Annotated in this window: 224 protein-coding genes, 4 tRNA genes, 2 pseudogenes and 1 riboswitch (2 of these 231 cut by a window edge); of the genes and pseudogenes, 103 read left to right on the top strand and 127 right to left on the bottom strand. The window is 57.0% G+C overall.

The window, feature by feature from the left end; all coding sequences use genetic code 11:
- From xylB to QOL67_RS12210, 3 genes are all read left to right on the top strand, one after another.
- Positions 1-133: the 3' end of a xylulokinase gene (xylB, locus tag QOL67_RS12220; protein WP_283426247.1), read on the top strand. 1,322 nt of this gene lie to the left of the window's left edge; only the last 133 of its 1,455 coding nucleotides appear in the window; its start codon lies beyond the left edge, outside the window; it ends in the stop codon at positions 131-133.
- Complete coding sequence (gene xylA, locus QOL67_RS12215; RefSeq protein ID WP_283426246.1) at positions 130-1,434, top strand: xylose isomerase; 1,305 nt, start codon at positions 130-132, stop codon at positions 1,432-1,434. Before xylB ends, xylA begins: the two co-directional genes overlap by 4 nt.
- A gap of 93 nt (positions 1,435-1,527) precedes the next feature.
- Positions 1,528-2,838 (top strand): cytochrome-c peroxidase, encoded by a 1,311-nt coding sequence (locus tag QOL67_RS12210; RefSeq protein ID WP_283426245.1) that lies wholly within the window; start codon positions 1,528-1,530, stop codon positions 2,836-2,838.
- 13 nt (positions 2,839-2,851) lie between these two features.
- Here QOL67_RS12210 and QOL67_RS12205 read toward each other — a convergent pair whose 3' ends face one another.
- A complete protein-coding gene (locus tag QOL67_RS12205; protein WP_283426244.1) occupies positions 2,852-4,393 on the bottom strand; it encodes a CRTAC1 family protein in 1,542 nt (513 codons plus the stop codon).
- On the bottom strand, positions 4,383-5,576 hold the full coding sequence (locus QOL67_RS12200) for an ROK family transcriptional regulator (RefSeq protein WP_283426243.1): 1,194 nt from the start codon (positions 5,574-5,576) through the stop codon (positions 4,383-4,385). The genes QOL67_RS12205 and QOL67_RS12200 overlap by 11 nt, the downstream gene beginning before the upstream one ends.
- A gap of 207 nt (positions 5,577-5,783) precedes the next feature.
- Between QOL67_RS12200 and xylF the strand changes: the two genes are divergently transcribed.
- The 4 genes from xylF (at position 5,784) to QOL67_RS12180 (ending at position 9,967) form a co-directional block, all read left to right on the top strand.
- Positions 5,784-6,797, top strand: a complete 1,014-nt coding sequence (gene xylF / locus QOL67_RS12195) for a D-xylose ABC transporter substrate-binding protein (RefSeq protein ID WP_283426242.1) — start codon at positions 5,784-5,786, stop codon at positions 6,795-6,797.
- 150 nt (positions 6,798-6,947) lie between these two features.
- Positions 6,948-8,213, top strand: coding sequence for a sugar ABC transporter permease (locus QOL67_RS12190; protein ID WP_283426241.1), 1,266 nt, complete (start codon positions 6,948-6,950; stop codon positions 8,211-8,213).
- A gap of 11 nt (positions 8,214-8,224) precedes the next feature.
- Positions 8,225-8,989 carry an ATP-binding cassette domain-containing protein gene (locus QOL67_RS12185; RefSeq protein WP_283426240.1) on the top strand — a complete coding sequence of 255 codons (765 nt, stop codon included), beginning with the start codon at positions 8,225-8,227 and terminating at the stop codon, positions 8,987-8,989.
- Between the two features lie 54 nt (positions 8,990-9,043).
- Positions 9,044-9,967 carry a glucokinase gene (locus tag QOL67_RS12180; RefSeq protein ID WP_283426239.1) on the top strand — a complete coding sequence of 308 codons (924 nt, stop codon included), beginning with the start codon at positions 9,044-9,046 and terminating at the stop codon, positions 9,965-9,967.
- Here QOL67_RS12180 and QOL67_RS12175 read toward each other — a convergent pair.
- A complete protein-coding gene (locus QOL67_RS12175; protein WP_283426238.1) occupies positions 9,964-10,881 on the bottom strand; it encodes a LysR family transcriptional regulator in 918 nt (305 codons plus the stop codon). The two genes, QOL67_RS12180 and QOL67_RS12175, sit on opposite strands and share 4 nt — an antisense overlap.
- Before the next feature lie 354 nt (positions 10,882-11,235).
- Here QOL67_RS12175 and QOL67_RS12170 point away from each other — a divergent pair, with 354 nt between their 5' ends.
- From QOL67_RS12170 to QOL67_RS12150, 5 genes are all read left to right on the top strand, one after another.
- Complete coding sequence (locus tag QOL67_RS12170; RefSeq protein ID WP_283426237.1) at positions 11,236-11,391, top strand: hypothetical protein; 156 nt, start codon at positions 11,236-11,238, stop codon at positions 11,389-11,391.
- Between the two features lie 181 nt (positions 11,392-11,572).
- Positions 11,573-12,244: a ZinT family metal-binding protein gene (locus tag QOL67_RS12165; RefSeq protein WP_283426236.1), complete on the top strand. Its 672-nt coding sequence runs from the start codon at positions 11,573-11,575 to the stop codon at positions 12,242-12,244.
- A gap of 159 nt (positions 12,245-12,403) precedes the next feature.
- A complete protein-coding gene (locus tag QOL67_RS12160) occupies positions 12,404-13,015 on the top strand; it encodes a GyrI-like domain-containing protein (protein WP_283426235.1) in 612 nt (203 codons plus the stop codon).
- 96 nt (positions 13,016-13,111) lie between these two features.
- A complete protein-coding gene (locus QOL67_RS12155) occupies positions 13,112-14,404 on the top strand; it encodes an SDR family oxidoreductase (protein WP_283426234.1) in 1,293 nt (430 codons plus the stop codon).
- A complete protein-coding gene (locus QOL67_RS12150) occupies positions 14,401-14,868 on the top strand; it encodes a DUF2269 family protein (RefSeq protein WP_283426233.1) in 468 nt (155 codons plus the stop codon). Before QOL67_RS12155 ends, QOL67_RS12150 begins: the two co-directional genes overlap by 4 nt.
- Before the next feature lie 51 nt (positions 14,869-14,919).
- Here QOL67_RS12150 and katG read toward each other — a convergent pair whose 3' ends face one another.
- On the bottom strand, positions 14,920-17,103 hold the full coding sequence (katG, locus tag QOL67_RS12145) for a catalase/peroxidase HPI (RefSeq protein WP_283426232.1): 2,184 nt from the start codon (positions 17,101-17,103) through the stop codon (positions 14,920-14,922).
- A 108-nt stretch (positions 17,104-17,211) separates the two neighbouring features.
- Here katG and QOL67_RS12140 point away from each other — a divergent pair, with 108 nt between their 5' ends.
- Positions 17,212-18,105, top strand: a complete 894-nt coding sequence (locus tag QOL67_RS12140; protein WP_283426231.1) for a LysR substrate-binding domain-containing protein — start codon at positions 17,212-17,214, stop codon at positions 18,103-18,105.
- A 126-nt stretch (positions 18,106-18,231) separates the two neighbouring features.
- Here QOL67_RS12140 and QOL67_RS12135 read toward each other — a convergent pair whose 3' ends face one another.
- Both QOL67_RS12135 and dksA read right to left on the bottom strand, forming a co-directional pair.
- The gene (locus QOL67_RS12135) at positions 18,232-19,419 is read right to left on the bottom strand and encodes an FAD-dependent monooxygenase (protein WP_283426230.1); all 1,188 of its coding nucleotides are present in this window, start codon (positions 19,417-19,419) and stop codon (positions 18,232-18,234) included.
- Positions 19,420-19,516: 97 nt separating this feature from the next.
- The gene (dksA, locus tag QOL67_RS12130; protein ID WP_283426418.1) at positions 19,517-19,939 is read right to left on the bottom strand and encodes an RNA polymerase-binding protein DksA; all 423 of its coding nucleotides are present in this window, start codon (positions 19,937-19,939) and stop codon (positions 19,517-19,519) included.
- 186 nt (positions 19,940-20,125) lie between these two features.
- Here dksA and QOL67_RS12125 point away from each other — a divergent pair, with 186 nt between their 5' ends.
- The 7 genes from QOL67_RS12125 to QOL67_RS12095 all read left to right on the top strand — a co-directional run bounded on the left by QOL67_RS12125 (position 20,126) and on the right by QOL67_RS12095 (position 26,263).
- Positions 20,126-20,965, top strand: coding sequence for an AAA family ATPase (locus QOL67_RS12125; protein ID WP_283426229.1), 840 nt, complete (start codon positions 20,126-20,128; stop codon positions 20,963-20,965).
- A gap of 153 nt (positions 20,966-21,118) precedes the next feature.
- Positions 21,119-21,571, top strand: coding sequence for a GNAT family N-acetyltransferase (locus QOL67_RS12120; protein WP_283426228.1), 453 nt, complete (start codon positions 21,119-21,121; stop codon positions 21,569-21,571).
- A gap of 2 nt (positions 21,572-21,573) precedes the next feature.
- Positions 21,574-22,944, top strand: a complete 1,371-nt coding sequence (locus QOL67_RS12115) for a DUF2927 domain-containing protein (RefSeq protein WP_283426227.1) — start codon at positions 21,574-21,576, stop codon at positions 22,942-22,944.
- Positions 22,945-22,950: 6 nt separating this feature from the next.
- Positions 22,951-23,118, top strand: coding sequence for a hypothetical protein (locus tag QOL67_RS12110; protein WP_283426226.1), 168 nt, complete (start codon positions 22,951-22,953; stop codon positions 23,116-23,118).
- A gap of 3 nt (positions 23,119-23,121) precedes the next feature.
- Positions 23,122-24,306, top strand: coding sequence for a vWA domain-containing protein (locus tag QOL67_RS12105; RefSeq protein WP_283426225.1), 1,185 nt, complete (start codon positions 23,122-23,124; stop codon positions 24,304-24,306).
- A 74-nt stretch (positions 24,307-24,380) separates the two neighbouring features.
- The gene (locus tag QOL67_RS12100) at positions 24,381-25,529 is read left to right on the top strand and encodes a M24 family metallopeptidase (protein WP_283426224.1); all 1,149 of its coding nucleotides are present in this window, start codon (positions 24,381-24,383) and stop codon (positions 25,527-25,529) included.
- Between the two features lie 41 nt (positions 25,530-25,570).
- Positions 25,571-26,263 carry a M48 family metalloprotease gene (locus QOL67_RS12095; protein WP_283426223.1) on the top strand — a complete coding sequence of 231 codons (693 nt, stop codon included), beginning with the start codon at positions 25,571-25,573 and terminating at the stop codon, positions 26,261-26,263.
- Between the two features lie 64 nt (positions 26,264-26,327).
- Here the strand turns inward: QOL67_RS12095 and QOL67_RS12090 are convergent, their stop codons facing one another.
- The 6 genes from QOL67_RS12090 to QOL67_RS12065 all read right to left on the bottom strand — a co-directional run bounded on the left by QOL67_RS12090 (position 26,328) and on the right by QOL67_RS12065 (position 32,453).
- Positions 26,328-26,873, bottom strand: a complete 546-nt coding sequence (locus tag QOL67_RS12090; protein WP_283426222.1) for an RSP_2648 family PIN domain-containing protein — start codon at positions 26,871-26,873, stop codon at positions 26,328-26,330.
- A complete protein-coding gene (locus QOL67_RS12085) occupies positions 26,870-28,081 on the bottom strand; it encodes an RSP_2647 family RNA methyltransferase (protein ID WP_430458952.1) in 1,212 nt (403 codons plus the stop codon). The genes QOL67_RS12090 and QOL67_RS12085 overlap by 4 nt, the downstream gene beginning before the upstream one ends.
- Positions 28,082-28,138: 57 nt before the next feature.
- Complete coding sequence (locus tag QOL67_RS12080) at positions 28,139-28,810, bottom strand: DUF6778 family protein (protein WP_283426221.1); 672 nt, start codon at positions 28,808-28,810, stop codon at positions 28,139-28,141.
- A gap of 138 nt (positions 28,811-28,948) precedes the next feature.
- Entirely contained in the window at positions 28,949-29,218 is a 270-nt protein-coding gene (locus tag QOL67_RS12075) for a hypothetical protein (protein ID WP_283426220.1), read from the bottom strand.
- A gap of 1 nt (position 29,219) precedes the next feature.
- A complete protein-coding gene (locus QOL67_RS12070; RefSeq protein ID WP_283426219.1) occupies positions 29,220-32,006 on the bottom strand; it encodes a [protein-PII] uridylyltransferase family protein in 2,787 nt (928 codons plus the stop codon).
- Positions 32,007-32,066: 60 nt separating this feature from the next.
- Complete coding sequence (locus QOL67_RS12065; protein ID WP_283426218.1) at positions 32,067-32,453, bottom strand: nuclear transport factor 2 family protein; 387 nt, start codon at positions 32,451-32,453, stop codon at positions 32,067-32,069.
- A gap of 57 nt (positions 32,454-32,510) precedes the next feature.
- Here QOL67_RS12065 and QOL67_RS12060 point away from each other — a divergent pair, with 57 nt between their 5' ends.
- The 3 genes from QOL67_RS12060 (at position 32,511) to QOL67_RS12050 (ending at position 34,114) form a co-directional block, all read left to right on the top strand.
- On the top strand, positions 32,511-32,978 hold the full coding sequence (locus QOL67_RS12060; protein ID WP_283426217.1) for a YbaK/EbsC family protein: 468 nt from the start codon (positions 32,511-32,513) through the stop codon (positions 32,976-32,978).
- Positions 32,979-33,150: 172 nt separating this feature from the next.
- Positions 33,151-33,576 (top strand): DUF2852 domain-containing protein, encoded by a 426-nt coding sequence (locus QOL67_RS12055; protein ID WP_283426216.1) that lies wholly within the window; start codon positions 33,151-33,153, stop codon positions 33,574-33,576.
- Positions 33,577-33,664: 88 nt separating this feature from the next.
- A complete protein-coding gene (locus QOL67_RS12050; protein WP_283426215.1) occupies positions 33,665-34,114 on the top strand; it encodes an RDD family protein in 450 nt (149 codons plus the stop codon).
- Between the two features lie 74 nt (positions 34,115-34,188).
- Here QOL67_RS12050 and QOL67_RS12045 read toward each other — a convergent pair whose 3' ends face one another.
- The 3 genes from QOL67_RS12045 to QOL67_RS12035 form a co-directional block, all read right to left on the bottom strand.
- Entirely contained in the window at positions 34,189-36,543 is a 2,355-nt protein-coding gene (locus QOL67_RS12045; RefSeq protein WP_283426214.1) for a TRAP transporter large permease, read from the bottom strand.
- A 17-nt stretch (positions 36,544-36,560) separates the two neighbouring features.
- On the bottom strand, positions 36,561-37,475 hold the full coding sequence (locus QOL67_RS12040) for a TRAP transporter small permease subunit (protein ID WP_283426213.1): 915 nt from the start codon (positions 37,473-37,475) through the stop codon (positions 36,561-36,563).
- A gap of 116 nt (positions 37,476-37,591) precedes the next feature.
- Positions 37,592-38,674 (bottom strand): TRAP transporter substrate-binding protein, encoded by a 1,083-nt coding sequence (locus QOL67_RS12035; protein ID WP_283426212.1) that lies wholly within the window; start codon positions 38,672-38,674, stop codon positions 37,592-37,594.
- A 249-nt stretch (positions 38,675-38,923) separates the two neighbouring features.
- On the opposite strand from QOL67_RS12035, the gene QOL67_RS12030 reads away from it, so the two are divergent.
- A complete protein-coding gene (locus QOL67_RS12030) occupies positions 38,924-40,351 on the top strand; it encodes a cache domain-containing protein (RefSeq protein WP_283426211.1) in 1,428 nt (475 codons plus the stop codon).
- Positions 40,348-40,998, top strand: coding sequence for a response regulator transcription factor (locus tag QOL67_RS12025; protein ID WP_283426210.1), 651 nt, complete (start codon positions 40,348-40,350; stop codon positions 40,996-40,998). Before QOL67_RS12030 ends, QOL67_RS12025 begins: the two co-directional genes overlap by 4 nt.
- Here QOL67_RS12025 and QOL67_RS12020 read toward each other — a convergent pair.
- Positions 40,995-41,372 carry a bleomycin resistance protein gene (locus QOL67_RS12020; RefSeq protein WP_283426209.1) on the bottom strand — a complete coding sequence of 126 codons (378 nt, stop codon included), beginning with the start codon at positions 41,370-41,372 and terminating at the stop codon, positions 40,995-40,997. The two genes, QOL67_RS12025 and QOL67_RS12020, sit on opposite strands and share 4 nt — an antisense overlap.
- 301 nt (positions 41,373-41,673) lie before the next feature.
- Between QOL67_RS12020 and QOL67_RS12015 the strand changes: the two genes are divergently transcribed.
- Both QOL67_RS12015 and ilvN read left to right on the top strand, forming a co-directional pair.
- Positions 41,674-43,428 carry an acetolactate synthase 3 large subunit gene (locus tag QOL67_RS12015; RefSeq protein WP_283426208.1) on the top strand — a complete coding sequence of 585 codons (1,755 nt, stop codon included), beginning with the start codon at positions 41,674-41,676 and terminating at the stop codon, positions 43,426-43,428.
- An 11-nt stretch (positions 43,429-43,439) separates the two neighbouring features.
- The gene (ilvN, locus tag QOL67_RS12010; RefSeq protein WP_283426207.1) at positions 43,440-44,003 is read left to right on the top strand and encodes an acetolactate synthase small subunit; all 564 of its coding nucleotides are present in this window, start codon (positions 43,440-43,442) and stop codon (positions 44,001-44,003) included.
- Between the two features lie 68 nt (positions 44,004-44,071).
- On the opposite strand, the gene QOL67_RS12005 is transcribed toward ilvN, so the two are convergent.
- Complete coding sequence (locus QOL67_RS12005) at positions 44,072-44,470, bottom strand: hypothetical protein (RefSeq protein ID WP_283426206.1); 399 nt, start codon at positions 44,468-44,470, stop codon at positions 44,072-44,074.
- Between the two features lie 306 nt (positions 44,471-44,776).
- On the opposite strand from QOL67_RS12005, the gene QOL67_RS12000 reads away from it, so the two are divergent.
- The 3 genes from QOL67_RS12000 (at position 44,777) to QOL67_RS11990 (ending at position 46,988) form a co-directional block, all read left to right on the top strand.
- Positions 44,777-45,535 (top strand): helix-turn-helix domain-containing protein, encoded by a 759-nt coding sequence (locus QOL67_RS12000; RefSeq protein WP_283426205.1) that lies wholly within the window; start codon positions 44,777-44,779, stop codon positions 45,533-45,535.
- A 92-nt stretch (positions 45,536-45,627) separates the two neighbouring features.
- Positions 45,628-46,779 carry an aromatic ring-hydroxylating oxygenase subunit alpha gene (locus QOL67_RS11995; RefSeq protein ID WP_283426204.1) on the top strand — a complete coding sequence of 384 codons (1,152 nt, stop codon included), beginning with the start codon at positions 45,628-45,630 and terminating at the stop codon, positions 46,777-46,779.
- Entirely contained in the window at positions 46,776-46,988 is a 213-nt protein-coding gene (locus QOL67_RS11990) for a hypothetical protein (protein ID WP_283426203.1), read from the top strand. The genes QOL67_RS11995 and QOL67_RS11990 overlap by 4 nt, the downstream gene beginning before the upstream one ends.
- 9 nt (positions 46,989-46,997) lie before the next feature.
- Here QOL67_RS11990 and QOL67_RS11985 read toward each other — a convergent pair whose 3' ends face one another.
- The 13 genes from QOL67_RS11985 to QOL67_RS11925 all read right to left on the bottom strand — a co-directional run bounded on the left by QOL67_RS11985 (position 46,998) and on the right by QOL67_RS11925 (position 61,678).
- Positions 46,998-47,648 (bottom strand): pyridoxamine 5'-phosphate oxidase family protein, encoded by a 651-nt coding sequence (locus QOL67_RS11985; RefSeq protein WP_283426202.1) that lies wholly within the window; start codon positions 47,646-47,648, stop codon positions 46,998-47,000.
- 11 nt (positions 47,649-47,659) lie between these two features.
- Entirely contained in the window at positions 47,660-48,415 is a 756-nt protein-coding gene (locus tag QOL67_RS11980; RefSeq protein ID WP_283426416.1) for a DUF2189 domain-containing protein, read from the bottom strand.
- A 177-nt stretch (positions 48,416-48,592) separates the two neighbouring features.
- On the bottom strand, positions 48,593-50,020 hold the full coding sequence (locus tag QOL67_RS11975; RefSeq protein ID WP_283426201.1) for an amidase: 1,428 nt from the start codon (positions 50,018-50,020) through the stop codon (positions 48,593-48,595).
- Between the two features lie 168 nt (positions 50,021-50,188).
- On the bottom strand, positions 50,189-51,316 hold the full coding sequence (prfB, locus tag QOL67_RS11970; RefSeq protein ID WP_283426200.1) for a peptide chain release factor 2: 1,128 nt from the start codon (positions 51,314-51,316) through the stop codon (positions 50,189-50,191).
- A gap of 130 nt (positions 51,317-51,446) precedes the next feature.
- Entirely contained in the window at positions 51,447-53,180 is a 1,734-nt protein-coding gene (locus QOL67_RS11965) for a methyl-accepting chemotaxis protein (protein ID WP_283426199.1), read from the bottom strand.
- Between the two features lie 48 nt (positions 53,181-53,228).
- Positions 53,229-53,798 carry a hypothetical protein gene (locus tag QOL67_RS11960; protein WP_283426198.1) on the bottom strand — a complete coding sequence of 190 codons (570 nt, stop codon included), beginning with the start codon at positions 53,796-53,798 and terminating at the stop codon, positions 53,229-53,231.
- 168 nt (positions 53,799-53,966) lie between these two features.
- Positions 53,967-56,519 carry a penicillin-binding protein 1A gene (locus QOL67_RS11955; protein WP_283426197.1) on the bottom strand — a complete coding sequence of 851 codons (2,553 nt, stop codon included), beginning with the start codon at positions 56,517-56,519 and terminating at the stop codon, positions 53,967-53,969.
- 139 nt (positions 56,520-56,658) lie between these two features.
- Positions 56,659-57,279 (bottom strand): cysteine hydrolase family protein, encoded by a 621-nt coding sequence (locus tag QOL67_RS11950; protein WP_283426196.1) that lies wholly within the window; start codon positions 57,277-57,279, stop codon positions 56,659-56,661.
- Positions 57,276-57,725 carry a MarR family winged helix-turn-helix transcriptional regulator gene (locus tag QOL67_RS11945; RefSeq protein WP_283426195.1) on the bottom strand — a complete coding sequence of 150 codons (450 nt, stop codon included), beginning with the start codon at positions 57,723-57,725 and terminating at the stop codon, positions 57,276-57,278. The genes QOL67_RS11950 and QOL67_RS11945 overlap by 4 nt, the downstream gene beginning before the upstream one ends.
- 134 nt (positions 57,726-57,859) lie before the next feature.
- The gene (locus QOL67_RS11940; RefSeq protein ID WP_283426194.1) at positions 57,860-58,504 is read right to left on the bottom strand and encodes a glutathione S-transferase family protein; all 645 of its coding nucleotides are present in this window, start codon (positions 58,502-58,504) and stop codon (positions 57,860-57,862) included.
- A 95-nt stretch (positions 58,505-58,599) separates the two neighbouring features.
- On the bottom strand, positions 58,600-59,031 hold the full coding sequence (locus QOL67_RS11935; protein ID WP_283426193.1) for an NUDIX hydrolase: 432 nt from the start codon (positions 59,029-59,031) through the stop codon (positions 58,600-58,602).
- A 116-nt stretch (positions 59,032-59,147) separates the two neighbouring features.
- Positions 59,148-60,377, bottom strand: coding sequence for an N-acetylmuramoyl-L-alanine amidase (locus tag QOL67_RS11930; protein WP_283426192.1), 1,230 nt, complete (start codon positions 60,375-60,377; stop codon positions 59,148-59,150).
- 149 nt (positions 60,378-60,526) lie between these two features.
- The gene (locus tag QOL67_RS11925; RefSeq protein WP_283426191.1) at positions 60,527-61,678 is read right to left on the bottom strand and encodes a pyridoxal phosphate-dependent aminotransferase; all 1,152 of its coding nucleotides are present in this window, start codon (positions 61,676-61,678) and stop codon (positions 60,527-60,529) included.
- 41 nt (positions 61,679-61,719) lie between these two features.
- Here QOL67_RS11925 and QOL67_RS11920 point away from each other — a divergent pair, with 41 nt between their 5' ends.
- Positions 61,720-63,066 (top strand): M48 family metalloprotease, encoded by a 1,347-nt coding sequence (locus QOL67_RS11920; RefSeq protein ID WP_283426190.1) that lies wholly within the window; start codon positions 61,720-61,722, stop codon positions 63,064-63,066.
- 10 nt (positions 63,067-63,076) lie between these two features.
- Positions 63,077-63,832 carry a DsbA family protein gene (locus tag QOL67_RS11915; RefSeq protein WP_283426189.1) on the top strand — a complete coding sequence of 252 codons (756 nt, stop codon included), beginning with the start codon at positions 63,077-63,079 and terminating at the stop codon, positions 63,830-63,832.
- A gap of 207 nt (positions 63,833-64,039) precedes the next feature.
- Here the strand turns inward: QOL67_RS11915 and ispG are convergent, their stop codons facing one another.
- From ispG to hemA, 3 genes are all read right to left on the bottom strand, one after another.
- Positions 64,040-65,167 (bottom strand): flavodoxin-dependent (E)-4-hydroxy-3-methylbut-2-enyl-diphosphate synthase, encoded by a 1,128-nt coding sequence (ispG, locus tag QOL67_RS11910; RefSeq protein ID WP_283426188.1) that lies wholly within the window; start codon positions 65,165-65,167, stop codon positions 64,040-64,042.
- 148 nt (positions 65,168-65,315) lie between these two features.
- Complete coding sequence (locus QOL67_RS11905) at positions 65,316-66,533, bottom strand: helix-turn-helix domain-containing protein (RefSeq protein ID WP_283426187.1); 1,218 nt, start codon at positions 66,531-66,533, stop codon at positions 65,316-65,318.
- A gap of 110 nt (positions 66,534-66,643) precedes the next feature.
- Positions 66,644-67,867, bottom strand: a complete 1,224-nt coding sequence (gene hemA / locus QOL67_RS11900; protein WP_283426186.1) for a 5-aminolevulinate synthase — start codon at positions 67,865-67,867, stop codon at positions 66,644-66,646.
- Between the two features lie 217 nt (positions 67,868-68,084).
- Here hemA and QOL67_RS11895 point away from each other — a divergent pair, with 217 nt between their 5' ends.
- Positions 68,085-69,458: a M20/M25/M40 family metallo-hydrolase gene (locus tag QOL67_RS11895; RefSeq protein ID WP_283426185.1), complete on the top strand. Its 1,374-nt coding sequence runs from the start codon at positions 68,085-68,087 to the stop codon at positions 69,456-69,458.
- A 126-nt stretch (positions 69,459-69,584) separates the two neighbouring features.
- Here the strand turns inward: QOL67_RS11895 and QOL67_RS11890 are convergent.
- Both QOL67_RS11890 and QOL67_RS11885 read right to left on the bottom strand, forming a co-directional pair.
- A tRNA-Asp gene (locus tag QOL67_RS11890) sits at positions 69,585-69,661 on the bottom strand.
- A 61-nt stretch (positions 69,662-69,722) separates the two neighbouring features.
- Positions 69,723-69,799 (bottom strand) — tRNA-Asp (locus QOL67_RS11885).
- Between the two features lie 236 nt (positions 69,800-70,035).
- On the opposite strand from QOL67_RS11885, the gene QOL67_RS11880 reads away from it, so the two are divergent.
- Complete coding sequence (locus QOL67_RS11880) at positions 70,036-70,227, top strand: hypothetical protein (protein ID WP_283426184.1); 192 nt, start codon at positions 70,036-70,038, stop codon at positions 70,225-70,227.
- Between the two features lie 179 nt (positions 70,228-70,406).
- On the opposite strand, the gene QOL67_RS11875 is transcribed toward QOL67_RS11880, so the two are convergent.
- Positions 70,407-70,482 (bottom strand) — tRNA-Val (locus QOL67_RS11875).
- Positions 70,483-70,599: 117 nt separating this feature from the next.
- On the opposite strand from QOL67_RS11875, the gene QOL67_RS11870 reads away from it, so the two are divergent.
- Positions 70,600-71,601: a GlxA family transcriptional regulator gene (locus QOL67_RS11870; protein WP_283426183.1), complete on the top strand. Its 1,002-nt coding sequence runs from the start codon at positions 70,600-70,602 to the stop codon at positions 71,599-71,601.
- A gap of 55 nt (positions 71,602-71,656) precedes the next feature.
- Here the strand turns inward: QOL67_RS11870 and QOL67_RS11865 are convergent.
- The 5 genes from QOL67_RS11865 to QOL67_RS11845 form a co-directional block, all read right to left on the bottom strand.
- A tRNA-Val gene (locus QOL67_RS11865) sits at positions 71,657-71,732 on the bottom strand.
- Between the two features lie 18 nt (positions 71,733-71,750).
- Complete coding sequence (locus tag QOL67_RS11860; protein WP_283426182.1) at positions 71,751-72,188, bottom strand: HU family DNA-binding protein; 438 nt, start codon at positions 72,186-72,188, stop codon at positions 71,751-71,753.
- A gap of 158 nt (positions 72,189-72,346) precedes the next feature.
- Positions 72,347-72,898: a polyhydroxyalkanoate synthesis repressor PhaR gene (phaR, locus tag QOL67_RS11855; protein WP_283426181.1), complete on the bottom strand. Its 552-nt coding sequence runs from the start codon at positions 72,896-72,898 to the stop codon at positions 72,347-72,349.
- A gap of 136 nt (positions 72,899-73,034) precedes the next feature.
- Positions 73,035-73,481 carry a phasin family protein gene (locus QOL67_RS11850; RefSeq protein ID WP_283426180.1) on the bottom strand — a complete coding sequence of 149 codons (447 nt, stop codon included), beginning with the start codon at positions 73,479-73,481 and terminating at the stop codon, positions 73,035-73,037.
- 144 nt (positions 73,482-73,625) lie between these two features.
- A complete protein-coding gene (locus QOL67_RS11845) occupies positions 73,626-75,419 on the bottom strand; it encodes a PHA/PHB synthase family protein (protein WP_283426179.1) in 1,794 nt (597 codons plus the stop codon).
- Between the two features lie 108 nt (positions 75,420-75,527).
- Here QOL67_RS11845 and phaZ point away from each other — a divergent pair, with 108 nt between their 5' ends.
- From phaZ to QOL67_RS11830, 3 genes are all read left to right on the top strand, one after another.
- Positions 75,528-76,811: a polyhydroxyalkanoate depolymerase gene (phaZ, locus tag QOL67_RS11840; protein WP_283426178.1), complete on the top strand. Its 1,284-nt coding sequence runs from the start codon at positions 75,528-75,530 to the stop codon at positions 76,809-76,811.
- A gap of 592 nt (positions 76,812-77,403) precedes the next feature.
- Positions 77,404-81,069, top strand: a complete 3,666-nt coding sequence (locus tag QOL67_RS11835) for a vitamin B12-dependent ribonucleotide reductase (RefSeq protein WP_283426177.1) — start codon at positions 77,404-77,406, stop codon at positions 81,067-81,069.
- Positions 81,070-81,079: 10 nt separating this feature from the next.
- Entirely contained in the window at positions 81,080-81,277 is a 198-nt protein-coding gene (locus tag QOL67_RS11830; RefSeq protein ID WP_283426176.1) for a hypothetical protein, read from the top strand.
- 217 nt (positions 81,278-81,494) lie between these two features.
- On the opposite strand, the gene QOL67_RS11825 is transcribed toward QOL67_RS11830, so the two are convergent.
- On the bottom strand, positions 81,495-82,385 hold the full coding sequence (locus QOL67_RS11825) for a LysR family transcriptional regulator (protein WP_430458951.1): 891 nt from the start codon (positions 82,383-82,385) through the stop codon (positions 81,495-81,497).
- Positions 82,386-82,481: 96 nt separating this feature from the next.
- Between QOL67_RS11825 and QOL67_RS11820 the strand changes: the two genes are divergently transcribed.
- Positions 82,482-83,249, top strand: coding sequence for an SDR family oxidoreductase (locus tag QOL67_RS11820; protein ID WP_283426174.1), 768 nt, complete (start codon positions 82,482-82,484; stop codon positions 83,247-83,249).
- 61 nt (positions 83,250-83,310) lie between these two features.
- On the opposite strand, the gene lon is transcribed toward QOL67_RS11820, so the two are convergent.
- The 4 genes from lon to tgt all read right to left on the bottom strand — a co-directional run bounded on the left by lon (position 83,311) and on the right by tgt (position 88,528).
- Entirely contained in the window at positions 83,311-85,713 is a 2,403-nt protein-coding gene (gene lon / locus QOL67_RS11815; RefSeq protein WP_283426173.1) for an endopeptidase La, read from the bottom strand.
- 304 nt (positions 85,714-86,017) lie between these two features.
- Positions 86,018-86,569, bottom strand: coding sequence for a hypothetical protein (locus tag QOL67_RS11810; RefSeq protein WP_283426172.1), 552 nt, complete (start codon positions 86,567-86,569; stop codon positions 86,018-86,020).
- A gap of 69 nt (positions 86,570-86,638) precedes the next feature.
- Positions 86,639-87,085, bottom strand: coding sequence for a hypothetical protein (locus QOL67_RS11805; RefSeq protein WP_283426171.1), 447 nt, complete (start codon positions 87,083-87,085; stop codon positions 86,639-86,641).
- Positions 87,086-87,397: 312 nt separating this feature from the next.
- Positions 87,398-88,528, bottom strand: coding sequence for a tRNA guanosine(34) transglycosylase Tgt (gene tgt / locus QOL67_RS11800; RefSeq protein WP_283426170.1), 1,131 nt, complete (start codon positions 88,526-88,528; stop codon positions 87,398-87,400).
- Between the two features lie 131 nt (positions 88,529-88,659).
- On the opposite strand from tgt, the gene QOL67_RS11795 reads away from it, so the two are divergent.
- The 6 genes and pseudogenes from QOL67_RS11795 to QOL67_RS22075 all read left to right on the top strand — a co-directional run.
- Complete coding sequence (locus QOL67_RS11795; protein ID WP_283426169.1) at positions 88,660-89,544, top strand: SPFH domain-containing protein; 885 nt, start codon at positions 88,660-88,662, stop codon at positions 89,542-89,544.
- Between the two features lie 4 nt (positions 89,545-89,548).
- Positions 89,549-89,824: an NfeD family protein gene (locus QOL67_RS11790; protein ID WP_283426168.1), complete on the top strand. Its 276-nt coding sequence runs from the start codon at positions 89,549-89,551 to the stop codon at positions 89,822-89,824.
- Positions 89,825-90,022: 198 nt separating this feature from the next.
- Entirely contained in the window at positions 90,023-90,397 is a 375-nt protein-coding gene (locus QOL67_RS11785; protein WP_283426167.1) for an SUF system Fe-S cluster assembly protein, read from the top strand.
- 28 nt (positions 90,398-90,425) lie between these two features.
- Positions 90,426-90,824 carry a HesB/IscA family protein gene (locus QOL67_RS11780; protein ID WP_283426166.1) on the top strand — a complete coding sequence of 133 codons (399 nt, stop codon included), beginning with the start codon at positions 90,426-90,428 and terminating at the stop codon, positions 90,822-90,824.
- 72 nt (positions 90,825-90,896) lie between these two features.
- Complete coding sequence (tpiA, locus tag QOL67_RS11775; RefSeq protein ID WP_283426165.1) at positions 90,897-91,640, top strand: triose-phosphate isomerase; 744 nt, start codon at positions 90,897-90,899, stop codon at positions 91,638-91,640.
- 4 nt (positions 91,641-91,644) lie between these two features.
- Positions 91,645-92,118, top strand: a pseudogene (locus tag QOL67_RS22075) (class I SAM-dependent DNA methyltransferase); the annotation flags it as partial.
- A 258-nt stretch (positions 92,119-92,376) separates the two neighbouring features.
- Here QOL67_RS22075 and QOL67_RS11770 read toward each other — a convergent pair.
- The 3 genes from QOL67_RS11770 to QOL67_RS11760 form a co-directional block, all read right to left on the bottom strand.
- A complete protein-coding gene (locus tag QOL67_RS11770; RefSeq protein WP_283426164.1) occupies positions 92,377-93,771 on the bottom strand; it encodes a TRAP transporter large permease in 1,395 nt (464 codons plus the stop codon).
- On the bottom strand, positions 93,771-94,481 hold the full coding sequence (locus QOL67_RS11765; RefSeq protein WP_283426163.1) for a TRAP transporter small permease: 711 nt from the start codon (positions 94,479-94,481) through the stop codon (positions 93,771-93,773). Before QOL67_RS11765 ends, QOL67_RS11770 begins: the two co-directional genes overlap by 1 nt.
- Before the next feature lie 84 nt (positions 94,482-94,565).
- Positions 94,566-95,570: a DctP family TRAP transporter solute-binding subunit gene (locus QOL67_RS11760; RefSeq protein ID WP_283426162.1), complete on the bottom strand. Its 1,005-nt coding sequence runs from the start codon at positions 95,568-95,570 to the stop codon at positions 94,566-94,568.
- Positions 95,571-95,970: 400 nt separating this feature from the next.
- Here QOL67_RS11760 and QOL67_RS11755 point away from each other — a divergent pair, with 400 nt between their 5' ends.
- The 4 genes from QOL67_RS11755 to QOL67_RS11740 all read left to right on the top strand — a co-directional run bounded on the left by QOL67_RS11755 (position 95,971) and on the right by QOL67_RS11740 (position 100,118).
- Positions 95,971-97,068 carry a fatty acid desaturase gene (locus tag QOL67_RS11755; RefSeq protein WP_283426161.1) on the top strand — a complete coding sequence of 366 codons (1,098 nt, stop codon included), beginning with the start codon at positions 95,971-95,973 and terminating at the stop codon, positions 97,066-97,068.
- Between the two features lie 60 nt (positions 97,069-97,128).
- Entirely contained in the window at positions 97,129-97,845 is a 717-nt protein-coding gene (gene pth, locus QOL67_RS11750) for an aminoacyl-tRNA hydrolase (protein WP_283426160.1), read from the top strand.
- Positions 97,842-98,879, top strand: coding sequence for a DUF2332 domain-containing protein (locus QOL67_RS11745; protein ID WP_283426159.1), 1,038 nt, complete (start codon positions 97,842-97,844; stop codon positions 98,877-98,879). The genes pth and QOL67_RS11745 overlap by 4 nt, the downstream gene beginning before the upstream one ends.
- Before the next feature lie 72 nt (positions 98,880-98,951).
- On the top strand, positions 98,952-100,118 hold the full coding sequence (locus tag QOL67_RS11740; RefSeq protein WP_283426158.1) for a serine hydrolase domain-containing protein: 1,167 nt from the start codon (positions 98,952-98,954) through the stop codon (positions 100,116-100,118).
- A 59-nt stretch (positions 100,119-100,177) separates the two neighbouring features.
- Here the strand turns inward: QOL67_RS11740 and QOL67_RS11735 are convergent, their stop codons facing one another.
- A complete protein-coding gene (locus tag QOL67_RS11735) occupies positions 100,178-100,921 on the bottom strand; it encodes a hypothetical protein (protein WP_283426157.1) in 744 nt (247 codons plus the stop codon).
- Positions 100,922-101,009: 88 nt separating this feature from the next.
- Between QOL67_RS11735 and QOL67_RS11730 the strand changes: the two genes are divergently transcribed.
- Positions 101,010-101,552, top strand: a complete 543-nt coding sequence (locus QOL67_RS11730) for a MarR family winged helix-turn-helix transcriptional regulator (RefSeq protein ID WP_283426156.1) — start codon at positions 101,010-101,012, stop codon at positions 101,550-101,552.
- Positions 101,553-101,620: 68 nt separating this feature from the next.
- Here QOL67_RS11730 and QOL67_RS11725 read toward each other — a convergent pair whose 3' ends face one another.
- Positions 101,621-102,985: an FAD-dependent oxidoreductase gene (locus QOL67_RS11725; protein ID WP_283426155.1), complete on the bottom strand. Its 1,365-nt coding sequence runs from the start codon at positions 102,983-102,985 to the stop codon at positions 101,621-101,623.
- A gap of 125 nt (positions 102,986-103,110) precedes the next feature.
- Here QOL67_RS11725 and QOL67_RS11720 point away from each other — a divergent pair, with 125 nt between their 5' ends.
- Positions 103,111-103,494, top strand: a complete 384-nt coding sequence (locus QOL67_RS11720) for a DUF2237 family protein (RefSeq protein WP_283426154.1) — start codon at positions 103,111-103,113, stop codon at positions 103,492-103,494.
- A 21-nt stretch (positions 103,495-103,515) separates the two neighbouring features.
- On the opposite strand, the gene QOL67_RS11715 is transcribed toward QOL67_RS11720, so the two are convergent.
- From QOL67_RS11715 to QOL67_RS11670, 10 genes are all read right to left on the bottom strand, one after another.
- Complete coding sequence (locus QOL67_RS11715) at positions 103,516-104,007, bottom strand: helix-turn-helix transcriptional regulator (RefSeq protein WP_283426153.1); 492 nt, start codon at positions 104,005-104,007, stop codon at positions 103,516-103,518.
- 36 nt (positions 104,008-104,043) lie between these two features.
- Entirely contained in the window at positions 104,044-104,550 is a 507-nt protein-coding gene (locus QOL67_RS11710; protein ID WP_283426152.1) for a hypothetical protein, read from the bottom strand.
- Positions 104,551-104,677: 127 nt separating this feature from the next.
- On the bottom strand, positions 104,678-105,193 hold the full coding sequence (locus QOL67_RS11705; RefSeq protein ID WP_283426151.1) for a hypothetical protein: 516 nt from the start codon (positions 105,191-105,193) through the stop codon (positions 104,678-104,680).
- Positions 105,194-105,710: 517 nt separating this feature from the next.
- Complete coding sequence (locus QOL67_RS11700; protein WP_283426150.1) at positions 105,711-105,920, bottom strand: hypothetical protein; 210 nt, start codon at positions 105,918-105,920, stop codon at positions 105,711-105,713.
- 193 nt (positions 105,921-106,113) lie between these two features.
- The gene (gene trpB / locus QOL67_RS11695; protein WP_283426149.1) at positions 106,114-107,367 is read right to left on the bottom strand and encodes a tryptophan synthase subunit beta; all 1,254 of its coding nucleotides are present in this window, start codon (positions 107,365-107,367) and stop codon (positions 106,114-106,116) included.
- 106 nt (positions 107,368-107,473) lie between these two features.
- The gene (locus QOL67_RS11690; RefSeq protein WP_283426148.1) at positions 107,474-108,301 is read right to left on the bottom strand and encodes a LysR family transcriptional regulator; all 828 of its coding nucleotides are present in this window, start codon (positions 108,299-108,301) and stop codon (positions 107,474-107,476) included.
- Between the two features lie 256 nt (positions 108,302-108,557).
- The gene (locus tag QOL67_RS11685; protein WP_283426147.1) at positions 108,558-109,202 is read right to left on the bottom strand and encodes a phosphoribosylanthranilate isomerase; all 645 of its coding nucleotides are present in this window, start codon (positions 109,200-109,202) and stop codon (positions 108,558-108,560) included.
- Between the two features lie 39 nt (positions 109,203-109,241).
- Positions 109,242-109,592 carry a LapA family protein gene (locus tag QOL67_RS11680; protein WP_283426146.1) on the bottom strand — a complete coding sequence of 117 codons (351 nt, stop codon included), beginning with the start codon at positions 109,590-109,592 and terminating at the stop codon, positions 109,242-109,244.
- 3 nt (positions 109,593-109,595) lie between these two features.
- Positions 109,596-109,877 carry an integration host factor subunit beta gene (gene ihfB / locus QOL67_RS11675; protein ID WP_283426145.1) on the bottom strand — a complete coding sequence of 94 codons (282 nt, stop codon included), beginning with the start codon at positions 109,875-109,877 and terminating at the stop codon, positions 109,596-109,598.
- A 251-nt stretch (positions 109,878-110,128) separates the two neighbouring features.
- Entirely contained in the window at positions 110,129-111,409 is a 1,281-nt protein-coding gene (locus tag QOL67_RS11670; protein WP_283426144.1) for a DUF3422 family protein, read from the bottom strand.
- 189 nt (positions 111,410-111,598) lie between these two features.
- Positions 111,599-111,802: riboswitch (FMN riboswitch) on the top strand.
- An 84-nt stretch (positions 111,803-111,886) separates the two neighbouring features.
- On the opposite strand from QOL67_RS11670, the gene QOL67_RS11665 reads away from it, so the two are divergent.
- The gene (locus QOL67_RS11665; protein ID WP_283426143.1) at positions 111,887-112,774 is read left to right on the top strand and encodes a DMT family transporter; all 888 of its coding nucleotides are present in this window, start codon (positions 111,887-111,889) and stop codon (positions 112,772-112,774) included.
- 203 nt (positions 112,775-112,977) lie between these two features.
- Here the strand turns inward: QOL67_RS11665 and QOL67_RS11660 are convergent, their stop codons facing one another.
- The 3 genes from QOL67_RS11660 to QOL67_RS11650 all read right to left on the bottom strand — a co-directional run bounded on the left by QOL67_RS11660 (position 112,978) and on the right by QOL67_RS11650 (position 116,598).
- Positions 112,978-114,420, bottom strand: coding sequence for an NAD(P)(+) transhydrogenase (Re/Si-specific) subunit beta (locus tag QOL67_RS11660; RefSeq protein ID WP_283426142.1), 1,443 nt, complete (start codon positions 114,418-114,420; stop codon positions 112,978-112,980).
- Positions 114,421-114,432: 12 nt separating this feature from the next.
- Entirely contained in the window at positions 114,433-116,004 is a 1,572-nt protein-coding gene (locus QOL67_RS11655; protein ID WP_283426141.1) for a Re/Si-specific NAD(P)(+) transhydrogenase subunit alpha, read from the bottom strand.
- Between the two features lie 135 nt (positions 116,005-116,139).
- Entirely contained in the window at positions 116,140-116,598 is a 459-nt protein-coding gene (locus QOL67_RS11650) for a methyltransferase family protein (RefSeq protein ID WP_283426140.1), read from the bottom strand.
- 349 nt (positions 116,599-116,947) lie between these two features.
- Between QOL67_RS11650 and QOL67_RS11645 the strand changes: the two genes are divergently transcribed.
- The 3 genes from QOL67_RS11645 to QOL67_RS11635 all read left to right on the top strand — a co-directional run bounded on the left by QOL67_RS11645 (position 116,948) and on the right by QOL67_RS11635 (position 120,152).
- Positions 116,948-117,700 carry an SDR family NAD(P)-dependent oxidoreductase gene (locus QOL67_RS11645; protein ID WP_283426139.1) on the top strand — a complete coding sequence of 251 codons (753 nt, stop codon included), beginning with the start codon at positions 116,948-116,950 and terminating at the stop codon, positions 117,698-117,700.
- 131 nt (positions 117,701-117,831) lie between these two features.
- Complete coding sequence (locus tag QOL67_RS11640) at positions 117,832-118,518, top strand: pentapeptide repeat-containing protein (protein ID WP_283426138.1); 687 nt, start codon at positions 117,832-117,834, stop codon at positions 118,516-118,518.
- Positions 118,519-118,892: 374 nt separating this feature from the next.
- A complete protein-coding gene (locus tag QOL67_RS11635) occupies positions 118,893-120,152 on the top strand; it encodes an NAD-dependent epimerase/dehydratase family protein (protein WP_283426137.1) in 1,260 nt (419 codons plus the stop codon).
- A 169-nt stretch (positions 120,153-120,321) separates the two neighbouring features.
- On the opposite strand, the gene QOL67_RS11630 is transcribed toward QOL67_RS11635, so the two are convergent.
- Positions 120,322-121,101, bottom strand: a complete 780-nt coding sequence (locus QOL67_RS11630; protein WP_283426136.1) for a gamma-glutamyl-gamma-aminobutyrate hydrolase family protein — start codon at positions 121,099-121,101, stop codon at positions 120,322-120,324.
- A gap of 105 nt (positions 121,102-121,206) precedes the next feature.
- A complete protein-coding gene (locus tag QOL67_RS11625) occupies positions 121,207-123,339 on the bottom strand; it encodes a malate synthase G (protein WP_283426135.1) in 2,133 nt (710 codons plus the stop codon).
- Positions 123,340-123,549: 210 nt separating this feature from the next.
- Here QOL67_RS11625 and pepN point away from each other — a divergent pair, with 210 nt between their 5' ends.
- The 5 genes from pepN to gatB all read left to right on the top strand — a co-directional run bounded on the left by pepN (position 123,550) and on the right by gatB (position 130,320).
- Positions 123,550-126,135, top strand: coding sequence for an aminopeptidase N (pepN, locus tag QOL67_RS11620; protein ID WP_283426134.1), 2,586 nt, complete (start codon positions 123,550-123,552; stop codon positions 126,133-126,135).
- A complete protein-coding gene (locus tag QOL67_RS11615) occupies positions 126,135-126,872 on the top strand; it encodes an SDR family oxidoreductase (protein WP_283426133.1) in 738 nt (245 codons plus the stop codon). Before pepN ends, QOL67_RS11615 begins: the two co-directional genes overlap by 1 nt.
- Before the next feature lie 2 nt (positions 126,873-126,874).
- Complete coding sequence (locus QOL67_RS11610; RefSeq protein WP_283426132.1) at positions 126,875-127,300, top strand: hypothetical protein; 426 nt, start codon at positions 126,875-126,877, stop codon at positions 127,298-127,300.
- Between the two features lie 113 nt (positions 127,301-127,413).
- Positions 127,414-128,736, top strand: a complete 1,323-nt coding sequence (locus tag QOL67_RS11605) for a hypothetical protein (protein ID WP_283426131.1) — start codon at positions 127,414-127,416, stop codon at positions 128,734-128,736.
- A gap of 75 nt (positions 128,737-128,811) precedes the next feature.
- Entirely contained in the window at positions 128,812-130,320 is a 1,509-nt protein-coding gene (gene gatB, locus QOL67_RS11600) for an Asp-tRNA(Asn)/Glu-tRNA(Gln) amidotransferase subunit GatB (RefSeq protein WP_283426130.1), read from the top strand.
- 91 nt (positions 130,321-130,411) lie between these two features.
- Here the strand turns inward: gatB and QOL67_RS11595 are convergent, their stop codons facing one another.
- Positions 130,412-132,559 (bottom strand): S8 family peptidase, encoded by a 2,148-nt coding sequence (locus QOL67_RS11595; RefSeq protein ID WP_283426129.1) that lies wholly within the window; start codon positions 132,557-132,559, stop codon positions 130,412-130,414.
- Between the two features lie 257 nt (positions 132,560-132,816).
- Here QOL67_RS11595 and QOL67_RS11590 point away from each other — a divergent pair, with 257 nt between their 5' ends.
- From QOL67_RS11590 to QOL67_RS11580, 3 genes are all read left to right on the top strand, one after another.
- Positions 132,817-133,290, top strand: a complete 474-nt coding sequence (locus QOL67_RS11590; protein WP_283426128.1) for a thioesterase family protein — start codon at positions 132,817-132,819, stop codon at positions 133,288-133,290.
- Positions 133,291-133,387: 97 nt separating this feature from the next.
- Complete coding sequence (locus QOL67_RS11585; RefSeq protein ID WP_283426127.1) at positions 133,388-133,969, top strand: class I SAM-dependent methyltransferase; 582 nt, start codon at positions 133,388-133,390, stop codon at positions 133,967-133,969.
- A gap of 48 nt (positions 133,970-134,017) precedes the next feature.
- Complete coding sequence (locus tag QOL67_RS11580; protein ID WP_283426126.1) at positions 134,018-134,506, top strand: DUF4177 domain-containing protein; 489 nt, start codon at positions 134,018-134,020, stop codon at positions 134,504-134,506.
- 5 nt (positions 134,507-134,511) lie between these two features.
- Here the strand turns inward: QOL67_RS11580 and QOL67_RS11575 are convergent, their stop codons facing one another.
- Entirely contained in the window at positions 134,512-134,772 is a 261-nt protein-coding gene (locus QOL67_RS11575; RefSeq protein ID WP_283426125.1) for a BolA family protein, read from the bottom strand.
- 75 nt (positions 134,773-134,847) lie between these two features.
- Between QOL67_RS11575 and QOL67_RS11570 the strand changes: the two genes are divergently transcribed.
- The 4 genes from QOL67_RS11570 (at position 134,848) to QOL67_RS11555 (ending at position 139,255) form a co-directional block, all read left to right on the top strand.
- Positions 134,848-135,471 (top strand): DnaJ domain-containing protein, encoded by a 624-nt coding sequence (locus QOL67_RS11570; protein ID WP_283426124.1) that lies wholly within the window; start codon positions 134,848-134,850, stop codon positions 135,469-135,471.
- Between the two features lie 145 nt (positions 135,472-135,616).
- Entirely contained in the window at positions 135,617-137,158 is a 1,542-nt protein-coding gene (locus QOL67_RS11565) for an adenylate/guanylate cyclase domain-containing protein (protein WP_283426123.1), read from the top strand.
- 83 nt (positions 137,159-137,241) lie between these two features.
- Positions 137,242-138,258: an AraC family transcriptional regulator gene (locus QOL67_RS11560; protein WP_283426122.1), complete on the top strand. Its 1,017-nt coding sequence runs from the start codon at positions 137,242-137,244 to the stop codon at positions 138,256-138,258.
- Between the two features lie 289 nt (positions 138,259-138,547).
- Positions 138,548-139,255 (top strand): response regulator transcription factor, encoded by a 708-nt coding sequence (locus QOL67_RS11555; protein WP_283426121.1) that lies wholly within the window; start codon positions 138,548-138,550, stop codon positions 139,253-139,255.
- A 99-nt stretch (positions 139,256-139,354) separates the two neighbouring features.
- Here the strand turns inward: QOL67_RS11555 and msrB are convergent, their stop codons facing one another.
- Entirely contained in the window at positions 139,355-139,825 is a 471-nt protein-coding gene (gene msrB / locus QOL67_RS11550) for a peptide-methionine (R)-S-oxide reductase MsrB (RefSeq protein WP_283426120.1), read from the bottom strand.
- A 196-nt stretch (positions 139,826-140,021) separates the two neighbouring features.
- Between msrB and cobS the strand changes: the two genes are divergently transcribed.
- Together cobS and cobT are read left to right on the top strand one after the other, a co-directional pair.
- Positions 140,022-141,008 carry a cobaltochelatase subunit CobS gene (gene cobS / locus QOL67_RS11545; RefSeq protein ID WP_283426119.1) on the top strand — a complete coding sequence of 329 codons (987 nt, stop codon included), beginning with the start codon at positions 140,022-140,024 and terminating at the stop codon, positions 141,006-141,008.
- A gap of 163 nt (positions 141,009-141,171) precedes the next feature.
- Positions 141,172-143,046 (top strand): cobaltochelatase subunit CobT, encoded by a 1,875-nt coding sequence (gene cobT / locus QOL67_RS11540; RefSeq protein WP_283426118.1) that lies wholly within the window; start codon positions 141,172-141,174, stop codon positions 143,044-143,046.
- Positions 143,047-143,130: 84 nt separating this feature from the next.
- On the opposite strand, the pseudogene QOL67_RS22070 reads toward cobT, so the two are convergent.
- A pseudogene (locus QOL67_RS22070) lies at positions 143,131-143,307 on the bottom strand (helix-turn-helix domain-containing protein); the annotation flags it as partial.
- A 99-nt stretch (positions 143,308-143,406) separates the two neighbouring features.
- Here QOL67_RS22070 and QOL67_RS11535 point away from each other — a divergent pair.
- Positions 143,407-143,835, top strand: a complete 429-nt coding sequence (locus QOL67_RS11535; protein WP_283426117.1) for a hypothetical protein — start codon at positions 143,407-143,409, stop codon at positions 143,833-143,835.
- 283 nt (positions 143,836-144,118) lie between these two features.
- Positions 144,119-144,574, top strand: coding sequence for a Rossmann-fold NAD(P)-binding domain-containing protein (locus QOL67_RS11530; RefSeq protein ID WP_283426116.1), 456 nt, complete (start codon positions 144,119-144,121; stop codon positions 144,572-144,574).
- 31 nt (positions 144,575-144,605) lie between these two features.
- On the opposite strand, the gene QOL67_RS11525 is transcribed toward QOL67_RS11530, so the two are convergent.
- The gene (locus QOL67_RS11525; RefSeq protein WP_283426115.1) at positions 144,606-145,025 is read right to left on the bottom strand and encodes a hypothetical protein; all 420 of its coding nucleotides are present in this window, start codon (positions 145,023-145,025) and stop codon (positions 144,606-144,608) included.
- A gap of 283 nt (positions 145,026-145,308) precedes the next feature.
- On the opposite strand from QOL67_RS11525, the gene QOL67_RS11520 reads away from it, so the two are divergent.
- Genes QOL67_RS11520 through QOL67_RS11500 form a run of 5 tightly spaced genes read left to right on the top strand, consistent with a single transcriptional unit; the run spans position 145,309 to position 150,225 of the window.
- A complete protein-coding gene (locus QOL67_RS11520; protein ID WP_283426114.1) occupies positions 145,309-147,120 on the top strand; it encodes an aminopeptidase P family protein in 1,812 nt (603 codons plus the stop codon).
- Positions 147,121-147,174: 54 nt separating this feature from the next.
- Positions 147,175-147,516 carry a DUF427 domain-containing protein gene (locus QOL67_RS11515; protein WP_283426113.1) on the top strand — a complete coding sequence of 114 codons (342 nt, stop codon included), beginning with the start codon at positions 147,175-147,177 and terminating at the stop codon, positions 147,514-147,516.
- Positions 147,517-147,569: 53 nt separating this feature from the next.
- On the top strand, positions 147,570-148,262 hold the full coding sequence (locus tag QOL67_RS11510) for an ABC transporter ATP-binding protein (protein ID WP_283426112.1): 693 nt from the start codon (positions 147,570-147,572) through the stop codon (positions 148,260-148,262).
- On the top strand, positions 148,259-149,533 hold the full coding sequence (locus QOL67_RS11505; RefSeq protein ID WP_283426111.1) for an ABC transporter permease: 1,275 nt from the start codon (positions 148,259-148,261) through the stop codon (positions 149,531-149,533). Before QOL67_RS11510 ends, QOL67_RS11505 begins: the two co-directional genes overlap by 4 nt.
- A gap of 44 nt (positions 149,534-149,577) precedes the next feature.
- Positions 149,578-150,225 (top strand): DUF3299 domain-containing protein, encoded by a 648-nt coding sequence (locus QOL67_RS11500; RefSeq protein ID WP_283426110.1) that lies wholly within the window; start codon positions 149,578-149,580, stop codon positions 150,223-150,225.
- 3 nt (positions 150,226-150,228) lie between these two features.
- On the opposite strand, the gene QOL67_RS11495 is transcribed toward QOL67_RS11500, so the two are convergent.
- The 15 genes from QOL67_RS11495 to QOL67_RS11425 all read right to left on the bottom strand — a co-directional run bounded on the left by QOL67_RS11495 (position 150,229) and on the right by QOL67_RS11425 (position 166,786).
- A complete protein-coding gene (locus QOL67_RS11495; protein WP_283426109.1) occupies positions 150,229-151,917 on the bottom strand; it encodes a chloride channel protein in 1,689 nt (562 codons plus the stop codon).
- Positions 151,918-152,062: 145 nt separating this feature from the next.
- Positions 152,063-153,709 (bottom strand): DNA repair protein RecN, encoded by a 1,647-nt coding sequence (gene recN, locus QOL67_RS11490; RefSeq protein ID WP_283426108.1) that lies wholly within the window; start codon positions 153,707-153,709, stop codon positions 152,063-152,065.
- A gap of 34 nt (positions 153,710-153,743) precedes the next feature.
- The gene (locus QOL67_RS11485) at positions 153,744-154,598 is read right to left on the bottom strand and encodes an outer membrane protein assembly factor BamD (RefSeq protein ID WP_283426107.1); all 855 of its coding nucleotides are present in this window, start codon (positions 154,596-154,598) and stop codon (positions 153,744-153,746) included.
- A gap of 107 nt (positions 154,599-154,705) precedes the next feature.
- Positions 154,706-155,629 (bottom strand): UDP-3-O-acyl-N-acetylglucosamine deacetylase, encoded by a 924-nt coding sequence (gene lpxC, locus QOL67_RS11480; protein WP_283426106.1) that lies wholly within the window; start codon positions 155,627-155,629, stop codon positions 154,706-154,708.
- 209 nt (positions 155,630-155,838) lie between these two features.
- Positions 155,839-157,482: a cell division protein FtsZ gene (gene ftsZ, locus QOL67_RS11475; protein ID WP_283426105.1), complete on the bottom strand. Its 1,644-nt coding sequence runs from the start codon at positions 157,480-157,482 to the stop codon at positions 155,839-155,841.
- A gap of 358 nt (positions 157,483-157,840) precedes the next feature.
- Positions 157,841-159,175 (bottom strand): cell division protein FtsA, encoded by a 1,335-nt coding sequence (gene ftsA / locus QOL67_RS11470; RefSeq protein ID WP_283426104.1) that lies wholly within the window; start codon positions 159,173-159,175, stop codon positions 157,841-157,843.
- Complete coding sequence (locus tag QOL67_RS11465; RefSeq protein WP_283426103.1) at positions 159,172-160,050, bottom strand: cell division protein FtsQ/DivIB; 879 nt, start codon at positions 160,048-160,050, stop codon at positions 159,172-159,174. The genes ftsA and QOL67_RS11465 overlap by 4 nt, the downstream gene beginning before the upstream one ends.
- Positions 160,038-160,916, bottom strand: a complete 879-nt coding sequence (locus tag QOL67_RS11460) for a D-alanine--D-alanine ligase (RefSeq protein ID WP_283426102.1) — start codon at positions 160,914-160,916, stop codon at positions 160,038-160,040. Before QOL67_RS11460 ends, QOL67_RS11465 begins: the two co-directional genes overlap by 13 nt.
- A gap of 281 nt (positions 160,917-161,197) precedes the next feature.
- Positions 161,198-162,124, bottom strand: a complete 927-nt coding sequence (gene murB, locus QOL67_RS11455) for a UDP-N-acetylmuramate dehydrogenase (RefSeq protein ID WP_283426101.1) — start codon at positions 162,122-162,124, stop codon at positions 161,198-161,200.
- Between the two features lie 77 nt (positions 162,125-162,201).
- A complete protein-coding gene (locus QOL67_RS11450) occupies positions 162,202-162,516 on the bottom strand; it encodes a hypothetical protein (RefSeq protein ID WP_283426100.1) in 315 nt (104 codons plus the stop codon).
- Positions 162,506-162,772: a DUF2484 family protein gene (locus tag QOL67_RS11445; RefSeq protein WP_283426099.1), complete on the bottom strand. Its 267-nt coding sequence runs from the start codon at positions 162,770-162,772 to the stop codon at positions 162,506-162,508. Before QOL67_RS11445 ends, QOL67_RS11450 begins: the two co-directional genes overlap by 11 nt.
- The gene (locus QOL67_RS11440; protein ID WP_283426098.1) at positions 162,769-163,038 is read right to left on the bottom strand and encodes a DUF2484 family protein; all 270 of its coding nucleotides are present in this window, start codon (positions 163,036-163,038) and stop codon (positions 162,769-162,771) included. Before QOL67_RS11440 ends, QOL67_RS11445 begins: the two co-directional genes overlap by 4 nt.
- A gap of 63 nt (positions 163,039-163,101) precedes the next feature.
- A complete protein-coding gene (murC, locus tag QOL67_RS11435; RefSeq protein WP_283426097.1) occupies positions 163,102-164,508 on the bottom strand; it encodes a UDP-N-acetylmuramate--L-alanine ligase in 1,407 nt (468 codons plus the stop codon).
- Position 164,509: 1 nt separating this feature from the next.
- Positions 164,510-165,607, bottom strand: a complete 1,098-nt coding sequence (murG, locus tag QOL67_RS11430) for an undecaprenyldiphospho-muramoylpentapeptide beta-N-acetylglucosaminyltransferase (RefSeq protein WP_283426096.1) — start codon at positions 165,605-165,607, stop codon at positions 164,510-164,512.
- Positions 165,608-165,619: 12 nt separating this feature from the next.
- Positions 165,620-166,786: a peptidoglycan glycosyltransferase FtsW gene (locus QOL67_RS11425; RefSeq protein ID WP_283426095.1), complete on the bottom strand. Its 1,167-nt coding sequence runs from the start codon at positions 166,784-166,786 to the stop codon at positions 165,620-165,622.
- Positions 166,787-166,970: 184 nt separating this feature from the next.
- Between QOL67_RS11425 and QOL67_RS11420 the strand changes: the two genes are divergently transcribed.
- Positions 166,971-168,158 (top strand): BaiN/RdsA family NAD(P)/FAD-dependent oxidoreductase, encoded by a 1,188-nt coding sequence (locus tag QOL67_RS11420; protein WP_283426094.1) that lies wholly within the window; start codon positions 166,971-166,973, stop codon positions 168,156-168,158.
- A 13-nt stretch (positions 168,159-168,171) separates the two neighbouring features.
- Here the strand turns inward: QOL67_RS11420 and QOL67_RS11415 are convergent, their stop codons facing one another.
- From QOL67_RS11415 to mraZ, 10 genes are all read right to left on the bottom strand, one after another.
- The gene (locus QOL67_RS11415; protein ID WP_283426093.1) at positions 168,172-168,489 is read right to left on the bottom strand and encodes an HPF/RaiA family ribosome-associated protein; all 318 of its coding nucleotides are present in this window, start codon (positions 168,487-168,489) and stop codon (positions 168,172-168,174) included.
- Between the two features lie 162 nt (positions 168,490-168,651).
- Entirely contained in the window at positions 168,652-170,052 is a 1,401-nt protein-coding gene (gene murD, locus QOL67_RS11410; RefSeq protein ID WP_283426092.1) for a UDP-N-acetylmuramoyl-L-alanine--D-glutamate ligase, read from the bottom strand.
- A gap of 64 nt (positions 170,053-170,116) precedes the next feature.
- Positions 170,117-170,968, bottom strand: coding sequence for a hypothetical protein (locus QOL67_RS11405; protein ID WP_283426091.1), 852 nt, complete (start codon positions 170,966-170,968; stop codon positions 170,117-170,119).
- Between the two features lie 237 nt (positions 170,969-171,205).
- The gene (mraY, locus tag QOL67_RS11400; RefSeq protein ID WP_283426090.1) at positions 171,206-172,288 is read right to left on the bottom strand and encodes a phospho-N-acetylmuramoyl-pentapeptide-transferase; all 1,083 of its coding nucleotides are present in this window, start codon (positions 172,286-172,288) and stop codon (positions 171,206-171,208) included.
- Positions 172,288-173,730, bottom strand: coding sequence for a UDP-N-acetylmuramoyl-tripeptide--D-alanyl-D-alanine ligase (locus QOL67_RS11395; protein ID WP_283426089.1), 1,443 nt, complete (start codon positions 173,728-173,730; stop codon positions 172,288-172,290). The genes mraY and QOL67_RS11395 overlap by 1 nt, the downstream gene beginning before the upstream one ends.
- Positions 173,727-175,208: a UDP-N-acetylmuramoyl-L-alanyl-D-glutamate--2,6-diaminopimelate ligase gene (locus QOL67_RS11390; RefSeq protein ID WP_283426088.1), complete on the bottom strand. Its 1,482-nt coding sequence runs from the start codon at positions 175,206-175,208 to the stop codon at positions 173,727-173,729. Before QOL67_RS11390 ends, QOL67_RS11395 begins: the two co-directional genes overlap by 4 nt.
- Before the next feature lie 21 nt (positions 175,209-175,229).
- Positions 175,230-177,014: a peptidoglycan D,D-transpeptidase FtsI family protein gene (locus QOL67_RS11385; RefSeq protein ID WP_283426087.1), complete on the bottom strand. Its 1,785-nt coding sequence runs from the start codon at positions 177,012-177,014 to the stop codon at positions 175,230-175,232.
- On the bottom strand, positions 177,011-177,358 hold the full coding sequence (gene ftsL / locus QOL67_RS11380) for a cell division protein FtsL (RefSeq protein WP_283426086.1): 348 nt from the start codon (positions 177,356-177,358) through the stop codon (positions 177,011-177,013). The genes QOL67_RS11385 and ftsL overlap by 4 nt, the downstream gene beginning before the upstream one ends.
- Entirely contained in the window at positions 177,358-178,350 is a 993-nt protein-coding gene (rsmH, locus tag QOL67_RS11375; RefSeq protein WP_283426085.1) for a 16S rRNA (cytosine(1402)-N(4))-methyltransferase RsmH, read from the bottom strand. The genes ftsL and rsmH overlap by 1 nt, the downstream gene beginning before the upstream one ends.
- A gap of 2 nt (positions 178,351-178,352) precedes the next feature.
- Positions 178,353-178,844, bottom strand: a complete 492-nt coding sequence (gene mraZ, locus QOL67_RS11370) for a division/cell wall cluster transcriptional repressor MraZ (RefSeq protein WP_283426415.1) — start codon at positions 178,842-178,844, stop codon at positions 178,353-178,355.
- A gap of 734 nt (positions 178,845-179,578) precedes the next feature.
- Here mraZ and QOL67_RS11365 point away from each other — a divergent pair.
- The 4 genes from QOL67_RS11365 (at position 179,579) to QOL67_RS11350 (ending at position 182,701) form a co-directional block, all read left to right on the top strand.
- Entirely contained in the window at positions 179,579-180,061 is a 483-nt protein-coding gene (locus tag QOL67_RS11365) for an NUDIX hydrolase (RefSeq protein WP_283426084.1), read from the top strand.
- Positions 180,062-180,133: 72 nt separating this feature from the next.
- Positions 180,134-180,622 carry a DUF1178 family protein gene (locus QOL67_RS11360; RefSeq protein ID WP_283426083.1) on the top strand — a complete coding sequence of 163 codons (489 nt, stop codon included), beginning with the start codon at positions 180,134-180,136 and terminating at the stop codon, positions 180,620-180,622.
- Between the two features lie 24 nt (positions 180,623-180,646).
- The gene (locus QOL67_RS11355) at positions 180,647-181,291 is read left to right on the top strand and encodes an SDR family NAD(P)-dependent oxidoreductase (RefSeq protein WP_283426082.1); all 645 of its coding nucleotides are present in this window, start codon (positions 180,647-180,649) and stop codon (positions 181,289-181,291) included.
- Between the two features lie 171 nt (positions 181,292-181,462).
- On the top strand, positions 181,463-182,701 hold the full coding sequence (locus tag QOL67_RS11350; RefSeq protein WP_283426081.1) for an aspartate kinase: 1,239 nt from the start codon (positions 181,463-181,465) through the stop codon (positions 182,699-182,701).
- Between the two features lie 96 nt (positions 182,702-182,797).
- On the opposite strand, the gene QOL67_RS11345 is transcribed toward QOL67_RS11350, so the two are convergent.
- Positions 182,798-182,962: a hypothetical protein gene (locus QOL67_RS11345; protein WP_283426080.1), complete on the bottom strand. Its 165-nt coding sequence runs from the start codon at positions 182,960-182,962 to the stop codon at positions 182,798-182,800.
- 61 nt (positions 182,963-183,023) lie between these two features.
- On the opposite strand from QOL67_RS11345, the gene ptsP reads away from it, so the two are divergent.
- Positions 183,024-185,267 (top strand): phosphoenolpyruvate--protein phosphotransferase, encoded by a 2,244-nt coding sequence (ptsP, locus tag QOL67_RS11340; protein WP_283426079.1) that lies wholly within the window; start codon positions 183,024-183,026, stop codon positions 185,265-185,267.
- A gap of 24 nt (positions 185,268-185,291) precedes the next feature.
- Here ptsP and QOL67_RS11335 read toward each other — a convergent pair whose 3' ends face one another.
- Both QOL67_RS11335 and QOL67_RS11330 read right to left on the bottom strand, forming a co-directional pair.
- Positions 185,292-186,059 (bottom strand): EcsC family protein, encoded by a 768-nt coding sequence (locus QOL67_RS11335; protein WP_283426078.1) that lies wholly within the window; start codon positions 186,057-186,059, stop codon positions 185,292-185,294.
- Between the two features lie 150 nt (positions 186,060-186,209).
- A complete protein-coding gene (locus tag QOL67_RS11330) occupies positions 186,210-186,776 on the bottom strand; it encodes a cysteine hydrolase family protein (protein WP_283426077.1) in 567 nt (188 codons plus the stop codon).
- Positions 186,777-186,922: 146 nt separating this feature from the next.
- Here QOL67_RS11330 and QOL67_RS11325 point away from each other — a divergent pair, with 146 nt between their 5' ends.
- On the top strand, positions 186,923-187,801 hold the full coding sequence (locus tag QOL67_RS11325; protein WP_283426076.1) for a GlxA family transcriptional regulator: 879 nt from the start codon (positions 186,923-186,925) through the stop codon (positions 187,799-187,801).
- A 189-nt stretch (positions 187,802-187,990) separates the two neighbouring features.
- Here QOL67_RS11325 and QOL67_RS11320 read toward each other — a convergent pair whose 3' ends face one another.
- Together QOL67_RS11320 and QOL67_RS11315 are read right to left on the bottom strand one after the other, a co-directional pair.
- On the bottom strand, positions 187,991-189,271 hold the full coding sequence (locus QOL67_RS11320) for an MFS transporter (protein ID WP_283426075.1): 1,281 nt from the start codon (positions 189,269-189,271) through the stop codon (positions 187,991-187,993).
- A gap of 199 nt (positions 189,272-189,470) precedes the next feature.
- Positions 189,471-189,965, bottom strand: a complete 495-nt coding sequence (locus tag QOL67_RS11315) for a GNAT family N-acetyltransferase (RefSeq protein WP_283426074.1) — start codon at positions 189,963-189,965, stop codon at positions 189,471-189,473.
- A 91-nt stretch (positions 189,966-190,056) separates the two neighbouring features.
- On the opposite strand from QOL67_RS11315, the gene QOL67_RS11310 reads away from it, so the two are divergent.
- On the top strand, positions 190,057-190,662 hold the full coding sequence (locus QOL67_RS11310; protein ID WP_283426073.1) for a flavin reductase family protein: 606 nt from the start codon (positions 190,057-190,059) through the stop codon (positions 190,660-190,662).
- A gap of 43 nt (positions 190,663-190,705) precedes the next feature.
- The gene (locus QOL67_RS11305; protein WP_283426072.1) at positions 190,706-191,338 is read left to right on the top strand and encodes a CatB-related O-acetyltransferase; all 633 of its coding nucleotides are present in this window, start codon (positions 190,706-190,708) and stop codon (positions 191,336-191,338) included.
- Here QOL67_RS11305 and QOL67_RS11300 read toward each other — a convergent pair.
- Both QOL67_RS11300 and QOL67_RS11295 read right to left on the bottom strand, forming a co-directional pair.
- Positions 191,335-192,246 carry an AEC family transporter gene (locus QOL67_RS11300; protein ID WP_283426071.1) on the bottom strand — a complete coding sequence of 304 codons (912 nt, stop codon included), beginning with the start codon at positions 192,244-192,246 and terminating at the stop codon, positions 191,335-191,337. The genes QOL67_RS11305 and QOL67_RS11300 overlap by 4 nt on opposite strands.
- Before the next feature lie 187 nt (positions 192,247-192,433).
- A complete protein-coding gene (locus QOL67_RS11295; protein WP_283426070.1) occupies positions 192,434-194,080 on the bottom strand; it encodes a SulP family inorganic anion transporter in 1,647 nt (548 codons plus the stop codon).
- Between the two features lie 239 nt (positions 194,081-194,319).
- Here QOL67_RS11295 and QOL67_RS11290 point away from each other — a divergent pair, with 239 nt between their 5' ends.
- Positions 194,320-195,210, top strand: a complete 891-nt coding sequence (locus tag QOL67_RS11290; RefSeq protein ID WP_283426069.1) for an S-methyl-5'-thioadenosine phosphorylase — start codon at positions 194,320-194,322, stop codon at positions 195,208-195,210.
- Positions 195,211-195,279: 69 nt separating this feature from the next.
- A complete protein-coding gene (locus QOL67_RS11285; protein ID WP_283426068.1) occupies positions 195,280-195,909 on the top strand; it encodes a LysE family translocator in 630 nt (209 codons plus the stop codon).
- On the opposite strand, the gene QOL67_RS11280 is transcribed toward QOL67_RS11285, so the two are convergent.
- Complete coding sequence (locus tag QOL67_RS11280) at positions 195,906-196,136, bottom strand: hypothetical protein (protein ID WP_283426067.1); 231 nt, start codon at positions 196,134-196,136, stop codon at positions 195,906-195,908. The genes QOL67_RS11285 and QOL67_RS11280 overlap by 4 nt on opposite strands.
- Positions 196,137-196,299: 163 nt before the next feature.
- On the opposite strand from QOL67_RS11280, the gene QOL67_RS11275 reads away from it, so the two are divergent.
- Complete coding sequence (locus QOL67_RS11275; protein ID WP_283426066.1) at positions 196,300-196,839, top strand: adenine phosphoribosyltransferase; 540 nt, start codon at positions 196,300-196,302, stop codon at positions 196,837-196,839.
- A gap of 58 nt (positions 196,840-196,897) precedes the next feature.
- Here the strand turns inward: QOL67_RS11275 and QOL67_RS11270 are convergent, their stop codons facing one another.
- From QOL67_RS11270 to coxB, 11 genes are all read right to left on the bottom strand, one after another.
- Positions 196,898-198,307, bottom strand: a complete 1,410-nt coding sequence (locus tag QOL67_RS11270) for an FAD-binding oxidoreductase (protein WP_283426065.1) — start codon at positions 198,305-198,307, stop codon at positions 196,898-196,900.
- 46 nt (positions 198,308-198,353) lie between these two features.
- Positions 198,354-199,163, bottom strand: a complete 810-nt coding sequence (locus tag QOL67_RS11265) for an MBL fold metallo-hydrolase (protein ID WP_283426064.1) — start codon at positions 199,161-199,163, stop codon at positions 198,354-198,356.
- A gap of 69 nt (positions 199,164-199,232) precedes the next feature.
- Positions 199,233-199,823, bottom strand: a complete 591-nt coding sequence (locus QOL67_RS11260) for a GNAT family N-acetyltransferase (protein ID WP_283426063.1) — start codon at positions 199,821-199,823, stop codon at positions 199,233-199,235.
- Positions 199,823-201,085, bottom strand: coding sequence for a M16 family metallopeptidase (locus QOL67_RS11255; protein WP_283426062.1), 1,263 nt, complete (start codon positions 201,083-201,085; stop codon positions 199,823-199,825). The genes QOL67_RS11260 and QOL67_RS11255 overlap by 1 nt, the downstream gene beginning before the upstream one ends.
- Positions 201,082-202,470 (bottom strand): threonine synthase, encoded by a 1,389-nt coding sequence (thrC, locus tag QOL67_RS11250; protein ID WP_283426061.1) that lies wholly within the window; start codon positions 202,468-202,470, stop codon positions 201,082-201,084. Before thrC ends, QOL67_RS11255 begins: the two co-directional genes overlap by 4 nt.
- A gap of 5 nt (positions 202,471-202,475) precedes the next feature.
- Positions 202,476-203,153, bottom strand: coding sequence for an SURF1 family protein (locus tag QOL67_RS11245; RefSeq protein WP_283426060.1), 678 nt, complete (start codon positions 203,151-203,153; stop codon positions 202,476-202,478).
- A 95-nt stretch (positions 203,154-203,248) separates the two neighbouring features.
- Positions 203,249-204,055, bottom strand: coding sequence for a cytochrome c oxidase subunit 3 (locus tag QOL67_RS11240; RefSeq protein WP_283426059.1), 807 nt, complete (start codon positions 204,053-204,055; stop codon positions 203,249-203,251).
- A 44-nt stretch (positions 204,056-204,099) separates the two neighbouring features.
- Entirely contained in the window at positions 204,100-204,663 is a 564-nt protein-coding gene (locus QOL67_RS11235) for a cytochrome c oxidase assembly protein (protein WP_283426058.1), read from the bottom strand.
- A complete protein-coding gene (locus QOL67_RS11230) occupies positions 204,663-204,830 on the bottom strand; it encodes a hypothetical protein (RefSeq protein ID WP_283426057.1) in 168 nt (55 codons plus the stop codon). The genes QOL67_RS11235 and QOL67_RS11230 overlap by 1 nt, the downstream gene beginning before the upstream one ends.
- A 4-nt stretch (positions 204,831-204,834) precedes the next feature.
- On the bottom strand, positions 204,835-205,779 hold the full coding sequence (cyoE, locus tag QOL67_RS11225) for a heme o synthase (RefSeq protein ID WP_283426056.1): 945 nt from the start codon (positions 205,777-205,779) through the stop codon (positions 204,835-204,837).
- 84 nt (positions 205,780-205,863) lie between these two features.
- Entirely contained in the window at positions 205,864-206,712 is an 849-nt protein-coding gene (coxB, locus tag QOL67_RS11220) for a cytochrome c oxidase subunit II (RefSeq protein ID WP_283426055.1), read from the bottom strand.
- Positions 206,713-206,893: 181 nt separating this feature from the next.
- Between coxB and tldD the strand changes: the two genes are divergently transcribed.
- Together tldD and dprA are read left to right on the top strand one after the other, a co-directional pair.
- On the top strand, positions 206,894-208,315 hold the full coding sequence (tldD, locus tag QOL67_RS11215) for a metalloprotease TldD (RefSeq protein ID WP_283426054.1): 1,422 nt from the start codon (positions 206,894-206,896) through the stop codon (positions 208,313-208,315).
- Between the two features lie 128 nt (positions 208,316-208,443).
- Positions 208,444-209,586 carry a DNA-processing protein DprA gene (gene dprA / locus QOL67_RS11210; protein WP_283426053.1) on the top strand — a complete coding sequence of 381 codons (1,143 nt, stop codon included), beginning with the start codon at positions 208,444-208,446 and terminating at the stop codon, positions 209,584-209,586.
- 12 nt (positions 209,587-209,598) lie between these two features.
- On the opposite strand, the gene QOL67_RS11205 is transcribed toward dprA, so the two are convergent.
- Positions 209,599-210,042 carry a hypothetical protein gene (locus tag QOL67_RS11205; RefSeq protein ID WP_283426052.1) on the bottom strand — a complete coding sequence of 148 codons (444 nt, stop codon included), beginning with the start codon at positions 210,040-210,042 and terminating at the stop codon, positions 209,599-209,601.
- Positions 210,043-210,167: 125 nt separating this feature from the next.
- On the opposite strand from QOL67_RS11205, the gene topA reads away from it, so the two are divergent.
- The 9 genes from topA (at position 210,168) to aat (ending at position 219,590) form a co-directional block, all read left to right on the top strand.
- Positions 210,168-212,774, top strand: a complete 2,607-nt coding sequence (topA, locus tag QOL67_RS11200) for a type I DNA topoisomerase (protein ID WP_283426051.1) — start codon at positions 210,168-210,170, stop codon at positions 212,772-212,774.
- A gap of 312 nt (positions 212,775-213,086) precedes the next feature.
- Positions 213,087-213,731 (top strand): hypothetical protein, encoded by a 645-nt coding sequence (locus QOL67_RS11195; RefSeq protein WP_283426050.1) that lies wholly within the window; start codon positions 213,087-213,089, stop codon positions 213,729-213,731.
- 255 nt (positions 213,732-213,986) lie between these two features.
- A complete protein-coding gene (locus tag QOL67_RS11190; RefSeq protein WP_164646271.1) occupies positions 213,987-214,709 on the top strand; it encodes a CoA transferase subunit A in 723 nt (240 codons plus the stop codon).
- A 2-nt stretch (positions 214,710-214,711) separates the two neighbouring features.
- The gene (locus QOL67_RS11185; protein WP_283426049.1) at positions 214,712-215,341 is read left to right on the top strand and encodes a 3-oxoacid CoA-transferase subunit B; all 630 of its coding nucleotides are present in this window, start codon (positions 214,712-214,714) and stop codon (positions 215,339-215,341) included.
- Positions 215,342-215,599: 258 nt separating this feature from the next.
- Complete coding sequence (locus QOL67_RS11180; RefSeq protein ID WP_283426048.1) at positions 215,600-216,301, top strand: substrate-binding periplasmic protein; 702 nt, start codon at positions 215,600-215,602, stop codon at positions 216,299-216,301.
- A gap of 95 nt (positions 216,302-216,396) precedes the next feature.
- The gene (locus QOL67_RS11175) at positions 216,397-216,939 is read left to right on the top strand and encodes a LuxR C-terminal-related transcriptional regulator (protein ID WP_283426047.1); all 543 of its coding nucleotides are present in this window, start codon (positions 216,397-216,399) and stop codon (positions 216,937-216,939) included.
- A gap of 148 nt (positions 216,940-217,087) precedes the next feature.
- Entirely contained in the window at positions 217,088-217,582 is a 495-nt protein-coding gene (gene accB, locus QOL67_RS11170; protein WP_283426046.1) for an acetyl-CoA carboxylase biotin carboxyl carrier protein, read from the top strand.
- Positions 217,583-217,591: 9 nt separating this feature from the next.
- On the top strand, positions 217,592-218,944 hold the full coding sequence (accC, locus tag QOL67_RS11165) for an acetyl-CoA carboxylase biotin carboxylase subunit (RefSeq protein WP_283426045.1): 1,353 nt from the start codon (positions 217,592-217,594) through the stop codon (positions 218,942-218,944).
- A gap of 19 nt (positions 218,945-218,963) precedes the next feature.
- Positions 218,964-219,590, top strand: a complete 627-nt coding sequence (aat, locus tag QOL67_RS11160; protein ID WP_283426044.1) for a leucyl/phenylalanyl-tRNA--protein transferase — start codon at positions 218,964-218,966, stop codon at positions 219,588-219,590.
- Here the strand turns inward: aat and QOL67_RS11155 are convergent.
- The 6 genes from QOL67_RS11155 to QOL67_RS11130 form a co-directional block, all read right to left on the bottom strand.
- Positions 219,545-220,045 (bottom strand): DUF2155 domain-containing protein, encoded by a 501-nt coding sequence (locus QOL67_RS11155; protein WP_283426043.1) that lies wholly within the window; start codon positions 220,043-220,045, stop codon positions 219,545-219,547. The two genes, aat and QOL67_RS11155, sit on opposite strands and share 46 nt — an antisense overlap.
- Positions 220,035-220,484 carry an outer membrane lipid asymmetry maintenance protein MlaD gene (gene mlaD, locus QOL67_RS11150; protein WP_283426042.1) on the bottom strand — a complete coding sequence of 150 codons (450 nt, stop codon included), beginning with the start codon at positions 220,482-220,484 and terminating at the stop codon, positions 220,035-220,037. The genes QOL67_RS11155 and mlaD overlap by 11 nt, the downstream gene beginning before the upstream one ends.
- Before the next feature lie 5 nt (positions 220,485-220,489).
- On the bottom strand, positions 220,490-220,879 hold the full coding sequence (locus QOL67_RS11145; protein ID WP_283426041.1) for an NADH:ubiquinone oxidoreductase subunit NDUFA12: 390 nt from the start codon (positions 220,877-220,879) through the stop codon (positions 220,490-220,492).
- An 85-nt stretch (positions 220,880-220,964) separates the two neighbouring features.
- Positions 220,965-221,861: a DMT family transporter gene (locus tag QOL67_RS11140; RefSeq protein WP_283426040.1), complete on the bottom strand. Its 897-nt coding sequence runs from the start codon at positions 221,859-221,861 to the stop codon at positions 220,965-220,967.
- Positions 221,862-221,871: 10 nt separating this feature from the next.
- A complete protein-coding gene (locus QOL67_RS11135) occupies positions 221,872-222,255 on the bottom strand; it encodes a RidA family protein (protein ID WP_283426039.1) in 384 nt (127 codons plus the stop codon).
- A 131-nt stretch (positions 222,256-222,386) separates the two neighbouring features.
- A complete protein-coding gene (locus QOL67_RS11130; protein WP_283426038.1) occupies positions 222,387-223,940 on the bottom strand; it encodes an arylsulfatase in 1,554 nt (517 codons plus the stop codon).
- 393 nt (positions 223,941-224,333) lie between these two features.
- Here QOL67_RS11130 and QOL67_RS11125 point away from each other — a divergent pair, with 393 nt between their 5' ends.
- Complete coding sequence (locus tag QOL67_RS11125; RefSeq protein ID WP_283426037.1) at positions 224,334-224,666, top strand: arsenate reductase family protein; 333 nt, start codon at positions 224,334-224,336, stop codon at positions 224,664-224,666.
- 349 nt (positions 224,667-225,015) lie between these two features.
- Here the strand turns inward: QOL67_RS11125 and QOL67_RS11120 are convergent, their stop codons facing one another.
- Together QOL67_RS11120 and QOL67_RS11115 are read right to left on the bottom strand one after the other, a co-directional pair.
- A complete protein-coding gene (locus tag QOL67_RS11120) occupies positions 225,016-225,363 on the bottom strand; it encodes an antibiotic biosynthesis monooxygenase family protein (protein ID WP_283426036.1) in 348 nt (115 codons plus the stop codon).
- Complete coding sequence (locus tag QOL67_RS11115) at positions 225,360-225,689, bottom strand: NIPSNAP family protein (protein WP_283426035.1); 330 nt, start codon at positions 225,687-225,689, stop codon at positions 225,360-225,362. The genes QOL67_RS11120 and QOL67_RS11115 overlap by 4 nt, the downstream gene beginning before the upstream one ends.
- 74 nt (positions 225,690-225,763) lie before the next feature.
- On the opposite strand from QOL67_RS11115, the gene QOL67_RS11110 reads away from it, so the two are divergent.
- Positions 225,764-226,447, top strand: a complete 684-nt coding sequence (locus tag QOL67_RS11110) for an ArsR/SmtB family transcription factor (protein ID WP_283426034.1) — start codon at positions 225,764-225,766, stop codon at positions 226,445-226,447.
- 143 nt (positions 226,448-226,590) lie between these two features.
- Here QOL67_RS11110 and clpX read toward each other — a convergent pair whose 3' ends face one another.
- Together clpX and QOL67_RS11100 are read right to left on the bottom strand one after the other, a co-directional pair.
- A complete protein-coding gene (gene clpX, locus QOL67_RS11105; protein WP_283426033.1) occupies positions 226,591-227,856 on the bottom strand; it encodes an ATP-dependent Clp protease ATP-binding subunit ClpX in 1,266 nt (421 codons plus the stop codon).
- 134 nt (positions 227,857-227,990) lie between these two features.
- A complete protein-coding gene (locus QOL67_RS11100; RefSeq protein WP_283426032.1) occupies positions 227,991-228,623 on the bottom strand; it encodes an ATP-dependent Clp protease proteolytic subunit in 633 nt (210 codons plus the stop codon).
- A 205-nt stretch (positions 228,624-228,828) separates the two neighbouring features.
- On the opposite strand from QOL67_RS11100, the gene QOL67_RS11095 reads away from it, so the two are divergent.
- Positions 228,829-229,176, top strand: a complete 348-nt coding sequence (locus tag QOL67_RS11095; RefSeq protein WP_283426031.1) for a hypothetical protein — start codon at positions 228,829-228,831, stop codon at positions 229,174-229,176.
- Between the two features lie 168 nt (positions 229,177-229,344).
- Here the strand turns inward: QOL67_RS11095 and QOL67_RS11090 are convergent, their stop codons facing one another.
- Entirely contained in the window at positions 229,345-229,875 is a 531-nt protein-coding gene (locus QOL67_RS11090) for a M48 family metalloprotease (RefSeq protein WP_283426030.1), read from the bottom strand.
- Between the two features lie 413 nt (positions 229,876-230,288).
- Here QOL67_RS11090 and QOL67_RS11085 point away from each other — a divergent pair, with 413 nt between their 5' ends.
- On the top strand, positions 230,289-230,686 hold the 5' portion of the coding sequence (locus tag QOL67_RS11085) for a DNA-3-methyladenine glycosylase I (RefSeq protein ID WP_283426029.1). The gene runs 265 nt beyond the window's last position; only the first 398 of its 663 coding nucleotides appear in the window; the start codon lies at positions 230,289-230,291; its stop codon lies off the right edge, out of view.

Raw genomic sequence — 230,686 nt, 5'->3', positions numbered from 1 at the left:
TCCCGAGGTTGTCATGACCCGGCCCGAGATCGCCACAACCGTTTCCCCCCGCAGCGACCTGCGTGACAGCTACGAGGCGGCCTATGCCGACTTCGTCAAACTTTACCCCGGCATAAAGGCCCTGACACAATGACCGACTTCTTCAAAAACATCGCCCCCGCCCAATATGAAGGGCCGGACAGCACCAACCCGATGGCCTTCCACCACTACAACCCCGAAGAGGTTGTTATGGGCAAACGCATGGAAGACCACCTGCGCTTTGCTGTCGCCTACTGGCACAGCTTTGCTTGGGAAGGCGGCGATCCGTTTGGCGGTCAGACCTTTGAGCGCCCGTGGCACCCTCAGACCCGCATGGACATGGCCAAAGTGAAAGCTGACGCTGCGTTTGAGATGTTTGACATCTTGCAGCAGCCTTACTTCTGCTGGCACGATGCCGACGTGCGCCCCGAAGGCGACAGCTTTGCCGAAAGCCTGAAGAACTTCGAAGAAGTTATTGACTACTTTGAAGAAAAGATGAGTACGCGTTCTGTAAAACTGCTCTGGGGCACCGCCAATATGTTCAGCCACCGCCGCTGGATGTCGGGCGCCTCGACCAACCCGGACCCCGAGGTGTTTGCCTATTCTGCAGCCACTGTAAAAACCTGCATGGACGCCACCAAAAAGCTCGGCGGTGAGAACTACGTGCTCTGGGGCGGCCGCGAAGGCTATGAAACCCTGCTCAACACCGATATGGGCCGCGAGCTTGATAACATGGGCCGCTTCCTCAACATGGTGGTGGACTACAAACACAAAATCGGGTTCGAAGGCACCATCCTTGTGGAGCCCAAACCGCAGGAACCGTCCAAGCACCAATACGATTTTGACGCCGCCACCTGCTACGGCTTCCTGAAGAAGTATGGCCTTGAAAACGAGGTAAAACTGAACCTCGAGCAGGGCCACGCCATCCTCGCCGGTCACAGCTTTGAACATGAGATCGCCACCGCCGCCGCGCTTGGTGTGCTCGGTTCCATCGACATGAACCGCAACGACTACCAGTCGGGCTGGGACACCGACCAATTCCCCAACTCCGTGCCGGAAGTTGCCCTCAGCTATTATCATATCCTGAAAGACGGCGGCCTGAAAACCGGCGGCACCAACTTTGACGCCAAACTGCGCCGCCAGTCGCTTGATGCCGAAGACCTCATCGCTGCGCACATCGGCGGCATGGACGTCTGTGCCCGTGGCCTGAAAGCTGCCGCCGCAATGATCGAAGACGGTGGTCTCGAAGATGCCTTGGCTGAACGCTACGCTGGTTGGGACACCGACGCATCAAAAGCCATGTTGGCGGGTGGTCTGGACGGTACGTTCGACGATGTGATGAGTGGAAGGATCAACCCAACGCCGAAATCCGGACGTCAGGAGGTCCTGGAAAACTACGTGAACCGCTTTGTGTAATATCTTGTTTCAAAACCGTTATTGAGACAGGATATACTGACCCTTCGCGCACATTCTCCTGCGCGAAGGGCGTCCTGATTTGAAAGACCAGCCATGCGCCAGCTCTTGCTCACAGCCGCTTTCCTGCCCGCGCTTGCCAGCGCGTCACCGCTGCCCAAGGCGGATGCTACCTTTCCGGCGCAGGATGTGAATGAAGTCGAACTGGGCTGGCAGTTGTTCTACGATCCCATCCTGTCTGGCAACCGCTCCGTGGCCTGCGCCACCTGCCACCACCCCGATCTGGGCACCTCTGACGGCGTCTCTCTGGGGCTGGGCGATGGCGCTACGGGCCTCGGCCTGGATCGCAAAATTGACCCAAACAACCCGCCCGAGAAACGCATCCCCCGCAATGCCCCCGCGCTGTGGAACCTCGGCGCCACCGAATTCACCGTTTTCTTCCACGATGGCCGGTTAGAAGACGACCCCACTCGCCCCTCTGGCATCCGCACACCCTTGGGCAGCGAAATGGAGATGGGGTTCAGGAACGCTCTCGCCGCACAAGCCATGTTTCCGGTCCTGTCGGGGGACGAAATGGCAGGTCACTATTCCGAAAACGACGTGAGCCAAGCCGTGCGCCTCGGTCAACTCACCGGCCCAGGCGGCGCCTGGGACATCCTCGCCAAACGGGTTGCGGCCATCCCCGCCTACCGCGCCGCCTTTGATCAAGTCATCGGCGCAGATGAACCCATCAAATTCCACCACATCGCCAACGCGCTGGCCGCCTTCATCACCTTTGAATGGCAGGCTGATGCCTCCGCGTTCGACGCATACTTGCGCAATGGCACACCACTCGAACAAAGCGCCACCGCTGGCATGGACCTCTTCTATAGCAAAGCCCAATGCGGCACTTGCCACGCAGGACAATTCCAAACCGACCACAGCTTTCACGCCATTGCGCTTCCGCAGATCGGCCCGGGCAAAGCTGCACCGTTTGAAAACCACAATCGAGACGTCGGCCGTGGCCGTGTGACAGGCACAGCAGAGGATTTCTATCGCTTCCGCACACCAAGCTTGCGCAACATCACTCAGACCGCGCCATACGGGCACAACGGCGCCTATACGTCACTCGAGACCATGGTGCGCCATCACCTCAATCCGATTGCTTCCCTCAACGCTTACGTCGAGACAAACACAACCTACTCAGACGGAAAATTTGACACTGATTTCAAACTGATGAGAGATGAAGTTGAAGTGATTGAAATCGCCGCCGCCAATGAGATATCTCCAATTGGTCTCAGCGATCTGGAAGTGACACAGATCCTCGCCTTCCTCGAAAGTCTTACGGATTACGACGCCATCAAAGGCCGCCTCGGCGTGCCGGAAAGTGTGCCCTCTGGCCTGCCTGTGGATCAGCCGTCAAACTGATCCCTGCCACATCTCAATACTCTGACAATACGGTCACCGGACCTTCAGACCACACCCGCCAACTGCCGTTCACCGGCACCTCGATCCAGTCACCTTGCGTGCCATCCGGCCACTTGATCCGCACCTCAACCAACTCGGCCTCGCCAAGACCAAAATACTGCGGCGCTGACACACCTCCGGCATGACCACCGCCAACCGTGATCTCCCGCAGATACACCCGCTTGCCAACTTTCACCTCAATGAACGCGCCCACGGCCTGACTGTTGGCATCCTTGCCCATGAGGGTCAGCGCAACCCAGGTGCCTGTTCCCTCGCTGACGTTTTGATAAACTTCCATAGGCGCGCGCCGGTTTACCACCGCTAAATCAAGTAACCCGTCGTGGTTCAAATCCACCAAAGCCGCCCCACGGCTGCGCGCCAATGTGGCAATCCCAGCCACATCGCCTTTTTCCGCAAAAGTGCCGTCCCCCTGCTGCATCAACAAGTTGTTGGGATCCTCCATCGCCGCACCAGGCATCTGCTGCACGTTGCCCTTGGAAATGAACACATCGTCCAGCCCATCGTTGTCCACGTCACCAAAGCTGATGTGCCAGCCGGTCGACGGCCGCCCGTCCCCACCGGTGTAAGGCCGATGGGCCGAAGTGCCCATTTCGTAGGGCACATCTTCAAACGTCGGGGACTCTGCACTCACACGCTTCATCAACCGCTGATCACCCATCGACGACAAAAACACCTCGGCCTTGCCGTCAAAATCCAGATCGCGCTGTGCAATGCCCATGCCCCACAACATATGCGTGGCCCAACCGTCCGCCTCTCCATAAAGACGTGGCGTGTCTTCCATCGCCCAAAGCTGCTCCGCGCCACCTTTCACATAGTAGTGTCGATCATTGCTCATGCGCAGATCAGCCCGCCCCAAACGGCCCCAATCCGAAAACAGGATCGACAGCGGACAAAACCCCGGCGTCAATGCCGTATGTGCATAACCCTCCGCCACAGGCCGGAACAGATCATTACCGTCACAGGCTTCAAATGGCCCTTTGGGATCATCGCGATCCACATAATTTCCAAAGGCCAAAGTCGGCGGCGCATCCTGCCGCTCCCACGTGGCCGAGAACGCCGTGGTCCAGGCTGTGCTACCATCAAAACCCGGCACATCCATTGGTTCAAAATTACACTCGGCGCCGCCTTTCAAAAGCAGGTTCTCCCCCACTCGCAAGCCCACGAGGTCCAGCAAACCGTCACCGTCTATATCAAGCGGGTAAAATCCCGTGGTGCCAGGCACCATTAATGCATCCGGCGTGGCTTCCTCAAACGTGATCGTTCCACCATGGCTGCTCTTATTGCGCAGCAACACCGGCGGATTTTCCCCACCCGCCGCCACAAGTTCTGGTAAGCCGTCACCGCTGCAATCGAACGCAGCCACTCCGCCACCGACATAAAACTCCCACCCCCCGTCATAGACGTGTTCAACCACGTCTACCGGCGCAAAGCGCACCTCCGCCTGCGCGGCGCTAGCCGCCACAATCATCAGCGCACTGGCGCCCCTAAGCTGCATTGTCCGCCATCCCCAAAAGTGCATTTTCCGACACATTTTCAAGCGCATAGGCTGCCGCACCCCGTGCCCACATCAAGTTGCCCCACTTGTGCACCACCACCTCCGGTGGGGCTTTATCGACCTGCACGATCAGCTTGCGCATCCCTGCAATCACATCTTCCGCATAAAGGTGGCTGGCCTGCATCTGCTCGCCCGCCAGAATGATCAGCTCCGGGTCAAAAATGTTCACGATATTGGCCAGCCCCATGGCAAACATACGACCAGCCCGGCTCACAATAGACGCGGCCATCTCATCCCCCTCTTTTGCCGCCCGCAGGATGTCCTCGACCTGCCGCTCCGCAGCCTCACCACTGGCCAACATCGCCTCACGGGTCAACGCATAGTCCGCAGCATACGCCTCCAGACATCCTCGTTGTCCGCAACGACACAACGCGCCTTCAAGCTGCACTTTGGTGTGCCCAAATTCTGCGCCACAACCACGCGTACCGCGGTAAATCTCATCGTTGATCACAATACCCATGCCAACGCCGCTCTCAATTGTCACCACAATAAAATCATTGTGCCCTTGCCCGAGGCCAAAGCTCTTCTCCGCCATAGCGACAAGATTTGCGTCATTATCCAAGAACACAGGAATACCCAGCACTCGTTCTAGAACGTCACCAAACTGCACGTTGCGACTTGTCAGAGACGGCGACCAATGCACAAACCCGCGGGGGGCGTCGACCACCCCGGCGATCCCTAGGCCAAACCCCGCCACATCCTGGCGCGACATTCCAATTTTCTGGGCCAGCGTTTCCACCAAACCCGCCAAAACTTGCGCCATCTCAGCAGCAGGCAAAACTGCAGTCTCTAGGTCCGCCTCATGGTCCGCCAATTGTGTGCCTTCAAAATCCAACAGCACCAGAGACACCGTCTTGTTGGAAATTTTCGCCCCCGCAATCAAGCGCGCCGCACCCCGAATCTTCAGGTCCACCTTAGGTCGTCCTCGCTTCGAATCCTTCTCCCCTGAGTCGCTGCTGACCTCTTCAATCAACCCTTCACGTAAAAGCTCTGCTGTGATTGTCGTCACGGTTGCGCGGCTGATTCCCGTCAGCTCGCTCAGATCAATACGTGGCACCCGTTGCTGCCTGCGAATTTCAGTCAACAGCTTTCGCCGCCCGATTTCTCTTTGATTCACAGACATATACTCATTTCCTTCTTTACCGAACGCGGCCTAAAATCAAAACACAAACGGCCCTGAACCGGCGTCAAACCATGCCGATGTTTGCTCGCTCATTGCAAGGTTAGTTGATTTAATTTGATTTACAAATTTATTACGCTACGATTGAGAACACCGGTCACAGCCGACTCACTTCGGCCAAAGACTGGGACGAACATTTGGGAGGACACCATGAAACTTTTTGCATCTGCGACGGCTGTTATCGCCGGCGCCATTATGAGCACCGCTGCATGGGCTGATGATCTGGTCATCGGCGTGAGCTGGTCCAACTTTCAGGAAGAGCGCTGGAAAACCGACGAAGCGGCGATCAAAGGCGCGCTGGACGCTGCTGGCGCCAAGTATATCTCGGCTGACGCGCAGAGTTCCTCTGCCAAGCAGCTTTCCGACATCGAAAGCCTGATCGCACAGGGCGCTGACGCGCTGATCATCTTGGCACAAGACGCCTCTTCCGTGGGACCAGCCGTTCAGGCTGCTGCTGACGAAGAGATCCCGGTGATTGCCTATGACCGCCTGATCGAAGACAGCCGCGCGTTCTATCTGACCTTTGACAACGTCGAAGTCGGTCGTATGCAGGCCCGCGCCGTTCTGGAAGCCATGCCAAAAGGCAACTACGTGATGATCAAGGGGTCGCCCACCGATCCAAACGCAGACTTCCTGCGCGGTGGCCAACAAGAAATCATTCAGGCCGCCATCGACAGCGGTGACATCAAGATCGTGGGCGAAGCCTACACTGATGGCTGGGTGCCCGCCAACGCCCAGCGCAACATGGAACAGATCCTGACGGCTGCGGACAACAAAGTTGACGCGGTGATCGCGTCTAACGACGGCACCGCCGGGGGTGTTGTGGCTGCGTTGACAGCACAAGGCATGGAAGGCATTCCAGTCTCCGGTCAGGATGGCGACCACGCCGCGCTGAACCGTGTGGCAATGGGCACACAAACCGTCTCCGTTTGGAAAGACGCGCGGGCCTTGGGCAACGCAGCTGGTGAAATCGCTGTGGCTCTGGCGTCCGGCAACGCAGTGGACGGCTCGGCTGAGTGGACCTCCCCTGCGGGCACCACGCTGAACTCCATGTTCTTGGCCCCTGTGCCTGTGACAGCAGACAACCTGAACACAGTTCTGGATGCTGGCTGGATCGAAAAAGACGTGCTCTGCGCTGGGTCTTCCAACGCGGCGTGTAACTAAGCAAACTCTGCCCCTCCGCGCGCCTCGCGCACGGGGGGGCACTCAATTTCCCCACTCCCCTAAGATTTGACCACCTTTGACTGGCGCGGCTTCCACTGCGCAGACTGGGAAAGGTGTCTCAATCCGCGCGAACCAAAAAGGGACCGCACAATGCAAAATCAAGCCAAATCTCTGATCAACAAGTTGGGGCTCGACCCGCGCCTGCTTGGCATGATCGGTGCGCTTGTGGTGATCTGGATTGTCTTTGGCGTCTTTACAGATGGCCGCTTCCTTTCACCCCGGAATTTCTTCAACGTCTCGGTCCAGTCCGCCTCTGTTGCCGTTATGGCCACTGGCATGGTCTTTGTGATCGTGACGCGCAACATTGACCTCTCTGTTGGTTCGCTTCTGGGCTTCATCGGCATGAGTGTGGCCGCACTTCAAGTCCAGGTGCTTCCCGACGTCTTGGGCCTCGGTCACTGGTCGATTTGGATCATCTCCGTCTTTGCCGCGATCCTCATGGGTGCTGCACTTGGTGCTTTCCAGGGCTGGGTCATCGGCTACCTCACCGTACCTGCGTTCATCGTCACCCTCGGGGGGTTCCTTGTCTATCGCGGCGCCATGTGGTGGGTCACCAAAGGCCAGACGCAAGCCCCGCTTGATCCAACTTTCCGCCTTCTTGGTGGTGGTGCCGAAGGTACGTTGGGCGAAACACTCAGCTGGGCATTTGGCATCATTGCTGCCCTGGTCGCAGTGGGCTTCATGCTGCTCAGCCGCCGCAACAAGGCCTCCCACGGTTTCTCCGTGAAACCAGCCTGGGCCGAGGGCATCCTCATGGCCATCGCTGCAGGCGGCATCCTGCTGTTTGTGACGATCATGAACAGCTACCCCATTCCCAAAGGCGCGATGAAACGCATCACCAAGGCCCAAGGCATCGAATACACCGACGGCATGGTCTGGAACCACGGCGTGGCCATTCCGGTGGTGATCCTGTTGGCGGTGGCCATCGCCATGACCATCGTTGCCCGCCGCACCCGTTTTGGCCGTTACGTCTACGCCACTGGCGGCAACCCTGAAGCGGCGGAACTCTCTGGCATCAACACCCGCTTTCTGACCGTGAAAATCTTCGCCCTGATGGGCGCACTCACCGGTATTGCCTCAATCATCGCCTCTGCCCGTCTCAACGCGGTCGACGTGGGCCTTGGCACACTGGACGAGCTGCGTGTGATCGCCGCCGCTGTGATTGGCGGCACCGCGCTTTCAGGTGGCGCAGGCACCATCTACGGCGCCGTGATTGGCGCGCTGATTATGCAGTCTTTGCAATCAGGCATGGCCTCTGTTGGCGTGGACGCCCCGCTGCAAAATATCGTTGTTGGTGTGGTTCTGGTCTTTGCGGTCTGGGTCGACATCGTCTACCGCCGCCGCACCGGCGCATAAGGAGAAACATTATGGACAAGCAAACCCCTCTCGTGGAAATGCGCGACATCCACATCTCCTTTGGTGGGATCAAAGCGGTGGACCATGTCTCCGTCGATCTCATGCCGGGTGAAGTGGTCGGCCTTCTGGGCCACAATGGCGCAGGCAAATCCACCCTGATCAAGATCCTCTCCGGCGCCTATCAGGGTGACGGCGGCGAAATCTACATCAACGGTGAAAAGGCGGAGATCAACAATCCGCGCGACGCCCGCAAATACAACATCGAGACCATCTACCAGACACTTGCGCTGGCCGATAACCTCGATGCGGCGTCCAATCTCTTCTTAGGTCGCGAACTCACCACCCCTCTGGGCACAGTGAATGACGACGCCATGGAAGCTGAGACGCGCAAGATTATGGGCAAGCTCAACCCGAACTTCCAAAAGTTCGCAGAGCCGGTCTCTGCCCTGTCGGGTGGTCAGCGCCAGTCCGTGGCCATCGCCCGCGCCGTGTATTTCGACGCCAAGATCCTGATCATGGACGAACCTACAGCCGCGCTTGGCCCACATGAGACCCAAATGGTTTCCGAGCTCATTCAACAGCTCAAAGCCCAGGGCATCGGCATCTTTCTGATCAGCCATGACATCCATGACGTTATGGAACTCTGCGATCGCGCCTCGGTGATGAAGAACGGTCAACTGGTTGGCACAGTGGATGTAAACGACGTCACCGACGACGATTTGCTGAGCATGATCATTCTTGGAAAAAAGCCCGAAGGCGTGCCTGTTCAAACCTGAATTAATTCGATAGACGAACCAACGAATTGACTCTGAAGAAGAAAGTTGCGGTTTATGACGTTCCTAGTTGGTGACATTGGTGGCACAAACACACGTTTAGCTCTGGCGGATGCCACAGGTGTGCGCATTGAAAGTGTAATGCGCGCCTCCAATGATGACTACGACAGCTTTGACGCCGTCCTCGCAGCTTATCTTGAAAAAACCACCCCCGGCGACCTCGCCGGGGTGTGCATCGCCATCGCCGGTCCGGTGCATTCCGGCGAAGGGGAGTTGACCAACCGCGACTGGTTTCTCAGCGTGGAGAACCTGCGCAAACAAACTGGCGCGCCCCATGCGGAGCTGATCAACGACCTCTCTGCTTTGGGCTACGCGCTGGCCCGCATCTCGACAGATCCCGTTTGCGGCACCAAACATGAGCCGACAAATGGCCAAGCGTTGGTTGCGGGCATGGGCACCGGCTTCAATGTCAGCCCCACCCGCCGCAACGCCAGGGGTGGTCTGACCGCCATGGAAGCCGAACTTGGTCACGCCGAGTTGCCCTATTCCGTGGGCAAACTGCTGCGCGATGAGCTTGGCGACGGCGCAAACGTCTTTGTCACCTATGAGGACTGCTTTTGCGGCCGCGGCCTTGAACGCCTACATCAGGTTGTCAGCGGGCAACGCATGGGCGGCAAAGAGATTGTCGATGGCTTTGCCAATGGGTGTTCTGACGCCACCCGCACCGTGCGCCTGTTTGCGCGCGCCTTAGGCCGCCTGACCCAGGCCATGATCCTGCAATACATGCCACGTGACGGCGTGGCCTTCGCAGGTTCCGCTTCCCGAGGCATCCTGACCTCAACCGCGCTGTCCGATTTTGTCGAAGAGCTCACCCGCGACGCCCATGACATTGTTGATCCGGAAAACTTCCCGATCAGCTTGATCACCGATGACACCGCTGCGCTCGCAGGCTGTGTGCAATACCTGGAACAGACCTCCTAAGCCGCCGCCGGGTTCATCTCATACTTCTGGAGCTGCCGCCAAAACGCCTCCAAGACCGGCGACGCTCCGCCTTCCTTGCGCACCGCGCAAATGTTCCAGGTGGGCGGGGCCTGCAACTCCACACGCTTGAACCACCCTAGCGCCAGCGCCTCTTCAAAGGTTTCCTCAACCGCGCCAACCACAAAACGCCCATCGCGCGCCAACCCGGTCAGGAAATGGTAGTCGTCGCTCTCGATCTGCGGCAACCGGCTCACCTTGTCCGCGGCCGCCTGATCCCCGCCTAAGAGTGTTGTAAACGTTGTGCGCCAGTGTTTGTGCAAATGCCCCGAGGCCAAGGGAAACTGCAAGACATCAGCCAAGGTGCACGGCCCTAACGCATGCACCGCATGATCCGGATGCGCGACAAACACCACATTGCGCTTTTCCATCACAATGATCTCCACATTCTCCGCCTCCGGCGTATGTGTCAGATCGCCGACGAAAATATCCAACTCATCGGTCAGAAGTTTCTCAAGCGGCGCGGTCCGGGCACTAACTTCAAGAAACAAGCGCATGTTCGGCCACGCCTTTAGCACAGCCTCCGCCACTGGCATCACCAACGCCCTTGGCGCCAACGGCCCACAGCCCACCCGTAACTGTTGTCCGCCACCGTCCTGCAACAGCCCGACCTGGCGGGAAAACCGGCGCAGGTCTTGGTCAAGCTGCTGTGCCAGAGGAAAAAACGCCTGACCAGCACGAGTCAACCTACAGTTGCTGCGACTGCGATGAAACAGGACCACACCGGCCTGTTCTTCCGCCTGCGCAATATAGCGTGTCAAAGAGGCGTTAGAGACCCCCATCCGCCACGCAGCCTCTTGAAAACTCGAAGTTTCCGCCAGATGGAAAAACGCGTTCAGAGAAGTCTCAGTCAACATATTGGGTCTCGTTTTCAGGTTCCTCACCCTAAATTCCAGATATTGAAATCAATGTAAACCTCCGTTGCCATCGTCCACCACACAACCTTACTTTGCAGCAAGCAACTGGGCCCAACTGAAAACGCGCAAGTATTTAGGATGTGATTTTGTGTCGAAACTCCCTGCAATGATGGTGTCGATGACGACAACCATCACGGCTCTGGGCATCGCCGCACAAGGCGCTCTTGCTGAACCCGATCAACCCAAAACTCTGGTGATCATGGCAAGTGACGTCGGCTGGGCCAGCCTCGGCCGTTACCATCAAGTCGTGAAAAGCAACGCGACCCATACAAAAAAGCAGCTGAGGACTCTGGCATGTCCACCCGCTGGATAGGCACCAAGATGTGGACCTTTGGTCCTGTCACACGGACGGCAAAAACGCACCTGACCACATCTGCTGACTTCCCGCCACGCGGCGACGAAGGGCATGTAAAAGAACAGGTCGCAAGCGAAGGTGGCATGTCCCAGTAGAGGCACGTTTGGGACCCCCTCTCCCGCCTCTTACTTTGCCATCCCAAAGGCGCAGCCCCTCGGCTGCGCCTTTTTTGACTTTCCATCCGCAAACAAAAGCAACTTGCCAACATCCGACGTGCCCTCTAATTCATCAAATGTTATGTTATAACATGATTCCTGAATGAAAATTGGAAACCCTATGCAACACACCGTTCTCAAACACCTCACTGCGCTCTCCATTGGTGCGCTGGTCGCATTTTCATCCCAGGCAGCGGCCCAATCCGCCACAACCGACACCAACTCCAAAGAGCACAAACACGCGCACAAGCATGATCATCAAAAGGCTGAACCAAAACTGATCGACGAATCCAAAGTTCTCCCACGCGCGCTGTCTGATTGGGAAAACGACTGGCAATCTGTCTACCCGTTTTTGAAAGACGGCACGCTGGATCCCGTGCTTGAGCACAAAGCCGAAAGCGGTAAGAAAACCGCCGAGGAATACCGCACCTACTATGAAACCGGCTTCAAAACCGATGTGGATCGCATCCAAATCGACGGCGCAAACGTTGCCTTTTTCAAAGACGGCAAACCGGTTCAGGGTGAATACGAATCTGACGGCTATGAAATCCTGACCTACAAATCCGGCAATCAGGGCATCCGCTTCATCTACGAAAAATCTGGCGGAGACACCGCCGCCCCACAGTTCATCCAGTTCAGCGACCATGAAATGGTGCCCACCAAGGTCGACCATTTCCACCTATACTGGGGTGACGACCGCGCCGCCCTGCTCAAAGAAGTCACCAACTGGCCAACCTATTTCCCTGCCGCCTGGAGCGGTGCGGACATCGTTGAAAGCATGACCAGCCATTAGGGCCATCTTTTCCTGAGGCCAAACACTGGTGACACGCGGGACTTTGACTCTCTCGCGTGTCACCGGCACAGTCTTTTGTTGCCATTTTGTTCTCGATGCTTAATGGTGAGAAACACCGCGCTGTTTTCTCTCCGCCGGTCCCCACGCAAGGACACCATCATGACCAAAATCGATTTTAAGAAGACCCTCAAATCGCTCTATGCCCCCTCCGCCAAGGACTTTGCTCTTGTCGACGTCCCGGAAATGAATTTTGTCATGATCGACGGCCACGGCGCGCCGGGCAATGAGGCCTACCAATACGCCTTGTCCTGGCTCTATCCGGTCAGCTACGGCCTCAAGTTTTTCTCCAAGCTAACCCTGGAAAAGGACTACGTGGTGCCCCCGCTCGAAGGTCTCTGGTGGGCTGACGACATGACGGCTTATACATCTGATCGGCGCGACGAATGGCATTGGACCATGATGATCATGCTGCCCGACTGGCTGGATCAGACCGCCTTTGCCGCCAGCGTCGACAAGGCTGCGCAAAAACTCGGCGACCCACCCGCCACACTGCGCCGCGAAACCTTCGCCGAAGGCCTCTGCGCGCAAATCTTGCACATAGGTCCCTATAGCGAGGAAGGCCCCACCATCGCCAAATTGCACAAGGAGTTCCTTCCGCAAAACGGCCTGACGGAAAACGGTCACCACCATGAGATTTACTTGGGGGACCCGAGGAAAACCGCCCCCGAAAAACTGCGTACTGTCCTACGTCATCCAGTGCGTAGGCAATAACCCTCCAACGTCAGATTGCCGCAAACTGCGCAAAGTCCCGTGCAAGTCAAAGCGCTTATGATAAGCTGACTCCAACGGTAAATGCGGAGCGTCCCTATGCCCAGAGCCCTTGTTCTTGGCGGCTACGGCCTGATTGGCGCCGCCTGCATGGCGGCACTGGCAGAGGTCGGATATGACGTCACCGGTGTGGGCCGCAGCACCAAAGCTGCCGCCCGTTTTCCACAATTCCGGTGGAAACACCTCGACCTCACCACGTTGAGCGCCGATCAATGGACCGCTTTGCTGAAAGACGCAGATGTGGTGGTAAACGCCTCCGGCGCGCTGCAGGACGGCGCACGCGACAGTCTCAGCCAAATTCACGTGGATGTTGTTCGACATCTCGTGCAAGCCGCCACAAAAACCCAAACCCGCGTGATACAGATCTCCGCCGCCGGCGTGTCTCTTGAAGCCAACACCGCCTTTTTGCGCACCAAAGCAGACGGCGATGCCATCTTATCCAACTCGCAAGCCAATCACGTAATCCTGCGGCCCACGCTTGTACTGGGGCGCGAGTCTTATGGCGGAAGCGCGCTTCTGCGGGCCCTCGCGGCCCTACCAGTCATCATGCCGCGTGTCTTTCAGAGCAGCCAAATACAAACCGTTGCCCTTGCCGATGTCGCCCATGCCGTGGCTTTGGCCTGCGATCTCAAAGTTCCCTCAGGCACCATTGCTGACATCACGGAACCCAACGCCCAGAACTTTGACACCCTGGTGCTGCGCACCCGCACCTGGCTCGGCGTTTCTGCTCCGATTTGGCGCCCTACTCTGCCACGCTGGTCCCTGACTCTCACCGCGCGTTGCGCAGATGCTTTCAGCTGGCTTGGCTGGCGCGCCCCTTTGCGCAGCACGTCGTTGGCGGTCCTTGACACAGGCATCACTGGCGACCCTCTGCCCTGGCATGCCCTGACCAATCACACCTGCCACCCGCTTGCGGAAACCTTGGAAAACCATCCTGCAACCGCACAAGACCGCACCGCAGCCCGCGTCTATCTTGCTCTGCCACTGGCCATCGCCACGCTCTCTCTGTTCTGGCTGCTCTCTGGTCTGATTGGTCTCGTCCAAACACCGGAAGCCATGCGGGTTCTGACCACCACAGGCACCAATCCCACCTTCGCTGCCCTCTCTGTCATAGGCGGCGGCATCGCAGACATCTTTCTTGGCACTGCAATCCTCATCCGACGCCACACCCGCAAAGCCGCCATTGGCATGATCCTTCTGTCTGGCACCTACCTCCTCGGCGCGGCGCTGCTAACACCTGCCCTCTACGCTGATCCGCTTGGCCCCATGGTCAAGGTCCTACCCGGCATGACACTCGCCGCTTTTGTAGCCCTTCTGATGGACGACCGATGATCGAAGACCTTCTCCGTTTTGCCCATGTCCTTGGCGCCACCGTCCTCTTAGGCACCGGCGCAGGCATCGCTTTCTTTATGGTCTTGTCCCACCGCAGCCGCGATCCCGTTCTCATTGCCCATGTCGCAGGCATTGTGGTGATCGCCGACACCGTCTTCACCGCCACCGCCGCACTCCTGCAACCGATCACTGGCACGCTGCTGGCCTGGCAACTCGGCTGGTCTCTCCGGGAACCTTGGCTACTGCTCTCGCTGATCCTCTATGTGGTGGTTGGCGCTTTCTGGCTGCCGGTCGTCTGGATCCAACTGCAAATGCGCAACCTCGCCCGCACTGCCCGAGACAAGCAAACCCCACTTCCAAGCCGTTTCTTCACGCTCTACCGCATCTGGTTCGCCTGCGGCTTCCCTGCCTTCTTCGCGGTCATGGGGATCGTCTGGCTCATGCTGATGAAACCCGTGTTCTAATACAAAAAGGCGCGACCTCCGCCGCGCCTTTCTCTTTCATCCTAACTTCGATCACTTCAGATCAAATCGATCCGCATCCATGACCTTGCACCACGCAGCGACAAAGTCCTGCGCCAGCTTGTCCGCGCCATCGGACTGACCATAAACTTCGGCCAGCGCCCGCAGCTGCGAGTTAGAGCCAAACACCAGATCAACCCGTGTCGCGGTCCACTTTATGTCGCCGTTGGCACGATCCTTACCCTCATAAACACCGTCACCCGCGTCCGACCAAGTGGTGCCCATGTCCAGCACATTCACAAAGAAGTCGTTGCTCAATTGCCCAACCCGATCGGTGAACACGCCATGAGCCGTATCACCATGATTGGCACCCAGCACACGCAGACCACCAACAAGCGCGGTCATCTCCGGTGCGGTCAGCGTCAGCAACTGCGCCTTATCAACCAACAGCTCTTCCGGTGACACGGTGAACTGCGCTTTGGCATAATTGCGGAAACCATCCGCCTGCGGCTCCAGCATACCCACACTCTCCACGTCGGTCATCTCTTGCGTCGCATCACCCCGGCCCAGCGTGACCGGTACTGATACAACCTGCCCCGCATCCGCCGCCGCTTTTTCCACAGCCGCAGCGCCGCCGATCACAATCAGGTCCGCCAAACTCACCGGCTTGCCAAACGCCGACCGAACACCGTCCAGTGCCGACAACACCCCCGCCAATTCCGCAGGCTCATTGGCATCCCAATCTTTCATCGGCGCCAGCGCAACCCGCGCCCCATTGGCACCGCCACGCATGTCGCTGCCACGGAAAGTGCTTGCCGACGCCCAGGCGGTTTTCACCAGATCGCTCACCGACAGACCGGAAGCCATCACAGCCGCCTTCAGCGCCGTCACATCGGCTTCAGACAAATCAGTCTCCGACGCCGGAATAACGTCTTGCCAGATCAACTCTTCACCGGGCACCTCTTCACCCAGATAGCGCGCCCGTGGGCCCATATCGCGGTGGGTCAGCTTGAACCACGCCCGTGCAAAGGCATCCTGAAACTCCTCCGGGTTCTCATGGAACCGTTTGGAAATCGCGCCATAAGCCGGGTCCAGACGCATCGCCATATCGGCGGTGGTCATCATGGTTTTGACCTTCTTGCTGGGATCATGCGCCGCCGGCGCCATGTCATCTTCCGACGGGTCCACCGGCTCCCATATCCACGCGCCCGACGGGCTTTTGGTCAGGTTCCATTCATAGCCAAACAACAGGTCAAAATAGCCGTTGTCCCACTGGATTGGATTGGCTGTCCATGCGCCCTCGAGACCAGAGGTCGTGGTGTCATCACCCTTGCCGGTGCCATGGCCGTTGATCCAACCAAACCCCATCGCCTCAATTGGCGCCGCTTCCGGCTCAGGCCCCACCAGATCAGGATCACCAGCCCCATGCGCCTTGCCAAAGGTATGCCCCCCAGCGACCAACGCCACGGTTTCCTCGTCATTCATCGCCATCCGCGCAAAGGTCTCACGAATGTCACGTCCAGAGGCCAGCACATCCGGCTGCCCATCTGGCCCTTCCGGGTTCACATAAATCAGGCCCATCTGCACCGCAGCCAGCGGGTTTTCCAAGTCACGATCCCCGGAATAACGCGATTTCTCGCCACCAGACGCTTCCAGCCATTCAGCCTCTGCGCCCCAATAGACATCCTCTTCCGGTTCCCACGTATCGGCGCGACCACCAGCAAACCCAAAGGTCTTGCCGCCCATGCTCTCAATCGCCGCATTGCCTGCCAGAATATACAAATCTGCCCAGCTGATCGCATTGCCGTACTTCTGCTTGATTGGCCACAGCAGACGCCGCGCTTTATCCAGATTGCCGTTGTCCGGCCAGCTGTTCAGCGGTGCAAACCGCTGCTGCCCCGCGCCGCCACCACCACGGCCATCTGCCGTGCGATAAGTGCCAGCCGAGTGCCAGGCCATGCGAATGAACAATCCGCCATAGTGACCATAATCCGCAGGCCACCACTCCTGACTGTCCGTCATCAGCGCATAAAGGTCTTCCTTCAGCGCCTTATAGTCGAGCTTGGAAAACGCTTCGGCATAATCAAAATTCTGCCCCATGGGGTCGGATTTGGCCGAGTTCTGATGCAAGATCCGCAGGTTCAGCTGGTTTGGCCACCAATCACGATTGCCGCGTGCCTGTTGCGTCACCGCGCCATGCATCACCGGGCAGCCACCTGATTTCACGTCTCCGTCCATGTCGTTCTCCTGTCGATTGATGGGTCACATTCTGTCTGGAACCATTCTAAGCACAGGAATTTCATTTAACGAAGTTGCATTTTCCAATCACATTGATAACTACAGACTATGAATAATCTTACTCTGCGCCAACTCCGCTATTTTGATGCCCTCGCCGAGCACGGCCACTTCGGTCGCGCGGCAGATGTATGTGCAATTTCCCAACCCGCCTTATCCGTGCAGATCAAAGACTTGGAGGAAAGCTTTGGCGCGCCCTTGTTGGAGCGCACCACCCGCCGCGTGCGCCTCACCGCCTTTGGTGAAGACGTGCTTGTGCGGGTGCGCGAGATTTTGCGCAGCGTGGACGAGCTTGGCGACATGGCCCGCGCCGCACAATCCGGCCTTACTGGGCGTCTGCGCCTCGGGGTGATTCCCACCATTGCGCCCTACCTGTTGCCCGTCCTGCTGCGAGAGATCAAAACCGCATTCCCGGACATGGCCCTCATGGTGCGCGAGACCATGACCGCCAACCTCTTGGCGGAACTGCACGCAGGTCGCATCGACACCGCCATTGTGGCTCTGCCAGTTTCTGAGCCTGCCTTCGCTGAAGTGCCGCTTTGGTCCGAAGAGTTTGTCCTGGTTCGCCCGGACACCGAAGCCACCGCGCCAGTGCCGGCGCCAGACACTCTGGAACGTGAACGGCTGCTTTTGCTCGAAGAAGGACACTGTTTTCGCGATCAGGCGCTGTCATTCTGCTCATTGCCAACGGCTCGACCGCACGAAGGTCTCGATGGCTCCTCTCTCTCCACACTGGTGCAAATGGTCGGCGCTGGTCTTGGGGTCACAGTGATTCCCGAAATGGCCATTTCCGTAGACACCCCTGCCGCTGCCGTGAACGTCGCCCGCTTTTCCGGTGCTCAGCCGGCTCGAACCATTGGTATGATCTGGCGCAAAAGCAGCCCCCTGGCCGCCCAGCTCGCACAATTATCCGAGCTGGTGCGCGATGTCGGAGAATCACTCTAGCGCAACGCACTGCCCGTTAAGGGGCTCAGAACCCCAAAATCCCGCACCTCCGCAAAACAACCGTGATACTGACGCGATACCGACGTCGAAATCCGTGGTTAGCACCACAGATTTCCGCCGCAACACTCACTCTTTGGTGACGTCGTACAGATAAATCCAGTCAAACTGACCCATCATCTTCTTGGGCGCCAAAGTCGAGGCCATGCGAATACCCATATGCGCTGCCATGCGCAGCGGTCCATTGCTCAGATGGTATTTCCACGCATTCTTGCTGGCCGTGTCCACAACCTTGGCCACACGCCCCGCGCGTCGGGCCTGATAAGACGCAAGACCGCTGTCAAAATTCTCCGCCTTTTCAAGGGTATCCCCTAAGACCCACGCATCTTCCATCGCCATCACCGCGCCTTGCGCCATAAAGGGCAAGGTGGGATGCGCCGCATCACCAAGCAAAGCACAATTGTCCTTATGCCAGACAGGCGCCACCGGATGCCGGAACAACCCCCATTTGCGCACATCACTGACCTCCGCCAACATACGTCGCACACCGCCGCCAAAATCTTTAAATGTTTCCATCAGGTTGGCAGGATCGTCCGGGATGTGCCAACCTTCCTCGGTCCAGCCAACTTGCTCCTGAACAGCGACAATATTCACCAGTTCTCCCCCGCGCAGGGGATAACTCACCACATGGCGTTTTGGCCCCATATGCACCTGCACCAGGTCAGGATGTGCCATGGTGTTGGGCACCGTTGCCCGCCACGCCGCTTGCCGTGTGAAAAACGGCGCCACCGTGCCATTCAACACGGGGCGCATCTTGGAATGCAGCCCATCTGCACCCACAATCAAATCCGCCGTCATCTCCGCGCCATTGGCCATGATAACCTTGGGCCGATCACCAGGCACAACAGTCTCAACCTGCTGAAGTAAAAGCACTTTTATGCCGGCATTTCGAACGGCCTCGGCCAAAACATCAACCAGATCCGCCCGATGCACAAAATAGTATTCGGTCGGTCGCAGCGGGTCATTTTCGGAAATCAACCCAAGGTCCAGCCGACTCACCAGTCGCCCCGCGGCATAGTCGCGCAACTCCACCGCATCCGCCCGCACGGCTCGCGCCTTAAGCGCCGCGTCCACACCCAGCGCCCTGAGTACGGCCATACCGTTGGGACTGATCTGCAGGCCCGCTCCAACCTCTTTGATCGCCTCGGCCTGCTCCAAAATATGCACCTTGGCGCCCCGTTGGTGTAAGGCCAGCGCAGCTGTCAACCCGCCAATCCCTGCGCCAATGATGGTGATCTTTTTACCTTGCAAATCCATGGCTTGACCCTAAAGCAAAAACGCCGGAGCAAAAGCCCCAGCGTCCTTGTTTTTCTCATCCTTGCCTGCGTTTTTCCGTCACAGGCAATCTCGCAATTTAGTCGTCGCGGTGGACTTTTTCACGACGCTCGTGGCGCTCTTGCGCCTCAAGGCTCATGGTCGCAATTGGGCGCGCATCCAGACGTTTGAGCGAAATTGGCTCCCCCGTCACTTCGCAGTACCCATATTCGCCTTCATCAATGCGGCGAATAGCGCTGTCAATTTTGTTCACCAATTTGCGCTGACGATCCCGAGTGCGCAGCTCAAGCGCGCGGTCAGTCTCCTCACTGGCGCGGTCGGCAACGTCCGGAATATTGCGGGTGCCATCTTGCAGCCCTTCGATCGTGTCACGGGTGTCCGCAAGTAGATCTTCTTTCCAGCTCAATAGTTTGCGTCGAAAGTATTCGACCTGCCGGTCATTCATGAACGGCTCATCTTCTGCGGGACGATAGTCGTCGGGCAGGAAAGTTTCGGCTTTCATTTCTGCTCCCTCATCGCGGTTCACGTCCATCGTGGTATTCAATTCAGACATGTAACCCCCCTTCTCTCCGTGCCAGCCAATACTCCGTTGGCTGGGGAATGTCACTACCTGTTAACCGCACATTGCGGACAAAATATGTTCACGGTAGTGTGCGCGCCGAAATAGGCGAACGGGCGGAGAAATTATATGCAGTTTTCGGGTACCAAAGACTACGTGGCCACCGAGGATCTGACAGTTGCGGTCAACGCTGCGGTGACCCTCGAACGGCCCTTGTTGGTCAAAGGCGAGCCGGGCACCGGCAAGACTGAATTGGCGATGCAAATCGCCCGTGGTTTGGGCCTTAAAATGATCGAGTGGAACGTCAAGTCCACCACCAAGGCTCAGCAAGGCCTTTACGAATATGACGCTGTCTCTCGGCTGCGCGACAGCCAACTTGGCGACGAGCGCGTGCATGACATTGGCAACTACATCAAACGTGGAAAACTCTGGGATGCCTTTGATTCTGATGAGAAAATCGTGCTGTTGATCGACGAGATCGACAAGGCAGACATCGAATTCCCCAACGACCTGTTGCAAGAGCTCGATAAGATGGAGTTCCACGTTTATGAAACTGGTGAAACCGTCAAAGCCAAGCACCGCCCGATCATCATCATCACCTCCAACAACGAGAAAGAGCTGCCCGACGCCTTCCTGCGCCGCTGCTTTTTCCACTACATTCGTTTCCCGGAGATGGAGACGCTGAAGCAGATCGTTGAGGTCCACCACCCCGGCATCAAGGACGCGTTGTTAACCACCGCGCTCACGCAGTTCTTCGAAATTCGCGACACTGCTGGATTGAAGAAAAAGCCGTCCACATCTGAGGTGATCGACTGGCTGAAGCTGCTATTAGCCGAGGATTTGTCGCCCGAAGACCTAAAACGCGACGGCGCCAACGCTTTGCCAAAACTGCACGGGGCCCTGCTAAAAAACGAACAAGACGTGCATCTGTTTGAGCGACTCGCTTTTATGGCCCGCTCCGGACGCTAATTGATTGCCAATAACTTGAACGGCCTGCCTCAAGCGGGCCTTTCATTTTCACCAAACCCACCGCATTCTTGCCCAAGTTTTTGCGCATGTTAAAGTCCACTTAAGGCCTGATTTTGTAGACGAAATCGGCATTCAACCGGAGTCCGCCCACGCATGTCCCAACCGAACGTCATCATCCGTCCTCTCACCGAAGCTGACCATGCCGAGTGGCGCCGCCTATGGACCGCCTACATCACCTTTTACGAAAGCGCTGTTACGGAAGAAGTGTACACTGCGACCTTCGCTCGCCTCCTTGGCGACGACCCACAAGATTACTCCTGCCTGGTTGCAGAATCGGACGGCAAGCTCATTGGCTTGACCCACTACCTGTTCCACCGCCACGCTTGGAAAGTTGAAAACGTTTGTTATCTGCAAGACCTCTACGCCGATCCAGACGTCCGTGGCACAGGTGTCGGTCGCAAACTGATTGAAGCGGTTTACAATGCCGCAGATGACGCCGGTGCGCCAAGCGTGTATTGGATGACACAAGAATTTAACACCAACGCCCGTAAACTCTATGATCGGATCGGGCAGTTGACCCCGTTTATTAAATATCAAAGGCCCTGATTTTGCGCTTTTTTCTGTCCTCACTGATCCCTTTGGCCTTTGCTGTGGCGGCCTGTGCGCCTGTCAGCCAAAACGGTGTGCCCACCCGCGCAGCAGTGAGTGACACCACTTTGCCACCGGTCAAAGCTTTCTCGACACCTCGTCCCATTCCACCCAACCGCTCCAACCGCGACATAACCCGCGACTTTCTTGACCTCAGCTTTGAGCTGGAAAGTGGCCGTAGCCTCGAGCGGCTCACCCGTTTTGAGGGCCCAATCACGGTGCGCGTGACCGGCGCCCCCCCCACCGGCATGATGCCGGACCTCAAAGCGCTTCTGGCTCGCTTGCGCAATGAAGCGCGCATCGACATCTCGCTGACACAGTCGCCATCCGCCAACATCACCATTCAGGCAGTGTCGCGCCGGGACATACGCAAAGCCCTGCCTCAAGCGGCTTGCTTTGTGGTGCCCAACATTTCCTCGCTGTCGCAATATCGCTCCGCCCGGCGCAGCGGCGCGGCCAATTGGGCGCTTTTGGAAAGCCGCAAAAAGATCGCGATTTTCCTGCCCAATGACACCAGCCCGCAGGAAACCCGCGATTGTCTGCACGAGGAATTGGCACAGGCGCTTGGTCCCCTGAATGACCTCTACCGCCTGCCCGACAGCGTGTTCAACGACGACAACATCCACGCCGTGCTCACCGGTTTTGATATGACCGTGCTGCGGGCCTACTACGATCCCACTCTGCGCAACGGCATGACCCGAAGGGAAGTGGCATCCCGCTTGCCGTCAATCCTGTCGCGCATCAATCCACGTGGTGATCAACTGTCCAGCAATCCGCTACCAGAGACCCCACGCGCCTGGATCAGCGCAGTGCAAACCGCCCTTGGCCCCGGAACATCTCCAGCCAACCGGCGGGCATCGGCCCGCCAAGCGCTTGTGATTGCACAGGATAATGGATGGCAAGATCATCGCCTCGGCTTTGCCCACTACGCTTTGGGTCGCCTGCTGCAATCGCAAGACATCACCGCAGCCCACACACATTTTAAAGCCGCCGACCGCGCTTACCGCTCTGCGGAACCCTACGGCCCGCACCGCGCCTTTGTTGCCACCCAGCTCTCCGCCTATGCCATCAGCGCTGGCCATAGCCGCGAAGCCCTCACCATCTTAAACCCACAAATCGCACCAGCTGGGCGCTTTGAAAACGCTGCCTTGTTGTCCACCCTTATGCTTTTGCAGGCGGAAGCGCTGGAGATGGAAGGCAAGTTCGAGGACGCCGGCGCCCTGCGTCTGGACAGTCTTGGCTGGGCACGATACGGCTTTGGTCCGGACTGGGCCGTGCGTGCAAAACTGCGCGAGATCTCGGCACTCAGCCCGATCAAAGGGAGATCTTAGGACACCATGTTTGTACTTCTCGGCGCTTTGCTTGGCGCAATCACCGGTGGCGCATTGGCCAAGAAACGTGGCGGCAAACGCGCTGATATCCTGCAATACGGCGCAGTATACGCGATGATTTTTGCGATCCTCGGTTTGTTTGTCACGCTGATCATCCACCGCATGGCCCTCTGACCCATGTTCCTGCCCCTCTTTGAAAACTTGCGAAACGCGCGCGTGCCAGTCTCGCTGCGGGAGTTTCTTGGGTTTCTCGAAGGGCTCAGGGCAGGCCTTGCCACCTATGATGTGGAGAGCTTCTACTACCTCGCCCGCACCATCATGGTGAAAGACGAGCGCAACATCGACAAATTTGACCGCGCCTTTGCCGCGACGTTTGATGGCTTGGGCGAAATCTCCGCGCAGGACGTACTGGACGCCGTCGACATTCCCGAAGAATGGCTGCGCAAGATGGCGGAGAAACACCTCTCCGCGGAAGAAATGGCCGAGATTGAAGCCCTTGGTGGCTTTGATAAGCTCCTGGAAACTCTGCAAGAGCGCCTCAAAGAACAGGAAGGCCGCCATCAGGGTGGCAACAAATGGATCGGCACCGCTGGCACCTCGCCCTTTGGCGCCTATGGCTACAATCCCGAAGGCGTGCGCATTGGCCAGAAAGAGAGCCGTCACCAACGCGCGACCAAAGTCTGGGACAAGCGTGAATTCAAAAACTTCGACGGCTCCGTTGAATTGGGCACACGCAACATCAAAGTGGCCCTCAAACGCCTGCGCCGCTGGGCCCGCGAAGGTGCTGCCGAAGAGCTGGACCTCAATGGCACCATCAAGGCCACCGCCGAGCATGGCTATCTCGACGTAAAAACCCGCCCCGAGCGCCACAACGCTGTGAAAGTGCTGCTGTTTCTGGATGTTGGCGGCTCCATGGACCCGCACATCAAAGTGGTCGAGGAGTTGTTCTCCGCCGCACGCGCGGAGTTTAAACACCTTGAATACCACTATTTCCACAATTGCCTCTACGAAGGTGTGTGGCGCGACAACAAACGCCGCTGGAACGACCAAACCCCAACCCACGAAGTGCTGCGCACCTACGGGCCAGACTACAAATGCATTTTTGTGGGTGACGCTTCCATGTCACCCTATGAGATCGCCTACCCCGGTGGAGCAAACGAGCATTGGAACCAGGAAGCTGGTCAAGTCTGGCTCGAACGCGCACGCGACAAATGGGCCTCTCATCTGTGGATCAACCCGTTGCCGGAACAACATTGGCAATACACCCACTCCATCGGCATGATCCGTGAGATTTTTGAAAACCGCATGGTACCGATGACCCTCGAAGGTCTGGAACGTGGCATGCGGGAATTGACCCGCTGACCTGACAGCCAAGTCACAGCTTGAAAAATGCATCAAAACATATTCCTCTGGTGACGTGATGACATGAGGTTGGAATGCCGCACCACTTCTCCCTGAAGGAATATCAGAACCGCGTGTCGCGCGCGCAATCAGCCCTATCCGAGCAAGGGTTGGACGCCATTTTGTTATTTGCACCAGAAAGCCACTTCTGGCTGACAGGGTACGACACCTTTGGATTTGCGCTGTTCCAATGCATGGTTCTCTCCAAGTCCGGTGACATTCACCTTCTCACACGCCGGCCAGACCGGCTGCAGGCACAGCTTACAAGCACCCTGCCAGTTGATCACGTGCACGTCTGGTCAGAGTGGCAGGGCGCGGACCCGTTAGCGGATCTCTCTCGCTTACTTGCAGAGTTGGGGATGTCCGACGTCAAACTTGGCTATGAGTCCAAGACCGCCGGGCTGACAGACTATTGGGGTCATCAACTGCGCAATACATTTCCAAATCTTGCTGACTATAGCGATCTCATTTCAGATCTGCGTCGAGACAAATCAGATGCGGAAATAGCGATGCACCGAACCGCCGCTGCCCTCTCTGATGATGCTCTGGACGCGGCTCTCTCAGCAACGAAAGTTGGTGCATTTGAGGGGGACATTCTTGCAGAAATGCAAGGCGCGGTGCTCCGAGGCGGTGGCGATTATGCCGGAAACGAGTTCATTCTTGGATCGGGCCAACGCGCCCTTTTGTGCCGATCAGCTTCCGGACGGCGCCACCTGTCAGCACAAGATCAATTGACCATCGAATGGTCCGGCGCATACGCTCGCTATCATGCGGCCATGATGCAAACCCTCATTATTGGGCAAGCAAGCAAACAACACCGCAGAATGTTTGCCGCTGCCAATGAGGCCCTAACGGCCTGCGAAGCGGCCATTTGCCCCGGCGCGCCTATGGGAGATGTGTTTCAGGCTCATGCCGACACGTTTGATGCACATGGTTTTCAGCACGCCAGGCTTCAGGCTTGTGGATATGGAATGGGCGCCGTGTTTGCACCGATTTGGGTAGACTTCCCGATGTTTTACGAAGGCAATCCGCAGACCATGCGAGAGAACCAGGTCTTCTTCCTACATATGATTTTGATGGACGATATAACAGGTGAAGCCATGTGTTTGGGGCATTCCGTATTGTGCTCTCAAGGTGGTACAGAAAGGCTCTCGCGACACACCCCACAACTCTTTGAACTCTAACAGCCCTTGCTCACCGCCGCCGGAGCTTCCATATCTTCTTCATGATCAAACTGATGCCCATCCTCATCGCGGTGCTCTACGGACTGTTGATGATGCGTTTTTCTGCCTGGCGTACCGCGCGCGAGCTGGACGCAAAATCCACCGAGCTGGCTGACCCACATCTCAACCCGTTGATCAAGGACATGGCCAAAGCTCTCGATCTGCCGCGCATCCGCGTGCACATCTATGAGATCGAGCCGGTGAACGGCCTCGCTGCGCCGGATGGCCGTATCTTTTTGACGCGGGGCTTCTACAACCGCTATCGCGCAGGAGACGTAAGCGCCGAGGAAATCGCATCTGTTGTGGCCCATGAGTTGGGTCACGTGGCTTTGGGCCACTCCCGCCGCCGCATGATCGACTTCTCCGGCCAAAACGCCCTGCGCACAGCCCTCGCCATGGTGCTCAACCGCTTCTTGCCCGGCATCGGGCCCCTGGTGGCCAACACCGCAACAAGCCTGCTGTCATCGCGCCTCTCCCGCGGGGATGAGTATGAAGCAGATGCTTATGCCGCAGCCCTTCTGGTGAAATCCGGTATCGGCACGGCCCCGCAAAAATCCCTGTTTGAGAAACTCTCCCATCTCACCGGCGCACATGGAGCCAGTACACCTGCTTGGTTGCTGAGCCACCCCAAAACCGAGGAGCGCATTCAAGCTATCGAAAAACTCGAGCGCAAATGGGGCATCGCCAAAGCCTAAGGCTTTCACATTCTTCAAATATCCTGGGGAATCGCAGCCAGGCTGTGACGAGGCAAAGCCCCTTCTACGACGTCACAGCTTTCGCCAGTTTCGGCAGCCGCGCCTTTTTCAACAGCTTGCGCATCTCCCAAACCTCGCCACTCAACCGCTCAGCTTCCTGCCGCACCGTCTCACAAACTTCTGCAACGCCTTCGGGATCGTCTTCCCAAAAGCCCCTTAGAAGCTCGTCTGGTGCAATCCGCTCAAGACCTTCTTCCGCCAAAATATGCTTTGGAAAATCCTTCGCATTCATCGTGACAATGGCATCTGCCGATCCGGAAATCGCCGCCGCCAGCACATGCACATCATGTTCGTCCGGCAAGTACAGCCGATGCTCCAACGAGGGCTTCCAGGTCACCACAGCCTTGGGCCATGCTGCCCGCAGCAAAGCAATCTCACCGCGCGCTTGCGGCTCGCCAGTTGGGCCCAACTTTCGCGCCGCCCGCGCCCATTCTTCCAAAATCCGATCAGACCATTGCGGTTCAAATGCGCCAGTCTTGGCCACACCCAACAACACCGCCCGCATCACGGTAGGATACAAAACGCAGGTGTCGAGCAGGAGCCGTCTCACAGGCGGAAGAACAACGATTTCAGATAGCCACTTTCGGCCAGCTGCGGCATCAATGGATGGTCCGGTCCCGCAAACCCAGTGTGAATAAGCTGTGCATGACGACCAGCCCGACCAATCCCGCGCACCGATGCGCCCCGGAACCGTGCCAAATCAGCGGCATGAGAACAGGAGCACAACCCCAAATAGCCACCTTCTGCCACCAAAGGTGCTGCCAGCCGTGCCACACGTTCATAAGCGCGCAAACCTTTTTCAAGCGCAGGTTTGGACGGCGCAAAGGCCGGTGGATCACAAATAACCACGTCAAATTTCGCGCCCTCGTCGCCCAGCGCGGTCAGCACTTCAAAGGCGTCGCCTTTACGCGTGTCAAAGCGTGCTGCCACCCCGGCAGCCGCAGCCCCGGCCAGTGCCAATTCCAGCGCTGCCGCAGAGCCGTCCACAGCTGTCGCGTGGCTTGCGCCCCCAGCTAATGCTGCCAGAGAAAAGCCGCCGACGTGCGAAAACACGTCCAAAACCTTGGCATCTTTGCAAAGCCCGGCGGCAAATCCGTGGTTTGGACGTTGATCATAGAAAAGCCCGGTTTTCTGACCGCCGGTCAGATCGGCCATATACGTCGCGCCATTCATCACAACCGGCACTGGCACATCAGGCGCCGCCCCGGCCATCACGGCGCTGTGCTCCTCAAGCCCTTCCAAAACACGCGCTCGACCCGAGCCATTTTTCAACACATTGGTCACACCAGTCACCGCCACAAGCGCGGCCACCAGCGGCTCCAGCAATGTGTCGGCCCAGGCTGCATTGGGCTGCACCACGGCGGTATCGCCAAAACGATCGACAACCACACCGGGCAACCCATCGGCTTCGGCATGGATCAACCGGTAAAACGGCGTATCAAACACCCGATCCCGCATAGACAGCGCGCGGGCAAATTTTGCCTCAAACCACGCTTGGTCAATTTGCGCCTCTGGATCGCGATCCAACATCCGACAGAAGATCTTGCTCTGACTGTTGGTCGCCACCACCCCCAAAGGCTGCCGCTTGTCATCTTCCAGCACCGCAAGGGTGCCAGGAACAAGACTTTTGGTGCGCCGGTCGGTGACCAGCTCGTTATCATAGGCCCAAGGAAATCCATGACGGATTGCACGGGCGTTGGCTTTTGGCTTCATACGCACAACCGGGCGCGCAGACGCAGAAGAGGACGACATAGACATGCCGTCCTCCTACTTGTTTCTCTCGGGTGTGGAAACCCTTCTCTGCGCTTGGCGGTGTTACTCCGCCGCCGCCACCTCAATCGCAGCAGGTGCCAATGGCTGAATGCGCTGGGTCACGCCGCGCTTTGGCGCCACAAACCCTTCGGCTTTGGTCAGTTCATCATGCACCACACGGGCCAGATGCTGGGTGATGCGGTATTTTTGGGTCAGCCCGCGGGCTTCCGCCTCAAAGGCCATCTGTCCGCCATAGCCAACAAGGCTTGCTTTGATCGGCTTCGGTCCCCGCAGCACCGCGCCACTTGTTGGCTCAATGATGGTCATTACAAACTCGATCGAGTGCACGCCGCCCACGGTGTAGCGGGCCTTCTCTGTCAGCGCATGGAAGCGAGTCACTTCGATTTTCACCCGCACCGGCATGGCCCCATCCAACGGGCGTGTGCCCAAGCGGATGCTCTCATCAAAGATGGCTTTCACCTGCTCATAGCGGTTGCCGCGCGTTTCCCCACGCCAAACAATATCGCCTGGAGGGTAATACAGGTTGGCTTCGGAAACCTTCAGCGACGTTGGCACCAACACATCAAAGCTCTCAAGCGCGTAAGACGGCGCAGGCGCGGCCATGTCAGTTGGCACAGTGTCATATGGCGCGTTCCGGCTGGCGGTGTCTACTGATGCACAGGCGCTTGCGCCCAAGGCCAGTACCAGTGCTGCAATAACTTTACCCATCGACATGTCCAACTCCTCGGGCGGTTCTCGCCTCTGCTGCTCCATGTAAATTTGCGCGCCAAATGGGGCGCGAATGCGACGTGCGATGGACGTTTCAAAGGAATTACCTAAAATTTTACACAGGTCGAAAACTGCCCAAAATCGTCACCCTCGCGGCCGTGATCGCCAACCGCCACGCCGCTTCGGCGCACGCATTTCCACGCTGCCTTCTTCCAAAACCGCAGTCATAGGATGGCCAGGAAATCGGCTGCTCAAATGCACAATCAACACTTCAATTGCGTCCCGCGTGTCCACCCCCTCGGGTAGTGACAACGCCCAATCCAGAAAGATCGACCGACACTCAGAAGCCGTGATGCCTTCCATCCGGTAGCTCTCGTGAATCAGCCCCTTGGGGTCGCAATGCGAAATGTCCATGTCACACCTTTCCTGTGGACGCCAATGCCTTAGTGACCGTCTCTGCGGCTTTATGGGTGGCCTCTGTCAACGTGTTTACCACGAAATCGATATCGTCTGCGCCCGTTTCCCGCAACAAAAACGCCCGTCCGCCTTCACCAATCTCATCCGGCACAATGGTGCTGCCAGACAATAACTTAGACGCCAGTTGCACCTGCCAACAAAGCCGATAGGTGCTGGCAAGGTCTGATGCATCTGAGGCAGAAAGCCAGCCAATTGCGACACCCGCCTGTAAACCTTGCGCAACCGTTCGGCGGGCCGACCCCGCCAACAACGCCCCGGTTTGGCTCAACAGCTCAATGTCCTGCAACCGGCCCGCCCCAATCTTCGCGTCCCACGGCCCATCCGGCGCCTTGGCTGCCGCAATCCGCGCGCGCATCTCTTGCACGTCTTTGCCAATCGCCGCCTTGTCTCTCTCCGCCGCCAAGACCTCTTGCCGGAAGCCTTCCACCTCCGCCATCAACTCTGGCGCGCCGGTCACAGGCCGCGCCCGTGTCAGTGCCAGATGCTCCCAGGTCCAGGCCTCATCCCTCTGGTAGTTCTTAAACGAGGCCAGCGACGTGGCCACCGGCCCCTGCGTTCCGGACGGGCGCAACCGCATGTCCACCTCATAGAGCCGTCCTTGCGACATCGGCGCACTTAAGGCCGTCACCAAGGCTTGTGTGAACCGGGCGTAATACGGACGCGCCGCCAACGGCCGCCGCCCTTCAGAGGCCTCCACCCCATCCGCGTCATAGATCACAATCAGATCAAGGTCCGACGTGGCATTGAGCCTCTGCGCCCCCAGAGAGCCCATGCCCAGCACAATCGCGCCTCGCCCAGGCATCGGCCCATGTTTGGAAGCAAAGTGATCCGCCACCGGCTGCCACAACCCGGCCAAAACCGCTTCCGCCAAATCAGCGTATTGCCGCCCAGCTTCCTCTGCGCCAATCAGACCACGCAGATGATGCACACCTATGCGGAACTGCCACTCCTTGGACCACCGCCGTGTGCCATCCAACTGCGCCTCATAATCTGCGTCCCGCGCCAACCGATCGTGCAACTCGTCGGTCAGCCCACGCACACCAGGCCAGTCTGTGAAGAAGCTGCCGCCAATCACAGCGTCAAACACACCGGAATTACGCGACAGATGCTGCGCCAATGCCGGCGCCGTGCCAACCACATCCACCAGCAAGTCAATTAACTGCGGATTGGCCTCAAACAGCGAAAACAATTGCACCCCCGCGGGCAAGCCACGCAAGAACCCGTCCAAAGCCAAAAGCGCTTCATCAGGCCGTGCCGTCAGTGCCAAACGCCTTAGGATCTCGGGCCGCACACGGTTGAATATCTCCACCGCCCGCACACTGCGCATTGCCGGATAACTTTCCCAGCGATCAATGACATCCTCGTCAAACTGATGCATCACCTCATCCGTATCCGCCGGCGCCGCATCCGGCGCAAAGAAGCCCTCGGTCATCTCATGTACTTCTGTCAGCCGGTCATGCAGTTCCGCACGAATGTCAGCCTCATCGCGCCCCATCAACCCGGCAATCTTGCCCCAGCCTTCTTCGCTCTTTGGCAACAGGTGTGTCTGCGCATCCGCAACCATCTGCACCCGGTGCTCCACCTCGCGATGGAACCGATAATGGTCAGACAGCGCCTCCGCCACATCCTCCGGCACCCAGCCTTTGGACGCCAGCTTACGTAGCCCCGGCACCGTGTGGCGATCGCGCAGATACGGATCACGCCCGCCGGCAATCAGCTGTCGCGTCTGGGTGAAAAATTCGATCTCGCGAATGCCCCCGCGCCCCAGCTTCATATTATGGCCGTCAAGGGAGATGTCACCGCCCAGCCCTTTGTGCGCGCGAATGCGCAACCGCATGTCATGGGCGTCCTGAATGGCAGAAAAATCCAAATGCTTGCGCCACACAAACGGCGTCAGTGTGTCCAAAAATTTCTGTCCGGCCGCCAAATCTCCGGCCGAGGGCCGCGCCTTGATATAGGCTGCCCGCTCCCATGTGCGCCCTAGGCTCTCATAATAGCGCTCCGCCGCCTCCATCGCGAGGCACACTGGTGTCACTGCCGGATCAGGCCGCAGCCGAAGATCGGTGCGAAACACATAACCATCGCCTGTGATATCGTTGAGCATTGCGGCCATCTTGCGCGTGGCGCGAATGAAACTGGCCCGTGCATCGTGGTAGTCATCCGCATCAAACCGGCTTTCATCAAACAGGCAGATCAGATCAATGTCGGAACTGTAGTTCAGTTCATGGGCACCCATCTTGCCCATGGCAATCGACACCATGCCGCCCGCGGTTGGAATGTCGTCTTCGGTGGCTCCAGGTAACTTTTTGCGTCGGATTTCCGCGCCAATTGTGGCTTCAAGCGCCAACTGGCTTGCCAAATCCGCAAAATCCGTCAGCGTCCCCGTCACCTTTTCAAGCGACCACGCGCCCGCCAAATCCGCCAACGCCGTCAGCAAGGCCACCTTGCGCTTGGCCGCCCGCAAAGTTGTCGGGCGCTGATCTGGCGCACCTTCTCGCAGCTCAGCAAACAGCTTGGTCACTGCGGCATCCGCATCTTGCAACGCCTCTTGCAGCCAATCCGCTTCTTTGTGGATCAAGCTCTTGAGATAGGGGCTTGATCCGGCCGTGCCTTCAATCAGCTTGGCCAGATCACCGGACAACGCCGGCACGGCGGCGCACGCCTCTGTTCCGAGTTCAAGATCAAACGGACGTGGCAGGCGGGTGATTTGTGATTCAAACAACATGGCGCGACTTTGAAACCGCAACGTCAGAAGGTCAATTGGCGGTCCTGCCGCAGGGTACGTTTAAGGCACTGCCTCCCCGGACATCGGCGTGTCCTGACTGAAGCTGTTGACCCAGGCCCCGTCACGCTTCTCCCATAAGGAACTCACCAACATGACCTCCCAATCCGTTTTGTCACTCCGCAGATAATCTGCCCGGTAAATCAACAACCCACAATCCGCCCCGGTGGCTCGCACTTGCACGTCGCTTAGCCGGTACTCGGCCACGGTTGCCCCGCCATCCAACTGGCCAGTATGCGCGTCTTTGCCCGCAAACCCATCCGGGTAGACGCCGATAAAATCCGCACTCAGCAGCGCGCCATCCGCATCACCATCTCCTGTCACCAGCGCGTCCCAAACCTGGGTCTCAAGCACCAGCAATGTCTCTTTCAAAGCATTCGGTTTTTCCATGCTGGCACCCTGCGGCGCGCCATGGCAGAAATCAACCCGAAGGCAGGGAGGCACCACATGAGCAAGAGTTTGAAACGTGTCCGCGCAGCGCTAGAAGCTGCTGGTAAAGACATCGACATCCGTGAAACCGACGGCGCGCGCACTGCACAAATGGCCGCCGTCGCCGTAGGATGTGAGGTGAATCAGATCGCCAAGTCGATTGTGTTCCAAAACGCAGACACAGGCGAAGTGGTTCTCTTTTTGACAGCCGGAGGCCGTCAGGTGGACAACAAAGCCGCCGAAGCTCTGCTTGGGGCGCCGCTCACCCGTGCCGATGCCACCGTGGTGCGCAAACAAACCGGCTTTGCGATTGGAGGGGTTAGCCCGGTGGGCCACCTCTCGCCCATCCAAGCGTTTATGGACACCCGGCTGTTGGATTTCGCGGAAATTTGGTCCGCTGCAGGCACACCAAACCACGTTTTTTGCCTGTCCCCGGCCAATCTTCAGCAGATTTCAGGCGCGATCACGGCCAACTTCAGCATTTAGACCATAAATTTTTCAACCTATTCACCAAGCAAATACAGGTAGTTACGCGGATAATGTAAAAACCTTTCACATTTCTACTTGCAATGTGGCCCCTTACTCCCAATCTTGGTAATGTGAAAGCGATTTACATACCGCTTCACAGAGACACAACAAAACAAACTCGGAGACAGTTATGACCCCTGCCGCAACCGCCCATACCGCCAACACCCAGCACCTCAGCTGGTTTGGCAAGAGCGAGGCCTGGCTGGACAGCAAAGGCAAAGGTGCCTGGATTGCCGCCATGGTTCTTGGCTTCGTGTTCTTCTGGCCCGTGGGCCTGGCCCTTCTGTTCTACATGATCTGGAGCAAAGATATGTTCAAAAAGTCCTCCCGCAACCGCAGCTGTTCACGTCGCATGCATGTGATGTCCTCCTCCGGCAACAGCGCCTTTGACAGCTACCGCGACGAAACCCTGCGCCGTCTGGAAGATGAGCAGAAAAACTTTGAAGACTTCCTGGAGCGTCTGCGCGCTGCCAAAGACAAATCGGAGTTTGACCAGTTCATGGACGAACGTGCCACCAAGGCCTCCGAGGAACGTCGCGAAACCGAAGACGCCTAAACGCACCATATCTGAGCAATCATGGCGCGGAAGTCCCCTTCCGCGCCGTTTTCTATCGAATGACGGCACCAACTTAATCGAGAGAGACATGAGCCACCGAACCTTTGCCCTGCCCGATCCGGACACCCAGTCCGAGTTTTACGAAGACGTGACCTTCAAGCGCTTTCTGGCGTGGCTGATCGACACCGGATTGGTCTTTGTCCTCTGTGTGCTGGTACTGCCATTCACAGCCTTCACCGGCATCTTCTTCTTTGGCGCTCTGCTGTTTGTCTTTGGCTTCGCCTACCGCGTCGTCACCATCGCCACCGGCTCCGCCACCTGGGGCATGCGCCTTATGTCGATCGAGCTGCGCCAATCAGATGGCAGCCGTTTTGAGCTAGGGTCGGCTTTCCTGCACACGGTCGGCTTCACCGTCTCCGTGATGTTCCCAATCCTGCAAATCATCTCGATTGTCTTGATGATCACCACGGACCGCAAACAGGGCCTGACCGATCATATAATGGGCTCCGTCGCCATCAACCGCGCGGCACGGTATTGATCACATATCACCACCGTCAAACGCAAAACGGGGGCCACTTGGCCCCCGTTTCTTTTTGTCTATCGCGCTTTGGTTCAGTTCCCAATCAAGTCCGGCAAGATCGTAACAATCGACGGGAAGTACCACAAGATCGCAAGGCCAAGCACCTGAATGAGCACAAAGGGAATGATGCCCTTGTAGATATGCCCGGTGGTCACCTCTTTTGGCGCTACCCCTCTGAGGTAGAAGAGCGCAAAGCCAAACGGCGGCGTCAGGAACGAGGTTTGCAAGTTCACCGCGATCATGATGGTCACCCACTTCGGATCAAACGTGCCGCCATAGATGACTGGACCGACAATTGGGATCACGATGTAGATAATCTCCAGGAAGTCGAGCACAAAGCCCATCACAAACAGCACCAACATCACGATCAGGAAGACTTTGAACTCGTTGTCAAACGACTTCAGGAAGCCCTGAATGTAATGCTCACCACCAAAGCTGATCACCACAAGGTTCAGAAGCTGCGAGCCGATCAGGATGGTGAACACCATCGAGGTCACTTTCGCGGTCTCCCGCACAATCGGAGACAGCACCTTGCCACGGAACAGAACCCAGCAGCCGAACAGCAGACCAAACATCGCAAACAGGTAGGTGCCTTTGGCCACAAAGAACGCAATCAGGTTCTCAGTGGAGACAACTTCCTGGTTGATACGCAGGTCAAAATTCACACCCACAAGGATCATGATGATCACAGCAAAGGTCGACCAAATGATGATCCCGCCAGAGCGACCTTCATCGTGCAGTCGACGATACGCCGCCAGCATGATCGCCCCACCTGCACCCAGCGCAGCCGCCGGAGTTGGGTTGGTGATACCACCAAGGATCGAGCCCAGCACAGCAATGATCAGAACCAGCGGTGGGAACACCACGCGCAGCAGTTCATTTTTGCCAAGCAGACCCGCGCCGTAGCGCACACCGTAAAGCGACATCGCCAAAGGCACCGCCAGGAAGATCAGCGTCCAACCCGGTGTGGTCACCGGCGTGATCAGGATGGCATCCACAGCCAGTGCCAGCACGATACCTGCGCCACCAATCAGCAACGGACGGGTGTCCGCGCTAGGGGAAACGCCCCGTGCAGTGGTCAGGATCAATGCCAACAGCAGGTAGCCAATTGCCAGACCAGAACCAATAGGCGCTGCCGCGGCAATTTTCCCAAGACGCAGCTCGGCACGCTCCTCATCGCTAAGCGCACGCGCTTCCGCAACACCACCAGCTTCGTCAATCGCCGTCTGCTCCGCAATCGCCTGATCCCAGGCAAGTTGCCCATGCAAGTCGATCATCGAGGCTTTACACTGATCTCCAACGCTGGTGCGCAGGCTCGCGGTTTGACCCGCATCCGAGAAGCTGTCGACTGTGACGTCTTGGGTGCCAATCAGATTGACCTGCCCCAAAAGGATCACAGCAGCAATCAAACCCGCCGGTACCGCAAGGAACCAAGTCATGCCTTCGCTACGTGTAATGGCTTCGCCGTTGGAGGCTCCCATTTCCACCGCGGGGGCTTCTTTGGGGTTAAACATCGCGTAACCAAAGGCATAGAGACCATAGAGCACCGCCAGCATGATGCCGGGGATCAAGGCTGCTTGGAACAATGTCCCAACAGACACAACCGCCGGTTCCCCTAGGAAGGTCAGCGCGTCAGAACACCCTGCCACCTGCGCACGGTTTTCCTGTGCCGCAGAGTAGAGGTCACCTGCCAACGTACCAAGTAGAACGATCACGATGGATGGTGGAATGATCTGACCCAGCGTACCAGAGGCCGCAATCACACCCGTTGCCAGCTTTGGGTTATACCCGTGCTTCAGCATGGTAGGCAGCGACAGCAAACCCATGGTCACAACCGTTGCGCCCACAATTCCTGTGGAAGCCGCAAGGAAGGCACCCACAACCACAACCGACACAGCCAGACCGCCTGGCAGCGGGCCAAAGACGCGCGCCATGGTGGTCAGAAGGTCGTTTGCAATCTTGGAACGTTCCAGCGTGATGCCCATCAGAACAAACATCACAACCGCCAACAGCGTTTCGATGGATTGACCGGCAAGCACACGCTCGTTCATCCGGTTGACCACAAAGCTGATGTTGCGGTTCATCGCCTGTTCCCAGCCGCCCGGGAACACAGATTCCGCCACACGTGGCAAATCTGGGTATCGGAAGACCGAGATCGTATCCGCCTTCACGCCCTGGGCGATCAGGTCGGCATACATTGCCGAACCACTGTCAATTGCTTGGTGCACTAGGATCCCGGCACTGTCGAGCGCCGCAATGATCCCAAAAGAGATAACCCCTGCCCCGCCAATGGCAAACGCCACCGGGAAACCGGAAAGAATGCCTCCGAAGAGGCAGAGAAAGACGATAATCAGGCCGATCTCGACCCCATCAAGTCCAAATAGCATTAGTTCTGCCCCTTAGATCAGTGTGTGCCTTCATAGGCTTCTTCGCCCTCGCCCAGCGTGTCGCGGTCGAGGTATTTACCAATGCTGCCAACGCCTTCTTTGAACTCAAGGTATGAGCGGTAGAAGAACGCGATGGCCTGCAAAAAGACCATGGCGGCAAAGCAAACAAGAAGCACTTTGAAGAGGAAATACGCGTTAAAGCCGTTGGGTGAGAAACCGATGGTCTCCACATTCCATTTCAGGATACGGGCCTTTTTCATCAGGATCTCAACCTTGTCAGACGCCGATACTTTTGGTGTCACAAGGTGGCGCCACATGAAGAACCAGCCGTACATCCAGGTCAGAACCGCAACCGGCATCATGAAGAAAATGGAGCCAAACATATCGATCACACGCTTTGCGCGGTGGCTGATTGCCGAATACACGAGATCCACGCGCACGTGGCCGCCCTGCACAAAAGTGTAAGTCGCACACATGCACACGATCATCGCGTTATACAGCTTCAGCTCTTCCGCCCACCAGCTCACGTCAAACGTCAGCCAGTCCACGCCGTAGATCAGTGAGATCTCAGCCACGGTGAAAATCCGCTGCATGAACACGATCACGATCTGCTGCAGCACCATCAACAGGCCTGCCCACGCAAAGAAGCGACCCACCGAATTGGCGAAGCCCTCCAGAACGCGCACGCATCCCCACATGAAATTGGGTCGCGCAATTCCAACCGCAGTAACGATCAAGAAAAGCGTGAACACCACAAAGAAAAACTCGACCGAGCCACCGTAATAAACAAATCGCATCAACGATTGTTTGTCCTCGGTGGTCTCCAGGCCTCCCATCCAGCTCAGCCACAAACCCGGATGTGTGATCGCGTATCCCGCGTTCACAAAGGCTTGGCCGATGTTGGAAAAGAACCAGACCAGACCGTCCAGCATTGTCCCCTCATCCCCTTATTGTTTTGGATATTTGACAGTGCTGCGATCCGCGCCCCGTCTTTTTGAAAAGGCCCCACGGAGTATCCGAGGGGCCAATTTCTTAGCTTCTCAAGGCCTTAGCCCATCACGCGGTCACGCTGTGCGCGGTAGAAACCTTCGGAGCGCACCAGCCAACCAGAAGACGCTTTCATGCTTTCTTCCACGGAGCCACGGACTTTGGCGAAGATTTCGTCGTCCATGTAGCCGTCCAGAGTCTCTTTGGACGCAGCGCCCATTGCATCCCAAACGCTGTCTGGGAATTCCAGAACCTTCACGCCACCGGCTTGCAGACGCTGCAGCGCCGCACCGTTGTTGTTCAGGAACTGAGACAGGTTCCACTGGTGTGTGGCTGCTGCGGCAGTTTCGATGATCTTCTGGTGTGCAGGAGACAGGCTGTCGAACACTTCGCGGTTGGTTGCGAGAGTCAAAGCAGCACCTGGCTCGTGGAAACCCGCTGTGTAGTAGAACTTGGTGATTTCCTGGAAACCAGCTTTTTCATCAGCCCAAGGACCAATCCACTCGGTACCGTCGATGGCGCCAGACGCCAGCGCTTGGTACACTTCGGAACCTGGAAGGTTCTGAACGGATGCGCCCATTTTGCCGAGCGCTTGACCGCCCATGCCAGGCATACGGAATTTCAGACCTTGGAAGTCTTCCGGACCGTTGATCTCTTTGGAGAACCAGCCACCCGCCTGTGCACCGGTGTTACCCGCCAGGAAGGATTTCAGGCCGAAGATTTCGCCCAGCTCATCATGCAGCGCCAGACCGTCGCCGTGGTGATACCAGTTCATCATCTCCTGAGCGGTCATACCAAACGGAGCTGCGGTGAAATACTGGTACGCAGGGTGCTGACCGGTGAAGTAGTAGTCAGCTGCGTGGTACATATCAGCCTGACCAGCGGTCACGGCGTCAAATACTTCAAATGCGCCAACCAGTTCGCCAGCCGCTTTGATCTCAACGGTCAAGTTGCCGTCAGACATTGCGGTGATGGTGTCTGCCGCGTGCTGTGCCGCGTCAAAAACACCTGCGAGGCCACGGCCCCAGGATGTCACCATTGTCAGTGTGCGCTTGCCAGAAGCAAATGCGGGTGCCGCCAAAGTGGTGGCTGCGGCTGCTGTGCCGCCGAGTGCAGACGTCTTTAGAAAAGAACGACGATCCATGTAGGTCTTCCTCCCAGAATTTTGTTCAGCTCAGGTCTCCCTCCAGAGACTCCAAGCGGATCGTTGAAGTGCGGCGAGCCTAGCCCTGCCCCTACGTAGAGGAAATACCCACTACCGCGTAGAAACCGACCAAATGGCCAAAAATCCGGACCAATTTGGAAAGTTAATTTTCCGCTCACGGAGCCGTTAGCGATAACGAAGTCGATTCTGACCTATGATTCGTCACCAAACTTCCGTAACGAATCGAACATGCGACCCATTTGGCCCTTCCTGCGACTGTCTTACGGTCAGAAGCTGTTTCTGCTGGCAACCGTGCCTTTGCTCTTGGCGGTTGCGGGCATTTCCGTGCTGGTGGCCAACCAATCCCGGCAATTGGCTGATCGAGAGATCCGCGCCCTTGAGGCGCAGCTCATCGAAGCCAAAAAAGCGGAGCTCAAAAACTACATCTCGATTGCTCGCACCGCTTTCATCAACATCTACGGTCGCGCTGCCCCGGATGACTACAAGGCCAAACTTGCAGTTACCCAAATCCTGTCCTCCATGCTCTATGGTCAGGACGGCTATTTCTTTGTTTTTGACTATGACGGCAACAACCTCGTTAGCCCGCGTCAAACCTACCTGATTGGCAAAAACTGGCGTGGCCTCACCGACCTCAACGGCACCGAAATCACCGACCCCCTCATCGAAATCGCCCGCTCCGGCGGCGGCTATCACAGTTTTGACTGGGCCAAACCCTCCACTCTCGAAACCGCTCGCATGGTCACCTATGTGGTCGGGTTGCAGGACTGGCAGTGGGCAGTTGGCACCGGCATCTTTATTGATGATGTGCTAGAAAGCGTCGCCGCCGCCCGCGCTGAAGTGGAAGAGCGGGTGCAACGCACGTCTTTCTATATTCTTGTGATCACCGTGGCTTGCCTGACTCTGGTGTTTCTGTCCGGCTTCTTCATCACCGTGCGCGAACGACGCTTGGCAGATGCCAAACTCAAGGCTCTGACCCAACGGGTATTTGATGCCCAGGAAGAAGAACGCGGCCGGGTCGCGCGTGAATTGCACGACGGTATCTCGCAACTTCTCGTAGGCGTGCGCTACGCACTCGACAGCGCCACACGTCGCCTCAAAAACGGCGACGACCGTGGATTGGAGTCGCTGGATAAAGGCGTCGCTCATCTTTCTGGTGCCATTCAGGAAGTCCGCCGCATTTCCCGCGACCTGCGCCCGGGCGTTTTGGATGACCTCGGCCTCGGCCCCGCCCTCAAGGCCTTGACCGACGACTTCTCAGCCCGCACCGGCATTGAAACGCATTTTAACACGGTGGTGTTCCGCAACCGCCTGGATCAGGATGCCAAGATCGCGCTCTATCGCATCGCCCAGGAAGCCCTGACCAACATCGAGCGCCACGCGGGGGCCACTACCGTCTCCATTGACGTGCGCGGCCATAAAAAAGGCGCAACTTTGCGCATCGCGGACAATGGCAAAGGCTTGCCACAAGAGAGGGACGCTTCTGCCCGAGGAGGTCTCGGCCTGCGCAATATGCAGGAACGCGTGGAGCAACTCGACGGCACCTTACGCATATTCTCCTCTCGCTCCGGCACCGTGATTGTGGCAGAAGTCCCGCTAAGTCACATCCTGACGCCCGAGACCGAGGGCAACGACAAGACCCGAAAGGCCAGCGCATGACCTCAGACACAACCATCAAAGTGATGATTGTCGACGATCACCCCATGGTGGCCGAGGGCATCGAATCCATTTTGGAAAGCTATGACGACATCACCGTGGTCGGCACCCTCTCCAACGGTCGCGAGGCGGTAGACCAGTTGCCTTTACTGAAACCGGATGTGGTGCTGATGGATCTCAATATGCCGGAGATCGGCGGGCTTACAGCCACCGAGATGCTGCTGGAGCTGGACCCTGACCTGCGCGTGTTGATCCTGTCGATGCACGACAGCCCCGAATACATTTCCACCGCGCTAAGCCACGGCGCGATGGGCTATGTGCTCAAAGACGTGCCCACTGACGAAATCAAAACCGCCATTGATGCCGTAATGAATGGCAAGAAATACCTTTGTACCGGCGCCAAAGGCTCGCTTGAGCCGTCAGAGGATGGTGCACGCGAACCGCTCACCAGCCGCGAGCAAACCGTACTGCTGCAACTGGCACAGGGCAAGTCCAACAAAGAAGTGGCCAACGAGCTCAATATCTCGGTGCGCACCGTGGAAACCCACCGCAAAAACATCAAACGCAAACTGGGTATCTCCTCCACAGCCGGCCTCACCCGCTACGCCATGGAACACGGCGTCCTGCAAGGCACCGGCGTCGGGCTTTAAGCCGCTATCGCCTCCCCAAAGAACACCAAATTCCCGTCGTTTTCCAACACGTGGAATTCCCGCTGTCCGTATGGCTGATCAAAGGGTGCCCGCACCCGTTCGTCCGGCAAACCGCTCAATGCTTCCTGCATATCCGCAAACAATGCATCGATGTCTTTGACGTCGATATAATGGGACGTCTCCCGGCCTTTCAGATCATTGCCGGGATCCACCTCAATCAAGCGCACCGCCACCGCTCCACATTGCAAAAACGCATAGTTTTCGGCCGCAAATCCAACTTCAAGCCCCAGAGCTTCGCAATAAAACGAAATTTGCCGTGCCAAAGTGCTGCAGGGAAGGAACGGTGTGATCTGTTTTAAACCGAATTTGCTCAATTTATTTCCTCAAATTTCACAAATCGACACCCCAACGCAACAAATGAAAAGAATTTATGCCCGGAGCGGTGTTTTTCTTTGGATTTCGCGGTTGACGCCGCGATGCAGCAGTCATAAGGTCCGATCCGAACACATTAAGTAACCCCACTTGAGGACATACACGATGCCAAGGCTAGTCGTCATTGTCGGAATAAGGCGCATGGGCCGGTAACGGACACCATAATGGTACCCCATGCGCCCTCGCTCAAAAGCGGGGGCTTTTTTGTGTGAGCTAGTAATGTCGTCGGTAACGGAGAGAATGATGACACGTCAGATGACCGGAGCAAAAATGGTAGTTCAAGCCCTGAAGGATCAGGGTGTGGACACAGTCTTTGGCTATCCCGGAGGGGCTGTCCTACCAATTTACGACGAGATTTTTCAGCAGAATGATATTCGTCACATTCTGGTGCGTCACGAGCAAGGCGCGGTACACGCGGCTGAGGGCTATGCCCGCTCCACCGGCAAGGTTGGTGTGGCGCTTGTCACCTCTGGTCCCGGCGCCACCAACGCGGTGACCGGCCTGACGGATGCCTTGCTGGACTCGATCCCAATCGTGGTTCTGACCGGCCAGGTTCCAACCTTCATGATTGGCTCTGACGCTTTTCAGGAAGCGGACACCGTGGGTATCACCCGCCCCTGCACCAAGCACAACTGGCTGGCCAAAGACACGGATACATTGGCAGAAACCCTGCACCAGGCTTTCCACGTCGCGCAATCCGGCCGTCCCGGTCCGGTGCTGGTGGACATTCCAAAAGACGTGCAATTTGCCAATGGCACCTACACCGCGCCAGAGAAATCCGACACAACCATTTACCAGCCGGAAACCAAAGGCGACATCACTGCCATCAATGAGCTGGTGGAAGCGATGGAAAAAGCCGAACGCCCGGTGTTTTACACCGGCGGCGGCGTGATCAACTCGGGCCCCAAAGCAAGCGCCCTGCTGCGCGAACTGGTGGAGGCCACCGGCATTCCGATCACCTCTACCTTGATGGGTCTTGGCGCCTATCCTGCGTCTGGCGAAAACTGGCTGGGCATGCTGGGTATGCACGGTCTTTATGAAGCCAATATGGCGATGCATGATTGCGATTTGATGATCAACATCGGCGCACGTTTTGATGACCGCATCACCGGCCTGATTTCTGCGTTTTCGCCGAACTCGATCAAAGCACACATCGACATCGACCCTTCCTCGATCAACAAGGTGATCAAGGCGGACATCCCGATTGTGGGCGACGTGGAAAGCGTTCTGACAGACATCCTGAAAGTCTGGAAAGCCCGCGGCCGCACCGTGAATCGCGACGCAATTGCCAATTGGCAAAGCCAGATCAGCGATTGGCGCAAGGTGGAGTGCCTGAAATACGTTCAGGAAGGCAAGATCATCAAGCCGCAATACGCCCTGTCCCGTCTTGAAGCGCTGACCAAAGAGCATGACCGCTACATCACCACCGAAGTCGGCCAGCACCAAATGTGGGCCGCACAGTACTTGGGCTTTGAAGATCCCAACCGCTGGATGACCTCCGGAGGCCTCGGCACCATGGGCTATGGCTTTCCGGCCTCCATCGGTGCGCAAGTGGCGCACCCCGACAGCCTTGTGATCAACGTGGCGGGCGAAGCGTCTTGGCTGATGAACATGCAGGAAATGGGTACTGCCATCCAATTCCGCCTGCCGGTGAAGCAGTTCATCCTGAACAACGAGCGCCTCGGCATGGTGCGTCAGTGGCAGGAGCTGCTGCACGGCGAACGCTACAGCCACAGCTGGTCCGAGGCCCTGCCTGACTTTGTGAAGCTGGCTGAAGCCTTTGGCGCAAAAGGCATCATCTGCTCTGATCCGGATGATCTGGACGACGCGATCATGGAAATGATCACCTACGACGGCCCGGTGATCTTTGACTGTCTGGTGGAAAAACACGAGAACTGCTTCCCGATGATCCCGTCGGGCAAGCCACACAACGAAATGCTTCTGGGCGAAGCCAGCACGCAGGGCGTTATTCAAGCCGGCGGCGCGGTGATGGTGTAAGGAGAGAGATCATGGCTGCTCTAAAAATCAAAAAAGGCTCCACGAGCCACTCCGCTTATAACCTACGTCCCAACTTCTCAGACGAGGTCGAAACCCACACTCTCGCTGTGCTTGTGGACAACGAACCCGGCGTATTGGCACGGGTGATTGGTCTCTTCGCCGGTCGTGGCTACAACATCGAAAGCCTGACCGTGGCTGAGGTTGATCACACCGGCCATCTATCGCGTATCACGGTTGTGACCACCGGCACGCCGCAGGTTATCGAACAGATCAAAGCACAACTTGGCCGCATCGTGCCCGTACATGCTGTGCATGACCTCACCGTCGAAGGCGCGTCTGTGGAACGCGAATTGGCCTTGTTCAAAGTATCTGGCACCGGTGACAAACGTGTCGAGGCCCTGCGTCTGGCAGACATCTTCCGCGCCAATGCCGTGGACAGCACGCTGGAAAGCTTTGTGTTTGAACTGACCGGCACGCCTGGAAAGATCGATGCCTTTGCCGACCTCATGCGTCCTCTGGGCCTGGTCGAAGTGGCCCGCACGGGTGTTGCTGCCTTGTCGCGCGGCTCAGAATAAAGCAAGCCACCACTGCATTCAAAAAAAGGGGCCGCGTGGCCCCTTTTCTTTTGTCTGGATATGCTGCGCTAACTAACCTTGCGCGCCTGCGCCGTTTTCCAATCAATGACTTCGGCTGTTTCGCTCGCGGCATCTGGTCCGTCCGCACGGTTGTCACATTCGGGCAAACGCAGAGCCGCCCGCAAGGCGCGCCCAAGCTCGCCGGTTTCAACGGCCATGGCCGCCTGCAACAGGTGATCCGCGAGTGGCGTCCCCGGCGCGAGCCTGCGCAGGTTACTCGCGCGTCGCTGCCGCCCTATCACCATAACATCAAATACCACCAGATCGCCCGCCGCCAGTTTCTCTGCGCCGCTCCCCAAAGCACCCGCATCTGTCTCGGCGGAAAAATAGGCCAAATCCGCGTGGTCCTCACACCAGATCACTGCCGTGCCACCAGTGTTGTCATGCCAAAGCACAACCCCGTTCATTCCATTCCCTCCCCTGAACTCGTTAAGTCCCGTGCACCAACGGGCCGACCTCAAATCCAGCCAACCCAAACTCCGTACCCCAACCTACAGTCAGTTTGGCCTCAACCCATGGCCCTTTTTGTGTCGGGGCTCTTGCAGGCTGGTGCCAATTTGCGCCACAGTGACGCTGATTAGCATCTAAAGTGACCGCGCCGAGAGTTTGCACACGTTCTGCGAGTCTTTCAATAACAAACACAGCCGGAGAGCCATTTGCCACAACCCGAGACTGTATCGACCAGCGAAACGCATCCTGCAGAGCTACGTCGAATGTTTGGGAGAAATCTGCGGGCGCTTTGCGCGCCGTACCGATCTGTCTCCGATTTGTGCCGGCAGTTGGGAATCAACCGCACGCAATTCAACAGATATCTATCCGGAGAGAGCTTTCCCCGGCCCGATGTGCTGCATCTGATTTGCCGGTTTTTCGATGTCGATGCCCGCATTCTACTGGAGCCGCTGGAGAGCCTCGATACCCGCCCCGGCGTGCTCAACCATCCGTTTCTCGCCAACAACGTCGGCAGCGGAATGCAAACCCTGACCGAAGACGCCTTCCCGTCTGGCTTCTACCGTTTCTCTCGAAAAAGCTTTGTCGAAAACGACTTGGTCATAGTGGGCTTGGTCTACATTTTCCGCGACGGACCATACACCTTTCTGCGAGGGTACGAACCGCGCCAAGCCATGAGCACACATGGCCTTCCAACCAATGGGCCTTTGCGGGAGTTTCGGGGCTACGTCTCCGCCCAGGAAGACGGCGTCTCCATCAATGTCGCTCACAGATACAATATGGCGGCGTCGTTTAATTACTTGGGCCGCGTTGCCGCCTTCAACAACGGCTTTTGGGCAGGCTACGCCGCCCGTCCAACCCGCGAAACTCTGCGGGGACGGGTCGTCGCACGTATGGTCTACGAACATCTGGATGCCCCACTGCGCGACATCCTGAACATTGCCCGCCAAACCGGCTACGTGGCACCAGAGGACTTACCAGAGTTCCACCTGCGCCAACTGATGCTGGACACACCTTTGACCTAACCGGCGCTTCCAAGGCATTCTCTGTCGCAGACAGACCGGACCTTTCAGCTTTCTCCCGTTTACCGTGCTCCTGTCAGCCACAGGAGCACGCCATGTCCCCCCTTAAGCCAAGTGATCCTCTCGATGCCGTGCGCCACCCCGTCGCCAGCGCAAATGGTCTACCCAACACTCACTACACAGATCCACAGGTGTTTTCAGAAGAGACCGACGCGCTTCTCAAATCCACCTGGGCTGGCCTTGCGGTCGCCTCCGACGTGCCTGAACCTGGTGATGCCGTCCCGCTCACTTTCCTTGGCATGCCCCTCCTGTTGCTGCGCGACAAGCATGGCGTTGTGCGCGTCTTCAACAACGTCTGCCGCCACCGCGGCATGATCCTTGTAGACGAGCCGCGCAAGATCGAAGGCGCAATCCGCTGCCCATACCATTCCTGGTGCTACGCCACCGATGGACGCCTCGTCACCACGCCTCACGTCGGCGGCCCTGGCCAAAACACCGATCCCAACATCGACCGTTCAACTCTTGGTTTGATCGAAATCTGCTCTCACATCTGGCACGATATTATCTTCATCAACATCACCGGCGACGCCCCTGCTTTTGAAGAGCAACACGCCGACCTGCTCTCCCGCTGGCAAGATTTTGACCAGCCGCACATCCATGGCGGTCGAGACAGCCGCTTCACGCTTGATGTCGCCACCAACTGGAAACTGGCGGTGGAAAACTACTGTGAAAGTTACCACCTGCCCTGGGTACACCCCGGCCTCAACAGCTATTCCCGTCTGGAAGATCACTACAACATTGTTGAGCCTGAACAATTCTCCGGCCAAGGCACCCATGTCTACCGCCAACTCACGTCTGAGGACGGCGCAACCTTCCCCGACTTCGCGGACCTGCCCACCTTCTGGGACCAAGGCGCCGAATACGTCGCTCTTTACCCCAACGTGCTCCTCGGTGCTCAGCGCGATCACGCCTTTGCTATCATCCTGGAACCACTGGCCCACAACCAGACCCGCGAGCACGTACATCTCTACTACGCCAGCAAGGACATAGACGGCGCCCTGCGCTCCAGCAATGCCGCCCAATGGAAACAGGTGTTCGAAGAGGACATCTTTGTGGTCGAAGGCATGCAGCGCGGCCGGTCCGCACCACATTTTGACGGCGGTCGTTTTTCCCCCGCCATGGATGCACCCACACATTGCTTTCACGTCTGGGTGGCCGCCCGCCTGCAATCGCACCGCGCCTCATGAATGGCCTAGAAACCCGCCTGCTTGCCGCCCACGCAGCAGGCGACAAATCTGCTTTGGTCACGCTCTACGAAGAAGCCGCAGCCGGTGCGGAAACCCCCGAAGCCCAAGGCTTCTTCCTCACCCAAGCCTACGTTTATGCGCTCGAAATTGGCCACGCCAAGGCGTCAACGCTACACCAGCGCCTCAAAGCCTCAGGCCGTGAAGCATGAGGCACCACCTCAGTACATTGTCTCTCGATAGCGCGCCTCAAGCTGTGCATCGAGCTTTGCCATTTCCTCTGCATCCTCCGGCGCCCCAGTGCTCTGATCCAGCACCATCTTGCTCAGTGAAGGCATCTCGCTCCGATCCTGTTGCGACGCGGGCTCCCACAGCTTGGAGCGCCGAAATGCCTTGGCACAGTGCAAAAACACCTCTTTCACCGACACCACAATCGCCGCGCGCGGCAGGCGCTCCTGCACCTCCATCAGCGCCATTATGTCCGGGTCCGTGGTCACCTGCGCCGTGCCATTCACTCGCAGCGTCTCATCAAACCCGGGTACCAGAAAGATCAGCCCCACATTTGGGTTCGCCACGATATTGATGAGGCTATCAATCCGATTGTTCCCCGGCCGCTCCGGGATCACCAGCGTGCGTGCATCCAGCACCTTCACAAACCCCTCAGGATCCCCGCGCGGTGTGACATCCGCCAGACCCTCCAGTGCCTGGGTGCCCAAACACAAAAACGGGGATCGCGCGATAAACGTGCGCGCGTGTTTGTCCAAATGATCAATGCACTTCTTCTGCGACAACGACTCCGGGTTGGGCGTTCTAAACACCTCCCGCAACCCCGCCACATCCGAAATCAGAAACTCCGGTTTCAACTCACGCATTTTAGGTGTCCTCAGCTTGCTTCCTCTGCACCCGCCGCTTTGATCAACGCGTACAGATGCCAACTGCCATGGCCCAGAACCGGCAGGCAAATCAACAATCCGAGAAACCCGGGCAGCAGCGCCAAAAACGTGACGCCCGCCACAATCGCCGCCCACATCAACATCACCACAAAATGGTTCTGGACATAAGCAAAGCTGGTGATCATCGCAGTCACAAAATCAATCTCTCGATCCAGCAGCAAAGGCAGTGATAAAACCGTGATCATGTAAAGCAGAAGCGCAAACAAGAACCCAATAATCGACCCCACCAACAGCATCACCAAGCCATTTGTGGTCGTGTAGATCTCAAAGGAACTGGACACATTGGTCATCGGTGCCAGCCCCAGGAACAGCGCAAAAATCATATGTGCAAGGAAGAACCAAAATAGAAACACAATGATGATGATCGCACAAATCGACGGCAATTGTCGCTTACTCTGCCGCCAGACCACACCCGCAATTTGTGGCCAGCTGATCTCCCAGCCGCGTTCCAGCCGCAGCGACACCTCATACAGCCCCACGGCGGCAAACGGCCCCAAAAGCGGGAAGCCAATCGCCGCAAAGGTCAGCCAATAGCTCTGCCCGCTGGCCACGGTTAACCAGGTCATCAGCCAACCGCCCAGCACATAAAACAGTCCAAACCCAATCCCGTACATCGGCTTGCGTACGAAATCCCGCAGACCAAGCTTCAGCGCTTGGCCCAGCATACTTATCCGCGCGTCCCCCATAGGCGGCGCGCCGTGAATGCGCTCGCCATTTTCGCTGCGTGCCGCAGAACGCTGTGTTTCGCTCACGGGTTTTCTAGGGCCGCGGTTTTCCTCCGCGCCCTCAATAGTCTCTTCAGACATTTGGCCTCCCTGCGCCTGCTCGCTCTTCCGCGATCAAAGCCGGTTTGCTGTCTTAAATCAAGCATTTGGAATGTGTGGTGGGCGTTTATGCGGCCACTGGGTCGCGGCATGGTAGGCCTCGGCAATCTCCAAGACCCGCGCATCTGTGCCCTTGGCCCCAATCATCTGCATCCCCATAGGCAAACCCGCCGCGTTAAACCCAACCGGCACGCTGATTGTAGGCAACCCCAAAAGGCTCGCAGGCACAACCACCTGCATCCAACGGTGATAGGTGTCCATCTCCACACCCGCAATTTCCTTGGGCCACTCCCACTCGGCTGGAAACGGAAACACTTGCGCGACCGGCAGCACCAAAACCTCATAGGCCTCAAACAGCTTTGCCACTGTCGCAAACCAATTGGAGCGCACCCGCGTGGCGTGATGCAATTCCATCGCAGACATCTGCATGCCCCTTTTGATTTCCCACTGAGCCGCGGACTTCAAGCGCGCCCGTTTGGTCTCATCCTCAAAAAGAACCGCCAGCTCGCCGGCCAATGCAAAGGCCCGCAAGTCACTCCAACTTTGGAACATGACTTCCGCATCAAACGGCGGCGCCACATCCTCCACCACAGCGCCAGCCTCTCGCAGCACGTCGAGCCCGTCCTCGCAAAGCGGCAAAATCCCGTCTTCCATCGGCATCGCTCCGCCCCAGTCCCCAAGCCAGCCAACCCGCGTACCAGCAACAGAACAGGCTTCCGGCAAGGTCCAGTCCTGCGCCGGCATATTAAACGGTACACGGGGTTCGGCCTCCGCCATCACCGACAACAGCAGCGCACAATCGCGTGGGCTGCGCCCCATTGGGCCAATAGTAGACAACTGCTGCCAGAAACTCTCCGCACCGACCTCTTTGGGCACCACGCCCCAACTGGGCCGAAACCCATAGACGTTGTTCCAGCCCGCCGGATTGCGCAGACTGCCCATCATGTCGCTGCCATCGGCCAGCGCCACCATGTTCATCGCCAACGCCGCCCCCGCTCCACCGGAACTGCCACCCGCTGTGCGGCTTGCGTCATAGGGGTTCAGTGTCACCCCATGCACCGGATTATAACTGTGTGACCCCAGCCCAAACTCCGGCACATTGGTCTTCCCAATAAATATTGCTCCGGCATCCCGCATCCGCGCGACAAAAGCACTGTCGCTCTCTGCAATCGCGTTTGCAAATAACGGGCTGCCCTGTGTTGTGCGCATGTCCTTCACATCGGCGAGTGCTTTCACCGCAATCGGCACCCCGTGCAAGGCTCCCCGCGCGTCAACCGGCACCAAATCGGCCGTCCGTGCCTCTGCCATCAACACCTCAGAATCGCGCAGATCGACAATTGCATTCACCGCCGGATTGCGCGCCTCAACCCGCGCCAAAGTCGCCACCATCACCGCCTCCGCGCTCAGATCACCACCCCGCAACGCCGCAGCAAGTTTGCCCGCATCCCACTCCAGAAATTCCGCCATACCGTGTTCCTCCTCCGCCAAAGAGGATCATGAACAGGTTAATCACACAAGCTTTCCACCAAACAAAAAGCGCCCCACCTTTCGGTGCAGCGCTTCCGCATTCTCATTCCCAAAATATCCTGGGGGTGTCACATCCGTGATGGGACGGGGGCAAAGCCCCCCACTTTCTTAGTCCTCAGACTGCGCATCCGCGCGGCTCATGCCCGCCACATCCATCGCCAGCGTGGCCGCCATCAACCCGTCCAGATCACCGTCAAGCACCCCTTTGGTGTCGCTGGTCTCAAAGCTGGTGCGCAGGTCTTTCACCATCTGATAAGGCTGCAACACATAAGAGCGGATCTGGTTGCCCCAACCCGCGTCCCCCGCGTTTTCATGCACCTCGTTCACCAGCGCCGAGCGCTTGTCCAACTCGATCTGATACAACCGCGACTTCAGCGCTTTCATGGCGATATCCCGGTTCTGGTGCTGCGATTTCTCAGAACTGGTCACCACAATCCCGGTCGGGTGGTGAGTGATCCGCACCGCGGAGTCGGTGGTGTTCACGTGCTGACCACCAGCACCAGAGGAGCGATAGGTATCAATCCGGATGTCGGCGGGGTTCACTTCAATCTCAATGTTGTCATCCACCACCGGATAGACCTTCACCGAGGTAAACGACGTATGCCGCTTGGCAGCGCTGTCAAATGGCGAAATCCGCACCAATCGGTGCACGCCGCTTTCTGACTTCAACCAGCCATAGGCGTTGTGCCCGGAAATCTTATATGCTGCGGACTTGATACCCGCTTCTTCGCCCGCGCTTTCTGCCTGAAGCTCGACCTTGTAGCCTTTTTTCTCCGCCCAGCGCACATACATCCGCGCCAACATGCTGGCCCAGTCGCAGCTCTCTGTGCCGCCGGCGCCGGAGTTGATCTCAAGGAAGGTGTCGTTGCCATCCGCCTCACCATCCAGCAAGGCTTCCAACTCTTTCTCCGCCGATTTTACCGCCAACGCCTTCAGCGCCTCTTCGGCCTCGGCCACCACCTCGTCATCCTCTTCCATCTCGCCCAATTCAATCAGCTCGATGTTGTCGGACAGGTCGGTCTCGATGGATGTCACAACCTCCATCGCGTCCACCAAGGTTTGACGTTCCCGCATCAGCTTTTGCGCCGCTGCCGCATCATCCCACAAATTGGGATCTTCCACCCGCGCGTTGAACTCTTCGAGCCGATACGGCGCAGTTTCCCAATCCAAACGCTGGCGCAACAGGGTCAGGGATTTTTCGATCTCTGTGACAGTGTTCTGTGCTTCTGCGCGCATGGGAAATGGCCTTTCATGGGGTCAGATCAGGGTGATAGCGCAGCCCCGCCTGCCCCGCAAGAGACGACGCACGGCCAGGCGCTTTGCCGGCCGTGCGTTACATAACATTGATGGTCAGAGGTGGTGTCGTTTAGGCCGCCCGCGAAGCCTGGCTTCCGATATCGTCTGACGTCACCTTAAACACCGACACTTGAGAGGCCAACTCACTGGCATCACTGTGCAGCACAGTGCTCGCCGCGGCGGTCTCTTCCACCATGGCTGCGTTCTGTTGGGTCACACGATCCAACTCAGCAACACCCTTGTTGATGCCGGTCAGGGTGGTGGCCTGACGTTCCGCGCCATCCGCAATGCCACTCACACGTTCAGATACCGTGGCAACGCCGCTGATGATCTTATTCAGCTCGTCCCCGGTGCGGCCGACAAGCGTCACGCCTTCGTCCACATGGGTTGCACTTTCGTTGATCAGCTCTTTGATCTCAGACGCCGAGTCAGACGAGCGCTGCGCCAAGGCCCGCACTTCCGAGGCCACAACCGCAAAACCACGCCCGGCATCACCGGCCCGCGCCGCTTCCACACCAGCATTCAACGCCAGAAGGTTGGTCTGGAACGAAATGTCATCAATCACCGAGATAATCTGCGAGATTTTGTCCGACGAGGCCTGGATCAACGACATCGCATCCACCGCCTGTTTCACCACTTCACCGCTGGCCAGCACTGTCTGTTTGGTGCCTGCGACGATGGTTTCTACATCTTTGGCGCCTTCCGCAGCGGCACTCACACTTGCGGTCAACTCTTCCATCGCATGGGCGGTCTGCTCCAGCGTGGAGGCTTGGCTTTCGGTGCGGGTCGCCAAAGAGGTCGAGGAATCCCCAATCTCTTTGGAACTGCTCCGAATGCGGTGAGAGTTTTCCACGACAGCTTCCATGATCGAAACCAACGTCACCAGCGTGTTGTTGTAGTTCTCACGCAGTGGTTCGTAGCCTTGCGAAAACTGCTGATTGATCGGATGAGTCAAATCGCCTTCCGCCAGTCGCTGCAACGCGGCGGTCAGAGCTTCAACCACTCGGTCCTGCTCCAGCTGTGCCAGCTTCTGTTCCTGTTCCACCTCATGTGCTTCGGCAAGCTGCACCTTTAGACCATCAACCGCACGGGAAATCCCGCCAATCTCGTCGCCGCGTTCCACGTGTTTTGCAGGCGTGTCATACTTTCCGTCAGCAATATCACGTACCACATGCCGGACATCTTGCAGTGGAAGGGACACAACTCGTCGGATGACCCAAGTACATAAAGTACACATCACAAGGAATGCCGCGCCAGCGATGGCAATAGAGAGCAAATTGGCCTCTCTGGCTTGCGCCAATGCCTGATCCGGAGACCAGATGATCGCTACACTGCCCGAAATCTTGCTACCGTCTTTGCCACTGCGCGCAGGTACGGCAATGGTGTAACCACTTTCCGACTGAACCGTCTCGCCGCTTTCCAGCGCCTGTTTGCCCAATAATTCAGCTTCCGCGAGGACCTCCGAAGCCTGTGTGCCGGAAAACGCCAATGCTTCGCCTGCTTTATTCAAGGCAACTGCGTAGACGGCTTGTCCTTCTGCACGTTCAATCACTGTGTCCAAAGTAGCCTGCACGGACTCAGTATCTGCAAATCGTATCGCGCCACTGGCATTTGCCGCGGTCGAGCCAGTCACTTCCATAGCCAGTTGCATCAACCCGCTCTGAATGGATTCCGTGACCAACCGATGAGATTTCACAGTGAGCATTGTGGCCACGATCAATGTCGTCCCCACAATCAAAACAGTCACTTTCAGAAACACAGATAGCTTATCAAAAAACGCCAAAATCGGAGAAAAGAGTCTCATAATCTACTCCCAAAAAGGAATGCGATCCCACAAGGGGATCGCCTAAATTTATTCCAGCGTTTCAGCGTCAACACCAACCGTCAGCGCGCCGATACCTGCGCCCGTATCAGGGTCAACAATGGTCATAGATATCTGCACTTGATAGGTCCGAGTCGAGTCATCCAGTTCCACTTCGCTGAAGTGATACGCATCCGGACCAACGCTATACGTGTCCTGATATTTGGCTTCATCACCTTGCCACATGTCGGAGTTTACACCCGAGGCTGCAACGTTCAGACCAACCGAATCCATGATAACAACTTCGGTGATCTGCCCAGCCGACTTTTCTACCTGCATGCGCAAGAAATCCGCCGCGGCGTTCTCAATTACTGGGGTGATGGTTGGCGTGCTAGCCGCGCCCACTTCAGCACGCCAAGTGGTGTCCATCTGATCGATGGTCGCTTGATCATAGCCGGCAGTGGTTTCGTTTTGCGCCTTGATGGCGGCGACCAACAAAGGATCATGTGCCCAAGAACGAATGCTGTTTTCGAGGAAAGATGCCATTGCTGGCTCGTATTCGTTGGCAACGACTGGTGTCGCGGCTAGGGCGGTCAAAACCGCAAATGTGGTTCGTTTCATTGGAGGAGTCCTTGCTAGGCTGTATAGTTCCCGCATTTTCATAAGACCCAAGTCTTTCCCCTGCGTTAATGTCCCCAAATTCGCCGCCCGCTCGAGGTCCAATCCAAAAAAAACGGAGACCACAAGTGGCCTCCGTTCCAACTTCTCAGATTATGTAAATGTCGGCTTTTAGTACAACCCACCCGAACTTACGGTTCCAAAGTCCGCCTTTGGCCCCACAACCCCAGTCCCGCCGGAGGATGTGGTCACCTGACGACCAGCTGATTGCACCTCTTCCACAAGCGGCAGGTTGCTGCCCATGGCAAAACCACCGTCATAGGCGATCCCAAAAATTGGCTCTTCCCCATCCCGGAAATACTCCGCCACCACAGTGGCCCCGTTGGCATCATTGCCCAGCCGCGCACCGGTGTAGCGGTCGATTTTGATGAAGTGGCCACCCGGCGGTACGCGGAATTTCCCGCCACCGTATTTCTTGATCGCCTCTTCCATGAATTCTTGGAACACCGGCCCGCACGTTGTACCGCCATAGGTGCCACGGCCCAAAGGACGGGGCCGGTCATGACCAATGTAGCAGCCAGCGACGATGTTGCTGGTAAAGCCAATAAACCACACGTCTTTGGCCTCGTTGGTGGTCCCGGTTTTGCCCGCCACCGGCACCGGCAGCTTGATCTGGCTGCTCGCTGTGCCGCGCGTAACCACGCCCTGCATCATCGAGGTCAACTGATAGGCGGTGATCGCATCCATCACCCGCTCACGATTGGTGACAATCCGCGGCCCACGGCTGTCCGGAATAGACGGGTCCAGACAATCCGTGCACGCGCGCTGATCGTGGCGATAAATCGTCTTACCGTACCGGTCCTGAACGCGGTCCACCAAGGTCGGCTCCACACGCTCGCCACCATTGGCAAACATCGCATAGGCCGCCACCATCTGATACAGCGTGGTTTCATCCGCACCCAGCGAGTTTGCCAGAAACGCGCCCATGTTGTCGTAGACCCCAAACCGCTCCGCATAGCGTGCCACGGTTTCCATCCCAACTTCCTGTGCCAAACGAATGGTCATCAGGTTCCGGCTCATTTCAATGCCGGTCCGCAGCGGGGTTGGGCCATAAAATTTGTTGGTCGAGTTCTTCGGACGCCACACACCTTGAGGCGTGTTGATCTCAATTGGCGCGTCAATCACGATGGTCGCAGGGCTATAGCCACTGTCCAGCGCCGAAGCATACACAAACGGCTTAAAGCTTGAGCCTGGCTGACGTTTCGCCTGTGTCGCACGGTTAAACACCGTGTCCTGATAGCTGAAACCACCTTGCATGGCGATCACACGGCCGTTGTTCACGTCCATCGCCATAAAGCCGCCCTGCACCTCCGGCACCTGCCGCAACGTCCAGCGGATAAAGCTGCCATCGTCGTCCTTGGTCATCGCCCGCACCAGCACCACATCACCTTTGGAGACCAGATCCCCGGCCACCTTGGCTTTACTGGCCAGCGAACCGTCTTCGCGACGTTTACGGGCCCACTGCGCGTCTTTGGCGGGAATCCAGTGACCGTCCGTGTCCTCATCAACGCCTTCGATGCCGACACGCACGTCTTTGTTGCCAACCTCCAGCACCACTGCCGGGTGCCATTGGCCTTCAAGATCCACATCCCGTGGGACCAACACATTGGCCAGCGCCTCGCGCCAAGTCGCCTCATCCCCCAGAACCTCTTCCGGCAGCACTTCGCCCGTGCCACGCCAGACGCCCCGCGAACGGTCATATTTTTCCAACGCCCGACGCAGCGCTTTTGCCGCCACATCCTGCATTTCCGGATCTTCGGTAGAGCGCACCGCCATACCGCCAGAGAAGAACTCATCTTCGCCAAAGTCACGGCTCAACTGACGCCGGATTTCATCGGTAAAGTAATCTCGTGGGGGCCGCGTGGTGCGATAGCTCTCATAGTCGCCATTCTGAACAGATTTCAGCGGCAACTCTTTTTCGCTTTCATAAATGGCCTGCGTGATCACACCGTTCTCAGCCATCTCTTTGAGCACAAAGTCACGCCGCGCCTTCACGCGCTCTTTGTTGCGCACTGGATGAAACTTACCTGGCGCTTTGGGCATCGACGCCAAGGTTGCCGCCTCATGTGGCGCCAACTCTTCCAACGTCTTGTTAAAATACGTCTGTGCCGCCGCCGCGACCCCGTAAGAGTTTTGCCCGAGGAAAATCTCGTTCATATACAGCTCAAGGATCTGATCTTTGGACAGCGTGTCTTCCACCCGCGTCGCCAGGATGATCTCTTTGATTTTGCGCTCAATTTTCCGATCGCCGGACAACAGGAAGTTCTTCATCACCTGTTGCGTAATGGTGGACGCCCCGCGCACGTTGGAGCCACGCGACTGCACCGCCTCCACTGCCGCCGCCGCAATACCTCGCGCGTCATAGCCGGAGTGGGTGTAGAAGTTCTTGTCTTCCGCCGAAATAAACGCCTCTTTCACCAAATCCGGGATTTCATCCGCTGGCACAAACAGACGGCGCTCTTTGGCAAATTCATCAATGATATGCCCCTCACCCGAGTAAATCCGGCTGATGGTCGGCGGCTTGTACTGCGCCAGGCTCTCATGACTGGGCAGCTCCTGGCCGTAAATCCAGAACACCGCCCCAATAGAGAGCGCCACAACGGCAATGCCCATGGTCACAAAAGTGAAAATGGTACCGAAGAACGAAAGGATGAATCGTATCACGCTGGAGGCCTTCTGAAGTCGCGTCTTAAGGCCCCTCTATATAGAGGCCCTTGGGCGGGGTCAAAACACCTTGCTGCGATTGTTAAATGTGCGCGTGGTTTTGCCATCCGCGCCCAAACCTTGCATTGCCTGGCCGGTGTTAGGGTTGTGTAATCCCGTGCTCTTTCATTTGCATCTGCGCCTTGTCAATTGAGTGCGCCGCCAGAGTGCCGTTTTTCACAACAGTCACGCCATACCCCCGCTGCGCGGCCGCCAACGCAGTCTTGAACACACAAAAATTGTGGTCCAATCCTACAATGCGAAGAGCACCAACGTTCTGCTCCGCCAACAATGCATCCAAAGCACCGGTTTCAAACCCGTCTTGAACACGCTTGACCACCTCCCGATCCGCCAGTCCCAAAAAGGGCGCAGCGATTTCAGTGCCAGGTGTTCCCGCAATCCCCTGCCCCTTCATGGTCAGCCACGAAATCACCTTGGTCACAGGCAACGACCACTCCTGACGCAACGCCACTACCGGATGCCCCTTGGCTTTTGCCTGCTGGACCTCATCAAGGATCACCTCCGCAGCCTTTTGTTTGTCAGGCTCAGCGTAAGGCCCCTCGTCCCAGAACACCGATTGCAGGTCAATCAACAACAAGGCTTCGCCGCTACGGGTTTCAATCGCCTTGCCTCGGCTCACCGCCCCAATCCGTACCACTCCAGTCACAAGCCACAGCAGCCCCGCCACAATCACACCACCAACGACATACACAACACTCATAATTCGACACCTGTCTTACCCTTCAAACACGCCGTGAGGCGCATCACCACGTCCAACGCCGTTTCGACCTCTCGATCCCCAAACTCATCTCCGATGGCCTCAAGCAATTGCCGCTCTCGCAGAACCGCTTCATCAATCATGGCCTGTCCTTTTGCTGTCAGAGACAGGAGTGGCGATCTCTTATGACGTGGATTGGCGCGCTGCTCCGTCAATCCTTCTGCCAAGGTCTCATTGACCATGACCTGCACGTATTGCCGTTGAATCTCCAAATGCCGCGCAATCTCCGGCACCGGAAGCGCGCCCTGCTCACGAAGGGTTTCAAGCACCGCGCGCATGCGTACTGTCAGGCCGCTCCCCTCAAGCCCTTGTTCCACAGCAAGTTCTGCAACCTGCATCAAAGGGCGCGACATCCAAACCAGGCGGTATAAGCTATCTGTTTTTTCCATGTCATCATGCATGTCATGTTGACATGTATAATGTCAATATGAGCATAAGCCCACAATGCAGCGCCACGTCCATCAACAAAATAAGGGCGGCACACACGGTGCCGCCCAAACCTGCTAGTCGTCCGTTGTCCGCTCTACTCCGCAGCCACCGGGAATCGCTCGCCTTCCCGCAGCTCAATCGCTTCAGCCCGCTGAAACGCCTCCCGCGCTTTTAGACGTGCAAGATATTCGCCCACCGGCCCATCTGTTGGAATGATCCCAATCATCTGACCAAAGACCAAATTGTTGCCGACAACCACATCCGCCGCTGAGAACGTATCCCCAAGCAGCCACGGCCCTTCGGCCAGCCCATCGGCCAACACGTCCATCATCTGCTCAAACGAGCCCCAAGCCACGGTGGCAGCTGACGCCTCCCAGCCAAACAGTTTTTGCGCAAAGGCCGGCTCCATGATGGCGCTGGCAAAGAACATCCACCGCAAGTACGCCGCCCGCGTGTTCGCCGTGGGCGCTGGTGCCAGCCCCGCGTCACCAAACCGATCTGCCAAGTAAATCGCCATTGCGCCAGTTTCAGGAACAGGTGTCTCGCCGTCCATCACCAAAGGCACTTTCCCCATCGGGTTCAGCGCCAGATAATCCGCCTGCTTGTGCCGCCCAGTGGCAAAATCAAAGCTCTCGAGCTGATACGGTGCGCCCAGTTCTTCCAGCAACCAAAGCGCGGCAAAAGAGCGGGTGCGTGGGGCAAAGTAAAGTGTCAGATCTGATGTGGGTGTGTTGGACATATGTCGTTCCTCATGGGTTGTTTCCATGTGGGGATACGACCTAAGGTGACAATTTATGTCCCATTTCTGCCACCCTAAAACGGGTTTCTCACCCGCTACGCGTCGACCCGTTCCGTCATATAATCGCCAAGCCGGTCCTGCATCATCGGCACGACATTGCTCATTCGCAAAAACCGCCCTACATCCAGCATCCGCCAAGCCTGCCCCTCATCCCCCAGACGAATGCGGTTGATGTCTAAATCTGGTAGCTCCGCGACAAAAAACCAAGTTGTGGATTTCCCATCCAGATCAGAGACATACTGACGCTTCCACAACAAATCCGCCGCATCCAACGACAGCGCCAATTCTTCTTTCAATTCCCGCAGTACACAGGCCTCGGGGCTCTCACTGCCCTCACGGCCACCACCAGGCAAATCCCACATATCCGGATAAGGAATTTCAGGATCATTGTCGCGCAGGATTGAGACCAGCCGCCCCCCTGTCAAAAGCGCCAGTTTGGCTCCGTGAAATGCCTCTGTGTCCTGCATTCTGTCTGCCTCATGTGCCTGCCTATTTGGCGACACTCGACAAATTCTCGGGATCAAAGGAAAGCGGTTTCCCGCCAGCGCAGACAAACAAGCGAGGCTCCGCTTATATCTGCACGCTACTGCCTGACTAAGGCACGCGCTGCTTTGTCTTCCACAACCCAGGCCAACAACCCGTCTCGCAGCCCCGCCGCCATCGCTGCCCGCCAGCCCGCATCCTGCAAATTGGCCAGATCCTGCTGGCTCGACATGAACCCCAACTCCACCAACACCGACGGAACATCTGCCGCTTTCAACACTGAAAACCCACCGGTTCTCAAGGGCTTGCGGTTCAATCTCACGGTGGTTTCTTGCAACGCACTCACCAAAGTTTCCGCCAACATCATCGTGCGCGGCTCTGTCTCCAACCGCGCCAAATCCAGCAACACATCGGTCACTTCGTCATCCGTGCCGGACAGGTCCACACCAGACAATATATCCGCCCGATCATGCCGCTCCGCCAACAAGGCTGAGGCGGTATCGCTGGCCTCTTCAGACAAGGTATAAACCGTCGCACCTTTGGCATTGCCCTGGCTCAAACTGTCCGCATGCAGCGAGATAAACACATCCGCCTGCGCCTGATGGGCAATCGCCACCCGACCTTCCAGCGAGACAAACGCATCTGCGTCCCGTGTCAGCACAACCTCAAATCCACCGGCGCGCCGCAGCACATCGCGCAACTCCCGCGCAAACAACAGCATCAGGTCTTTCTCCTGCGCACCTTCCCGCTCCGCCCCCGGATCAATGCCGCCGTGGCCTGGATCAATCACCACCACAGTTGGCGCCCAATCCGGCCGCGCCTCCCGCGCAACCGCTGCTGTGTCCGCAGGCTCCGGCAAATCCCAGCGCGGATCATGCGGTGCACCCGCCGCCTTGGCAAAAGCCAACGTGTCGCTTGGCACCAACACCAATTTCAACTGTGCGTGCCCGGTGGCTTCGGTCACGGTCATGCCCGCGCTCTCCACCGCAAACGGCCGCGCCAAATCCAGCACCATGCGGCTCCAGCCGGGGCGATACGTCCCAAAACGCACCGCCTCCACGCCATCCACCGCGCCAAGCGCCTCCGCGGTCAGATCTTCCCAATCAATCTCTTTGAAATCCAGCACCACACGACGTGGATCATCCAACGTAAACACCCGCCAAGGCACACCTTGGCTCAGGCTCAACGTCAATTCTGCCGCGCCGCGCCGGCCGTCCGACAAGCCACTCTCCGCGCGATCCAACCGTGCCAGCGCCGAAAACTCCCGCTCCTGCGCCACGGCCAAACCAGCCCAAAGCGCCACAATAAAGGCCCAAAATACTCTGCTCATGTTGCCGCCCTGCCCGCTGTTGCGCGTCTTGTTTGGCCACAGCCTACACCAGCCCGCCGCCCACCGCCACGCCGTGCATTCTCATTCCCCAAATATCCTGGGGGAGTCGCCTATTGGCGACGGGGGCAACGCCCCTCTGCCGTCACGCCTTACACAAATCCGCGCGCAGCCATGAACATCTTCAGCCGCGCCAAACCTTCCTCAATATCGGCAGTGCTGCGCGCATAAGAGAACCGCAGCGTCTGATGGCCCCTGACCGGATCGAAGTCCATCCCCGGTGTCACCGCCACGCCTGCCTCGTCCAAAATCTCGCGGGCAAAAGCGCGACTGTCCTGGGTAAAGGCACTCACATCCACGTAGAAATAAAACGCTCCGTCCGGCGGCGCAAACTCGCTGAATCCCGCTTTGGGCAGCCCCTCCGCCATCATCGCCCGATTGGCACGGTAGACCACCATATTGGCCTCAAGCTCTTCCGTACAATCCATCGCTGCCAAAGCTGCGACCTGGCTTGGATGAGACGCACAAATGAACATATTCTGCGCCAACCGCTCGATCTTGCGCACGTGATCGTCCGGCACCACCATCCAACCAACCCGCCAACCGGTCATGCTGAAATATTTGGAGAAGCTGTTGATCACATAACACTCATCCGTGAGTTCCAGGGCTGTGACTGCCTTCGCCTCATATTCAATGCCGTGGTAAATCTCGTCACTGATAAACGCCGCGTCTTTCTCACGACACAGATCGATCAATGAACCCATCGCGGCACTATCAAGCATTGTGCCGGTGGGGTTGGCAGGTGAGGCCACCATCAGCCCCTCAAAATCCAAACTCCGCAGATCATCCGGCACCGGCTGCAGCCGGTTCTCCGGGGCGGTCTGCACATCCAGCGGCTGCAAACTCAGCGCCTTCAGAATCTGCCGATAGCTTGGATAGCCCGGCGCCCCAATCGCCACACGTTCGCCCGCATCAAACAACGCGCTGAACGCCAGCAAGAATGCACCCGACGAGCCCGGCGTGACAATCACCCGGCTCGGATCAAGATCCACATTATACCATTCGCCGTAAAGCTGTGCGATCCGCGCCCGCAGCGCAGGCAGCCCCAAGGCAACCGTGTAGCCCATCGCGTCATCTGCCATTGCCTCGGTCAGCGCTTTGCGAGCGCCCTCCGGTGCTGCCGTGCCGGGCTGCCCCACTTCCATATGGATAATGTGGCGCCCGTCCGCCTCGGCCTGACGCGCCGCTTCCATCACATCCATCACAATAAAGGGATCAACCGCCCCACGCCTTGAAGTCCGCATCAAATTCGTTCCTATTGTCGCCCATGAGGTTTCACCGCGAAATGACGGCGCCGTCAATCACCGCTTTGCGCGCCCGCGTCGTCACGCTGCTGGCGGCTTGTGCGCTTGTCGGAACCTCAACTGCCGCTCATGCTGTGTCTCTGCTGCGCGATCCGGACATCGAACACGCCCTGCAACGCATGGCAGCCCCTGTGCTCTATGCGGCTGGCCTTGGCGACAACATCAAAATTCTGATGGTCGATGACCAGGGTTTGAACGCCTTTGTACTCGACCATGGCCATATTTTTATCAACTCCGGCATGATCATGCGTATGAACACGCCGGAAATGCTGCAATCCGTGATCGCTCACGAAGCCGCCCACATCGCCAACGGTCACATTGCGCGGCGCATGGCCAACCTTGATTCGGCCCGCACCGCCGCCGGGCTTGGCCTTGCGCTGGGTTTGGCAGCGGCCGCAGCCTCAGGACGTGGCGACGTTGGCGCGGCGCTTGCATTTGGCACCCAAAGTTCCGCCCTGCGACAATTTCTCGCCCACACACGCGCCGAAGAATCCTCCGCCGACCAATCCGGCATCCGCTATCTGGCCAGCGCTGGCATTGACCCGTCTGGCACGTTGGAGGTGCACCGTTTGTTTGAAGGCCAAGAGTTGCTGGCCACCTCCCGCCAAGATCCCTACATGCGCTCCCACCCGCTGACCCGAGATCGCCTGCGCGCCATGGAGCGCTTTGTCACCGCTTATGCAGGGACCGCAAAACCACAACCGGAGCTGGACTACTGGTATGATCGCGCGCGCGGCAAAACCACCGCTTTCCTGCGCCCCACCAAATGGACCCTGTCGCGGTATCAGGAAAGCACCGCCGAAGACGTGCGACACATGCGCCTCGCTGTGGCCTACCACCGCCAGCAAAACGCGTCCAAGGCGATCTCCCACATCAATCAGGCGCTCGCCGCCCGCCCCGGCGATCCATACTACTACGAGCTCAAAGGCCAAATCCTGCTGGAAAGTCGCCAATTTCAAAACGCTGTCGCGGCCTACAAGGAAGCTGCTGATCTCGCGCCCTCCAATGCGCTGATCCTTGGCGGCTTGGGGCGCGCCTTGCTGACCGTAAACCGTCCCAACGAAGCCCTGCAGTATCTTGAGGCCGCCCGTGCACGGGACTTTCGCGATGCCCGCGTGTTACGCGACCTTGGCACGGCTTATGCCCAAACCAACCAACACGGCATGGCCTCTCTTCTGGCTGCAGAACGTTACGCGCTCGCCAACCGATTGGACGACGCAGAAATCCACGCCCAACGGGCCATGGCCCGCTTGCCGCAAGGCTCCAGTGCCTTCCGTAGGGCAGACGACATCGCGCGTGCAGTAAAACGCCGCACCAAGAAAAAATGAGGACACATTCATGAGCAAACTCACAACCAAACTGGCCACCAGTGCACTGGCACTTGCCCTTGCTGTCACCCCTGCACTGGCCTTTGACATCGACAAACTGTCTGATGATGACCGCGAAGCCTTCCGCGCCGAAGTCCGCGCCTATCTTCTGGAAAATCCCGAAGTGATCATGGAAGCCGTCGCCGTGCTGGAAGAGCGCAACGCGTCAGCCCAGGCCACTGCCGACTTTGACCTTGTGACCGCCAACGCGGATCGCCTGTTTGACGACGGCTACAGCTACGTCGGCGGCAACCTCGAAGGTGACATCACCATTGTTGAATTTGTTGACTACCGCTGCGGCTACTGCCGCAAAGCCCACGATGAGGTGGCCGAACTGCTCAAAAGTGACGGCAACATCCGCATCATCGTCAAAGAATACCCAATCCTTGGCGAAGCCAGCGACCTCAGCTCCCGCTTTGCCATCTCTGTGAAACAGAAGCTCGGCGATGAGGCTTACAAATTGGCAGCGGACACGCTGATCAAAATGCGCGGGGACGTAACTGAAAAATCCCTGCGCAAACTGGCCAAAGGCCTGGGTTTTGATTCCGACATGATCCTCGATCACATGGACGCACCAGAGGTGGAAAAAGAGATCGCCACCACACGCGCCCTCGCCCGCGACCTGAACATCACCGGCACACCTAGCTTTGTCTTCCATGACGAGATGGTGCGCGGCTATGTGCCTCTGAAAGGCATGCGGGCAATTGTGAAAGACAAGCGCGGCTAATCCATCGGCCAACACCACAGTTTAACACCGCAGCGCCCGCCGTTGCGGTGTTTTGCGTTGCACCGCCCGTTGCGCAACGGGCGGTGCCCCAATGTGCCACATCCAAAAATTGGCACCACCGCAAAACAGTCGTGAAACAGACGCAATACCGACGTGCCAAATCAGCCCGTCTTTGCCGTTAATCTTTGATTCGATTGCAGAAGTGGATCACTCCGCCGCGTCAGCCGCCTCCGCAGCCTGGATCGCTGCCACCTTCTTTTCCACTTCTTCAATGATGTGCTCCACCATCGCCTCGTTGGACATTTTGTGGCTTTGCTTCCCAGCTAGGTAGACCATGCCAGATCCAGCCCCACCACCGGTGAAACCGACATCTGTCATCAGTGCTTCGCCCGGCCCGTTCACCACGCAACCGATGATCGACAGGCTCAAAGGGGTATGGATATGCGCAAGGCGATTTTCCAATGTTTCCACGGTCTTAATCACATCAAACCCTTGCCGCGCACAGCTTGGACAACTGATGATATTCACCCCACGATGGCGCAGACCAAGGCTCTTGAGGATCTCAAAGCCAACTTTCACCTCTTCCACCGGATCAGCACTTAGGCTGACGCGCAGCGTATCGCCAATTCCCATCCACAACAGCTGTCCAAGGCCAATTGCAGACTTGATAGTCCCGCTGACAAAGCCACCAGCCTCGGTGATGCCAAGGTGAATCGGTGCATCCGTGGCGTTCGCAAGGATTTGATAGGCCGCCGCCGACATGAAGACATCAGACGCTTTCACGGAAATCTTGAACTCGTGAAAATCGTTATCTTGCAATATCTTAATGTGATCGAGACCACTCTCAACCATCGCATCCGGGCACGGCTCACCGTATTTGTCGAGCAGGTGTTTTTCCAGACTTCCGCCGTTAACCCCAATGCGGATCGAACAGCCATGATCCTTGGCCGCTTTGATGACTTCCTTGACCCGCTTCTCATCCCCGATATTGCCCGGGTTGATCCGCAAACAGGCCGCCCCGGCCTCCGCCGCCTCAATCGCGCGCTTGTAGTGGAAATGGATGTCCGCCACGATCGGAACCGGGCTCTCTTTTGTGATTTCTTTCAGCGCCTTAGTCGCCGCCACATCCGGTGCTGAGATGCGTACAATATCGGCACCTGCTTCTGCGGCTGCCAACACCTGACCCAGCGTGGCTTTCACGTCACCGCTGTCAGTGTTGGTCATGGTCTGCACCGCAATTGGCGCATCGCCCCCAACCGGCACATTGCCCACCATGATCTGACGGGATTTGCGGCGCTCGATGTTGCGCCAAGGGCGGATGTGATTCATCGACATATCAAGGCCTTTCGCCACAGCGGAGATGGGTTTGTTGTCTGTCTATTCCGATACGGGAAAAGGAGCAATGCGCGATGGCGCACAGACAAAGAGCGCCTCAAGGGCGCTCTTTCTAACCATTTGAATTCTTTCTGCTTTTGGCAGCAGATCACTCGTCCGAAATCACCACATTCTGCGCCGCAGCCAAAGCCACGATCTTTGCCAATTCCGGATCATCGCTCAAATCCGCCACCGCAAAACTTTCTTTCAGCGCATCAGTGGCCAACGCGAGATTTCGCACCGTCCCAGTGCCTTCACCGGCCGGTCCATACAGCTCACCGTTCACCTTGAAGTACACGGAACCCGACATGCCGGCCCGCAGTGTCGGCGGCTCTTCAGTGGCGGGAAGCACATACTCTTCACCTGCATCGAGAATTTTTTCAAACAAAACAGAGCCATCCGCTGCACGTACGCGCACCCAAGCAGGCCGCACCGCCATGAGCACCAGCTCTGGCGCATCGTCTTCAATCACCTTTGGCACCGGCAACGTGTCCGCAACAGGAGAAGTCATTGCAACAGCTGTGGGAAGTTCAGGCGTAAAAACCCCAACGTTGTTCGGGTTCAGCTGCGAAATTGGTGCATCCCGCGCCACCAACACCGGCACATCCAGCGCTTGCGGACGATACAAACGGTCCAACGCATCAGACGGGGCAAATACTCCTGCTCCAGCGGTTGCCACGTCAGTTGTGGCTTCTGTCTGCGACGGCGCAACAGGCGCCCGCCCTGCCCCATCCAGAGGATCGAGATCACTTAGCACAACCGGAGACTGCTCCACTGGCGCCAAGGTAACCCGTTGAATTTCATTCAAAACCGACCAACCGCCGTAGCCAATCCCCGCAATCAACGCGACCAGTACTAGCGAGGAGCCCACGGCACGCATCTCTACCCGAGACAGCAACGACTCCCGCATCGGAGTAAACGGCGTGTTTGAGGAAGAGAACGGATCATGACCGGTCATGGCTGGGGCAATTGGCTCAGCCTTGCGTACGCCAGATGCCTCCGCCGACATGCCGTGCGCCGTGGTGAAACCACTCTCCGCACAGAAGAGGCTGAACGTCTGTTCCGGGTCCATTCCAAGGTAACGTGCGTAAGACCGCACATATCCAGCAATAAATCCTGGGGTTTCGAAGGCTGACGGGTCGCAATTTTCGATTGCAGCCACATAGCTTGCTCGGATACGCAACTCGCGCTGCACATCCAAGAGCGACTTCCCCAAAGTCGCTCGTTCGCCGCGCATCATGTCGCCAAGTTGCACGTCAAAATCGTCGTACCCTTTCGGGCCTTCGTCTACCGCTTCGGTATTGCGCTTGAATCTGCGCCCGATCATCCCACTGGCCTCTTATTGCATCGCCGGTCCTGAAAGTCCCCGATTCGAACCGATCCCCTTGTTGGGAATGAATATAACACAAACAAGGGTTTCTACACTAAGAAGTCATCTTACCCCGCCATATCGGCACGATTCAGCGCACAGTGGCTCCAAAGGGCGTCCATCGCACTCACAAGGGCATCAATTTCCTTGGGTCCATGCACCGGCGAGGGTGTGAATCGTAGCCGCTCAGTGCCACGCGGGACCGTCGGGAAATTGATCGGCTGAACATAGATGCCGTAGTCTTCCAACAGATGATCAGACAGCACCTTTGTGTGCACAGGATTGCCTACAATCACCGGTACAATATGGCTGCCATGATCAATGATTGGCAGACCCAAGCCTTTCAAACGCAACTTCAGAATCTGCGCCTGGGTTTGGTGCAGATCACGCAGCGCCTGATCGTTCTTCAGATGTGCAACAGAGGCCGCGGCCCCAGCAGCTACGGCTGGCGGAAGCGAGGTGGTAAAGATGAAACCCGGTGCATAAGACCTTACTGCATCACACATTTTCGCCGACGCTGCGATGTATCCCCCCATCACACCATAGGCTTTTGCCAAAGTGCCATTGATGATGTCGATGCGATGCGCAAGATTGTCACGCTCGGTCACGCCACCACCGCGCGGGCCATACATACCCACCGCGTGCACCTCATCAATATAGGTCAGCGCGCCAAATTCGTCGGCCAGATCACAAAGCGCTTCAATTGGACCAAAATCGCCGTCCATCGAGTAGACCGATTCAAAGGCAATCAACTTCGGTGCCGCCGGATCATCTGCTTCCAGAAGTTCCCGCAGATGCGCCACATCGTTGTGTTTGAAGATGCGTTTTGCCCCGCCGTTGCGGCGCACACCTTCAATCATCGAGGCGTGGTTCAACTCGTCCGAATAGATGATCAATCCAGGGAAGAGCTTTGGCAAAGTACTTAAAGTTGCATCATTTGCGATGTAGGCGCTGGTAAAAAGCAGAGCTGATTCTTTGCCATGCAAGTCTGCAATCTCGGCTTCCAGACGCTTGTGATACACCGTCGTGCCGGAAATATTGCGCGTCCCGCCGGAACCCGCACCGGTGGCATCCACCGCTTCGTGCATCGCCTCAAGCACAACTGGATGTTGCCCCATGCCAAGGTAGTCGTTGCCGCACCACACGGTAATTGGCTGCGCTTCGCCATCAGGGCGGGTCCAAGTGGCATGTGGGAAATGGCCTTGCTTACGCTCGATATCAATGAACGTGCGATAGCGCCCCTCGTCATGAAGACGTGTGAGTGCGGTATCTAGCTTCGCAGTATAATCCACAGTGGCTTTCCTTCTTCCCGGTCCGGGCGACCTGGCGTCGCAACACCCCCTCTGGGTATTGGCGCTCTTTTAGTGATCTGTCGCGTTTTCGGCAATGGCTACCAAATGATACATCTTTTGCACATTGATATCGATCAAACTGTGAAAGAGCGAGTCTGGACAGTCGGACTTGGGGTGATACGGTCCCTGCAAATCGTCGCACCTAAAGGAGGCTTTCATGACGCTTGATCCCGTTCTCGCCCGCATCGACCAAAACATGCCAGAGGCGTTGGAGCGCCTATTCGACTTGTTGCGCATAAAATCCATTTCGACCGACCCGGCGTTTGACACCGATGTGGACGCTGCTGCGGATTGGCTGGTCAATGAGTTGCAAAGCCTTGGCATTGATGCACAAAAACGTCCCACAACCGGCCACCCAATGGTTGTTGGCCATGTGGATGGCCCCGGACCACACATTTTGTTTTACGGCCACTATGACGTGCAGCCGGTTGACCCGCTGGAGCTGTGGGACCGGGACCCTTTTGACCCTGCGTTGGAAGATACAGACGCCGGCCAAGTGATCCGCGCACGCGGTGCATCTGATGATAAAGGTCAGTTGATGACCTTTGTGGAAGCCTGCCGTGCCTGGAAATCCGAACATGGCTCCCTGCCCTGCAAAATCACCTTCCTGTTTGAAGGCGAAGAAGAGTCCGGCTCCCCAAGTCTTGTGCCGTTCCTCAAGGAAAATGCTGAGGAGTTGAGCTGCGACATTGCCCTGATTTGTGACACCGGCCTGTTTGAAAGCGCCGTCCCCGCGATCACCACCATGCTGCGCGGCTTACTCGCCGAAGATTTCACCATCACCGGACCAAGCCGCGATTTGCACTCCGGAATGTATGGCGGCATAGCCATGAACCCAATCCGTGTACTGAGCGGTATCTTGGCCGACCTACATGACGACACCGGCGCGGTGACATTGGATGGATTTTATAACGACGTGCCTGAATTGGCTGACGACATCCGTGCGCAGTGGCAGGGCTTGAATTTCGATCACGGCATCTACCTTGGCGATGTGGGCTTGAAATCCCCAGCCGGCGAGCAAGACCGCACGCCGCTGGAACAAATCTGGTCCCGTCCAACCTGTGACGTGAATGGAATCTGGGGTGGTTACACTGGTGACGGCTTCAAAACCGTTTTGCCGTCACAAGCCTCTGCCAAGCTATCTTTCCGCCTCGTGGGCCAGCAAGATCCGGACAAGATCCGCGCAAGCTTCCGCGCGCACCTCGAAAGCCGCCTGCCAGACGGGTTCACCGTGGAGTACCGCTCCGAAAAAGGCTCCACCGCCTCACAAATGTCGATCGAAGACCCTGCTTTTGAAAAGGCGCGCATTGCGCTCAGTGACGAGTGGCCCCGTCCTGCAGCCTATGTCGGCTGCGGAGGCTCCATCCCGATCGCTGGCTTCTTCAAAGAGATGCTGAACATGGATTCGATGCTGATTGGCTTTGGCCGCGACGACGACCAAATCCACTCTCCCAATGAGAAATACAATGTGGAGAGCTTCCACAAAGGCACCCGCTCTTGGGCGCGAATCCTGGCGGCACTCTCCAACTAACCCTTTGAGAAGGCTAGAAATCACAAAACGCGCCTCAATGGGCGCGTTTTTTGATTCTACCAAAATTCCACGCAAAGATAGTATGCGCGGAACCAATTCATCATCTCTGTTTAGGGGAGGAAGAAGTGGCGCGGTTGACGGGGCTCGAACCCGCGACCCCCGGCGTGACAGGCCGGTACTCTAACCAACTGAGCTACAACCGCGCATATATCTTCGCCTTTCGGCGTGTCCATTCCCGAAGGCCCAGGACTTGGGTTGGTAGTGTGGCGCGGTTGACGGGGCTCGAACCCGCGACCCCCGGCGTGACAGGCCGGTACTCTAACCAACTGAGCTACAACCGCTCACTACCTGCTGTCTGGCGTATGCCGTTCAGCGTGTGGCGTGGTTTATGCCGAGTGCTCTGGCGCGTCAAGCGGATATCCGCACGAAAATCGAAGAAATTTTCCGAAGCGTAATGTTGGCCATTCACCACAGGGGTTTCTTCATTGGCAGACTCCCGCGTAGAGTGCTTTGCGCGCTGAATTTTTTGTGATTAGATGTGCTTACTTGATTCAATTACCTTTGAAGGAATAACCCGATGAAACCACTTTATGCTGCCCTGTGTGTTGCCGGTATCACTCTTGCTGCGTGTTCTCAGCAAGAAGAGCCTACCCCGGTTTACGCTCAGCCTGATTTTGACAAACGCGGCAACGCAAGCTGTATGGCCGGTTACGACCTGCTGACCACAGACTCCGGCGCCCTGGTTTGCGCACCGGCAACTGCTGGCTAAATTTCAGCCACTGACTGGAATTTCGGGCGGTCCCTTCGGGGATCGCTTTTTTTGTTCCCGAGCATGTAAAAAACAATAGCCAACCCGGCCAAACACTCAATTTGGTCAACATCACTTGGAAATTTGCAACTGAGAGCGCCTCTAGAAGCTCTCGGAATTTTGGCGCTGGTAGAGGGAAATGGTGGGTCGTGAGAGGCTCGAACTCCCGACATCTTCGGTGTAAACGAAGCGCTCTACCAACTGAGCTAACGACCCGGTAGGCGGGGATTTAGACCCTACCGCGGGCACATGCAAGCCCCCTTTATGAACTTTCTTTGCGTCTAACCGAACTTCCTCATAGGGTGGCCCAAAAAAAAGGGAAATGACCACCCCATGCCCGATCCAATTGTGCCCAAGGGCGTCGCCCACGTTGCTGTTGATGCAGTAGAATCTCCTGATCCTATTGTATTCGCGCTGCAGCCGAATCTTTCAATGTTGGCGTTTACCTCTGCCGTGGAGACCTTGCGCATCGCAAACCAGCTCACCGGACAGATTCTCTACACATGGACCACCATGTCGGAAACCGGCGAAAACGTGCGCTGCTCCAATGGAATCGAAATAGGCATCGACGCGCAGCTTGGCGACACTCCCACCAACGCCTGCGTCTTTGTTTGCTCCGGGGTAGAACCGGAGCGCGCGGCCACAGCCAAAGTGGGCGATTGGATTCGCCATCAATGGCGCACCGGCCGCCGGGTTGGGGGCTTGTGCACCGGGGCATTCACTTTAGCCAAGGCAGGCATCCTTGAAGGCAAAGACTTCACCCTGCATTGGGAGAACATCACCCCTTTTCGGGAGATGTACCCAACCCTGGACCCGCTAGAACAGCTCTATGCGATTGATGATCGCATCATGACCTGCGGTGGTGGGGTCGCGGCCATGGACCTGTTCCTGAAGCTGATCTACGACCGCCACGGAGCGCCGCTCGCCCGGGCCGTGCTCAATATGTGCCTCCACACAGTACAGCGCTCAGAGACCGACCGTCAGCAAAGCTCGACCGCCGCGGTGATAGGCAACCGCAACGACAAGCTAGTCAAGATCATCGCGCACTTTGAAGAGAATCTTGAAGAGTCGATCGACCTCGATCAGGTGGCGCGCGGCCTCGGCGTCTCCCGCCGCCAGATGGAGCGACTCTTCAAGACGCACCTCAACACCACCCCAAAACGCTTCCTTCAAGACCTGCGCTTGCAACGCGCCCGTATCTTACTGGCTGAGACCGACATGCCGGTTGTCGATGTGGCGATAGCCTGTGGATATGAGTCCGCTGGAAATTTCTCAAAACGATTCCGCGAAACCTACGGCATTTCACCTCACCGGTTCTCTGCCGGACACGGGTAACACACCGTAAAAGAAACGGGCGCTCAACCACTTAAGGGAGCGCCCGCGAAATTAATGGTGGGTCGTGAGAGGCTCGAACTCCCGACATCTTCGGTGTAAACGAAGCGCTCTACCAACTGAGCTAACGACCCGGTGCGCGCCTTCTAAACTCACTCCGCAGGCTCTGCAAGCCCCTCTTTGACAGTTTCTTCGGCTTCGCCAGTTTTACGTCGCAGCCGCAGATTCACCACCTGCACATCTTCCAACTCTTTGCTGTTTTGCACTTTCACTTTGCCAAGACCAGGCATGTTCAAACCGCGCCCCGACGTGAGGGTTTCCCCGATGATTGAAAGTGCCGCCTCAATAGCTGGCTTGGCGTCACGCTTCTTCACGCCAGCTCGCAGGACAGCCGCTTCAATGAGTTCTTTCTTGCGCATGAGATCCAAACCGCCGTCCTCCGTTGGCCCCTCGGCCACAACCGAAGGAGTCGGCTCCGCCGCCTCTGCAATCTCTTTCAAGCTGGTGCTGGTTTTGCGGGACGTGGTTGCGCGCGCACGCGTCTTACTGCTGGACGCGCTCTTGCGCGTCGTTGCGGGAGCCTTAGCCATGGCTTTCTACCTCACTGGTCTGCTCAACAACACCAGCATAGCGAGCGCAACAGGTAAAAGACAGGTAAATCGTTAATTTCCCACAATATCTGGTCGCCAGACACCGGTGGCGCACTAAATGCGCGCCACTTAAACTGAATTAAAACTGCGGAGAGTTGTTACTTCAACTTGGACAGTTTGTCCTGCAATTCGGCCAACTGCTTCTTGATGTCGTCGAGATCTTCGCCGTCACCACTGGCTGCTTCTTCTTTCTCAGCACCGGGTGCAGCGCCTCCCGGCCAAGCCACGCCGCCGGTCATTGCCTTCATGAAAGCTTCTTGCTGCGCCTGCATCGCTTCCAGACCCGGCATTGCCATACCGGTGCCCATGCTTTCCATAACTTTTTCTTGGCTGTCACGCAGCATGTCAAAAGAAGTCTGCAAGAATTGGGGAACCATCGAAGTTGCCTGAGTTGTATAAGCGCGCACCAGATCGTTGAGCACATTCACAGGCAAAACATTCTCACCGCGACTCTCATGTTCTGCAATGATTTGAAGCAGGTACTGGCGGGTCAGATCATCCCCGCTTTTTAGATCGATGATCTGGACTTCGCGGCCGGATCGAATGAAACCGGCAATATCCTCCAATGTGACATAGTCACTGGTCTCTGTATTGTAGAGCCGCCGGCTGGCGTAGCGTTTGATCAGCAGTGGTTTGGTGTCTTCGCCCACGTCATTCTCCCCAAATGTTTTGCGCGCTGCAGAAAAAGCCTATGCGACTGCAGCACAAAAAGAAAGAGCGGGCATAAAGCCCGCTCACGCAATCTGCACCCTCAGGGAGGATAAGGGTACCGAGTTGCGGCTTTTCTTACTTGGAAGTCGCTTTTTTTGCGGCTGCGGACACGTCGTTTGTGGCCTTTTTCACAGCGGCGGTTGCTTCCTCAGAAGCTTCTTTGCCAGCAGACATCAGCAGCTCAACAGTTTCCATCTGAACTTTTTTCGCAACTTCAGCAAACGCAGCCATGTTTTCTGCAGCAACTTCAGCCTGTGCGGACGCAAAATCGGTCATCGCTTTGGCGTAATCCGCTGGATCTTCTTTGGCTTTGGTCATGTCACCCAGCTTCGCCAGAGTGTCTTTGGTCCACTTGGTGGAGATCTCAGATGACTTTTCAGCCGCGCCCAGCGCAACAGTGGTCAGCTTCTCGTTCAGCGCTGCGGAGTTTTTGAAAGCGCCTTCAAATGCTGTTGTATCAACCGGGAATGCACCCAATACGTCTTTGAACATTGCGGTCATGTCCTGTGTCGCTTTTGCCATTGGTATAGTTCCTTAAACAAATGACAGCCCGTGATGAGGAGGAGTATGGGCTGCGTTTCTAGTCTCAGGAATGAATATGCATTCTGCACCGCAGCATTTCAAGTATTTTTTGCTGCAGCGCAGCAAAAACCTTTCAATATCCTGTTATTTATAAGCTTTTTTCAGGACATAACTGCCTGGAGCCTCACCAAGCGTTGGATGTGATTCATCCCCGGGTTGCCGCGCAGCGATCTTTTTGCCCGATTTTTTGGATAGCCAGCCATCCCAACGCGGCCACCAGGACCCCTCTTGGAAGGTTGCGCCATTCATCCAGTCCGCAGCGCTCCCTTTCAGGTCGGTATTGGTGTAGTGGCCGTACTTCTTTTTGCTCGGCGGATTCACAATCCCGGCGATGTGACCTGACTGAGATACAATAAAGGTCTTGGACCGGCTCTTGGTCTGCTGGAACCCGTGATAACAGTCTTTCCACCGTGCAATGTGATCCGTTTCACAAGTTACAGAACAAATTGGCACATCCACTTCGCTGATCTTGAGCGTTGTGCCACACAGTTCGACGCCCTCGCCGACAAATTTGTTGGCTTGGCACAGCTCACGCAAATATTGATGCGCCATCTTGCCCGGCAGGCCCGAGCCATCGCCGTTCCAATAGAGCAGATCAAAGGCAGGGGGCGCCTCGCCCATGAAATAACTCTTGATCGCGGGACCGTAGATCAAATCATTGGACCGCAGGAAACTGAACGTGCGCTGCATGATAAAGGAACGCAGAATGCCAAACTCCTCGATCTCATCATCAATGCCGTCGATAAAATCATCCTGCAAAAACGGTGTGAATTCTCCTTGATCGGAAAAATCCGTCAGCGTCGTGAAGAACGTCGCCGACTTGACCGACGTATCACCGCGCTGCTTCATCAACGACAACGTCAAATGCAGCGTGGTCCCTGCAATACAATAACCAACAGCATTCACCTGTTTCTGTTTGGTGATGCCTTTGACCTGAGCGATCGCCTCAAGGAACCCCTCCTCAATATAGTCATCCAGCCCCACATCCGCATGGGACAGATCCGGATTGACCCAGCTCACCACAAACACCGTGTAGCCTTGCGCCACACACCAACGGATCAGGCTGTTCTGCTCTTTGAGGTCCAAAATGTAGTATTTGTTGATCCAGGGCGGAAAGATGATCAGCGGGACTTCATGCACTGTGTCGGTGGTCGGCGAGAACTGCAAAAGCTCGAACATCCGGTTGCGGAACACCACCTTGCCTGGCGCTGTCGCAATGTTGCGGCCAATCTCAAAGGCATCCTCGTCGGCCAGCTTCACCAAGAGTTCACCGTTGTTGGCTTCCAGATCAGAGATCATGTTCTGCAACCCATCAATCAATGACTGACCTTCGGTCTCCACCGCTCGTTCCAACGCATCGGGATTTGTGCCCAAAAAATTGGTTGGCGACATCATGTCGACAATCTGATTGGAGAAATATTCGATCCTCTGCTTGTCTTTGGGAGCCAGTCCTTCAAGCTCGCCAACAGCCGCTTTGATCGCCTCAGAATTGCGCATGTACTGCTGTTTGAGCAGATTGAAATAGGGGTGCGATTTCCACATTGGATGAGAGAATCGCCGGTCTGTCGGCGTCTCATCCTGCGGTGCAGAAAACTGCCCCTTAAGCATGATATTCTGTGCGTCCACAAAGGATTTAACCGACTTACTCCACAGATCGAGCTGGTTTTCGATAACTTTTCCGGGGTTGTCGACCATCGCCTGCCAATAGGCACTGGCAGCGTTCATGAATACTTCAGGTTCGGGGGAATTTAGCTCATCTCTCAATGGCTTACGTCGCCCAAGAACTTCGGTTAATCGCAACGACAATGCTTCAACTTTTGCCAAATTCGCGTTCAGGCGGTCCATTTTTTCGCCAGATTCAGTCTCATTTGTTGTCATATTAACCTATCCGCCCTAATGTCGCTGCTGTGCAGCATTAACCAAGCGCCCCCTCAATATTACTGGGGAAAACACAGGGTGCATACCCCAAACGATAGGACGAAGCACATGCGATACATGGCCACGTACGACCTGATGGAAACAATGCGGAACACCAACCAATGGTTGGGCGCGACCGCCAGCGCCATGGCGTCATACCCGGCCTTCGCATTGGTCCCTAACCCGGGATTGCAGTGGATGGCGGCTTGGGGCGAAGTCACCGAACGCGCCTTCCAACGCATGGTTGTGAAGCCCGATTGGGGTATCGACAGCTTCACCTGCGAAGATGGCAAAGACCACATCGTCAACATCAACACCGTGATCGAACGTCCCTTTGGCGATTTGATCCATTTTGAAGTGTCCGGCCGCAAGCCAATGAAGCGCAAGGTTATGCTGGTTGCTCCGATGTCCGGTCACTACGCCACCCTGTTGCGCTCCACCGTGAAAAGCCTGATTGCCGATTGCGAAGTCTACATCACCGATTGGCATAACGCGCGTGACATCCCTGTGTCCGAAGGCAAGTTTGATGTGGAAGATTACACCCTCTACCTTGTTGATTTTATGAAGGAACTTGGCCCCGACACCCATGTGATCGCCGTGTGCCAGCCTGCCCCGCTCACATTGGCTGCCACCGCCTATTTGGCCGAGGAAGATCCCGAAGCCCAGCCGCGCTCCCTCACTCTGATCGGCGGCCCAATTGATCCAAACGCCGCCGCAACTGAGGTCACCGACTTTGGCCACCGCGTCACCATGGGGCAGCTTGAAGAAACCATGATCCAGCGGGTTGGCTTCAAACACCCGGGCGTCGGACGCATGGTCTACCCCGGCCTGTTGCAGCTTTCGTCCTTCATGTCGATGAACGGGGAACGTCACTCAAAGGCGTTTAACGACCAGATCATGCGTGTATCCCGGGGCGAAGCCTCCGATCACGACGCGCACAACCGATTCTATGACGAATATTTGGCCGTAATGGATATGACTGCGGAATTCTACCTCTCCACCGTGGAACGTCTGTTCAAAAACGGTGAAATCGCCAACAACGAATTTGTAGTTGCGGGCCGCAAGGTTGATATCGGCAAAATCACCACCGTGGCAGTGAAATCCGTCGAAGGTGCCAAAGACGACATCACCGCACCAGGCCAATGTATCGCCGCACTGGATCTCTGCACCGGCCTGCCTGACAGCAAAAAAGCCAGCCACGTTGAACTAGGCGCAGGTCACTACGGCATTTTCGCGGGCAAAAGCTGGCGCAACAACATCCGCCCGCTGGTGCTGGAATTCATCGACGCCAACGCAAAGGCGCCCCAAAAAACCGCGCCGCGCAAGGCCGCAAACAAAAACACCGCGGCCTAAACCAGCAGATCCGCAACCTCCGCACACAAATGGGGCGATCGCAGGGCGCGATTCGCCCCATTGTTGTATTTGATGATCACCGTTGCAAAAGATGCACATCAATCTCCCCCAACATTTTCCACAGAAATGTCTGCACGCTGCTAAATATTGTGGATAACTCCCTCCCCTGCCCTCGCCCCAAAGCAGAAACGCCTTTTTTCAAACGTTTAGAGGAATTAACCAATATTAACGGTCTCTAAACGCCCCTGTGGAGGAATCGCAGCCTTTAGGCGAGTCGCCGCCGCCCCCTTTCCGTCAACAGGAAAAATCCTGATTTTTGGTAAATAAATCCGTTGACCCTTTAGGGGCCGATACGCCAGTTTGTGGCAGCAGCCGAGAAAACCCACTAGATATAGTGGCGACCAAGGTAGCAGGGACAAACTCTGTCAAATGCCCCTTTGGGCCTGAGTCAGCGACAAACGCAGCGCGTTTGCGCCTCGGTATCCCTTTGCCTGCTGGTCCGCCCATCGCTCCAAGGGTTCAAAATGGCAGCACCGCAAACCGCACAGAACGTGCACCATGAGACACTTTGGCATTGGGGACGATGACAGGCATGAAGATTCAACGACGCTTCACCAAGACCGGACAAGACGCTTACGCTGATCTGGATTTTGTGACCACCGAATCTGAAATTCGCAATCCGGACGGCACCGTTGTCTTCCACCTTGCTGACATCGAAGTCCCGTCCACTTGGTCTCAGGTTGCCTCTGATGTGATTGCCCAAAAATACTTCCGCAAAGCTGGGGTGCCTGCCAAGCTGCGCAAAGTACGTGAAAAAGGCGTCCCGGAATTCCTGTGGCGCTCGGTCCCTGCCAATGATGACGTGGCCATCGGCAGCGAGATCAGCGCCAAACAGGTGTTTGACCGTCTCGCCGGGGCCTGGACCTATTGGGGCTGGAAAGGCGGCTATTTCTCTTCTGAAGATGACGCCCGCGCCTATTTTGACGAAATGCGCTACATGCTGGCGACCCAGCGCGCCGCACCCAACTCGCCACAATGGTTCAATACTGGCCTGCACTGGGCCTATGGCATCGATGGACCATCACAGGGGCACTACTATGTCGACTACAAAAGTGGCAAACTGACCAAGTCAAAATCCGCGTACGAACACCCACAACCCCACGCCTGCTTCATTCAGTCCGTGGCCGATGATCTGGTGGGTGACGGCGGCATCATGGATCTTTGGGTCCGCGAAGCCCGCCTGTTCAAATACGGCTCCGGCACCGGCACCAACTTCAGCTCGCTGCGAGCTGATGGCGAATCTCTCTCAGGTGGCGGCAAATCCTCCGGCCTCATGGGCTTCCTGAAAATTGGCGACCGCGCCGCGGGTGCCATCAAATCTGGCGGCACCACCCGTCGCGCCGCCAAGATGGTGATTGTTGACGCAGACCACCCGGACATCGAAGAATACATCAACTGGAAGGTCAAAGAGGAGCAGAAGGTTGCGTCCATCGTGGCCGGCTCCAAGATGCACGAGCAAAAGCTCAACGGCATTTTTGCCGCCATTAAAGCTTGGGACGGTGCTGAGGCAGACGCCTACGACGCCAAAACCAACGACGGCCTGAAGTCCGCGATCCGCGACGCCAAAAAGGTCATGATCCCAGAGACTTACATTAAGCGCGTGCTGGACTATGCCAAACAGGGCTACGCCAGTATCGAGTTCCCAACTTACGACACCGACTGGGATTCGGAGGCTTACGCATCTGTCTCAGGCCAAAACTCCAACAACTCGATCCGCGTCACGGACGCCTTTTTGAAGGCCGTTGAGAATGACGACGATTGGGAGCTGATCCGCCGCACCGACGGCAAAGTGGCCAAAACCATCAAAGCCCGTGATCTTTGGGAAGATGTCGGCCACGCCGCCTGGGCCTGCGCCGATCCAGGCATTCAGTACCACGACACGGTCAACGCCTGGCACACCTGCCCGGAAGACGGTGAAATCCGTGGGTCCAACCCGTGTTCCGAGTACATGTTCCTCGACGACACCGCTTGTAACCTCGCTTCCATGAATCTGCTGTCCTTCCTGAAAGACGGTGAATTCCAGGCCGAAGATTACATGCACGCGACACGTCTTTGGACCGTGACGCTGGAAATCTCCGTCACCATGGCGCAGTTCCCATCCAAAGAAATTGCCCAACGCAGCTATGATTTCCGCACGTTGGGTCTCGGATACGCCAACATCGGTGGGCTGCTGATGACCATGGGACACGGCTACAACTCTGTAGAAGGCCGCGCCCTTGGTGGAACTCTCACCGCATTGATGACCGGCGTGGCTTATGCCACCTCCGCTGAAATGGCTGGCGAACTGGGCGCCTTTGACGGCTACGCCCGCAACAGCCAACACATGCTGCGCGTGATCCGCAATCACCGCCGTGCCGCTCAAGGCCTGACTTCCGGTTACGAAGGTCTCGCAGTCAAACCAGTGCCACTGGACGCAGAAAACTGCCCCGACCAAATGCTGGTTGAGCTGGCCAAATCCGCATGGGACGAAGCCCTCGAGCTGGGTGAGAAAAACGGTTACCGCAACGCACAGACCTCGGTGATTGCTCCAACCGGCACCATTGGTCTGGTGATGGATTGTGACACCACAGGGATTGAGCCGGACTTTGCGCTGGTGAAGTTCAAAAAGCTCGCCGGCGGTGGCTACTTCAAAATCATCAACCGCTCCGTTCCTGCAGCGCTTGAAGGCCTCGGCTATTCCTCCGCTCAGATCGAAGAGATTGTGTCTTACGCAGTGGGTCATGGCACCATCGGCAACGCGCCGGGCATCAACCACACGTCCCTGATTGGTCACGGTTTCACCACCAACGAAATCGAGAAAATCGAGGCTGCACTTGGCTCTGCCTTCGACATCCGCTTTGTGTTCAACCAATGGACCCTAGGCGAAGAGTTCTGCACCAATGTTTTGGGCATTCCGTCAGAGAAGCTCAATGATCCAGCCTTCGAATTGCTTGGCCACTTGGGCTACACCAAAGCTGACATCGATCTCGCCAACGACCATGTCTGCGGCACCATGACCTTGGAAGGTGCGCCACACCTCAAGGAAGAACATTATCACATCTTTGACTGTGCCAACCCGTGCGGCAAAAAAGGCAAACGCTACCTGTCTGTGGACAGCCACATCACCATGATGGCCGCCGCGCAGTCCTTCATCTCCGGCGCGATCTCCAAAACAATCAACATGCCCAATGATGCCACCATCGAGGATTGCCAAAACGCCTATGAGCTCTCTTGGTCGCTCGGCATCAAAGCCAACGCGCTCTACCGTGATGGCTCCAAACTGTCCCAACCTCTGGCTGCTGCACTGGTAGAGGACGACGAAGACGCCGCCGAAGTGCTCGAATCTGGGTCCATGACCGAAAAGGCGCAGGTATTGGCCGAGAAGATCGTCGAGAAAATCATTGTCAAAGAAGTGGCCCGTGGTCGCGAGAAAATGCCGGAGCGCCGCAAAGGCTACACCCAAAAAGCTGTTGTGGGCGGCCACAAGGTCTACCTGCGCACCGGCGAATACTCGGACGGCTCCTTGGGTGAAATCTTCATCGACATGCACAAGGAAGGTGCTGGCTTTCGCGCGATGATGAACAACTTCGCCATTGCCGTCTCAGTAGGGCTGCAATACGGCGTGCCGCTCGAAGAATTTGTCGACGCCTTCACCTTCACCAAGTTTGAGCCCGCGGGCATGGTGCAGGGCAACGACAGCATCAAAAACGCCACCTCGATCCTCGACTATATTTTCCGCGAATTGGCCGTGTCTTACCTCGACCGTACCGACCTTGCGCATATCAAGCCAGAAGGCACCACGTTTGACGATGTTGGACGTGGCGAGGAAGAAGGCGTGTCCAACGTATCCGAGCTGTCTGACACCGCCGCCTCTCGTTCGCTTGAGGTTCTAAAACAGATCTCCTCCACCGGGTATCTGCGTAAACGCCTGCCCCAAGAACTGGTGGTTTTGAACGGCGGCGGCAACATTTCTGTGGATAACTCCGATGCTGTCAAAAATCTGACAACTTTGGTGCCGGAAACCACTGGCGCGGCCGTATCAGACATGGCACCTAGCGCCTCCGTCACAGCGGTCTCACCACCGATGAACGAGCGCGCCAAAGCCAAAATGCAAGGCTACGAGGGCGATCCTTGTGGTGACTGCGGCAACTACACTTTGGTGCGCAACGGCACCTGTATGAAATGCAACACCTGCGGCGCCACCTCGGGCTGTAGCTAAGGAGATGACTGTGACGAAGAGCAGAAGCCTTCCGTCTAACGACGATCAAAGCCAAACCGCCAATGACACGCTGGTGGGCACCATCCGCATCAGCGGAGACTGGGCCCGCAAGGTGCGTGGCGACGCAGACAAAAGCGCCCCTGCCCCGCAGGCGGCCAACGACGATTACGCCGAACACGCGCTCTTTGCGTCACGCAAAAGCTCCTGATCGGTAATGACAAGATCCCGGGGGGACCTGGGTAGGGGGCCTCGGCCCCCGACGACATACTCCGCTGCCGTCCCTAAGATTAGGCAGTGGCGTTCCACGGAGCGGGTGCGCTCGCTCCGACGACATTCAGGCCGCAGGCAAAAAACATCGAGCGGTAATTATAGAGTGAGCCTGAATGGCGAAACTGGGGGGTCTTTTGACCCCCCATTTTTTTGCCCTATGCGCCAAAACTCTCTTTCAAAAACTCGATCATGACTCGGGTTTTCTCTGGCAGGTAGGAACGGTTCGGAAATAGCAAGTACGCTGCTGTCTCAAACTCGGTCATTGTGCCGATATGGTCCATACACAGCTCGATCAATCGCCCGTCAGCCAAATCCTGTGTGACCAACCAATCCGCCAACAAGGCCACCCCTAACCCCTGTCGCGCTGCCTCCAAAAGCGCCAGCGCATTGGAGAATTTATGCCGCCCAGTCACGTTTACATCTAAAGACGTAGTGCCCGTCCCCCGAAACCGCCACACATTGCTGATCCCCGGCAACGCATAGCGCAAACAGTCATGGTCACACAGATCGTTGAGCGTCTCTACAGCTCCCCGACGCTCTAAGTAGGCTGGGCTTGCCACCAAGTGATAGCGCGTTGTCATAAGCTTCGAACACACCAAATCCCCTTTCGGTGCAGGCGCCAACCGCACCGCCAAATCGATTCCCTGCTCCACCAAATCCAAATTGGCATCACTGCTGATCACCTCAACGGAAATCTCCGGATACCGCTCCGCAAACGCAGGCAAAACCGGCACTATCTTCTGACTCGCGAAGGCCACAGACGCCGTCATCCGCAAGGTACCAGTAGGCTGCTGCCGCGTGCCCACCGCGTCCTGCGCTGCTGCTTGCATCTCTTCCACCAATGGCCCCACCCGCCGCAAAAAAGCTGCACCTTCTTCCGTCGTCGACAGTTTTCGCGTTGTCCGATGAAACAGCCGCACGCCTAGCTCGGCCTCCAAGGCTGATAAGCTGCGCGACACCGACGAGGGGTCCAAGTCCAACACCCGCGCAGCGCCGGCGATACTGCCCTGCGCTTGCACCAACAGCGCTAAATTCAAATCTCTCACGTCCATTCATGCAAAATACGCACGACATACCTGTCAATCCAGTCATTTCTGGCAGTCTCCCCACGGCCTATTCCGTTTGCATAGAAGGAGACCTCAATGACCAACCTGACTGGAAAAACCGCCATCATCACCGGTGCCAGCCGCGGCATTGGCGCGACCACCGCCCGCCACCTTGCGGCGCAAGGCGCCAATGTTGTTCTCGCCGCGCGGTCCGAAAACACCGTCGCTCACCTGGCCCAAGAACTGCGCGACAACGGCCTCTCAGCCCTCGCGCTCCCTTGTGATGTGGCCGACGCTACCGCTGTTCAACACCTGATCACCACCGCAGCCGACAACTTCGGCAGCCTTGATGTACTGGTCAACAACGCCGGTCTGATCGATCCGATCACGACCCTGGCTGACAGTGACCCGGCCGCATGGTCCAAAGTTATCGATGTGAACGTCAAGGGCGTCTATCACGGGCTGCGTTACGCCCTGCCCATTATGCGCACCCAAGGCGCAGGCACCATCATCAACATCTCGTCTGGCGCCGCCAATTCCTTTCTCGAAGGCTGGTCCCACTACTGCGCCTCCAAAGCCGCGTTGGTGCGCCTCACCGGAATCGCACACAAAGAAAACGCAGAAGCTGGCGTGACCGTAGTCGGCCTCAGCCCCGGCACCGTCGCCACCGACATGATGGCCACCATCAAAGCGTCAGGCATCAATCCAGTCAGCCAGCTGCCCCCTGACACGCACATCCCCGCGGAGTGGGTTGCGCAGGCCATCGCCTACCTCTGCGGCCCGGAGGGGAAGACCTACGCCGGACAGGATTTTTCGCTAAAAACCAACGAAGGCCGCGCCGTACTTGGATTGCCCCCAGTCTGAACTCAAACAAAAAGGCGCGCCGATCTCTCGACGCGCCTTCCTATCCTCAACCTAGAAACACTCAGTGCGCAGTCGCGCCCGCTGCCTCTTCTTTCTTGAGCTTCGCAGCCGCCGCTTCTTCCGCAGCTTCGTCCCACTCAATCGCTTCAGGCTCTTCGGTCAGTGCCAGCTTCAACACCTCAGACACATGTTTGACTGGGATAATTTCCAGCCCGTCTTTCACATTGTCTGGGATCTCTGCGAGGTCCTTTTCGTTTTCTTCTGGGATCAGCACCGTCTTGATACCGCCCCGCAAAGCCGCGAGCAGTTTCTCTTTCAGGCCACCAATTGGCATTGCATTACCGCGCAAGCTCACCTCACCGGTCATCGCAATGTCTTTGCGCACCGGAATCCCGGTCAGCACAGACACAATTGACGTCACCATCGCCAGACCCGCGGATGGGCCATCTTTTGGTGTTGCGCCATCAGGCACGTGCACGTGGATGTCGATCTTGTCAAAGACGGTTGGCTTCACACCAATTTTTGGGCTGATCGAGCGCACATAAGAAGACGCAGCATCAATCGATTCCTTCATCACATCGCCCAGCTTACCGGTGGTCTTCATGCGGCCTTTACCAGGCAACTTCAAGCCTTCGATGTGCAGCAGATCACCGCCAACAGATGTCCAAGCCAGACCGGTGACAACACCCACCTGATTTTCGTCCTCAGCAAGCCCGTAGCGGAACTTCTTCACACCCAGGAAATCATCCAGATTCTCTGGCGTCACCGAGACAGCCTCTTCTTCGCCTTTCACAATCTTTGTGACTGCTTTCCGAGTCAATTTGGCCAACTCACGCTCAAGGTTCCGCACACCTGCCTCGCGGGTATAGGTGCGCACAATCTCTTGAAGCGCTTCATCCGATACCTCGAACTCACCTTTCTTCAGACCGTGGTTTTTGACCTGCTTGTCGATTAAGTGCTGACGCGCAATCTCGCGCTTCTCATCTTCGGTGTACCCGGCCAGCGGAATGATCTCCATCCGGTCCAGCAATGGCCCCGGCATGTTGTAGGAGTTCGCTGTGGTCAGGAACATCACGTTGGACAGATCGTATTCCACCTCAAGATAGTGATCCACAAAGGTGCTGTTCTGCTCAGGGTCAAGCACCTCAAGCATGGCTGACGCCGGATCACCCCGGAAATCCTGACCCATCTTGTCGATTTCATCGAGCAGGATCAGCGGGTTGGTGGTTTTGGCTTTTTTCAGCGCCTGAATGATCTTACCCGGCATAGAGCCAATGTACGTCCGACGGTGACCACGGATCTCGCTTTCATCACGCACGCCGCCAAGGCTGATGCGAATGAATTCACGACCCGTCGCTTTGGCCACAGACTTACCCAGCGAGGTTTTACCCACACCAGGAGGGCCCACAAGGCACATGATTGGCCCTTTGAGCTTGCTGGAGCGCTGCTGTACCGCAAGGTACTCAACAATGCGCTCTTTGACCTTCTCCAGACCATAGTGATCCGTGTCCAGAACCTCTTGCGCCTTGCCCAGGTCTTTCTTCACGCGCCCACGTTTGCCCCACGGAATGGACAGCATCCAATCCAGATAGTTGCGCACAACGGTGGCTTCCGCGGACATCGGGCTCATGTTTTTGAGCTTCTTCAGCTCACCCTCAGCCTTCTCCTTGGCCTCTTTGGACAGCTTGGTCTTGCCGATTTTTTCTTCGAGCTCGGCAATCTCACCTTCGCCCTCTTCGCCGTCGCCAAGTTCTTTCTGAATGGCCTTCATCTGCTCATTCAAATAGTACTCGCGCTGAGTCTTCTCCATTTGCGATTTCACGCGCGTCTTGATCTTCTTCTCGACCTTCAGCACGCTCATCTCGCCCTGCATCAGGCCGTAGACCTTCTCCAGGCGCTCGCTTACGGACAGGGTTTCCAGAAGCTCTTGCTTCTCGTTCACCTCAATGCCCAGATGGCCAGCCACAAGATCGGCCAGACGCGCAGGCTCGCTGGCATCTTCCACCGCGCTCAGAGCTTCTTCTGGGATGTTCTTTTTGACTTTGGAATAGCGCTCGAATTCGTCGCCAACAGAGCGCAGCAGCGCTTCGATGGTGGCGGCATCACCCGGCATTTCGTCCAGATGTTCGGCACAGGCTTCAAAGTAATCGTCGTTTTCCACAAAGTCGGTGATGGTCACACGGCTCTGACCTTCTACCAGCACTTTTACGGTGCCATCAGGCAGCTTCAAAAGCTGCAGCACATTGGCCAAAACGCCAGTGCGATAGATGCCGTCAAAATCTGGATCGTCGTCAGCAGGATCGACCTGACTGGACAGCAGAATCTGCTTGTCGTCGGCCATCACCTCTTCAAGCGCGCGGACCGACTTTTCCCGGCCAACAAACAGCGGCACAATCATATGTGGGAATACCACAATGTCGCGCAGCGGCAGCACAGGATAAGATGTGTTGAGGGGCTCTTGCATGAGTTTTCCTTGTTCTAGCAAAGCGACGCTGGTCCCACTTGTGGCAACCGTATGATCGCTCTCCGTTTCCTCGGCTTATTGATTTGGGGTGCCTCGTCCCCGCTTTCAACGGCGTTTTGTTGGTTGGACCACACAATGCCTTTACAGAACGTGAGGAACAAGGCGGGAAACGGTGTAGAAGACAAATTATTTGCCGACACGCGCTGTGTTCAGGGTGTCACGCGCAGGCAAATCAACCGAGACGGAAATGCCGCGCTGCTACAGCTCTCTCAGCCGGCCAATTTGAAGAGCACCCTGCCCGCCATCACTCCGCAGGACGCAACAACACCGTTTCGGTCATGAAAAGCACCGTCTCGTCGCTCTTGAGGGTCACTTCCGAAATCTCAAGCACGCGGTTGTCAAAATACGGCACCAAGGTGATCGTGCCAAACACCGATATCCCACTCTCAAACTCTGGCAACACTATTTGCAACTGCGGCAATGCCTCCGGTCCGCAGTGCGTGTCACTCAACAGATCCGCCAAATCCTCACGGCCCGTGGTGTCCAGCACGTCATCCACGCGGTCCACATCATAAGGTTTCGGCGCTGCCCATGTCAGCGCAACCTTTTCGCCCATGAGGCTGTCCACAAAGCCGGAGTAATACTGACCATCCTTGTCAATCTCAGTGGCAAACATCCGAGCCGGCCGCACAAAGGAGGTCACACTGCCCTCCACAGATGTGCTGCCTTCGCGCACCCAACTGCCCGCCAGACGCTCATAGACCACCGCCGGATCACTGACCCCGCAAAACCCATCCGCCACTGCCGTAACAGGCACCAGAGCGGCTGCGGCAATTGCCATCAAAAACCGTTTCATGGTTTTAACTCCTTGGAAACGCAAAATCATTGCCCTTGCATCACGCCACAGCCGCAGCTGCTTGGCACATCAATACACGCACTTCAGGCGCAGCTTTGCCATATTTTCACCAGACCGGCGGTGGGTCACATAGCGTAAATTTGGCACAACGCGTGTTTCCCGTTTACCCAAATAGCCGATGCCTGCCTGATCCAGTTCCTGTTGTGTCTTGCCCAGAAGGTTGTCCAAGTCGCCTCCAAGCGCACTTTGAACACGTGCGCTTTCTGCTGCACTGAGCGGCACATTTTCTCGCACAACACGATCGTCTAGAGCCACAGTCCCGGAGGCACAAATCGATACTTGCGCAGTCTGCATCGCGAGCGTTTGAACCTTTTGGCTCGTTTTTCGTGATTGGATGTCACCATGCACCGCAGCTAGGTCTTCTTTGGACCAATTTGCAAAGGCCCGATCCGAGATCAATTCTGCACCTTGAAACCCGGATGGTTGAGTTCCAACCGTCGCGTCAAAATAGACCACGTTCCCTTGCGCCCTGTGGTTTTTGTTGGAACCGGCGATAAAGAGTACGGAAGTGGAAACAACTTTTGACGCCAGCCCCTGATCTAGAAACCGGATGTCGCCTCCCTTCTGGTAGAACCCTTTCGACGCAAGAACTTGTAAGCTGGGCCCTCGGCTACCCTGGGTAACGGGTTCAGAACTCATGCAAGCGGAAACGACAAAAGCTATTCCTGCGACAGCAATTGGGAGTTTTAACAGAGCGCGCGTTCAGCTTCCTTTTTTTTACACAGCGAAAAGCACCACCATATGGCGAGTGCCTCTAAAACATGTTGTCTACAGCCGCTCAATATCGCCTTGCGCGCGCTGCGCATGGAACTCTGCTTCCCAAGCGTCAAACGTGCCCGCAGTAATCGCGTCGCGCATGCCTTGCATGATCTCTTGGAAGTAATGCAGGTTGTGCCATGTCAGCAGCATGCCGGAGATCATCTCGTTGCTTCGGAACACGTGATGCAGGTAGCCGCGCGAATAGTTGGAGCACGCCGGACAAGTGCAGTTTTCATCCAACGGACGCGGATCATCCGCATGGCGCGCGTTTTTGATATTCACTACGCCATGACGGGTAAACACTTGCCCTGTCCGACCAGACCGGCTTGGCAGCACACAGTCCATCATGTCGATGCCACGCTTCACCGCACCCACGATGTCATCCGGCTTACCCACGCCCATCAGATAACGCGGCTTATCCACCGGCAACATGTCAGGCGCAAAATCAAGGCAACCAAACATCTTCTCTTGGCCCTCACCCACGGCCAATCCACCAACCGCGTAGCCTTCAAAGCCAATTTCTTTGAGTGCTTCAGCAGATTCCTCACGGAAGTCCTGCTCCAGCCCGCCCTGCTGAATGCCAAACAGCGCGTGCCCCGGCCGATCCCCAAATGCATCGCGCGAGCGCTGCGCCCAACGCATCGACAGCCGCATGCTTTCCGCAATCCGGTCCCGATCCGCAGGCAACGCCGGGCATTCATCAAAACACATGACAATGTCACTGCCCAACAGCTTCTGGATCTCCATCGAGCGTTCCGGCGTCAGCGAGTGTTTGGATCCATCAATGTGGCTCTTAAACGTCACGCCTTTCTCGGTCAGCTTGCGCAATTCAGCGAGGCTCATCACCTGAAACCCACCACTGTCCGTCAGAATGGGACGGTCCCAGTTCATGAACTTGTGCAGCCCGCCCAAGCGATCAATCCGCTCGGCGGTAGGCCGCAGCATCAAGTGGTAGGTGTTGCCCAGCAGAATGTCCGCCCCGGTTGCGCGTACACTCTCCGGCATCATCGCTTTCACGGTGGCCGCGGTGCCCACCGGCATAAACGCTGGTGTGCGAATGTCTCCCCGTGGCGTGTTGATCACCCCGGTACGGGCTTTGCCATCGGTGGCATGCAGCGAAAACGAGAACTTTTCAGACATCTGAGACCTTACATCGGGGAGTTTGCGCAAAATTTCCCCCTCCTTACGCCGAACAATGTAACTTGTAAAACACGCCTGCGTGGCCATATTCCAACCCATAGATAACAAACACTTTCTGGGGAGAGAGCATAATGAACGAAGACCTGATCTTCTCGTTACTATCTGAAAACATCGTCATCCTACTGGCCGCAGTATTCCTGATCGTTGTGGTTCTGAAAGGCGTGCGCATTGTGCCGCAATCGGAAAAACACGTGGTGGAACGCTTTGGACGCCTGCACTCGGTGCTTGGGCCTGGCATCAACTTTGTGGTGCCGTTTCTGGACGTGGTGCGCCACCAGATCTCCATTTTGGAGCGCCAGCTGCCCAACGCCACCCAAGACGCGATCACCAAAGACAACGTGCTGGTGCAGATTGACACCTCCGTCTTCTACCGCATTCTGGAGCCGGAAAAGACCGTTTACCGCATCCGTGACGTGGACGGCGCCATCTCGACCACCGTGGCCGGTATTGTACGTGCCAACATTGGTAAAATGGACCTCGATGAGGTGCAGTCCAACCGGGCCAGCTTGATCGATTCCATCCAAGCCAGTGTCGAAACCGCAGTGGACGACTGGGGCATCGAAGTGACCCGCGCCGAAATCCTCGACGTGAACCTCGACCAAGCCACCCGCGACGCCATGTTGCAACAGCTCAACGCCGAACGCGCCCGCCGCGCTCAGGTAACAGAGGCCGAAGGCACAAAGCGTGCTGTGGAACTGCAAGCTGACGCAGAACTCTATGCCGCAGAGCAAATCGCCAAAGCCCGCCGCATCAGTGCCGACGCCGAAGCCTACGCCACCGAAGTGGTTGCCAAAGCCATCAAAGAAAACGGCATTGAAGCAGCACAATACCAAGTGGCGTTGAAACAAGTTGAGGCGCTCAACGCGCTTGGCAACGGCGACGGCAAACAAACCATTGTCCTGCCAGCCGCTGCGCTTGAGGCCTTTGGCGACGCCTTTAAACTGTTGAAAGGGTAACGCGATGGCAGACCTTCTGACAACCTGGTGGGTCTGGCTTGCGGCCGCTCTGGTGCTGGCCATTCTCGAAGTTCTGGCACCTGGCTTCATCTTCCTTGGCTTCGCCGTTGGTGCAGCCTTGGTTGGGCTTGCCTTACTTGGGCCTTTGCAACTCTTGTCGGTCCCGATGATCCTTTTGGTGTTTGCAGCCCTAAGTCTCATTGCTTGGCTGGTGATGCGTCGGGTCTTTGCCTTACCCAAAGGCCAAGTGAAAACTTTCAATCACGACATCAATGATTGATTTTTACAGCGGGGCCTGCGGGCCTCGCTGCTTTGGCAAAGGCGCCAAATTCCTTCTTCCCAAACCTCTTTTTACACCTCCGCAAAACAGCCGCGATACAGACGCAATACCGATGCGCCAATTTCGCTCACCTCCCCCTCTGGACGCCGCTTGCAAGTTTTCCTATATGAAAAGCTCAGGAATATTGCAGGACACAGCATGACACAGGCCCCCGATCCAAGCTCCGATCCCGTAGAAGGCACTCCGCTGATCACGCCGTCCAGCGTGGATCACCCTTTGCATGAGCAGCTCGTAGAGGCCTGCCGCAGCGTTTATGATCCGGAAATTCCGGTCAATATCTATGACCTCGGCCTGATCTACACGATTGAGATCAACGCAGAAAACGACGTAAACGTGACCATGAGCTTGACCGCACCCGGTTGCCCTGTGGCCGGTGAAATGCCAGGCTGGGTCCAAGAGGCCATTGCCGGCGTTGGCGGCGTGCGCACCGTCGATGTTGCACTTGTTTGGCAGCCGCCTTGGGGCATGGAAATGATGAGCGACGAAGCTCGACTTGAATTGGGCTTCATGTAACCTTTCAATAGGTTAGAAAGGAAAGTCGATGTTTGGCATTCCGGGAAAACAAGCGCTAACCATGACGCCTGCGGCGATCAAACAGATCGCCCGGCTGATGGACAAAGAAGGCCACGCTGGCCTGCGCATTGGCGTGAAAAAAGGCGGCTGCGCAGGCATGGAATACACCATGGACTACGTGACCGACCGCGATCCGCATGACGAGATTGTCGAGACAGACGGCGCTGTAGTTATGATTGCGCCAATGGCGCAGATGTTCCTGTTTGGCACTGAAATTGACTACGAGGTCTCGCTGCTGGAAAGCGGCTTTAAGTTCAACAACCCCAATGTATCGGATGCTTGTGGCTGTGGCGAATCCATCAAATTCAAAGATATGGACGAGCTGACAGAACAGGTTGCGGCAAACGGCGCACCAAAATTGACGTGACGGCCTTGACCTAGGCCGTCTCCCCCCGCATGACTTTGCCAACCAACACAATTCATTGAAAAGGGGCTCGTGATGCGACGCAAATTGGCAGCAGGCAATTGGAAAATGAACGGCTCCGCCGCCGCTTTGGCTGAGCTTCAGGCACTCGCTGCGCTTTCCACATCAGACAGCACCGACATCCTTATCTGCCCTCCATCCACACTGATCTCCCGCGCCAAAAGCGTGGCAGGAAACGTGGCCCTCGGCGGGCAGGACTGCCATGCCAGCACCAGCGGTGCCCATACTGGCGACGTTGCTGCGGACATGCTGAAAGATGCCGGCGCCTCCTATGTGATCCTCGGTCATTCCGAGCGCCGCGAAGACCACAATGAGCGCGACGAAGACGTGCGTAGCAAAGCGAAAACTGCTTGGGACGCGGGTCTTGTCACCGTAATCTGCGTAGGTGAAAGCCTGTCCGAGCGCGAAGCCGACAACACGCTGGACATCATCGGCGGCCAACTCGCGGGGTCCATTCCCGACGGCGCAACCGGCGAAAATCTGGTGGTGGCTTATGAGCCAATCTGGGCCATCGGCACCGGCAAAGTCCCCACCATGAGCCAGATCGGCGAGGTGCATGACTTCATGCGCATGCGTCTGGAGCGCCGCTTTGGCGAAGGTGTCGGCCGCACTGTGCCGCTGCTCTACGGCGGATCCGTGAAACCGGGCAACGCCGAAGAAATCTTTGCTGTGTCCAACGTCGACGGCGCGCTTGTTGGTGGCGCCAGCCTGAAGGCCAGCGATTTTTCTGCCATCATCACGGCACTCGACGCGGCCTGATTCCATGGCCAAGGCGCCGCTCTCTTCGCTATATGCCCGGTTTTCCCACCTCTGGCACAGCGACATCACGCGCCTTGGCTACCCCGCCGCCTACGACGAACTCATCGCGGCCCTGCCTGCGACAGCAATCAAACCAACGGTTCTGGACGCAGGCTGCGGCACCGGCGCGCTGGCACAGGCATGGCTCAAAACCAACCAGCCTCACAACGCGCTTCACATGCTTGACAGCTCCGACGAGATGCTGACCCAAGCTCGCAAAAACTTCACTTCTGTGCCCAACACAACATTTCACCAAGATATCCTCGGCAGCACCGCCATTCCTCAAGACCACTGCGACCTGCTGCTTTCCGCCCATGTGATCGAGCATCTCGACACACCCCAAGAAGGCCTAAGCTGGTTCGCCAGCCGCCTGCGCTTCGGTGGCCAAATCGCCTTATCGGTCAGCAAACCGCATTGGTGCACGGCGCTGGTGCGCTGGCGCTGGGGTCACAAGGCCTTCGCCCCCCCATCAGGTCCACAAGATGCTTGCGGAAACAGGTTTCACCAACATCCAGGTCGTGCCTTTCTCCAAAGGCCCACCCAGCCGCACCAGCTGTGGCTACATCGCCACCCGCGCCTGAACCGCTCTCAGCAAAACTCTTGCGATACCCACAAAAAGAAACGACGCCCCAAACTGGAGCGTCGCCTCTCAACATATCTGAATAGCAGCGCAAAAGCGCGCCGCTTATCCGCTTGTCTAATTGGTAATGATCTCAGGTCCCATGACAGCGTTAGGCAACACTGTGGAAATCCACGGAATATAGGTCACCATGATCAGGAAGATGAACAGCACACCCAGGAAAGGAAGGGCTGCGCGCACCACAGACATCATTGGCATGCCAGCCACGCCAGAGGTCACAAACAGGTTGAGCCCAACCGGCGGCGTGATCATCCCGATCTCCATGTTTACCACCATGATGATTCCCAAGTGGATCGGATCAATGCCCAGCTCGATGGCAATCGGGAACACCAATGGCGCCACAATCACCAACAATCCCGACGGCTCCATAAATTGACCACCAATCAGCAGGATCACATTGACCACAATCAGGAACATCACCGGACCAAAGCCAGCTGACAACATCGCATTGGCCACATGTTGCGGCACCTGCTCGTCGGTCAGAACATGTTTTAGGATCAGCGCGTTGGCGATCACGAACATCAGTGTGATGGTCAGCTTTCCGGCCTCAAACAAGGTGTGGCGAGTGTCCTTGTGTACCCATGCCGTTGCCAGAGCTTGCGGCTTTTTCAACAAACTGATCTTGTTTCCCGATGCCTTATCGGTCAGCGGTCCCATGTCGCGATAGATGAAGTTGGCAATCAGGAAGGCATAAACTGCCGCCACCGCAGCGGCCTCGGTGGGGGTGAAAATTGCCTTGGTCAGACCGGGAACACCGTAGATGCCCACCATGATGATGACAATCAGACCCAAGCCCCAGGCTGCATCACGGAACGAGCCGCCAATTTCACGCCACCCAGCCCATTCGCCCTTGGGCATGTTGCGAGCGCGTGCCATCACATAGATGGCAATCATCAACATCAATCCCGCCATCAGGCCAGGGATCACACCTGCAAGGAACATCCGTCCCACCGACACTTCAACCGCGGCCGCATAAACAACCATCACAATTGAGGGTGGGATAAGGATGCCCAATGTGCCCGCGTTACAGATCACGCCCGCAGCAAACTCTTTGGAATAGCCAGCCTGACGCATCGCCGCGATCACAATGGAGCCAATGGCCACAACGGTCGCAGGTGACGAGCCGGACAGCGCTGCAAACAACATGCAGGCAAACACACCGGCAATTGCGAGTCCGCCGCGCAAATGCCCAACACAGGCAATCGAGAAGCGAATGATGCGCTGCGCCACACCGCCGGTGGACATAAAGGAGCTGGCCAAAATGAAGAACGGGATCGCCAACAATGTCGCATGCCCTTCAAAGGCGGCAAACAGAGTTTGTGCCACCGACGCCAACGAGCTGTCAGAGAACACCAGCAGGAACAATATTGAGGACATGCCAAGGCTGGCGGCAATAGGCACCCCCAACAACATGAGGCCCACAATTAGGATAAAGAGAATAGCAACTTCCATCAGTCCATCTCTCCCCGCAATTCGCGGATTTCTTGAATTTCATCTTCAACTTCGTGGCTAGCCACCAAGCGATCCTGCTGTCCGGCGCGCACTTTCATTGCTGCCTGAACAAATCGGAACAGCAAAAGCGCCGTGGACAAGGGGAGCACAAAATAAGGCACCAAACGCGGCAACTTTTCGTACTGCTCTCCCTCGTTGAACACATCTTCGAGGAATTTGAACATGCCAGGATTGGGCACACTTTCGACCTCATACCAGCCTTTGCCTCGGAACTTGTCTTCGAACCCAGTAGGGAACCAACGACCTTCCGTAGCAGGCAGATTGGCAAAATTGGCCCAATAGTCCCAAGATCCCTTGAGCAGCAATGCGGCATAGATGATGCACACCGCAGAGGCAAAAACCGCAATCCGACGACGGGTTGGTGTGCCAAACAGGTTGATCACCGCATCCACCCCAAGATGGGCATTTTTCTTGACGGCATATGACGCGCCCAACAGGCACAACCAGCCAAACAGAAACACGGTCAACTCACCGCCCCAAAGGCCGATATTTTCCAGTTTCAAAAGCTCAATAAAATACGGCGGATCGTTGGCGAAGAGCTTGCGTACAATCACATTTATGAAAGTGATCATGGTCATTGTCCCAAGGATTAGGGCAATAACGGTCTCTTCGATGCGATCGGTGAAATTTTCACTCGGGCGCGGGTGCATGGTTTGTCCCCCAGTTAATGGTGCTTGCAAAAAGGGCAGGCACTGTCGCCTGCCCTTCTCGTCTGATCAGTGCTCAGGTCGCGCTTACATGGAGGCGTTGATCGCCTGTGCTGCGTCGATGTTTTCCTGACCTACGTCGTCGGAGAACTTCTCCCAAACCGGCTTCATGGTGTTGACCCATTCGTCACGTGCTGCGCCATCCAAAGTACGGATGGTGCCACCGGCATCGATGATCGACTGTTTTGCCGCCTGGTTCACCGCATAGGATTCCGCGTTGCGCACGTGTGTCACTTCTTGGAAAATGGTGATGAACTGTGTGCGTACGTCTTCTGGAAGGCTGTCCAGCCAGTCCACAGAGGCCACAACCAGATAGTCCAGAATGCCGTGGTTGGTTTCGGTCACGCCGTCCTGCACTTCGAAGAACTTCTTGCCGTAGATGTTGGACCAGGTGTTTTCCTGACCGTCCACAACACCCTGCTGTAGCGCGCCGTACACTTCGGAGAAAGCCATCTTCTGCGGGGAGCCGCCCATGGCTTCCATCTGCGCAACCAGCACGTCCGAGGACTGAACCCGGAACTTCAGGCCGTTGGCATCAGATGGAACGTTCAGCGGCACATTTGCAGACATCTGCTTCATGCCGTTGTGCCAGTAGCCCAGACCTTGCAGGCCGCGACGTTGCATGCTGTTCAGAAGATCCTGGCCGTTGTCAGACGCTTGGAACGCGTCCACTGCATTCACGTCTTTGAACATGAACGGCAGGTCAAACAGACGGAACTGTTTGGTGAACTTTTCGAACTTGGACAAAGAAGGAGCAGCCAGTTGCACGTCGCCCTGCAACATCGCTTCCAGCACTTTGTTGTCATTATAGAGCGTGGAGTTTGGGAAAACTTCCATACACATCACGCCATTCATCTCTTCGTTCACGCGCTTTTCCAGCAGCGACGCAGCAATCCCTTTTGGGTGCTTGTCGGTGTTGGTCACGTGGCTGAACTTCACAACGATCTCGCCTTCGTCGCAGGCCGCAGATGCAAAGCTTGCACCAGTTACGGTCAGCGCCAGCGCGGTGGCGGCGGTGGTCAAAAATTTCATGTCGTTTCCTCCCAGGAACAATCAGTCATCCTCCAACGCCCCAATTGGGACGTTTGATGACAAAACTGTGACTGTCGGCGGAAGCCCGCTCAACAATTTCTTTAGGCTTGCATTTTCGACTCGATATTTTCGTGATTTTACAAACAGTTAAACCATCAAGTTAGTGTGGGTCGCCTGCCATACCTTGGCCCTGCGTGCGATTTCCCGCACAGTCGCCTTGCCGCTTTGTGCGGAAATCCGCACACCATCTCTCTTGTTTCCAATGGCGATGCGAAAGGGATCAAGGACAAGCCTTGAGCCTGAGCGGCGGGATAATTTTGGTGAGGGAGGACCCCGTCATTGACCACACCACAGGTCAGCGTCAGGGTGGGACCAACACTTTTCAGATTGTAAGTTTGTTATGGCCACTTCACCAACCCTTGCTCGCCCAAAAGGCATTTCCCCGCAATCGCGCCGCCACAACGAGATGCGCAAAGAAGCTTTGGCCGCCCACCCGGAACTCGCCGAGCTTTCCGGCACGCAACCGCTGACAACCTTGGTCTTGCCCATACTACTCGCCGTGCACTGGAGCACAGCCTGGTTGGTCTCTGATCAACCACTTTGGGTGATTGGCCTCACCGCCTTTGTGCTTGGCCAGCTGATCTACCATTCCGCTGCCAGCCTCATCCACGAAACCTGCCACAAGTTAGTGTTCCGTGATCCCGCCCCCAAACTCGCCTTTGATCTCGGGCTGGAGTTTATCCTGACCTCCTACGGCAAGCAGCTCACCTACCAACACCAACACGTCACCAGCCACCATCCCTTTGTTGGGGATTATGACAACGACTATGAACACGAAGACCTTTGTGCCTTGCAGGCCCGCTTTGCCATTGGCCGCACCCATCCAGTTCTGCAAAAACTGCTCACCGCATTGACGCTGTTCCTGCACGCCCTGCCACTTGGCTCCGTCTTCATTGCAGATAAAATCTTGCCGCCGCTTTACGCCAAAGCCTCCGGTCGCCCCGTGCGCGATCCCCAACCTCGTTTCACCGGCACCTCCGCCACATCATCAGAAATGCGCCCCTACATCGTGGTGTCTGCGCTTTCCAACGGCCTTATGTTGCTCCTGCTGGGTCCTTGGGCGCTGCTTTATCACCTGTGGGCGTTGTCTTTCTTCCTTGGCAAGCTGGGCATTACCAACCTCGGCCAGTCTCTCACTGAACATCCCGGCGATGACGATGTGAACCCCACACGCTCCCTCTACGGCCCCATCAACTGGCTGCTGTTCAACACCGGCTACCACAACGAGCACCACTCGTTTCCCAACGTGCCATGGACCCGCCTACCCGCCCTGCACCGTATCGCACCAGAGGTATTTTTTGCCGAGACTGAGCGCAGTTACCTTGGCGCGTGGTGGGATCACGTAAAACAGGATTTCACCGCCTCGCGCCGCCTAAAACTGCACGAGCAAGACCACCTATCGCGCTGTAACGGCGAAGACCGCACCCCAACCGAGTGATTTGCCTCTCGCCATTTGCAAAGCTATATTGCGTCGCAGAAACTTTCGCGAGCAGACCACATGAAACTCTTTGTAGGCCTCGGCAACCCGGGCTCCAAATACGCGCAGAACCGCCACAACATCGGCTTTATGGCGCTGGATCAGATCGCCTCTGATCACGGCTTTGCCCCTTTCAAAGGCAAATTCCAGGGCGCGCTCACAGAAGGTCGTTTGGGCCGCGAAAAGGTGCTTTTGCTGAAACCTGAAACCTTCATGAACCTGTCAGGGCAGTCAGTTGGTGAGGCCATGCGATTTTACAAACTCACACCGGATGACGTGGTCGTCTTTCATGATGAGCTCGATCTCAAACCCGGCAAGCTGAAATACAAAACGGGCGGCGGTCATGCCGGTCACAACGGGTTGCGCTCGATCCATCAGCACATTGGCGAGGCTTATGGCCGGGTGCGCATGGGAGTCGGCCACCCCGGCCGAAAAGACTTGGTCAGCCACTATGTGCTGCATGATTTTCACAAGATGGATCAGGATTGGCTCGATGACATGTTGCGTGGCATCTCTGAAGGCGCGGCCCATTTGGCGGAGGGCGACACCGCCAAATTCTCCAACGCGGTGGCCATGCGCCTGAACCCACCGCGCCCCTCCACCGGCAAAGCCAATCCAAACGTCAAGGACAAGCCGGAAGCCAAATCGGAGAAGCCGCAAGCCAACGCAAAGCCTCAAGCAGCCCCCGTCGAGGACACCCGCAGCGCCATGCAAAAACTCATGGACAAGTTCTCTTGAGCGCCCTGCGCACTGCATTTCTATCGCAAGCGAACAGCTGCGAGGCTTTGGACAGCCCCTTCATGGGGCGGCTGCTTCGTGTTCTGGCCGAACATTGGCCAGAGGACACAAGGCTCGCCGCCAAATGCGCGACTTTTGCAGGCGACATTAGTCCCAAAGGCCACAGCCTGCCGCTGCGCATCGCCGGTGGCCTGCACGCTTTGGTGCTACAAAACAAAGACGCGGGCCTCACCGCAGCCTACCCGCCCCATCACGCCAGTGACGCGGCGCTGCTTGAGGCCACGCTCGCTGCCCTACACACCCATGACACCTTTCTCACCAATTGGATCACCCACGCGCCGCAAACCAACGAAGTGCGCCGTTCCGCCGTTCTGATCGCCACCGCCCACTTGCTTACCAACCACATTGGGCTGCCGATCAAACTCTCCGAGCTGGGCGCCTCCGCCGGTCTAAACCTGATGTTTGATCAGTTCCATCTCGCTGTTGGCGACGGTTATGGACCGCAAAGTCCTGTTACACTGTCGCCCAGCTGGACCGGCCCGTTCCCACCACAAACCGACCTGACAATTGCCAACCGCCGGGGTGTGGATCTCAACCCGCTCAACAGCGCAGATCCCGACGACGCCCTGCGTTTGCAAAGTTACCTTTGGGCCGACCAAGAAGAGCGCCTGCTCCGCACCCAAGCCGCCATCGCGCTCAACACCGCAGAGCTCGACCAGGAAGACGCCATCACTTGGTTGGAGCATCGCCTTGCCGCTCCTAAAACTGATGAGCTGCACATGATCTACTCCACCGTGGCTTGGCAGTATTTTCCTGAGGAGCGCCAAAACCACGGCACTGCCTTGATGGATGCCGCCGGTGCGCAAGCCACCGAGGCCACGCCGCTCGCTTGGTTGTCTTACGAGGCCGACGACAACACCCACGGTGCCGCGCTCACCCTGCGCCTTTGGCCCGGCAACCACACGCTCCACTTAGGGCGTGCTGACTTCCACGGCCGTTGGGTAGAATGGGACGCTCCCACCAAGCTCCCCTAACGTCACCGTTGCCGCCCACCGCTGCTTAATGCTCAACTCCGTTCAACAATTCTAGGGAGGGGACCCCAACACATGCGCACCTTTGGAAAATGGCTTGGCCGCATTTTTTTGATGCTGATCCTGGCCGCGCTTTCGGTCTACGCACTCAAACGCGAAGAAATCACCCGCCTTCTGGCCGTGAACTCTTTGTTTTCAGAGGAGAAGATTATCTCCAACTTCTCCAACATGGACACGCTGTTCCTCGCCACCGAGATAGACAAAGGTGACACCCCGGTCAGCGTGCTGCCCAACGGCACCGATATGACCATGCCCGCCAGCTTTAACGCTTGGGCCAAAGACCGCACGGTGACCGGCATGGTGGTGCTCAAAGACGGGCAAAAAGTGCACGAAAGCTACTATCAGGACACCGCACCCGAAGACCTGCGGATCAGCTGGTCCGTGGCCAAATCCTACCTGTCATCCCTGATGGGCATTGTGATTTCCGAAGGCCTCATCGACATCAACGAACAGGTCACCACCTATGTGCCGCTGCTCAAAGGCACTGCCTATGATGGCGCCAGCGTGCTCAACGTGTTGCAGATGTCCTCCGGCGTGACCTTTGACGAGGACTACCTCGATTTCAAAAGTGATATCAATCGCATGGGCCGCGTACTTGCCATGGGCGGCACCATGGACGGCTTTGCTGCTGGCCTCACCGAAACGTTTGTCGAACCCGGCAAACAGTTCCAATACGTGTCGATAGATACCCATGTGTTGGGCATGATCATCCGAGGCGCCACCGGCCGTTCTATCCCCGAATTGCTGTCCGACAAAATCATCACCAAACTTGGCTACGAGCAGAGCCCTCTCTACGTCACCGACGGCGAAGGCGTGGCTTTTGTGCTGGGCGGTCTCAACATCCGCACCCGCGATTATGCTCGTTTTGGTCAGATGGTCTTGCAAAACGGTGAGTATAACGGTGCACAAGTGGTCCCCGCAGACTGGCTTGCCGCTGCCACCGTGCCCAGCGCCAACACCAAAGAAGGCAAGCTGCACTATGGCTACCAATGGTGGATGCCCAAAGACCCGCGTGAAGGCGAGTTCTTCGGCATCGGCGTTTACGGCCAATACATCTACATCAACCGCCCCCACGGCGTGGTGATCGCGGTGAACTCCGCCGACCGCAAATTCAAGGAAAGCGGCGTGACAGATGGCAACATCGCCTTGTTCCGAGAGATCGCCGAAACAGCGGGCGGGTAAGGCGTCTGGAAAACCCAAATGGAAAGCCGCGCGTCTCCCTGAAATGCGCGGCTTTTTGATTAGTCGACCCGTCCAGGCAAGGATAGGTCACCAGAGGCTACGTCAAACACATCCGTCACACAAAGCAGCGGTGCGTGCACACTTTCATTCACGCGAAGCGCGGCAGTCACCCCATCATAGGACGCGCCTTCTGCACCGCCCATAATCGCGGCGTTCACGGTAATCTCGGGTCCATCAAACACTGGCGTGAAACCAGGACTGTCCAGCAAAATCGGAAATCCTGGCCAAGTTGCTGGCAGGTTTGGTGTTGCACCCTCGGGAATGTCCTTCACGGCAAGAGCTCCTTCTCCACAAGCTTCTGTGGGCGCTAACACCACCCAGTGACTGTGCCACACCCCGCCGTCATTGCCAGTGTCCCCATCAAGATTTTCATCGTACAGCGGCGTGTCGTCAAAGTCTGGATGGCTGGTCGCGGCCATCGCCAGAATGCCCGCCCCTTCATCAAATCCCACAACGCTGGGATCAAGAGATGTTGGCCACACATAAGACCAGACATCTGCCCCGCCAACAGCCCCATTGACGGCCGGTTTATCTGCGCCAGCGATACCATTCGTGGTCATGTGGAAAGTCACTGTGTTGCCTGAGCGATGAACATGCGCCGCGAGGATATCAAAGGCCTCAACGACACCAACTTTGGCTTCTGAGGTTACAGCGTCGGCCTGATGGGTGGCGTGGTTGCCTCCAGCAAGTGCAGCGGAAGCGAAAACGCCGGAAACAGCGCTGAGTAAAATAGGTCTGAACATTTTGGTCTCCATTGGATATCAACGATCCGACATCTAGTAGCGACTCGCTATTATTGCAAGTGTAGTTTCGACTCGCTACACTGGGCGTATGACCAAAGACGTTCTTATCCGCGAACTCATCGTTCGATTGGCCCGCCTCAACGCGTCCCAAACGTGGCATGGAGACCTCAACCCGGCACAGGTTTCTGCGCTGAAGTATCTCTCCCGCGCCAATCGGTTTTCGCGCTCGCCGTCCCATGTCGCCGAATACCTCGGAACCACACGAGGCACGATGTCTCAGACACTCAAAGCACTGGATCGAAAGGGATATCTGTCCGAAAACAGATCAGAAACCGATAAGAGGTCGATATCCTATGATCTCACCCAGGAAGGCACTCGCGCCGCGCTGCACCCAGCCGCGCTCGACCCGATGCTCTCAGATCTCCCCGAAGACGAGCAGAAATCCCTGGAGCAAACTTTAACCAATACGTTGATTTCCTTGCTCACAAAAAACGGCGGCAAGGCGTTTGGGGTGTGCAAGACCTGTCGTCACCATCAGCAGAAACAGAGCATGCCGTATTGCAATCTTCTGCAACTGCCGCTGGAGCCGGTCGAGGCCGAACAAATTTGCCACGAGCAAGAACCAGCCTAAACGGCCGCTCCCCACATGCCCTACTCCCTTATGGCCGCAACGATACAACACTGGCGCATTTTGGCGCTTTAGTGCACCCGCGCACCCTGTCGGACCAGTTCCACTTGGATATCCGTGATATTCAACGCTTCCAGCGCCCGCCCCTGCTGCACGCTCAGCGCTGCTGCCACGCCAGCCCCCTGCCCAATCACGGCACAGCACGCCATATTACGCGTCGCCGCATGGGCCACCTTATGCCCGGCTGTGGCGCGGCCTGAGATCATCAGGTTCTTCACGCCTTGAGGCAAAAGATTGCGGTATGGCACCTCAAAATAGCGCCCCGTTGTGGGCAGGATCAAAATGCCGTAGCCGTCGATAAATTCCGGGAAAATCCCAATGCTGTCCTCAAACCGCCCCTGCTCGCGCACATCCAGCTCCGACATGCGGTAGACCGTGTCCACCTTGCGAGTATCGCGAACACCCAAACTCATGCCAAAGTTCCGCAGCCGCGCATTTTCACACCCCGGCATGAAGTGTTTGAGCGCCTCAATCGCCAGCATCGCCTGCTTGCGGCCCTCAATCTCCCCCGCCGTCAAACTGTCCGGATCCGTCCCGTCGATACCCGCCAGATGCACCAGGTTCATGTAGGTCATCTCACCACTGTCATGCACAGCGCCCCAAGTGCCTGCGATGGTATTGAGATGCGGTGGGATCAATCCAGCTTTTATGGCCTGCGCAAACGGCTTGTGCAGAAACGGTGAGAACATCTCATCCTCCTTGCCAGAGGTCTCAATGTTCCATTCGCCACCGCCACCCCAATCGGCATAGGTCTGCGGATCGGCCTTCACGCCTTCCATAAAGGCCTTTTTGTCCACGCCTGCGAGGTGGAACATCACCGAGGCCGCCATCAGATCTTCCCTTGGGGCCATCTGGCATGAAACACCTGCACGATGGGCAATATCCGCGTCGCCCGTGGCGTCAATCACCACCTTGGCCAATATGGCTTCACGCCCTGCCTTGGACTCCGTGATGATGCCTTTGATCTCATCGCCGTCCATAATTGGCGCCACAAAGGCCCGGTGCAGCATCGGGTGAATACCGGCTTGCTCCACCATGTGATCCGCAACCAGTTTGAACCCCTCACTGTCAATCTCATAGCTCAGTGATTGGCTCTCCGGCACCGCAGCGCCTGCTTCTTTGGCGGCGTCCTCAAACTCCTTGGGAATGCCCATACTCTCCACGGTCTGCTCATGACGATACCAATGCATGCCTTCGACACCCACGGTTGTGATGCTGCCACCAAAACAGCCAAACCGCTCCACAAGCGTGACCTCCACACCAGCGCGTGCCGCCGCAAGTGCAGCTGACAATCCGCCGGGGCCGGAGCCCACAACCAGCACTTCGGTTTCATGGATCACATCAATCTGGCGGGCGGGTTCAAGAATCTGTTTCATGCGCCCATGCTCCACCGTGCAACTCGAGCGGTCAATCCAAACCTGTATGACCATTTAAGTTTTTCCAGCCCATCACGGCGCCAACACCGTTGCTTGCGGCAATCGCCCTATGCCAAAGTCGGGCCATGGTAGAAAAAGACAGCTCCGTGAATGTGCTGGGCGACACGCTCGCATCCTGTTCCACTGACCCTCTGACCGGATTTTTCCGCGACGGAGCGTGCAACACTTGTGATCAGGATCAAGGCAGTCACACCGTCTGCGCCGTCATGACCGCCGAGTTTCTGGCCTATTCCAAATATGTTGGCAATGATCTCTCGACACCGCGGCCAAACTTCAACTTTGTTGGCCTGAAACCGGGGGAATCATGGTGCCTCTGCGCCGCCCGCTTCCTGCAAGCCCATGACGAAGGCTGCGCCCCCAAGGTCAACCTCGCCGCCACTCATGTCCGCGCTTTAGACATTGTGCCACTGCGCGTCTTGCAAGAGCACGATGTCACCCAAGCCAGCTGACCCGCAACTCAGATCAACACGCTAAGTGTCGACGTCTTCCGCCAACAAGTCCTCCAAAAACAAGCTGAGCAGCTGTGTCCGTCCACTGACCCCTGCCTTGCGGTAAATTGCATTGCTTTGGGCTTTCACGGTGCCGTCAGATGTGTTGCGCAACGCCGCAATCTCCTGAATCGACATACCTTTTATGGTGAATAACGCCACGTCCCGCTCAGCCGGCGTCAGAGACCACACCTGAAACGTCGCCTCTAGATGCTCCCGAAACGCACTCTGAACCCCTCGCAGGCTCTCCTCCACCTGCGCCTTCTGCGCCAGCGTGCGTCGCAGCGCCAGCCAGCCCAGAACAACACCCAGCAACAACCCCAAAGAGGCGCCAATTTCCAGTAGCTCTCGGGTTTGCCAACTGATCGGAGACGACCGCGCCCCAACCACTGTCAGCGTGATGTCCGCGACAAAGAAAAACGCACAGACCCCCTGCAAGGCCACCAGCGCAAAAAGTAAAAACGGCCGGTTCACGCGGTCGACCTCATAAGCACAGCACGACCACAGTTTCTAGTCATCGTCATCACCATCATCATCGTCGTCGTCGTCATCACCGTCGTCGTCGTCATCACCGTCGTCATCATTATCGTCGTCACCACCGCCGTGGTCGTCTTCATCACGGTCATCGCCATCGTCGCGATCTTCGTCATCATCGTCATCATCGTCGTCACGGTCTTCTTCTCTGTCCCGCCGGGTCCCTGCGCGATCTTCTTGGTCGTCTTCTTCGCGCACGCCTCCGCCCAGCAGCCAGCCACCGCTGCCAGGTGAGTCTTCATCCCAGTAGTCCCGCAGAATTTCCCCGGTCCGGGGATTGAAAATAATCTCCCGTTCCCGCCCTTCACGCAGCGCCTCAACCCGCACACGCCCGAGGAAGGTGCGAGAGACCTTGATCTGGCCAAAACCCTGATCGGCAAGTTGGCGTGTGATTGCATCCACACGACCATCCGCCAGAGCTGGAGTTGCCAGGCATGCGCTCACGACAGCAAGTACGGAAAGCGTTTTGACCAATTTTTTCATACATTTATTCCAACAAAAACCGGCGCCAACCAATGCCAGCGCCGGTGGGTTGCGGTGATGGTCCCTCGTAATTCCCTATCACGAAGTTCTATGGCAATCACGCCGCAATCAGGCCAAAGGCCTGGTTTTAGTCGTCATCTTCTTCGTCGTCTCCATCGCCATCATCGTCATCATCTTCTTCATCATCGTCATCTTCTTCATCATCGTTATCACGGGCGTCGTCGTCATCGCTGGCGTCATCCTCGCCTTCATCGTCTTCGCTATCGTCGTCTTCGCTATCGTCATCATCATCGTCGTCATGATCATCATCGTCGTCGTGATCATCATCGTCGTCGTGATCATCGTCATTGTCGTCATCATGATCATCATCGCCGTCTTCATCATCATCGTCTTCGTCATCGTCCTCGCCGTCATACTCTCCATGTCGCAGCAACTCTTCACCTGCCACCTCGTAGAGACTTTCAATAGACAGGCCATCCTTGTTGGAGCGCACTGTGAGGACACCATCCTTGACCGTAACAGTCACATCAGAATAGCCCGCACGCTCAAACGAAAGTTCAACCCGGTTTTTAAAGGAATCCGCAAAGGCGGTGGTGGATAGGCCAAGCGCGACAGCGGTGGAGGTCAAAAGCAGACGTGTCATAAAATGTCCTTTGTCAGTTGGGGCCACATGAACCCATGCGGCATTGCCCCTCCTGTTTTTCTGATTGGGCACACGACCGCCATTGTCACAAAGTTTAATCCCCCCCTCATTCACTGCGCGTTTAGGCCTCTAAACTTAGGTTTAGGGGCTCTACAGCACAAATCGACGGCGCTCACGCAAGGTGTGTCCCTCTGATTTTGTGGGGTTTGCGCCGTACGCATTGGAGGGCAACCCACCAGAAAGTCCCAACAAGAGCTCCCCCAACAGACCCTTTGTAACTAACTTAACGCGGTACTCGGTCAACACGGCTTCGGCTTCAACCGGCTCTTGCACCGTATCCATTGCAACCGACAAGCTCGGTCCCTTTGCCAGGCGCCTTATGCCAGCCGAAGATTTTGACTGTAGTCTTGGGCGCCTTCTAACCGACATTTTACCCACTCTCAAATTCCGCCCTGACTTGCGCAACTATGCTACCCGTACGCGCGCTTCAATTAATGTGCTTCTGCAGGCCCAAAACTTAGCGAAGTGCTCTCTCTGGCAGCATCAGGTACAGAGTTTGCGGCGCCCCACCTGTTTTACTTGCCACAATCTTCAGCTGCCCTTCGGTCAGTATGAACTCAATGTCCAGATATCCCTGTGCCTGCATGGAGGCGACAATCCGTTCTGCCAGTTTTTTGGCGCGGCTCATCATGGAAGGCTGCACTGCGGGTGTGTTCATAAATGCCATGAGATGTCCTTTCCTAAAGGCTTTGCGGGCGGCGCAATCCAATTGCTTCTGGCCCTCTTTTCATGATGTTTGAAACCTGCCCCTTTTTTTGTGCGCATCAGTTCACCGCAGCACACTTTGGTATAGGCAGCCCTGCCCAAAGCAAAAAGAGCGCTCCAAAGAGCGCTCTATTCCATCATTCCATAAGGTGGGTTTAGTCCGCCGCGCGGCCTTCGGTGTCGGACATATCAAACCCAAGATGCCGCGCCACGGTCTGCACATCTTTGTCGCCACGCCCACACATGTTCATCACCAGAATATGATCCTTTGGCAATGTGGGCGCGATCTTCATCACATGTGCCAGCGCGTGGCATGGTTCCAGCGCCGGAATGATACCTTCCATCGAACAGGAGAACTGGAACGCCTCCAGCGCCTCTTTGTCTGTGATCGACACATACTGCGCGCGACCAATGTCGTTCAGCCAGCTGTGCTCCGGCCCAATGCCCGGATAGTCCAGACCTGCTGAAATCGAATAGCCCTCAAGGATTTGACCATCGTCATCCTGCAACAGATAGGTGCGGTTGCCATGCAACACGCCCGGGCGTCCGCCAGAGAGCGAGGCACAGTGTTCCATCTTCGCATTCACACCACGACCACCGGCCTCTACACCAATGATGTTGACCGATTTCTCATCCAGGAACGGGTAAAACAGCCCAATCGCATTTGAACCGCCACCAATCGCCGCAATCACCGTGTCCGGCAGACGGCCTTCACCTTCCTGCTCCGCCAACTGCCAGCGTACTTCTTTGCCGATGATCGACTGGAAGTCGCGCACCATCGCCGGATAGGGGTGCGGACCCGCCGCTGTGCCGATGCAGTAGAACGTGTCGTTCACGTTGGTCACCCAATCACGCAGCGCATCATTCATCGCGTCCTTGAGCGTGCCACGACCGGAGGTCACTGGCACCACTTCCGCGCCCAGCAGGCGCATCCGGAACACGTTTGGCGCCTGACGCTGCACATCATGCGCGCCCATGTAAACAACACATTTGAGGCCAAACTTCGCACAGACGGTTGCGGTTGCCACACCGTGCTGACCCGCACCGGTTTCGGCAATGATCCGCGTCTTACCCATGCGGCGTGCCAGAATAATCTGGCCCAACACGTTGTTCACCTTATGCGCGCCGGTGTGGTTCAACTCGTCCCGCTTCAGGTAGATCTTCGCACCACCCAACTCTTCGGTCATACGAGAGGCATAATACAGCGGGCTAGGACGGCCCACATAGTGTTTCCACAAATCATCCATCTCGGCCCAGAAACTGTCATCGTCCTTGGCCTTTTCATACTCCGCTTCCAGTTCAAGGATCAGCGGCATCAGCGTTTCGCTGACAAAGCGCCCGCCAAAGTCGCCAAACCGGCCATTTTCATCGGGGCCGGTCATAAAGCTGTTGAAAAGATCGTTGGACATATGCGTCTCTCCCTTGCGTCGCAGATACCTAAAACGCCGCAAGGGGGACGCGCAAGCGCAAACAGCGCTTGATTGCATGGCTGGCCCTGTGAGGGTACGCCACCACTCAGGGCTTGGACGTCAATAGCGATGCCACCGCCTCCAATGCCGCACGAATGGGTGGATCGTGCCGCGCCTCATGATGGCACACCAGCCACTCATCATGGCTGAGTTCAGGAATGATCGGTCCAACCTGTTTCAAACCCTGTACGTCTTTAGCCACAAAGGTCGGCATCACCACCCGCCCGACACCGGCCACTGCCAAATCCACCAGCGTGCCCTCCTCGCAGGCGGTTGTGATGATCTCAGCCCCATGTTGCTCCCGAACCCAGCGCACAGACGGTGTCAACGGCCCATCCGCACTGAGCGCAACAAACCCCCTCACATCGTCTGAGGCGGCATAGACCGCAAATTCGACTTTGGATGTGCGCCGCCCCGCCAACCACGGCTGATCCGGCCTGCGACTGCGTATCCCGATGTCCGCATCCCGACGGGCGATATCCAGCATTCGAGTGCTTTCAACAAACTCCAGTCGCCACGGATCGTCCTTATCCCACACCTGCGCCAACCGCCGCGCCAAATAAGACGCCGTCCAAGCGCCAGCAGTCACCCTTACCCGCACCGCATCCGGTTGCCCCAGGCTGCGCATCAGCCGCGCTTGGACATCTTTGAGATCCTGTAATTGCTCCAAAACCGCGCGTCCCTCCGCGGTCAACGCATAGCCTCGCGGCCCACGCTCAAACAATTTGCGCCCCATTTGCCGCTCTAAGGCAGTCATCTTGCGGCTGATTGTCGGCACAGTGGCTCCGGTCCGGCGCGCCGCCCCCGCCAAACCGCCTTCTCGGGCCACGTCCACAAACAGACTCAGATCATCCAGAGACGGCAATTGTTCCATTTTTGAAATCAAACTCTCATTTAAGCACTCTAATAATGGAAGCTCAAAATCGGCAGAGTGGTCAAGCCCAAACACAGCGTGAGGCTTTCCGATGAATTTCTATCTCCTCCCTAGCCGACCCACTGAGCCACAGCCCATGTCCAGCTACGCCAAAGAACGCGAGATCTTCCTCGCCAAGGCGCAGGCATTAAAAAAGCGCCGGCAACTGCGGCGCTTTGCAATGCTCAAACTCTGGCTGCGCGATCCGCGCCGCGCGTCACAGCGCGTTCTCAACCGCTTTCATAAAGGCGCGGATCATGCCAATGTCCTTCACCCCCGGCGCGCTTTCGACACCTGACGAGAGATCCAATTGACGTGCACCGGTCATCTTGACCGCCTCGGCGACGTTGTCAGCAGTCAAACCACCGGCCAACATCCAGGGACGTGGCCAATACTTACGGTTCACCAAACGCCAATCAAATGACAGCCCATTGCCGCCCGGCAGCTCCGCAGTCTTTGGCGGTTTGGCATCCACCAACAGCTGATCTGCCACCGCGCCGTAAGTGTCGATCTTGGCCACGTCTTCCGCATCGGCAATGCCAATCGCCTTCATCACCGGCAATCCAAAGCGCGTCCGCACCTCAGCCACCCGCTCCGGGGATTCACTGCCATGCAACTGCAACATATCCAGCGGAACCGTCTCGACCAGCTTATCCAGAAACGCATCATCCGCATTCACGGTCAGCGCCACCTTGGCGACGCCCACGGGGGCCTCGACCGCCAAATCACGCGCCTGCGCAATGCCAACGTTGCGCGGTGACTTCTCAAAGAAGACAAACCCAACATAGGCCGCACCAGCTTCCGCCGCAGCAGCCACATGGGCAGGCTCTTTCAGTCCGCAAATTTTGACCCGAATATCCATGGTGTGGATCTACCCGACCTTTCGGTCAATGCAAAGCGCTCAGCTTGCCTCATCCAAAAGCGTCAGCACTTCGTCTTTCTTCTCCGCTTCGCGGCCTTTCAGACGACGTACTTCACGCTGGGATTTGTGCAGCTCTTTCTGCGCCTTGGTCTTATCCGCCCGATGACGGTGCTCACGCAACCATTCCCAAACAAACCCAATGATCACACCGAAAACGATGGCGATAAAGATCACCGCAAACAACGGCAGCTGAATGGCGTGGTTGAGCCCAAGTAAATCACTCACCGCGCCGGGCAACAGCGTGAGAGTCACAATATCACGGTTTGCCAAGGCAACCGCAATCAACACGACAGCCAAGCCGCCGAGAAATGCATAGCGAATGTAGCGCATAGCTTACTTTCCGTTCAAACGATCCCGCAAAAGCTTGCCGGTCTTGAAAAACGGCACGTGCTTTTCTTCCACTTCCACCGATTCACCCGTGCGCGGATTGCGTCCAACGCGGGCTTCCCGCTGTTTGACGGAGAACGCGCCAAAGCCCCGCAGCTCAACACGGTCGCCGCGGCTCATTGCTTCGGTGACCTCCTCAAAAATCGTATTTACGATGCGCTCGACGTCGCGCTGGTAGAGGTGTGGGTTTTCGTCTGCGATTTTCTGAATCAATTCCGAACGGATCATCGGTGTCTATCTCCCTGAGGGCGTGCAGGTCTTTTCGCATGCATCTAATTGACTATAAGAAGAAAGATGAAGAACGGAAATGAATTGTCCGCCCCTGTTGGTGGAAATCCGCTCAATTCAACGGTTTTTTCGCCATAACAGCCTCGCAACCCTATGATTTCCGGCAGCGGGCTATGGTATTCCCTACATTGCCCGTCTTGCCGCGGTGCAGAGAAGCCATTGATTCGCAACAGAAAGCCAATCCAGTTTTCTCAGTGCATCTTCGCCTTAATCCGGCGCACCATGGCCCAGACTCCCAACACGACAACAGGTGTCAGCACGGCCAAAACCACGCCTTTGCTCACACCCAGCGGTGTTGCCAACGGATAGACCAAATAACCCGCCAACGAGACCGCGTAGTAACTGATCGCCACCACCGACAGGCCTTCCACAGTCTCTTGCAAACGCAACGCCAAGTCCGCCCGCCGGTCCATGCTTTCCAAAAGCGATTGGTTCTGCGCAGAACGCGCCACCTCCACTTTGGTCCGCAACAGCTGCGCTGCGCGCCCCACCCGCTCGGCCAACGACTGCAAGCGGCTCTCACTGTGGTTCACCGTGCGCATCGCTGGATCATAGCGTCGCGTCATGAATTCACTAAACGTCTGGCGCCCATGAAACCGCTCTTCGCGCAGAATTTTGATCCGCTGCTGCACAATGCTCTCGTAGGCACTGGTCGCGCCAAACCGAAACGACGTATCTGCAATCAAACGCTCCACATCGCCGGACAACTCCAGCAAAGCCTGCAGCGTTTCCGCAGCATCATCCCGGTCGCTGCGCAAATGGCCCATCAAACGTCCTGCGTCCGTTTCCAAGGCCCCAAGCTCCCGCGAAATCGCCTTCACCCGGAAATAGCCCAACATCGACATACATTTGTAGGTTTCAATCTCACATAAGCGCTGCACCACGCGCCCGACACGACGCGCCCCGGTTTCCGGCGCCACAAACACCGCCATGTTCTGATGCCCGTTGGCAGCAATACGGAAATCCGTGGCCACAACACAGGTTCGATCCAACACATAATTTGCTGCCACTGTCTCAGGTAAAAACCACTCATAAACTTGCGAGATCATCTGCTCGTCGCTGGGCATGTTTTCCACCCGGATCATCGCCGAAGTCACCCGCTGTCCCGGTGCAGCTTCCAACCAGTCTTCGGGAAACACATCCAGATCAGCTGGGTCAAACGCCCGCGTGCTCACCTGTGGCAGGAACATCGTGTAGGTCACAAACTCCGCATGCTGCTCCCACTTCAGCGTGTCTCGGCCAATTTGACAGGTAAAATGTGTCGCGCCCGGTTGGGGATGGGGCGCGCCAAATCGGTCCAATAAATCATAGAGGTGCTCCAGCTCTGCCGCCGTATCCACGCCCACCTGATCCTGCGGAATGCGCCAGGCGATATAAACCGCGCGGCACGGCGCGGTGAGTGTCGGAAACGGACGCGCGTGAAGTTCATTGGCCAGTTTGTAGCGCAACGGATGGTCTTGAATGGCGGACATGCTCTTCTCCTGATCGCGCCAAACTTACTCAACCGGTTACGAATGTAAATGTTTTTGTTGATTTTCAAAGACTTGCTGGAATACCACCGCATACCAAAGACATAGCTCAAATGAGATCGCTAACATTTGACGTCTTGCTCTCTTCAAATTCCCCGCCTATCCCTTACGTCGCGGTCCGCCTTTGGGCCGCAACGTTCTCAGGGCGGGGTGAAATTCCCCACCGGCGGTAAGCAGCGCAGCTGTAAGCCCGCGAGCGGCATCTTTTAGACGCGTCCACAGCCCGAAAAGTGGGTACCGGTTTTCGGACCAAGCTGTGGAGCCAACAAAGATGTGTCAGCAGATCAGGTGCAATTCCTGAGCCGACGGTCACAGTCCGGATGGAAGAGAGCGGGAAGAAACTGAGCAGAGCTGGCAACGGCGCTGTTTGGCTTGTCCTGTTTTGCCTTGAGTTGTGAGCGCAGACGAAAGGACAACGCCATGACTCGCATTTTCACCAAAACTCGCCCGGCCACCGCCGGGGCTTTTCTTATGATCTTTGCTGGCCTCCTGTTCGCATTGGTCAACACCATTGTACAATGGGGCACGATGAAAATGGGCCTGCCACCAACCCGCGTGGCCTTCTGGCAATATCTGATTGCCACGCTCTGGCTTGTGCCATGGATTGTCCTCAAATCCCCCGAAGCGCTGCGCACCGCCGCCTTGCCCAAACACCTATTGCGGGTTGGCTGTGCGGTGATAGGCGTGCAGCTTTGGGTCACCGGACTGGCATATGTGCCTATCTGGCAAGCAATTGCCCTGATTATGCTCTCGCCCTTCTTTGTCACGGTACTTGCGGGGCTTTGGCTCGGCGAACACGTCTCGGCACACCGTTGGGTGGCCGTGGTCACAGGCTTCATCGGCGGCATGATCATTCTCGCGCCGTGGTCTGACGCCTTTACACCCCATGCGCTTTATCCTGTTGGCGCGGCCATCTTCTGGGGGCTCACCAGCCTGATGACCAAACAAATGAGCAGCACCGAAAGCCCGGCCACGCTCACGCTTTACTTGTTGCTGCTGCTCACCCCGATCAACGCCGGCCTCGCGCTGGAGACAGGCCTAGGCTTTGAGGGCATCACCGCCGGTGTTCTGTTGGTTGGCGCAGGTCTTTGCACCGCCATTGCTCAATACGCCTTGGCCCGCGCCTACAGCATCACCGACGCAGCTTACCTGCAACCGTTTGATCACCTCAAACTGCCATTCAACATTGGACTCGGATTGGTGGTCTTTGGCTATGCGCCGCCCGGCAGCCTGTGGCTCGGCGCCGCTCTGATTGTCGGGGCATCCTTTGCGCTTCTGCGCCAAGAAGCCCGTCTGCAAACCGCCTAAAGGGGCGCTGCCCCTGCCACAGCAAGCTGTGTCTACCCCGGGATATTTCAAGAATGAGAAAGCGACAGGAGCCAACGCGCCGCAAGCTTCTCATTCACCAGATACCCCTCCGGAGGCTTCCGTCATGTCCGCCTCCACCGCCGCATATAAAAAAGGGCGCCCCATTCTAGGGCGCCCTTTCCACTTTCTATGGCAAAGATCGATTACTCGATCATGCCCAGCAACTTATCGAGGCTGGCTTTCGCGTCACCATAGAACATGCGTGTGTTCTCTTTAAAGAACAGCGGGTTTTCGATGCCGGAGTAGCCGGTACCCTGACCACGCTTAGATACAAACACCTGCTTGGCTTTCCAGCACTCCAGAACCGGCATACCCGCGATGGGGCTGTTCGGATCTTCTTGGGCTGCCGGGTTCACGATGTCGTTGGACCCAATCACGATGGCCACATCCGTTTCCGGGAAGTCATCATTGATTTCGTCCATCTCCAGCACGATGTCATACGGCACCTTGGCTTCGGCCAGGAGCACGTTCATGTGCCCAGGCAGACGCCCCGCAACCGGGTGGATTGCAAAACGCACGTTTTTGCCCTTGGCACGCAGGCGACGGGTCAACTCCGCCACGTTCTGCTGTGCCTGTGCCACCGCCATGCCGTAACCTGGGATGATCACAACGCTGTCCGCATCTTCCAGCGCGCTGGCCACACCATCCGCTTCAATCGCAATCTGCTCACCTTCAACTTCCATCGCAGGACCAGTGGTCCCACCAAAGCCGCCAAGGATCACCGACACAAAGGAGCGGTTCATCGCTTTACACATGATGTAGGACAGAATTGCACCGGAGGAGCCCACAAGCGCACCCACCACAATCAGCAGATCGTTGCCCAGGGAGAAACCAATCGCCGCAGCGGCCCAACCGGAGTAGCTGTTCAGCATCGAGACAACCACCGGCATGTCAGCACCACCGATGCCCATGATCAGGTGATAGCCAATGAACAGCGCCGCAAGTGTCAGGATCAACAGCGGGAAGAACCCACCAGTGTTCAGATACCAGATCAAGCACAGCACCGAGAGGCCCGCCGCGCCAGCGTTGAGCATGTGGCCACCGGGCAGTTTTTCGGCGTTGGAGCTCACCTTGCCGGACAGTTTGCCATAAGCAATCAGAGAGCCGGTAAAGGTCACCGCCCCAATCCAGACACCAAGGCTCAGCTCAACCAGCAAAATGCTGATCTCCACGCCGGACTTCTTGGCAATCAACTTACCAAAGGTGCCCAGCTCTTTCACCGCATCCGGACCCGCCGCCACAGCTTCCGCTGCGTTGCCAATCTCAAAATGCGCATTGAGACCCACAAACACCGCAGCCAGACCAACCAGCGCGTGCATGCCAGCCACAAGTTCCGGCATCTGGGTCATCTCGACCTTGCTGGCCAGTTGGTAGCCGATGAAGCCACCACCTGCGATCAGCGGAACGGACAGCCACCACAGCCCCGCACCGGGGCCGATGAGTGTCGCAAACACAGCCAGCGCCATGCCGGAAATGCCGTACCACACTGCGCGCTTGGCGCTTTCTTGATTGCTCAGCCCCCCCAAGGAGAGGATGAAGAGCACTGCCGCAACAACGTATGCCGCGGTTGTAAAACCGTATTCCATCGCTCGACCTCCTTAGGATTTCTGGAACATGGCGAGCATGCGCCGTGTCACGAGGAAACCGCCGAAGATATTGATCCCGGCCATGAATACTGAAAGCGCCGCGAGCAGGATCACAAGGAAGCTGCCAGAGCCAATCTGCATGAGTGCCCCCAAGATGATGATCGAGGAGATCGCGTTGGTCACAGCCATCAGCGGTGTGTGCAGCGAGTGCGCCACGCCCCAGATCACCTGGAAGCCCACAAAACACGCCAATGCAAACACAATGAAGTGCTGCATAAAGCTGGCTGGTGCCACCAGCCCCAGCAACAGGATCAAGGCCCCGCCACCACCCAGCAACATCACCTGCTGCTTGGTCTGCGCCTTAAACGCCGCCACTTCGGCCGCGCGTTTTTCTTCCGGTGTCAGTTCCGGCACCACTTCTTTTGGCTTGGCTGCAATCGCCTGCACCTTTGGAGGGGGCGGTGGGAAAGTGATGTCACCCTCAAAGGTCACCGTTGCCCCGCGGATCACATCGTCTTCCATGTCGTGATTGATCTGACCGTCTTTTTCAGGGGTCAGGTCGGTCATCATGTGACGGATGTTGGTTGCATAAAGCGTCGAAGACTGCGCCGCCATACGGGATGGGAAGTCGGTGTAGCCGATGATGGTCACGCCATTCTCGGTTACAATCTTCTCGTCCATCACGGTCAGCTTACAGTTGCCGCCTTTTTCCGCTGCCAGATCGACAATCACCGAACCCGGCTTCATCGCCGCAACCATATCTTCGGTCCACAACTCAGGCGCTTCGCGGTTTGGGATCAACGCGGTGGTAATCACAATGTCCACGTCTGGTGCCAGCTCGCGGAATTTTGCAAGCTGCGCTTCGCGGAACTCAGGGCTCGACACCGACGCATAGCCACCCGAGGCTGCGCCATCGGCCTGCTCTTCCTCAAAGTCGAGGTAAACAAACTCGGCGCCCATCGATTCAACCTGCTCCGCCACTTCCGGACGCACGTCAAACGCAAGGGTGATGGCCCCCAACGAGGTGGATGTGCCAATCGCGGCCAATCCGGCCACACCAGCGCCCACAACCAAGACCTTCGCAGGCGGCACTTTGCCTGCGGCGGTGATCTGACCGGTGAAGAACCGGCCAAAGTTGTTGCCTGCCTCGATCACTGCGCGGTAACCCGCGATGTTGGCCATAGAGGACAGCGCGTCCATTTTCTGCGCGCGCGAAATGCGTGGCACCATTTCCATGGCAATCACGTTGGCGCCTTTGGCCTTGGCCGCGTCCATGCCATCTTCGTTCCCAGCTGGGTTGAAGAAGGAGATCAGCGTCTTGTCTTTGGTCAGGCGCTTGAGCTCAGTCGCATCCGGCTGACGCACTTTGGCGACAATGTCAGATGCTTTCCAAAGCGCGGCTGCGGTCTTGATGACCTCAACCCCGGCAGCCTCATATGTGGCGTCCGAAAATCCTGCACCGGCACCGGCACCACTTTCAATGGCGCACTCATATCCGAGCTTCTGGAGCTGTTTGGCCGAGTCCGGAGTCATCGCGACCCGGTTCTCACCGTCAAACACCTCTTTTGGTGTACCTATCTTCACCTGTCTTATCCCCCTTCAGAGTCAGAGCAATAATGTTTCACGCAGACCGTGCTGCACTTGCATAATGTTTTAACGCCACCTGAATTGCTGCACAAGCAAACAAACAATGGCCCGTATTTCTGCGACGCAACGGCATCACACCCACCTGCGCACTTTCTCGCAATAACGCGCAAAATCCATCCGAAATGTCTTCCGCAGGCGATTTTCTTCTGGAATGACAAAGCGTTTTTCCAAAATCCACAGGAACACCGGCACCAAAGGCAGGGCCAGCACCGCATCCCAATAGAGGATGAAACCCGCAAGGATCATCACATCAGCGAGATAGATCGGGTTGCGACTGCGCTTGAAAATGCCACTTTGAACAAGGCGCGCACTGTCGTTGTGGGGATGAATTGTGGTTTGATGCCGCCGCATCTCCATCACCGCCAACGCGGTCAACACCACGCCCCCGCCCACAAGCAACCCGCCAAGAAGATCAGCCCAAACCGGCCCAAAGCTCAATCCATATGTCCACCGCGTGGATTGAACCCACGCAAATGCCAGTGCCGCCAAAAGCCACACTGGTGGAATATCAAGAGACCGCACTAATTTCATGGGAGTGTCCTTGTCAAAAACACGTCAGATCCACGGCAAGGCCGCAGACCTGAAATTGGTATTGTCTTTGCGCGTCGTCGCATCATGCCTCTTGGTTTAACGATCCGTCGATACACTGCAACGATACAGACCCGCCGTGCGTCAAAAAGGGCCAGAAAACCGCATGTCGCGCCCCAAATAAGACAGGCGTTTTGTCCGAAATGCCAATTTGAGCGGTTTTTCCGCATTCCCGCTCGGACATTTTGACCCTCCTGGCTGCCTTTGTGACCCTGCGGCGCAATCAACCAGAACGCTTGTTCGGTCTTATCCGCGCGCTAAGGTGATCCCAACACAGCATTGGGAGAGCGACATGTCACTATCGGGGAAACACGCATTGGTCACCGGCGGCGGCACCGGCATTGGCCTTGCCATCGCCAAGGCACTGGCCGCCGAGGGTGCCCAAGTCACCATCACCGGCCGTCGCCTCAACGTACTGGAAGAGGCCGCCAGTGACGGTCTGTTTCCGCTAGCTATGGATGTGGCCGATGAGGCCTCGGTGGTCGACGGCGTTGCAGCCGCTGTGGCTGCACGCGGTCCGATTCAAATCTGCGTCGCCAATGCCGGAATTGCCGAAGGCCGCGCCCTGCACAAAACCGACATGGCATTTTGGCGCAAGATGATGTCGATCAACATCGACGGTGTGTTTCTCACCATTCGCGAGAGCCTCAAATCGATGAACCAAACCGACTGGGGCCGCGTCATGGTGATCTCTTCGATCGCCGGTCTTCGCGGATTGAAAGGCGCGCCTGCCTACTCCACCTCCAAACACGCGGTAAACGGCATGATCAAATCTTTGGCCGCGGACTATGCGCTAAAGCCCATCACCTTCAACGCCATATGTCCCGCCTATGTCGAAACCGCGATCATCGATCAAAATATCGAAAGCATCATGGCCCGCACCGGTTGTTCCGAGGAAGAAGCCCGCCACATGATGGTGGGCGTGAACCCGCACGGCCGCCTGATCAAACCCGAAGAGGTCGCTCACACCGCACTCTATCTCTGCTCCGACATGGCAGATTCCGTGCGTGGGCAAACGCTGCAAGTGGCTGGCGGTGAAATGTAGACACAACACGCAGACGACAATGCGGGAGCGTCCCGGCTCCCGCTCCCACATCCTGCTTTGCCTTTCCAAACCACAAATTCCACCGTATGGCTTAGAGACCCTACCCCACATTTCATTCTCCGGAGCGCCGCGTGCCTGTCAAAACCCACCAGTTTGCCGATTGCAGCCCAACCCGCGCGGAGATTGAACAAGCCAGCCGAACTGAACGTCCGCACACCGTCACCCGCTGCACCTTGGAGGGCCAGGATCTGTCCGATCTCGATCTTACTGGTTGGCGGTTTGAGGCTTGCAATCTGTCCCAAGCCTCTTTCAAAAGTGCCACGCTTGAAGACGTCATTTTAAAGGGATGCCGCGCCGGCGGTCTCTCGCTTCAGGGCGTCAATTTTTCGGACGGCACAATCGATGGCGGTGATTTCAGCAACGCCAACCTGCGTGGTGCCACTCTCACCCATTCAAAATTCCACAATTGCAAAATGACCGGGGCTGATCTCAGAGAAACCCACACCATTGGCATTGAGTTTGAAGATGTGTTGTTGGCCCTCGCGGTTCTGCCCAAATTCTCGTTTCGCAAGATGACCCTCAAACGGGTGGATTTTACCGACGCTGACATGAGCCAATGTGATTTTCGCGACGCCGTGTTTGAGGATTGTTCGCTGCGGGATACGCACCTTATCGACAGCCGATTTGAAAATGCCGATCTGCGCGGCGCGGACTTGGGCGGGATCAAGCTGTCCGACTTAAGGCGCTTTAAAGGCGCTATCCTGTCCAAGCAACAAGCTGCGATCTTGCTTGGACAATTGGGTTTGCGGGTTCACTAAATAGCCCAAGGGGCCGCCTCTCCAGACAAGCCTTCTGAGGCGCAGGACCGGACAACTCGCTTTCCTCGCGGGCCGGCAAAATGTGAGGAAAAGTTCTCGTGTCCGAAATTGTGGGCGCTCTCAAGGCGTCTCGGTGATGCCCGTCAAAACCAATGTCTCACGCGCAACCCGCTTCAGTAATTAAGCTTTACGATCGATCATCCACCGCCGTACGCTTCCATTACTTCCACAAATTCCGAGGGTCGCAACCTAAATACTGCTACACCCCCCTCCTTTTAAGACTTCTTTGGACCAAATCACATTCCGGCTGAACTGGAAATCGCCAGCGAAACTATACAAATCCAGTCTTTCAGCGAGCAATCAGGAGAACGCGCATGAGCAATGTTTTAGTAATAGGTGGCGACGGCTTTTGCGGCTGGCCGACCTCCCTCTATCTCAGCGAACAAGGCTACAACGTCACCATCGTCGACAACCTGTCGCGCCGCAAGATCGACAACCGCTTGGGCGTGGTCAGCCTGACACCGATCAAATCTACTCAGGAACGTATTGAGGCCTGGAAAGAGGTCAGCGGCAAGACCATCAATTTTGTTGAGCTGGACGTGGCACAAGAGTTCGACGATCTGGCGATTCTACTCGGCGAGCTGAAACCTGACGCAGTGGTGCATTTTGGCGAGCAACGATCCGCCCCCTACTCCATGCGTGGCGCTTGCCCCAAACGGTACACCGTCGACAACAATATCAACGCCACCCACAATTTGCTGGCCGCACTTGTTCTGTTGGATCTCGACGCACACGTCGTGCACCTCGGCACCATGGGGGTGTATGGCTACGACGGCGCAGGGCTGGAAATTCCGGAAGGGTATCAACAAATCATGGTGCGCGGTGATGAAAACGTCATCCACAACCGCGAAATCCTGTACCCATCCAATCCCGGCAGCATCTACCACATGACCAAGACCATGGATCAGCTGATGTTCCAGTTCTACGCCAAGAACGACGGCATCCGCGTGACCGATCTGCACCAAGGTATTGTCTGGGGAACTCAGACTGATGAGACCCGCCGCGACGAGCGGCTGATCAACCGTTTTGCCTATGATGGCGACTACGGCACCGTCCTCAATCGCTTCCTGATGCAGGCCGCCATCGGCTACCCGCTCACCGTGCACGGCACCGGCGGACAAACCCGCGCCTTCATTCACATCCGCGACACTGTGCGTTGTGTCGAACTGGCTATCTCCAACCCACCCGAAAAAGGTGACCGCCCGGTCATCCGCAACCAAATGACTGAAACCCACCGCGTGCGGGAGCTCGCAGATTTGGTGGCACGCCTGACTGGTGCCAAAGTGGCTATGGTGGACAACCCACGCAAAGAGGCGGCAGAAAACGACCTGCGCGTGTCAAATGCCAGCTTCCTTAAGCTAGGCCTCAATCCGACAACACTTGCCGAAGGCTTGTTGTCGGACACCTATCAGGTTGCTCAAAAATACGCAGATCGGATCAACCGGGATCGGGTCGCAGCCGCCACCACCTGGACCAAAAACCAGAAACCTGGTGTTGTCACTGTGGAAGCTCTCGAAGAGGGCAAAGCGCGGGGCGACACAGGTGACGTTGCACAAATTCAAGACAGCGCCTGATAGCCAAATCGGTTAGGGGCTAGGAAGAGACCAAGCCCCTAACCGTTCTTAACCCAGCCCGCTGACCGCGTTAACCAAAACATATTCCAGTTTTACGGACTGTCGTGAAACAGTCGCAATACAGACGTGATACCGACGCCCAAATTGCTGCAATGTTTGACGTTAAACTTTAGGCAGACTTGAGCATGGACCGCGCTTCTTGCCCATGTGCCCAGGCCCGTACGGCGTCGCCAAAGGCCTCAAACAAAGGGCGGCTGACCGGATCATTGGCCGCATCCCATTCCGGATGCCACTGCACCGACATTGTGAACCCCGGCGCACCCTCAATATAGATCGCCTCTGGCGTTTCATCAGGCGCATAACCATCTATAATCACACGACTTCCCGCGCGCTTGATGCCCTGCCCGTGCAGCGTGTTGGTCATCACTTTCTGACTGCCAAACAAGTGATGGAACGGACCATTCTCACCAAATTCCACCGTATGTCGCAGCGCAAACTTCTCTTCCAACGTGCCATCCGGCGGCATGCGATGATTGTCCCGCCCCGGCAGGTCGCGAATTTCCGGATACAGGCTGCCACCCATAGCAACATTAACCTCCTGAAATCCCCGGCAAATCCCCATAAACGGTTGCCCAGATTCCACACAGGCCCGCACCAATGGCAGCACAATCGCATCCCGCGCCCGGTCAAACTCCCCATGCGCCGCCGTCGCCGCCTCGCCATATTCCTCGGGGTGCACATTGGGGCGTCCGCCAGTCAGCAGAAAGCCATCACATTGCGCCAGCAATTCTTCGACGGAGACAAACCGTGGATCAGCCGGGATCAACAGCGGCATACAGCCCGAAACCCCTGAAATCGCTTCGGAATTCATGGTCCCTCCGGCATGTGCCGGATATTGGTCATTGATCAGATATTGGTTGCCGATGATCCCGACGACAGGACGCGTCATACTGGCCTCTTAGTCTTGTTGCGCAGGTAACCATAGGACGCGTCTCCCAAATGAGAAAGCCCCCAAAACGCAAAGAAAAAGGCCGGGGAGCCCCCGGCCTTCAAATTATGCTTGGGCTTTCAACTCCAACCGCCGCGCATGCAGCACCGGCTCAGTATAGCCAGACGGTTGAATGCGCCCTTTGAACACCAGATCACACGCCGCCTGAAAGGCAATGCTGTCAAAACCTGGCGCCATTGGCGCATAAAGCGGATCGTTCGCATTTTGCCGATCCACCACGGCGGCCATCTTTTGCATCGCAGCCATCACCTGCGGCTCACTCACCACGCCTTGGTGCAGCCAGTTGGCCAGACCTTGGCTGGAAATCCGGCAGGTCGCGCGGTCTTCCATCAGGCCCACATCATTGATGTCAGGCACTTTGGAACAGCCCACGCCCTGATCAACCCAGCGCACCACATAGCCCAAAATGCCCTGTGCGTTGTTTTCCACCTCAGCGGCAATCTCTTCGTCCGAGAGGTTCTGCCCGTCCATCACCGGCACAGTCAGCAGATCGGCCAACGTCCCGCGTGCGCCTCCCGCTTTGATTTCTTCCTGCCGCGCCAGCACATCCACCTCGTGGTAGTGCGTCGCGTGCAGTGTGGCCGCGGTTGGTGATGGCACCCAGGCACAGTTAGCGCCAGATTTCGGATGGCCAATCTTCTGCTCCAGCATCGTGCCCATCAAGTCCGGCATGGCCCACATGCCTTTGCCAATCTGCGCTTTGCCTTGCAGCCCACAGGCCAGTCCGATGTCCACGTTGCGATCCTCGTAAGACAGTATCCAAGGCGTGGCCTTCATCTCGCCCTTGCGTAGGAAAGCCCCTGCTTCCATCGATGTGTGGATCTCGTCACCCGTGCGGTCCAGGAACCCGGTGTTGATAAACGCCACCCGCCCTTTTGCCGCCCGGATACATTCCTTGAGGTTGGCGCTTGTTCGGCGCTCCTCATCCATGATGCCCATCTTCACCGTGTTGCGCGGCAGGCCCAGAATGTCCTCAACCTTGGCAAAGATCGCATCTGAGAACGCCACCTCTTCCGGCCCGTGCATCTTCGGCTTCACCACATAGACGGAACCATGCACCGAATTTCCACTCTCCCGCTTCAGGTCGTGCATCGCGATCATCACGGTCACAAGCGCATCCATAAGACCTTCGCCAATCTCGTTGCCATCCCGATCCAGAACCGCTGGGTTGGTCATCAGATGGCCAACGTTGCGCACCAACATCAACGAGCGACCTTTCAGCGAGGTTTGTTCACCGTTCGCTGCGGTAAAGGAGACGTCATCTTTAAGGCGGCGCGTAAAGGTCTTGCCGCCTTTGGAGACCTCCTCCGCAAGGTCGCCCCGCATCAGGCCAAGCCAGTTTCCATAGGCCACAACCTTGTCTTCGGCGTCCACACAGGCGACGGAATCCTCACAATCCATGATCGTGGACAGTGCGCTTTCCAGCGTGATGTCGTTGATACCTGCCTTGTCCACAGCGCCAATATTTCCCGCGTGATCCACTTCAATAATCACGTGCAGGCCATTGTTTTTCACCAAGACACGCGTAGGTGCGGCTGCATCGCCAACGTGTCCCACAAAGGCATCCGCCAGCTTGAGCGCCGGCACCAGCTGCCCATCTTCAATGGACAGACCGTCAATGTCTTTCCAGGAGCCCTGAGCCAGAGGCAGGGTCTTGTCGAGGAAGTCACGCCCCCAGGCAATCACACGCGCGCCTCGCGCCGAATCGTAAGCCTTGCTCGCAGGGAGATCGCCCATCGCATCGGTGCCATAAAGCGCGTCATACAGGCTGCCCCAACGCGCATTGGCCGCGTTCAAAGCAAAGCGCGCATTGGTGATCGGAACCACCAACTGCGGGCCGGGAATCGCTGCAATCTCCGGATCAACATTGGCTGTCTGCACCGCAAAGTCTGCACCTTCAGGCACCAGATAGCCAATCTCCTCAAGGAACGCCTTATAAGCGTCGGCATCATGCGCCTGGCCCTTGCGGGACAAATGCCAACCGTCAACCTTCTGTTGAATTTCCTCGCGCTTGGCCAGTAAGTCACGGTTCTTAGGGCCAAAATCATGCGCAAGAAGGCTCATGCCCTGCCAGAAATCATCTGCATCCACGCCTGTACCTGGAAGCGCCTCGCTCACAATGAAATCATAGAGCTCGTCGGCAATTTGCAGCCCGTGCTGCTCAATTCTCTTTGTCATTGTGAATCTTCCTCATCTCTGGCGTCGCGTCTCAATTAGTGCACATGTTTTCTATAGGCAATAAAACCGGTTACCTTTGTTTACCAAAGGGATTTTCAACTTTTTCCATAGATTTGCGAAACTGCACATCCATTTTGTAAAAAATCGCCTACCCCCTTGCGGGTCCCACGCGAAAAGCTACACCAAGATGAGCAACCAATGGAGACCGTGATGAAAGACGCCGCGCCGCAAACGATCTATCTGAAAGATTACACCCCGTTTGGCTTCATCGTGGATGGCGTCGAGTTGACCTTCCGCCTGCACCCCACCAAAACACGGGTGTTTTCCAAAATCGCGTTCCGTCCAAATCCAGCGGCCATCGATAATCGTTTTTTCCTGCATGGTGAACAACTTAAGCTGATCAATGCGAAGATTGACGGCGCGGAGATTACGCCTCGCGCGGTGGACGGCGGCATCGAAGTTGATGTCCCCGATGCCCCTTTCACTTGGGAAGCCGAGGTGGAAATCAACCCGGAGGCCAACACCGCACTCGAAGGTCTTTACATGTCAAACGGCATGTATTGCACCCAATGTGAGGCCGAAGGTTTCCGCAAAATCACTTTTTACCCGGATCGTCCGGACGTCATGGCCACTTTCACCGTGCGCATCGAAGGCAACGTCGAAAACACGCCAGAGCTGCTCTCCAACGGCAACGGCGACGAATACGGCACCGACCAAACCGTCACGCCCAACAGCAACTATGCCGTTTGGATCGACCCTTGGCCCAAGCCAGCTTATCTCTTTGCCTTGGTGGCTGGCGATCTGATTGCCCATGAAGACACATTCAAAACCATGTCCGGCAAAGACGTGCGCCTGTCGATCTTCGTCCGCCCCGGGGATGAGCACAAATGTGCTTTCGGCATGGAAGCCCTTAAAAAGTCCATGAAATGGGACGAAGACGTCTACGGTCGCGAATACGATCTCGATGAATTCAATATCGTCGCCGTGGATGATTTCAACATGGGCGCGATGGAAAACAAAGGGCTGAACATCTTCAACAGTTCCTGCGTGTTGGCCTCTCCTGAAACCGCCACAGACGGCAACTTTGAACGCATCGAAGCCATTATTGCGCACGAGTATTTCCACAACTGGACCGGCAACCGCATCACCTGCCGTGATTGGTTCCAGCTTTGCCTAAAAGAAGGCCTAACCGTCTACCGCGACGCACAATTCACGGCAGACATGCGCTCCGAACCCGTCAAACGCATCGACGATGTGCTCGCCCTACGCGGACGCCAGTTTCCTGAAGACCAAGGCCCGCTGTCCCACCCGGTGCGCCCCGAAAGCTTTCAGGAAATCAACAACTTCTACACTGCCACCGTCTATGAAAAAGGCGCCGAAGTCATTGGCATGCTGAAAACTTTGGTTGGAGATGACGCCTACGCCAAAGCGCTCGACCTCTATTTTGACCGCCACGACAGCCAAGCCTGCACCATCGAGGATTGGATCAAAGTATTTGAAGACAGCACCAGCCGCGACTTGACCCAATTCAAACTTTGGTATTCCCAGTCCGGCACACCCGAAGTCACCGTGCGCGAAGAGTTTGAGGGCGACATCTTCACACTGCACCTCAGCCAGTCCAGCGCCCCAACCCCGGGTCAGGACACAAAGGCACCCCAGGTCATTCCTGTTGCGGTGGGACTGCTAAACGACAATGGCGATGAGGTGCTGCCTACTCAAGTTCTGGAACTCACCGAAACTGAGAAAAGTTTCACTTTCAAAGGCCACGCCACCCGTCCTATTCCCTCGGTTTTACGCGGTTTTTCCGCCCCGGTGACGTTGACCCAAGATATCGACAACGCCCGCCGCGCCTTCCTGCTGGCGCATGACACTGATCCTTTCAATCGCTGGGAAGCGGGCCGCAACCTGGCACGCGACAGCCTGATCGGGGCAATTGTTGATGGCACCGCCCACAACGAAGACTATCTCTCTGGCCTCAAAGCGCTTTTGCGCGACGACAGACTTGATCCAGCCTACCGCGCACTGATGCTTGGGCAGCCCTCCCAGTCCGAATTGGCAGGCATTCTGCACAAACAAGGTCAAATCCCAGATCCAGCCGCGATCCATGCCGCAACGGAATCTCTGCGTGATGCCAAAGCCAAGGCTTTTGCAGACCTGCTGCCAGACATTTACACCGCCAATCAAGTCACCGGGCCCTTCTCGCCGGATGCCGAGCCCGCAGGCAAGCGCAGCCTTGCAAATGCCGCCCTCTCCTTGCTTACCCGTTTGGATGGCGGCGAAGCCGCTGAAAAGCAATACAAATCCGCGGACAACATGACGCTGCAACTGGCCGCCTTTGGCGCACTGCTAGATGCTGGCAAAGGGGACAACGCCATCGCCGCTTTCTATGACCAATGGAACGATGACCGCCTGGTGATCGACAAATGGTTCTCCATGCAGGTGATGTTTGCCAAACCCGAAGACCTTGCGGCCACGGTGGCCAACCTTACTCAACATGCTGACTTTGATTGGAAAAACCCCAACCGGTTCCGTGCCGTGATGGGTGTCATGGCCGCGCACCACGCCGGTTTCCATCACACGTCAGGCACGTCTTACCAAGTGCTGGCAGATTGGCTCCTAAAGTTAGATCCGGTGAACCCGCAAACCACCGCACGCATGTGCAGCGCTTTCCAAACATGGAAGCGCTACGATGACGACCGTCAGGCGCTGCTCAAAGCACAATTGGAGCGCATTGCCGGACAAAACGGCCTTAGCCGTGACACCACCGAAATGGTGACCCGTATTCTGGAGGCGTAATGTCAAAGGTTCTATTAATCACAGGCGCCAGCGCAGGCATTGGCGCCGCCACTGCCAAGCTGGCGGCTGAAGCGGGTTATGACCTTGCGCTGAACTACCGAAGCGACATGCAAGGTGCTGAATCCATTGCCGAAACAGCGCATAACTTAGGCGTCCGTGCTGAACTGTTTCAGGCTGACGTAGCTGAGCCAGACCAAATCGACGCCATGTTCAAGGCAATCGACGCCAGGTTTGGCCGCGTCGACGCGCTAGCCAATAACGCCGGCATCGTCGACCAAGGCGCCCCCGTCACCGCCTTCACCCACGCGCGCCTGAAACGCATGTTTGACGTGAACGTCATTGGCGCCATGCTGGTCGCGAAAGAAGCCGTCATCCGCATGCAAGCGCAAGGTTCCGGCGCGATTGTAAACGTGAGCTCAGTTGCCGCCCGCACGGGCTCCGCCAATGAATATGTCGACTACGCCGCTTCCAAGGCGGCCATTGACACATTTACAAAAGGTCTGGCTGAAGAAGTGGCCAATCAAGGCATTCGCGTAAACTGTCTACGTCCCGGCATCACTGACACAGCAATCCACGCCAAAGGCGGCGCGCCGGATCGCGCATCGCAGTTGGCGCATAAAATTCCGATGCAACGTCCCGGCACCGCACAAGAAATTGCCCGCGCTATAATGTTTTTGTTGTCTGATGACGCCTCCTACATCACAGGCAGCACACTCGACGTATCAGGAGGACGCTGACTGTGGACACGCTTCAGCATACCCAACATGGCCGCAACCCGCGCAGTCTTATCGTGCTCTTTGTTGTCAGTTCCGGCCTGATCGGCCTCCTCGCTTATGGAACCCACTGGGGTATTGTCGCAGCATTGTCTCTTATTATGGTCCCGACACTGGTGGACGTCGCTTTCAATCCAATTGCGACCTTTGACCTGAATGAAGATGGCATACGCTGGAAAAACGCCACTCAAGAGGCAGAGCTTGGTTTCCATCAAATAAAATCTGTGCATATCGCCACCCGTCTTAATGTCGCCTTCCGCATCACCGTGATCATGCACGACGACGCCAAAGTACGGATTCCACAAGATGTTTTGCCGCCTCGCACAGATTTGGAGGCCGCTCTTACCCGGCACGAGATCCCAATCAAGCTCGACCGCCTACGCTTGATTTGAGTAACAATTCCGGCCAAAATTGGGCAGTATCTGACCGTAAGATTTCAACTTGGTGCCCTTTTTTAGCCTGAATGCGCTCGCATAGTCCGACCTAAGACAAGATCGGAGCCAGAATGAAGTTGTTTTCCAGAGATCGGGCCAAATCCCAAGGTGTGCCAGCGGCATCTACGCTTGCGACGCCTGCTTTGCGCCGTTTGGGGCAGGCGTTTTCCGCGCCACGCAAGCCTGAAACATCTGATCTTTCTGGAGATGGGACCAACACGTTCCGCACTCTTTTGAGCCGTCTCGAAATTCCGATCAACGCCTCCACACCGGATCAAATTGAAAGTGAGAAAGTTCGCGATCATGGTCAATTCCTCGCCCGTCAGGAGCGCTGGGAAGAACTTGAGGAACTGATCCGCACACACGATCAAAACCGCGCCACCACCGCCACGGGTACACCGCTTGCGGAACTTATGCTTTTTGGCGCACGATCGGACGTTGTGCGTGCCGCAGAACACGCGTTGCTGCATGGCCGCCCCGCAGAAGGAGCGGATTTTTTCTCCGGGATTGAAGCCCTTGAAGTCCTGTTGGAAGATTATCCCAACAGCTATCCAATGGCGTTGGTTGTGGCCCATATGCACATTGACATCGGTTGGGCTTGGCGGGGCGCCACCGCGAAAGATGATGTACGCGACACCAACCGAGATGCATTTCAGGCACATTTTGATCGTGCATCCGACATTCTGAAGAACTACTGCCCGAAACAATACTTCTCTCCGGCGCTGTCAGCAGCGCGCTGTGCGCTCCTGCCTGGATCGGCGCAGCCGCTCAACACGCTCTGCGCTGAGTTTGAATCGCTGATCCAACTGGATCCGCTCAACCCACGCCACATGCGGGCTTTGGGCAATTACCTGTTGCCACGCTGGTACGGAGATTTTTCCCACCTCGACCTGCAAGCCCGAAGAATTGCGGCCCAAACCTATGACATCTGGGGCGCAGGGGCTTACGCTTGGGTCTGGTTTGACGCATTGCTTGTCGATCCAAACGGCTTGGAGATGATGGAAGTTGACTACTTCATTGACGGCGTGACCGACGCCTTGCGACGAAATGGTGACCAACATTCCGCCAATCTCATGGCCGCACATCTCTACCGCAGCTGGCAACATGCGCGGTCACAATACGGCGCAGATGGTTTGCGCGAAGATCTTCCTCCTGCACTACGGGCTGGGTTTGACATGGTTGTGCGAGAACATTTGCGCGAAATTCACCCGCTGATCTGGGGCCATGCGGAGATTGGATTTGAGAATACATCGCGTGTAATCTCCAAAGAACGCTTGTCTGCCAAAGGTCGCGACGTTGCACTGCAAGCGGTTGCCATGCCGTTTATGTCTGGCCTCCAGGCTGGGCAAACTGTGCATTTTTCGCCGGATGGCATCACGCAAATCAACCCATAACACACCCGCCCTCTTGCTCCTTTTATCTGGCTGGCCTAGAACGCAGATCAGCCAGATATTCAAGGAGCGTGAGCGATGCTCGACCTGACATATGAGACCCCGAAGCCCAAAGTGATCGCGGGCGCCAAACATGACTGGGAATTGGTCATTGGTTTGGAGGTGCACGCTCAGGTTTCTTCCAACGCAAAGCTGTTCTCCGGCGCGTCCACCCAATTTGGCGCGGAGCCAAACTCCAACGTCGCTTTTGTCGACAGCGCCATGCCGGGCATGTTGCCGGTGATCAACGAATACTGCGTTGAGCAGGCAGTGCGCACTGGGCTTGGCCTGAAAGCCGAGATCCACCTCAAGTCCGCGTTTGATCGCAAAAACTACTTTTACCCAGACCTTCCGCAGGGGTATCAAATCTCCCAACTCTACGAACCCATTGTGGGCGAAGGAGAAATTCTGGTCGACATGGGGCCAGGCGTAGCGCGTTTGGTGCGCATCGAGCGCATTCACCTGGAGCAGGATGCAGGTAAATCCGTGCATGACATGGACCCGAACATGTCCTTTGTGGACCTGAACCGGACCGGTGTTGCGCTGATGGAAATTGTCAGCCGTCCAGATATTCGTGGTCCTGAAGAAGCTGCCGCCTACGTGACCAAGATGCGTCAGATACTGCGCTACCTTGGCACCTGTGATGGCAACATGCAGAACGGCAACCTGCGTGCCGACGTTAACGTGTCTATCTGCCGTCCTGGGCAGTATGAGAAGTACATGGAAACACAGGACTTCTCGCACCTTGGCACACGCTGTGAGATCAAAAACATGAACTCCATGCGGTTTATCCAGGCCGCGATCGAATATGAAGCGCGTCGCCAGATTGCGATTGTTGAAGCGGGCGGTGAAGTCAGCCAAGAAACCCGCCTGTATGATCCGGACAAAAACGAAACCCGTTCCATGCGTTCCAAAGAAGAGGCGCATGATTACCGCTATTTCCCTTGTCCCGATCTGCTCCCGTTGGAGATCGAACAAGAGTGGGTAGACGACATTGGCAAAGGATTGCCGGAACTGCCGGATGAGAAAAAAGCCCGTTTTATCAATGACTACGGTGTCACGGAGTATGATGCCTCTGTTTTGACGGCTGAGGTTGATCTGGCGAATTACTTCGAAGCCTCCGTGGGCAAAGGCGACGGCAAAAAGACCGCGAACTGGGTGATCAACGAAGTAATGGGCCGTGCCAACAAAGCAGAGAAAGCACCGCAAGATCTGGTTGCGCCAGAAGCCAACGCGTCCATTCTCGCAATGGTGGCGTCAGACGAGATCAGCACCAAAATCGCCAAGGAAGTCCTTGAAATTCATATCGAAACCAAGGGTGATCCAGCCACGATTGTGGAAGAAAAAGGCCTCAAACAAGTGACCGATACCGGCGCGATTGAAGCCGCTCTGGACGAAATCATTGCGGCCAATCCTGCACAGGTGGAAAAAGCCAAACAAAACCCGAAACTGGCGGGCTGGTTTGTTGGTCAGGTGATGAAAGCCACTGGCGGCAAGGCAAATCCAAAGGCCGTTAACCAATTGGTGGCGCAGAAGCTGAACGGCTAAACGCCGCGTCGGTTTTACGTCTGTATCGCGACTGTAACGCGCCGGTGTCAAAAACCGGCGCGTTTCGCATTTTTGGCGTTAACGATCTGGCTTAGAACCGCGTCCGCAGACCAAACATCACGGCGGTCTCGCGCGCACCCGGGATGTGTCCTCGGTTGATGGCATGCGCCAGGGACAAACCCAGATTTGTGCGCCGTGTCAGCGGACGTTCGTAACTCAAGGTCAAACGCACTTCCCGATCCGACGGCGCCAAATCAATTGGAACATTCTGATGGGTGATCGCACCCGCGTCGTTCACCATTGGCAACGCCACAGAAGTTGAACCTGAAGACACCGCTGCTGGCATCGATAAGGACAGGCTGAACCGGTCGTTGTGTGAGAACGCATTTTGATGCGCGTAGGTCACTGCCCCCCCATTGAGCAACACGTCCGCGGACTGGCCAAGACCGGAAGCCTCCTGCCCTAACGCATAGCCGAGCGCAAATTCGATCTGAGCATTGTCAGACACATCAGCGGACAAGGCCATATCCATGGACATCAGAGAGGCGTCGGTGCCACCGTTCCAATCGGACAGCAAATCCATTGTGTCCTCACCAAGGCCACCGCCAATCTGCAGGCTGGCACCGCCAAGATCGAAGGTGCGTCGCAGCCCTAGGCCAAAGCGATCTGACCCTCCGCTTCGTGAGCGATAAATTGACAGATCATACTCGCTGTCCAAGAGTTGCATCGGAAGTCCCGCCCGCGTGCCAAAGAAAGACGCCGAGCCAAATTCTGGTGCGCGATAACGGTCAAAATTTAGAGCGTCATGCGCCGCAAACATCGGAGCGGCTGGACGATGGGCAACCATCTGCCCAGCATCAATCAGAAAGGACGCAGACAGAGTATCTTTGCCGACGATCTCCACATTGCGCAGTGACCGTGCCACCGCATCGCCGCTGGCGCTCCCAGCCACGGCCAACGGTTCATTGGTGTTGACCACGGTACCGTTGCTGGTGGTGACAGTGGTTTGGCCAATTGGCAAAAGGGCCGCCGCAACATCCAAAAACCCGTGGCCCCATTCTGCGCTGTAAGCGTGATCAAACCCCGACACCAGCTCAACCGATCCGGCCTGGCGAAAGCCATCAAATTCATTGTCAGCGGACGCCAAAAGTCTGATCCGCAAATCTTGATGTGTCATGTCGGGGAAGGCTTCGGCCAACAGCGCGAGTGCACCAGAAACCGTTGGCGCGGCATAAGAGGTGCCTGTGCCAAACGAATAACTGCTATTGCTGCTCGCGGTGGCACCTGTCCAACTGCCGTTTGCGGAAATACACCACGCCGCCGCCTCGCCGCATCCCGCAGATACGCGCTCTGCAGACACAACATCGTCACCGTTCATTTGTGGGACACCGTTCACAACAGCCAACCAGCTTTGCTCCAAAGACGGCTCCAAAACCGGCAAGCCCGCCATCAGCCCCACATTGGTTTCGCTATGATCATTGGACACGGAAAATACAACAATTCCGTCGTCGGCATAAGTGCGCAGCGCATTGAGGTAGTTGCGGCCAGACGTTGAGCCGAAAATGAAGTTGTAATCAGACCGGGTCGCATTCATGCCCGAGTAGCCCCAGGAATTGTTTAAGGCAACTGCACCGGCCCGTGTGGCGGCATTGGCGGTTTCCGCCAGCTGGCTGTAGGAGTCAAAGCTGCCAAAGATCGCGTTGGCGTTTGGCGCAACCCCTATCATGTCATCAGACATCCCGGTGGCGATGGAGGCCACAAACGTACCGTGATTATCCTGTGACACGCCGGAGCCCATTGTAACGGTTTTGCCTGAGAACGCTTCATGCCCGGGCCGAAACCCGCTGTCCGAAAAGGCAATGACCTGGCCGGCGCCGGTCAAGCCAGCCGCATGGGCGTAATGGATACCCGAATGCTCAATGGGGTTACCTAGCAAGCGAGTATCAGTGCTGGAGTCAAATCGCCGGTTGTTGTTGCGATCAACAAACTGATCCCCGGCCGCCGCTTGAACGCGATACCGAACATCATCGCTCAGCAGCCGATTGGCCCGTGAGCGCACGCTGTCCAAGCTGCTCAAAAAAGAAGCCAGCAACACCTGATTGTCAGTTTTTGGCAGCGAAGAACCCGATTTGTCGGTGCCCGTATCTTTCACCGCTGGCGTGTCCTCCCCGCCGCAGCCAGCCACCAAGCCGGAAATCAAAATCATTGCCGTCGAAAGACGTTTTGCTCGCCAGTTCATTGCGCCACTCACCGTTGCCCACACTCAAGGAAACGGTAGGTTCTGAACCTTAAGTTTTGCCTGAATCGGGCCGCGGAAAGCGCGGCAACTTTTGCGAAATAACCGACAGATTTTGCCTAAAAATATGGGCTATTTGATCAGATAGACTTGTAAGATCATCTGCGGATACGTCGCGCCGCTACGTTACCTTCGCGCCCATCGGTTGATCCTCTAAAGCCAGGCCGTCATACAGGTGAGACAGCATCAGGAGGATTTTCATGACCCGCCCATTTGTCTCCAAGCCAATGCCTGTTGAAGAGCAGTGGCTCGACTTCAACGGCCACCTCAACATGGCGTATTACAACGTACTGTTTGATCGGGGCGTGGATCAGCTTGGGGCTGTTCTTGGGTTTGGTCCAGAGTACCGTGCCCGAACCGGCAACACGACATTTTCCGCCGAATTCCATTTGTGTTATTTACGCGAACTGCACCTGGGAGACATGGTTACTGTCACGTTCCAGTTGTTGGATCATGATGCCAAGAGTTTTCACTTCTATCAGGAGTTGATCCACTCAGATGGCTGGGTGTCAGCCACAGGTGAAGGTGTTGGGTTGCACATAGACCAAAGCCGACCCCGTGTCGCTCCAATGCCTGGCGAGATCTTAGCCAAGTTTACCGCCATGTCAGAGGCACACAGCGCCCTGCCCCATCCGGCCCGTGTGGGGCGTGTGATGGGCATCCGCCACAAATGAGCCGCGATGCAGGGGTGACACGGTTGCCACCCAAGCCAGAACTTTTGGGGCCAAAATGCTGGACCTCACTGCACCCTCATGAAACGGTGACCGCCAAATGGTAGACGTGATCGACATAATACAAGAACGCAAGGAACTGCCGCAGTTTCTGGAGCGCGACGGGCTGATTGGCATTGAGCTTGGGGTGGCCGGTGGCTGGTACTCCAAACGGTTGATGGAAGGTGGGCTCTTTAAGGAGCTTTACGGGGTCGATATTTATGGCGACCACCACAACACCAAAGAATATATAAAAGCTTTGAAAAACATCGGCATGGGACAGAACTACTGGCTGTTGCGGATGACATTTGAAGACGCGCTGGATGCATTTCCGGATGAGTATTTCGACTTTGTCTATATTGATGGCTACGCCCACACCGGCGAAGAGCATGGAAAAACGATGTTTGACTGGTTCAAGAAAGTGAAGGTGGGCGGCATGATCGCTGGCCACGACTATCACGAGGACTGGCCGCTGGTGCAAATTTGCGTGGATGCTTTTGGCGAAGAAATTGGCCAACCTGTAATGCGCACGCAAATGTCCAAAAAACGCGACTACCAGGACCAGTTCCCAAGTTGGGCCATGTTCAAGGACTCCGCAGAGGTGCCGGAATACCCGGAGCGACTGCGAAATTTACCGAGATAACCGCGCGATTGTCACGCGCAGACCATCAGAAATTTCGAAAGTTTTACAATGATTTATGAGTATAAAGTAATCCCTGCGCCGACACGGGGACAAAAAGCCAAAGGCATCAAGGGGCCGGACGGGCGTTTTGCCAACGCGCTGGAAATTGAGATGAACCGTTTGGGCGCGGACGGGTGGGAATACCTACGCGCTGACACTCTGCCCAATGAGGAGCGCAGCGGGTTGACGGGATCCAGCACCAGCTACCGCTCTGTGTTGGTGTTCCGCCGTACCAAGGCTGGCGATGTGGCAGTGTTTCAGCCTGAGACACTGGAAGCGCCGAAGGTGGCTGAGCTGCCGGCGCCTGAAGCAAAACCAGTGGCACCCGCGACCAAAGCTGAGCCAGAGGACACAACTGCTCCCGAGGTGGCCCTTGTGCTGGAAGACGGCGACAAAACCGGTGCCTCAGCAGAGAAGGACCCCGACGAAAGCGAGTCTGTGGATGACGTGAACGTGGCGCTCAAGAAGCGTGTCGAAACACTGGAACAGTCAAAGTAACCGCGTCAGGCGGCGTCGATGTCCAAAGCAAGTGCGTGAATACGGGCAACCAAATCTGCGCCAATCGCCGCGTGCACCGCACGGTGACGGGCCACTCGGGTCTGACCGGCAAAGGCTGCCGCACGAATACGCACATTGAAATGGCTTTCCCCACCCGCTGGAGCGCTGGCATGTCCGGCATGGCTGGCGCTGTCATCTACAACCTGTAGGTCGACTGGTGCAAAAGCTGCGGACAACTTGTCGTGAATTTCCTGCGCGATGCTCATAATTTTTGTCTCCAGCCTCTTCAATCTGACGCCGGTTAGGGTAAACTCTCTGCTCCGAGTCGAATAGGTGCGCGTATGACAAAATCTGATCCCTTCGGTTTCAATATGTCGGTAAAGTCGGCAAAGAAGAAAAACCCGCGTGGACGCCGGGGCATGTCCGGAGCGTCAGAGACCTCCACGCGTGTTTGCGAGCATCCCGGCTGCGAAGAATCTGGGTCGTATCGTGCGCCGCGTGCGCCCGATGTGCTGGATGAATTCAAATGGTTCTGCAAAGAACACATCCGCGAATATAACCTTAAGTGGAACTTCTTTGACGGCAAAACCGAAGCTGAGCTGAACGCACAAAACTCCAAAGACAAAGTCTGGGAGCGTGAGACCAAGAAGTTCACCGACCCTGAAGCCCGTGCCTGGGCCCGCTTGGGCATCGAAAACCCACATCAGGTGTTGGGTGGCAACGCCACCCAGAACCCCGGCAAGGGTGGAGGGGCCGGCAAACGCTTGCCACCCACCGAGCGCCGCGCCATGGAAATCCTGGAAGCCAACGACAGTTGGAGCAAGGCCGAAATTCGCAAGGCCTATAAAAAACTTATCAAAGTGCTGCACCCCGACATGAACGGCGGCGACCGCAGCCAAGAAGACCAGCTTCAAGAAGTCATGTGGGCTTGGGAGCAAATCAAAGAAAGCCGCAACTTCAAATAAGGGCGGATGGATGCAAGGTATGAGGCGTGACCGAAGGGTCGCGCCTTTTTCTTTGCGACGGAAAAATTCATGAAAGCCGTTTGAGCTACCACAAGGCTTGGGTAACACTGGCATTTGAATACGTGAACACAGCAAGGAAGCAGCTATGCGGCGACTGATTGAATACCTCACGGCACACCCAAAGCGGCTCTACACCGTTGTGGCTGGTGCGGTGTTGCTGTTGCCAGTGGCCCTGTGGCTGGACCTGAACAGCCTGTCTCACCACAATCTGCATCGACAGGCTACCAGCCTGAACAAATTGATGAATGATGTACGATCCTATTATGCGGAAAATGTCGTGGCACGTGTTCAAGCTGCGCCAAGCGCGCCAGAAGCCCGGCATGATTACCACGAGATTGAAGGGGCCTTCCCAATCCCAGCCACAGCAGCCATTGAGCTGTCAGCTCGGTTCTCTGAAATCCTGCCCGGTGTCGATTACCACTTTGTTTCGGACTATCCGTTCTCAGGCCGTGACCAACGTCACATGACTGAGTTCGAGGCGCGTGCCCTTCAAGCGTTTCGGAACCCTGAAAACGAACGCGATCACATCATTGCCGAAGAAGGCAATCTGATTGATCACCGGATGACCCTGGCAGCACCGGTTTACATGCAAGCGTCCTGTGTGAGTTGTCACAACACCCATCCGAAAAGCACAAAGACCGATTGGCAAGTTGGCGATGTGCGTGGACTTCAAGTGGTGCATGTGCGCCAACCCCTGACGTTGGACTTGGCGTCGTTCAAATTCCTGCTCAGCTACTTGCTGATCGCGGGCACATTTGGTCTGGCCTTTGCCAAACATCAGCTTCGCCTGGCTGAAAAATTTGCAACGGCCAATGATGAGTTGACCGAAAACAATTCCTTTCTGGCCGATGTTTCATTGAAGATATCGAAATACCTGGAGCCGCAAGTCTATCGCTCCATTTTTGAGGGTGAGCGGGATGTCTCGATCAGCACTGAACGCAAGAAACTCACAGTGTTCTTTAGCGACATCAAAGATTTCACCGCCACAACTGAGCGGATGCAGCCGGAAGAGCTGACAGCGTTACTCAACGAATACTTCACTGAAATGGGCGCAATTGCGCAAAAGCACGGCGCCACAATCGATAAGTTTATTGGTGATGCCATTGTGGCCTTTATTGGCGACCCGACATCCAAAGGTGTGACAGAGGATGCACGGGCCTGTGTGCGTATGGCCCTGGAAATGCAAACTCGTCTGGACGAGCTGGAAGTGCAATGGCGCGCCAAGGGCATCGAGCATCCGTTTCGCGCCCGCATGGGGATCAACACGGGCTACTGCAATGTGGGCAACTTTGGCAGTGACTCGCGCATGGACTACACCATCATCGGGGCCGAGGCGAACTTGGCTGCCCGCCTCGAAGGCATCGCTGAGCCTGGTGGTATTGTCATGAGTTATGAGACCTATGCCCATGCCAAGGATTTGGTAAACGCTCAGGCGCTGGAGCCGCAGCACTTCAAAGGCATCTCACGAGAGATTATCCCTTACCGCGTGTTACGTCATGGTGCCAACCGCCGCCCAGCCACGGCGCGGGAAGAAGGTGAGAATCTTGTGGTTGAAATGCAAGGTATGGATGCAGAAACCCGTGCAAAAATCGCGGCAGCTGTGCAAGACGCACTGGACAATACCTAAGCGGCGTTGAGTTTGCCAGATGCTCTGTGATTGGTCCCGCGCAGCACCTTGATTTTGGTCCACAAATACGGTGAGGTGAGCGCATGATGCAGAGCTATCCCAAACATGCGACCGCAATGGGTCGTGATTTTTCCGAATATGTCATCAGCCTTGGTTTTTCCGAAGCAGACGTCCTAAGGGGAACCGGCCTGACGCTGCAGGAATTGCAGGACAGCGAACAACTTGCCTCCTTACAGGGGTTGGCCAGAATATTGGACAACGGGATTGCACTGACAGGAGATGACCTTATCGCTGTGCGGTGGGGACAAACCCGGCGTTTTGCGAAACTGGGGTTGATTGGGTATCTGGGGCGCACGTCTAAGGACATCCATAGTATAGTTACAAATCTGGCTCGTTACGGGAAAGTGTTCTCTACCGCCATGGAGATCGACGTGTCGCACCTGGAGGAAGACGGCATTTTCCGCTGGCGGTTTGATATTCCGGCCAAAGTAGACGTCGGGAGATTTGTCGAAGCTCAAGTGAGCCAATTCCTGCACGGCACCAATAGGTTACTGCCGCGCACAGTACTGCCAAAACAAGTCACATTCTGCCACCGCCGCAAACACAATGCGGCAGAGCTGGAAAAACTGCTTGGATGTTCTGTGTCTTTTGGCGCCCAATGGAACAGCTTGCAGTACCGCGTTGCGGATTTGAGCGTGCCGCTCAGCACTTCGGACGAAGCGCTGCACAAAATCCTTCAAGCTCATGCGGATTTGGTTTTGGCGCAAAGGCCTAAGAACCGATCTGACATCGAACTAACCGTGGAACGCGCCATTGCTGACCGCATGGCCACAGGACAGACCTCAGTGTCCGACGTGGCGCGTGATCTGGGCATGAGTGCGCGCACCTTGGCGCGACGCTTGGGGGATGCCGACACCACCTATCAAACCGTTTTGTCCAACTTTCGACAAGCCATGGCAGATCGTTATCTGAAAAACAGCGACATGAGCCAGAGCGAAATTGCCTTCCTGCTTGGCTACTCTGACGTCAGCTCGTTTGCCTCTGCCTTCAAACGTTGGACCGGACAATCTCCCGGAGAACGCCGCCAAGCCTTTGTCTAAGACAAAGTTTGGCCGTTTGGCCACGATTGGCAAAATTTGACAAGACAGTGGCAGCTTTGCCCAAAGCAACCCGCTGAAGCTTCCCCATCTTCATGATGAACGAAGAGACAACACAGGCTCTTTGAATTTTCACATCATGATCTCAGAAGGGAGGCGCCATGTTTTTCAGTGCTTTAGTGCTTAGTGCCCTGGTTCCGTTGGTATTGATTTACCAGCGCGGGCAGCCACAACCTGTGGCGATCACACGAAATGATGCGGCAGTGCGTCGCGGTCAATTCAGGGGGCGGCCATGTCCAAAATCCTTCTGATCGAACCGGACCGACGCCTCATGGTGGCGATGCAGGAAGTCTTGCTGCACGACGGGCACGAGTGCCTGTGCCACGTCGCACCTGAAACCGCACTAAGCGACCTTGCCCGACAATCCCCGGATTTGGTGATCATGGAGCTGCGCCAACGCACGATGGATGCGTTGACGGTTATGGAACGGATCACCAACAACTATTGCGTGCCGGTGATTGTTCTCAGTACCACCGCCAGCGCCACCGAGGAATCGATGATGCTGCGCTTGGGGGCGGATGACTACCTGGCGAAACCGTTTTCGATGCGGGTGTTTGGGGCCCGTGTGGCAGCTGCCCTGCGCAGTGCCGCACCCAACTTGCGCGACGCAGACGACCTTACGGTGATCCAACGCGGTGCCTTACGCCTGGATCGGTTGCGCCATGAAGCGTGCTGGAACGGCCAAGAGGTTGCGCTGACCGCCACAGAATTCAACGTGTTGTGGATCGTGGCACAGCGCCCCGGACAGGTACTTAGCCGCGCCAATATTCTGGACCTTGCTTATGGCGGGGACGTGTTTGTCACCGATCGCAGCATCGACAGCCAGATCAAACGCATCAGGCGCAAGATCCGCGAGGTTGCGCCCGACTTTATGGCGATCGAGACCCTGTATGGGCTGGGCTATCGCTTTTCAGATTCCCCGGAGGATGTGGCAGCGTAAGTGGCCTTATCTTTCCCATGATCTTCCTTCGGGGAAGAGAGGCCGGGTTGCTTCGCAACCGTAACCAAATGCCCCACCTCGGCGGCGGAGCACCCGGCCTCATTTGGGTTTAAACACCAGCGAAACGCCATTCAGACAGTGGCGTTTCCCCGTGGGTCTCGGGCCATCGTCAAAGATGTGTCCCAGATGAGACCCACAACGACGACAGTGGCATTCGGTGCGGACCCGAAGCAATTTGCGGTCCGCCTTGGTTCCAATCGCTTTGGGGAGCGACTTGTAGAAACTTGGCCATCCGGTGCCACTGTCGTACTTATGTTTAGAACTGTAGAGCTTCAGGTCACATCCGCGGCAATGGTAGGTGCCTTTGTCGTAGTTTTTATCCAGCGGTGACGACCCTGCCCGCTCCGTGCCTTCATCACGCATCACCTTGTATTGCGCGGATGTGAGCATGGCACGCCACTCCGCTTCCGTTCGGGTGACTTCAAACGCGTTGGCCAGCGAAGCACGAGGCAAAACCATAGCCGTGAGGGTTGCCGCACCAGCGGCGGATAAGAAATGGCGACGTTGCATTCTGCGTCCTCCTTTGGTCGTAGATTTGCGGACCAATCCTCACAGAAGCAACTAACGACTTAGCACATGGCTGTGAGTTTCGTGACAACGCCGCGTCTTTTGATGACTTTTGCTTGTGATCCCGCAGGAATTGATGCACCAAAGGCCGGTAGATTTGGGCGGTTCCTAAGGGGCCGCTGGGAGAAGGACAGAGGACATGGCGGACGGCATGATGGACACCAACACAAAGCCCACCGAAGACATTGATCTGCGCGAAGTGTTCGGCATCGACAGCGACATGAAAATCAAGGGTTTTGCAGAGCGCACCGATCGCGTTCCTGAAGTTGACCCGACCTATAAATTTGACCCTGAAACCACGTTGGCGATCCTCGCGGGCTTTGGCCACAACCGTCGTGTGATGATTCAGGGCTACCACGGCACAGGTAAATCGACCCACATCGAACAGGTTGCCGCCCGTCTGAACTGGCCCTGTGTGCGTGTGAACCTCGACAGCCACATCAGCCGGATCGACTTGATTGGGAAAGACGCCATCAAACTGCGCGACGGCAAACAGGTCACCGAATTCCACGAAGGCATCCTGCCGTGGGCGCTGCGCAACAACACCGCCATTGTGTTTGACGAATATGACGCAGGCCGTGCCGACGTGATGTTTGTGATCCAGCGTGTACTGGAACATGACGGCAAACTGACGCTTCTGGACCAGAACGAAGTGATCACGCCAAACCCCTACTTCCGCCTGTTTGCCACCGCAAACACCGTGGGTCTGGGCGACACCACCGGGCTGTATCACGGCACGCAACAGATCAACCAAGCCCAGATGGACCGTTGGTCTCTGGTCTCTACGCTGAACTACCTCAGCCACGATGCTGAAGCCGCGATCATTCTGTCTAAAGCGCCGCACTACAACACCGCCGAGGGCCGCAAGATCATCAACCAAATGGTGACCGTTGCTGACCTGACCCGGACCGCGTTTATGAACGGCGACTTGTCCACCGTGATGAGCCCACGGACCGTGATCAACTGGGCCGCCAACTCCGAAATCTTCCGTAACGTCGGCTATGCGTTCCGTCTGAGCTTCCTGAACAAATGTGACGAGCTGGAGCGCCAGACCGTGGCTGAGTTCTATCAGCGCTGCTTTGACGAAGAGCTGCCTGAGAGCGCGGCCAGCGTGAGCTTGGGCTAAATTGCAGCCTCGCCCGGCGGCAACGCCGGGCAGTGCCCGACCGCCCCCATGGGCGGGCACTTCGTTTTCCGCACGCGGTCGGCCACTGCCCTTCGAAGACACCCGAAAGGCTGGACAAAGATCACTCTTAGCGGGAAACTCTTTCCATGGACAGGGTGCGACTATGAAAAAGCCAACTGACAACCCAGCTGATCCGTTTAAAAAGGCCCTGGCTGAGGCCACTAAAGTCATGGCCGACGATCCGGATTTGTCGGTGTCCTACACGGTCGACCCATCCGGCATGTCCGGGGACAGCATCCGCCTGCCGCAGATCAGCCGCCGCATGTCCCGTGACGAGGTGCTTCTTGCCCGCGGCACCGCAGATGCGCTGGCGTTGCAGCGCAAGTATCACGATGACGCCACCCACATGCGCTATGCGCCAGGTCAGGGCATTGCCCGTGATCTCTATGAGGCCATGGAAACCGCCCGCTGCGAAGGCATGGGCGCGCGTGACATGCCCGGCACCGCCACCAATATCGACATGAAGATCAGCCAGGAAGCCAACGGGCGCGGCTATGGTGATATGACCTCCACGGAACAGGCCCCCCTGCCCGTTGCGGCGGGCTATCTGATCCGACATCTCGCCACCGGACGCGACCTGCCCCCTGCGGCAGCCAATGTGATGAACCTGTGGCGCGGCTATATCGAGCAAAGCGCGGGCGATCACCTCGACGACTTGCAAGACTTGTTGTCCGATCAGCAGGCTTTTGCCAAATTCGCCCGCCAGATCATCGATGACCTCGGTTACGGCGATCAGCTGGGGGATGATCCCGACGATATCGAGGATCAGGAAGACGACGCTGAGGAACAGGCCGAAGAACAAGACGATCCGGACAGCCAGGGTCAGGACGACAGCGACGAGGAAGATACTGAGGCCAGCCCTGAGCAATCTCAGGAAGAGCAGCAGGACATGTCTGAGGCGCAGGTCACCATGGATGACATGGCAGAGGACGAAATGTCCGATGAGGCCGAGATGCCGGACGGTGACGCGCCGCTTGATCCGCCGCCCGCGCCGCCGATTTCGGACGCCGACCCGGATTATGTCGCCTTTGACACCACCAATGACGAAGAGATTGCCGCTGAAGAGCTGGCGGAGCCCATCGAGTTGGAACGCCTGCGGGCCTACCTCGATCAGCAACTGGAGCCGCTCAAAGGCGCGGTGAGCCGTTTGGCCAACCGCCTGCAACGTCGCCTTCAGGCGCAACAGAACCGCAGCTGGGAGTTTGACCTCGAAGAAGGCACGCTGGATGCCGGCCGTCTGGCGCGGGTTGTGGCCAACCCGACCACGCCGCTCAGCTTTAAAATGGAGCATGACACCGAGTTCCGCGACACGGTTGTGACGCTGTTGCTTGATAACTCCGGCTCTATGCGCGGTCGCCCTATTTCTATCGCGGCGATCTGTGCCGACGTGCTGGCGCGCACGCTGGAGCGCTGCAACGTGAAGGTTGAAATCCTCGGCTTTACCACCCGCGCGTGGAAAGGTGGCTTGGCCCGTGAGAAATGGCTGAACGATGGCCGCCCGCAACAACCGGGCCGCCTGAACGACCTGCGCCACATCATCTACAAACAGGCAGACGCTCCGTGGCGGCGCGTGCGGCCTAACTTGGGCCTGATGATGAAAGAAGGCCTGCTGAAGGAAAACATCGACGGGGAGGCGCTGGAATGGGCGCACCGCCGGATGATGGCCCGCCCAGAGCAGCGCAAAATCCTGATGGTGATCTCTGACGGCGCGCCGGTGGATGACAGTACCCTGTCGGTGAACCCGGCCAACTATCTTGAAAAGCACCTGCGCGACGTGATTGCCATGGTCGAAAAACGCAAGATGGTGGAGCTACTGGCAATTGGGATTGGCCACGACGTGACCCGCTACTATGACCGCGCGGTGACCATCACTGATGTGGAACAGTTGGCCGGTGCAATGACAGAGCAGTTGGCAGCCTTGTTTGACAATGACCCACGCGCCCGCGCGCGGGTTATGGGCATGCGCAAAGTGGGGTGATCCCGCTACGCTCTTTGTTGTTCTAAATGCCCCGCCAGACGCCAACAGATGGCGGATCTGAGTCAGCAGCACCCGCCCATCCCGCGTTAGGGTTGGGCGATGGCCGGAGCGGTCAAATATCTGAATCTGGTAAAGCTCTTCGACCTGTTTTACCGAATACGAGACCGCAGAACGCGCTTTACTCCGCATTTCGCTGGCCAGCTGGAAACTGCTCAAGTCACAAATCGTGGCGACAACATTGAGATGGACCAAATTGGTCATGGTCTAATTGTGTGACGTAGATGGTAGAAAGGCTATGCTTTTCTCCGACGCTCCGTGAATTTATCCAAAGATCAAAGCAAGCATCCGCGGACCCTCACAATGACCAACACAGACATCTCCGTTGACTTCCCCTTTGCCAATCGCAACCGCGACAAAATCAATGGCATTGTCTTCATGGAGGCGATGCACGGAGAGATTGACCGCCCAGCACTCAGCCGCTCCGACAAGACATTGATGAAACTGATCCGCTCACCATTTGCCAGTTGGCTGATGCTCGACGTGATGAACAGCTTTGTAAAACAGATGCTGCCCGATTGGATAGTGCGCGATTTGAACCGTTCCGAAATGGCAGCTATCTTGCGCCATTTCCCACTGAAAAAAGCCGCAAACCTTTTTACGTATGTCCACGTGACGAACCAGTGGAAAGCAAGCCTGAAAACATCTCACGTGCTGTTGCGGGCTATGCTCAATGGCTCACAGAAAGCGACCTTCCCAAGCTGTTCTTCCATGCCGATCCCGGTGTGTTGATCCGCCAAAAAGATGTGACGTGGATCCAAGAGAATTTTCCAACTTGACCAGTGTCGATCTCGGGCAAGGCCTGCATTTTCTGCAAGAGAACCACCCGCATAAAACTGGGCATGCGCTTGCCGATTGGTATCTGGCTTTGAAAAGCACCAAAACCGAAGGAAATCGTGATGTCGTGTAAATATCCTGCCGCCACCCCACATGCCGAAATTCGCGAGGTGTTTCCCGACATTTATCACGTGACCGGTAGTGTCACCATGGCGCCGGCACGCGGATCAGCCGCGCATTGACGGTGTTCCGTGACCAAAACAAACTGACCCTGGTCAGCCCAATCCGGCTGTCCGAAGACGGGTTGGCGGCGCTGGACGGGCTGGGACAAGTGACAAACATCGTGAAGCTTGGTGGCTATCATCTCGGCGCACAGAACGGGCTGGACCATGCTTTTTCGTGGATCGCTACTGGACGCAATTTTGGGTGTTGGAGGGCACAGAACCCGATGCCCTCGACCAGCGCTATTGCCGCCTCCTGCGCTGCCATCGAAGCCTTCACGCGCACCGCAGCCACCAAAGTGGATCAGGTGCGCATGAATGTCGTATCACCCATTTTTGTCAAAGAAAGAATGGCGCTGTTTGGCCTGCCCACAGAGAGCGGCTTATCCGCTGCCGACACCGCCAGGAGCTATCTCGCCGCAGTGAATGGCGCCATGCACAGCCAAGTTTTGGCCACCCCCGACTACGCATAAAACCTCAGAAGGATACGTCTATGAAACGTTCCTAACTAAGTCTCTTGTTGCCACACTTGCATTGGTCACTGCCTCGATGAGCCAAGCGGCAGGCACCACAAAGCCCGCCATAGACCAACTGGCTGGTACGTGATTTGTCGATGTCACTGGCGTATTGCCCGACGGTGGCGCCTATCAAAACCTGATGAATGTGGATGCAGGCGACACGGCCAACATTGTTGGTGGCTAGATGGTTGGCGCGGGCGGTTTGAAGTTCACCGACAGCCCGGCGAGCATCACCAAAGTCGATGGTAACAGCTTTGAAATCCGTATTTTTGCTTTTCTTGCGGATGTCACAACCGGGGTGCCAAAAGGGGTGAATGTCACGGTTTATCGCGGCGAAATGCAGGACGGCGCAAACAGGTTTACCGCTGAGTCCGACCTCTACTATCTGTCTTGCTGGATCGAACACTGTCCGGCTCCAGACATCTCGGATCTTGGCGCCCCAGCGACGGTTACGCAAGTTGTGGGCTCCAAAATTACCTCACCGGCTCGGGGAAACCACCAATCGCATAAGACCCTCCACACGCCTGGCGACCCGCATCGGAGGTCAGGCGTGTGCCCTCCCCCTTGCCTTCTCGCATCGATCTCTTGCAACGCCTTGATGCACACCGCCCTGCCTGCTTTACAGCTTGCCATTGCCAGTGCAGTGCGTATCACTGAACGCCCATTCATTTGCTGCAAGGAGCGCCGCCATGTTTCAGGATTTTGTCGTCACCGCCCGTCCGGAACAGGGACCCGCTCGTCTGACCGCTTTGCGGGCACAAATGGCCGCAGAAGGCTTGGACGGGTTTCTCGTCCCGCGCGCAGACGCGCATCAAGGCGAATATGTTGCGCCACGCGACGACCGCTTGGCATGGCTGACCGGTTTCACTGGCTCTGCCGGGTTTTGCGTGGTTCTGAAAGACGTCGCTGGAGTGTTTGTTGATGGCCGCTACCGCACGCAGGTAAAAGAGCAAGTCGCAAACTGCTTCACGCCGGTGGATTGGCCCGAGGTCCTACCGGGGCCATGGATCGTGGAAAACCTTGATACCGGCCATGTTGGCTTTGATCCTTGGCTTTACACCGTGGGTCAACTGGAAGCGCTGCATAAGGCGACCGAAGACCACATGATCACTTTTGTGCCTGTGAACAATCCGATTGACGCCATTTGGGACGACCAGCCGGGCGCGCCAATGGCCGCGGTTAAAAGCCATCCAACACAAGTGGCAGGTGAATCCCATGGCGACAAACGATCCCGCCTGGCAGCGGATTTGAACGCCCACGGCGAGACTGCGGCCGTAATCACCCTGCCCGACAGCATTGCCTGGCTTTTGAACATTCGCGGCGCGGATATTCCCCGTAACCCGCTGGCACATGGGTTTGCCGTGTTGAATTCCGACTCCTCCGTTGACCTGTTTATGGCCGAGCAGAAACTCACGGATGTCCGGAACCATCTGGGTGAGGCTGTCCGCGTTCATGCGCCGGACGCCTTCATTCCATACCTCACGCAACTCTCAGGAACAGTGCGACTCGACAAAAGCAGTGCGCCAATTGCCGTGCAAGCTGCGGTGATGCAAAGCGATGCGGACATCTCTTACAGCCAAGACCCGTGTGTAATGCCAAAAGCGCGCAAAAACGCCTCCGAGATTGCTGGCATGGCTGAGGCGCATCTGCGTGATGGCGCGGCTGTGGTGAACTTCCTCAGCTGGTTTGACGCACAGGAAAAAACCGCGCTCAGCGAAATTGATGTTGTCACCAAACTGGAAGAGTACCGCCGCGCCACCAACGCCTTGTTGGAAATCAGTTTTGACACCATCGCGGGCGCAGGCCCAAACGGTGCGATCATGCACTACCGCGTCACCGAGGAGACCAACCGCCCGCTGCAAAATGGCGATCTGATGGTGCTCGACAGCGGTGGGCAATACGCCGATGGCACCACTGACATCACCCGCACGCTGCCAATTGGTAACGTCAGCGAGGACGCCAAAATCGCCTTCACCCGCGTGCTTCAGGGCATGATTGCCGTGTCACGGATGCGCTTCCCCAAAGGCGTGGCAGGTAGCCACATCGAGGCCATTGGCCGCTTGCCGCTCTGGATGGCTGGTCAGGACTTTGATCACGGACTGGGCCACGGTGTTGGCGCCTACCTATGTGTACACGAAGGGCCTCAGCGTCTCAGCCGCGTCAGTGACACGCCGCTTGAGGTTGGCATGATCCTCTCTAACGAGCCGGGATACTATCGCCCTGGGGCTTTTGGCATCCGCATTGAGAACCTGATTGTGGTCGAGGAAGCCCCCGCCTTGCCCGGTGGTGACGATCACCGCAAAATGCTGCAGTTCCGCAACCTGACCTTCGCACCAATTGACCGCGACATGGTGGTTGTCGACCTGCTCAACGAAGCGGAACTGGATTGGCTCAACGCGTATCATGCGACGTGCCGTCAAGTGTTGTCACCTAGGCTCGCCCCGGAGCAACAAATGTGGTTGGATGCGGCCTGCGCTGCGCTGTCACATTCCGCAGCCTGACATGGTGCTGTTACACCACATCTTTATTCGAGCGCGAACCAGGAGGGATACCACATGACAAACATCACAATCCGCAAAGCAGAAGGCAATTGGGTTGTCCGTGCCGGTGGCGCCATCCTGGGTGAAAGCAACAATGCGTTGGAATTGAGCGAAGGTGACCTGAAGCCGGTGATCTATTTCCCACGCTCAGACATCGCAATGGCGTTTCTGGACCCAAGCGAGAAGACCACCTTTTGCCCACATAAAGGTGACGCCAACCACTTCTCCATTGTGACCAAAAGCCAGACTATTGCCAACTCAGCTTGGAGCTATGAAGCCCCTATCGAAGCGGTGGAACGCATCAAAGACCATTTGGCGTTTTACACCAGCGACTTGGTGGCGGTTGAACGCGTCTGAACTTGACGAAATGCGCGCTGGACACCGACGCGCTTTCCTCCAACAGTGCGCCTATGTCGCAGATTGTTCTTTCTGATTTTTCATTTGTCTGGCCCGGCAGCACTGCGCCGGTCCTACAAAATACATCCTTGCATATCACCGCAGGAGAACGCGTGATGCTGCGCGGCCCAAGCGGATCGGGAAAGTCGACGTTGCTTGCCGCCATTTCCGGCGTGACAGACATCCCGACAGGTGCAGTCACCGTGGCCAGCCAAGACATCGGCGCATTGCCTGTCAGCAAACGAGATCGGTTTCGCGCAGACCATATGGGATTGATCTTTCAGGTGTTCAACTTGGTTCCCTGGCTCAGCGCCGTGGACAATATCCTGCTGCCGTGCCGCTTCTCCAAACGCCGTCAAGGGCGCATCGATGGGACACTTGAGGACGAGGCACACCGGCTGATGAGCAGCTTGGGGCTCGACCCGAAGACCCTTGGACACTCCAAAGCCAGCGCGCTCAGCGTTGGGCAACAACAACGTGTGGCAGCAGCGCGGGCTTTGATTGGCACGCCAGAAATCATTCTGGCGGATGAGCCCACCTCCGCGCTTGATCCAGAGGCCAAAGAAACCTTCATGCACATGCTGAGCCAACAGGCGCAAAGCAGTGGCGCGGCCCTGTTGATGGTCAGCCATGACAGCGGGTTGGATCATCACTTTGACCGGGTGATCAATATCACCGATCTCACGCAGCCAGGAGTCTCCGCATGACGCTGGTGCTGCAAAGCCTGTGGAACCGCCGGTTTGTGGCCACGCTCACCGTTCTGGCAATAGCCCTGAGCGTCGCCCTGATCCTCAGCGTAGAGCGATTGCGCGACTCTGCGCGCACATCTTTTGCCAACTCTGCTTCGGGTATCGATCTGATCATCGCGCCACGCGGCAATGATGTGCAAATCCTTCTGGCCACTGTATTTGGCGTTGGCTCCACGGGCGCAGGCCTGTCGGGTGACGTGGTACACATGGTCGAAGACATGCCCGGCGTGGCCTGGGCTGTGCCTCTGATGCAGGGCGACAATCATCAGGGTTTTCCCGTCATTGGCACGTCCTCAGAGTATTTTGAGCATTTCAAACACAGTCGCGGGCAAGCTCTGAGTTTTGCAAAGGGCGGAGCCTTCATTGAGACCCACGACGCGGTGATCGGCGCTGAGGTGGCGGAACGTCTGGGCTATACTGTCGGCACAGAGATCATCAACGCCCACGGCGCCGGTGCCGTGGCGCTGGAACAGCATGATGAAGCCCCTTTCGAAATCACAGGTGTGCTCACCAGAACCCACACCGCTGTGGATCGTATGGTGTTTATCTCGCTAGCGGGATTTGACGAATTGCACGTGGAGAGCGCTCGAGGCTCCGCCGACCCCTTTGCGGCCCTCGCAGAAGCGGATCATGCCTCCCACGACAATGAGCATGATCATGATCATGGCTTTGTGCCAGATCAGATCAACGCCATCTACATCGGCCTCAGCAACCGCACAGCTGTTCTCGGTGTGCAGCGCGCTGTGGCAACCTATAAGGCCGAGCCGTTGGCTGCCGTCATGCCCAACGTTGCACTGTTACAGCTCTGGTCGATCACTGGCACGGCTGAGAACGCTTTGCGCCTCATGTCCGTGGCTGTGGTGGCTGCCAGCATGATTGGCATGGTGGTGATGTTGTCCGCCGCGCTGGAAGCCCGCCGCCGAGAGTTTGCCATTCTGCGTTCCGTTGGTGCAGCGCCGCGGGATGTGGTGTGGATGATCGTTTTGGAGGCGCTACTGGTGACCGCCGCTGGCATCACCCTTGGCTTGGTGATCTTCTGGAGTGCCAGCCTGATCGCTGAACCGCTTCTTTCCGCGCGCTTTGGCGTTACATTGGGCGGACAGCTCCTCAACGCGCGCGAAGTCATGCTGCTGCTCACCGTCTTGTGTTTTGGTGGATTGGCAAGTTTGCTGCCAGCATGGCGCGTGTATCGTATGACACTCGCGGATGGCTTGACGACACGGCTGTAAGCCGCACAAATGACCTTGAACCTGTTTGAAACGGAGACCCGACCATGAAAGCGCTTTTGCTGTCTGCCGCCCTCTCGCTTGCAGCCTCTGTCGGAACAGCCGAACAAACCAAAGACGTAGACTGGACCGATCTCGCCAGCCCGGCCTCCGCATTTGAAAATCCGTTTGAATCCCTGACGGATCTGCAGATGCAAACCTTGGCACGTATTTTGCGATTGGATTACTTGGCCGAAACCGATGCGGACAACAACGCAGAAGACGACGCCGCCAGTTTGCGTGTGGAACTGGCCAACGAAGGGATAGACGCTGACTTCCTGCTGGAAGAGCGCCTGCGCATCATGACCAAGCTGGAAACTGAATCCCGCACCCCCAACACCGCAGTGGTCGGCCAAACAATCCGCATGCCTGGCTACCTTCTTCCGCTAGAAATGGACGGCAGCCTCGCGGTGGAGTTCCTATTGGTGCCAACCGTCGGCGCCTGCATTCACACCCCGCCCCCGCCAGCCAATCAAATTGTGCATGTGCGCTATCCGGCAGGATATCCAACAGAAAGCCTGTACACACCAGTCTGGATAAGCGGCGAGCTGCGCAGCGAATTTGACAGCCACTCGCTCTACATGGTGGACGGTGAAACCAATGTGGATGTGACCTACACCATGGAAGCAGACAGCGTGATTGCCTACGGTTCCTGACATTTAGGAATGTTCTTCCGCTGCTGTGGCCGCCAACGCTTTGTTGTAGGCGCGTAGCGCATCCACGTGGAAAACCGCTCCCAACAGCTCCGGCGGCGCATCTTCCCCCCCCAATGTGACCACCGGTAGAAAGGCCTCCCCGGTGTTCTCAAAGAGCGGCATGGCACTTTCCAGCGTCGCAGTGCCGTCCACATAAAGCCCCTCTGACACCATCTCCCAGCAGCGGTCTTCTGGGGCTGCCTTGGCGTCGTCTTTGCCCCGCATCACCTTACCGACTCCACACATCGCCAAAAGATAGGCTTGTGGTCCTGCCGCGATGTGCACATTGCGGCGCTCAAGTTGGGTAAGGAAAAAGGAGCCATCCACAAGACGCGAACTGAGCGCCGTGGAGATCGACACGGCCACCATCACGGCCAATCCCGTCTGCCAGTCGCCGGTCATTTCAAACACAATCAACGTGGTGGAAATCGGCGCGCCCAACACAGCGGCGGCAACAGCCCCCAATCCAGCCAAGGCGTAAAGCGTGGTAGTGCCTGAGACATCTGGGAAGATCGCCGTAGCAATCATGCCAAACGCCAAGCCCGTCAGCGCCCCGACCATTAGTGACGGCGAAAACACCCCGCCCCCCATGCGGCCGGCCATGGTGATCGAGACCGCAATAACTTTGAGAACCGCAAACACCACCGCTTCGTGCAGTAGCAGGTTGCCTGTCAGCGCAGCAGAGGTGGTCTCATAACCGACGCCAATGATGTGCGGGAACCAGATCGCCAAAATGCCCAACAACGCGCCAGAGATCGCCGGGCGTAGCCAACGTGGGACTCGCAGATCATCCTGCAAATGGCTGGCCATGTCATCGGCCCAAAAGATCGTCCACATCAGCGCCACTGCCACCAAGCCACACACCCCGCCCAGTATCAGGAAAGCCGGGAGTTCCTGATAAAACTGCAACGCGGTGCCGGTGTTGAGGGTGAACTCTGTCACATCGCCAAATTCCAGCCGGTTGATCACCGTGCCCGCCACAGACGCAATCACAATGGGCGCAAAGGCGTGCACAGCAAAATGGCGCAACACCACTTCCAGGGCAAAAAGTGCCCCGGCGATGGGTGCGTTGAAACTTGCAGAAACCGCTGCGGCCACAGCGCACCCCAGCAAATCACGCCCCGTAATGCCGTCCGCGTTGATCCGCACACTGACCCAGGTCGCGATCATGCCCGCAATATGCACCACCGGTCCTTCCCGGCCAGTGGAACCGCCAGACGACAGAGTAATCAAGCTTGCAAAAGCTGAGGCAATCCCTGCCTTCCTTTCCACGCGGCCCTCGTGCAGCGCCGCGCCCTCAATCACATCCGCCACAGAGCGCACGCGCCCGTCCGGTGTGAACTTGTTGAGAACGATCCCAACAATGAGTCCGCCAACTGTCGGAATGATCACCAACCAATACCACGGCAGAGTATTGGCAAAGGTGTGCAGGAGGTTCAGGTCTTCGGCGCCATAAATTGTGGATTGCAACCAATGGATGCCTTTGCGGAACAACAGCGCCGCAAACCCAGCGGCAATCCCGATGCAAAGCGCAATGATCCAGAACTGAAACTGACTTGGACCTTTGTGGACCAACACTTTCCATCCGCCACGGCAGGTGTCTGCCGCCTCACGGGCGCTCTCAGCGAGAAAAGAGCCTACCGACTTCGCCATAGTGCTGCAAAATCTCCAGGTGGGAGGGGTGTAAGTTGTTACTTCCGATCTAGTCAGAATTTTCTTGTAACGCAAAGAGGTAAGCAGAGGGTTTCACGCCAAAGTGCCTGATTGTGCGCGGATTTTTTGATCCAGTGGCCGGAGATCACCCCATTAGGGCTTTTGCAGCCGCCCGTGCCTCAGGCGTGACGGTATCTCCGGAGATCATACGCGCCACTTCATCCACCCGTTCACCGTCGTCCAGCGGCACCACGCGGCTCAGAGTCTGGCCGTTTTTGACCGACTTGGCCACCTGCCAGTGATGTGCCCCAAGCGCCGCAACCTGTGGAGAATGTGTAACGACAAGCACCTGCCCACCTTCGGCCAGCGCTTTGAGGCGACGGCCAACTGCATCGGCTGTAGCGCCGCCAACACCCCGGTCTATTTCATCAAAGATCAGGGTCATGCCGCTGACATCATCAGTCAGGCACACTTTGAGTGCCAAAAGGAAGCGGCTTAATTCGCCACCCGACGCAATCTTTGCCAGCGAACCTGACGGCGCGCCCGGGTTTGTCGCAACCACAAATTCCACAGCGTCGCGTCCGTCCGGACCGGCTTCACCCCGCGCTACGCTGGTTGTGAAGACCGCGCGCTCCATTTTTAGGGGAGCCAATTCCCCCATCACAGCTTTGTCCAACTTCTTCGCTGATTTGCCACGCGCCGCTGTCAAAGCCTCCGCCGCCGCATCATAGGCTGCTTCCGCTTCTTTTAAATCCGCCGTCAGCGCCGCAATATCGCCCTCCCCGGCATCCAACGCTGTGAGACGTGCACGCAGGTCTTCGGCGTAGGCGCCCAGTTCATCAGGCAACACGTTATACTTGCGCGCCAATCCACGTATGGCGAAGAGGCGCTCTTCCAGTTCTTCCAGCTCATGAGGATTGAAATCCAAGGCCTCCAAACTGCGCTCCACGCCGTCGATCGAATCGGCCAGTTCATTCATCGCCCGCTCTAGTGCGGCCACTGGCGCTTCAAGTGTGTCGCCGGTTTCTGCCGCGGCATCTCCCAGCCAACGCATTGCGTCGCTCATCGCGCTTTCCGCGCCACCATTGCCAAGTGCCGCATGGGCACGGCTCACGTCTGCACGCACTTTTTCGGCGTTTTGCATCATTCGGCGGCGGGTATCGAGCTCAGCTTCTTCACCCGGTTGCGGATCCAACTTATCCAGCTCCGCAACGGCATGGCGCAGGAAATCTTCTTCTGCCTTGGCTTCCTCCAATGCTATCTGCGCGGCCTTCAGAGATTTGCGAGCGCCAGTCATATGTGACCAAGTCTTACGAGTTTTGACTCTTAGTGTCTCGGTCCCTGCAAATAAGTCCAACACGTCGCGATGGCCTTTGGGGTCAAGCAATCCGCGATCATCATGCTGGCCATGCAGTTCCAGTAGTGTTTCCGATAGGCGCCGCAGCACCTCACCCGACACGCGGCGGTCGTTGATCCAAGCCGTCTTGCGGCCGTCGCTGCGGTTGATGCGCCGCAGGATCAGTTCATTACCACCGGGCAAACCCGCGTCTTCAAGAATGGCATGTGCAGGGTGCCCATCCGGCAGATCGAACTCCGCCACCACTTCCCCCTGATCGGCCCCGGCTCGCACCAACTCTGCGCGGCCACGCCACCCCAACACAAATCCAAGACTGTCGAGCAAAATCGATTTGCCGGCGCCGGTTTCCCCGGTCAGCACGTTTAATCCCGGCTGAAAGACAAGGTCCAATCGGTCGATGATAAGCATGTCACGGATTTCAAGCGAGCGCAGCATTAGACCTCACATAACAGGGTATCCCTGCCCCCTGTTACAGCCATTTGCCCTGCAAGGTCTGACGATAGACCTGATTGAGCCAGCTGCTGCCTTGCGCTTTGGCTTCAAGACCGTTTTCGCGCAATAGATTAAAGCTGTCCTGATACCATTCTGTGGATTGGAAGTTGTGGCCAAGAATTGCCGCAGCGGTCTGGGCTTCGCCATAAAGACCAAGTGACAAATAGGCTTCCACAAGACGGTGCAGCGCTTCCGGTGCATGTGTCGTGGTTTGAAAATCTTCAACGACAACACGGAACCGTTTGATTGCCGCGCTGTAGTGATCCCGACGCAGATAGTAGCGGCCGATTTCCATTTCTTTGGACGCCAAGTGGTCAAATGCCAGATCAAACTTCAATATCGCAGAGCGGGCGTACTCGCTGTCGGGATAGATTTCGATCACCTTACGCAGTTCTTGCAAGGCTTGGAACGTCAAGCCTTGGTCGCGTCCCACTTCGTCGATCTGATCGTAGTAGGTCAGCGCCAACAGATACTGCGCATAAGCCGCGTCTTCGTCTGCTGGGTAGAAGTCGATGTAGCGCTGTGCAGCAGCACGCGCCTCTGGGTAGGCCCCATCAGAATGATAGGCAAAAGCCTGCATCACCATGGAGCGCTTGGCCAACTCGCTATAGGGGTAAAGCCGCTCGATTTCGGAGAAGAAGAACGCCGCATCGGTGCCCCGATCTCGCGCGATTTCAAATTCACCGCGTTCAAAGATCTGCTCCGGCGTGAATTGCTCCATGTCAATCAGGCCACGGCGCGCATCACTGGCACTGTTGTCACTACATGCGACCGCCAAGGCCAAAGCCAGAACCGAACCGAAGAGGCGGGTGCGCGTTCCGATGCCTGACATAGTACCTACCTTCTGCTCCCTGCGGGATTTCCCCACGCTTTCACACGCTGTTAGCATAGAAATTTGCGGGGCAAAACGCCTTTGGGCGGATTTGTTGCGATCCGTATTTATGCGACGGCAGGAAACTCGCCCATATGCACGCCAGCCCCCGGCAAACGGGCTGCTTGTGAGGCGCCACATTCTACCAAACGCCAGTTGTCAGGTTGGGAGAAAAGCTCGCGCAACAAGGCGTTAGTCAAAGAGTGACCAGCACGGTGACCGCGGTAATGGGCCAACAGAGGCGCACCAGCGAGATAAAGATCCCCCATCGCGTCCAGCATCTTATGGCGCACAGGTTCATCCGCGTGACGTAGACCACCCTTGGCCTGCACGTCCGCACCATCAAACACCACCGCGTTTTCAGCTGGATCGCCGCCAAGCGCCAAACCACTGGCCTGCATCGCCTCCACATCTGCCTGACGGCAGAAGGTGCGACTATTGCACAGTTCGCGAATGAAGCTGCCGTTGGCAAGGTTCAGTTCTTTGGTCTGCTGACCAATGGCCTCATCGGTGAAGTCGATGTGAAAATCGATGCGCATTTCATCCGCCGGCAATAGCGCAGCAGTGGCATCACCGCGCGTCACAGACACCGGCTGCAACACTTTGATTGCCCAGACCGGCGCGGCCTGGCGCACAATACCCGCCTTCAGAAAACCGTGCACAAAATCAGCCGAGCTGCCGTCCAGAATTGGCACTTCTGGTGCGTCAATCTCGATCAACGCATTGTGGATACCACAGCCAGCCAGCGCCGCCATCAGATGTTCAATTGTGGAAACGGAAACGCCAGCCTCATTTTTGATACGGGTACAAAGCGCAGTTTGCTCGACCACATCCCAGCGTGCCGGGATCATCGCATCTCCGATAAGGACATCAGTGCGTTTGAACCAGATGCCATAATCGGTGGACGCAGGCCGTATGGTCAGGTGCACCGTTGCGCCTGTGTGAAGGCCGGTACCTTGAAAATGAACTGGTGTCTTTAGCGTTGCTTGCACTGGTTTCCCCAAAGTGACGCGGCACACCCCATTGGCCGCAATAGTGAGGTAGAGGCTTTGCCCTGTCTTCTCAAATAAAGCTTTGTAACGGCATGAAACATCGCTGTAACAAATCGGCAAAACATCGCGCACAATGGCGCAATCCACTGTTTTTTAAAACAAAAAGGCCGCCCATTTGGGCGGCCTCTTCACAGTATTTCACAAATAAATTAGTTCGCTTGGCGCCGCAGGAAGGCGGGAATTTCAATCCGTTCCTGATCTTCGTCCATTTGCGGTGCTGGTTCATTGGTTTGAACCGCAGGCTGTTGGCGCACGGGTTGTGCGGTTTGCGCCGCGCCCTGCTCTGCCGCATGGCCGGTCATCTTGTTGATCAGCGAGTTGATCCCAAACCGAGGACGTTCCTCTGCCCGTGGCTCTGGCGCAGGTGCAGCAGCCGGGCGAACCGGAGCGGCGGGCGCTTTTTCAACAGCGGCTTGCAGGCGCTGCATCAGCTGCGGAGTCGGCGTGCCTGGTGCGGGACGCTGAGGAGCAACAAAGCCTTGCGGCTCCTCTTCGAACATCTCAGGCTGTACAGCTTGAGCCGGGGTTGGCTGATAGGCTGGCGCGGGTACATCCGCACCGGCAGACACCGCATCAAAAGTTGGCGCAACTGGTGCGGTTGCAACCGCTGGTGCCTCGTCCTCAAAGATGTCTTCCATCTGTTCCTGAGCAGCAACCTGCTGAGCGTCCATCTGATGGAAAAGCGACGGCTCGGTCGCTGCTGGTGCTGTCTCAACCGCAGCAACCTCTTCTGCAGCATGTGTTTGCTGCGCGGTTTCGATGGTTGGTGTCGCAGTCAGTGGCTCACGCATGGAGCGACGCGGCAAAGGCATTGCAGAGTTGGTCTCAGCCGCATCGATACCCGTTGCGACAACCGACACGCGCATGCCACCTTCAAGGTTCTCATCCATGGTGGAACCCACGATGATGTTCGCATCTGCGTCAACTTCTTCGCGAATGCGGTTGGCTGCTTCGTCCAGTTCGAACAGGGTCAGATCATGACCACCGGTGATGTTGATCAGAACACCTTTGGCGCCGCGCAGCGAGATCTCGTCCAACAGCGGGTTGGCAATGGCCTTCTCGGCCGCCTGAATGGCGCGATCTTCGCCTTCAGCTTCGCCAGTGCCCATCATCGCTTTGCCCATCTCGTCCATGACGGCACGCACGTCGGCAAAGTCGAGGTTGATCAAGCCGGGACGTACCATCAGGTCCGTCACACCTTTAACGCCCTGATACAGAACATCGTCTGCCATGGAGAAGGCTTCGGTGAAGGTTGTCTTCTCATTGGCCAAACGGAACAGGTTCTGGTTTGGAATGATGATCAGCGTGTCGACCATCTTCTGCAGCTGTTCCACGCCCTCCTCAGCCTGACGCATGCGTTTCGCGCCTTCGAATTGGAATGGCTTGGTCACAACACCCACGGTTAGCACGCCCAGTTCACGCGCTGCCTGCGCGATGATTGGGGCCGCACCTGTGCCGGTGCCTCCGCCCATACCTGCAGTGATGAAGCACATGTGTGCGCCTGCGAGGTGGTCAACAATCTGCTCGATGCTTTCTTCGGCAGCGGCGGCACCTACGGTTGCGCGTGCCCCAGCGCCCAGACCTTCGGTGACCTTCACGCCCAATTGCACGCGGCTTTCAGATTTGCTCTGCTGAAGCGCTTGCGCATCGGTGTTCGCTACCACGAACTCCACGCCTTCAAGCTCTTTGTCGATCATGTTGTTGACCGCGTTGCCGCCTGCTCCGCCAACACCAAATACGGTGATGCGGGGCTTCAGATCACCCTCGTCGGGCATCGTCAGATTCAATGTCATAGAACTGTCCGCCTGTTGTTTACCCGCCACAGCGGGCTATTTTCTGCCTACTCAGCTCCATTATTAAACAGGGTTTGCAGAATCGTCATCCCAAAAAGCGCATTTCGCCACAAAATATGGGGTAAAAATGTAAAAACTAGCGGCATCTTGCCGAAACCGCCATATTTTGCGGGGCAAGACAAGTGTCACACAACACTACACAACCACCCAGGGCACAAATGCACCGCAGGAGTTTGCTATGTTTATGTTTGGAGACCACTGCTCGGCGCTCCGGACCCGCGTTTTGATCGCGGTTATCCAGAACTTAACCAAGGCTTAATCAGAGGTCACCCCCAAAAACGCGACTGCGTCCCCTTTCTCACCAATTCTCTTTGAACCAGCGGACCGCTTTACCAAACGGCCGCGTGTTGTAACGATCCACCGGCAGATCGAAGTCCCACCATTCGTCCTGCGGATGTGTTGCGAAGAGGCACATGCCCACGGTTGCTGCAAAGCCAGGCCCTGTGGCCGCTTGCGGCAACCCATGCACCCGCATCGGGCGGCCAAGGCGCACCTGCTGCCCCAGGATCTTTGTCGCAAGCCCATCCAGACCCGGAATTTGACTGCCACCACCGGTCAGCACAATCTGCTGACTTGGAAGATGCTCAAAGCCAGCCGCATCCAGACGCGCTCGCACTTCTTCGAGGATCTCTTCGACACGGGGACGCATGATGCCAATCAGCTCGGCACGGCTCACGGTGCGGCGATCATGCTCCCAATCGCCAGTATCTCCGGACAACTCGATCATGTCGCGATCATCCATGCCGGTGGCCACAACGCCGCCGTAGAACGTCTTGATGCGCTCGGCTGTAGAGGTCGGCACCTGCAGCCCCATGGAAATGTCGCCAGTCACATGATCCCCGCCCATACGCACGGTGTCAGCAAAGATCATGTGTTTCTTCATGAAGATTGACAGGCTGGTGGCCCCACCGCCCATGTCAATACAGGCCGCGCCCAGTTCTTGCTCGTCTTCCACCAACGCGGACATGCCGGACACATAAGCCGAGGAGGCAATCCCAGCGAGTTCCAGATCACAGCGTCGGATACAATGCACAAGGTTCTGTACCGCAGCCTTATCCACCGTCAGCAGATGCATGTCGGTTGTCAGCGTCTGCCCTACTTGACCGCGTGGGTCACCCAAGCCGGAACGGTGGTCCAGCGCAAAGTTCACCGGTTGTGCGTGCAGCACTTCGCGGTCTGCCCCGTAGTCCGGCACATCACAAGCCGCCAGCACACGGGCCACGTCCTGATCGTCAACCGTGTGACCTTCGAGATCAATTTGCCCGTCCAAACCATAGGAGCGCGGTTCCGCACCAGAGAAACAGGCAATTACGTGATCCACACGGATCTTCGCCATCTTCTGTGCCGCCTGCACCACTGTTCGGATGGCCCGTTCGGTTTCCTGCATGGTGTCAATTTCGCCAAACTTCACACCGCGGGACATGATGGTGTTGGCGCCAATCACACGATAGCCGGATTGGCCTGCCATGGAACCTATGCCTTCAACACTGGCCAAACGGTCAGTGCCGTCAAAGCGCAACACCAGACAGGCAATCTTGGACGTCCCCACATCCAACACCGCAATCACACCACGCTGCATCGCTGCTTTGCGCATTGCACGCATGGCGCGCTGGCTCTGATAAAGCTCTGTCATTGTCCCACTGTCCCTGTCGTCATCTGGCTTGCTTGCCACCAGGCGTCTACGGCCTGTTCTGTTAGTTGTACTGTGGGCCGATGTGCCAAACGCATATCGACCACTTTTACATCACGTTCCAAAAGCTCTTCGGCATTGTTGAGCGCGACCACGCGGTCCAGCGCCTCAACGGCTCCCTGCTCAGGCAGCTTGATCCGCTGCCCGCGATCCAACACCAAATCCCAGCGCCTTTCACCGACACGGACGAGTCCGATCACACGTGAGTTCAACGGAGCTGCCGCAGAGAACAAACGCAATGCTTCCGGCACATGCAGCTCAGCACCCTCGCCGGCAATCAATGGCATCTGCGGATACGCGACACGCGAAATGGCGGGACCAGTTACATGACCTTCCGGATCAACAAGGGTAAGCCCCTCGTGGGTGCGCCACACCACAACAGGCGTGCGCTCCGCAATGTTAAGCTGCAAAATTCCGCCGGGTCGCACCCGTACCGCCGCACTGGCAATCGCTGGCAACTCTTCGACCCGTTCACGGATCGCCGGCAGGTCGAGATCAAACGAACTGGCTGGGAAGCTCAGAGACAAGATTTCACGAATGTCCTCAGACGTGCCTTGTGAGGCGCCATCCACGGTCATGGCAGACACCATAAACTCTGGGCGAGTTGCGATTTCACGACGGAGATCACTCACCGCAAGGTTCAGGCTTTCGCGCCGCCCCTCATCAGACAACCAAATCGCTGTGCTACCCGCCACAACGGCAAATGGCACCACCACCCGCAGGAACAGACGGAACAGCGGCGTCAACATCAGCCGCTCAAAACGATACCCCCAACGGGAGGGCGCGTTGTCGCGGCGGCCAGACGTCAGCGATCGCATGAGGCGTCCTCCACCATCCAGACGCAGAAGTCTGCGAACGACATGTCATAATGTGCGGCCTGCTCCGGGCTGAGCGAGGTCGGCGTCATACCCGGCTGGGTGTTGACCTCCAAAATGATCAACCCGTCGAGCCCGCGGCTTTCATCCCAGCGAAAATCGGTGCGAGAGACACCCCGACAGCCAAGCGCGTCGTGTGCCCGCACGGCATAGTCCAGACAGGCATCGGTAATTTCTTGGGGAATATTGGCGGGCATCTCGTGACGCGAGCCGCCCTCGGCATATTTGGCCTCATAATCATACCAACCGTCGGTGATGATGTCGGTCACACCAAGCGCGCGGTTGCCCATTACTGTGGTCGTCATCTCGCGGCCTGGCGCGAAGGTTTCCACCATCACTTCATCCGGCATGGTTTCCGCAAGTTGCGGTGGGGTGTTGGCGCCTTCGTTGACAATGTAGATGCCAACCGAGCTGCCTTCGTTGTTGGGTTTGACCACATAAGGCGGCGCCATAACATGGCGCTTGGACACTTCCCCTTTGTCGGCAAGCACGCTTTCAACCACAGGCAAGCCCGCCCGCTTGAACACATCTTTGGAGCGCTGCTTGTCCATCGCCAATGCAGAGGCCAGCACGCCAGAATGCGTGTACGGAATACGCAGCCATTCGAGCAGGCCTTGCACACAGCCATCTTCGCCCCAGCGTCCATGCAGAGCGTTGAACACAACATCCGGTTTGATCTCTTGCAAACGCGCAACCAGATCGGGGCCTGCATCGACCTCAACCACGTCCAATCCTGCGTCCCGTAGGGCAGCGGCGCATTCACGCCCTGACGACAGTGACACCTCTCGTTCTGCGGAGGGGCCACCCATCAATACTGCCACCTTGGGGGTTGCCTGCTCTGACAGTCCCACTGTGCCTCAATGTCCCGGGCCATTTTTGGCCCTGTTCTTATACAAGCCCTTTTGGACTCTTTTATCACAGCCACGTTGGGCTGTGCTTTTATACATCAGGCACAGAATGCCTGCTCGGGGTGGGCACATGGCCCTGCGCTCAATTGGGTCTTGGACCCTAAGTTCGGGCTTTGCGCCCTTGTTTTATTAGTCTTCTCAGCTCTTGGTTAATGACCGCTTAAAGGGCCCAAACTGAGGCATCAATCCGCCGCCGGTTCCCCGACGCGCATGATTTCCCACTGTAGGTCTATTCCGCTGTTTTGGAAAACCCTTTTTCGGACTTCCTCGCCAAGATTTTCCAAATCTGCGGCAGTTGCGTCACCGGTGTTGATCATGAAGTTGGAGTGCATCTCGCTCATCTGCGCGCCCCCAACGCGCGCACCACGCATCCCCGCATCATCAATGACTTTCCAAGCCTTGAGATCATGCACGTCGTCCGCCTGCCCGGTGGAGGAAAATCCCGCCGGATTGCGAAACGTGCTGCCAGCGCTGCGATCTTTGGTCGGTTGCGATGCGTCACGCTTAGCAAGCTGATCGTCCATGCGCTGCACCAGTGCTTCCGGATCACAAGATGGGCCTTCCAAAACCGCTTCAACGATCACCCAGCCTTCAGGCAGATCGGTCTGACGATACTGGAAGTTCAAATCTTCGGCTGTGAGTGTCACAATGTCCCCTGTCCGCGTCACTATCGTGGCTGCGACAAATACATCCGCCGTGTAGCTGCCATAGCAGCCAGCGTTCATGCGCACTGCGCCCCCAATGGCGCCAGGGATCGTCCGCAGGAAGGTCAAATCCACACCCGCCTGCGCCGCCTTGCGCGCGACATGCGCATCCAGCGCCGCCACACCGGCCCGCACTTGATTGCCTTCAATCTCTATATGATTAAACCCGCGCCCCATGCGGATCACCACAGCGCGCAAGCCGCCATCGCGCACAATCAGGTTGGAACCAACACCCATTGGGAACACGGCCACATCGTCCGGTAGGGCTTTTAGGAACGCGGCCAAATCTTCCACATCCGCCGGTTGGAACAAGTAGTCCGCCGGTCCCCCCACACGCAGCCACGTCAGGCCCGAGAGCTCCTTGCCTTCAGTCAGCTTTCCGCGCGGCGTGGGCAATGTGGTCATGAGATATCCTTGAAATCAAAATGCCTATTGCGCACCGATACCGAAGCGCGAGTCACACAGCAAGAGCTTGCGCTTGGTTACTTACGCCCGCGCAGAGCTTTGCCCATGACAAACAGTGCCCACCCCAGCGCCAAGCTGCCGGACGCCCCAAGGAAGAGCCACTGGCGATAGCCCTGGAGGACGGAAAGTTCTTCTTCATGACCAGGGATTGCCACGACATCGAGCGTAACCTCCAACGTCAGCAAGGCCACAATTAAACAGACAATCAGCAAGCTCGCTCGCATCATCAGATCACGGCGCCGCTTATAGCCGGTAATCAGACCATAAAGCGGCAGAATCATCGTCGCAAACCAGATCAGCGCGTTCAGGGCGAGGGTAAAATCAAGGATCACTTGGGGTCTCCATCCCGGTCACACGTTTGATCCAGCGCCACAGATAAACCACCGGCCATCGCATGATCCACGCGCCCATGCACAACAGCACCAGCGCCAACCAGATACTGTTCTGGATCGCGACACCAATCAAGATCGGAATGCCAATCGCGATCATCCCATAGGCAAACTTCCAGTGATGATCCTTGGATGGAAACATCGCACGCAGGTTGGCTACGATAAGCCAGACAAAGGCTGCTGTGATCGAAATAGTCATGCATCGCCATCCGGCTCATGGCGCTCTACAGGCAGGCCAAGCGCTTTGCGGCTAAAGTAAAGAAGCGGGCGCCGGAACATGGACACAAAGCCAAACAGGGCTGCAAAGCCCAAGAGCACGCCATGTTCATAAAAAATCACGCCTATGAGTACCGGGGCCGCGATCAACAAAGCCACCCCCGGCACGTATTGTCGGCGCATCGGGAAAGCCGCCACCACGGCTGACGCCAACACCCAAAAGCAGGCAAGGATCAAAGAAAGGCTCACGTCACATATCCCGGCTAGATCAGTCGCGCGCAGCCTACCGTGCGCGGCGCATTTGACAAGGATTTAGCCAAGATGGCCCGGCAAAGCATTGGCCCACGCGCTGATCGAACCGGCACCAAGGCATACAACAATGTCACCCGGCTTGGCTGTCTCTCTTACAAGCGCCACAAGGTCCGCCTCTTCTGAGATCGCTTTCGCGTGCCGGTGCCCGTGGGCGACCAACCCTTTAATCAGATCATCCCTCCCTGCTCCCTCAATGGGCGTTTCTCCAGCCGCGAAGACATCGGCAATGCCAACAACATCCGCCTCGTTGAAGCAGGTGCAAAAATCCTCAAACAGTGAATGCAGACGCGAGTATCGGTGCGGCTGATGCACAGCAATCACCCGCCCACCGCTGTCTCCCAACGCCTGACGCGCGGCTTTCAGTACAGCGGCAATTTCGACCGGGTGGTGGCCGTAATCATCAATCACAGGCACGCCGCCCATAACTTCGCCAACTTTGGTGAAACGCCGGTTCACCCCGCCAAAGGCTGCGAGGCCCGCGCGAATTTCCTCAAGTTTCATGCCCAGATGCCGTGAAATCGCCACAGCAGACAACGCGTTGGAGACGTTGTGATCCCCCGGCATTGGCAATGTGCAGCCTTCAATCACCGCATCCTCAGCCTGAAACTGAATATCAAAATGCGCGACTCCCGCTTTGTAGGACAGGTTCACAGCGCGCACATCAGCCTGGGCATTAAATCCAAAGGTCACCACGCGCCGGTCAGTGATCTTGCCAACCAATGTCTGCACATCCGGATCATCGGTGCAGCACACCGCGAGGCCATAGAAAGGAATATTAGACACAAAGTCATAAAAGCCTTGGTGCAGCGCCTCTTCGGTGCCCCAGTGCTCCATGTGTTCCGGGTCAATGTTGGTCACGATCGCAATCGTCGCGGGCAAGCGATTAAACGTGCCGTCGCTTTCATCCGCTTCCACAACCATCCACTCACCGTCCCCCACGCGCGCGTTAGAGCCATAGGCGTGGATGATGCCGCCGTTGATCACCGTTGGATCAAACTTGCCGTGATCCAACAGGGCCGCCACCATCGTGGTGGTGGTGGTTTTGCCATGTGTGCCTGCGACTGCAATGTTGGACTTCAGACGCATCAGTTCCGCCAGCATCTCCGCCCGGCGCACCACTGGCAGACCTTTCAAACGCGCTTCGTCCAGCTCCGGATTGCCCGGTTTGATGGCAGAGGAAATCACCACCACTTCGGCATTTGCTAGGTTTTCAGCGCGCTGACCTTCAAAGATCTTCGCGCCCATATCCGCCAGGCGCTCGGTGATCTTGGTCGTTTTCAGGTCCGACCCCTGCACGGTGTAGCCATGATTCAGCAGCACCTCTGCGATGCCAGACATGCCAATTCCGCCAATGCCGACAAAGTGGATGGCACCGACGTCGCCGGGAAGTTTGGTTGCTGCGTTCATGTTATTGGTCCTTCTTCGCCAGTTCTTCGACCAACGCCACAAGGGTCTCGGTCGCGTCCGGCTTACCCGCCGACAAGGCTGCGGAGGCCATCTGTGTGGCCCCGGCTGCATTGGACAGGATGGTTGTGATATTTTCAGTCAATGTCTCTTGGGTCAGCAGGCTTTCCGGGATCACAATCGCCCCGCCTGCCTCCGCCAACCCACGCGCATTCGCAGTTTGGTGGTCGCCCGCTGCCGCAGCAAAAGGCACCAATATGGACGGCCGCCCAATAATGCTGATATCCGCCACAGAGCTTGCGCCCGAACGGGAAATAACCAGTTGCGCTTCGCTCATGCGTGACGGCACGTCTTGGAAGAACGGCTGCACATCCGCAGAAATGCCGTGCTGTTCATAATACGCTGTCACCCGCTCATGGTCTTCGCCACGCGCCTGATGGCTCACCCGCAAGTTTCTCAAAATCTCAGATGGCAGATGTGCAATCGCGCTTGGCACCACATCGCTCAAAATCCGCGCGCCCTGAGAGCCGCCAATGACCAGCAACGACATCGGATAGTCGCCCGGCGCAATATAACCGGCGCCTGCACGGTCCATCACCGCCTTACGCACCGGGTTGCCCACCGGCACACCCTCAACCCCCTCGGGAAGGTCCGTTGGCCATGTGCCGCAAGCAACCGCGTCAACTTTCTTGGCAAACACCTGATTGACCCGGCCCAAAATACCGTTCTGCTCATGGATCATGCGCGGCAATTTCATCAGCCACGCGGCCCCCATTGCCGGAATGGCTGGGTAACCACCAAATCCAACAACCACATCCGGCCGGTCTTTGCGCATCTTGGCCATTGACCCCAGAACGCCACCCAATATCTTGAACGGCACGACCAATTTGGCCAACAGCCCGCCACGGGCAAAGGTCGCTGAGCTCATCTCTTCGATCTCAACCGTATGTGGAAAACCACCCGTGTAGCGCGCGCCGCGCGCGTCGGTGGAGAGCTTCACTCGCCAGCCCTTGCGCAGCATGGTTTCTGCCAAGGCCTGTGCAGGAAACATATGGCCACCGGTGCCCCCGGCAGCAATTACTAAAAGAGGCTGTTTGCTCATCGCACCCACCTGTTAACGGGTTTGACCCCGTAAAATATCACTGATTTCGCCCTGTGGACGCGAGCGGGTAAACGCCAAAATCATGCCAACTGCAATCCCCCCCGCAATCAGGGACGAGCCGCCGTAGCTGACAAATGGCAAAGTCATGCCTTTAGAAGGCAATAGCCGTACCGCCACCCCCATATTAACCAGCGCTTGTACGCCGAAGATCGCCACAAGACCGGTGCCCGCCAGCCGAATGAACGGATCGCGTTCGCGCATGAGTCGGAAGTAAGACCGCAAAACAATGGTGGCGTAGAGGATCATAATCGCAAACACGAGGATCAAACCGTACTCCTCTGCAGCCACGGAAATGATGAAATCCGTATGCGCATCCGGCAGGGACCATTTCACCTGCCCTTCACCAACGCCAACGCCAAACAGCCCGCCTTCACGGATAGCCTCGGTCGCGTAGCCAATTTGCGTGGTGGGGTCGACCGAACGGTCCAGAAACCCATCAATCCGGCGGGCAAAGTGCTCCGAATTGTTGTAGGCAAAATTCGCCACCGGAATGAGCGACAGGCAAATACCACCAATCAACAACATCGGCGCGCCAGAGACAAAATACATCACGCTCCAGCCAAACAGGATCAAGCACGCCTGGCCAAAGTCCGGCTGCATCGCAAGCATGAACACAATGGTCATCATCAGCAAGAACGACCAGCGCCGCCCCGGTGGACCATTGATCTCTTCATTCGCCGCCATCAACCAGGCTGCTACCACCACAAATCCTGGTTTGAGAAACTCGGATGGTTGCAACGACGCAAACCCAAGCGAATACCAGCGCGTCGCCCCTTTGCCAAAATCGGTGCCAAATACCGGCAGCAATGCCAGTGCCACCATGGTCACAGCAAACCCCATCACCGCCAAGCGGCGCACCAGCTGCGGTGACATCATCGAGGTCAGCACCATGGCCAGCAAAGCCGCACCACCAAAAATCACTTGCTTTTGCACGTAGTGAAACGGCGCAAAGCCATTTTTGGCCGCCAAAGGCGGGCTTGCCGCCATACCCAGCATTAAGCCTATCAAAAACAACATGACAATGGACGCCATCGTCCATTTGTCCAAGGTTTGCCACCACTTGGGGAGCACGGGCTCACGCGCCTGCGAAGGCAACGCGCCATACACCATCTCTGTCATCGGGAACCGCCGATCTCTGCCTCAAAACGCCCGTTTTCCGGGTCTAGGTGGAACACTAACACCCAAACCCATTTATGGAAAGTAAAGAGAACCCCCGGCGGCACATTCACGCCCAAGCGTGTTCCCCGTATCCATATTGCCTTCCCCACTTGACGCAGGCCGCCGCATCAGGCACGCCGCGCCCATGACTTGGGACACAATAATTTTGGGTGCCGGCGCCGCTGGCATGATGTGCGCGACGCAATCCGGCGAGCGCACGCTGGTGATGGATCACGCCAAAGCGGCCGGTGAGAAAATTCGCATCTCCGGCGGCGGGCGCTGCAACTTCACCAATATGTACGCTGGGCCCGAGAACTTCCTGTCCGGTAATCCACATTTCTGCAAATCCGCCCTCAGCCGCTATACGCAGTGGGATTTCCTCGACATGGTGACGCGCCACGGCATTGCCTACCATGAGAAAACCCTCGGTCAGCTGTTCTGTGATAATTCCGCCAAGGACATCATCGCCATGCTGCGCGCCGAGATGGCGCAGGCGGGTTCTGAGCTGTGGCTTGAAACCCAAATCCTAACCGTTGGTCATAACGGCACAAGGTTTACCGTCGACATCGAGAAATCAGGCCGCCGCGAAACTCTGACGTGTCAGAACCTCGTGCTCGCCACGGGTGGCAAATCCATCCCCAAGATGGGCGCCACGGGCCTCGCCTACGACATCGCGCGCCAATTTGGCCTCAAGATCACCGACACCCGTGCTGGTCTTGTGCCATTCACCTTTTCCGATGGCCGCTTCAAAGCCATCTCCGGCGTGGCGCATCCGGTCCGCGCCACCGCCAACGGCACGACCTTTGACGAGGCCATGCTATTCACCCATCGCGGGCTTTCAGGCCCGGCCATGTTGCAGATCAGTTCCTACTGGCAGGAAAGCCAACCCATCTCGATCAACCTCTTCCCGGACAGTGATCCTTTTGAAGAATTGCGCACACGGCGTCAGGTACAGGGCCGCCGTAATCTCACGACTGAATTGGCCACGCTCCTGCCAAGCCGCTTGGTGGATCATTTGGCAAGCGAAATGGACCTCTCTGGCAATCTGGCAGATCAGTCCGACGAGGCCCTACACGGCCTGTGTGACGCTCTGAAAAACTGGGAAATGGTGCCCTCCGGCACAGAAGGCTACCGTACCGCCGAAGTCACCCTAGGCGGCATCGACACAGACGGGTTGTCCTCCAAAACCATGGAGGCCAAAGCCATGCCCGGCCTCTATGTGATCGGCGAAGTCGCCGATGTGACCGGCTGGCTAGGCGGGTTCAATTTCCAATGGGCGTGGTCATCTGGATGGGCCGCCGGACAAGCGATTGCCCAGCGACCCAAAGTGTAATCTCTAAAACCTGTTAGTGGTGGTTGTCCGCCTTACCAAACTCACTGGTCAGACGCGTGCGCAGCTTTTTCGCCGCGCCTTTCAGAGCCGACTGAATATCCGCTGCTTCATGATGGGCAGACAGAGGGTCTTTCCCACGCGGCCGCGCTTCCATGGTACACAGAATATGATCCGGGCCGTGCTTGTCAGCGTTCTGATCTTTCAGATGCACTTCCACCCGAGTAAGACGCTCGCTCATATGTTGAAGATCGTTGGAAACGGCCAGCTCAGCCACCTCGATCACACGCTCGTCACCATGAATGAAGTTGTCGGTGTTCACCTGAATTTGCATCGTCAGATCCTTTCATCATTACACTACAGACCTATGATCATCTGCGTGTTTTACAAGGAACAAGCTCTTCATTTCCTTGCCTGATTTCAGGATAGGCAGGCCGTTTTCCGCTCACTTTGATGTCAGTCAAATGTGCGCGAAAAGAGGCCTCGCCAGAGCGTGTTATTTGAGCGCGTCTGCAACACAGGCGGCAAAATCTTCGCCGCGCGTTTCAAAGCTGTTGTACTGATCAAAGCTCGCCGCCGCGGGCGCCAACAGAACTGTGTCACCACTCTCAGCTTCCGCTGCAGCCTTGGCCACAGCCGTCTCCATGTCGGTGCACACCTCAGCCTCAACACCTTTAAGTTGCATCGCAAAACTCGCAGCCTCGCGCCCAATCACATAAGCTTTCTTCACCCCGGCTGCGTTCTCTGCAAGGTCGCCAAGCCCACCTTCTTTTTCCAAGCCACCACAAATCCAGCGGATGTTTTTGAAAGCGGACAACGCGTTTTTGGCCGCATCCACATTGGTGGCCTTGCTGTCATTCACGAAAGTCACGCCATCTTGTTCAGCGATGATCTGGCTACGGTGCGGCAACCCCCCAAAGGAGGCAAACCCGGCCTCAATCACCCGAGGCGCTAACCCCAACGCGCGACACACCGCATAAGCAGCACAGGCATTCTGATGGTTGTGGGCGCCAGGCAGCCCTTTAATGGCGCGCAGGTCAATCGACCCAGCCTGTCGGCCTTTGCGGTATTCACTCAAGTACCCTTTGCGGGCAAACACGTTCCAACCGACACCAGTCAATTTCCGTTCTGTGGAGACCCGCATCACCCGATCATCCGCAGCCCCTTCTGAAAGCTGCCCCGCCAGATACTTGCCTTCAATTTCGTCCACACCAATCACCGCGCGATCCGGCCCACCTTCGGCAAACAAACGGCGCTTGGCGGCAAAATAGCCACCCATCCCGGCATGCCGGTCCAGATGGTCCGGGCTGAGGTTGGTGAACACAGCAATATCTGGCGTCAGGCTGCGGGCCAGATCGGTCTGATAGCTCGACAGCTCCAGCACCACCACATCACCGTCTTCCGCTGGCTCAATATCGAGCACCCCACGGCCAATATTACCCGCCAGCTGCGTGCGACGCCCCGCCTCGCTCAACACATGATGGATCAAGGCTGAAGTGGTGGATTTGCCGTTGGAACCGGTCACCGCCACCACTTTGGGCATGGTTTCAAAACTGTCCCACTGCCGCGTGGCAAAGCTTCGGAAAAACAGGCCAATGTCATTGTCCACCGGCACACCAGCCTCCAAGGCTGCGGCCACCACTGGATTTGGCTCGGGATACAAATGCGGAATGCCTGGCGAGACAATCAGGCTCGCGATGTCTTCAAACGCCCCATGGCGGGACAGGTCCCGACAGACAAAGCCCTCGCCCTCCGCCGTTTCGCGCGCCGTCGGGTTGTCGTCCCAGCACACGGCTTCTGCACCACCTTCGCGCAAGGCCCGCGCTGTTGCCAAACCAGACCGCCCCAACCCCAACACAGACACCTTTGCGCCGCTATACCCTTGCACTGGAATCATTTTAAGCCTGCCACTTTCCGAATCACTTATTTCGTACTCATAGCAACTGATTTTGACATGCGCTCTACTGTTTATTTCTTTCTTGTTTGAGCTTGCGTCGCAAATGCTCCGCCTTTTGCCTGACGGAGGTCAGCTCTTCAGCCAAGTCGGAAATGGTTTGCGCAATCCCGTGCACCGCTTCATCGGTAAAGAGGTTTTGCTCATCACGCGGCGGACCGACCAGATCGCAATCCGGAAACTCAATGCCCCAGGTCTCGCGAAAATAGATGTACGTCTCTTCGCAACGCTCCCGCATCAGCACGACAGTGTCGGCATCTAACCGCAACTTGGGCCCGCCAATATGTTGCAGTCGAAACCCGTTTTTCAATTGCCCCGGTTTTCCCTCTTGAATGTCCATCAAGGCATCACCAATCAACAAACCCGCGCCAGAAAGCGACTTGTTCAGACTTACCGTGTCAACGTCGCGCTCCAAAGCGGAAAGGCCGGCCACACTCCAAAAGCTGTCCATAACATCCGGCTTGTCCGGCAAATCCCCGGGAAACATCGGCAGATTTAGATTCTCTGGCCCAAAGGCTGAGCGATACGCCTCAATAACACCAGGCGCTGCCAACTCGGGCATATTTGCAAAGGGTGCATTCAATCTCCGATCCCCCCGCTTCACGCCATGAAACAAACGGCTGATCATCAGTAAAAGCGGGTCTCGAACGTAAAAGACGACCTCCACGCGCTTTGCAAATCCCAATAGATATTCCCGCAGTGTGTTCAGCCCGCGTCTATCTTCGGAAAGCTGCACCAGATGCTCAGAACTAAAGATCAAAACGCTGGGTTTGGTCTCGGAAAACTCTTCCTCGAACAAGCGCTGGCTTTCAGCATTGCTCGCAGTGACCTCTGCGAGCGTTAAGTTGTGCTTTGTCACTTGACGGAGACGCATCGGATCGCTGGCGCACAGGGTTGCCAAAAACCGGTGATTGGCGGCCACGGATGGAAACAACACCCCAGATGAACGTAGTTGTGGCGCCGCACGTCTAAGAGTTTGCTGAATTGTCGTTGTCGCCGTTTTGGGCGGCCCTATGTGTAAAATGCAACGGTCGGCTTTGTACCCTTCAAAATCACTTAACCCATTTCACTATACCGTAATAACCAAAAAACCCGATTATCGCAGTTTCAGCGTCGCGAGTCCAATCATTGCTAGGATCACCGCAATGATCCAGAACCGGATCACAATCTGCGGCTCCGACCAGCCCTTTTTCTCATAGTGGTGATGAATTGGCGCCATCAGGAACACCCGTTTTCCGGTGCGCTTGAAGTAGAGCACCTGAATGATGACGCTAAGTGCCTCCACCACAAACAGCCCGCCAATGATGCCCAAAACCAACTCGTGTTTCGTCGCCACGGCAATTGCCCCAATTGCGCCACCCAGGGCCAACGAGCCTGTGTCGCCCATGAACACTGCCGCAGGCGGAGCGTTGTACCACAGGAAGCCCAAACCGCCGCCAATCAGGCCCGCCACAAAGATCAGGATTTCACCGGTGCCCGGCACGTAGTGCACGTCCAGATACTGGGTAAAGTCGACCCGGCCCACCGCATAGGCAATCACCCCCAGTGCCCCTGCGGCGATCATCACCGGCATAATCGCCAGACCGTCCAGACCATCGGTCAGGTTCACCGCATTGGCGGCGCCCACAACCACAAACATGGCAAACGGGATGTAGGCCCAGCTCAGGTTGATCAGAACTTCCTTGAACACCGGCACCGCCAACTGCAATTGCAGCGTTTCCGGCTGCAAATAGGTGGCCCAAACACCAGCAACCCCCGCAATCAGGAAGCCCAACAGCAGGCGTACTTTGCTCGACACACCTTTGGTGTTTTGCTTGGAAACCTTGGCGTAATCGTCGGCAAACCCAATCAGCCCGTAGGCCAATGTCACAAACAGCACCAGCCAGACAAATCCATTGTCCCACCGTGCCCAAAGCAAGGTGGAGGTTACCAGAGCGCCAACAATCAGCAGACCTCCCATGGTCGGCGTGCCCGCTTTCACAAAATGCCCCTCAGGACCATCATCGCGGATCGGCTGGCCTTTGCCTTGCTTGCGGCGCAGCACATCAATCAACGGCCGCCCAAACAGGAAGCCAAAGATCAACGCTGTCATAAACGCGCCACCGGCACGGAAGGTGATGTAGCGAAACAGGTTAAAAAAATCACCGCCATCCGACAGCTCGGCCAGCCAATAAAACATTACACGTCCTCATTCTTGGATTGCGGGGCGGGATGACCCAGTTTGCGGATGGCGTCAACCACCTTGGCCAGCGCCATCGACAGGCTGCCTTTGATCATGACCACGTCACCAGCATCCACAAGCCGGCGCACGTCTCGCACAATATCAGCGCTTGTTGCAGCCCACAGCCCCTGTTTTTCTTCAGGCAGCGCCGTGTGCAGATGTTGCATCAAAGGTCCAACACAATGCACCGTATCGATATCCGCCATGGCCGGATGGTCGGCCAATTCCGCGTGCATATCGATCTCTTGCGGCCCCAGCTCTTTCATATCTCCAACAAAGGCAATCCGTCGTCCTTTGCCAATGCGACCCACACCGTCGGTTGTCTCCGCTGCAGCCAACACCTCAAGCGCGGCACCTAGGCTGGTTGGGTTGGCGTTATACGCTTCGTCAATCAACTCAAGCGTACGTTCCGTTTCCACCGGATCGAGGTAAATTGTTTCCCGCGCGCCGCGCCCGACAAACGGCATCCAGCGGCCCAATGCGGTTACGGATAAGGCCAAATCCGCCCCCAAAGCCTCCGCCGCAGCCAACGCTCCCAACCCGTTCATTGCAAAATGCCGTCCTGCGCTTTGCACTTTAAACAGCGCAAAATCGCCGCCGTGACTGGCCCGCGCCACAGTCACATTGCCTTTCAACGTAACCGACAACAGTTTCCAGTCCTGCGCCGTTTCGCCAAAATCCTGGATCTGCGCTGACAGGCTATTTGCATGGCTGCGCAACACATCTGCGGTCTCGATGTCCGCGTTCACAATCGCAATGCCGCCCGTCTCCAAGCCATCAAACACCGCCGCCTTTTCCTGCGCGATGCCCGCAACATTTTCAAAGGCCTCCAAATGCACCGCCGCAACCGTGGTCACCAGCGCCACATGCGGGCGGGCCATTTTCGCCAATGGTGAAATCTCGCCGGGATGGTTCATGCCAATCTCGATCACCGCAAACTCGGAGTCTTCCGGCATCCGCGCGAGGGTTAGCGGCACCCCCCAGTGATTGTTGTAACTTGCGACCGAGGCATGGGTTTTCCCCTGACCTTCCAGAATGGCGCGCAGCATTTCTTTGGTCGATGTCTTGCCAACCGAGCCGGTCACAGCCAAAACACGAGCGTTGGTGCGCGCGCGGCCCGCTCGGCCCAACGCCTCAAGCCCTTCCAAAACATCGTCCACAATCAACAGTGGTGCATCTGGCGACATACCCTCCGGTACGCGGCTCACCAAAGCTGCCGCCGCGCCTTTTTCCAACGCCTGAGCGACAAATTCATGCCCGTCCCGCGCCGCTGTCAGCGCGACAAAAAGGTCACCAGGTTCTATCGTGCGCGTATCAATCGACACGCCTGTGCATTCCCAAGCAGATGTGACTTTGCCACCGGTTGCTTTGGCAGCGGCCTCAGATGTCCACAGGCTCATGCGATCCCTCCGTCCAATGCAGCCACGACCACGCTGGCCTGTTCACAATCGTCAAACGGCAACACATCCTCACCCACAATTTGACCGGTCTCATGGCCTTTGCCAGCAATCAACAATGTGTCACCCGGTTGCAGTGCATCCACGGCAAGCAGGATGGCCTTGGCGCGGTCATCCACCTCCGTGGCCTCTGGCGCGCCGTCCATGACTGCGGCTCGGATGCTGGCCGGGTCTTCAGTGCGCGGATTGTCATCGGTGACAAACACCACATCAGCGTTTTCTGCCGCCGCCTGCCCCATCAGCGGACGCTTGGCCGCATCGCGATCCCCACCAGCGCCAACAATCACAATCAGCCGTCCCATCACATGTGGGCGCATCGCCTGCAAAGCTGTGGCCACCGCATCTGGTGTGTGGGCATAATCCACAAACACCGCAGCGCCGTTTGCCCGCGTCGCCGCCAGCTGCATCCGACCTCGAACCCCTTTGAGTTCGTGTAAAACCTCAAACACCCTCTCCGGCTCCGCACCACAGGCGATCGCCAGCCCAGCCGCAAGCAACACATTCTCCGCCTGAAACCCACCCAGCAAATTTAGCCGCGTCTGGTAAGCTTTGCTCCGGAAAGTAAAGCGCATGTCCTGACCCGTGGCGTCAAAACGCTGTCCCATCAGGGCAATGTCAGCCTCAGCTTTGCCCACGGTGATCACACTTTGGCCACGGCCACCCGCAATCATTGCCATATCCAACCCGCGCGGATCATCGACATTGATCACCGCAGTGCCCTCTTCCGGCAACACCCGATTGAACAAGCCTGCTTTGGCATTGAAGTATTCATCAAACGTCGCGTGATAATCGAGGTGATCTTGCGTGAAATTGGTGAACCCGGCAGCCCGCAACTGCACCCCGTCCAACCGGCATTGCGCCAACCCATGTGAGCTGGCTTCCATCGCAGCAAAGCCAATTCCGGCCCCTGCCGCTGCCGCCAAAGTGCGGTGCAAAGTAATCGGCTCTGGAGTTGTATGGTTGAGCGGAGCCGTAAAATCGCCTTCCACACCGGTGGTGCCAAGGTTCACGGCCTCAAGGCCCATTTCCTGCCAGATCATCCGCAGGAAGGTTGCAACCGACGTCTTGCCATTGGTGCCGGTGACCGCGGCCATGATACCGGGCTGTGCACCAAAATAGAGCGCCGCCGTGTAGGCCAGCGCCTGACGCGGATCTTCGGCAATCACCAGCGCTGCATCACTCGCCGCAAGTTCCTGTTCCGCAATCTTGGCGCCCGCCGCATCGGTCAGGATTGCCGCCGCCCCCATGCGCAAAGCAAATTGAATGAACGTTCCGCCATGCACGCGGGTTCCGGGCAAAGCGGCAAAGAGATAGCCGTCTTTTACTTCGCGGCTGTCTACCGCCAATCCAGTGATCTGTGGATTTACCGCACCTATGGCTGTCAGACCCAATTCCGAAAGCTGTTTTGTGTCTGCTGCCATCTGCGCGCGCCCTTATTTGGCTTAGTTTGATGTCAGCGTTATACCAGCCAAAGGCGCAGGCTCAACCTCGGGACGCAGCCCCAAAAGTGGCGCGACACGGGTGATCATCTCCGCCGCGACAGGCACCGCTGTCCAACCCGCTGTGCGACGCGGTTCATCCCCTGACGTTTCCACTGGTTCATCCAGGCTAAGGATCAGCACATATTTGGGATCATGCGCCGGGAACATGGCGGCAAAGGTGGCGATCACCTTGTCTTCATAATACCCACGCCCATTCTCCAACGGCTTGTCTGCGGTGCCGGTTTTGCCGCCAACAGCGTAGCCCGGAACCTCCCCAAAGGAGGCAGTGCCTTCACTCACCACCTTGCGCAGCATAAGCCGTGAGGCCTCCGCACTGGCAAGCGACATAACACGTTCGCCCCTTACCACATTGTTTTGCTTTAGAATTGTCGGCACCACTTTGGTGCCGCCATTGGCAATTGCCGCATAACCAGCCGCCAAATGCAGCGGGCTTGCGGACATGCCGTGGCCATATGAAATTGTCATTGTCGACAGTTCGGACCAGTTTTTCGGCAACAGCGGCTGCGCACCACCTGCCTCAACCAATTCCACCGGCGTTGGCTCAAAGAAGCCAAGCTGCTTCAGGAAGTCCTGCTGCCGCGCCGCACCAATCACCTGCGCCATGCGCGCGGTGCCAATATTGGACGATTTCACAATCACCTTGGTCAGCGTCAACTGCGCGCCATAATTGCGGAAATCGCGGATCTTGAATTTACCCCAACGCAATGGCCCGGCGGTGTTGATCTTGGTCTCTGGATTGGCCAGTCCAAGCTCCATCGACTGTGCCGCCGTGAAGATTTTAAACGTCGAGCCCAGCTCATAAAGCCCCTGCACCGCGCGGTTAAACAGCGGACTGTCCGCCGCCTGCCCTTTCACGGGAGGGTTCGGACGGTTGTTAGGATCAAAGTCCGGCAAGCTCACCATCGAGACAATCTCGCCAGTGTGCGCATCCATCAGCACTGAACTTGCCCCTTTGGCGTTCATCAGTTTCATGCCGCCCCAAAGCACCCGCTCCGCCGCGGTCTGCACCGTGAGGTCAATTGACAGGGTCAGCGCCTTGTCACCATTGGCCGGATCACGCAGCGCATCGTCGAAATACTTCTCAACACCCGCGACGCCAATCAGCTCCGCATCATGCACATCTTCATCCCCAAAAGATGCCCCGCCCAGAATATGCGCCGCCAGACGTCCGTTTGGATAAAGGCGCATCTCGCGACGACCAAACAGCAAACCCGGCTCACCAATGTCATGCACGGCCTGTTTCTGCTCCGGGGAGATTTTTTTCTTCACCCAGTAGAACTTACGCCCGTCTGTGAACCGACGCTCCAATTTCGCGGCATCCAGATCAGGGAATATTTCCGCCAATCTCTGCGCCGCCACGGCCGGGTCGATCATTTCATGCGGATGCGCATAAATGGAGTGTGTTTCCAGATTGGTTGCCAGAATGCGCCCTTTGCGGTCCACAATATCGGCACGCTCTGCCTGAATGCGACTGCCGGCATAGCTTGTGCGTGGTTCGGTGGCTTCTGACGTGCTGACCACAGCCATACGCGCGCCAACGGTCAGAAACGCGCCGGCAAACAGCACGCCCATAATCAGCAAACGTCCTTCGGCCCGCGCACGTCCTTTGTTGCGCATTTCTTCATGACGCTCGCGCACGTTGGCACGTTCAATCTGGTCCGGGTTTTCTCCGGCACTACGGGCATGCAGGATCGACGCCAACGGGCGCAACGGCTTGCGGATCATGGCTTGGCCTCTTCTGAGGAGACTTCCACAGCATTTTCAAAAGTGATCGGCGCGTCCTTGGATGGGAAAGCCACCTGCTCAATGCGGCCAAACTGATCCGGGCGCAGCGGCAAGAGTTGCATGTCGTTGTAGTTGATTTCTGTCAGATCGCGCAGCCGGTCAGGGCGGTTGAGATAAGCCCACTCCGCTTTCAACACAGCCAAGCGCGCCCGCGAGACGCCAATTTCACGCTGAAGTCGCTCAGTCTCGCCAATCATCGCCTGGGTACGATAATTCTCTTGATAGGCCCAAACTGAGAGCCCAATTACCATCCCTGCGGCCAGGATGAACAACACCATCCGCATCACTTACGTCCCCCAAGTGTTGGCATACCAATTGCTTTTCCAGCAATTTCACCGGCCTCAGCGTCGGTGCGCCGCGCCACGCGCAGCTTGGCTGACCGGGCGCGCGGGTTGTCTTCTAACTCGTCCGGGTCCGGCCCCACGGCCTTACGTGTAATCAACTCAAACGCGGGGGTTTCCTGCTCGGTTTCCGGCGCGTAGCGGTTCACATTGCCGGTCTTGCCCGCCCGGCTCTGCAAAAACCGCTTCACCATGCGATCTTCAACTGAGTGAAACGTCACCACGGCCAGCAAACCGCCGGGCTTCAGTGCCCGCTCAGCGGCCATCAGGCCACGAAACAGCTCGCCATATTCATCATTCACCGCAATACGCAGCCCTTGAAAACTGCGTGTCGCCGGATGGCTCTGCCCGGGCTTGGAGCGTGGCAAACAGCTTTCAACAATACCCGCCAGTCGCAGGGTTGTGGTGATAGGCTCAACCGCCCGCTCGCGCACAATTGCCTTGGCAATGCGGCGGCTCGCGCGCTCCTCGCCATATTGAAACAGAATATTGGCAATCTCAGCTTCTTCCGCCTCATTCACCAAATCCGCAGCTGACGGCCCATCCTGACTCATACGCATATCCAACGGGCCGTCTTTCATGAATGAAAAGCCGCGCTCCGCCAGATCCAGTTGCATGGAGCTGACACCGAGGTCCAAAACTATCCCGTCCAGGTCCTGCGCGTATTCGTCCAATTTGGAGAATACACCGCCGACCAATTCAATCTGATCGCCATAGTCGCCCACCCAGGGCGCGGCCATCTCAAACGCCAGCGGGTCACGATCCACACCGTAAACCTTGTCAGCCCCGGCGTCGATCAATCCACGGGTATACCCGCCCGCCCCAAAAGTGCCATCCAGCCAGCGGCCAGACACCGGTGCCACTTCGCGCAGCAACGGCGCAAGCAGGACAGGAATGTGAGGGCGTTTGGCGGCGGGTTCGTCTGACGTCGCCATGGTTAGAAATCCTCGTCGCCGTCGAGATAAATCGAGGGATCAGCGTCCGGATCAAAATCGTCATCCGCTTCCAGCGCTTCTTCCTGAGTGGCGTCATATGTCTCTGGATTCCAGATCTCAAACGTGTCGCCTTTACCACCGAAGAAGGCCATGCTCTCAAGCCCAATCTTGTCGCGCTGCTCTTTGGGCAACACCAAACGGCCGGTCTCATCCACCGACACTTCCAACGATTGGGTGAGGTACAATTTCGAAAGCGCGAGGCGCTTTTTGCTGCCACGGGGCATCTTCATGATGCGGGCCACCACATCATTCATCGCCTCAACCGTGAAACATTCCAGAAAGTCGCGGGTCTTGCCGCCATAAACAATTACGAGATTGGGGTTTTCGCCACTTTTCCAGTCAGGGTCACCTGCTTCGAGCACACGGCGGAACTTGGCCGGAATCGACATCCGTCCTTTACCATCCACCTTGTTACGGCTTTCGCCTCGAAACATCAGCGCCACTGCCTATGGCCCTCTCAACCTGCGCGCCGCCCAAAGCGCCCTTTATGAAGTAAAACGGCGGATTGATCTGCTGCCACTGATCAATCCGCCGTCCTCGTCCCGCTTGGCGGGTAGTCCAGTTGCGCGTGCCACCTGGGGGGATGTTCTGCTCGCCCACGCACCGGATCTCTTATTTTCGATGAAAGCGGGTGCCTGTATGAAACCTGACTTGGGATCGGAGGTCTTAGTGCCTCTCTTTATGTCCCGTCCTCATCGTGTAACTAGGGATGCCATGGGAATTCATGGAAATCAACAGGAATTTGTGGAGAAAAGCCCTCCACGCGCGACCCCACCCCATCAATATCGGCGATTTCAAAGCCAAATTGATAGGACACCACCCCACATTTAGGCAACCATACGAGGAACAGACACTAGATAAGCCCAAAGCCACAGTGTCAAAATTTTTCCCAAGTTATCCCACTTTTTCTCCACAGAAGGTCAAGAGCGCCCCGTAACCGCCCCGAATTGGGGGCAGATTCCCGCCATTGCCAAACCGATTCGGCAGAGAACCGCCGCCTCCCCCACACTGATCCCATGAATTCCCAATCCAATTTCCCATATCTTTCCCACAAAATCCCAAAACCCTTCCAACACAGCCCAAAAAGAAATCACGCACAGCCTCTTGGCCCACCTAGACGCCTTGCCTAAAGTATCTTCACCACGGCACACACGCCTTAGGAGGCAACATGGGCTTGCTCGACCCGGCCACCACAGAGGCCATGATCCGCAAGGCACAAAAGCGCGGCAAAAACATTCAGTTTGCCGCGCTGCCGTATCGTATTCACAAAAACAAAACTGAGGTGTTGCTGATCACTTCACGCGGCACGCGCCAATGGCTCCTCCCCAAAGGCTGGCCAATGGATGACCTCAAACCCCACAAGGCCGCCGCGCAGGAAGCTTGGGAAGAAGCCGGCATTCTGGGGCGGGCCCACAAGCACTGCCTTGGCACCTACCGCTATCGCAAAGCGCGCGGCGCAATGCGCGGCCAAACCATCCGCGTGATGGTCTTCCCTCTGGAAGTGCACAACTTCACCCGCACCTATCCGGAGATGGGACAGCGCCAACGCAAATGGCTGAGCCCCAAAAAGGCGGCCAAACACATCGGCCATCCTGACCTGGCCAAGCTGGTGCGCAACTTTGACCCCACCTTCATCACGCCCACACCTTAACTTCGCTTGCTTGATCCCACACACACAGATGCCTATGTTCGCGCAACACACCATGGGCAGCGTCACACACCAATGATCAAATTCACTTTGAAATGCGCCAACGACCACCGCTTTGACAGCTGGTTCCAATCCGCTGACGCCTTTGACAAGCTCAAGGCAGTCGGCATGGTATCCTGTGCTGTCTGCGGCAACACGGCCGTGGAAAAGGCCATGATGGCACCCCGTGTGCGCCCAGCGCGCTCCGCCGCCCAACCACAAGAAACGCCAACTCCAGAGGCCAATGCCGCCCCCCCCGCAGCTATGCCAGCTCCGGCACCCGGCCCCCTCAGCGCGCCCGCCTCGCCAGCTGAACAGGCCCTCAAGGAGCTGCGCGGCCACGTCGAAAGCAACTCTGACTATGTTGGCAACGATTTTGCCAGCGAAGCCCGCGCCATACACGACGGTGACGCCCCTGAACGCGCTATTTATGGCGTGGCCAAGCCCGAAGAGGCCAAAGCCCTGATTGAGGACGGCGTGCCAGTGGCCCCACTGCCCTTCAACATTGGTCGCAAAACCAATTGATCCCCCTCACATAGGAGCCCGCCCATGCATGTAGTCATCACCGGCGCCAATCGCGGCATAGGACTGGCGCTTGATCAAACCCTGCGGGCCCAGGGTCATCAGGTCACGGGCACCAGCCGCTCAGGTGGCGAATGCCTGAAACTCGACGTCACCAGTGCCGACAGCCAACGCGCCATGGCGCAGGCGCTGGACACCCAACCGGTGGACCTTTTGATCTGCAACGCGGGCGTTTTTCTGGACAAAGGCCAAAACCTCGCGGATGGCTACGCACCGGACCTCTGGGCCAACACATTTGCCGCCAATGTCGCGGGCGTGTTTCTAACCGTTCAAAACCTGCTGCCCAATCTACAATTGGCGCAGAATCCCAAAATCGCGATCATTTCCTCGCAAATGGGTTCCAGCACCAAAGTGGGCGGCGGCGGCTACATCTACCGCGCCTCAAAGGCAGCAGCTCTGAACCTCGGCCTCAATCTGGCCGAAGACCTCAAACACATCGGCATTGCCGTGGGTATCTATCATCCTGGCTGGGTAAAAACCGATATGGGTGGCGACGGCGGCGACATCACCGTGACCGAATCCGCCACTTGCCTGGCACAACGATTTGCCGAACTGAGCCTGGACAGCACCGGCTGCTTCCAAACCTGGGACGGCCGCGCCCATCCGGTCTGACTCTGCTTTCTCATTCTTCAAATATCCCGGGGAGGAGACACACAACGTGTGGCGGAGGGGCTGGCCCCTCCCCTACTTTCCCAACCTGCGCGCCCCTGCCGCGCCAATCTTTCTTGCCTCTTGGGCATCAACCGCGTAAACCGCCTGCGACTTACGATATAAGGACGCGCCATGCCCGTACTTGTGATGAAATTTGGCGGCACCTCCGTCGCCAACCTCGACCGCATCCGCCGCGCCGCCAAACGCGTGGGTGTGGAAGTGGCCAAAGGCTATGACGTGATTGTCATCGTCTCTGCCATGTCCGGTGAAACCAACAAACTTGTTGGCTATGTGGATGAGACCTCGCCGCTTTATGACGCCCGCGAGTATGACGCCATTGTCAGCTCCGGTGAAAACGTCACCGCGGGCCTGATGGCGCTGACCTTGCAGGAAATGGATGTTCCCGCCCGCAGCTGGCAAGGCTGGCAAGTGCCATTAAAAACCACCTCTGCCCACAGCCAGGCCCGGATCGAAGAAATCCCAACCGACAACCTCAACGCCAAGTTTGGCGAGGGCATGCGTGTGGCTGTGGTGGCTGGCTTCCAAGGCATCAGTGATGAGGGCCGCATTGCCACATTAGGACGGGGTGGCTCTGACACCACTGCCGTGGCCTTTGCAGCAGCCTTTGGAGCGGAACGCTGTGACATCTACACCGATGTGGACGGGGTCTACACCACCGACCCGCGGATTTGTGCCAAAGCGCGCAAACTGGACAAAATTGCCTTTGAGGAAATGCTGGAACTGGCCTCTCTGGGCGCCAAAGTCCTGCAAACACGCTCTGTCGAGTTGGCCATGCGCTATAAGGTAAAACTGCGCGTACTCAGCTCTTTTGAAGAACAATCTGACGAGGCCGGCACGCTGGTCTGCGATGAGGAGGAAATCATGGAATCCAATGTTGTGGCCGGTGTGGCCTACTCCCGCGACGAAGCCAAAATGACCCTGCTGTCGGTGGCCGACCGCCCGGGCATCGCCTCCATCATCTTTGGTTGCCTGTCTGATGCGGGCGTGAACGTGGACATGATTGTGCAGAACATCTCTGAGGATGGCCGCACAGACATGACCTATTCCCTGCCCACAGATCAGGTGAAACGCGCCGAAACAGCGCTGGACGAGCTCAAAACCTCCGGCGGGTTGAACTTTGCAGAGCTGGTGATCGACGAAGACGTCTCCAAAGTCTCTGTGGTGGGTATCGGCATGCGCTCACAATCCGGTGTGGCCGCCAAGATGTTCAAAGTGCTCTCTGATGAAGGTGTGAACATCAAAGTCATCACCACCTCAGAGATTAAAATCTCGGTGCTGATTGATCGCAAATACATGGAGCTGGCAGTGCAATCGTTGCACGACGCCTTTGAGCTGGAAAAAGTCGGCTAACATCACAACCAAGATCACAACGCGCGGCCCACCAGCCGCGCGTTTTTTATTGATACGTTTAGAACGCCCAATTTTGCGGCATTTTGCCTCTATTTATTACAGCATAGCCGCAGACCATGGATCGCCATGCTGCGCTGCAGCACACTGCATCACGCAAAGAAACGCCACCCAATAAGCCACAAAAAACCTTTTTCGAATTTTCTTCCCAAAAATCGCTGCATCGCGGCGTATTATTGCCGCCAAGACAACAGCATAAACCATTTTGATTCCCGCGCTGTTGTGTTCTATTCGGCCCCGAGTAGCGACAAGGACCCCACCTCAAATGGTGCAAAAAACCGAGACCGAGAGCCGCAAACTTCTGGGGCGCCTACGCGATGCCCTGGCCGAGGACAGCGCCGGTCAAGAGCGCTTGGACAAAATCACACACTTAATCGCCTCCTCTATGGGCACCGAGGTCTGCTCGATCTATCTGTTTCGCGACGAAGAAACTTTGGAGCTTTGCGCCACCGAAGGTTTGAATGCCGAAGCGGTCCACCAAACCCGCATGCGGGTTGGCGAAGGCCTTGTGGGGCGCGTCGCGCGCACCTCCAAAGTGGTGAACACCGACGACGCGCCCAGCGCCAAAGGTTTCCGCTATATGCCGGAAACCGGCGAAGAGATTTATTCAAGCTTCTGTGGCATCCCGGTTCAACGCCTTGGTGACAATCTTGGCGTTCTCGTGGTGCAGTCCAAAGACAAACGCGGCTATTCACCGGACGAGGTCTATGCGCTGGAAGTGGTCGCCATGGTGCTGGCCGAAATGACCGAATTGGGCGCTTTTGTGGGCGAAGGCGCCGCCATGAGTGCGCGCCATCAGCAATCCGAACTTTTCCGCGGCACCTCCGGCCAAGAAGGCGCCAGCGAGGGGCACGTCTGGCTGCATGAGCCCCGCGTGGTGGTCACAAACCCAGTGGCCGATGACCCTGATGTGGAACTCCCGCGCCTACATGGAGCGGTCGAAGAACTGCGTGTTGGCGTCGACAAGATGCTCGACGGGGTCAAACGCGGCGATAAAGAACAGCTCGAGGTGCTCGAAGCCTACCGCATGTTTGCCAACTCCAAAGGCTGGATGAAGCGCATTGAGCAGGACATCGCCCGCGGTCTATCCGCCGAAGCCGCCGTGGAGAAAGAACAATCCACCGCCCGTGCGCGTATGGAGCAGGTCACCGATCAATATCTGCGCGAACGTCTGCATGATTTGGACGATCTATCCAACCGCCTGCTGCGCATTCTCACCGGCCAAGGCTCCGAGACCGGAGCGGAAATGCCAACCGATCCCATTCTGATCGCCCGCAACATCGGCCCGGCCGAGCTGCTGGAATATGGCCGCAAACTCAAAGGCATCATCCTCGAAGAAGGCTCCGTTGGCAGCCACGCAGCCATTGTCGCGCGTGCGTTGGCGATCCCTTTGGTGATTCATGCGGACAAAATCACCACCGAGGCGCTGAATGGCGATCACATCATGGTCGACGGCGATCAGGGCGTTGTGCACCTGCGCCCCGACGACACGGTTGTCACCGCGTTCCGCGACAAAATCGCCATGGCAGCAAAGGCACAGGAACGGTACGCCAGCATCCGAGACAAAGAGGCCAAAAGCCGCGACGGCGCGGTGGTGCATCTGACGATGAACGCGGGCCTGATGGCGGATCTGCCCTCGTTGGAGTCCTCCGGTGCTGAGGGCGTCGGCCTGTTCCGCACCGAGCTGCAATTTTTGATCCGCAACCAAATGCCAAAACGGACTGAGCTGGCGCAACTCTACTCCACCGTCATGGACGCCGCCGCAGGCAAACGCGTGGTGTTTCGCACACTCGACATCGGCTCTGACAAAGTGCTGCCCTACATGGCCCCGCAAGACGAGCCCAACCCGGCGCTTGGCTGGCGGGCTGTGCGTGTGGCTTTGGACAAACCCGGCGTGATGCGCATGCAACTTCAGGCGCTTCTGCGGGCTGCAAACGGCCGACCGTTGACCATCATGTTCCCCTTCATCGCACAATATGAGGAATACACCGCCGCCAAGGCTGAGGTAGACAAAGCCATCGAGCGCGAAACCATCCTCGGCCATCCGCTGCCGTCCGATATCGAAGTTGGCGCCATGCTGGAAACCCCATCTTTGGCATTTGCCCCCAAGAAATTCTACGAAGAGGTCGACTTCCTCTCGATTGGCGGCAATGACCTCAAACAGTTCTTTTTTGCGGCTGATCGCGAAAACGAGCGCGTGCGCCGCCGTTATGACACGCTCAACGTCAGCTTCCTGACCTTCCTAGAAGGCATTGTGAACCGCTGCATCGACACCGGCACGCCGCTGAGCTTTTGTGGCGAAGACGCTGGCCGCCCGATTGAGGCTGTCTGTCTCGCTGCCATGGGCCTGCGCAATCTCTCTATGCGTCCAGCCTCCATTGGTCCGGTCAAAAGCCTGATCCGCCGGGTTGATCTGGGTGAGCTGCGCCGGGTGATCCACGCAGCGCGCGAGCGTGGCGAACAATCCGTGCGCCCTGACGTGATGGAATATCTGCGCAGCAGCAGCTAACCAATGTAGCCGGGTGATGCCCGGCTACGCTTTGCCTAACCGCTTGCGCATGCCGTCCACCAGCATCTCCGGTGACACATCCGCTTCTACGGCCAGTCTGCGCAGGCCAAAATGCACATGGGCAATGTCCTGATAATAGCTGGTGTAGGCATAATTCGTCGCCGCGCCAGCCGCCGCGCCAATCACCGGCACCATCTGCGCCGCCAGTTTCTGCCCCAACACTGGTGCCAGCTTTGGCACAATCACCGCACTGATCCATTTGGTGCCGCCCATGGCCAATCCGGCCCGCTGCTCCAGCATCGCCAAATCCGCGCCCCGATCCGCCTCAAACGGCCCATTGGCCGCCAGCACCCGCACACAATCAAACCGCACGCTCTCATGGCTGGGATCAAATCCGTATTGCACACCCACGCTCTGAATGGCGCGTAACAGCACTGTGATGGTGATCGGCAATTCCGCCAAGGAAGAGGTCACACCTCCAACCCCACCAGCCGCGCCCAGCGCAGCGGTGACCGAGGCATTGACCCAATCCGGCTGGTCTTTCACCAAGCCGCGACTGCCATCAGCCCATTTCACCGCCTGCATCAAAGCCACTTCCGTGGCACCGCCCAGCCCATCCTGAACCTCGCCTGGCAAGCTTTTGAGCAACCCGCTCACCGGCATGCCCAACACGCCCAGCACCTTCATGCCCAGCCCACTGGCCCCGCCATAGCGCGCCGCAAGCGCGTCCAACTCAGAGTTTACGTCAATCTCACGGTCCGGAATGTCCGGTAAAATCTCAATTTGGGTCATGCCTTAAAAGTAGGAACCCAAGGCGCTTGTTCAACCGCTCTAGGAGGAATGAGGGCACTGGTGGTCCGGTTGGCGATTACTGATGCCGTGTAGCAACGTTTCAAGGATGGTGTGAGCCGAAACAGTCGAATGCTCCGGCCCACCTAAATGTCAGCCCAAGACATTTAAGTTGATGTCTGACGTCGGCAGAACTTCGGCATAGCTAGAAGCCAAGGGTGCCATTATTGCAGCATGCACCTTCGCAGAAGGCACACTGACATCATCATGCGCAATGTTCGCAGCAGCACATGCATCATGGGCGACGGTCACTTTGAAACCGAGATCAGAGCCAGCACGCACAGTTGCATCAACACACATTTGGCTCATTGCACCACAAATAATGAGGTGCTCAATTTGCTGCTCTCGTAGCAATTGCTTGAGGTTCGTGCCCACAAAACTATTTGGCTTGGCCTTCTCAACAACCACTTCACCGGAGCTAGGGGCAACACTGTCATGAAGCTCAGCCCCCTTGGTTGCCGGATGAAAAAACGGGGCCTTATCTGATGCCATAACATGTTTAACATGGATCACTTTCAGTCCGGACTCGCGCGCGCTGTTGAGTAGGTTCGCGGCCTTTGCGCCAGCCGCATCCATGTTTGGCAAGGGCATTTTACTACCGTCAAAACTTGGAAAGTAATCGTTCTGGATGTCGACTAACAACAAGGCAGATTTGGTCATTTGATACTCACTTTGATATTTGATTGGGGTCACAACTGTGTTTACGCCATGGCACCTCGCGGATACGATTGGCAGAAATGACAATTTGAGTGCCATATATGCCAAACCTTGCCATCATCGCCTATGAGGGCTCTCAGAAATCCGCCTTGCATGGGCTTGGAGAGCTGTTTGATGTTGCCAACAGCCTTATCGATGAAGACCTCAAACCACAGATCACGCACCAGGTTTTGGCTCCATCGGAAACAGAGCGCGTCAGAAATATTGATGCCGTAATTATCCCGCCAAATCTGAACGGAAAACGGGGAGAACATGACCCGAAACTGCATCACTGGATTGTGCATCAGCATCTTGCCGGAACGATCATTTGCTCAGCCTGTGCAGGAAGTTTTTGGCTCGGACATGCCGGTATTCTGGACGGCCGCCCCGCCACAACGCACTGGGCGCTTGAGGAGGATTTCAGATCACATTTCCCCAAGGTTCGCCTTAGTCCTGAGCGAATTCTGGTGGATGACAATGATATTGTGACAGCGGGGGGGGTGATGGCGTGGGTTGATCTGGGGATCCATCTGATTGGCCGCTGGCTCGGCCCAACTGTCGTCTCACAGACTTGTCGGCAGATGTTGATTGATCCGACAGGTCGAGAGCAACGCAACTATCGCTCGTTTAGGCCCAATTTGGCGCACAGAAACCAAGCCATTCGCGCCCTTCAAATCTGGATGGAAAGCAACGTAGACGCAGATCTGACAGTTGGCGCTCTGGCAATTCAGGCGGGGCTCTCCCCCAGATCTCTACACCGTAAATTCTTGGAAAGCACGGGACACACTGTAAACCAATATGTCCAAGAGCTTCGTATTGAAAAAGCAAAAGGACTGCTCGAACTCACGGCACAGACAGTAAGTGAAATTTGCTGGCAGGTTGGATATAAAGACGTTTCCGCGTTCAACCGTCTTTTCAAGTCTATTTCTGGACTTAGTGCGGGGGAGTATCGGCACCGCTTTCGAATTCACCCAACGCCGGTGACGTAGGGCAACCTAGAAAGCAATCGCAATGAAATGATGACCAGTAAAACGCTCCCCCAAATTGAGGTCAGGAAGCCCCTCAAAAGGACCAATCAACCGAACCAGTTCCTTCGCAGGTACGACGCGATTGGCCAAGGCCCGCTTGAGGCATTTAGTTCAGAATATTACGCGATAATCGAAAGGCGGATCACAAACTCAGCGTTCCAACCGCTTGGCCAATATGCCCATCAGCAAGACAGCAATCATGAGAAACCCCGCGCTTCCAGCCCAGGCGAGAGGTAGCGAATAGGCTTCTGCAATCCCCCCAACCATCAGGAGGCTGGTTGCTGCGCCCAGCTGCTGCACGAGTGAGCGCAATGACAGCAACGTGGAACGCTGATGGTTTTCGACACAGGCATGCAAAATGCTGCTGGCTGGCGTTTCGGCCGCACCAAGAACAATAGAAAACGAAATGAACATCGCCACGAAGCCGATGACCTGGCTCTGATACGCCATGGCGACCTGGAGAACCGCGAGGCAGGCAAAAACCACAGAAAGCGTGACAGCGTGTCGGCGCTTGAAAATTTGATTGATGTGCGGCGAAAGAGCCGCGCCAAACGCGGTAGAGAAAAAATACGTCGCCGTTAGAACACCGATGGCCGTACTGGCGTAATCTTCATCCAGCATACCTTTTAGATGGGTGGGCCAGAATATTTCAACCGGGTTTGTTGCCATCAGAAACAGAGCCAAGGCGAGAAGTAGTATCGACAAAGTGGGGTGCCTCAAGGCGAGGAGGCCGGCCTGTTTTATCACTTCAGGAACGTCTCTGAAGCCCTGAGCGAGCGCCTTGGGGTTCAGCGGGCGCGGCTCCTCTGTGATCGCAAAGAGCGTATAGATAAACAACACTATCATCATGATCAGGCTTGCCACGTAGGAGACGTCGTAAGCGCTGAAGCCACGTTGGACTGCGCCATCCCCGAAGGCATCGGGCAAAAGGCCTCCGCAGATCGCACCGAAAGCCAGCCCCAAAGCATTTGCCCATTGGGCTTTTGCCAGCGCAGGCTGGATATCGACGCCCGGGGCCATGGTTCTGAAATTTTCGACAAACCAGGCGTCGAGCGTTCCCGACCGCAAAGCGCGCCCGAACCCAATGAACGCAAACGACAATGCCAGAACATAAAAGCCGCTGGACGACAGAAAGAGACCCAGCGATATCATGCTTGCCACAACGGCTGACATGAAGACGGGCTTGCGCCCAATTTTGTCTGCCAACCCGCCAAACGGGAGTTCCATCGCCATCGTCGTGACCGAATAGACGCCAAAAAGCAGCGAAATTTGGAAAAGATCCATACCACGGTCGATCAAGGCCAACGCGACAACCGCTACCGTCAGACCCATCGCGAAACGATCTAGAAACTGTTGGATCTGGAAAACCCGAATATGCCGCCGGGCGGAGCTGGATAGCTGATGGAAGGAAAATTCGATGTCGGCTGGCATGTCTGTGAACTTGGCAGATTGAACAGCGAATACAAGTGCAGCGCGAGTGGAGCGTGTGTGATATTGCGAGAGCTGTCTATCGCCAGTTGGTCTCGGATTGCAGCAAAGTCCGCACTGCGGACTTCTCGCGCAATTTTCAGGGTTGTCGGTTGGCCAATAGGTAGCAATCGTACGAAACGCCAAAACGCATCAGCACTCTTTAACCACCCAACGCCACACTCTCCACATTCCCAGCAACGCCACTCCAAGCGTCTTCAACAAGCGCCCGCCCCAAAACACGTTCAGGATTGGTCGGCGGCGGCATCACCACGCCCTCCAGCTTCTCGAAACCAAACCGCTTATAATACGACGCGTCCCCCACCAGCATGACCCGCTGCCAGCCCAAAGGTGCCGCACGCTGCAAGCTGTCCTCGATCAGGGACCGGCCCAAGCCTTCGCCTTGGTGTGTCGGGTGCACCGCCACCGGGCCAAGCAACAAAGACTGCACAGCGCCAATCTGCACCGGCCAATAGCGAATGGCACCTGCCAAGATACCTTCGGCGTCCCGCGCGGTCAGCGATAGCCCCGACACCGGGTCCACCCCATCACGCAAACGATAAGAAGACAGCGCCTCACGACCCGGCGCAAAGCAGAGGTCATAAAGCGCCTCCACTTCCCACCAATCTTCGCCTGTTTCCACAGCTAACGTAATCACCTGCGCGCCTCTTGCCCGTCGTTCATTTTGCGGTTTCATCGCCCCTAACATGGCGCTAGGACTGCCTGCAAACCAATATGGAGTCAGTCCGATGTTCTATCAGCCAAAAGACGGCCACGGCCTGCCGCACAACCCGTTCAAAGCCATCGTCAGCCCACGCCCGATCGCCTGGGTCTCTACCCAGGACACCAACGGCGTGCGCAACCTCGCGCCCTATTCGTTTTTCAACGCGCTTGCGGACAATCCCCCACAGGTGATGTTTGCCTCCACTGGCAAAAAAGACGATCAGGCGGAGAGCAAAGACAGCCTGTCCAACATCCGCGCCACCGGTGTGTTTTGCGTGAACATCGTCGAAGAGAGCATCCGCGACGCGATGAACATTTCGTCCGGACTGCTGGGTAAAGACGAGGACGAGTTTGTGGCCGCAGGTCTTGAAGCCGCCCAATGTGACACCATCGACTGCCCGCGCCTTGTCGGTGCGCCCGCGTCGCTTGAATGCCGCCTCACCCAGATTGTGCCTCTCTTGGGAGAGAACAACTTCATGGCCATTGGCGAAGTGACCGGTGTACACCTGCGCGACAACTGCATTGTGGATGGTATCTTTGACGTCACCACCTACCGCCCTCTGAGCCGCCTTGGCTACAAGGACTATGCGGTGGTCGACAACACCTTCACCCTCGCCCGCCCCGATCAGTAAACCGGGGCCTCAGGCGCGAGGGACATTTCGAAAGGAGGGCCAAATGCCCCTTCCCGATCCCAATACCGCCTTTCCGGTCACTTTGCCGGACGGCAGCAAACACGCAGGCACCGTGTTTTTGTCGGCTGTGATCGACCATCCAAAATTTGAAGTCGGTGACCACACTTACGCCTCCGACTTCTCACCACCCAAAAACTGGGCATCCCATCTCGCGCCCTTTCTCTTTGACTTTAGCCAAGAGACTTTAAGCATCGGCAAGTTCTGCCAGATCGCACACGGTGTGCGCTTCATCACCAGCTCCGCAAATCACGCGACAGATGGGCTCAGCTGTTACCCCTTCCCGGTCTTTACCGACACCGTGCCGGAAGGCTACCAACCTGACACACGCGACACTTCGGTGGGCCACGATGTCTGGCTTGGCTACGGCGCGATGGTGCTGCCCGGCGCTCAGATCGGCCACGGGGCGATCATTGGCGCGGGCGCAGTCGTGCGCGGCACGGTGCCGCCTTATGGCATCGTCACTGGCAATCCCGGCACCGTGATGAAAAAACGCTTTGATGACGCCACCATTGCCGAGCTTCTGCAAATCGCGTGGTGGGATTGGCCACAGGACAGGATCGAAGCCGGCATTCCCGCGATTTTGGCTGGGAATATTGCGGCGCTAAAAGTGTCCTAAAACACCACCTCAGCCAGTGTGATCCACACCGGCAGGCTCACCGCCCCCAACAACGTTGTCTGCGCCACCAGTGTCGCGGACAACTCCCGATCCGCACCAAAACCCGACGCCAACACATGCGCCGCACTCGCCGTGGGCAGGGCCGCCCAGATCACCAGCACCACCGCCACACCGCTTTCCAGCCCCAGTCCCAAAGCCAGCACCAACGCCGCCACAGGCATCACCAACAACTTGGTGGCGCAGATTATCCCGCTAAACGCATCCAGCCGGGCCAAAGCGCCCCAATTCATCGTCGCCCCGACCGAGATCAAGGCAATCGGGATCGCCGCCGCCGCCAACATCTCCAGCGGCGCCAACACCGGCGCGGGAACACTCAAGCCTGACAGCCCCACCAACACGCCCCCCAAGGAGGCAATCAAAAACGGATTGAGCGCCACTTTTTTGACCGTGCCCCACAGCCCAAAGCTGCCACCTCGGCTCAACGCACTCACCGCAAACACATTGGCCATCGGCACCGCCATGCCAATCGCCACCGCCATCACAGCCGCATCCGCCTTATCCGTGGTGGCAATGGCAATAAACGCCAGCGCCGTGTTGAACCGCCACGCGGTCTGCCACGCCCCGGCAAAATCCAAAAACCGCTCTGGCCCAAACCGCCGCGCGCCATAGCCCACAACCAAGCCCACCGCCAACAGCCCCCAGACCAAAGGCGCAATGCCCACCACTTGGCCAATCTCCAACGGCCGCTGACTGGCGGCGACAAACAGCAGCGCCGGAAACAGAATTTCAAAGTTGAGCTTGTCCAACCCCTGCCAGGCATTGGCCGACAAACGTTTGCGCAGCACGCCACCCAGCCCAACAAGCAAGAACGAAGGCAATAGCCCGATCAATATGGCAAGGAAGGTCATAAGTGCGCTCCAGAGTGGCTCCCATCGTCTTGCAACTCCGTTTCGCAAAACACAAGACCCACCTTGGCACGGACATCGTCCGGGCCGCGCCCGCCCCTCCCCACGGGAGGGCGCCGCCCTGAAGCTGCGCAAAACAAAAAGGGCCAGCCTCTCGGCCAGCCCATTTCTTACTCGTTTGGCGCAGCGGTCAGTGTCCGCCGCCAAACACCCCGGTGCGCACCGGATAGTCCACGGCGATCTCATACTCCGGATCGTCATCACTATCGACCATCAGGTTGCCCGCTTTAGACAGCAGTTCATGACAATCGCGGCTCAGGTGACGCAGCACGACCTGCTTGCCAGCGGCTTCATATTTGCCAGCCAGAGCCTCAATTGCCTGCAACGCCGACTGGTCCACCACCCGCGAGCGGGCAAAGTCCACAATCACATGCGCTGGGTCACTTTCGATCTCAAACAGCTCGCCAAATCCTTCGGCGGAGCCAAAGAACAGCGGCCCTTCGATCTCATAAACCTTCGCACCCGGATCACTCTCGCTTTCACGGGTGTTGGCATGAATACGGCGCGCGTTCTGCCAGCTATAGGCCAGCGCAGACACGATCACACCAACCACAACCGCCACCGCGAGGTCTTCGAGCACGGTCACAACTGTCACCAGCACAATCACAAAGGCGTCCATTTTGGGCACGCGGCGCATGATCTGGAAGCTGTTCCAGGCAAACGTGCCAATCACCACCATGAACATCACGCCCACCAGCGCGGCCAGCGGGATACGCTCAATCAGCGGGCTGGCCACCACGATAAACGCCAACAGGAACAGCGCCGCCGCGATGCCAGCAATCCGCGTACGGCCACCGGATTTCACGTTGATCATTGACTGACCAATCATCGCACAGCCGCCCATGCCACCGAAGAACCCGGTCACAACATTGGCCGTACCTTGCGCGATACACTCTTGGGATGCACCACCACGCTTGCCGGTCATCTCGCCCACAAGGTTCAGTGTCAGCAGGCTTTCGATCAGACCAATTGCCGCCAGGATCACCGCGTATGGCAGGATGATCCACAGGGTTTCAAGGTTGAACGGTGCCAACAGTGCAGGTGGATAAATCCCCTCACCAGAACCAAACGGTACGTGGAAGCTTGGGAAGCCCCCTTTGATCGAGGCCATGTCACCCACAGTTGGCACGTTGATGCCAAATACAATCACGATGATCGCGGTGATCCCAATGCCTGCCAGCGGCGCTGGAATGGCTTTGGTCAGCTTAGGAAGCCCCCAAATAATACCCATGGTCAACGCCACAAGGCCCAACATCATCACCAACTGAGCCCACGGCAACCATGCCTCTGTGTTTGTTGGGTCCTTAAATTGAGTCAGCTGCGCCAGGAAAATCACAATCGCCAGACCGTTCACAAAGCCCAACATCACCGGATGTGGCACAAGACGGATGAATTTGCCCCAATGCAACGCGCCAGCAATAATCTGCAAAACCCCCATCAAGATCACAGTCGCAAACAGGTATTCCACCCCGTGCTGCGCCACCAAGGCCACCATCACCACCGCCAACGCACCAGTTGCACCGGAGATCATACCCGGACGACCACCAATCAACGCGGTGATCAAGCCGACCAAAAAGGCCGCGTAAAGCCCCACCAACGGGTGCACACCTGCCACAAAGGCAAAGGCCACCGCTTCGGGCACCAAGGCCAATGCCACGGTCAGGCCAGACAAAACTTCAGTCTTAACCCGACCGGGTGTGAACCCCTCGTCCTGCATAATGGACAGGTTGGGGGGAGAAATATTCTTGGCCAGCATGGCCAACGCCGCGCGTCTCATGAGTGTACCTGCGTAAATTTGGGAGTGTTCGCTTGGCGCCTCCCTAGCGGGTTTGCCCTTAACAAACAATAGTGATGGCCGCTTGGGCCGATCTGTGTCCCGATTGCCCTTCTGATGGTCCCATTTTGCACCTCGGTGATACCGACGCATTACAGATGTGTTACTGACCCGGCTTTACCTTGCAATTCCCGCCTCTTGCGCCCAAGACTTTGCCCAAAGTACTGCACTGGGAGACGGGCATGACAGAGGCCAGCAAAGAAACCATGATCGCCGTGATTGGCGGCTCCGGCATCTATGACATTGACGGCTTGGAAGACGCCAAATGGCAGGCAGTGGAAAGCCCCTTTGGCACTCCGTCTGACGAGATTCTCACAGGCCGTTTGGGTGGCGTGAAAATGGCCTTCCTGCCACGTCATGGCCGCGGCCACGTGCACACGCCCACTTCTGTGCCTTACCGCGCCAACATCGATGCGCTAAAACGTCTGGGCGTGACCGATGTGATCTCAGTGTCTGCCACAGGCTCCTTCCGCGAAGACATGGCGCCGGGCGATTTTGTCATTGTGGATCAATTCATTGACCGCACCTTTGCGCGTGAGAAATCTTTCTTTGGCCCCGGCCTTGTTGCGCATGTCAGTGTTGCCCATCCCACCTGCCCGCGCCTCTCAGACGCCTGCCTCACAGCTGCCACCGATGCTGGCATCACGGTGCACAAGGGCGGCACCTACCTTGCGATGGAAGGCCCGCAGTTCTCCACGCTGGCGGAAAGCAAAATGTACCGCGAAAGCTGGGGGGCGGATGTGATTGGCATGACCAATATGCCCGAAGCCAAACTGGCCCGCGAAGCTGAGCTTTGCTATGCCTCGGTTGCGATGGTCACCGACTATGACAGCTGGCACCCCGAGCACGGTGAAGTTGATGTCACTGAAATCATTGACACATTGACCGGTAACTCCGAAAAAGCCCGCAATCTCGTACGCGGCCTCCCTGCTCTCTTGGGCGCAAAGCGTGCTGACTGTGAACACGGCTGCGACAAGGCTTTGGAGTTTGCCATCATGACAGCTCCGGACAAACGCGACCCTGCGATGATCGCCAAGCTCGATGCTGTCGCCGGTCGCGTGCTTGCAGGCTAATTCCCACTGGACCAAATCCCATATCACCTATTTGATAGGGCCTGTTGATTCATTTGCAGGCCCTTTCTCATGTCCCTCGATCTCTGGCTGACCTTTGTCGCCGCCTCTTTCGCGCTCTTGCTGATCCCCGGCCCCACCATTCTGCTGGTGCTAAGCTATGCGCTCACCCAAGGTCGCAAGGTCGCCGTCGCCACCGCAGCGGGTGTCGCTCTTGGTGATCTGATTGCCATGACCGCGTCCCTATTGGGGCTTGGTGCCCTTGTGCTGGCCTCCGCCACCGCGTTTATGGTGCTCAAATGGGTGGGCGCCGCGTACCTGCTCTGGCTCGGCTACAAGATGCTGCGCAGCGCCGGTCACGCCAGCCTGGGCGACATCAGCAAATCCGCCGACCTGCCTGCGCGCGGCGTGTTTGGTCACGCTGCTGCCGTCACAGCCCTAAACCCCAAAAGCATCGGCTTCTTTATCGCCTTTGTACCGCAGTTCATTGACCCAACGACAGCGATGTTGCCGCAATTTGCCATCCTGATCAGCACCTTTGTCACGCTCGCCGCGCTCAATGCCCTGGCCTATGCGCTGCTGGCAGATCGCTTGCGCAGCCGCATTGAACGCCCAGCTGTGATGCATGGTTTGACCCGCCTGGGTGGCGTCACATTGATGGGGATGGGACTGCTGACCGCAACTCTTAAGCGCGCCGCTTAACGCCTGTTTTTCTTCATAAATTTACGAATGAAACCGCGAATTTCACGCGCAGCGCTGGTGTCCAGTTCCTTACACAGGTCGACAAAGGCATCGCGCTCTTCTTTGTCCAGCCGCAACACCAGCTGACTGTCTTTTTTGTGCTTGGATTTTGTCTTGGACTTAGATTTGCTCTTGGACTTGGCCACGCTATCAGCTGCGTCCGACTGCGCTTCATTCTTTGATCCCACGCGACGCCCACCCGTGCTGTTACCCAATCCTAATCTGTGCTTACAGACCGCACCCCACACCCGTCCAGAACAAAGTCGTCACACCGCGACAAACTCCACTCTTGCGCGACACGCCCGCATCCGCCAAACCTGCTTCGTCTGAAATTTACCACCGGAACATAAGATGCCCAAAAGCGCCGACGTCAAAGACTACATTCGCACCATTGTTGATTTCCCGCACGAGGGCATCATGTTCCGCGATGTCACCACGCTGTTTGCCGACCCGCGCGGCTTCCGCATGGCAATTGACCAGATGTTGCACCCCTACGCGGGCACTCGCATCGACAAAGTTGTGGGTCTGGAAGCGCGTGGCTTTATCCTTGGCGGCGCCATTGCCCACCAGCTCAGCGTAGGTTTTGTGCCCATCCGCAAAAAAGGAAAACTGCCCGGCACCACCATCTCACAGGACTATAAGCTTGAATATGGCGAGGCGATTGTCGAAATCCACGACGACGCCATCCAGCCAGGTGAACAAGTGCTTGTGGTCGACGATCTTCTCGCCACCGGCGGCACGGCCGAAGCGGGTATCAAGCTGATCGAGCGCTTGGGGGGCGAGATCATCAGCTGTTCTTTCATCATCGACCTGCCAGAGCTTGGCGGCCGCAAGAAACTTGAGTCCATGGGCATGGATGTCTCTGTGCTCTGTGAGTTCGACGGGCTGTAATGGGGCGTTGCCCCGTCGCCTCCGGCGACTCCCCAGGATATTTGAAGAATGAGAAGACCTAGGGCGCAAGCACCGCGCCCGGGTTCATGATACCTTTAGGGTCCAGCGCCGTTTTGATGGCGCGCATCGCCGCCAGGCGCGTTGGATCGCCATATGTCTCCAAGTCTACAACTTTCAAACGTCCCACACCGTGCTCCGCACTGAAGGAACCACCATATTGGTGCACGAGGTCGTAAATCTGTGTGCTCAGCCCGTGCCGGATGTCATCAAAGTCATGCCGGCTGCGGCCCTTGGGAGGGAACAGGTTATAGTGCAAATTGCCGTCGCCAAGATGGCCAAAGCAGTTGATCCGCAATGGGCATTGCGCGGCAATCTTAGCGCTCATCTCCGCAATAAATTCCGGCAGCGCCTCGAGCGGCAGTGAAATGTCGTGGCTCGCCACCGAGCCAACAGCCTTGTTCGCCACCGGAATATGCTCGCGCAGGTTCCAGAAGTCATCCCGCTGACGTGCGCTTTGCGCAATCAATCCGTCGTCCACCAAGCCTTCCTCAAGCGCTTGGCCAAACAGGTCTTCCAGCAGTTTTTCCGCCCCCGAGCCGGTGCCCACTTCAATCAACACGGACCACTCCGGCGGCGTGTCACACGGCAGCCGTACATCGGGCAGCGTTTCTGCCACAAAATCCATGCCATGACGGTGCATCAACTCAAAAGCAGAGACTGCTTCGTCCACACACTCCCGTGCCAAAGCCAGCAAGCGCAACGCCGCGGCTGGGTCTGTCACCACCATGATGGCTGTAGCCACTGATTTGGGCCGGGCAAACAGCTTCAACGTTGCCGCAGTGATCACACCCAATGTGCCTTCCGCCCCCACCAAGAGGTTGCGCAGATCATAGCCGGTGTTGTCTTTACGCAGCCGGGTCAGCCCGTGCCAAATCTCACCGGTGGGCAGCACCGCCTCCAGTCCCAGACACAAATCCCGCGCATTACCATAGCGCAGCACATTCACGCCGCCGGCGTTGGTCGCCAGATTGCCGCCAATACGGGCTGTGCCTTCTGCGCCCAAGGACAGGGGGAACAATCGATTTGCCGCCTCCGCTGCCGTCTGCACATCTTTTAAGATCACGCCGGCCTCAGCCACCATCACATTTTCCAAAGGCCGCACTTCGCGCACCTTGTTCATCCGCTCCAGGGACAAGATCACCGGCTTGGCGCCGTCGGTCACAACTTGACCACCCACAAGCCCGGTGCCACCACCATAAGGCACCACTGGCACCTCAGACGCATTGCACGCCTTAACAATGGTGGACACCTCATCCACTGAACGCGGCAGCGCCACAACGCCCCCATTGCCAAAAGACCGCCCACGCGGTTCTTCCAGATAGCGCGGTTCCGGCGCACGCAACGTGCCCTCAGGCAGATGTTCAGAAAGGGATTGGACAAATTCGGGGGAGGCATCATGTAAACTCATGCGCCTGATTTACGCGGACCGCGCCGCAAGGTCCACGAAAAATCCTTTACGGGTCCTGCAGATAGCGCGGCATCAGAACTTTGATCGTGGGCGTTTTCGGCAAGTCGCGAAGACTAACTGTCAGACTGGAACGACCACTGTTCTCGACAAGATATGTGTCTGACATCCCGGTCAAAAACGCCCGTAACGTCCAATCCTCAAACCAATGCATCGGAATCACCACCTGCGCCTTGAGCCGCTTGAGCACCCGCATCATGGTGGGCACATCAAGGCTCATCCCGCCGTCCACCGCTGCCATCACCACATCCAGCCGCCCCAAGGCTGCATATTGCGCCTCATTGGGCTCGTGATGCAAATGCCCCAAATGGCCAATGCACAGGCCCGCCACCTCAAACACAAAGATCGAGTTGCCCTTTTGCTCCACGCCGCCAAAGCTGCGGATGTCGGTGGAGACATTACGCACCAGCATCGATCCCAAATCCAGATGATGCTCAATTCCCAACCCATAACCGCCCCACCCCGGCAACACATGCGGGATTGCTGGATCGGGGTTGGTGGTCCAATGCGTGGTGTGTGCGTGGTTCATCGTAACCACATCCGGCACCAGATTGGTCACCCCAAGAAACCCCGTATAGTCAGTGACCGCATTCAGGCCATCATGGCTCTGGATCAGGAATGACGCATGGCTGATATAGCTGATCCGCACCGCGTGCTCCGCCACCGGTTCACGAAACGACGCCTTATGCAGATATTCAATCCCCGGCACCTGTGCCAAAGCAATACAATGACTGGGCCGCCGATCCTGCGCCGTTGCCGCGCTCGCCAGCATTACAAACAAAATCACAAGAAACCGCATTCTGCTCTCCCCCGGGTCTCGACAGGATAGCAGAAATCACATGATCTGGCGTTCACACTTTTGGGGAGCTTAAACCTGTCCCGCCAAGGTACGGCCCCGCCGATCATGGCGCAGCGCCGCATAAAGCACATGTGTGCGCCAGCGCCCGTTGATCTGAAGGTAGCTCTGCGCGACACCTTCATATTTGAAACCAGAGTTTTCCAGCACGCCGCGACTGGCGACGTTTTCCGGCAAACAGGCCGCTTCAATCCGGCTCAAATCTAAGCGCGTGAAGGCATGATGCACCACCGCCTCTATGGCCTCGCTCATTAAGCCCTGACGCGCAAATTGCTGCCCAACCCAATAGCCCAAAGTACCGGCCTGCGCAGGCCCCCGCCGGATATTGTCCAGCGTAATAGCCCCGACCAGCGCATTGTCGGTACGGCGGAACATAAACAGGGGCACCGCGGTGTCATTGGAGATCGAGCGCTGTGCCCAGTAAACGCGGTTGGTGAAACTCTTACGACTCAGATGAGAGCTGGCCCAGACCGGCTCCCAGGGGATCAGAAAATCCGCACTGGCAGAGCGCAACTCCGCCCACTCGCGAAAGTCCGAATGGACTGGCGGGCGCAAGGTCATGCGCTCGGTATCAATCCGAACCTTTCGACGAGTCAGAAGCATTAGGCTGCACGCCTCGCTTCCAATGCTTCAAGTGAAGGGGCAGCAGACACTGGCCCATAAAGCGCCATTGCACTGCGGGCTTGGCTGGCCATTTGCTCAGCAAGCCGGCGCACATCTGCGTCAGAGACGCCATCAATACGTTCCACGGTTTCCGGCAAGGTTGGAATTTGGCCCCAAATTGCCAGCATGCGCGCCAAACGTTCTGCACGGCTCGACGGGCTTTCCAGCCCCATCAACAGCCCTGCCTTCATCTGTGTGCGTGCCCGCGCAATCTCCACCGGGTTCATGTCATCAGCCGCGCGCTTGAGCTCATCAATGGTGATCTCGGCAAGCTCGCCAATCTGCTCACCAGACGTCCCGGCGTAGATCGTTGTCATGCCAGTATCCGCATACGCCCCGGTCTGAGCAAAGATCGCATAACACAGCCCGCGCTTTTCGCGCACTTCCTGGAACAGACGGCTCGACATGCCGCCGCCCAAAGCGCTCGAATAAATCTGCGCTGTGTAAATATCCGGGCTGCAATAGTCCGGACTCTCAAAGCCAATTGCAAAATGTGCCTGTTCCAGCGCCTTTTCAGTGCGGTATTCGCCTCCGGCAAAATGCGCAGGCACCAGCTCAATCACCGGACCACGCTCCAGATGGCCAAACATCTCTTCCGCCATGCGCACAATTTCATCGTGGTCCACCGCCCCTGCAGCCGACAGGATCATACGTTCCGGGCGGTAGTGCTCAGCCACAAAGGCAGACAGATCCTCCCGCCCAAAGCGGCGCACATGGTCGTCCTCGCCCAGAATGGTGCGTCCAATTGGCTGATCCGGGTAGGCCCGTTCCTGCAACCAGTCAAACACCACATCGTCCGGCGTATCCAGCGCCTGGCCGATCTCCTGCAGGATCACACCGCGTTCGATCTCGATCTCATTGGGATCAAAGATCGGGTTCAATACAATGTCACCCACCACATCCAAGGCCAACGCCACGTCGTCTTTGAGCACCCGCGCGTAATAGGCGGTCACCTCACGACTGGTATAAGCGTTGATATAGCCGCCAACGTCTTCGATGGTTTCCGCAATCTCCAACGCGTTCCGGCGCTTGGTGCCTTTGAAAGCCATATGCTCCAGGAAATGCGCAATGCCATTTTGCGGCGCGCGCTCATGACGCCCACCGGCGCTGACCCAGATGCCAATCGAGGCGCTCTCAAGCCCTGGCATGTGTTCTGTGGCGATCTGAAACCCGTTCGCGAGTGTGTGCAGTTTGACTGTCAACGCTGTGATATCCGTTCCTTGATAAGCGCTTCCAATGCGCCCAAATCATTGGGAACACGGGTTACACGTTCGTCTTTATCCATCATATCCGCCATGTGAGGCGGCAGTGCTGGCCGCGCGCCCATTGCGGCCTCAACCGCATCCGGGAACTTGGCCGGGTGAGCCGTTGCCAAAGTGACCATGGGCACTTCGCCCAAATAGGCATTCGCGACCTTTACGCCAACCGCTGAGTGGGGGCAAAGAACTTCTCCACACGAGGTAAATTCATGGGCAATGGTGGCGTTGGTTTCTTCCTCGGAGGCACGACCGCTGTCAAAATGCTCGCGCAGCGTTTCCATCGCACCCTGCGACACGGCAAACGCCCCATCGTTGAGCTCTTCCATCAACTGCGCCACGGCATTGCCATCACGCCCATAGGCATCAAACAACGCGCGCTCAAAGTTGGAGCTGACCTGAATGTCCATTGACGGGCTGATCGACGGCGTCACGCCTTCTTTGGTGTAGGCGCCGGTTTCCATGGTACGGTGCAGAATGTCATTTTGGTTGGTCGCAATCACCAGGCGGTCGATGGGCAGGCCCATCTTCTTGGCGATGTAACCTGCAAAAATGTCGCCAAAGTTGCCCGTTGGCACGGTGAAGCTCACCTTGCGATGTGGTGCGCCCAAGGACACAGCGGACGTAAAGTAATACACCACCTGCGCCAACACCCGCGCCCAGTTGATCGAGTTCACGCCGGCCAGCTTGACGCCATCGCGGAACTCAAAATCGTTGAACATGTCTTTGAGCTTGGCTTGGCAATCGTCAAAATCACCATCCAACGCCAGCGCATGCACGTTGGCATCTTCGGGCGTGGTCATCTGCTTGCGCTGAATGTCAGACACACGACCATGTGGGAACAGGATGAACACATCCACATTGCTGAGGCCACGGAAGGCCTCAATCGCTGCAGAGCCGGTATCGCCGGAGGTCGCACCGACAATCGTCACGCGCTCATTGCGCCGCGCCAGAGAGAACTGAAACAGCTGGCCAATCAACTGCATCGCAAAATCTTTAAACGCCAACGTCGGGCCGTGAAACAGCTCCAGAAGGTGGTGGTTGGGTGCCAATTGCACCAACGGTGCACGGGCCTCATGGCGGAAATTGGCATAGGCCCGCGCAATGATGCCTTTGAACTCCTCGTCCGTGAACGCATCGCCCACAAATGGCCGCATCACGATGAACGCCGCCTCTTCGTACGACTTGCCCGCCAGCCCAGCGATCTCTTCAGCAGACAGCGTCGGAATGCTCTCTGGAACGTACAGGCCACCATCACGTGCAAGACCTGTCAACATGGCCTCTTCAAAGCTCAGCTCCGGGGCGTTTCCACGGGTCGAAATATATTTCACGTCTCTCAGGCCTTTTTGGTTTTGCGCATCCGGCGCAGGTAATACAGGGTCATCGCCACCCAGACAATTGCCAGTCCGTACCATGTCAGGACATATTCGAGGTGATTGTTGGGCAAGGTGGCAGTATCGATCGGCAATGGCGTGACAATTGCGCCCTTATCGGTGTCTTCCCGCACAATCAGCAGCACCGGCTCCGCAGAGAGCACCTCAGCCATCTGATCCACATCCCGCGCAAACCAGATGTTACCGTCCACATCATTTGCCGGCGTGTAGCTGTCCCGCTCATCCGGCCAATGCAGATTTCCAACCACCTTAACAGCGTGCGCGGGACGGGCGGAATCCTTGTCTGCGGTTTTGATCCAACCGCGATCAATCATGATCCGACGGCCACTGTCTGTCTCAAAGGCCGCCACCAACCGGTACACAGCCCCCGCATCACGGGTGCTTGCCAACAGGTGAATTTCCTCTTCGGTGATAGTGCCAGATGCGGTCACAGGCAGGTACTTGTCCCGTTCAACATCTATGGGATCAGGCAGCGCCACAGGGGCGCTGGCAATCCGTGCGTCAATCTCCGCGATCACGCCCTCTTTCCACGTCAGCCTCTGCAACTGCCAGGTGCCCAACGACACCAGCACCACCGTGCCCAGAATGCCAAACAACAGAGGCAAGAACAGTCGACGCAAGGCAGGGATCCTTCTCAATGGAAAAGCGCGGCAGAACCTGCCGCGCTTTGCTTTAATCGTATCCGGTCTAAAGGATCAACCTTTAGCGCGCAGCCTTACTGGCCCCAAATGTAAACCGCTGCAAACAGGAACAGCCAGACCACATCCACAAAGTGCCAGTACCAGGCAGCCGCTTCAAAACCGACGTGCTTTTCTTTGGTGAAGTGACCCGCGTTCAGACGCAACAGGCAGACAAACAGGAAGATTGTGCCAATGATCACATGGAAACCGTGAAAACCGGTCGCCATGAAGAAGGACGCGCCGTAGATGTTGCCGGAGAAGCTGAACGCCGCGTGGCTGTATTCATAAGCTTGGAACACAGTGAAGATCACACCCAGCAGAACCGCGATGATCAGGCCGTGTTTCATGTCTTTGCGGTTGTCTTCATGTGCCAGCGCGTGGTGCGCCCAGGTCGCGGCACAGCCGGAACACAGCAGGATCAGCGTGTTGATCAGCGGCAGGTGCCATGGATCAAATGTTTCAATTCCAGCGGGTGGCCAAGGACCATCCACAGCTGGGCTGTTGCCACCCGGATCCATTGGGTACATGCGGTGTTTGAAGAAGGTCCAGAACCACGCCAAGAAGAACATTACTTCAGACATGATAAACAGGATGAAGCCGTAGCGCAGGCCAATCTGCACCACCGGTGTGTGATCGCCCACATTGCTTTCCGTGATGACGTCAGCCCACCAGCCAAACATGACGTACAAAACGCCAACCAGGCCAACAAGGAACATCCAAGGACCGTTGTCGTGCATCCACATCACTGCGCCAAACAGCATGATGAAACCACTAACGGCGCCCAGGAACGGCCACCAAGAGGGGTTCAAAATATGATAATCGTGATCTTTTACGTGCGCCATGTTTTCCATTTCCCTCGTTGGAAGGCTTGCTTTTAGTTTTGCTTTTACTCACCCACTGTCGTCAAGGACGCCAGTTCTTCGGGTAAGTCGGTTTCATAAAAGGTGTATCCCAAAGTGATCACCTTGATGTATTTTGCGTCCCGGTCATCCACGATTTCCGGATCCACGTAGAAGCTCACCGGCATCGTCACCCGTTCACCGGGTTGCAGCACCTGCTCTTCAAAGCAGAAGCAATCGATCTTGGTGAAAAACCCACCCGCATCATAGGGCGCCACATTGTAGCTCGCGGTGCCGGCAATCGGACGGTTGGTGGGGTTGTAGGCTTCGTAAAATGCCAGACCAGTCTCACCAATCCGGATCTCCATCTCGCGCTGCAGAGGTTTGAACTCCCATGCCATGTCGCGCTCGATAGAGGCGTCAAACCGCACCTTGATGGTCTTATCCAGGATCACGTCGCTGCCGGTTTCAGCCACGTCAGTCACGCCACCAAAGCCGGTCACCCGGCAGAACCAGTCATAAAACGGCACCGATGCCCACGCCAGCGCGCCCATCACAAGGACAACGCTCACTGTTTGCATCAGTGTCTTTTTCTTCGGGTCCATCGCCATTACTGGTCTCTCTGGATGCTGGCGTTTTCCGGTTCATAGTCGCCGCGGGTGACTTTCACCACGGTCAGACCAAATACAATCACAATGAAGCTCACCAATACCAGCGCAACTCCAAGGTTGCGACTAAAGCGGCGCTTGTGCAGTTCATGTTCTTCACGAAAGCTCATCTCTTTACCATCCTCCGATGCCATAGGGGGCCAACGTGGCCTCTGCCAAAATCGCACCAAAATGCAGGAACAGGTAAATCAGCGACAGACCAAAGAACGCTTTTTCACGCTTGTAGCCGTCAGCTTCGGAAATCTCTTCATCACGCCGCCAGAGAGAGAACGCGCCGGCCACAAACAAGCCGTTCAGGATCAAAGCGGTGGTCAGGTAAATCGGGCCGCCCACACCGGTGAACGCCATGCCAATCGCAACAATGGCAAGCAACAGCGTGTAAACCAGAATGTGGTTGCGGGTCACGCGGCGACCATGGGTCACGTGCAACATCGGCACGCCCGCGTCTTTGTAGTCGGATTTCATAAACAGGCACAGCGCCCAGAAATGTGGCGGAGTCCACATGAAGGTCAACGTGAACATCAGCACGCTCTCAATCGAAATGCCGCCGGTCACAACCGCCCAGCCGATCATCGGAGGGAAGGCCCCTGCCGCACCACCAATCACGATGTTCTGCGGGGTCCAGCGTTTGAGCCACATGGTGTAGATCACCACATAGAAGAAAATTGTGAAGGCCAGCAGGCCAGCCGCCACCCAGTTTGCGGCCAAGCCCAGCATCACCACTGCAAACCCGGACAGCGCCACGCCAACAGCCAGCGCTTCGCCTTCGGTGACTTTACCAGCTGGAATTGGACGGCTTTGGGTGCGTTTCATCAACCGATCGATGTCAGCATCATACCACATGTTCAAAGCTCCGGAGGCACCGCCGCCGACCGCAATGAACAGTATCGCGCAGAACGCCACAAACGGATGCACAGAGCCCGGCGCCGCCAACAGGCCCACCGCGGCGGTGAACACCACCAGCGACATCACCCGTGGTTTTAGCAGGGCGAAGTAATCGCCAAATTCTGCGTCACCATGACTGGCTCTGGCTTGCGTATTGATGCTTGCGTCGCTCATGTCTTCTCCAATTAAGGTGCGCGCCCAGCGCACACCCTACAGGCGTTGTAGGATGCGCGGTCTCCGCGCACCCAAATTTGTCGCTTAGTCTGCAGAGGCCAATGTCACACCCGGCAGGGTGGACATGTCGCCCGCGTGCTCTTCGATCGCACCTTTAAGCCAAGTAGCGTACTCGGCCTCAGACACAACTTGCACAGTGATTGGCATGTAGGAGTGGTCCTTGCCGCAAAGCTCGGAACATTGACCAAAGAAGATACCTTCTTTCTCAGCCTTGAACCAAAGCTGCGCGATACGGCCTGGGACCGCATCCTGCTTCACGCCAAAGGAGGGGATGGTCCAGCTGTGGATCACGTCCGCACCGGTCACGTCCATCACGACAGTCTTGCCCAATGGCACAACCACTTTGGTGTCGGTCGCCAGCAGGTATTCGTCTGCATTGTAACCGTTGGCCGCCAGTTCCTCTTTTTCCAACATGAAACTGTCAAAAGCAAACTCGTGGTCGGTGTACTCATAGCCCCAGTACCACTGATAGCCGGTGACTTTGATGTGCACTTCGCCTTCCGGGATTTCCTGCTGGTTGAACAGAACTGGCAGCGAGAACGACCCAATCAGCACCAGAATCAGGATAGGACCAAGGGTCCATGCAATTTCCAGCGGCGTGTTGTGGGTGAATGTGCCCGGCGTTGGGTTGGTACGGCGGTTAAAACGCACCATGCAGTAAATCAACAAACCAGTCACAAATACCGTGATGATGGTGATGATTGCCAGGATCAGGCCATCGAGGGACTGAATCTGACGGGCCAGTTCTGTGGCCGCTGGCTGGAAGCCAAGGCCCTTAGGCTCAGGCTTACCAATGATTTCGGCGGACTGCGCAATGGCAGGCGCCGCAAGTGTTGCTGCCATAAGGCCCAGGAATGTCGAGAGAATTCGCATATGTCACCCTGATCGGTTGCGGTGTTGTTCTTATTGGTGGAACAGAATCCCTAGCGCCTTTCGGCGGAATCCCGCTGTTGCTTCGCGCCTAAAAACCATATTCTCTCCCGTAGATAAAGATCGAAGCTTGCGTCAAACGGACGCTTTTTTGATTTAGATCAAATTTAGAGGCTGACCGCACATGACCCAAACCCGCTTCCAACCCTTTGAAAATGCAATAGATGAGGGCACTTCCCTGCGACATTTACGCGCTGCGACCACGGGTGCAGATGACGGTGAACTGTTTTTTGAACGCCGCAGTTCGGAGGCTTTGGTGTTTGATGACGGGCGGATCAAGACCGCCAGCTACGACGCCGCCGAAGGATTCGGCCTGCGCGCGGTGAATGGCGAGGTTGCAGGCTACGCCCATTCTTCCGAGATCAGCGAAGCCGCCATCAAACGCGCGGTGGACACCGCCCGTCTGGCCGTAGGCAATGGCGGTGGCACGCTGGCGGAGGGGCCAAAACCAACCAACCGCAAACTTTATACCGACGCGGATCCGATTGGTGGCATCGACTTCCCGGTTAAGATCGAAACCCTGCGTGACATTGACACCTTCGCACGAGATCTTGATCCCCGCGTGGTGCAAGTCTCCGCCACATTGGCAGCCTCCCACCAAGAAATTGTCATCCTGCGCCCTGATGGTCAGGTGGTAACAGACACCCGCCCCATGACCCGCGTGAATGTATCGGTGATTGTAGAGGAAAACGGCCGGCGCGAAAGTGGCTCTGCGGGCGGTGGTGGTCGCGTGGGTCTGGACGGGCTGCTTGACCCAGCTGACTGGCAGGCCAAAACCCGCGAGGCTCTGCGTGTGGCCACAGTAAACCTCTCCGCTGTCCCTGCCCCGGCTGGTCCCATGGAAGTGGTGCTTGGCCCCGGTTGGCCTGGTATCCTGCTGCACGAAGCCGTTGGCCATGGCCTTGAGGGCGACTTCAACCGCAAAGGCAGCTCCAAATTTGCTGGCATGATTGGGCAGCAGGTGGCCTCCAAAGGCGTGACCGTGATCGACGATGGCACAATTGCGGATCGTCGTGGGTCCATCACCGTGGATGACGAAGGCACACCGTCCGGCAAGAACACCCTGATCGAAGACGGTATCCTGGTGGGCTACATGCAGGACCGTCAGAATGCCCGCCTGATGGGCGTCGCCCCTACCGGCAATGGCCGTCGCGAAAGCTACGCCCACGCCCCCATGCCGCGTATGACCAACACCTATATGGAAGGTGGCGATGCTGATCCCGCCGATTTGGTCGCGTCTCTGAAAGATGGCATCTACGCCGTTGGCTTTGGCGGCGGACAGGTCGATATTACTAATGGCAAGTTTGTTTTCTCTTGTACCGAGGCCTACCGCGTACAGAACGGCAAGGTCGGCGCGCCGGTAAAAGGTGCCACATTAATAGGCGACGGAGCCACCGCCATGACCCAAATTAAAGGTCTGGGTAACGATATGGCGCTTGATCCAGGCATGGGAAACTGCGGCAAGGCCGGACAATGGGTGCCGGTTGGGGTTGGCCAACCCACTGTTTTGATGGACGGATTGACGGTTGGCGGCGCGGCCACTTAAGGCGAAGCTGTTTAAAATGTGAGGGGAATTCGTATTATTTGGTCAATTCTCAATTTTTTCCTGTTTGGTTTACGTGCTGTTAACCACTGAAAGATTAATACTTGTCATGCAAGCAGGCGGAGTTGCGGATGACCGAAGATCGAATTTCTTCCACTCACCCCCAAATCCCACCCACCACGGAGGAAGCGCGATTGACGCGGCTTCGCCTCTTGCGATCCCGACGTGTCGGGCCAACAACATATCATAGATTGATGCGGGAGCATGGATCGGCGGAGGCGGCCCTAAACGCCCTGCCCGACATAGCAAGAACTGCTGGCGTGCCCCGGTACACCCCAACATCAATCGACGACGCAAAACGCGAACTGAATGACGGCCGTGCTCTTGGAGCACGGCCTCTTTTCTTTGAAGACGCCGACTACCCGGCGCTTCTCAAAGAAATCCCCGACGCACCGCCGATGCTTTGGTGCCTCGGAGACACCAACCATCTCAACACGCCAACAGTTGCCATCATTGGCGCGCGCAATGCTTCCTCTCTCGGCTTGCGCATGGCCAAACGCCTTGCATCTGACCTTGGCGCCGCGGGTCTCACCGTTGTCTCTGGACTCGCCCGTGGCATTGACGCCACCGCGCATGAGGCTTCGCTCGAAACCGGCACCATCGCTGTCTACGCAGGTGGCCTCGCCCGGCCGTATCCATCCAAAAACCTCAACCTTGCAGCGCAGATCGCCGCTCAAGGCCTGTGTGTTTCAGAACAACGCCCAGATATGGAGCCCCGCGCGCGCCATTTCCCAGCCCGCAATCGTATCATCTCCGGCCTTGTGCGGGCTGTGGTTGTGGTTGAAGCGGCCTCCAAATCCGGCAGTCTGTTAACAGCCCGCATGGCACTCGACCAAGGTCGTGATGTTTGCGCAGTGCCCGGACACCCGTTTGACGCCCGCGCCTCCGGGGCCAATATCCTGATCCGCGACGGCGCAAGCCTGGTACGCGGCGCCGAGGATGTCCTGGACGTGCTCAACACGCTCCCTTTGCGCGCTCCGTCTGTGACAGCGCACCCCAAAGAGCCGTCCCCAAGCCGCCCGCGTCGCAGCCTGTGTGACACCGCAGCCCTCCACAATGAGATCCTGCAACGCCTCGGCCCCTCGCCTGTCAGCGAAGACCAACTGGTGCGCGACATGGTGATGTCATCCTCAGAAATCACCCCCGCCCTCTTGGATCTCGAAATGGAAGGCAAGGTCACCCGCCTGGCTGGCGGGCTACTCTCGAAAACCTAAAATGCGAGATACTTAGTGACACCACTCCGTCAACACTGGGCCAAACGCGGCACAATACTCCGGCGACGCCCACCAGGCCTCGCTGGCCGAAAGCGTGTATTCCACCGCCACCCACATGTTGCCGGACTTTGTGTACATCACATCAATGAATGGCTCTTCCCAGTCCTCAAAAAACGCGCCTCCCATGCGCTGCGAGATTGGCGTTGCGTTCAAATCAATCTTTGCCCCTCCGGGACGTTGTGCGTAAAGCCGACCGTAGCCCACGTCACCCGCCACGCGCAGGTCTTTGACGACAAACTGGACTGGCGCGCCAAGCCGCCACTCCGCAATTGGGCGGATCGCACTCATCAGATCTTTGCGTGTTTGCGTGCCCCGCGCAGGCTCTTGCCAGCTCTGCGCCAGCGCACTTCCCGCCGCGACTACCGCCAAAATCCCTGCCAAAATCAGTTGCTTCATTCGCATCTTTCTCCCTATGCGCCGCGCTCTTTGTCACGCGGAATTCCGCTATGCATTGACAATACCCCCTTTCGCCCCACATTTTTCGCCGCCATAAGGCTCGCGCCGAGTCGAGAGGAAAATGAATGCCAGTAGTTGTCGTAGAATCCCCAGCCAAAGCCAAAACAATTAACAAATACCTTGGCTCGGACTACACGGTATTGGCCTCTTACGGCCACATCCGCGACCTGCCGGCCAAAAACGGCTCGGTTGATCCTGACGACGATTTTGAGATGACATGGGAGATTGGCAATTCCTCTCGCCCCCACGTCAAAGCCATCGCAGACGCGCTAAAAGACGACAACGAACTGATCCTCGCAACCGACCCCGATCGCGAAGGCGAAGCGATCAGCTGGCACCTCGAAGAAGCGCTGCGCAAACGGCGCGCCATCAAAAAAGACACCAACGTGTCCCGTGTGGTGTTCAACGCGATCACCAAATCCGCCATCACCGAGGCGATGAAAAACCCGCGTCAGGTCGATCAACCGCTGGTGGACGCTTATCTGGCTCGCCGTGCGCTCGACTACCTCGTTGGTTTCAACCTCTCCCCGGTGCTGTGGCGCAAACTGCCCGGTGCGCGCTCTGCTGGTCGTGTGCAATCCGTCTGCCTGCGCCTGATCGTGGAGCGTGAAACCGAGATCGAGGCGTTTAACGCCCGCGAATACTGGTCGGTGAAAGCCCAGCTCTCCACCCCGCGCAACCAACAGTTTGAGGCCCGCCTCACCGTGCTGGGCGGCGAGAAGCTCGACAAGTTCTCGCTGGAAAACTCCACTGCTGCTGAACTGGCCGTACAAGCCATCCAAAGCCGTGATCTCTCCGTAGCGCGCGTCGAGGCCAAGCCCGCGTCGCGTAACCCGTCCGCGCCCTTTATGACCTCGACCCTGCAGCAGGAAGCCAGCCGCAAGTTTGGCATGGGTGCCAAACACTGCATGAGCACCGCGCAGCGCCTCTATGAGGCCGGTTACATCACTTATATGCGGACCGACGGCATCGACATGGCGCCGGAAGCTGTAGAAAGCGCACGCGACGCCATTGAGACGCTCTATGGCAAGGACTATGTGCCCGCCAAGCCTCGGATTTATAAGAACAAAGCCAAAAACGCGCAGGAAGCACACGAATGTATCCGCCCCACGGATATGATGCGCAAGCCAGCCGATCTGAAGGTGTCTGAGGACGATCAGCGCAAGCTTTACGACCTGATCTGGAAGCGTACGCTGGCCTGCCAGATGGAAGGCGCCCGCATGGAGCGCACCACCGTAGACATCGCCTCCGGTGACCAACAAATCGAGCTGCGCGCCACCGGTCAGGTCGTGATGTTTGACGGCTTTATGCGCGTCTACGAAGAAGGCCGCGACGATCAGGTTGTGGATGACGAGGACGGCAAGCGCCTGCCACAAATCATGCAGGGCGAAGCCATGGCCAAAAACGCCGTCTCCCCGGAACAGCACTTCACCCAGCCGCCGCCTCGCTACACTGAGGCCACCTTGGTGAAACGTATGGAAGAGCTTGGCATCGGCCGCCCATCCACCTACGCGTCGGTGATCACCACCATCCAAGACCGCGACTACGTCCGCAAAGAAAAAAACCGCCTGTTCCCAGAGGACAAAGGCCGGATCGTGACGATCTTCCTTGTGAATTTCTTCCGCAAATATGTTGGCTATGAGTTCACCGCCAACCTCGAAGAAGAGCTCGATGACGTCTCCGCCGGAGATCGCAACTACAAAAACGTGCTGTCGCGCTTCTGGAAAGACTTCCACGCCGCGATTGCCGAAACCAGCGACCTGCGCATCTCCGAGGTGCTCGACATCTTGGACGCCGCGCTGGCGCCACAGCTCTATCCAGCCCGCGAAGATGGCACAGATCCGCGCGTCTGCCCAAAATGTGGCGCAGGCCAGTTGCACCTGAAAACCTCCCGCACTGGCGGCTTTGTTGGCTGCGGCAACTACCCGGAGTGCAATTACACCCGCCCGATCTCTGGCGAAGGCGCTGAGGGTTACGAAAAGGTTCTGGGCGAGGACGCAGGGGATGAAATCCACCTGAAGTCCGGCCGCTTTGGCCCCTACGTGCAACGCGGCGAAGCCACCCCGGAAAACAAAAAGCCGCCACGCTCCTCTCTACCCAAACAGGGCAAAGAGTACCTGCCCGGTTGGGGCCCTGAAGAGGTGACATTGGAGCAGGCCGTGACCCTGCTGACCTTGCCGCGCGAAATTGGCATGCACCCCGAGGGCGGCGCCATTGCCTCCAACCTGGGACGGTTTGGCCCCTACATCATGCACCAGCTGCCTGATGAGGAAAAACCGGTCTATGCCAACCTCAAAGAGACCTTGGATGTCTTTGAAATCGGCATGAACCGCGCCATGGAAATGATCACCGAGAAGCGCAACAACCCGGGCCGTGGCCGCCGCGCCGCCGCCAAAGCATTGCGCGAGTTGGGCGAACACCCGGATGCCGGCGGTCCGGTCAACATCATGGATGGCCGCTATGGCCCTTATGTGAAATGGGAAAAAGTCAACGCCACGATCCCGAAAGAGATCGAAGTGAAAGACGTCACCATGGAACAGGCCATGGAGTGGATCGTCGAAAAAGCTGGTAAAAAGCCCGCCAAAAAGAAAGCCGCCGCTAAGAAAAAACCGGCGGCAAAAAAGAAGGCTCCAGCCAAGAAGGCCGCTGCCAAGAAAACCAAAAAAGACTAAGGATCAGGCCCCCTCAGCGGGGCCTTTTCTTTCGCCAGTCACCAATTGCGCGCTGACTGCTCCATTGCCGCATGCCGGTGATCCATTCAGAAAGGCTCCCGACTTTTTTGGGGGGCTTTCCGGTCCAATCACATACGTCAGCTCTGCGAACAAAAGTGGCTTTCGCTGCGCAGCACACGTATGGCGGCGTGCTGCACATTGCGACCGCAGTTCAAAGCAGTAAAAGGGAAGCCGGAACTTGCAGCCACCAAGACCATTTACAAAGCGCGTCACGCAACTAAGTCCACTGGCAACACAAAAGGAACCATAGTGATGAATTTTCAAAGAATTGGTGGAGTCTGCGGACTGATCGCGGCCGGAACCTATTTGTTTGGAATTGGATTGTTGCTGGGCGTATTGGAGCCAGCGGGCTATGGCGGAACAGACATGGTTGCGCAGGCCAGGTTTCTCTCTGAAAACCAGTTCATCATGTATATCTGGAACCTGGTAATATGGATTCTGAATGCCATTGTATTGGTCATCCTCGCCCTCGCCATTCACGACAGGCTGCAGCAAAAAGCGCCCGCCTTCAGTCAAGTGGCCACATCTTTTGCGTTGATTTGGGCGGGATTGGTTTTGGCCAGTGGCATGCTTTCAAACATCACTTTGGGCACGGTTTCCACGCTCTACGCCTCGGACCCCGTGCAAGCTGGCGCATTTCTGCAAAGCCTCACCGCGGTGGAAGAAGGGCTGGGCGGCGGCAATGAGCTTGCCGGAGGGTTGTGGGTGTTGATCCTGAGTTGGGGGGCCTTGCGGACCGAGGCGTTTTCCAAGCCTATGAATTTATGCGGCATGCTAATTGGCTTTGCGGGACTAAGCACGTTGTTCCCAGCCCTTGCTCCAGTCACGGGCGCCATATTTGGCCTGGGTTTCATTGTCTGGTTTGCATGGGTGGGTATTCATCTGCTGCGAAACTAAGGCTTGGGAAAAGACACGCAGATCCACAAAACACCGTTTGTTGAGACGACTTGTCTTCAAAATGCCGATGCTGTGACATCCACTGTCACCTACCGGCGGGTGGTTGCAGTGTCAGTTCGGTGTGCTGCACCGCTGCCCCGCCCGCACCACTACCCACAAACGCCCGTAGTAATACCGGGCACCCCCTGCTGGCGTTGACTCATCCCTGCCCCGCCGTCACTACTCTCCCCAATTTCCGGATAAGGGGAGACATCCATGAAAAAGGTATATGCAAATGCCGCTGAGGCGCTGGACGGCGTTTTGAGCGACGGCATGTTCATTGCCTCAGGCGGCTTTGGCCTCTGCGGCATTCCCGAGCTTCTGCTCGACGCAATCAAAGACAGCGGCGTCAAAGATCTGACCTTCGCGTCTAACAACGCAGGTGTGGACGATTTTGGCATCGGCATCCTGTTGCAGACCAAACAGGTCAAAAAGATGATCAGCTCCTACGTGGGCGAAAACGCAGAATTTATGCGCCAGTACCTCTCCGGAGAGCTGGAGCTGGAATTCAACCCACAGGGCACTCTGGCTGAGCGTATGCGCGCTGGCGGCGCGGGCATCCCTGGCTTCTTCACCAAGACCGGCGTCGGTACCGTGATTGCCGAAGGCAAGCTGGAAAAGCAGTTCCCCACCGGCCCCGATGGCGCCATGGAAGACTACATCATGGAAGAAGGCATGTTTGCCGATCTGGCCATTGTGAAAGCCTGGAAAGCCGATGAAACCGGCAACCTTGTGTTCCGCAAAACCGCGCGCAACTTCAACGCACCTGCGGCCACCTGCGGCAAGATCTGCATTGTTGAGGTTGAAGAGATCGTGCCCACCGGCTCGCTTGATCCCGACAGCATCCATCTGCCCGGCATCTACGTGCACCGCATCATCCAAGGTGATCACGAAAAACGTATCGAACAGCGCACCGTGCGCCCGCGCGAGGAGGCATAATCATGGCTTGGGATCGCAATCAAATGGCGGCACGCGCCGCACAAGAACTGCAAGACGGCTGGTATGTGAACCTCGGCATCGGCATCCCGACGCTGGTTTCCAACCACATCCCCGAAGGCGTCGAAGTCACGCTGCAGTCGGAAAACGGCATGTTGGGAATGGGCCCCTTCCCCATCGAAGGCGATGAGGACGCAGACCTGATCAACGCCGGCAAGCAGACCATCACCGAACTGCCCCAGACCGCGTATTTTGACTCTGCGCAAAGCTTCGCGATGATCCGCGGCGGCAAAATTGCCATGGCCATCCTCGGTGCCATGGAAGTGGCGGAAAATGGCGATCTGGCCAACTGGATGATCCCCGGCAAGCTTGTCAAAGGCATGGGCGGCGCGATGGATCTGGTGGCCGGCGTGGGCCGCGTGGTGGTTGTGATGGATCACGCCAACAAACACGGCGTCTCCAAGGTGCTCAAGGAATGCACCCTACCCCTGACCGGCAAAGGCGTGGTGGACCGCATCATCACCAACCTAGGTGTGCTCGACGTGGTTGAAGGCGGCCTGAAAATCGTCGAATGCGCCGATGGCGTGTCTGAGGACGAGCTGCGCGCCGCAACTGAGGCGAACATCGTCACCTAAGCGCGACGCACAGGTGAAATTGCATAGCCTCGCCAGATTTGGCGGGGCTATTTTGTTTCTAGAGAGCGGTACCCAACTCTGCGTGGACACACCGCAAGACGAGAGCACCGCAATTCTCGCCAGTGATGACGCTTTCTTCCCCGCAGGTTCCAGAAGACCTGAAGTCTGCTCACGCTTGGCAAAGGGTAACGGCTTTTTAGCACTCTCATGCTCAGGTGACGCCGGAACTTAAATGATCATTCAATTTTTGGAGTCACCATGCAAAAATCCACGCTTTTTGCCGCCGCACTTGCGGTTCTTGCGACCACAGCCGCTGCCGAAACGGTTAAATTGACCACTTTGGAGTGGCCGCCCTACGTAAACGCTGACGCCTCAGGGACCTCCACCGACGCTGTGATCGCCGCCTTTGCCGCTGCTGGCGATCAGGTTGTGGCCGAGGTCTTCCCTTGGAACCGTGCGGTGAATCTGGCCGCCAAGGACCCGAATTACCTTGGCCTGTATCCAGAATACTATGACGCTGGCGCTGATGCTGAAAAAGGCGGCGACCGCTGCATTTACTCCGCACCTTTTGGCACCTCTCCAGTGGGCTTTATCCACCGCAAGGACAACGCTTTTGACTGGTCAGACCACGCCTCTTTGGCCAACTACCGTATTGGCGTTGTCGAAGGATACATCAATGAAGCCCGCTTTGACGGCATGGTTGCTGATGGCTCTCTGAAAGTCGACGCGGGCCCAACCGACGCCTCCAACGTCGAAAAGGTTGCCGCTGGCCGTATGGACGCCGCCGTGATTGACCGTAACGTGTTTGAGCACATGCTCGCCACCGAGCCACGCCTTGCCAAACACGCCGATGCACTGGTGTTCCATAAGTCACCGCTGGCGAACCACAACCTTCTGGTCTGTTTCGAAAATTCAGACCAAGGCCGCGCCGCCCGCGACCGCTTCAATTCCGGCCTGTAACTCTCAGACACCGCTTTACAGCGGCGCGCCCCAGTGGCGCGTCGTTTCTCTTTGCGCCTTCCCCTTCCTGCGCACCTATGCCATCACTGCGCCCCATGGAACTAAACGCTCTCGCCTTTGATCACGCCCCTGTTGGGCTTTGCATCCTTGAAAACCGGATCATCCAGCGGGTGAACCTGCGCTTTGGCGAAATGTTTGCCACCACGCCCGAGGCCTGCGCCAATCGCTCGATTGCCGATTTCTACGCCTCCGACGAAGATTTTCAGAAGCTGGGCGCAAAAGTCTACACAACCATGGGCAACACCGGTCGCTATAGCGATGAACGGGTGATGCAACGCATGGATGGCACGCTGTTCTGGTGCCGCGTGCGGGGACAATCAACCTCACCGGAATATCCGTTTCAGAAAAGCGTTTGGTCCTTTGCTGACCTCTCAGAAGACCGCCCCGTGGTGGAGCTCACACAACGCGAACGCGAAGTTGCCATCCTGACCTGTCGCGGCATGACCTCCAAAGAAATTGGTCTCGACCTTGGCCTGTCTTATCGCACCGTCGAAGAGTACCGCGCCCGCCTGCTGCGTAAGTTTGGCGCTCGCAAACTTGCGGAATTGGTGGCCAAACTCTCTGGAATGCCGCTTTAGGCCCCATTTAGGGCTGGAAACCGCGTCCATTTCCTCCCATCTGAACCTCAGATCAGCTTTCCTAGGGGCAGCTTTTTCTCTATAAGCGCCGCAGGGGAAACCAATAAGACTCAACAGCGCTTAAGCGCGTAGGGGATAGAAACGTAAAATGAGCAAACAAAATCACGATTCTGATGTGGCCTTCATCTCTGCTTTGGCAGAGCTGCTGCGGGAAAACGACCTGACAGAGCTGGAAGTGATGCGCGAATATGGTGAAGATGACAGCATGAATGTGCGGGTCAGCCGCCAGACTCAAGTGGTTGCTGCTGCACCTGTCGCCATGGCCGCACCAGCTGCCGCCGCAGCTCCTGTGGCCGCCGCCGCACCTGCCGCCGCAACCGCAACCAGCCAAGACGATCCAGCCAGCCACCCGGGCGCTGTGACCTCACCTATGGTTGGCACAGTGTATCTGTCACCTGAACCAGGTGCCGCAGCCTTCGCGGCTGTGGGCCAGACCGTGTCCGAGGGCGACACACTGCTGATCGTGGAAGCCATGAAAACCATGAACCACATCCCGGCGCCTAAATCCGGCACCGTGAAGCGCATTCTGGTTGGCGACGGTGACACTGTGGAATACGGCGCACCCCTGGCGATCATCGAGTAAGGCGGTCCAATGTTTGACAAAATCCTGATCGCAAACCGCGGAGAGATCGCCCTGCGCGTGATCCGTGCGTGCCGCGAAATGGGCATCAAATCGGTGGCGGTGCACTCCACCGCTGATGCTGATGCGATGCACGTACGCATGGCGGATGAGGCCATCTGCATCGGCCCGGCTCCGGGCACGGAAAGCTATCTGAACGTGGCGGCGATCATTGCCGCCTGCGAAGTCACCGGCGCGCAAGCGATCCACCCGGGCTATGGTTTCCTGTCAGAAAACGCCAGCTTTGTGCAAATCATCGAAGACCACGGCCTGACCTTCATCGGCCCCACTGCGGAGCACATCCGCACCATGGGCGACAAGATCACCGCCAAAGACACGATGATCAAATTGGGCGTGCCTTGCGTGCCCGGCTCTGAAGGCGGCGTTCCTGATCTGGCGGCAGCCAAGAAGCTCGGCGCAGAAATGGGCTACCCGGTTATCATCAAAGCCACCGCAGGTGGCGGCGGGCGCGGCATGAAAGTGGCGGCCACTGCGGCCGACATGGAAAGCGCCTTTATGACCGCACGGGCCGAAGGCAAATCCAACTTCGGCAACGACGAAGTCTATATCGAGAAGTACCTCACCACACCGCGCCACATCGAAATCCAGGTCTTTGGCGACGGCAAAGGCAAAGCGGTCCATCTCGGCGAACGGGATTGCTCCCTGCAACGGCGTCACCAGAAGGTGTTTGAGGAGGCCCCCGGCCCGTCCATCACCCCGGAAGAGCGCGCAAAAATTGGTAAAGTCTGTGCGGATGCGGTTGCCAAAATCAACTACATCGGCGCTGGCACCATCGAATTTCTGTATGAAAACGGCGAGTTCTATTTCATTGAAATGAACACCCGCCTTCAGGTCGAACACCCGGTGACCGAAGCCATCTTTGGCGTCGATCTGGTGCGCGAGCAGATCCTTGTGGCCGCCGGCGAATCCATGACCTTTGGTCAGGATGATCTGGAGATCAATGGCCACTCCATTGAGGTTCGCATCAACGCTGAGCGTCTGCCAAACTTTGCCCCCTGCCCGGGCAAAATCACGGCGTATCATGCGCCTGGTGGCCTTGGGGTACGGATGGATTCAGCGCTGTATCAGGGCTATTCCATCCCGCCCTACTACGACAGCCTGATTGGCAAGCTCATTGTGCACGGCCGCGACCGCGCCGAAGCCTTGGCGCGTTTGGACCGTGCCTTGGGGGAGTTGATTGTGGATGGCATCGACACCACCACACCGCTGTTCCACGCCCTGCTTCAGGAAAAAGACATCCACACCGGTGAGTACAACATTCACTGGCTGGAAAAATGGCTCGACGCCAACATGGCCGAAGGCTGATCCCTAATGGGCGCGCATCATGAGTGAGGTCACGCCAGACCTTTTGATGCGCGCCTATGGCATGGGTGTTTTTCCCATGTCCGAGAACCGCGATGACCCGGACATCTTCTGGGTGGACCCGATCCGCCGCGGTATTTTCCCTCTCGACAGCTTCCACATCTCCCGCAGCCTGCGCCGCCGCATCCGGCGTGGCGGTTATACCGTAACGCTCAACGGTGATTTTGAGGGCGTGGTGAATGGGTGTGCGGACCGTGACGAAACCTGGATCAACGAACAAATCCACACGCTTTACATGGCGCTGCACGCGCGGGGAGAGGCACACTCGCTGGAAGTCTGGGACGGCACTGCTCTCATTGGCGGTGTCTACGGCGTCACCCTAGGTGGTGCCTTCTTTGGCGAGAGCATGTTTTCACGAAAAACCGATGCGTCCAAAATTGCACTTGCTTATCTAATAGAGCACCTGCGCCGATGTGGATTTACGCTGTTTGACACACAGTTCATCACCGATCACCTGTCCTCTTTGGGCGCAATCGAAATTCCACGGGCAGATTATCACAAGATGCTGACATGGGCGCTCCGGCATGACGCCGACATCACGGCTCACTCGTTGCCGTCACCCTCAGAACTGCTTGGCGCGTCCACCTGAGCCAGGCCGGTACACCGCAGCACCCAAACGTCATAGCGCGCATGATCCAGCGCGCTTAGCGCCGGCGAAGATGCCACCATCCAACCTTGGAACACATTGGCGCCCTCGCCCTGATCTTCATAGACCGAGATAAACGCATAGGCGTCGCCATTGGGATTCTCGCTTGGATGGCGACATTGCGCCATATCCACACGCAACGTGCCAAATTTCACCGAGTAGCCATTGTCGAGTTCAAAATCCGCGACCTGCCCGGTCAGCTTGTCCAGCCCCCGCAGCAACGCGCCTTTGCCCACCGTGGCAGCCACCACGCTCTCGCTTTTCACATCACCCAGCGGAATTTGAAGCGTCTCGTATTTGAGCGGCTCGATCTCCAGCATTTCGATCTGAATCTCTTGCGCCTGCGCCATCACCGGCAACAACAGCGCAGCAGTTAAAGTCGCCAGCTTAGTCATCATCGCCACCACTCACAAATTTCAACAACAGCGAGATCAGGCTCACAGAACTTTGTGTGTCCTCTATCTCGTCCCCGGCTTCAAAATTGAACGGCGATCCACCTGGCAGGATCTCGACAAAGTTCCCGCCAAGCAGGCCTTCGGAGGACACCACCACCGCGCTGTCGTCAGGCAGTTCAATGCCGTCCAGCACGCTAAACGTGGTCAGCGCACGGAAGGTCTGAGGATCAAGTTGAATGTCGGTCACGGTGCCGATTTTCACACCAGCCAGCCGCACATCGGTGCCCACACTCACGCCCTCGATAGAGCGGAACGATGCATTAAGCCCATAACCGCTACCACCCTGCCCGACGCTGGCAAACTGCGCACTATAAAGCAGAAAGGCAGCAGCTGCCGCTACAACAGCAGCGCCAACAAAAGTCTCTGTACGAACCGCAGACATCAGGCTTACTCGGGGCTCCAGGCCTCATAGTCGGACCGTTCCACCGGCGCTTTACCATGCGCGCGGATAGTGCCCGCAGGCGCATAGGCCAGCGCGGTGCCGGTCACGTTTTCCTGATGCGGAATTTCCCACTCTTGGTGTTTCAACGGCTTTTCAGACGGCACCTCATCAAAGGTCCGATGCAACCAGCCATGCCAATCGGCGCTGATCCGGCTTGCTTCAACTTCACCGTTGAACATCACCCAGCGCTTGGAATCATTGGCCGTGCGGTAATAGACATTACCTTGGTCGTCTTCACCCATTTTCACGCCTTTGCGCGCCGTAAACAGCTTGGTGTTCAGCGTGCCGCCGTTCCACCAAGTCAAAACATTGTTGATTGTGCTCAAAATGCCCATGGGAGTCTCCGCAAATTCTTCCTCCATATGGACCATTTACGCTCAAAGGTCCAGTGGCGGAACGGCGCACTTGGCATGAATACAATCACCCTTTGGCGGCAGCCCGCCCACGCACCATGATCACCAGCCCTGACAGCACAATCAACGCGCTGCCAATCAGCATCCAACTGTCCAGCCGCTCGCCAAACACCACCACACCCAACGCCACACCAAACAGCAACCGACTGTAGCGGAACGGTGTCACCGCGGACACTTCCCCGGTGCGCATCGCCCGCATCAACGCGCTATAGGCAAACACCCCACAGGCCACCGCTCCCACCACAGCCAGCAAGGCTTTCGGTGGCGGAGTGTGAAACGGCACCTGCTCCCAGATCACGCCATAGGCGGCCCCGGCCACCACAATTGCCAGAAACCCGTAAAGTCCCAAAACAGCGGTACTCAGGCTTGCCGGCGCCGCCCGACTGGCCAAATCGCGGCCGGCAAATCCCAACATGCCTGCAACCGCCAACAGTGACAGCCAGCTAAAGCTCTCCCCACCGGGGCGCACAATAAGCACCACACCAATCAGCCCAATCACAATCGCCAACCAGCGCCGCCAGCCCACCTGTTCGCCCAGCACCAGTGCGGCAAAAGCCACCACCACCAAAGGCGTGGCTTGCAAAATCACTGTGGTGGAGCTCAACGGCGTCAACGCCAGAGACAGCGTGAAAAACAACCGTCCCACAATTTCAAAAACCACCCGCACCTGCATTGGGCGTGACGCCACCTCTTTGGGGGCCAACGGCTGCGATTTTGCCCGCAGCCACAGCGCAAACACCATTGCGCCCCCGGCCCCAAACAGCACCATCACCTGCGCAATCGGCAAACTCCGCGCCGCCGCCTTCAAGAAAGCATCTTCCACGGCAAACCCCGCCATGGCGACAACCATGAACACAGCGCCCAGCCGGTTGGCTGCGCGGTCGGTGGCAATATGTGATGTCATGTGGAGAGCCTTACTTGGACACCCGCGCGGTCACTTCGATCTCAATCTTCATCGCCGCTTCCATCAGGTTGGCAATGATCATCGTCGCCGCAGGCTTGGCCTTGGCAAAGACCTCGCTGGTCACGGGCCAGCATGCCTCAAAGTCGTCGCCATTGGGCAGAATGTAATTCACCCGCACCACATCATCGAGCGAGCTTCCCGCTTCTTCGAGCGCTTTGCCAATGGTGGCGAGTGTATTGCGACACTGCGCTGCCACATCCTCAGGCATGGTCATGGTTGCGTAGTCATACCCCGTGGTGCCCGCCACAAAGACCCAACTATCCGCCACAACCGCGCGGCTATACCCGATTTTTTCTTCAAACGGCGATCCGGTGGAAATGTGACGTACAGACATGGGGAGGCTCCTTGAAATGGGATGGCTAAGACATCCTCTGGTGGTGACAAACTGTCAATGGGTGAGAGCCACGAAAAAGGCACCCCGCTTTTGGGGTGCCCTAACTGCTTCAAAAGAAGTGCTGGCTCTGATTAGCCGCCCTGATTGCGCTGTAAGCTCTCCAGGACCACATCAAGCGAAAAACTACCGGGCTTTTGACGCGGTGGATACTCTATGAAGGTCTCTAAGAAAGCACCAACAAAGGCTTGTGCCGGAACAAGGAGGAACAACCGCTCAAACCGCCAAGTGCCGTAATTGATCGACTCATGATCTGCGATTTCAAACGGATCTGAGTAGAGATCAAAGATCTTAGGCAAACGCAGGAAAGTGAAGGGGTTTTCCCAAACATCCATGCCATGGGCGCGTTGTTCGGCAAAAACAATTTTCCACCGATTGTAGCGTAAGTTCACCAAATCACCCGTGTCAGAGAAATAGAAAAACTCGCGACGCGGACCTTCGTCAGCCTCGCCTTTCCAGCGCGGCAAAAAGTCATAACCATCCAGATGCACCTTGGTGTTGTCTTCACCAAATTGTGGCCCTTCCAGCAATTTTTCTTTCAGGTCTGTGTCACCCAGGGCTGAAGCAATCGTCGGAAACCAGTCCATATGACTGATGATATCGCTGGACCGCGTTCCCGGCTCAATCACACCGGGCCATTTGACAATCAAAGGAACGCGGTAACCGCCCTCCCAATTGTCATTCTTTTCCCCCCGGAAGGGAGCCGTGCCACCGTCCGGCCACGTGAATTTCTCGGCCCCATTGTCGGTTGTGTACATAACGACAGTGTTGTCATCGATTCCCATCTCTTCGAGTTTCGCCAACAACAGGCCAACATGGCCGTCATGCTCCACCATACCGTCCGGATACACCCCTAGCCCGGTCACACCCTGGCTTTCATCTTTCAGGTGCGTGAACACATGCATACGTGTTGCATTCCACCACAGAAAAAACGGCTTTTCCTGCTCATTTGCCCGCTCCATGAAATCTAGGGCGCCAGCGGTGATTTCCTCATCGATGGTTTCCATCCGCTTTCTTGTCAGCGGCCCGGTGTCTTCTATCGAGCCATCGGCGGAAGACTTGATAACGCCACGAGGTCCAAATTTCTCACGGAATTCCGCACCTTTGGGGTAATCAACATTCTCCGGTTCTTCTTCGGCATTCAAATGATACAAATTGCCAAAAAACTCGTCAAACCCGTGATTTGTGGGCAGGTGCTCATCGCGATCACCCAGATGGTTCTTACCATATTGACCTGTCATGTAGCCCTTGGACTTCATGTATTCCGCGATGGTTGGATCTTCGGGCCGCATGCCTTCTTCAGCACCAGGTAGCCCGACCTTCAGCAACCCGGTACGAAACCCACTTTGCCCGGTGACAAAGGCCGCGCGCCCGGCGGTACAGGATTGTTCGCCATAGGCATGGGTGAAAATCATACCATCTTTCGCGATTGAATCGATATTTGGCGTCTCGTAGCCCATCATCCCTTGATTGTAAGCGCTGACATTCCAGTACCCAATGTCATCGCCCCAAATCATCAAAAAGTTCAGGGGCTTGTCTTGCGCAGACACACTTGTCGCAAACATCAATGCCAACGTCGGGGCGGCTGTTCGGAATATAAAGTTGGGAAGTTTTTCAAAATTTATCATAAAACTTATCCTTTTTTGCACCCGCATCGCAGCGAGCTCGCCTCTCACCCTACCTCCCGAAAGGCCATCCAACAAATTTTGCCGTGTGAAAGACCTTTTGATAGGGCGCTTGCACATCTGAGCCCTGCAAGCAAAAGCGGATAAAGGGGGAGTTCTACAGCCCATTTTTTTGAGTGTTTGACGACAATCCCAATGCGGCAATGCTTCGATGGCAAAAGCTGCCTTCGCAGCTACCACGGACATTGTCTCGCGCCTCTGAAGGTTTTTTCTCGCCTTCGCACCACATCACCGAGCGAGCTTCCCGCTTCCTCGAGCGCCTTCCATAAGCGGGTCTCTTGTGTGGTTGGACTTTATGTAGGAGATTGCCAAGCTAGAACCAAAGGAGTCTTCGCTATGTTGGTCTATGGATTAAGCACTTGTTCGATTTGCAAAAAGGCCCTCAAAGCGCTGGAGGATTCCGGTGTAGCGTGCGAATTCAGAGACGTCCGCGCCGACCCACTCAGCGAAGCAGAGCTTGCGGTGTTGATCGCAGAGTTTGGGGATCGACTGGTCGATCGCACCACAAACGACTGGCGGGGATTGAGCGACTGGTTAAAACACTCCGAAGCCGAAGATCAACTCGCGGCCAAACCAAAGCTGATGGCACGCCCTGTGATCCAACTTGAAGGCACCTACTATCTTGGGTGGGACGATGCGGTGCAGAAGGCCGTGTTGCCTGCGCAATAGGCGTGGACTGACATAGTGCGCTCCACGTCAGTCTGTGTCTCAATTGCTGACACCTGCATTGGGTTAATTCTGTTCCGAGAAGCTACCCTAATGCCAAATCAAAGATTTGGCAGCGCCCCACTGGCCGTCAGGGGCTTGCGCAGCAAGCTCCCGAGAGGTGAACCGCCCCCGCCAAACCGGAGGTTTGCCTCCGGCAAAACGCGGGCGCCTCGCGTCCTAGCCTCTCGGATCGTGCACGGTGGTGTCAAACTAAGCCCCCAACCATTGATACCTGCGACGAAAGTCGGGTACGAGCCCAGACACACCAATGCTGTGCAATGCAGGAACGGCGGCTACCGGGTCCCTGCACTCATTCCGTGTGCGCTTTGCGACTGTCGGACGGGGCCTGCTCGCGGTCGAACATGCCGTAGTCACGAATGACGCTGGCGATGCGAAGGCGGTAGTCGTCAAACACAGCAGCCCGACCCTTTGCCTGCGCCCCGCGATGGTCATTCAGATTACGCCAGCGGGCGATTGCTGCATCATCCTCGAAGAATGACAGAGACAGGATTTTACGCGGGTCAGTCAGGCTCTGGAACCGTTCAACCGAGATGAACCCCTCGATCTGATCCAGCATCGGACGCATCTCGGACGCGATGTCGAGATATTCCCCCTTACGCCCTTCCGCCGGTTCGACCTCAAAGATGACCGCGATCATGTTTTGATACCTGGACTGTGTGGCGCAGAAGCGCGCTTTAGGAATGTCCTGTCTTCACGCAGAAGGAATTTCTCTTTCTGGGCGAACTCATAGTTATCACGGCCCAGTGGGTCCGCTGACAATCGCGACCGATAGGCTTCATAGTCTGCGAGGCTTTTCACATTGTAGATCCCGTAGGCCAGCGTCGAAGACCCTTCATGGGGCGCATAATAGCCGATCAGATCCGCGCCACAGCGCGGGATCGCCTGCCCCCAGTTGCGGGAATATTCTTCAAACTGCGCCTTCTTGGTGGGGTCGATTTGATAGCGAATGATACAGGTCAACATTGTGGGGTCCTCTCAGTGTATTTTCTCCGGTCTACCTGATTGCGACGAGCGAATGCTTCGATTAAGGTCGAACTATGAAAGAAGGTCCTGATATTGCACATGTCGCCGCGCTGATCGGTGATCCCGCCCGCGCCAACATGCTGACCGCGCTCATGAGCGGGAAAGCCCTGACCGTGAGCGAATTAGCAGAGGAAGCAGGCGTTACAATTCAGACAGCCAGCTCTCACCTGTCGAAGCTTGATGGCGGCGGTTTGCTGCGCCCTCGCAAACAAGGTCGACACAAATATTTTTCTCTCGCAAATGACGACGTTGCGCATGTTCTGGAAGGCTTGATGGGTTTAGCGGCGGGATCGGGCCGTCTTCGCAAACGCACCGGGCCAAAAGACGCCGCATTGCGACAGGCGCGCGTCTGCTACAACCATCTTGCCGGTGATATGGGCACGCAAATGTTCGACAGCCTGATTGCGCAGGGCCATCTATCCCTTGACGGTGACGACCTCAATCTAACGCGTTCCGGCCAAGCATTTGTAACAGAACTTGGAATTGACCTAGCTGAACTACGCAAAAATAAATCACCGCTTTGCCGGGAATGTCTGGACTGGAGTGAGCGCAGGTCACATCTGGCGGGTAGCCTTGGCCGTGCATTCCTTAGCCGATTTGAAGGCCTGTCGTGGGCCAGGCGCGATCAGAAAACGCGCGTGATTTCATTCTCGGCAAACGGAACCACGGAATTTGAACGACTGTTCTCTGTTGGTTGACCTTCCCTGAATGTCGGGAACCGGACATTGGCGCAGCCGCAGCAAAAGCTCACTTTGTCCCGCTCAGCGGACATTACCCCACCAAACAAAAAAGGCGCCCCACCGGGACGCCTTTCTAAACTCTCTCAGCGTTTCCGCAAAAGTCACCCCGCCTCAGCAGGTTCTTTCTCGCTTTCGCCGTGGATCATCAACGGGGCCGCCTGACCGGTGGCCGCTTCCTCATTCACCACAACCTCGGTCACGCTGTCCTGACCCGGCAGCTCAAACATGGTGTTGAGCAGGATCTCTTCCAGAATGGAGCGCAGACCGCGGGCACCGGTCTTGCGTTCAATTGCGCGTTTGGCAATGGCGTTCAGCGCATCATCGGTAAACGTCAACTGCGTGTCTTCCAGCTCAAACAGACGCTGGTACTGTTTCACCAGCGCGTTTTTCGGCTGTGTCAGGATGATCACCAACGCATCCGCGTCCAGATCTTCCAGCGTTGCCAGAACTGGCAGGCGACCGACAAATTCCGGGATCAGACCAAATTTCAACAGATCTTCCGGCTCCAGGTCCTGGAAAATCTCGCCTACACCACGCTCATCATTGTCACGCACATCCGCGCCAAAGCCCATCGCAGAGCCTTTGCCACGGGCGGCGATGATTTTGTCCAGACCGGCAAACGCGCCACCACAGACAAACAGGATGTTGGTGGTGTCGACCTGCAGGAATTCCTGCTGCGGATGTTTCCGGCCACCTTGTGGCGGAACAGAAGCCACAGTGCCTTCCATCAACTTCAGCAGCGCCTGCTGTACCCCTTCGCCGGACACATCACGGGTGATCGACGGGTTCTCAGACTTGCGGGTGATCTTATCAACTTCGTCGATATAGACGATGCCACGCTGCGCGCGCTCCACGTTGTACTCAGACGCCTGCAACAGCTTGAGGATGATGTTCTCCACATCCTCACCCACATACCCAGCCTCGGTCAGTGTAGTCGCATCCGCCATCGTGAACGGCACATCCAAAATCCGCGCCAATGTCTGTGCCAGCAAGGTTTTGCCGCAACCGGTTGGCCCCATCAACAAGATGTTGGATTTTGCCAGCTCGATATCGCCGGTTTTTGCCGCATGGTTCAAACGTTTGTAGTGGTTGTGCACCGCCACAGACAGCACGCGTTTCGCGGTCGCCTGACCAATCACATAGTCGTCCAGCACGTCACAAATCTCACGCGGTGTTGGCACGCCTTCGCTGGACTTCAGCCCGCTGGCCTTGGTCTCTTCGCGGATGATGTCCATGCACAACTCAACGCATTCATCACAGATGAAGACTGTTGGGCCCGCAATCAGCTTGCGCACCTCGTGCTGGCTTTTTCCGCAGAAGCTGCAGTAAAGCGTGTTCTTGCTGTCACCACCGGACGTGTTCGACATGTCGTACCTTTCAGGCCAAATCTTGCCCCCATTTGGAGAGGGCTACCCACGTTTCAACCAGCTTAGGCCAGCGTCAAAGTGGGCACAATGCGAAAGTGCCCGGCAGCGTGTTTGCGCCACCGGGCACCCAATAGTTAGCTTTCTTCGTCGTCACCTTTGGCGCGATTTTCGACAATCTCGTCGATCAAACCCCACTCTTTGGCGTCTTCTGCGGACATAAAGTTGTCGCGCTCAAGCCCCTGCTCCACCTCTTCATAGGTGCGGCCGGTGTGCTTGACGTAAATCTCATTGAGGCGCCGCTTCAGCTTCAGCGTCTCTTCGGCGTGGATCATGATGTCCGTTGCCTGCCCCTGATAGCCACCGGACGGCTGGTGCACCATCACACGGGAGTTTGGCAGCGAGAAGCGCATACCAGCCTCACCCGCAGTCAACAGCAGCGAGCCCATCGAGGCCGCTTGACCAATCACCAGCGTGCTCACCTTCGGCTTGATGTACTGCATGGTGTCGTAGATCGACAGACCAGAGGTCACCACGCCACCAGGGCTGTTGATGTACATGCTGATCTCTTTGGACGGGTTTTCCGCCTCAAGGTGCAAAAGCTGCGCCACGATCAGGGACGACATGCCGTCATGCACCGGACCGTTGAGGAAAATGATGCGCTCTTTGAGCAGGCGCGAGAAAATATCATACGCGCGTTCGCCGCGGCTGGTCTGTTCGACAACCATGGGCACAAGGGTATTCATATAGGTTTCAAAAGGGTCGTTCATATCGCCTGCCTGTTGATCGCTCTGCGGCCCGCCCGTCGGACCCTACCAACAGAGTCTTAGTCATGGGTTTGAGGGGCTGCAAGGCCACCTAAGGTTTTTTGAGTTAAGGGGAGGTAAAGATGGGGGGCTTGGGGGATTAAATGAGCGTGGAATTCGCAGGTTTCAGCACCTTGTTCCGCCGCCCCCCAAGCGCTTAAGCTACAGCATGTTTGAAATAAGATTTAACGATATCCTGCTCGGCACATCAAAACTGGAAAGTGGCGATCCACCAATGGGATGTGTCGAAGGTGTTGTCACGCCGTCTGAACATTTTGACCAGTTTGCCAAAGGCAACTTGCCGCATGATGACGGTGACCCAGCCATAAAGCGCTGGAGCGGATTACGAATATTTACATCCGCGGGACTTGAAATCGACGCCCAAGACGCAGTGCTTATGGCAATTGACTTTGGCAGCGAGGTCGAACTGCGCGTCGATGCTCTGGGCATTCCGTCAGGACAATACGAAGCGGTCTTTCCGAACCACTGGAAAACTTACGAAAGTCAGTTCACCTAATAGTTAGCCAGAGTTGTCAAATCTCCGATTTGGCAGCGCCCGAACCGCCCCCACGGGGCGGGCGCTTCGCTTCCTAGCCCCTCGGTTCGTGCGCAGGCGTTGGTTTCGTTGGCACAGCACACCCTTCACAGCTAGCAAGGATTTGTGACGTGCAGAGGCACCGCGACACTAGGCTTTCGTTGCACCCCCCTCTCGTTTGATCCTCTTGCGGATTTTCATCCCCCAAAACACCGGCGCAAACAAAACGCGCACCATGGGAACAAACACGGGATGCGCACTCCGGTACATAAGCCGCTTGTAATCATCCGCCTCCTTTTCCTGCTCTTTAACTTGGCCGCCTACAGAATGCTGATGAAAATGATGGCCAACCTCATGGTAAAAGGTCAGCTCAGTTTGAAACTTGCGCCACCAACGCCGCAAATAGGAGAGGTTACCGTTCTGCCAAGTCAGCACAATGCCGTCAAAATAGAGAAGGTACAGCCCCAGATAATCCATCTCGTCCGTCAAAGCGATAACATCGATACGCGTAACGCTTGAGATCGCAAGATCAGGCGTGCAGCTCCATCGCTGAAGGTAGCAGTATACCATCTCCGATTGATCCACATCGTCAGCAATGTAAACTGGAACACCTTCGCTGACGGTGCCGTAGACACGATCACCTTTGCGTTTGGACATGACGTCAACGGTATGCCGATGCATCGAATGCAATGGCTCCTTTTTGAGCCTTTGGATCTCTCGCTTGAATGCGACCTCGTCCAATTCATGCAATAGTGCCAACAAAATAGCGAGGTAGCGCGAGCTTGGCCCAACGGGTTTACGCTGCCACGCGGTAGAATCCAACCTGTCAAGCACGGCTGGAACGGCAACCGTCCCTTCCCCCAAAAGGTCGCCCCATGCGGTCCTTACACCTTGGACATTCCTTAGGGAGACACCACCAAGAAGACGGTCAATCAGTACGCGCGTGGGTTGTGTCATACTATAGGTTTAGTCATTCACCTCACTGTTTTCAAGGCCGTCAGAGTACTCCACACTAACCAGAATTTGGCGCTGGTAATTGTGGAGTTGCGACAGAATAATCGACGGTGACAAAATTAGTTCTAGGAACCACCACCATGCGCCACTTCGCCGACCTCTTCGCCATTTCTGCAGAGCGCAAAGGCGGTGCCGACGTGCTCGAAGCTTTGCTCAGCAAACCCAAATCCGCCGCAGACCTCGCGCAAATCCCCGAGCAACGCTGGCTTGCGCAATTCACCAAAGGTGTCTTTCAGGCGGGCTTCAATTGGCAGGTCATCGAAAACAAATGGGACGGCTTTGAAGAGGCTTTTCACGGCTTTGATGTAGATCGCTGCGCCTTTATGCATGATGAGGATATGGACAGCCTGATGTCCAACACCGCCATTGTGCGCAACGGCCCCAAAATCCGCACCGTTCTGGAAAACGCCCACTTCATCCAATCCCTGCGTGAAGACGGCGGCGCAGGCAAAGTGCTCGGCGGTTGGTCCAGCTCCGA

It is taken from the genome of Shimia sagamensis (genome assembly GCF_900182745.1).
In the GTDB taxonomy this organism is placed as follows: domain Bacteria; phylum Pseudomonadota; class Alphaproteobacteria; order Rhodobacterales; family Rhodobacteraceae; genus Shimia; species Shimia sagamensis.
The sequence above is the reverse complement of the archived record's forward strand: the minus strand, read 5'-3'. Positions and strand labels throughout refer to the sequence as shown.

Coding starts and splice junctions, on each gene's coding strand:
- xylA (WP_283426246.1), top strand. CDS start 130: ATGACCGACTTCTTCAAAAACATCGCCCCCGCCCAATATGAAGGGCCG.
- QOL67_RS12210 (WP_283426245.1), top strand. CDS start 1,528: ATGCGCCAGCTCTTGCTCACAGCCGCTTTCCTGCCCGCGCTTGCCAGC.
- QOL67_RS12205 (WP_283426244.1), bottom strand. CDS start 4,393: ATGCAGCTTAGGGGCGCCAGTGCGCTGATGATTGTGGCGGCTAGCGCC.
- QOL67_RS12200 (WP_283426243.1), bottom strand. CDS start 5,576: ATGTCTGTGAATCAAAGAGAAATCGGGCGGCGAAAGCTGTTGACTGAA.
- xylF (WP_283426242.1), top strand. CDS start 5,784: ATGAAACTTTTTGCATCTGCGACGGCTGTTATCGCCGGCGCCATTATG.
- QOL67_RS12190 (WP_283426241.1), top strand. CDS start 6,948: ATGCAAAATCAAGCCAAATCTCTGATCAACAAGTTGGGGCTCGACCCG.
- QOL67_RS12185 (WP_283426240.1), top strand. CDS start 8,225: ATGGACAAGCAAACCCCTCTCGTGGAAATGCGCGACATCCACATCTCC.
- QOL67_RS12180 (WP_283426239.1), top strand. CDS start 9,044: ATGACGTTCCTAGTTGGTGACATTGGTGGCACAAACACACGTTTAGCT.
- QOL67_RS12175 (WP_283426238.1), bottom strand. CDS start 10,881: ATGTTGACTGAGACTTCTCTGAACGCGTTTTTCCATCTGGCGGAAACT.
- QOL67_RS12170 (WP_283426237.1), top strand. CDS start 11,236: ATGTCCACCCGCTGGATAGGCACCAAGATGTGGACCTTTGGTCCTGTC.
- QOL67_RS12165 (WP_283426236.1), top strand. CDS start 11,573: ATGCAACACACCGTTCTCAAACACCTCACTGCGCTCTCCATTGGTGCG.
- QOL67_RS12160 (WP_283426235.1), top strand. CDS start 12,404: ATGACCAAAATCGATTTTAAGAAGACCCTCAAATCGCTCTATGCCCCC.
- QOL67_RS12155 (WP_283426234.1), top strand. CDS start 13,112: ATGCCCAGAGCCCTTGTTCTTGGCGGCTACGGCCTGATTGGCGCCGCC.
- QOL67_RS12150 (WP_283426233.1), top strand. CDS start 14,401: ATGATCGAAGACCTTCTCCGTTTTGCCCATGTCCTTGGCGCCACCGTC.
- katG (WP_283426232.1), bottom strand. CDS start 17,103: ATGGACGGAGACGTGAAATCAGGTGGCTGCCCGGTGATGCATGGCGCG.
- QOL67_RS12140 (WP_283426231.1), top strand. CDS start 17,212: ATGAATAATCTTACTCTGCGCCAACTCCGCTATTTTGATGCCCTCGCC.
- QOL67_RS12135 (WP_283426230.1), bottom strand. CDS start 19,419: ATGGATTTGCAAGGTAAAAAGATCACCATCATTGGCGCAGGGATTGGC.
- dksA (WP_283426418.1), bottom strand. CDS start 19,939: ATGAAAGCCGAAACTTTCCTGCCCGACGACTATCGTCCCGCAGAAGAT.
- QOL67_RS12125 (WP_283426229.1), top strand. CDS start 20,126: ATGCAGTTTTCGGGTACCAAAGACTACGTGGCCACCGAGGATCTGACA.
- QOL67_RS12120 (WP_283426228.1), top strand. CDS start 21,119: ATGTCCCAACCGAACGTCATCATCCGTCCTCTCACCGAAGCTGACCAT.
- QOL67_RS12110 (WP_283426226.1), top strand. CDS start 22,951: ATGTTTGTACTTCTCGGCGCTTTGCTTGGCGCAATCACCGGTGGCGCA.
- QOL67_RS12105 (WP_283426225.1), top strand. CDS start 23,122: ATGTTCCTGCCCCTCTTTGAAAACTTGCGAAACGCGCGCGTGCCAGTC.
- QOL67_RS12100 (WP_283426224.1), top strand. CDS start 24,381: ATGCCGCACCACTTCTCCCTGAAGGAATATCAGAACCGCGTGTCGCGC.
- QOL67_RS12095 (WP_283426223.1), top strand. CDS start 25,571: ATGATCAAACTGATGCCCATCCTCATCGCGGTGCTCTACGGACTGTTG.
- QOL67_RS12085 (WP_430458952.1), bottom strand. CDS start 28,081: ATGTCTATGTCGTCCTCTTCTGCGTCTGCGCGCCCGGTTGTGCGTATG.
- QOL67_RS12080 (WP_283426221.1), bottom strand. CDS start 28,810: ATGTCGATGGGTAAAGTTATTGCAGCACTGGTACTGGCCTTGGGCGCA.
- QOL67_RS12075 (WP_283426220.1), bottom strand. CDS start 29,218: ATGGACATTTCGCATTGCGACCCCAAGGGGCTGATTCACGAGAGCTAC.
- QOL67_RS12070 (WP_283426219.1), bottom strand. CDS start 32,006: ATGTTGTTTGAATCACAAATCACCCGCCTGCCACGTCCGTTTGATCTT.
- QOL67_RS12065 (WP_283426218.1), bottom strand. CDS start 32,453: ATGGAAAAACCGAATGCTTTGAAAGAGACATTGCTGGTGCTTGAGACC.
- QOL67_RS12060 (WP_283426217.1), top strand. CDS start 32,511: ATGAGCAAGAGTTTGAAACGTGTCCGCGCAGCGCTAGAAGCTGCTGGT.
- QOL67_RS12055 (WP_283426216.1), top strand. CDS start 33,151: ATGACCCCTGCCGCAACCGCCCATACCGCCAACACCCAGCACCTCAGC.
- QOL67_RS12050 (WP_283426215.1), top strand. CDS start 33,665: ATGAGCCACCGAACCTTTGCCCTGCCCGATCCGGACACCCAGTCCGAG.
- QOL67_RS12045 (WP_283426214.1), bottom strand. CDS start 36,543: ATGCTATTTGGACTTGATGGGGTCGAGATCGGCCTGATTATCGTCTTT.
- QOL67_RS12040 (WP_283426213.1), bottom strand. CDS start 37,475: ATGCTGGACGGTCTGGTCTGGTTCTTTTCCAACATCGGCCAAGCCTTT.
- QOL67_RS12035 (WP_283426212.1), bottom strand. CDS start 38,674: ATGGATCGTCGTTCTTTTCTAAAGACGTCTGCACTCGGCGGCACAGCA.
- QOL67_RS12030 (WP_283426211.1), top strand. CDS start 38,924: ATGCGACCCATTTGGCCCTTCCTGCGACTGTCTTACGGTCAGAAGCTG.
- QOL67_RS12025 (WP_283426210.1), top strand. CDS start 40,348: ATGACCTCAGACACAACCATCAAAGTGATGATTGTCGACGATCACCCC.
- QOL67_RS12015 (WP_283426208.1), top strand. CDS start 41,674: ATGACACGTCAGATGACCGGAGCAAAAATGGTAGTTCAAGCCCTGAAG.
- ilvN (WP_283426207.1), top strand. CDS start 43,440: ATGGCTGCTCTAAAAATCAAAAAAGGCTCCACGAGCCACTCCGCTTAT.
- QOL67_RS12005 (WP_283426206.1), bottom strand. CDS start 44,470: ATGAACGGGGTTGTGCTTTGGCATGACAACACTGGTGGCACGGCAGTG.
- QOL67_RS12000 (WP_283426205.1), top strand. CDS start 44,777: ATGTTTGGGAGAAATCTGCGGGCGCTTTGCGCGCCGTACCGATCTGTC.
- QOL67_RS11995 (WP_283426204.1), top strand. CDS start 45,628: ATGTCCCCCCTTAAGCCAAGTGATCCTCTCGATGCCGTGCGCCACCCC.
- QOL67_RS11990 (WP_283426203.1), top strand. CDS start 46,776: ATGAATGGCCTAGAAACCCGCCTGCTTGCCGCCCACGCAGCAGGCGAC.
- QOL67_RS11985 (WP_283426202.1), bottom strand. CDS start 47,648: ATGCGTGAGTTGAAACCGGAGTTTCTGATTTCGGATGTGGCGGGGTTG.
- QOL67_RS11980 (WP_283426416.1), bottom strand. CDS start 48,415: ATGGGGGACGCGCGGATAAGTATGCTGGGCCAAGCGCTGAAGCTTGGT.
- QOL67_RS11975 (WP_283426201.1), bottom strand. CDS start 50,020: ATGGCGGAATTTCTGGAGTGGGATGCGGGCAAACTTGCTGCGGCGTTG.
- prfB (WP_283426200.1), bottom strand. CDS start 51,316: ATGCGCGCAGAAGCACAGAACACTGTCACAGAGATCGAAAAATCCCTG.
- QOL67_RS11965 (WP_283426199.1), bottom strand. CDS start 53,180: ATGAGACTCTTTTCTCCGATTTTGGCGTTTTTTGATAAGCTATCTGTG.
- QOL67_RS11960 (WP_283426198.1), bottom strand. CDS start 53,798: ATGAAACGAACCACATTTGCGGTTTTGACCGCCCTAGCCGCGACACCA.
- QOL67_RS11950 (WP_283426196.1), bottom strand. CDS start 57,279: ATGAGTGTTGTGTATGTCGTTGGTGGTGTGATTGTGGCGGGGCTGCTG.
- QOL67_RS11945 (WP_283426195.1), bottom strand. CDS start 57,725: ATGGAAAAAACAGATAGCTTATACCGCCTGGTTTGGATGTCGCGCCCT.
- QOL67_RS11940 (WP_283426194.1), bottom strand. CDS start 58,504: ATGTCCAACACACCCACATCAGATCTGACACTTTACTTTGCCCCACGC.
- QOL67_RS11935 (WP_283426193.1), bottom strand. CDS start 59,031: ATGCAGGACACAGAGGCATTTCACGGAGCCAAACTGGCGCTTTTGACA.
- QOL67_RS11930 (WP_283426192.1), bottom strand. CDS start 60,377: ATGAGCAGAGTATTTTGGGCCTTTATTGTGGCGCTTTGGGCTGGTTTG.
- QOL67_RS11925 (WP_283426191.1), bottom strand. CDS start 61,678: ATGCGGACTTCAAGGCGTGGGGCGGTTGATCCCTTTATTGTGATGGAT.
- QOL67_RS11920 (WP_283426190.1), top strand. CDS start 61,720: ATGACGGCGCCGTCAATCACCGCTTTGCGCGCCCGCGTCGTCACGCTG.
- QOL67_RS11915 (WP_283426189.1), top strand. CDS start 63,077: ATGAGCAAACTCACAACCAAACTGGCCACCAGTGCACTGGCACTTGCC.
- ispG (WP_283426188.1), bottom strand. CDS start 65,167: ATGTCGATGAATCACATCCGCCCTTGGCGCAACATCGAGCGCCGCAAA.
- QOL67_RS11905 (WP_283426187.1), bottom strand. CDS start 66,533: ATGATCGGGCGCAGATTCAAGCGCAATACCGAAGCGGTAGACGAAGGC.
- QOL67_RS11895 (WP_283426185.1), top strand. CDS start 68,085: ATGACGCTTGATCCCGTTCTCGCCCGCATCGACCAAAACATGCCAGAG.
- QOL67_RS11880 (WP_283426184.1), top strand. CDS start 70,036: ATGAAACCACTTTATGCTGCCCTGTGTGTTGCCGGTATCACTCTTGCT.
- QOL67_RS11870 (WP_283426183.1), top strand. CDS start 70,600: ATGCCCGATCCAATTGTGCCCAAGGGCGTCGCCCACGTTGCTGTTGAT.
- QOL67_RS11860 (WP_283426182.1), bottom strand. CDS start 72,188: ATGGCTAAGGCTCCCGCAACGACGCGCAAGAGCGCGTCCAGCAGTAAG.
- QOL67_RS11850 (WP_283426180.1), bottom strand. CDS start 73,481: ATGGCAAAAGCGACACAGGACATGACCGCAATGTTCAAAGACGTATTG.
- QOL67_RS11845 (WP_283426179.1), bottom strand. CDS start 75,419: ATGACAACAAATGAGACTGAATCTGGCGAAAAAATGGACCGCCTGAAC.
- phaZ (WP_283426178.1), top strand. CDS start 75,528: ATGCGATACATGGCCACGTACGACCTGATGGAAACAATGCGGAACACC.
- QOL67_RS11835 (WP_283426177.1), top strand. CDS start 77,404: ATGAAGATTCAACGACGCTTCACCAAGACCGGACAAGACGCTTACGCT.
- QOL67_RS11820 (WP_283426174.1), top strand. CDS start 82,482: ATGACCAACCTGACTGGAAAAACCGCCATCATCACCGGTGCCAGCCGC.
- lon (WP_283426173.1), bottom strand. CDS start 85,713: ATGCAAGAGCCCCTCAACACATCTTATCCTGTGCTGCCGCTGCGCGAC.
- QOL67_RS11810 (WP_283426172.1), bottom strand. CDS start 86,569: ATGAAACGGTTTTTGATGGCAATTGCCGCAGCCGCTCTGGTGCCTGTT.
- tgt (WP_283426170.1), bottom strand. CDS start 88,528: ATGTCTGAAAAGTTCTCGTTTTCGCTGCATGCCACCGATGGCAAAGCC.
- QOL67_RS11795 (WP_283426169.1), top strand. CDS start 88,660: ATGAACGAAGACCTGATCTTCTCGTTACTATCTGAAAACATCGTCATC.
- QOL67_RS11790 (WP_283426168.1), top strand. CDS start 89,549: ATGGCAGACCTTCTGACAACCTGGTGGGTCTGGCTTGCGGCCGCTCTG.
- QOL67_RS11785 (WP_283426167.1), top strand. CDS start 90,023: ATGACACAGGCCCCCGATCCAAGCTCCGATCCCGTAGAAGGCACTCCG.
- QOL67_RS11780 (WP_283426166.1), top strand. CDS start 90,426: ATGTTTGGCATTCCGGGAAAACAAGCGCTAACCATGACGCCTGCGGCG.
- tpiA (WP_283426165.1), top strand. CDS start 90,897: ATGCGACGCAAATTGGCAGCAGGCAATTGGAAAATGAACGGCTCCGCC.
- QOL67_RS11770 (WP_283426164.1), bottom strand. CDS start 93,771: ATGGAAGTTGCTATTCTCTTTATCCTAATTGTGGGCCTCATGTTGTTG.
- QOL67_RS11765 (WP_283426163.1), bottom strand. CDS start 94,481: ATGCACCCGCGCCCGAGTGAAAATTTCACCGATCGCATCGAAGAGACC.
- QOL67_RS11760 (WP_283426162.1), bottom strand. CDS start 95,570: ATGAAATTTTTGACCACCGCCGCCACCGCGCTGGCGCTGACCGTAACT.
- QOL67_RS11755 (WP_283426161.1), top strand. CDS start 95,971: ATGGCCACTTCACCAACCCTTGCTCGCCCAAAAGGCATTTCCCCGCAA.
- pth (WP_283426160.1), top strand. CDS start 97,129: ATGAAACTCTTTGTAGGCCTCGGCAACCCGGGCTCCAAATACGCGCAG.
- QOL67_RS11740 (WP_283426158.1), top strand. CDS start 98,952: ATGCGCACCTTTGGAAAATGGCTTGGCCGCATTTTTTTGATGCTGATC.
- QOL67_RS11735 (WP_283426157.1), bottom strand. CDS start 100,921: ATGTTCAGACCTATTTTACTCAGCGCTGTTTCCGGCGTTTTCGCTTCC.
- QOL67_RS11730 (WP_283426156.1), top strand. CDS start 101,010: ATGACCAAAGACGTTCTTATCCGCGAACTCATCGTTCGATTGGCCCGC.
- QOL67_RS11725 (WP_283426155.1), bottom strand. CDS start 102,985: ATGAAACAGATTCTTGAACCCGCCCGCCAGATTGATGTGATCCATGAA.
- QOL67_RS11720 (WP_283426154.1), top strand. CDS start 103,111: ATGGTAGAAAAAGACAGCTCCGTGAATGTGCTGGGCGACACGCTCGCA.
- QOL67_RS11710 (WP_283426152.1), bottom strand. CDS start 104,550: ATGAAAAAATTGGTCAAAACGCTTTCCGTACTTGCTGTCGTGAGCGCA.
- QOL67_RS11705 (WP_283426151.1), bottom strand. CDS start 105,193: ATGACACGTCTGCTTTTGACCTCCACCGCTGTCGCGCTTGGCCTATCC.
- QOL67_RS11700 (WP_283426150.1), bottom strand. CDS start 105,920: ATGGCATTTATGAACACACCCGCAGTGCAGCCTTCCATGATGAGCCGC.
- trpB (WP_283426149.1), bottom strand. CDS start 107,367: ATGTCCAACGATCTTTTCAACAGCTTTATGACCGGCCCCGATGAAAAT.
- QOL67_RS11690 (WP_283426148.1), bottom strand. CDS start 108,301: ATGGAACAATTGCCGTCTCTGGATGATCTGAGTCTGTTTGTGGACGTG.
- QOL67_RS11685 (WP_283426147.1), bottom strand. CDS start 109,202: ATGGATATTCGGGTCAAAATTTGCGGACTGAAAGAGCCTGCCCATGTG.
- QOL67_RS11680 (WP_283426146.1), bottom strand. CDS start 109,592: ATGCGCTACATTCGCTATGCATTTCTCGGCGGCTTGGCTGTCGTGTTG.
- ihfB (WP_283426145.1), bottom strand. CDS start 109,877: ATGATCCGTTCGGAATTGATTCAGAAAATCGCAGACGAAAACCCACAC.
- QOL67_RS11670 (WP_283426144.1), bottom strand. CDS start 111,409: ATGTCCGCCATTCAAGACCATCCGTTGCGCTACAAACTGGCCAATGAA.
- QOL67_RS11665 (WP_283426143.1), top strand. CDS start 111,887: ATGACTCGCATTTTCACCAAAACTCGCCCGGCCACCGCCGGGGCTTTT.
- QOL67_RS11660 (WP_283426142.1), bottom strand. CDS start 114,420: ATGGAATACGGTTTTACAACCGCGGCATACGTTGTTGCGGCAGTGCTC.
- QOL67_RS11650 (WP_283426140.1), bottom strand. CDS start 116,598: ATGAAATTAGTGCGGTCTCTTGATATTCCACCAGTGTGGCTTTTGGCG.
- QOL67_RS11645 (WP_283426139.1), top strand. CDS start 116,948: ATGTCACTATCGGGGAAACACGCATTGGTCACCGGCGGCGGCACCGGC.
- QOL67_RS11635 (WP_283426137.1), top strand. CDS start 118,893: ATGAGCAATGTTTTAGTAATAGGTGGCGACGGCTTTTGCGGCTGGCCG.
- QOL67_RS11630 (WP_283426136.1), bottom strand. CDS start 121,101: ATGACGCGTCCTGTCGTCGGGATCATCGGCAACCAATATCTGATCAAT.
- QOL67_RS11625 (WP_283426135.1), bottom strand. CDS start 123,339: ATGACAAAGAGAATTGAGCAGCACGGGCTGCAAATTGCCGACGAGCTC.
- pepN (WP_283426134.1), top strand. CDS start 123,550: ATGAAAGACGCCGCGCCGCAAACGATCTATCTGAAAGATTACACCCCG.
- QOL67_RS11615 (WP_283426133.1), top strand. CDS start 126,135: ATGTCAAAGGTTCTATTAATCACAGGCGCCAGCGCAGGCATTGGCGCC.
- QOL67_RS11605 (WP_283426131.1), top strand. CDS start 127,414: ATGAAGTTGTTTTCCAGAGATCGGGCCAAATCCCAAGGTGTGCCAGCG.
- gatB (WP_283426130.1), top strand. CDS start 128,812: ATGCTCGACCTGACATATGAGACCCCGAAGCCCAAAGTGATCGCGGGC.
- QOL67_RS11595 (WP_283426129.1), bottom strand. CDS start 132,559: ATGAACTGGCGAGCAAAACGTCTTTCGACGGCAATGATTTTGATTTCC.
- QOL67_RS11590 (WP_283426128.1), top strand. CDS start 132,817: ATGACCCGCCCATTTGTCTCCAAGCCAATGCCTGTTGAAGAGCAGTGG.
- QOL67_RS11585 (WP_283426127.1), top strand. CDS start 133,388: ATGGTAGACGTGATCGACATAATACAAGAACGCAAGGAACTGCCGCAG.
- QOL67_RS11580 (WP_283426126.1), top strand. CDS start 134,018: ATGATTTATGAGTATAAAGTAATCCCTGCGCCGACACGGGGACAAAAA.
- QOL67_RS11575 (WP_283426125.1), bottom strand. CDS start 134,772: ATGAGCATCGCGCAGGAAATTCACGACAAGTTGTCCGCAGCTTTTGCA.
- QOL67_RS11570 (WP_283426124.1), top strand. CDS start 134,848: ATGACAAAATCTGATCCCTTCGGTTTCAATATGTCGGTAAAGTCGGCA.
- QOL67_RS11565 (WP_283426123.1), top strand. CDS start 135,617: ATGCGGCGACTGATTGAATACCTCACGGCACACCCAAAGCGGCTCTAC.
- QOL67_RS11560 (WP_283426122.1), top strand. CDS start 137,242: ATGATGCAGAGCTATCCCAAACATGCGACCGCAATGGGTCGTGATTTT.
- QOL67_RS11555 (WP_283426121.1), top strand. CDS start 138,548: ATGTCCAAAATCCTTCTGATCGAACCGGACCGACGCCTCATGGTGGCG.
- msrB (WP_283426120.1), bottom strand. CDS start 139,825: ATGCAACGTCGCCATTTCTTATCCGCCGCTGGTGCGGCAACCCTCACG.
- cobS (WP_283426119.1), top strand. CDS start 140,022: ATGGCGGACGGCATGATGGACACCAACACAAAGCCCACCGAAGACATT.
- cobT (WP_283426118.1), top strand. CDS start 141,172: ATGAAAAAGCCAACTGACAACCCAGCTGATCCGTTTAAAAAGGCCCTG.
- QOL67_RS11535 (WP_283426117.1), top strand. CDS start 143,407: ATGACCAACACAGACATCTCCGTTGACTTCCCCTTTGCCAATCGCAAC.
- QOL67_RS11520 (WP_283426114.1), top strand. CDS start 145,309: ATGTTTCAGGATTTTGTCGTCACCGCCCGTCCGGAACAGGGACCCGCT.
- QOL67_RS11515 (WP_283426113.1), top strand. CDS start 147,175: ATGACAAACATCACAATCCGCAAAGCAGAAGGCAATTGGGTTGTCCGT.
- QOL67_RS11510 (WP_283426112.1), top strand. CDS start 147,570: ATGTCGCAGATTGTTCTTTCTGATTTTTCATTTGTCTGGCCCGGCAGC.
- QOL67_RS11505 (WP_283426111.1), top strand. CDS start 148,259: ATGACGCTGGTGCTGCAAAGCCTGTGGAACCGCCGGTTTGTGGCCACG.
- QOL67_RS11500 (WP_283426110.1), top strand. CDS start 149,578: ATGAAAGCGCTTTTGCTGTCTGCCGCCCTCTCGCTTGCAGCCTCTGTC.
- QOL67_RS11495 (WP_283426109.1), bottom strand. CDS start 151,917: ATGGCGAAGTCGGTAGGCTCTTTTCTCGCTGAGAGCGCCCGTGAGGCG.
- recN (WP_283426108.1), bottom strand. CDS start 153,709: ATGCTGCGCTCGCTTGAAATCCGTGACATGCTTATCATCGACCGATTG.
- QOL67_RS11485 (WP_283426107.1), bottom strand. CDS start 154,598: ATGTCAGGCATCGGAACGCGCACCCGCCTCTTCGGTTCGGTTCTGGCT.
- ftsZ (WP_283426105.1), bottom strand. CDS start 157,482: ATGACATTGAATCTGACGATGCCCGACGAGGGTGATCTGAAGCCCCGC.
- ftsA (WP_283426104.1), bottom strand. CDS start 159,175: ATGACAGAGCTTTATCAGAGCCAGCGCGCCATGCGTGCAATGCGCAAA.
- QOL67_RS11465 (WP_283426103.1), bottom strand. CDS start 160,050: ATGCGATCGCTGACGTCTGGCCGCCGCGACAACGCGCCCTCCCGTTGG.
- QOL67_RS11460 (WP_283426102.1), bottom strand. CDS start 160,916: ATGGGTGGCCCCTCCGCAGAACGAGAGGTGTCACTGTCGTCAGGGCGT.
- murB (WP_283426101.1), bottom strand. CDS start 162,124: ATGACCACATTGCCCACGCCGCGCGGAAAGCTGACTGAAGGCAAGGAG.
- QOL67_RS11445 (WP_283426099.1), bottom strand. CDS start 162,772: ATGACTATTTCGATCACAGCAGCCTTTGTCTGGCTTATCGTAGCCAAC.
- murC (WP_283426097.1), bottom strand. CDS start 164,508: ATGAACGCAGCAACCAAACTTCCCGGCGACGTCGGTGCCATCCACTTT.
- murG (WP_283426096.1), bottom strand. CDS start 165,607: ATGAGCAAACAGCCTCTTTTAGTAATTGCTGCCGGGGGCACCGGTGGC.
- QOL67_RS11425 (WP_283426095.1), bottom strand. CDS start 166,786: ATGACAGAGATGGTGTATGGCGCGTTGCCTTCGCAGGCGCGTGAGCCC.
- QOL67_RS11420 (WP_283426094.1), top strand. CDS start 166,971: ATGACTTGGGACACAATAATTTTGGGTGCCGGCGCCGCTGGCATGATG.
- QOL67_RS11415 (WP_283426093.1), bottom strand. CDS start 168,489: ATGCAAATTCAGGTGAACACCGACAACTTCATTCATGGTGACGAGCGT.
- murD (WP_283426092.1), bottom strand. CDS start 170,052: ATGATTCCAGTGCAAGGGTATAGCGGCGCAAAGGTGTCTGTGTTGGGG.
- mraY (WP_283426090.1), bottom strand. CDS start 172,288: ATGTTTTATTGGCTGGCCGAGCTGTCGGATGGCGGTGATTTTTTTAAC.
- QOL67_RS11395 (WP_283426089.1), bottom strand. CDS start 173,730: ATGAGCCTGTGGACATCTGAGGCCGCTGCCAAAGCAACCGGTGGCAAA.
- QOL67_RS11390 (WP_283426088.1), bottom strand. CDS start 175,208: ATGGCAGCAGACACAAAACAGCTTTCGGAATTGGGTCTGACAGCCATA.
- QOL67_RS11385 (WP_283426087.1), bottom strand. CDS start 177,014: ATGATCCGCAAGCCGTTGCGCCCGTTGGCGTCGATCCTGCATGCCCGT.
- ftsL (WP_283426086.1), bottom strand. CDS start 177,358: ATGCGGATGGTGTTGTTCATCCTGGCCGCAGGGATGGTAATTGGGCTC.
- rsmH (WP_283426085.1), bottom strand. CDS start 178,350: ATGGCGACGTCAGACGAACCCGCCGCCAAACGCCCTCACATTCCTGTC.
- mraZ (WP_283426415.1), bottom strand. CDS start 178,844: ATGTTTCGAGGCGAAAGCCGTAACAAGGTGGATGGTAAAGGACGGATG.
- QOL67_RS11365 (WP_283426084.1), top strand. CDS start 179,579: ATGGGCTTGCTCGACCCGGCCACCACAGAGGCCATGATCCGCAAGGCA.
- QOL67_RS11360 (WP_283426083.1), top strand. CDS start 180,134: ATGATCAAATTCACTTTGAAATGCGCCAACGACCACCGCTTTGACAGC.
- QOL67_RS11355 (WP_283426082.1), top strand. CDS start 180,647: ATGCATGTAGTCATCACCGGCGCCAATCGCGGCATAGGACTGGCGCTT.
- QOL67_RS11350 (WP_283426081.1), top strand. CDS start 181,463: ATGCCCGTACTTGTGATGAAATTTGGCGGCACCTCCGTCGCCAACCTC.
- QOL67_RS11345 (WP_283426080.1), bottom strand. CDS start 182,962: ATGGTTTATGCTGTTGTCTTGGCGGCAATAATACGCCGCGATGCAGCG.
- ptsP (WP_283426079.1), top strand. CDS start 183,024: ATGGTGCAAAAAACCGAGACCGAGAGCCGCAAACTTCTGGGGCGCCTA.
- QOL67_RS11335 (WP_283426078.1), bottom strand. CDS start 186,059: ATGACCCAAATTGAGATTTTACCGGACATTCCGGACCGTGAGATTGAC.
- QOL67_RS11330 (WP_283426077.1), bottom strand. CDS start 186,776: ATGACCAAATCTGCCTTGTTGTTAGTCGACATCCAGAACGATTACTTT.
- QOL67_RS11320 (WP_283426075.1), bottom strand. CDS start 189,271: ATGCCAGCCGACATCGAATTTTCCTTCCATCAGCTATCCAGCTCCGCC.
- QOL67_RS11310 (WP_283426073.1), top strand. CDS start 190,057: ATGTTCTATCAGCCAAAAGACGGCCACGGCCTGCCGCACAACCCGTTC.
- QOL67_RS11305 (WP_283426072.1), top strand. CDS start 190,706: ATGCCCCTTCCCGATCCCAATACCGCCTTTCCGGTCACTTTGCCGGAC.
- QOL67_RS11300 (WP_283426071.1), bottom strand. CDS start 192,246: ATGACCTTCCTTGCCATATTGATCGGGCTATTGCCTTCGTTCTTGCTT.
- QOL67_RS11295 (WP_283426070.1), bottom strand. CDS start 194,080: ATGAGACGCGCGGCGTTGGCCATGCTGGCCAAGAATATTTCTCCCCCC.
- QOL67_RS11290 (WP_283426069.1), top strand. CDS start 194,320: ATGACAGAGGCCAGCAAAGAAACCATGATCGCCGTGATTGGCGGCTCC.
- QOL67_RS11285 (WP_283426068.1), top strand. CDS start 195,280: ATGTCCCTCGATCTCTGGCTGACCTTTGTCGCCGCCTCTTTCGCGCTC.
- QOL67_RS11275 (WP_283426066.1), top strand. CDS start 196,300: ATGCCCAAAAGCGCCGACGTCAAAGACTACATTCGCACCATTGTTGAT.
- QOL67_RS11270 (WP_283426065.1), bottom strand. CDS start 198,307: ATGAGTTTACATGATGCCTCCCCCGAATTTGTCCAATCCCTTTCTGAA.
- QOL67_RS11265 (WP_283426064.1), bottom strand. CDS start 199,163: ATGCGGTTTCTTGTGATTTTGTTTGTAATGCTGGCGAGCGCGGCAACG.
- QOL67_RS11260 (WP_283426063.1), bottom strand. CDS start 199,823: ATGCTTCTGACTCGTCGAAAGGTTCGGATTGATACCGAGCGCATGACC.
- QOL67_RS11240 (WP_283426059.1), bottom strand. CDS start 204,055: ATGGCGCACGTAAAAGATCACGATTATCATATTTTGAACCCCTCTTGG.
- QOL67_RS11235 (WP_283426058.1), bottom strand. CDS start 204,663: ATGGCGATGGACCCGAAGAAAAAGACACTGATGCAAACAGTGAGCGTT.
- QOL67_RS11230 (WP_283426057.1), bottom strand. CDS start 204,830: ATGAGCTTTCGTGAAGAACATGAACTGCACAAGCGCCGCTTTAGTCGC.
- cyoE (WP_283426056.1), bottom strand. CDS start 205,779: ATGAGCGACGCAAGCATCAATACGCAAGCCAGAGCCAGTCATGGTGAC.
- coxB (WP_283426055.1), bottom strand. CDS start 206,712: ATGCGAATTCTCTCGACATTCCTGGGCCTTATGGCAGCAACACTTGCG.
- tldD (WP_283426054.1), top strand. CDS start 206,894: ATGACCCAAACCCGCTTCCAACCCTTTGAAAATGCAATAGATGAGGGC.
- dprA (WP_283426053.1), top strand. CDS start 208,444: ATGACCGAAGATCGAATTTCTTCCACTCACCCCCAAATCCCACCCACC.
- QOL67_RS11205 (WP_283426052.1), bottom strand. CDS start 210,042: ATGAAGCAACTGATTTTGGCAGGGATTTTGGCGGTAGTCGCGGCGGGA.
- topA (WP_283426051.1), top strand. CDS start 210,168: ATGCCAGTAGTTGTCGTAGAATCCCCAGCCAAAGCCAAAACAATTAAC.
- QOL67_RS11195 (WP_283426050.1), top strand. CDS start 213,087: ATGAATTTTCAAAGAATTGGTGGAGTCTGCGGACTGATCGCGGCCGGA.
- QOL67_RS11190 (WP_164646271.1), top strand. CDS start 213,987: ATGAAAAAGGTATATGCAAATGCCGCTGAGGCGCTGGACGGCGTTTTG.
- QOL67_RS11185 (WP_283426049.1), top strand. CDS start 214,712: ATGGCTTGGGATCGCAATCAAATGGCGGCACGCGCCGCACAAGAACTG.
- QOL67_RS11180 (WP_283426048.1), top strand. CDS start 215,600: ATGCAAAAATCCACGCTTTTTGCCGCCGCACTTGCGGTTCTTGCGACC.
- QOL67_RS11175 (WP_283426047.1), top strand. CDS start 216,397: ATGGAACTAAACGCTCTCGCCTTTGATCACGCCCCTGTTGGGCTTTGC.
- accB (WP_283426046.1), top strand. CDS start 217,088: ATGAGCAAACAAAATCACGATTCTGATGTGGCCTTCATCTCTGCTTTG.
- accC (WP_283426045.1), top strand. CDS start 217,592: ATGTTTGACAAAATCCTGATCGCAAACCGCGGAGAGATCGCCCTGCGC.
- aat (WP_283426044.1), top strand. CDS start 218,964: ATGAGTGAGGTCACGCCAGACCTTTTGATGCGCGCCTATGGCATGGGT.
- QOL67_RS11155 (WP_283426043.1), bottom strand. CDS start 220,045: ATGATGACTAAGCTGGCGACTTTAACTGCTGCGCTGTTGTTGCCGGTG.
- mlaD (WP_283426042.1), bottom strand. CDS start 220,484: ATGTCTGCGGTTCGTACAGAGACTTTTGTTGGCGCTGCTGTTGTAGCG.
- QOL67_RS11145 (WP_283426041.1), bottom strand. CDS start 220,879: ATGGGCATTTTGAGCACAATCAACAATGTTTTGACTTGGTGGAACGGC.
- QOL67_RS11140 (WP_283426040.1), bottom strand. CDS start 221,861: ATGACATCACATATTGCCACCGACCGCGCAGCCAACCGGCTGGGCGCT.
- QOL67_RS11135 (WP_283426039.1), bottom strand. CDS start 222,255: ATGTCTGTACGTCACATTTCCACCGGATCGCCGTTTGAAGAAAAAATC.
- QOL67_RS11130 (WP_283426038.1), bottom strand. CDS start 223,940: ATGATAAATTTTGAAAAACTTCCCAACTTTATATTCCGAACAGCCGCC.
- QOL67_RS11125 (WP_283426037.1), top strand. CDS start 224,334: ATGTTGGTCTATGGATTAAGCACTTGTTCGATTTGCAAAAAGGCCCTC.
- QOL67_RS11120 (WP_283426036.1), bottom strand. CDS start 225,363: ATGATCGCGGTCATCTTTGAGGTCGAACCGGCGGAAGGGCGTAAGGGG.
- QOL67_RS11115 (WP_283426035.1), bottom strand. CDS start 225,689: ATGTTGACCTGTATCATTCGCTATCAAATCGACCCCACCAAGAAGGCG.
- QOL67_RS11110 (WP_283426034.1), top strand. CDS start 225,764: ATGAAAGAAGGTCCTGATATTGCACATGTCGCCGCGCTGATCGGTGAT.
- clpX (WP_283426033.1), bottom strand. CDS start 227,856: ATGTCGAACACGTCCGGTGGTGACAGCAAGAACACGCTTTACTGCAGC.
- QOL67_RS11100 (WP_283426032.1), bottom strand. CDS start 228,623: ATGAACGACCCTTTTGAAACCTATATGAATACCCTTGTGCCCATGGTT.
- QOL67_RS11095 (WP_283426031.1), top strand. CDS start 228,829: ATGTTTGAAATAAGATTTAACGATATCCTGCTCGGCACATCAAAACTG.
- QOL67_RS11090 (WP_283426030.1), bottom strand. CDS start 229,875: ATGCATCGGCATACCGTTGACGTCATGTCCAAACGCAAAGGTGATCGT.